Origin of the sequence: Ralstonia sp. OTU4908, from assembly GCF_038440115.1 — a bacterium.
GTDB lineage: Bacteria > Pseudomonadota > Gammaproteobacteria > Burkholderiales > Burkholderiaceae > Ralstonia > Ralstonia pickettii.
On sequence record NZ_JASATD010000001.1, the window covers coordinates 1 to 230,686 of the forward strand.

The 230,686-nt window shown below is 64.6% G+C and carries 198 protein-coding genes, 1 tRNA gene and 4 pseudogenes (1 of these 203 cut by a window edge); 89 read left to right on the forward strand and 114 right to left on the reverse strand.

Annotated elements, in window-relative coordinates; genetic code table 11:
• Positions 1-483: 483 nt before the first annotated feature.
• From AAHM38_RS00005 to AAHM38_RS00015, 3 genes are all read right to left on the reverse strand, one after another.
• Positions 484-1,893 (reverse strand): DUF2130 domain-containing protein, encoded by a 1,410-nt coding sequence (locus AAHM38_RS00005; protein ID WP_116575122.1) that lies wholly within the window; start codon positions 1,891-1,893, stop codon positions 484-486.
• 2 nt (positions 1,894-1,895) lie between these two features.
• On the reverse strand, positions 1,896-3,776 hold the full coding sequence (locus AAHM38_RS00010) for an ATP-dependent nuclease (RefSeq protein ID WP_116574888.1): 1,881 nt from the start codon (positions 3,774-3,776) through the stop codon (positions 1,896-1,898).
• A gap of 479 nt (positions 3,777-4,255) precedes the next feature.
• Positions 4,256-5,224, reverse strand: coding sequence for a restriction endonuclease (locus AAHM38_RS00015; RefSeq protein ID WP_116574889.1), 969 nt, complete (start codon positions 5,222-5,224; stop codon positions 4,256-4,258).
• Positions 5,225-5,547: 323 nt separating this feature from the next.
• Here AAHM38_RS00015 and AAHM38_RS00020 point away from each other — a divergent pair.
• A pseudogene (locus tag AAHM38_RS00020) lies at positions 5,548-5,898 on the forward strand (metallophosphoesterase family protein); the annotation flags it as partial.
• Positions 5,899-6,120: 222 nt separating this feature from the next.
• The gene (locus AAHM38_RS00025; protein WP_116575123.1) at positions 6,121-6,969 is read left to right on the forward strand and encodes a DUF2242 domain-containing protein; all 849 of its coding nucleotides are present in this window, start codon (positions 6,121-6,123) and stop codon (positions 6,967-6,969) included.
• 59 nt (positions 6,970-7,028) lie between these two features.
• On the opposite strand, the gene AAHM38_RS00030 is transcribed toward AAHM38_RS00025, so the two are convergent.
• Positions 7,029-7,187, reverse strand: a complete 159-nt coding sequence (locus AAHM38_RS00030) for a hypothetical protein (protein ID WP_009240290.1) — start codon at positions 7,185-7,187, stop codon at positions 7,029-7,031.
• Positions 7,188-7,426: 239 nt separating this feature from the next.
• Here AAHM38_RS00030 and AAHM38_RS00035 point away from each other — a divergent pair, with 239 nt between their 5' ends.
• Positions 7,427-7,906: a VOC family protein gene (locus AAHM38_RS00035; protein WP_116574890.1), complete on the forward strand. Its 480-nt coding sequence runs from the start codon at positions 7,427-7,429 to the stop codon at positions 7,904-7,906.
• A 63-nt stretch (positions 7,907-7,969) separates the two neighbouring features.
• Here the strand turns inward: AAHM38_RS00035 and AAHM38_RS00040 are convergent, their stop codons facing one another.
• Entirely contained in the window at positions 7,970-9,277 is a 1,308-nt protein-coding gene (locus tag AAHM38_RS00040) for a chloride channel protein (protein WP_116574891.1), read from the reverse strand.
• Positions 9,278-9,485: 208 nt separating this feature from the next.
• Here AAHM38_RS00040 and AAHM38_RS00045 point away from each other — a divergent pair, with 208 nt between their 5' ends.
• A complete protein-coding gene (locus AAHM38_RS00045) occupies positions 9,486-10,055 on the forward strand; it encodes an isochorismatase family cysteine hydrolase (RefSeq protein WP_116574892.1) in 570 nt (189 codons plus the stop codon).
• A 23-nt stretch (positions 10,056-10,078) separates the two neighbouring features.
• On the opposite strand, the gene AAHM38_RS00050 is transcribed toward AAHM38_RS00045, so the two are convergent.
• The 3 genes and pseudogenes from AAHM38_RS00050 to AAHM38_RS25640 form a co-directional block, all read right to left on the reverse strand.
• Positions 10,079-11,425, reverse strand: a complete 1,347-nt coding sequence (locus tag AAHM38_RS00050; RefSeq protein WP_009240286.1) for a GGDEF domain-containing protein — start codon at positions 11,423-11,425, stop codon at positions 10,079-10,081.
• Between the two features lie 240 nt (positions 11,426-11,665).
• Positions 11,666-12,361 (reverse strand): HD-GYP domain-containing protein, encoded by a 696-nt coding sequence (locus AAHM38_RS00055; protein WP_116575124.1) that lies wholly within the window; start codon positions 12,359-12,361, stop codon positions 11,666-11,668.
• Between the two features lie 113 nt (positions 12,362-12,474).
• A pseudogene (locus AAHM38_RS25640) lies at positions 12,475-12,561 on the reverse strand (helix-turn-helix domain-containing protein); the annotation flags it as partial.
• Positions 12,562-12,801: 240 nt separating this feature from the next.
• Between AAHM38_RS25640 and AAHM38_RS00060 the strand changes: the two are divergent.
• The 4 genes from AAHM38_RS00060 (at position 12,802) to AAHM38_RS00075 (ending at position 14,832) form a co-directional block, all read left to right on the forward strand.
• Complete coding sequence (locus AAHM38_RS00060) at positions 12,802-13,236, forward strand: hypothetical protein (RefSeq protein WP_257019805.1); 435 nt, start codon at positions 12,802-12,804, stop codon at positions 13,234-13,236.
• A 21-nt stretch (positions 13,237-13,257) separates the two neighbouring features.
• A complete protein-coding gene (locus AAHM38_RS00065; RefSeq protein ID WP_257019804.1) occupies positions 13,258-13,806 on the forward strand; it encodes a DUF2000 family protein in 549 nt (182 codons plus the stop codon).
• Between the two features lie 64 nt (positions 13,807-13,870).
• A complete protein-coding gene (locus AAHM38_RS00070) occupies positions 13,871-14,503 on the forward strand; it encodes an AzlC family ABC transporter permease (RefSeq protein ID WP_257019803.1) in 633 nt (210 codons plus the stop codon).
• A gap of 14 nt (positions 14,504-14,517) precedes the next feature.
• Positions 14,518-14,832, forward strand: a complete 315-nt coding sequence (locus AAHM38_RS00075) for an AzlD domain-containing protein (RefSeq protein ID WP_103519325.1) — start codon at positions 14,518-14,520, stop codon at positions 14,830-14,832.
• Positions 14,833-14,901: 69 nt separating this feature from the next.
• Here the strand turns inward: AAHM38_RS00075 and prpR are convergent, their stop codons facing one another.
• The gene (gene prpR / locus AAHM38_RS00080) at positions 14,902-16,860 is read right to left on the reverse strand and encodes a propionate catabolism operon regulatory protein PrpR (protein ID WP_116575125.1); all 1,959 of its coding nucleotides are present in this window, start codon (positions 16,858-16,860) and stop codon (positions 14,902-14,904) included.
• Positions 16,861-17,053: 193 nt separating this feature from the next.
• On the opposite strand from prpR, the gene prpB reads away from it, so the two are divergent.
• The 4 genes from prpB (at position 17,054) to prpF (ending at position 23,204) form a co-directional block, all read left to right on the forward strand.
• Positions 17,054-17,950, forward strand: a complete 897-nt coding sequence (gene prpB, locus AAHM38_RS00085; RefSeq protein ID WP_116574895.1) for a methylisocitrate lyase — start codon at positions 17,054-17,056, stop codon at positions 17,948-17,950.
• A 46-nt stretch (positions 17,951-17,996) separates the two neighbouring features.
• Positions 17,997-19,166, forward strand: coding sequence for a bifunctional 2-methylcitrate synthase/citrate synthase (gene prpC / locus AAHM38_RS00090; protein WP_004632271.1), 1,170 nt, complete (start codon positions 17,997-17,999; stop codon positions 19,164-19,166).
• Between the two features lie 259 nt (positions 19,167-19,425).
• Complete coding sequence (gene acnD / locus AAHM38_RS00095; RefSeq protein WP_116574896.1) at positions 19,426-22,023, forward strand: Fe/S-dependent 2-methylisocitrate dehydratase AcnD; 2,598 nt, start codon at positions 19,426-19,428, stop codon at positions 22,021-22,023.
• Positions 22,020-23,204, forward strand: a complete 1,185-nt coding sequence (gene prpF, locus AAHM38_RS00100; protein WP_116574897.1) for a 2-methylaconitate cis-trans isomerase PrpF — start codon at positions 22,020-22,022, stop codon at positions 23,202-23,204. Before acnD ends, prpF begins: the two co-directional genes overlap by 4 nt.
• A gap of 79 nt (positions 23,205-23,283) precedes the next feature.
• On the opposite strand, the gene AAHM38_RS00105 is transcribed toward prpF, so the two are convergent.
• From AAHM38_RS00105 to AAHM38_RS00135, 7 genes are all read right to left on the reverse strand, one after another.
• Positions 23,284-23,592, reverse strand: coding sequence for a putative quinol monooxygenase (locus AAHM38_RS00105; protein ID WP_004632276.1), 309 nt, complete (start codon positions 23,590-23,592; stop codon positions 23,284-23,286).
• A 162-nt stretch (positions 23,593-23,754) separates the two neighbouring features.
• Positions 23,755-24,894 (reverse strand): collagen-like triple helix repeat-containing protein, encoded by a 1,140-nt coding sequence (locus AAHM38_RS00110; protein ID WP_116574898.1) that lies wholly within the window; start codon positions 24,892-24,894, stop codon positions 23,755-23,757.
• A 306-nt stretch (positions 24,895-25,200) separates the two neighbouring features.
• A complete protein-coding gene (locus AAHM38_RS00115) occupies positions 25,201-25,410 on the reverse strand; it encodes a hypothetical protein (RefSeq protein WP_257019802.1) in 210 nt (69 codons plus the stop codon).
• Between the two features lie 96 nt (positions 25,411-25,506).
• Positions 25,507-27,540, reverse strand: a complete 2,034-nt coding sequence (locus tag AAHM38_RS00120; protein ID WP_116574899.1) for a transglutaminase TgpA family protein — start codon at positions 27,538-27,540, stop codon at positions 25,507-25,509.
• Entirely contained in the window at positions 27,537-28,619 is a 1,083-nt protein-coding gene (locus AAHM38_RS00125; RefSeq protein ID WP_116574900.1) for a DUF58 domain-containing protein, read from the reverse strand. The genes AAHM38_RS00120 and AAHM38_RS00125 overlap by 4 nt, the downstream gene beginning before the upstream one ends.
• A 12-nt stretch (positions 28,620-28,631) precedes the next feature.
• Complete coding sequence (locus tag AAHM38_RS00130; protein WP_024542280.1) at positions 28,632-29,594, reverse strand: AAA family ATPase; 963 nt, start codon at positions 29,592-29,594, stop codon at positions 28,632-28,634.
• Between the two features lie 93 nt (positions 29,595-29,687).
• Positions 29,688-30,365 carry a TetR/AcrR family transcriptional regulator gene (locus tag AAHM38_RS00135; protein WP_116574901.1) on the reverse strand — a complete coding sequence of 226 codons (678 nt, stop codon included), beginning with the start codon at positions 30,363-30,365 and terminating at the stop codon, positions 29,688-29,690.
• Positions 30,366-30,533: 168 nt separating this feature from the next.
• On the opposite strand from AAHM38_RS00135, the gene AAHM38_RS00140 reads away from it, so the two are divergent.
• A complete protein-coding gene (locus tag AAHM38_RS00140; RefSeq protein WP_116574902.1) occupies positions 30,534-31,832 on the forward strand; it encodes an MFS transporter in 1,299 nt (432 codons plus the stop codon).
• Here AAHM38_RS00140 and modA read toward each other — a convergent pair whose 3' ends face one another.
• From modA to AAHM38_RS00160, 4 genes are all read right to left on the reverse strand, one after another.
• Complete coding sequence (modA, locus tag AAHM38_RS00145; protein WP_116574903.1) at positions 31,833-32,606, reverse strand: molybdate ABC transporter substrate-binding protein; 774 nt, start codon at positions 32,604-32,606, stop codon at positions 31,833-31,835.
• Positions 32,607-32,711: 105 nt separating this feature from the next.
• Positions 32,712-33,590, reverse strand: coding sequence for a LysR family transcriptional regulator (locus AAHM38_RS00150; protein WP_116574904.1), 879 nt, complete (start codon positions 33,588-33,590; stop codon positions 32,712-32,714).
• 50 nt (positions 33,591-33,640) lie between these two features.
• Positions 33,641-34,075, reverse strand: a complete 435-nt coding sequence (locus tag AAHM38_RS00155; RefSeq protein ID WP_116574905.1) for a VOC family protein — start codon at positions 34,073-34,075, stop codon at positions 33,641-33,643.
• Between the two features lie 242 nt (positions 34,076-34,317).
• Positions 34,318-34,896 carry a GNAT family N-acetyltransferase gene (locus AAHM38_RS00160; protein ID WP_116574906.1) on the reverse strand — a complete coding sequence of 193 codons (579 nt, stop codon included), beginning with the start codon at positions 34,894-34,896 and terminating at the stop codon, positions 34,318-34,320.
• 134 nt (positions 34,897-35,030) lie between these two features.
• On the opposite strand from AAHM38_RS00160, the gene AAHM38_RS00165 reads away from it, so the two are divergent.
• From AAHM38_RS00165 to AAHM38_RS00180, 4 genes are all read left to right on the forward strand, one after another.
• Complete coding sequence (locus AAHM38_RS00165; RefSeq protein ID WP_065859502.1) at positions 35,031-35,573, forward strand: winged helix-turn-helix transcriptional regulator; 543 nt, start codon at positions 35,031-35,033, stop codon at positions 35,571-35,573.
• A 170-nt stretch (positions 35,574-35,743) separates the two neighbouring features.
• Complete coding sequence (locus AAHM38_RS00170; protein WP_009240265.1) at positions 35,744-36,580, forward strand: GntR family transcriptional regulator; 837 nt, start codon at positions 35,744-35,746, stop codon at positions 36,578-36,580.
• Positions 36,581-36,679: 99 nt separating this feature from the next.
• Positions 36,680-37,903 (forward strand): MFS transporter, encoded by a 1,224-nt coding sequence (locus tag AAHM38_RS00175; protein WP_116574907.1) that lies wholly within the window; start codon positions 36,680-36,682, stop codon positions 37,901-37,903.
• A gap of 200 nt (positions 37,904-38,103) precedes the next feature.
• On the forward strand, positions 38,104-39,408 hold the full coding sequence (locus AAHM38_RS00180) for an MFS family transporter (protein WP_116574908.1): 1,305 nt from the start codon (positions 38,104-38,106) through the stop codon (positions 39,406-39,408).
• Positions 39,409-39,502: 94 nt separating this feature from the next.
• Here AAHM38_RS00180 and AAHM38_RS00185 read toward each other — a convergent pair whose 3' ends face one another.
• Positions 39,503-42,073 carry a 2-oxoglutarate dehydrogenase E1 component gene (locus AAHM38_RS00185; protein WP_116574909.1) on the reverse strand — a complete coding sequence of 857 codons (2,571 nt, stop codon included), beginning with the start codon at positions 42,071-42,073 and terminating at the stop codon, positions 39,503-39,505.
• Between the two features lie 280 nt (positions 42,074-42,353).
• A complete protein-coding gene (locus AAHM38_RS00190; protein ID WP_116575126.1) occupies positions 42,354-43,973 on the reverse strand; it encodes a methyl-accepting chemotaxis protein in 1,620 nt (539 codons plus the stop codon).
• Between the two features lie 443 nt (positions 43,974-44,416).
• Here AAHM38_RS00190 and AAHM38_RS00195 point away from each other — a divergent pair, with 443 nt between their 5' ends.
• Positions 44,417-44,662, forward strand: a complete 246-nt coding sequence (locus AAHM38_RS00195; RefSeq protein ID WP_009277035.1) for a hypothetical protein — start codon at positions 44,417-44,419, stop codon at positions 44,660-44,662.
• Positions 44,663-45,131: 469 nt separating this feature from the next.
• Here AAHM38_RS00195 and AAHM38_RS00200 read toward each other — a convergent pair whose 3' ends face one another.
• Both AAHM38_RS00200 and AAHM38_RS00205 read right to left on the reverse strand, forming a co-directional pair.
• Complete coding sequence (locus AAHM38_RS00200; RefSeq protein ID WP_116574910.1) at positions 45,132-45,977, reverse strand: phosphate/phosphite/phosphonate ABC transporter substrate-binding protein; 846 nt, start codon at positions 45,975-45,977, stop codon at positions 45,132-45,134.
• Positions 45,946-46,953 (reverse strand): fatty acid desaturase, encoded by a 1,008-nt coding sequence (locus AAHM38_RS00205; RefSeq protein ID WP_116574911.1) that lies wholly within the window; start codon positions 46,951-46,953, stop codon positions 45,946-45,948. The genes AAHM38_RS00200 and AAHM38_RS00205 overlap by 32 nt, the downstream gene beginning before the upstream one ends.
• A gap of 579 nt (positions 46,954-47,532) precedes the next feature.
• On the opposite strand from AAHM38_RS00205, the gene AAHM38_RS00210 reads away from it, so the two are divergent.
• Both AAHM38_RS00210 and AAHM38_RS00215 read left to right on the forward strand, forming a co-directional pair.
• Positions 47,533-47,946 carry a hypothetical protein gene (locus AAHM38_RS00210; RefSeq protein WP_304540590.1) on the forward strand — a complete coding sequence of 138 codons (414 nt, stop codon included), beginning with the start codon at positions 47,533-47,535 and terminating at the stop codon, positions 47,944-47,946.
• Between the two features lie 203 nt (positions 47,947-48,149).
• Positions 48,150-49,073 carry a cation diffusion facilitator family transporter gene (locus AAHM38_RS00215; RefSeq protein ID WP_116574913.1) on the forward strand — a complete coding sequence of 308 codons (924 nt, stop codon included), beginning with the start codon at positions 48,150-48,152 and terminating at the stop codon, positions 49,071-49,073.
• On the opposite strand, the gene AAHM38_RS00220 is transcribed toward AAHM38_RS00215, so the two are convergent.
• Positions 49,070-50,677 carry a sensor histidine kinase gene (locus tag AAHM38_RS00220; protein WP_116574914.1) on the reverse strand — a complete coding sequence of 536 codons (1,608 nt, stop codon included), beginning with the start codon at positions 50,675-50,677 and terminating at the stop codon, positions 49,070-49,072. The genes AAHM38_RS00215 and AAHM38_RS00220 overlap by 4 nt on opposite strands.
• A gap of 76 nt (positions 50,678-50,753) precedes the next feature.
• On the opposite strand from AAHM38_RS00220, the gene AAHM38_RS00225 reads away from it, so the two are divergent.
• Positions 50,754-51,359 (forward strand): response regulator transcription factor, encoded by a 606-nt coding sequence (locus tag AAHM38_RS00225; RefSeq protein ID WP_004632320.1) that lies wholly within the window; start codon positions 50,754-50,756, stop codon positions 51,357-51,359.
• Positions 51,360-51,388: 29 nt separating this feature from the next.
• Here AAHM38_RS00225 and AAHM38_RS00230 read toward each other — a convergent pair whose 3' ends face one another.
• Together AAHM38_RS00230 and AAHM38_RS00235 are read right to left on the reverse strand one after the other, a co-directional pair.
• Complete coding sequence (locus AAHM38_RS00230) at positions 51,389-54,556, reverse strand: efflux RND transporter permease subunit (RefSeq protein ID WP_116574915.1); 3,168 nt, start codon at positions 54,554-54,556, stop codon at positions 51,389-51,391.
• A 12-nt stretch (positions 54,557-54,568) separates the two neighbouring features.
• Positions 54,569-55,801, reverse strand: a complete 1,233-nt coding sequence (locus AAHM38_RS00235) for an efflux RND transporter periplasmic adaptor subunit (RefSeq protein ID WP_116574916.1) — start codon at positions 55,799-55,801, stop codon at positions 54,569-54,571.
• Between the two features lie 136 nt (positions 55,802-55,937).
• Between AAHM38_RS00235 and AAHM38_RS00240 the strand changes: the two genes are divergently transcribed.
• Complete coding sequence (locus tag AAHM38_RS00240) at positions 55,938-57,464, forward strand: efflux transporter outer membrane subunit (RefSeq protein WP_116574917.1); 1,527 nt, start codon at positions 55,938-55,940, stop codon at positions 57,462-57,464.
• 220 nt (positions 57,465-57,684) lie between these two features.
• Here AAHM38_RS00240 and AAHM38_RS00245 read toward each other — a convergent pair whose 3' ends face one another.
• The 11 genes from AAHM38_RS00245 to AAHM38_RS00295 all read right to left on the reverse strand — a co-directional run bounded on the left by AAHM38_RS00245 (position 57,685) and on the right by AAHM38_RS00295 (position 69,142).
• Positions 57,685-58,818, reverse strand: a complete 1,134-nt coding sequence (locus AAHM38_RS00245; RefSeq protein WP_116574918.1) for a hypothetical protein — start codon at positions 58,816-58,818, stop codon at positions 57,685-57,687.
• A gap of 627 nt (positions 58,819-59,445) precedes the next feature.
• Positions 59,446-59,838 (reverse strand): RidA family protein, encoded by a 393-nt coding sequence (locus AAHM38_RS00250; RefSeq protein ID WP_065859453.1) that lies wholly within the window; start codon positions 59,836-59,838, stop codon positions 59,446-59,448.
• 19 nt (positions 59,839-59,857) lie between these two features.
• Entirely contained in the window at positions 59,858-60,283 is a 426-nt protein-coding gene (locus AAHM38_RS00255) for an acyl-CoA thioesterase (RefSeq protein ID WP_116574919.1), read from the reverse strand.
• Entirely contained in the window at positions 60,280-61,896 is a 1,617-nt protein-coding gene (locus AAHM38_RS00260) for an AMP-binding protein (RefSeq protein ID WP_116574920.1), read from the reverse strand. Before AAHM38_RS00260 ends, AAHM38_RS00255 begins: the two co-directional genes overlap by 4 nt.
• Before the next feature lie 31 nt (positions 61,897-61,927).
• Positions 61,928-63,103, reverse strand: a complete 1,176-nt coding sequence (locus AAHM38_RS00265; RefSeq protein ID WP_116574921.1) for an acyl-CoA dehydrogenase family protein — start codon at positions 63,101-63,103, stop codon at positions 61,928-61,930.
• Position 63,104: 1 nt separating this feature from the next.
• Positions 63,105-63,965 (reverse strand): enoyl-CoA hydratase family protein, encoded by an 861-nt coding sequence (locus AAHM38_RS00270; protein WP_116574922.1) that lies wholly within the window; start codon positions 63,963-63,965, stop codon positions 63,105-63,107.
• A 17-nt stretch (positions 63,966-63,982) separates the two neighbouring features.
• Positions 63,983-64,567: a MarR family winged helix-turn-helix transcriptional regulator gene (locus tag AAHM38_RS00275; RefSeq protein WP_116574923.1), complete on the reverse strand. Its 585-nt coding sequence runs from the start codon at positions 64,565-64,567 to the stop codon at positions 63,983-63,985.
• The gene (locus AAHM38_RS00280; RefSeq protein ID WP_116574924.1) at positions 64,564-65,346 is read right to left on the reverse strand and encodes an SDR family NAD(P)-dependent oxidoreductase; all 783 of its coding nucleotides are present in this window, start codon (positions 65,344-65,346) and stop codon (positions 64,564-64,566) included. The genes AAHM38_RS00275 and AAHM38_RS00280 overlap by 4 nt, the downstream gene beginning before the upstream one ends.
• Position 65,347: 1 nt before the next feature.
• A complete protein-coding gene (locus AAHM38_RS00285; RefSeq protein WP_116574925.1) occupies positions 65,348-67,711 on the reverse strand; it encodes a bifunctional salicylyl-CoA 5-hydroxylase/oxidoreductase in 2,364 nt (787 codons plus the stop codon).
• Positions 67,712-67,847: 136 nt separating this feature from the next.
• Positions 67,848-68,663 (reverse strand): dienelactone hydrolase family protein, encoded by an 816-nt coding sequence (locus AAHM38_RS00290; RefSeq protein WP_116574926.1) that lies wholly within the window; start codon positions 68,661-68,663, stop codon positions 67,848-67,850.
• A gap of 26 nt (positions 68,664-68,689) precedes the next feature.
• Complete coding sequence (locus tag AAHM38_RS00295) at positions 68,690-69,142, reverse strand: tautomerase family protein (protein WP_116574927.1); 453 nt, start codon at positions 69,140-69,142, stop codon at positions 68,690-68,692.
• Positions 69,143-69,239: 97 nt separating this feature from the next.
• Between AAHM38_RS00295 and AAHM38_RS00300 the strand changes: the two genes are divergently transcribed.
• Together AAHM38_RS00300 and AAHM38_RS00305 are read left to right on the forward strand one after the other, a co-directional pair.
• Positions 69,240-70,211, forward strand: a complete 972-nt coding sequence (locus AAHM38_RS00300) for a GlxA family transcriptional regulator (RefSeq protein WP_116574928.1) — start codon at positions 69,240-69,242, stop codon at positions 70,209-70,211.
• A gap of 116 nt (positions 70,212-70,327) precedes the next feature.
• Complete coding sequence (locus tag AAHM38_RS00305) at positions 70,328-71,029, forward strand: DUF2076 domain-containing protein (protein ID WP_116574929.1); 702 nt, start codon at positions 70,328-70,330, stop codon at positions 71,027-71,029.
• A gap of 39 nt (positions 71,030-71,068) precedes the next feature.
• Here AAHM38_RS00305 and AAHM38_RS00310 read toward each other — a convergent pair whose 3' ends face one another.
• Entirely contained in the window at positions 71,069-71,974 is a 906-nt protein-coding gene (locus AAHM38_RS00310; protein WP_039373737.1) for a LysR family transcriptional regulator, read from the reverse strand.
• A 118-nt stretch (positions 71,975-72,092) separates the two neighbouring features.
• Here AAHM38_RS00310 and AAHM38_RS00315 point away from each other — a divergent pair, with 118 nt between their 5' ends.
• Entirely contained in the window at positions 72,093-72,683 is a 591-nt protein-coding gene (locus AAHM38_RS00315; RefSeq protein WP_024974454.1) for a flavodoxin family protein, read from the forward strand.
• 256 nt (positions 72,684-72,939) lie between these two features.
• Here AAHM38_RS00315 and AAHM38_RS00320 read toward each other — a convergent pair.
• Positions 72,940-75,327, reverse strand: a pseudogene (locus tag AAHM38_RS00320) (PAS domain S-box protein).
• Between the two features lie 265 nt (positions 75,328-75,592).
• Between AAHM38_RS00320 and AAHM38_RS00325 the strand changes: the two are divergent.
• The gene (locus tag AAHM38_RS00325; RefSeq protein WP_116574930.1) at positions 75,593-76,714 is read left to right on the forward strand and encodes a sensor histidine kinase; all 1,122 of its coding nucleotides are present in this window, start codon (positions 75,593-75,595) and stop codon (positions 76,712-76,714) included.
• Positions 76,715-76,795: 81 nt separating this feature from the next.
• On the opposite strand, the gene mctP is transcribed toward AAHM38_RS00325, so the two are convergent.
• Both mctP and AAHM38_RS00335 read right to left on the reverse strand, forming a co-directional pair.
• The gene (mctP, locus tag AAHM38_RS00330; RefSeq protein ID WP_116574931.1) at positions 76,796-78,304 is read right to left on the reverse strand and encodes a monocarboxylate uptake permease MctP; all 1,509 of its coding nucleotides are present in this window, start codon (positions 78,302-78,304) and stop codon (positions 76,796-76,798) included.
• A complete protein-coding gene (locus AAHM38_RS00335) occupies positions 78,304-78,483 on the reverse strand; it encodes a DUF3311 domain-containing protein (RefSeq protein WP_009240236.1) in 180 nt (59 codons plus the stop codon). Before AAHM38_RS00335 ends, mctP begins: the two co-directional genes overlap by 1 nt.
• A gap of 288 nt (positions 78,484-78,771) precedes the next feature.
• On the opposite strand from AAHM38_RS00335, the gene AAHM38_RS00340 reads away from it, so the two are divergent.
• Positions 78,772-79,284, forward strand: a complete 513-nt coding sequence (locus AAHM38_RS00340; protein WP_125472809.1) for a hypothetical protein — start codon at positions 78,772-78,774, stop codon at positions 79,282-79,284.
• Between the two features lie 180 nt (positions 79,285-79,464).
• Positions 79,465-79,713 carry an ArsR family transcriptional regulator gene (locus AAHM38_RS00345; protein WP_310735524.1) on the forward strand — a complete coding sequence of 83 codons (249 nt, stop codon included), beginning with the start codon at positions 79,465-79,467 and terminating at the stop codon, positions 79,711-79,713.
• 9 nt (positions 79,714-79,722) lie between these two features.
• Here the strand turns inward: AAHM38_RS00345 and blaOXA are convergent, their stop codons facing one another.
• Positions 79,723-80,550 (reverse strand): OXA-22 family class D beta-lactamase, encoded by an 828-nt coding sequence (blaOXA, locus tag AAHM38_RS00350; protein ID WP_039375498.1) that lies wholly within the window; start codon positions 80,548-80,550, stop codon positions 79,723-79,725.
• Positions 80,551-80,720: 170 nt separating this feature from the next.
• On the opposite strand from blaOXA, the gene AAHM38_RS00355 reads away from it, so the two are divergent.
• Positions 80,721-80,805: transfer RNA gene (locus AAHM38_RS00355), tRNA-Leu, on the forward strand.
• 358 nt (positions 80,806-81,163) lie between these two features.
• Here the strand turns inward: AAHM38_RS00355 and AAHM38_RS00360 are convergent.
• The 4 genes from AAHM38_RS00360 to pip all read right to left on the reverse strand — a co-directional run bounded on the left by AAHM38_RS00360 (position 81,164) and on the right by pip (position 84,957).
• A complete protein-coding gene (locus AAHM38_RS00360) occupies positions 81,164-82,312 on the reverse strand; it encodes a DSD1 family PLP-dependent enzyme (RefSeq protein ID WP_116574933.1) in 1,149 nt (382 codons plus the stop codon).
• A gap of 10 nt (positions 82,313-82,322) precedes the next feature.
• Positions 82,323-82,991 carry an HAD-IA family hydrolase gene (locus AAHM38_RS00365; RefSeq protein ID WP_116575127.1) on the reverse strand — a complete coding sequence of 223 codons (669 nt, stop codon included), beginning with the start codon at positions 82,989-82,991 and terminating at the stop codon, positions 82,323-82,325.
• Between the two features lie 103 nt (positions 82,992-83,094).
• Complete coding sequence (locus AAHM38_RS00370) at positions 83,095-84,000, reverse strand: LysR family transcriptional regulator (protein WP_116574934.1); 906 nt, start codon at positions 83,998-84,000, stop codon at positions 83,095-83,097.
• Positions 84,001-84,003: 3 nt separating this feature from the next.
• Entirely contained in the window at positions 84,004-84,957 is a 954-nt protein-coding gene (gene pip, locus AAHM38_RS00375; protein WP_116574935.1) for a prolyl aminopeptidase, read from the reverse strand.
• A 119-nt stretch (positions 84,958-85,076) separates the two neighbouring features.
• On the opposite strand from pip, the gene AAHM38_RS00380 reads away from it, so the two are divergent.
• The 3 genes from AAHM38_RS00380 to AAHM38_RS00390 all read left to right on the forward strand — a co-directional run bounded on the left by AAHM38_RS00380 (position 85,077) and on the right by AAHM38_RS00390 (position 88,504).
• The gene (locus AAHM38_RS00380) at positions 85,077-85,706 is read left to right on the forward strand and encodes a TetR/AcrR family transcriptional regulator (protein ID WP_009240229.1); all 630 of its coding nucleotides are present in this window, start codon (positions 85,077-85,079) and stop codon (positions 85,704-85,706) included.
• Entirely contained in the window at positions 85,706-88,234 is a 2,529-nt protein-coding gene (locus tag AAHM38_RS00385) for a PEP/pyruvate-binding domain-containing protein (protein WP_116574936.1), read from the forward strand. The genes AAHM38_RS00380 and AAHM38_RS00385 overlap by 1 nt, the downstream gene beginning before the upstream one ends.
• Positions 88,235-88,357: 123 nt before the next feature.
• The gene (locus AAHM38_RS00390) at positions 88,358-88,504 is read left to right on the forward strand and encodes a hypothetical protein (RefSeq protein WP_004632373.1); all 147 of its coding nucleotides are present in this window, start codon (positions 88,358-88,360) and stop codon (positions 88,502-88,504) included.
• A 116-nt stretch (positions 88,505-88,620) separates the two neighbouring features.
• Here AAHM38_RS00390 and AAHM38_RS00395 read toward each other — a convergent pair whose 3' ends face one another.
• From AAHM38_RS00395 to AAHM38_RS00405, 3 genes are all read right to left on the reverse strand, one after another.
• The gene (locus tag AAHM38_RS00395) at positions 88,621-90,024 is read right to left on the reverse strand and encodes a ClcB-like voltage-gated chloride channel protein (protein WP_103518598.1); all 1,404 of its coding nucleotides are present in this window, start codon (positions 90,022-90,024) and stop codon (positions 88,621-88,623) included.
• A gap of 52 nt (positions 90,025-90,076) precedes the next feature.
• Positions 90,077-90,394: a YciI family protein gene (locus tag AAHM38_RS00400; RefSeq protein WP_009240226.1), complete on the reverse strand. Its 318-nt coding sequence runs from the start codon at positions 90,392-90,394 to the stop codon at positions 90,077-90,079.
• Between the two features lie 127 nt (positions 90,395-90,521).
• On the reverse strand, positions 90,522-91,520 hold the full coding sequence (locus AAHM38_RS00405) for a quinone oxidoreductase family protein (protein ID WP_103518599.1): 999 nt from the start codon (positions 91,518-91,520) through the stop codon (positions 90,522-90,524).
• Positions 91,521-91,725: 205 nt separating this feature from the next.
• Between AAHM38_RS00405 and AAHM38_RS00410 the strand changes: the two genes are divergently transcribed.
• On the forward strand, positions 91,726-92,598 hold the full coding sequence (locus tag AAHM38_RS00410) for a LysR family transcriptional regulator (protein WP_179817522.1): 873 nt from the start codon (positions 91,726-91,728) through the stop codon (positions 92,596-92,598).
• A 108-nt stretch (positions 92,599-92,706) separates the two neighbouring features.
• On the opposite strand, the gene AAHM38_RS00415 is transcribed toward AAHM38_RS00410, so the two are convergent.
• The 7 genes from AAHM38_RS00415 to AAHM38_RS00445 form a co-directional block, all read right to left on the reverse strand.
• A complete protein-coding gene (locus AAHM38_RS00415; protein ID WP_103518601.1) occupies positions 92,707-93,441 on the reverse strand; it encodes an ABC transporter ATP-binding protein in 735 nt (244 codons plus the stop codon).
• A complete protein-coding gene (locus tag AAHM38_RS00420; protein ID WP_116574938.1) occupies positions 93,438-94,235 on the reverse strand; it encodes an ABC transporter ATP-binding protein in 798 nt (265 codons plus the stop codon). The genes AAHM38_RS00415 and AAHM38_RS00420 overlap by 4 nt, the downstream gene beginning before the upstream one ends.
• A 7-nt stretch (positions 94,236-94,242) precedes the next feature.
• On the reverse strand, positions 94,243-95,151 hold the full coding sequence (locus tag AAHM38_RS00425; RefSeq protein WP_116574939.1) for a branched-chain amino acid ABC transporter permease: 909 nt from the start codon (positions 95,149-95,151) through the stop codon (positions 94,243-94,245).
• Between the two features lie 10 nt (positions 95,152-95,161).
• The gene (locus AAHM38_RS00430) at positions 95,162-96,043 is read right to left on the reverse strand and encodes a branched-chain amino acid ABC transporter permease (RefSeq protein WP_004632391.1); all 882 of its coding nucleotides are present in this window, start codon (positions 96,041-96,043) and stop codon (positions 95,162-95,164) included.
• A gap of 130 nt (positions 96,044-96,173) precedes the next feature.
• Positions 96,174-97,334, reverse strand: a complete 1,161-nt coding sequence (locus tag AAHM38_RS00435) for an ABC transporter substrate-binding protein (RefSeq protein WP_116574940.1) — start codon at positions 97,332-97,334, stop codon at positions 96,174-96,176.
• Between the two features lie 450 nt (positions 97,335-97,784).
• The gene (locus AAHM38_RS00440) at positions 97,785-100,466 is read right to left on the reverse strand and encodes a diguanylate cyclase domain-containing protein (RefSeq protein WP_116574941.1); all 2,682 of its coding nucleotides are present in this window, start codon (positions 100,464-100,466) and stop codon (positions 97,785-97,787) included.
• A 108-nt stretch (positions 100,467-100,574) separates the two neighbouring features.
• On the reverse strand, positions 100,575-101,015 hold the full coding sequence (locus AAHM38_RS00445) for a surface-adhesin E family protein (RefSeq protein ID WP_004632395.1): 441 nt from the start codon (positions 101,013-101,015) through the stop codon (positions 100,575-100,577).
• Between the two features lie 125 nt (positions 101,016-101,140).
• Between AAHM38_RS00445 and AAHM38_RS00450 the strand changes: the two genes are divergently transcribed.
• Complete coding sequence (locus AAHM38_RS00450) at positions 101,141-101,941, forward strand: YhfC family intramembrane metalloprotease (RefSeq protein WP_103518604.1); 801 nt, start codon at positions 101,141-101,143, stop codon at positions 101,939-101,941.
• Here AAHM38_RS00450 and AAHM38_RS00455 read toward each other — a convergent pair.
• The 7 genes from AAHM38_RS00455 to AAHM38_RS00485 all read right to left on the reverse strand — a co-directional run bounded on the left by AAHM38_RS00455 (position 101,938) and on the right by AAHM38_RS00485 (position 110,874).
• Complete coding sequence (locus AAHM38_RS00455) at positions 101,938-103,296, reverse strand: sigma-54-dependent transcriptional regulator (protein ID WP_103518605.1); 1,359 nt, start codon at positions 103,294-103,296, stop codon at positions 101,938-101,940. The genes AAHM38_RS00450 and AAHM38_RS00455 overlap by 4 nt on opposite strands.
• Positions 103,293-105,209 carry a sensor histidine kinase gene (locus tag AAHM38_RS00460; RefSeq protein WP_103518606.1) on the reverse strand — a complete coding sequence of 639 codons (1,917 nt, stop codon included), beginning with the start codon at positions 105,207-105,209 and terminating at the stop codon, positions 103,293-103,295. The genes AAHM38_RS00455 and AAHM38_RS00460 overlap by 4 nt, the downstream gene beginning before the upstream one ends.
• 3 nt (positions 105,210-105,212) lie before the next feature.
• The gene (locus tag AAHM38_RS00465) at positions 105,213-106,553 is read right to left on the reverse strand and encodes an MFS transporter (protein WP_103518607.1); all 1,341 of its coding nucleotides are present in this window, start codon (positions 106,551-106,553) and stop codon (positions 105,213-105,215) included.
• A gap of 290 nt (positions 106,554-106,843) precedes the next feature.
• Positions 106,844-107,794: a UTP--glucose-1-phosphate uridylyltransferase GalU gene (galU, locus tag AAHM38_RS00470; RefSeq protein ID WP_103518608.1), complete on the reverse strand. Its 951-nt coding sequence runs from the start codon at positions 107,792-107,794 to the stop codon at positions 106,844-106,846.
• A 267-nt stretch (positions 107,795-108,061) separates the two neighbouring features.
• A complete protein-coding gene (locus tag AAHM38_RS00475) occupies positions 108,062-108,880 on the reverse strand; it encodes a DNA-binding protein (protein ID WP_009277044.1) in 819 nt (272 codons plus the stop codon).
• A 318-nt stretch (positions 108,881-109,198) separates the two neighbouring features.
• On the reverse strand, positions 109,199-110,209 hold the full coding sequence (locus AAHM38_RS00480; RefSeq protein ID WP_116574942.1) for a ParB/RepB/Spo0J family partition protein: 1,011 nt from the start codon (positions 110,207-110,209) through the stop codon (positions 109,199-109,201).
• Entirely contained in the window at positions 110,206-110,874 is a 669-nt protein-coding gene (locus AAHM38_RS00485) for an AAA family ATPase (protein ID WP_009240209.1), read from the reverse strand. Before AAHM38_RS00485 ends, AAHM38_RS00480 begins: the two co-directional genes overlap by 4 nt.
• A 413-nt stretch (positions 110,875-111,287) precedes the next feature.
• On the opposite strand from AAHM38_RS00485, the gene AAHM38_RS00490 reads away from it, so the two are divergent.
• Complete coding sequence (locus AAHM38_RS00490) at positions 111,288-111,491, forward strand: cold-shock protein (RefSeq protein WP_004632415.1); 204 nt, start codon at positions 111,288-111,290, stop codon at positions 111,489-111,491.
• Between the two features lie 78 nt (positions 111,492-111,569).
• On the opposite strand, the gene AAHM38_RS00495 is transcribed toward AAHM38_RS00490, so the two are convergent.
• Positions 111,570-112,646, reverse strand: coding sequence for a replication protein RepA (locus AAHM38_RS00495; protein WP_009240208.1), 1,077 nt, complete (start codon positions 112,644-112,646; stop codon positions 111,570-111,572).
• Positions 112,647-114,086: 1,440 nt separating this feature from the next.
• Between AAHM38_RS00495 and AAHM38_RS00500 the strand changes: the two genes are divergently transcribed.
• Complete coding sequence (locus AAHM38_RS00500; RefSeq protein WP_009240207.1) at positions 114,087-115,391, forward strand: NCS2 family permease; 1,305 nt, start codon at positions 114,087-114,089, stop codon at positions 115,389-115,391.
• Positions 115,392-115,678: 287 nt separating this feature from the next.
• Here AAHM38_RS00500 and AAHM38_RS00505 read toward each other — a convergent pair whose 3' ends face one another.
• Complete coding sequence (locus AAHM38_RS00505; RefSeq protein ID WP_116574943.1) at positions 115,679-116,941, reverse strand: integrase; 1,263 nt, start codon at positions 116,939-116,941, stop codon at positions 115,679-115,681.
• A 295-nt stretch (positions 116,942-117,236) separates the two neighbouring features.
• On the opposite strand from AAHM38_RS00505, the gene AAHM38_RS00510 reads away from it, so the two are divergent.
• The 6 genes from AAHM38_RS00510 to AAHM38_RS00535 all read left to right on the forward strand — a co-directional run bounded on the left by AAHM38_RS00510 (position 117,237) and on the right by AAHM38_RS00535 (position 124,197).
• The gene (locus AAHM38_RS00510) at positions 117,237-118,019 is read left to right on the forward strand and encodes a DUF4397 domain-containing protein (RefSeq protein WP_116574944.1); all 783 of its coding nucleotides are present in this window, start codon (positions 117,237-117,239) and stop codon (positions 118,017-118,019) included.
• Positions 118,020-118,106: 87 nt separating this feature from the next.
• Positions 118,107-120,524: a hybrid sensor histidine kinase/response regulator gene (locus AAHM38_RS00515; protein ID WP_009277045.1), complete on the forward strand. Its 2,418-nt coding sequence runs from the start codon at positions 118,107-118,109 to the stop codon at positions 120,522-120,524.
• Positions 120,525-120,575: 51 nt separating this feature from the next.
• The gene (locus tag AAHM38_RS00520; protein WP_116574945.1) at positions 120,576-121,844 is read left to right on the forward strand and encodes an AI-2E family transporter; all 1,269 of its coding nucleotides are present in this window, start codon (positions 120,576-120,578) and stop codon (positions 121,842-121,844) included.
• Positions 121,845-122,071: 227 nt separating this feature from the next.
• Positions 122,072-122,503 carry a hypothetical protein gene (locus tag AAHM38_RS00525; protein ID WP_116574946.1) on the forward strand — a complete coding sequence of 144 codons (432 nt, stop codon included), beginning with the start codon at positions 122,072-122,074 and terminating at the stop codon, positions 122,501-122,503.
• A 7-nt stretch (positions 122,504-122,510) separates the two neighbouring features.
• Positions 122,511-123,683, forward strand: coding sequence for a glycosyltransferase family 4 protein (locus AAHM38_RS00530; RefSeq protein WP_116574947.1), 1,173 nt, complete (start codon positions 122,511-122,513; stop codon positions 123,681-123,683).
• Complete coding sequence (locus tag AAHM38_RS00535) at positions 123,661-124,197, forward strand: phosphatase PAP2 family protein (protein ID WP_004632435.1); 537 nt, start codon at positions 123,661-123,663, stop codon at positions 124,195-124,197. Before AAHM38_RS00530 ends, AAHM38_RS00535 begins: the two co-directional genes overlap by 23 nt.
• A 9-nt stretch (positions 124,198-124,206) precedes the next feature.
• Here the strand turns inward: AAHM38_RS00535 and AAHM38_RS00540 are convergent, their stop codons facing one another.
• Genes AAHM38_RS00540 through AAHM38_RS00550 form a run of 3 tightly spaced genes read right to left on the reverse strand, consistent with a single transcriptional unit; the run spans position 124,207 to position 127,750 of the window.
• Entirely contained in the window at positions 124,207-125,001 is a 795-nt protein-coding gene (locus AAHM38_RS00540) for a DUF2334 domain-containing protein (RefSeq protein ID WP_116575128.1), read from the reverse strand.
• Positions 125,002-125,030: 29 nt separating this feature from the next.
• Entirely contained in the window at positions 125,031-126,242 is a 1,212-nt protein-coding gene (locus AAHM38_RS00545) for a glycosyltransferase family 4 protein (RefSeq protein WP_116574948.1), read from the reverse strand.
• 5 nt (positions 126,243-126,247) lie between these two features.
• A complete protein-coding gene (locus AAHM38_RS00550; RefSeq protein WP_103518620.1) occupies positions 126,248-127,750 on the reverse strand; it encodes an RNA polymerase factor sigma-54 in 1,503 nt (500 codons plus the stop codon).
• A 322-nt stretch (positions 127,751-128,072) separates the two neighbouring features.
• Between AAHM38_RS00550 and AAHM38_RS00555 the strand changes: the two genes are divergently transcribed.
• Positions 128,073-128,471, forward strand: a complete 399-nt coding sequence (locus tag AAHM38_RS00555) for a hypothetical protein (RefSeq protein ID WP_103518621.1) — start codon at positions 128,073-128,075, stop codon at positions 128,469-128,471.
• Between the two features lie 235 nt (positions 128,472-128,706).
• Here the strand turns inward: AAHM38_RS00555 and AAHM38_RS00560 are convergent, their stop codons facing one another.
• Positions 128,707-129,810 carry a sigma-54 interaction domain-containing protein gene (locus AAHM38_RS00560; protein WP_116574949.1) on the reverse strand — a complete coding sequence of 368 codons (1,104 nt, stop codon included), beginning with the start codon at positions 129,808-129,810 and terminating at the stop codon, positions 128,707-128,709.
• A gap of 539 nt (positions 129,811-130,349) precedes the next feature.
• On the opposite strand from AAHM38_RS00560, the gene AAHM38_RS00565 reads away from it, so the two are divergent.
• The 4 genes from AAHM38_RS00565 to AAHM38_RS00580 all read left to right on the forward strand — a co-directional run bounded on the left by AAHM38_RS00565 (position 130,350) and on the right by AAHM38_RS00580 (position 133,534).
• Positions 130,350-131,768 (forward strand): sigma-54-dependent transcriptional regulator, encoded by a 1,419-nt coding sequence (locus AAHM38_RS00565; RefSeq protein WP_116574950.1) that lies wholly within the window; start codon positions 130,350-130,352, stop codon positions 131,766-131,768.
• Positions 131,769-131,858: 90 nt separating this feature from the next.
• Complete coding sequence (locus tag AAHM38_RS00570) at positions 131,859-132,026, forward strand: DUF1328 domain-containing protein (RefSeq protein ID WP_009240192.1); 168 nt, start codon at positions 131,859-131,861, stop codon at positions 132,024-132,026.
• A gap of 69 nt (positions 132,027-132,095) precedes the next feature.
• On the forward strand, positions 132,096-132,401 hold the full coding sequence (locus AAHM38_RS00575; protein WP_116574951.1) for a DUF883 C-terminal domain-containing protein: 306 nt from the start codon (positions 132,096-132,098) through the stop codon (positions 132,399-132,401).
• Between the two features lie 119 nt (positions 132,402-132,520).
• Positions 132,521-133,534 (forward strand): YihY/virulence factor BrkB family protein, encoded by a 1,014-nt coding sequence (locus AAHM38_RS00580; RefSeq protein ID WP_116574952.1) that lies wholly within the window; start codon positions 132,521-132,523, stop codon positions 133,532-133,534.
• 16 nt (positions 133,535-133,550) lie between these two features.
• Here the strand turns inward: AAHM38_RS00580 and AAHM38_RS00585 are convergent, their stop codons facing one another.
• Together AAHM38_RS00585 and AAHM38_RS00590 are read right to left on the reverse strand one after the other, a co-directional pair.
• Positions 133,551-133,874 (reverse strand): hypothetical protein, encoded by a 324-nt coding sequence (locus AAHM38_RS00585; protein ID WP_009240189.1) that lies wholly within the window; start codon positions 133,872-133,874, stop codon positions 133,551-133,553.
• A 123-nt stretch (positions 133,875-133,997) separates the two neighbouring features.
• Positions 133,998-134,225: a hypothetical protein gene (locus AAHM38_RS00590; RefSeq protein WP_004632457.1), complete on the reverse strand. Its 228-nt coding sequence runs from the start codon at positions 134,223-134,225 to the stop codon at positions 133,998-134,000.
• Between the two features lie 372 nt (positions 134,226-134,597).
• On the opposite strand from AAHM38_RS00590, the gene AAHM38_RS00595 reads away from it, so the two are divergent.
• The gene (locus AAHM38_RS00595) at positions 134,598-136,193 is read left to right on the forward strand and encodes a peptide chain release factor 3 (RefSeq protein WP_004632461.1); all 1,596 of its coding nucleotides are present in this window, start codon (positions 134,598-134,600) and stop codon (positions 136,191-136,193) included.
• Positions 136,194-136,248: 55 nt separating this feature from the next.
• Here the strand turns inward: AAHM38_RS00595 and AAHM38_RS00600 are convergent, their stop codons facing one another.
• The 11 genes from AAHM38_RS00600 to mdcA form a co-directional block, all read right to left on the reverse strand.
• A complete protein-coding gene (locus tag AAHM38_RS00600) occupies positions 136,249-136,434 on the reverse strand; it encodes a hypothetical protein (protein WP_116574953.1) in 186 nt (61 codons plus the stop codon).
• A 115-nt stretch (positions 136,435-136,549) separates the two neighbouring features.
• Positions 136,550-137,173 carry a L,D-transpeptidase gene (locus AAHM38_RS00605; protein ID WP_116574954.1) on the reverse strand — a complete coding sequence of 208 codons (624 nt, stop codon included), beginning with the start codon at positions 137,171-137,173 and terminating at the stop codon, positions 136,550-136,552.
• An 85-nt stretch (positions 137,174-137,258) separates the two neighbouring features.
• Entirely contained in the window at positions 137,259-138,191 is a 933-nt protein-coding gene (mdcH, locus tag AAHM38_RS00610) for a malonate decarboxylase subunit epsilon (protein WP_116575129.1), read from the reverse strand.
• Entirely contained in the window at positions 138,188-138,823 is a 636-nt protein-coding gene (locus tag AAHM38_RS00615) for a malonate decarboxylase holo-ACP synthase (RefSeq protein ID WP_116574955.1), read from the reverse strand. The genes mdcH and AAHM38_RS00615 overlap by 4 nt, the downstream gene beginning before the upstream one ends.
• Entirely contained in the window at positions 138,820-139,584 is a 765-nt protein-coding gene (gene madM / locus AAHM38_RS00620) for a malonate transporter subunit MadM (protein ID WP_116574956.1), read from the reverse strand. Before madM ends, AAHM38_RS00615 begins: the two co-directional genes overlap by 4 nt.
• A gap of 11 nt (positions 139,585-139,595) precedes the next feature.
• Positions 139,596-140,003 carry a malonate transporter subunit MadL gene (gene madL, locus AAHM38_RS00625; RefSeq protein ID WP_027679642.1) on the reverse strand — a complete coding sequence of 136 codons (408 nt, stop codon included), beginning with the start codon at positions 140,001-140,003 and terminating at the stop codon, positions 139,596-139,598.
• Positions 140,004-140,373: 370 nt separating this feature from the next.
• The gene (gene mdcE, locus AAHM38_RS00630) at positions 140,374-141,204 is read right to left on the reverse strand and encodes a biotin-independent malonate decarboxylase subunit gamma (RefSeq protein WP_116574957.1); all 831 of its coding nucleotides are present in this window, start codon (positions 141,202-141,204) and stop codon (positions 140,374-140,376) included.
• A complete protein-coding gene (locus AAHM38_RS00635; RefSeq protein WP_027679644.1) occupies positions 141,201-142,046 on the reverse strand; it encodes a biotin-independent malonate decarboxylase subunit beta in 846 nt (281 codons plus the stop codon). The genes mdcE and AAHM38_RS00635 overlap by 4 nt, the downstream gene beginning before the upstream one ends.
• Positions 142,047-142,055: 9 nt before the next feature.
• On the reverse strand, positions 142,056-142,364 hold the full coding sequence (locus tag AAHM38_RS00640) for a malonate decarboxylase subunit delta (RefSeq protein WP_116574958.1): 309 nt from the start codon (positions 142,362-142,364) through the stop codon (positions 142,056-142,058).
• The gene (locus AAHM38_RS00645) at positions 142,351-143,280 is read right to left on the reverse strand and encodes a triphosphoribosyl-dephospho-CoA synthase (RefSeq protein WP_116574959.1); all 930 of its coding nucleotides are present in this window, start codon (positions 143,278-143,280) and stop codon (positions 142,351-142,353) included. The genes AAHM38_RS00640 and AAHM38_RS00645 overlap by 14 nt, the downstream gene beginning before the upstream one ends.
• Positions 143,280-144,968 (reverse strand): malonate decarboxylase subunit alpha, encoded by a 1,689-nt coding sequence (gene mdcA / locus AAHM38_RS00650; RefSeq protein WP_116574960.1) that lies wholly within the window; start codon positions 144,966-144,968, stop codon positions 143,280-143,282. Before mdcA ends, AAHM38_RS00645 begins: the two co-directional genes overlap by 1 nt.
• A 165-nt stretch (positions 144,969-145,133) precedes the next feature.
• Here mdcA and AAHM38_RS00655 point away from each other — a divergent pair, with 165 nt between their 5' ends.
• Positions 145,134-146,039 carry a LysR substrate-binding domain-containing protein gene (locus AAHM38_RS00655; protein ID WP_116574961.1) on the forward strand — a complete coding sequence of 302 codons (906 nt, stop codon included), beginning with the start codon at positions 145,134-145,136 and terminating at the stop codon, positions 146,037-146,039.
• A 95-nt stretch (positions 146,040-146,134) separates the two neighbouring features.
• Here the strand turns inward: AAHM38_RS00655 and AAHM38_RS00660 are convergent, their stop codons facing one another.
• From AAHM38_RS00660 to AAHM38_RS00670, 3 genes are all read right to left on the reverse strand, one after another.
• Positions 146,135-149,077 (reverse strand): bifunctional diguanylate cyclase/phosphodiesterase, encoded by a 2,943-nt coding sequence (locus tag AAHM38_RS00660; protein WP_116574962.1) that lies wholly within the window; start codon positions 149,075-149,077, stop codon positions 146,135-146,137.
• The gene (locus AAHM38_RS00665) at positions 149,074-150,465 is read right to left on the reverse strand and encodes an ABC transporter substrate-binding protein (protein WP_116575130.1); all 1,392 of its coding nucleotides are present in this window, start codon (positions 150,463-150,465) and stop codon (positions 149,074-149,076) included. Before AAHM38_RS00665 ends, AAHM38_RS00660 begins: the two co-directional genes overlap by 4 nt.
• A gap of 367 nt (positions 150,466-150,832) precedes the next feature.
• Complete coding sequence (locus AAHM38_RS00670) at positions 150,833-151,459, reverse strand: J domain-containing protein (protein WP_116574963.1); 627 nt, start codon at positions 151,457-151,459, stop codon at positions 150,833-150,835.
• 103 nt (positions 151,460-151,562) lie between these two features.
• On the opposite strand from AAHM38_RS00670, the gene AAHM38_RS00675 reads away from it, so the two are divergent.
• Together AAHM38_RS00675 and AAHM38_RS00680 are read left to right on the forward strand one after the other, a co-directional pair.
• On the forward strand, positions 151,563-151,907 hold the full coding sequence (locus AAHM38_RS00675; protein ID WP_116574964.1) for an ArsR/SmtB family transcription factor: 345 nt from the start codon (positions 151,563-151,565) through the stop codon (positions 151,905-151,907).
• Positions 151,897-152,415 (forward strand): SRPBCC family protein, encoded by a 519-nt coding sequence (locus tag AAHM38_RS00680; RefSeq protein ID WP_116574965.1) that lies wholly within the window; start codon positions 151,897-151,899, stop codon positions 152,413-152,415. Before AAHM38_RS00675 ends, AAHM38_RS00680 begins: the two co-directional genes overlap by 11 nt.
• 70 nt (positions 152,416-152,485) lie before the next feature.
• Here the strand turns inward: AAHM38_RS00680 and AAHM38_RS00685 are convergent, their stop codons facing one another.
• Together AAHM38_RS00685 and AAHM38_RS00690 are read right to left on the reverse strand one after the other, a co-directional pair.
• Positions 152,486-152,863: a cupredoxin domain-containing protein gene (locus AAHM38_RS00685; RefSeq protein WP_103518639.1), complete on the reverse strand. Its 378-nt coding sequence runs from the start codon at positions 152,861-152,863 to the stop codon at positions 152,486-152,488.
• A 1-nt stretch (position 152,864) separates the two neighbouring features.
• Positions 152,865-153,815 carry a metallophosphoesterase family protein gene (locus AAHM38_RS00690; RefSeq protein WP_116574966.1) on the reverse strand — a complete coding sequence of 317 codons (951 nt, stop codon included), beginning with the start codon at positions 153,813-153,815 and terminating at the stop codon, positions 152,865-152,867.
• Between the two features lie 197 nt (positions 153,816-154,012).
• Between AAHM38_RS00690 and AAHM38_RS00695 the strand changes: the two genes are divergently transcribed.
• The 9 genes from AAHM38_RS00695 (at position 154,013) to AAHM38_RS00735 (ending at position 164,533) form a co-directional block, all read left to right on the forward strand.
• Positions 154,013-154,645, forward strand: coding sequence for an RNA polymerase sigma factor (locus AAHM38_RS00695; protein WP_116574967.1), 633 nt, complete (start codon positions 154,013-154,015; stop codon positions 154,643-154,645).
• Positions 154,635-155,456 carry an anti-sigma factor family protein gene (locus AAHM38_RS00700; protein WP_116574968.1) on the forward strand — a complete coding sequence of 274 codons (822 nt, stop codon included), beginning with the start codon at positions 154,635-154,637 and terminating at the stop codon, positions 155,454-155,456. The genes AAHM38_RS00695 and AAHM38_RS00700 overlap by 11 nt, the downstream gene beginning before the upstream one ends.
• A gap of 228 nt (positions 155,457-155,684) precedes the next feature.
• Positions 155,685-157,361, forward strand: coding sequence for a methyl-accepting chemotaxis protein (locus tag AAHM38_RS00705; RefSeq protein ID WP_009240167.1), 1,677 nt, complete (start codon positions 155,685-155,687; stop codon positions 157,359-157,361).
• A gap of 48 nt (positions 157,362-157,409) precedes the next feature.
• The gene (locus AAHM38_RS00710; protein WP_116574969.1) at positions 157,410-157,874 is read left to right on the forward strand and encodes a chemotaxis protein CheW; all 465 of its coding nucleotides are present in this window, start codon (positions 157,410-157,412) and stop codon (positions 157,872-157,874) included.
• Positions 157,875-157,879: 5 nt separating this feature from the next.
• The gene (locus AAHM38_RS00715; protein WP_116574970.1) at positions 157,880-159,313 is read left to right on the forward strand and encodes a CheR family methyltransferase; all 1,434 of its coding nucleotides are present in this window, start codon (positions 157,880-157,882) and stop codon (positions 159,311-159,313) included.
• Complete coding sequence (locus AAHM38_RS00720) at positions 159,294-159,995, forward strand: chemotaxis protein CheW (RefSeq protein ID WP_009240164.1); 702 nt, start codon at positions 159,294-159,296, stop codon at positions 159,993-159,995. Before AAHM38_RS00715 ends, AAHM38_RS00720 begins: the two co-directional genes overlap by 20 nt.
• Positions 159,992-162,355, forward strand: coding sequence for a hybrid sensor histidine kinase/response regulator (locus AAHM38_RS00725; RefSeq protein WP_116574971.1), 2,364 nt, complete (start codon positions 159,992-159,994; stop codon positions 162,353-162,355). The genes AAHM38_RS00720 and AAHM38_RS00725 overlap by 4 nt, the downstream gene beginning before the upstream one ends.
• Positions 162,352-163,359: a chemotaxis response regulator protein-glutamate methylesterase gene (gene cheB, locus AAHM38_RS00730; RefSeq protein ID WP_116574972.1), complete on the forward strand. Its 1,008-nt coding sequence runs from the start codon at positions 162,352-162,354 to the stop codon at positions 163,357-163,359. Before AAHM38_RS00725 ends, cheB begins: the two co-directional genes overlap by 4 nt.
• 49 nt (positions 163,360-163,408) lie before the next feature.
• Entirely contained in the window at positions 163,409-164,533 is a 1,125-nt protein-coding gene (locus AAHM38_RS00735) for a diguanylate cyclase domain-containing protein (RefSeq protein ID WP_116574973.1), read from the forward strand.
• 63 nt (positions 164,534-164,596) lie between these two features.
• Here the strand turns inward: AAHM38_RS00735 and AAHM38_RS00740 are convergent, their stop codons facing one another.
• From AAHM38_RS00740 to AAHM38_RS00755, 4 genes are all read right to left on the reverse strand, one after another.
• A complete protein-coding gene (locus AAHM38_RS00740; protein WP_116574974.1) occupies positions 164,597-167,266 on the reverse strand; it encodes a bifunctional diguanylate cyclase/phosphodiesterase in 2,670 nt (889 codons plus the stop codon).
• Positions 167,267-167,524: 258 nt separating this feature from the next.
• Entirely contained in the window at positions 167,525-169,651 is a 2,127-nt protein-coding gene (locus AAHM38_RS00745; RefSeq protein ID WP_116574975.1) for a 3-hydroxyacyl-CoA dehydrogenase NAD-binding domain-containing protein, read from the reverse strand.
• A 13-nt stretch (positions 169,652-169,664) separates the two neighbouring features.
• The gene (locus tag AAHM38_RS00750; RefSeq protein ID WP_116574976.1) at positions 169,665-170,870 is read right to left on the reverse strand and encodes an acetyl-CoA C-acetyltransferase; all 1,206 of its coding nucleotides are present in this window, start codon (positions 170,868-170,870) and stop codon (positions 169,665-169,667) included.
• Positions 170,871-170,897: 27 nt separating this feature from the next.
• Complete coding sequence (locus AAHM38_RS00755) at positions 170,898-172,040, reverse strand: acyl-CoA dehydrogenase family protein (RefSeq protein WP_116574977.1); 1,143 nt, start codon at positions 172,038-172,040, stop codon at positions 170,898-170,900.
• A gap of 98 nt (positions 172,041-172,138) precedes the next feature.
• On the opposite strand from AAHM38_RS00755, the gene AAHM38_RS00760 reads away from it, so the two are divergent.
• Entirely contained in the window at positions 172,139-173,158 is a 1,020-nt protein-coding gene (locus AAHM38_RS00760; RefSeq protein WP_116575131.1) for a GlxA family transcriptional regulator, read from the forward strand.
• A gap of 4 nt (positions 173,159-173,162) precedes the next feature.
• Here the strand turns inward: AAHM38_RS00760 and AAHM38_RS00765 are convergent, their stop codons facing one another.
• The 4 genes from AAHM38_RS00765 to AAHM38_RS00780 form a co-directional block, all read right to left on the reverse strand.
• Positions 173,163-173,297, reverse strand: a complete 135-nt coding sequence (locus tag AAHM38_RS00765; RefSeq protein ID WP_004632518.1) for a hypothetical protein — start codon at positions 173,295-173,297, stop codon at positions 173,163-173,165.
• Between the two features lie 46 nt (positions 173,298-173,343).
• Positions 173,344-173,736, reverse strand: a complete 393-nt coding sequence (locus AAHM38_RS00770; protein ID WP_116574978.1) for a tautomerase family protein — start codon at positions 173,734-173,736, stop codon at positions 173,344-173,346.
• A 55-nt stretch (positions 173,737-173,791) separates the two neighbouring features.
• Positions 173,792-174,208 carry a MarR family winged helix-turn-helix transcriptional regulator gene (locus tag AAHM38_RS00775; RefSeq protein WP_116574979.1) on the reverse strand — a complete coding sequence of 139 codons (417 nt, stop codon included), beginning with the start codon at positions 174,206-174,208 and terminating at the stop codon, positions 173,792-173,794.
• Between the two features lie 572 nt (positions 174,209-174,780).
• Complete coding sequence (locus AAHM38_RS00780) at positions 174,781-175,596, reverse strand: AraC family transcriptional regulator (protein ID WP_039375910.1); 816 nt, start codon at positions 175,594-175,596, stop codon at positions 174,781-174,783.
• Positions 175,597-175,694: 98 nt separating this feature from the next.
• On the opposite strand from AAHM38_RS00780, the gene AAHM38_RS00785 reads away from it, so the two are divergent.
• The 3 genes from AAHM38_RS00785 (at position 175,695) to AAHM38_RS00795 (ending at position 179,416) form a co-directional block, all read left to right on the forward strand.
• The gene (locus AAHM38_RS00785; RefSeq protein ID WP_116575132.1) at positions 175,695-176,588 is read left to right on the forward strand and encodes a DMT family transporter; all 894 of its coding nucleotides are present in this window, start codon (positions 175,695-175,697) and stop codon (positions 176,586-176,588) included.
• A gap of 113 nt (positions 176,589-176,701) precedes the next feature.
• Positions 176,702-177,742, forward strand: coding sequence for a LacI family DNA-binding transcriptional regulator (locus AAHM38_RS00790; protein WP_116574980.1), 1,041 nt, complete (start codon positions 176,702-176,704; stop codon positions 177,740-177,742).
• Between the two features lie 432 nt (positions 177,743-178,174).
• Positions 178,175-179,416, forward strand: a complete 1,242-nt coding sequence (locus tag AAHM38_RS00795; RefSeq protein ID WP_116574981.1) for a hypothetical protein — start codon at positions 178,175-178,177, stop codon at positions 179,414-179,416.
• Between the two features lie 59 nt (positions 179,417-179,475).
• Here AAHM38_RS00795 and AAHM38_RS00800 read toward each other — a convergent pair whose 3' ends face one another.
• From AAHM38_RS00800 to AAHM38_RS00820, 5 genes are all read right to left on the reverse strand, one after another.
• Positions 179,476-180,402: an NAD-dependent epimerase/dehydratase family protein gene (locus tag AAHM38_RS00800; RefSeq protein ID WP_116574982.1), complete on the reverse strand. Its 927-nt coding sequence runs from the start codon at positions 180,400-180,402 to the stop codon at positions 179,476-179,478.
• A gap of 138 nt (positions 180,403-180,540) precedes the next feature.
• On the reverse strand, positions 180,541-181,743 hold the full coding sequence (locus AAHM38_RS00805; RefSeq protein WP_027679687.1) for a sugar ABC transporter permease: 1,203 nt from the start codon (positions 181,741-181,743) through the stop codon (positions 180,541-180,543).
• Between the two features lie 6 nt (positions 181,744-181,749).
• A complete protein-coding gene (locus AAHM38_RS00810) occupies positions 181,750-183,297 on the reverse strand; it encodes a xylose ABC transporter ATP-binding protein (RefSeq protein WP_116574983.1) in 1,548 nt (515 codons plus the stop codon).
• A gap of 42 nt (positions 183,298-183,339) precedes the next feature.
• Positions 183,340-184,350 carry a D-xylose ABC transporter substrate-binding protein gene (xylF, locus tag AAHM38_RS00815; protein ID WP_004632537.1) on the reverse strand — a complete coding sequence of 337 codons (1,011 nt, stop codon included), beginning with the start codon at positions 184,348-184,350 and terminating at the stop codon, positions 183,340-183,342.
• Positions 184,351-184,381: 31 nt separating this feature from the next.
• Positions 184,382-185,737 carry a carbohydrate porin gene (locus tag AAHM38_RS00820; RefSeq protein WP_116574984.1) on the reverse strand — a complete coding sequence of 452 codons (1,356 nt, stop codon included), beginning with the start codon at positions 185,735-185,737 and terminating at the stop codon, positions 184,382-184,384.
• A 297-nt stretch (positions 185,738-186,034) separates the two neighbouring features.
• On the opposite strand from AAHM38_RS00820, the gene cynS reads away from it, so the two are divergent.
• Positions 186,035-186,478, forward strand: a complete 444-nt coding sequence (gene cynS, locus AAHM38_RS00825) for a cyanase (RefSeq protein WP_116574985.1) — start codon at positions 186,035-186,037, stop codon at positions 186,476-186,478.
• A gap of 4 nt (positions 186,479-186,482) precedes the next feature.
• On the opposite strand, the gene AAHM38_RS00830 is transcribed toward cynS, so the two are convergent.
• Entirely contained in the window at positions 186,483-187,340 is an 858-nt protein-coding gene (locus tag AAHM38_RS00830) for a FadR/GntR family transcriptional regulator (protein WP_065859249.1), read from the reverse strand.
• Positions 187,341-187,695: 355 nt separating this feature from the next.
• Between AAHM38_RS00830 and AAHM38_RS00835 the strand changes: the two genes are divergently transcribed.
• The 7 genes from AAHM38_RS00835 (at position 187,696) to AAHM38_RS00865 (ending at position 195,048) form a co-directional block, all read left to right on the forward strand.
• Positions 187,696-188,895 (forward strand): ABC transporter substrate-binding protein, encoded by a 1,200-nt coding sequence (locus AAHM38_RS00835; RefSeq protein WP_116574986.1) that lies wholly within the window; start codon positions 187,696-187,698, stop codon positions 188,893-188,895.
• A gap of 84 nt (positions 188,896-188,979) precedes the next feature.
• Positions 188,980-189,837, forward strand: coding sequence for a branched-chain amino acid ABC transporter permease (locus AAHM38_RS00840; RefSeq protein ID WP_116574987.1), 858 nt, complete (start codon positions 188,980-188,982; stop codon positions 189,835-189,837).
• On the forward strand, positions 189,837-190,805 hold the full coding sequence (locus AAHM38_RS00845; protein WP_065859244.1) for a branched-chain amino acid ABC transporter permease: 969 nt from the start codon (positions 189,837-189,839) through the stop codon (positions 190,803-190,805). Before AAHM38_RS00840 ends, AAHM38_RS00845 begins: the two co-directional genes overlap by 1 nt.
• Entirely contained in the window at positions 190,802-191,572 is a 771-nt protein-coding gene (locus tag AAHM38_RS00850; protein WP_116574988.1) for an ABC transporter ATP-binding protein, read from the forward strand. The genes AAHM38_RS00845 and AAHM38_RS00850 overlap by 4 nt, the downstream gene beginning before the upstream one ends.
• Positions 191,569-192,285 (forward strand): ABC transporter ATP-binding protein, encoded by a 717-nt coding sequence (locus AAHM38_RS00855; protein WP_116574989.1) that lies wholly within the window; start codon positions 191,569-191,571, stop codon positions 192,283-192,285. The genes AAHM38_RS00850 and AAHM38_RS00855 overlap by 4 nt, the downstream gene beginning before the upstream one ends.
• An 11-nt stretch (positions 192,286-192,296) precedes the next feature.
• Positions 192,297-193,550, forward strand: coding sequence for a Zn-dependent hydrolase (locus tag AAHM38_RS00860; protein WP_116574990.1), 1,254 nt, complete (start codon positions 192,297-192,299; stop codon positions 193,548-193,550).
• A gap of 19 nt (positions 193,551-193,569) precedes the next feature.
• Positions 193,570-195,048 (forward strand): M81 family metallopeptidase, encoded by a 1,479-nt coding sequence (locus AAHM38_RS00865; RefSeq protein ID WP_116574991.1) that lies wholly within the window; start codon positions 193,570-193,572, stop codon positions 195,046-195,048.
• A gap of 3 nt (positions 195,049-195,051) precedes the next feature.
• Here AAHM38_RS00865 and AAHM38_RS00870 read toward each other — a convergent pair whose 3' ends face one another.
• On the reverse strand, positions 195,052-196,104 hold the full coding sequence (locus AAHM38_RS00870; RefSeq protein WP_116574992.1) for a LacI family DNA-binding transcriptional regulator: 1,053 nt from the start codon (positions 196,102-196,104) through the stop codon (positions 195,052-195,054).
• 161 nt (positions 196,105-196,265) lie between these two features.
• Between AAHM38_RS00870 and AAHM38_RS00875 the strand changes: the two genes are divergently transcribed.
• Genes AAHM38_RS00875 through AAHM38_RS00895 form a run of 5 tightly spaced genes read left to right on the forward strand, consistent with a single transcriptional unit; the run spans position 196,266 to position 202,589 of the window.
• Positions 196,266-197,813 (forward strand): UxaA family hydrolase, encoded by a 1,548-nt coding sequence (locus AAHM38_RS00875; RefSeq protein WP_116574993.1) that lies wholly within the window; start codon positions 196,266-196,268, stop codon positions 197,811-197,813.
• Between the two features lie 50 nt (positions 197,814-197,863).
• Positions 197,864-199,201 carry an MFS transporter gene (locus tag AAHM38_RS00880; RefSeq protein WP_024974380.1) on the forward strand — a complete coding sequence of 446 codons (1,338 nt, stop codon included), beginning with the start codon at positions 197,864-197,866 and terminating at the stop codon, positions 199,199-199,201.
• Positions 199,170-199,973 (forward strand): 4-hydroxy-2-oxoheptanedioate aldolase, encoded by an 804-nt coding sequence (hpaI, locus tag AAHM38_RS00885; RefSeq protein ID WP_116574994.1) that lies wholly within the window; start codon positions 199,170-199,172, stop codon positions 199,971-199,973. Before AAHM38_RS00880 ends, hpaI begins: the two co-directional genes overlap by 32 nt.
• Positions 199,974-200,001: 28 nt before the next feature.
• Positions 200,002-201,087 carry a tartrate dehydrogenase gene (locus AAHM38_RS00890; RefSeq protein WP_116574995.1) on the forward strand — a complete coding sequence of 362 codons (1,086 nt, stop codon included), beginning with the start codon at positions 200,002-200,004 and terminating at the stop codon, positions 201,085-201,087.
• Between the two features lie 20 nt (positions 201,088-201,107).
• Positions 201,108-202,589: an NAD-dependent succinate-semialdehyde dehydrogenase gene (locus AAHM38_RS00895; protein WP_116575133.1), complete on the forward strand. Its 1,482-nt coding sequence runs from the start codon at positions 201,108-201,110 to the stop codon at positions 202,587-202,589.
• On the opposite strand, the gene AAHM38_RS00900 is transcribed toward AAHM38_RS00895, so the two are convergent.
• The 4 genes from AAHM38_RS00900 to AAHM38_RS00915 are packed head-to-tail and all read right to left on the reverse strand — an operon-like array spanning position 202,586 to position 207,058.
• Positions 202,586-203,839: an NAD(P)/FAD-dependent oxidoreductase gene (locus tag AAHM38_RS00900; protein WP_116574996.1), complete on the reverse strand. Its 1,254-nt coding sequence runs from the start codon at positions 203,837-203,839 to the stop codon at positions 202,586-202,588. The genes AAHM38_RS00895 and AAHM38_RS00900 overlap by 4 nt on opposite strands.
• A gap of 13 nt (positions 203,840-203,852) precedes the next feature.
• Positions 203,853-204,209, reverse strand: a complete 357-nt coding sequence (locus tag AAHM38_RS00905) for a RidA family protein (protein WP_116574997.1) — start codon at positions 204,207-204,209, stop codon at positions 203,853-203,855.
• A gap of 21 nt (positions 204,210-204,230) precedes the next feature.
• Positions 204,231-205,754, reverse strand: coding sequence for an amidase (locus AAHM38_RS00910; protein WP_116574998.1), 1,524 nt, complete (start codon positions 205,752-205,754; stop codon positions 204,231-204,233).
• A gap of 11 nt (positions 205,755-205,765) precedes the next feature.
• On the reverse strand, positions 205,766-207,058 hold the full coding sequence (locus AAHM38_RS00915; protein ID WP_116574999.1) for an MFS transporter: 1,293 nt from the start codon (positions 207,056-207,058) through the stop codon (positions 205,766-205,768).
• 94 nt (positions 207,059-207,152) lie between these two features.
• On the opposite strand from AAHM38_RS00915, the gene AAHM38_RS00920 reads away from it, so the two are divergent.
• Complete coding sequence (locus AAHM38_RS00920; RefSeq protein ID WP_179817514.1) at positions 207,153-207,803, forward strand: helix-turn-helix domain-containing protein; 651 nt, start codon at positions 207,153-207,155, stop codon at positions 207,801-207,803.
• Positions 207,804-207,830: 27 nt separating this feature from the next.
• Here AAHM38_RS00920 and AAHM38_RS00925 read toward each other — a convergent pair whose 3' ends face one another.
• Complete coding sequence (locus AAHM38_RS00925) at positions 207,831-209,423, reverse strand: N-acyl-D-amino-acid deacylase family protein (protein WP_116575000.1); 1,593 nt, start codon at positions 209,421-209,423, stop codon at positions 207,831-207,833.
• A 345-nt stretch (positions 209,424-209,768) separates the two neighbouring features.
• On the opposite strand from AAHM38_RS00925, the gene AAHM38_RS00930 reads away from it, so the two are divergent.
• Positions 209,769-210,698 carry a hypothetical protein gene (locus AAHM38_RS00930; protein WP_116575001.1) on the forward strand — a complete coding sequence of 310 codons (930 nt, stop codon included), beginning with the start codon at positions 209,769-209,771 and terminating at the stop codon, positions 210,696-210,698.
• A gap of 3 nt (positions 210,699-210,701) precedes the next feature.
• On the opposite strand, the gene AAHM38_RS00935 is transcribed toward AAHM38_RS00930, so the two are convergent.
• The 4 genes from AAHM38_RS00935 to AAHM38_RS00950 all read right to left on the reverse strand — a co-directional run bounded on the left by AAHM38_RS00935 (position 210,702) and on the right by AAHM38_RS00950 (position 217,305).
• Positions 210,702-212,159 (reverse strand): efflux transporter outer membrane subunit, encoded by a 1,458-nt coding sequence (locus AAHM38_RS00935; RefSeq protein WP_179817519.1) that lies wholly within the window; start codon positions 212,157-212,159, stop codon positions 210,702-210,704.
• On the reverse strand, positions 212,159-213,472 hold the full coding sequence (locus tag AAHM38_RS00940; protein WP_116575003.1) for an efflux RND transporter periplasmic adaptor subunit: 1,314 nt from the start codon (positions 213,470-213,472) through the stop codon (positions 212,159-212,161). Before AAHM38_RS00940 ends, AAHM38_RS00935 begins: the two co-directional genes overlap by 1 nt.
• The gene (locus tag AAHM38_RS00945) at positions 213,465-216,671 is read right to left on the reverse strand and encodes an efflux RND transporter permease subunit (RefSeq protein ID WP_116575004.1); all 3,207 of its coding nucleotides are present in this window, start codon (positions 216,669-216,671) and stop codon (positions 213,465-213,467) included. The genes AAHM38_RS00940 and AAHM38_RS00945 overlap by 8 nt, the downstream gene beginning before the upstream one ends.
• Before the next feature lie 160 nt (positions 216,672-216,831).
• Positions 216,832-217,305, reverse strand: a complete 474-nt coding sequence (locus tag AAHM38_RS00950; protein ID WP_009240125.1) for a MarR family winged helix-turn-helix transcriptional regulator — start codon at positions 217,303-217,305, stop codon at positions 216,832-216,834.
• A 187-nt stretch (positions 217,306-217,492) separates the two neighbouring features.
• Here AAHM38_RS00950 and AAHM38_RS00955 point away from each other — a divergent pair, with 187 nt between their 5' ends.
• From AAHM38_RS00955 to AAHM38_RS00980, 6 genes are all read left to right on the forward strand, one after another.
• Positions 217,493-218,326 carry a p-hydroxycinnamoyl CoA hydratase/lyase gene (locus AAHM38_RS00955; RefSeq protein WP_103518673.1) on the forward strand — a complete coding sequence of 278 codons (834 nt, stop codon included), beginning with the start codon at positions 217,493-217,495 and terminating at the stop codon, positions 218,324-218,326.
• Between the two features lie 39 nt (positions 218,327-218,365).
• Complete coding sequence (locus tag AAHM38_RS00960; RefSeq protein WP_116575005.1) at positions 218,366-219,829, forward strand: aldehyde dehydrogenase; 1,464 nt, start codon at positions 218,366-218,368, stop codon at positions 219,827-219,829.
• 81 nt (positions 219,830-219,910) lie between these two features.
• Positions 219,911-221,815 carry a feruloyl-CoA synthase gene (locus tag AAHM38_RS00965; RefSeq protein ID WP_116575135.1) on the forward strand — a complete coding sequence of 635 codons (1,905 nt, stop codon included), beginning with the start codon at positions 219,911-219,913 and terminating at the stop codon, positions 221,813-221,815.
• A gap of 60 nt (positions 221,816-221,875) precedes the next feature.
• Positions 221,876-223,624, forward strand: coding sequence for a tannase/feruloyl esterase family alpha/beta hydrolase (locus AAHM38_RS00970; protein WP_116575006.1), 1,749 nt, complete (start codon positions 221,876-221,878; stop codon positions 223,622-223,624).
• A gap of 29 nt (positions 223,625-223,653) precedes the next feature.
• Complete coding sequence (mhpT, locus tag AAHM38_RS00975) at positions 223,654-224,886, forward strand: 3-(3-hydroxy-phenyl)propionate transporter MhpT (RefSeq protein ID WP_116575007.1); 1,233 nt, start codon at positions 223,654-223,656, stop codon at positions 224,884-224,886.
• A gap of 115 nt (positions 224,887-225,001) precedes the next feature.
• Positions 225,002-226,141, forward strand: a complete 1,140-nt coding sequence (locus AAHM38_RS00980) for a porin (RefSeq protein WP_116575008.1) — start codon at positions 225,002-225,004, stop codon at positions 226,139-226,141.
• A gap of 23 nt (positions 226,142-226,164) precedes the next feature.
• Here AAHM38_RS00980 and AAHM38_RS00985 read toward each other — a convergent pair.
• Positions 226,165-227,026: pseudogene (locus AAHM38_RS00985) on the reverse strand (SDR family oxidoreductase).
• Between the two features lie 158 nt (positions 227,027-227,184).
• On the opposite strand from AAHM38_RS00985, the gene AAHM38_RS00990 reads away from it, so the two are divergent.
• The 4 genes from AAHM38_RS00990 (at position 227,185) to AAHM38_RS01005 (ending at position 230,576) form a co-directional block, all read left to right on the forward strand.
• Positions 227,185-227,676 (forward strand): DUF421 domain-containing protein, encoded by a 492-nt coding sequence (locus tag AAHM38_RS00990; RefSeq protein ID WP_103518677.1) that lies wholly within the window; start codon positions 227,185-227,187, stop codon positions 227,674-227,676.
• 34 nt (positions 227,677-227,710) lie between these two features.
• On the forward strand, positions 227,711-227,977 hold the full coding sequence (locus AAHM38_RS00995) for a hypothetical protein (RefSeq protein WP_103518678.1): 267 nt from the start codon (positions 227,711-227,713) through the stop codon (positions 227,975-227,977).
• Between the two features lie 7 nt (positions 227,978-227,984).
• Positions 227,985-229,256 carry an Nramp family divalent metal transporter gene (locus AAHM38_RS01000; protein WP_116575009.1) on the forward strand — a complete coding sequence of 424 codons (1,272 nt, stop codon included), beginning with the start codon at positions 227,985-227,987 and terminating at the stop codon, positions 229,254-229,256.
• An 84-nt stretch (positions 229,257-229,340) separates the two neighbouring features.
• Positions 229,341-230,576 (forward strand): cystathionine gamma-synthase family protein, encoded by a 1,236-nt coding sequence (locus tag AAHM38_RS01005; protein ID WP_116575010.1) that lies wholly within the window; start codon positions 229,341-229,343, stop codon positions 230,574-230,576.
• A gap of 74 nt (positions 230,577-230,650) precedes the next feature.
• Here the strand turns inward: AAHM38_RS01005 and AAHM38_RS01010 are convergent, their stop codons facing one another.
• Positions 230,651-230,686: the 3' portion of a porin gene (locus AAHM38_RS01010; RefSeq protein WP_116575011.1), read on the reverse strand. 1,068 nt of this gene lie beyond the right edge of the window; only the last 36 of its 1,104 coding nucleotides appear in the window; its start codon lies beyond the right edge, outside the window — the gene reads right to left on this strand; it ends in the stop codon at positions 230,651-230,653.

The following is a 230,686-nucleotide window of genomic DNA, read 5'->3' on the forward strand; positions in this document are numbered from 1 at the left end:
CCTTGGCGGCCAAGGCGCCCTGTGCGTACAGGAGATTGTTATCGACGTTCATCGGGCACCTCCGGGCGGAGGCCGCCGCGCGATGCTGGTGAACTGACAGTTTGCGGGGCGATGCCCGCGTGGGATGGGGATGGGTACAGCTTGGGTCGGTTGATCCATTGTCTTGCCCTCTGGTTAAGTGAGGAGCCACCCACCTGGGAGGGTGGGCGGGCACACGACAAGGTCTGCAATACCGATCAACTTACCAAAAACCGGCAGGGCCGAAGCCCTCCCTGCCGGGCCCGCCCATGAGGACGAACGACGGCACGCGAGGGCTATAACGGCACTCACGGGTAAAGTTGAATTCGGGATTGCAGTCCCGGCTGCGGTTGTTGCCGCAGCGGAGGGAGTTTAGCGGGTGGGGTAGTCGGAGAGCAAGTCAGGGAATGACCCGCCGTGCCAAGTTACGCGTGTGAAAGCCAGCGCCAACATAGGCTGTCTGAATCATCCCGCGCCGGAAGAATCTTGGTTCTTGAGTTCAGCGAATTTGGCCGCCATCGTGGGATTGCCACGCGTCAGCTTTTTGATCGTTACATCCTGCGCCTTGTCATTCGCAAGCCGAAGGTTCCGATCTGCGCCGAGCAGCGCCTCCTTCGTCTTCTGCAAGTGGTCGATCGACTTGTCGATCTCATCAATTGCCGTTTGGAAGCGCCGGGACGCCAGATCGTAGTTCTTCGCGAATGCGGTCTTGAATCCCTCCAGCTCAGTTTCAAAGTTGGTAATGTCGATGTTCTGCGCTTTAACGAGCGCCAATTCCGATTTGTACTTAAGTGAATTCATGGCGGCATTCCGCAGCAACGTAATAATGGGAATGAAGAACTGCGGCCGCACGACATACATCTTCGGGTACCGATGAAACACGTCTACGATGCCGGTGTTGTATAGCTCGCTCTCGGGCTCCAACAAAGATACGAGGACCGCATACTCACACCCCTTCTCGACGCGATCTTTGTCGAGCTCTTTCAGAAAATCTTCATTCTTGCTTTTAGTTGCAGTGTGATCATTCTCGTTCTTCATTTCGAACATGATCGAGACGATCTCTGTGCCTGCCTCGTCCGAGTCGCGGAAGATGTAGTCCCCCTTACTGCCGGTCCGCGCGTCGTTGTCCTTCTCGAAATACGCACGCGGAAACGCCGTTGCGCGAAGGCGGTTGAACTCAGTCTCGCAGTGTTGCTCGAGCGTTTCACCAACCATCTTCGTCGACAGACGAGCTTTCATATCTCGCAGACGCTCGATCGCTTCATCGCGATCCTTGATTTGCGTCTCGTATTTGTCCTTGAGTGATTTTTCCGCAAGTTGCTTCTCGAGCTCTGCACGCTCAAGACCACTCCTCAGTTCGTCGCGTTCCTTTTCGACCGTACTGATAGCCTCGGTAATCGCAAGCTTCTGCCTAACCTCGATGGCATTGAGTCTGGCTCGCAATTCTTGAATCTCTGAGTCCTTTGAGGCCGCAGTCTTTTGGAGTTCATTCACGAGCTTCGCCTCAGCTAGCTCAGATGCAGCTTGCCTGTCATGCCTCGCCTGCGCCAGTTCGTTCACAAGAGCATCACGCTCTTTTTCCACAATGCTCAGAGCCTCCGCCACAGCAAGCTGTCGCGCTACCTCACCAGCATCGAGCCTAGCCTTCAACTCTTGAATTTCGGCATCCTTCACTGCGGCAGCCTTCTGCAACTCGCTGGCAACCTTAGTTTCAGCGAGTTCGACGGCGTTCCGCTTGTCACGTTCAGCCAGCTCAAGCCGTTCGTGCAGCTGCCTCTCAAAATCGCTGTCACGAACCTGCTTCAGGATTTCCGCGTATCCGGCCTCATCGATCTTGAAGGCTTTGCCGCAATGGGGGCAGATAATTTCTTGCATGCTCATTTGTCCTTCATCTTCGCCAAAATTTGCTTAAGCATCTCAGGCACCGTCCCCTCCGCTCTGTGTGTGGCTGTTCGGTACGCGATTTGATTCTTCCCGAGCGCAATTCCGGCAGCCGCCTCAACGCTAGCCCAGGCCGCGCCCCATTCCGGCCAACTCTGTGACAGAAACGCTTCGAGGTTGTCTTCAAAAATCGCTACATTGTCTGCAACAACGGCGGATGGGAAATCCTCTTCAGGTAGACCGAAGTACCTCAAAGCTGCACGATTCGCTACAACATGAGATTTTCGCTCTTCAGCGATCTTATCTGCTGCCTTCCCGTTGTCCTTTGCCCGTGCTGCAAACCCGCCATCGGCATCGAATAGGGCATAGACCGGGATACCAATCTCCATCAGGATCGCGTGCGCTAGCGGAACGGAGGTCTTGCTTCCTACCGGGACTATCGAGATGCCAGCGGCCTCGAGCGCCCCGGGAGACATTTTGTCGCCAATGCCGTAGAACACTGCACACTCTGTCGTACCTTCGACAACAAGTGCGCGATTCGCAAAAAGAGCTACCGCAAGCTGATTCGTCACAATGCCATCGAGTTGACGATCAACGGTATTCGCTTTCATCACTCCTTGTAACCGCGCTTTAACACCAGCAACGGTGGCTAGGTGAACGGTGACCACAGGAGCGTCATCGGAAGACCTTGTGAGCCGCCTGACTTGATGAAAATTTCGTGCCTCAAGGAAGTACGGGCTGTGAGTAGCGTAGGTTACCTGGATACGCTTCCCTGCGTCCTCAGCAAGCGCCCGAAGTACCTTCGCAAACGTCTGAGCCTGAATCGGGTGCTGAAAGAGCTCCGGCTCCTCGATCGCTAAGCAGATAACCCCCTCCGCTGATGCCGCACCTGACTGAGCCAACAGTTGGAGCGCCGAAATCAGCAGTGTTCGCTGAAAGCCATGCCCCTGTCGTTCCACAGCAGTTTGATTTTCTCCATCCAGTACTGCCACATTGAACGTTGTACGAGGAGCCTTGAGGTCCACCACTGCCGGTGAAACCTTGACCGCGCGTCCCGGCGAATATGACTTAACGACGTCGTTGAGTTGCTTCGTCAAAGCATCAAGCTTCTCCGTGAACTTCTCTTCGTAGACCTTCTGTTGTTTAGCACGCGACTCTGCGACGATCTCCTCGATCGCCTCATCCGCTGCTGTGCGATCAACCGAACGCTCAAGAATTCGCCCAATGATGCTCGACTTGCCGTCGATCGACTCCTCGCTCGCTCGAAGGTCAGCAGTAACGAGGACGAAATTGAAAAGACCACTCATCTTTCCGCCGCTGTTAAAACCGAAGAAGTTGGTCTGCAACTCATCTGGGGCGTCAACGAGCAGGTTCGTGTGCGCTGATTCCCACGCCACCATCGCCTTCTCTACCGCAGTGCCTGTGCCGGCGGCAGGGAGGTCCAGATCTGGACGTCGTTCTCGGAGTGCAGCGTACTCATTCTTTTTCGCCGTCGCCCCGCTTGCTGCCTTGATTGCGTTGAAATCAGGGAAACTCTTTGCATTGGCTGAAAGCACCTCAAGACCATTCGGTGACCGGCGCTTCCATGCAGTGAACGATGAAACATCATTCGGTGCGTACTTGCCGAGCGCTTCACGATCCTTGGGAGTGAGGTCAGTGAACGTCACCCCCACCTCAATGCCCTCATCAGTTGCCCCGAAGGAACAGTCATCCTGCGTGAGCGCAGCAGGCTTGCCATTGAAGTACCAGTCAAGCGCGTGAAGCACAGTGGATTTTCCGGCACCGTTAGGCCCGATAAACGTTGTTACGGAATCAAAAGGTATCGTCACGTCTTTCAACGTGCGGAAGTTTTTTATTTGAACGGACTCGATTTTCATTACAGACCTTAGTCCTTGGCTTTCTCTACCGAACACTCACTCACCGCGCAAAATAACAACCTGGAGTCATTCGCAAACGATAAATGAAGAGTATTGGTATGCCGTAACAGCGCGAGTTCACAACTGAGCGTAGATGGTTGCCATAGCACTATCGCCACGCCTATAACCGTCCCGCGGCGAAGTGAAGTGACGGTTCGGCACCACAGTCAGATTTTGAATCTTTGCGACCGTCATCAACCGCCAATCTGGTATTGGCGAGTGACGACTCTGGCCCTCAACTTGGTAACACCGCAAGAGCAAGTTTCCTTCGGAGGAGTACCCCACCGCATGAGGTTCTACAATTCGTTGACATCCGTCGTAAACAAACTCGAGCACACGTTTATGCTGAATCGCATCGGCTAGCGTCTGAAGCATGATTTCCCCCCTTGATAGTCGTTTCTTACTAACTGGCCAATAGAGCCAGTCCACGGCAGCAGCACCTAAGTCCTCAACCCCATCTGCAACGTATACCGACACCCCGTCCGGTAATTACTGCACCCCCAAAACGCCCCGCTCTTCCCATTCCGCGCCACCAGCTTCACCCCGCAAGCCGGGCACGACGGCGTCCGGTAATCCCCCTCAAACACCTTCGCCAACAGCGCGGCCTGCTTGTCTTCGGCCAGCGCGCGAATGCGCTCAAGCACCGCCGGCCCGTCCAATAGCTGGATACCGGCAAGCTCTGAAAACTCCTGCACCGGGTTGCCGACATAACCCGACAAAGACCAGAACACGCCCCGCTTGACCTTGTGCGCCAGCATGGAGCCGCCCAGCGCCCGCACCTGCTCCACCTTCACGGGCTTGGACCACGCCTTGCACTGGACTACCGCCACGGGCGCGCTCTGGCCGGCCATGTACAGCGTGGCGTCAATACCGCCGTCCGGGCCGTGCGGCACCGTCTTCACAGCAAACCCCATCTGTTCGTAGTACTGCACGCACAGCAGCTCGAACCGTTTCCACTCGAGCGACTGGATGGCCTCCAGCGTCCAGCTTTGGGGCGTGGCGGGTTCTGACGGCGTGGGGGCTTGCGGGGGCGGGGTGGTGTTGCGAGTGGAGTTAGGCGGGTTGGGTGTGTTGCTGCCCGCTGCGTTGCGGGCGGGCTGGGGCGGTGCCTTGGGCGGGCGGGATCGCCCGGAGGGTTCAGTGCGCGGGGGCCCTAGCCGGGCATCGGCCTGCCGGCTGCGCTCCCGTAGGTAAGACAGCACGGCAAAGAAGCCGAGCAGCAGCGCGGGCATCCAGGCCAGCCCGCGCGCCAGCATCCCGACGCCGCTCAACAGCGGATTGGCGCTAAACGCCGCCGGGAGGATGTTGTGAAAAATCAGGTAACTGGCCGCCGCGCCAATGGCCAGCATCCACCACGGCAGCGCCAACAGCACGTCGCTGGTGGATGCTTGTTTTCTCCTCCGCCCCATTTACCGCCCCCGGCCGAATGCTTTTAGATATTTAGGACTAGGCGCTTTCTCTGATAATCCGATTCAAATCAGGGCGCCGTTTTTTAATGGGAAATAGCATAGGCGATGCATCGGGATTGCGCTGCCCCCGTTGGTGGGGTTTTTGGAGGTTTTTTGGGCGGGGGTTGGATAAAGATCGAAGCCTGGCGTCAGATTTATATTTGGTAAAAATCTGAATTAAAAATTACTCATATGCGAGGCACGAGCGGCGCCGGGTTGCCGGTAAGCGCTGTTGTGCGGCGGCCTTTGACTACACGGCGGTTTGCTCGTACTCCCGCAAAAACTGTCGGGCGCGATGCGGCACCTATTGCGCAGAAGATGCCGGCGCGAAGCTCGTGCTGTGCGGCCACACCCATATGCCACGCGCGATAAAGCTGGTGGATGGCCGCTATATCGTCAACACGGGCAGCGTCGGCCTACAGGCTTACAGCGATGCCTATCCGTTGGCCCACACGATTGAAACCGGCAGCCCGCATGCGCGCTATGCCATCGTGACTGAACACGCAGGTGAGTGGACGGCCGAGTTCCGTGCGGTTGAAAACGCGTGAAACGATGCAGCGGCGATTGCGGAGCAGCGGGGCCGGCAGGATTGGGCGGTTGCGCTGCGCACTGGCAAGGTGGAACCCCAGGGCTAGGCATGCTCAAAGACCTAATGAAACCGTTACCCGCGATGCCAAAGATGTCGCGCGAGCAGAATGGGCGCATATCGCGGGGTGACGTGTCACCCGACAAACTTATAATGACGCCCGGCCACCCGCCCACGCCGCCACCGCCTGCCGCGCACAAAACTTGCGCCGCACCTGCAGTGGCACCGCCGGGCCGCACCATCACCCGGCCAAGCCCTTTTGCCCAACGCCATGCCCTACCGCTTCCGTCCGTTGTCTGTTTTGTGCGCTGCTGCCAGCATCGCTGCCGCTTTGGCTGCGTGCAGCTCTGCACCCACGCCGCTCTATCAGCAGGAGCAGTTTGATGCGGCGGCAAGCCCCTATGCGCGCACCTTCCACGCCAAGTCTGACGCCACGTGCGAGGCGGCGCGCCGGGCGCTGCTGAGTCAGGGCTATGTGTCGAGTTCGCCGCGCGCAGACACGATCGATGGCAGCAAGAATTTCCAGCCGAGCAACGATTCGCACGTGGTGATCTCGTTCCACGTGGTGTGCGCGGAGGCCAATGCGGACGGCACCTCCAGCACGGCCTATGTGAACGCGGTGCAAGACCGCTACACGCTCAAGAAGACGAGCACGTCGGCAAGCGTGGGGTTGAGCATCCTCGGCTCGGTGTCGCTGCCCATCGGCTCGGGGGACGATTCGATGGTGAAGGTGGCCAGCGAGACGATTCCCGCCGGGGTGTTTTACGAGCGCTACTTCAACCTGGTCGACCACTTCCTGAAGATCGACCCCGCCCGCAAAGACCACAAGGTGGCCAAGGCGGCGGAGAAGGAACACGTGGCCCCGCTGCCCGAACCCGCGCCTACGCCGCAAGGCGAGCCCATGAAGATGACGACGCCCGTGGTGCCTACGCCGGCCGCGCCGCCTGTGCCGGTGGCGGCTCCGGCTTCGGCTCCGGCTGCTGCACCGGCACCGAAGGCGCCTGCTGAGGCTGCGCCGGCATCGGCGCCTGCGGTGACTACGCCAACGGCACCCGCAGCGGCGCCTAGCCCGGCACCTGCGTCTGAACCCGCCAGTTCGACGACGGGTGGGGCGAGCTGAGAGGCTCTACCAAAAGAACAAAGCCGCCTTTGGGGCGGCTTTTTTGTTGGGGCGTCGCATTAGACGTCGTCTGGCATCTGCAGGGTTTCGGGGCTCGAATTTACCTCCACCGGCTCAGGCTTACCCGCCTTGAGTTTTGGGAGAGTCGCCTTGCCTTCGCGTTCTGCGGCAAGCGCATCCATTCCTTCTTTCAGTTCAGCAAACAGGTCTCGTTTCATGGGCACGCACTATACGTTCATTGCCTAGAGTTCCAAATGCGTAAATTCTGTTTTGGCGGCATCCATTGAACACTCAACGCGGGCGTCAAACCTACGAGAATCAGTACCGTCGCAAGCGTAGGAATGTGAGAGAGTGCAAGCCACGGCAGTGGCAAAGGCATCCACGTCACATCACGGGCGCGCAAGCTGTGGACCGCCTCCACCTCACATGCCGGCGCCCGCCCGGTGAGGAGACACGCATGGTCAGCAAAAACACAATCTGTCTGTGGTACGACCGCGATGCGCTGGACGCGGCCAACTTCTACGCCCAGACTTTCCCAGACAGCAAAGTCACCGCCGTCCACCGCGCGCCGGGCAACTACCCCGCCGGCCAGGAGGGCGACGTGCTGACGGTGGAGTTCACCGTGGCGGGCATTCCGTGCCTGGGGCTGAACGGCGGCCCGCAGTTCAAGCACAGCGAGGCGTTCTCATTCCAGATTGCCACCGACGACCAGGCCGAGACCGATCGGCTGTGGAACGCCATCGTCAGCAACGGCGGGCAGGAAAGCGCCTGCGGCTGGTGCAAGGACAAGTGGGGCCTGTCGTGGCAGATCACGCCGCGCGCGCTCACTGCGGCCTATACCGATCCGGACCGCGCAGCGGCCAAGCGCGCCTTCGACGCGATGATGACGATGCGCAAGATCGACATCGCGGCGATTGAGGCGGCGCGGCGGGGGTGACGTTGCCGGGGGTTGAAACCGGAGCAGCGACGCTGCACGCGGCGCTGTTCCGGCCTGGGTTTTCTACGCCGCCGGGCGCGACACCAACCCACGAAACCGATGCGCAAGCGTGTGATAGAACGACGGCGTCAGCGCCTTCGATACCTGGCTCGACAGCAACGCCACAGCCATGAGCGGCAAGACCATCTCGTGGCCGTCGATCATCTCCATCACGATCACAAACGACGTGATGGGCGACTGCGTGACCGCCGCCAGGTAGCCGACCATGCAGAGCGCGGCAAGACTGGGCAGCGGGATCGCCGATGTCACGAGCGACATGATGTTGCCAAGCCCCGCACCAATGGCCAGCGACGGCGCGAAGATGCCGCCCGGAATGCCGGACAGGTACGACGCGATCAGCGCGCAGAACTTGAGCACCGCGTAGAACGGGGAGAGCGCCTGATGGGTCTCCAGCAGGCCCCGCGCTTCTGCATAACCGCTGCCGAACGTGATGCCGCCTGACACAAGGCCAATCAGAGCAATGGCGACTCCGCACAGAAAGGCGAACCACACCGGTTGCGCTTGCCGGAGGTCAACCAGCCGCGCAGGCATCCAGCGGGGTATGTTGAGCAGCAGCCAGCAGAACACGCCGCCCGCCACACCGCAGATGGCGCTGGCGGCAATCACCACAGGCACCAGCGCCAGATGGAATTGCCCAATGGCCTGGATGCGCCCGAAGTACAGATAGTTGCCCTGCAAGCCCAAAGCGACTACGCCGGAAAAAATGATGGCCGTGATGAGCGTGCCGCTGTTGCGGGCAACAAAGCTGCGCGTCAGTTCTTCAATGGCGAACACGACGCCCGCCAGTGGCGTGTTGAACGCGGCGGCAAGCCCGGCCGCTGCCCCTGCAAGCGTGAGTTGCCGTTCGATGTGCTTGCTGCTTCGACGATAGCCCCGGCGCATGGCGTACATGAGCGATGCGCCGATCTGCACCGTGGGCCCCTCACGGCCAATCGTAAAGCCGCAGAGGATGCCCAGGAACGAGACGACGATCTTGCCGAACATGATGCGCAGGGAGAGCAGCGAACTGGAGAGCCGCCCATCCTCCAGCGTCGCGATCACCTGCGGAATGCCACTGCCCTCGGCACCGCGAAAGAACTGGCGCGTCAGCCAGATGGCCAGTGCCGCCCCCACCGGCGTGATGACGATCGGCAGCCAGAGCGCGTGCGACACCATGTTCCGGAAAAGCTCGAAGCCAACATCGATCAGCTTGGCGTAGGCGACGGACACGAGACCCACGAGAACGGCACCGAGCCAGAAGATGCCGTAGTTCGCCCAGAGTCTCCTGGCCCGACGCGCCGATCGATCTGCGATGTGGAGAGGCGGAAACATGGTGCTAGGGATGTGGGGGTCGGGGAAGCGGAGATTATAGGACCGGGCGCAAGGCGGCTTCGTGGTGCGCCTTGATGGCGCGCAGCGTGATCCGGCGTGGCTAACCTTGCGCTGCCGGCCCGCAACGGAAGGCGTGGTCGACTGTGGCCAATCCACACAGGTGCCCGTGATAGAGTCGACCGCCCCCCATCCGTCATCGCGTAGCCCTATGTCGACATTCGCGCTTGTCCCCAAGCAAACGGCGTTGTTGGTCATGCACTACCAGACCGACATCATGGCGTTGTTTCCATCGGTCGCGCCTGCGCTGCTCTCCAACACCCGCGCGCTGTGCGATGCCGCGCGAGCCAAGGGCGTCAGCGTCTACTTTGCGAAGTTCCACTTCAGCCCCGGCTATCCTGAAGTCAGCCCGTTGAACAAGAACGGGCAAGGCGTGAAGCAACTGGGCCTGTTCGTTGAAGACCGCATCTCGCCGGAACTCGGCCGGCAACCCGATGAGTCGATCATCATCGCCCACCGCGCCAGCGTGTTCTACGGCACGGACCTGCAGGTGCGGTTATCCGCCAAGGGCATCGATACCTTGATCATGGTGGGCGTTGCATCAACCGGCGTGATGCTGTCTTCCATTGCGCATGCAAGCGATGCGGACTACCGCCTGTCCACCGTGAAGGACTGCTGCTACGACCCGGACCCGATCGTGCACGAGCATCTTTTTGCGACGGCATTTGAGTCGCGCACGACGGTGCTGTCGCTGGCAGATGCGTTGTCGCTGCTGGAGTAAACACAGCAGGCCTTCGGCGAGCCTCAGGCGCTGACCACCTTGTTCTTGCCCGCGCGCTTGGCCTGATACATGGCGCGGTCGGCGCGCTGGATGGCTGCCATGGGCGGTTCGTCCTTGCCGACTTCCGCCACGCCGGCAGAGAAGGTGATAAACAGCCGCGTATCGCCCGCCACAAAGAAGCGCTGCGTGAGCGCCCGCTGCAGGCGGACGATGGTCTGCACGCCCTCTTCCAGCGACGTGTCCGGCATCAGGATCACGAATTCTTCGCCGCCAAAGCGGGCGAGCGTGTCTTGCGGGCGCATCGATTCGCGGGCCACCTGGGCCAGGTGCGACAGCGCATCGTCACCAAAGCTGTGGCCGTGCGTATCGTTGATCGACTTGAAGTCGTCGATGTCCAGGAACGCGATGCAGAGTGCCGTGTTCTGGCGGGCCGCGCGGGCAACTTCGCGCTCCAGCGCCTCTTCCAGACCCTTGCGGTTGAGCGCGCCCGTCAGCAGATCGTGACGCGCCGACGCCGATGCCATGTCGAGCGCCTTGCGCAGTTGCGCCACCTCGGCGGCGGCCTCTTCGGCCTTGACCTTCATCGCCGACAGCACGTCGCGGTTGCGGGCCGACTCCAGCGACATCCAGCGGGTGGCCGACAGCGCATCCTGAATGGCCGGTGCAATCTCGGCGATGCTGTTGGCCGATTCAATCTTTTTGGCGCAGGCTTCCATCTGGCGGTGATGCTCGCCCGAGGTTTCTGCGGCAACGGACAGGCGCTCCATGAAGGCGGCCAGCAGCCGCTTCATTTCTTCCTGGGCTTCGATCGACTTCGACTTCAGCGAGCTTTGCTTCTGGATCACCTCCATGAGGCGGCGCCGCAGATCGTCCAGCCGGCGCAGGCTGACGGGGGCCTCGCTGGCCTTCATCAGGGCTTCGATCTGGCCGCGCAGCCAACGGTCGTCCAACGACAGCTCGGCGATGTTCTCGAACACCAGTTGCAGCAGGCTCAGCAACGCCCGGCGGATCTCGCCCTGATCTTCCGCCGCCAGTGACAACCGGTGGTTGAACGTGGAGAGCTTGCTGTTCAAGCTGCCAAGGCCTTCGAATTCGGACCGGCAGGCCCGGATCAGCGCCCAGGCCGCGGGGCCGATGCTGGCATCGTCTTCACCGAGCACTGGCAGACAGCATTCGACCGTGCGCGCAAGCTGCTCGCGCAACTCACGCACGAGCGCCATCCGCTCGGCATCCTGGGGGTCTGCGTCGGGCTTGTTGCCGGCGATTTCGTAAAAGATCGAGGCGAAGTTGTCTGGCGTGGGCGCCAACCTGCGTGAGGCCAGCAGCTTGAGGGCGTGCCGGGCGGTCTCCGAGGGATTGTTTTCTATCATTCCGAACTACAGGGTGGCGAGCAGGGTTGGAACGCGATTTTCCACGGTTCCGGCCCAAGCGAAAAGCCGTCCAAAGAGTTATGTCGCCTTGCGCTGCACGAGTGGATTCCGCCAAATTCGGTGTCGCGGCAAGCATCCGCGCGAAGAGTGCGGCCCCGTCTGGAATGATTGCCACGGACGGCGTTTCGTCGCCCCGAGCATGCGCTGTCAGCAACTATGCGCTGCGCCGCGCGCTGCTTCTCAAAGCGTTTGGATATACCTCAGGAATGCCGGCGATTGGTCTCGAGCTCCATAGAACCGGATGACGCCCGACACGTCGCCGTACTGCTGCACCAGGCTTTCTGCAGCAGCACGAGCGCGCCGAACCCCCAGCACGTTCTTCAGGAAGCATTCCACCAGCGTGGGGTCAAAGTACCGGCCACTCTGGTCTGCCACCGCACCGACCGCGTCATCCTCCGACATCCCCTCGCGGTAAACGCCCGGCTCCAGCATGGCGTCAAACGCATCGGCAACGGCCACGATGCGCGCGGCAAGCGGGACGTCTTCACCGGCAAGGCCAGCCGGGTATCCGCTGCCGTCGAAATGTTCGTGATGATGGCGCGCAACGCTCGCTGCCATTTGCAACAGCGAATCGGCCGTCCCGCCAAGCAGCTCGGCGCCGATGTTCGAGTGCCGCTGCATGATCTCGTGCTCTGCGTCGGTCAGGGCGGCGGGCTTGAGCAGGACGTCATCCGGAATGCCCAGCTTGCCGATGTCGTGCACGGGCGCCACAAGATAGATGTGCCGCTGTTCCGCGTCGTCCAGCTCCAAAAGGTTTGCCAGATACGCCGCAACAGCGGCCGTCCGGACGAGATGGCCCAGGGCAGACGGATAGCGCGACCCGCCGGCAAGCGTGAGGCTGGCGAGAATGATGTGGGGGCGGCTTTGTTGTGCCATGGTGTTGACCTTCTTGGTCGCGCGCCTGTCGGCACGCAATGAGGCTCGATGGAGGATTGCACGATAGTCATCGCGCCGGTCGACCGCAACCACCTACGCTGGTCAATTTTGATCTAGCCCATCTGCAACCGCCGCCACAACGTCGTCTTGCTGATCCCCAACGCGGCACATACGGCATCCCGATCGCCGCCGCGGGCGGCGTGGCTTACGTCACTGTGTCGAGCTTATCGACGGCGTCCGCATCGATCCACTTGCTCGCTTATTGACACTTAGCAGGCTAGCCCTTGCAACGCAATAATCAAAACATGAAGAACCAATAACGCCTCAAATGAGCAACAGAATAATTGAATTTTGCAAACAAAAATCCGCTTTTTCGACAGTGCACTATTATCGCCCCCACGTATTTCCGCTTCAAACCAAACGATTAGTAGGGGGACAAAATGTTCCAAGAAGGTGTTCGCGAATCAATGAATAGGGTTCCGGATTTATTACAACCAATTCTCACGTGGCTCACTGGGAAACCACTCAAGGAATCAGAAAAATCATATTTCTTTCCAAAGACAGCGGATATTGCAATCACGCCGTTGATTGGCATTCTTGCCATTCAAATTCTCGCTTCACTTGCAGAATGGGATACCCCGGCCGCATGGCCTATTATCTTTGCGCTTTGGATCGTTCTAGTTGGAATTCTGCGCAAATTGCAGGTCACTCACTTGCACCACGCCATTCACAATCGTCTTTTTTACAGCACGACACTAAATAATGTCTATGCCACGCTGACTGGCCGCGGAGCCTATACCTGCGTCAAGCCGCAATTGCCTGTGGCGACCGGCCCGGCTTTGCCAAACGGGAATTGTGGGGCATCTCGAACATGATCGAACATCAATTCCGCTGGCTTGAATCCGCACAGCCTGCCCCTTCAAGGTCGGCAGGCAAAACGCCGGCTACACACGCTGATCAACAACTTCTCGTCGCAGCTGAATAAGATGGCATACGCAGACAACACAAGTAAGACCGTGATCGTCGTGAACTCGGAGTTTCCTGGCCCTACGATCATCAATGCCGTCGCGCACGCCGTGCTGGGGCTCATAGGATCGAACAATCGGGACGCATGGAAGCTGTTGGCATATCCGAGCCCGGCCTTTTCGTCGGAAAGCCACATCAGCGAGTTTCCTGCCATCGTACTGCGAGCGAAACGCTCATCGGCCCTGGAGAAGTTGATTTGCGCCCTGCGCGACAGAGGCATCCCGCACAACATCTTCATCGACTCCATGATCGGCGCCAGCGCTGAGAGTCAGCGGGCAGCAACGCTGGCTGCGACTCCTGAGCATAACAAGGTGATCTGCGTTGCGCTGTTTGGCCGTGAAGAAGCGATTCGCCCGCTTATCAAGTCGTTCTCCTTGTACAAGGAATCGGAGACCTCCCATGTCGTACCGGCGGAATGAGGGGCACTCGGCCACAAAGGCATCTGACCGGGGCGTTCTTCTCCGACTGACCACAACAGTAGGAATGGCCTATTTGCCCACAGGATTCGCTTTTGGCGTACTGGCCACGCAAGCGGGATTGTCACCCGCTGTTGTGATTGCAATGAGCATCTTTATCTTTGCCGGCGCACTTCAATTTGCGGCGGTGCCGTTATTGAGTGTCGCCACGGGGCTCGGCGCATTTGCCATGACCACGCTGCTGATCAACCTGCGCCATGTTCTCTACGCCATCCCGCTGATTGAGCACCTGCCTGCGCGGCGCTGGCAACGGGCCTATATCGTTGCAGCGCTAACCGACGAGAACTATTCCGTTCTCACTACCCTTCCCACAGACAAACGGCAGCAGTTCGCGATGGCAGTGACGTTGATCCATCACGTCTATTGGATCGCGGGAACCGTCCTTGGTGTGCTGCTCGGACAAAAGGTTGCGGATTGGATTCCCAACCTGGACTTCGCGCTGCCGTCACTGTTCACCATCCTCGCCATCGAACAGTACCTATCGCAGAGAAGATTGGCTCCGGCGCTGATAGGCGTACTGGCTTACTTTGCAGCGACGCGAATGGCGACGAACTATCTATTGATCACGGCCCTCGGATTCGGACTGGCGACGCTGTTGGCGCGCGCACTTGTCCGCGGTAACGCAGTGGAAGCATCCTGAAGGAGCGCCACGTAATGAGCAGTATTGAACAATGGATCGCAGTCGGCATCATGAGCGCACTGACGATCCTTCTCAGGGCATCGCCGTTGATGATCAACCGCGATGTGCTACGCAGCCGAGCGGTTACGCAACTCAATCGCGAATTACCGCTCTGCGTGATGGTCATCCTTGTTGCGAACGCGCTTGCAGGTAGCATGATGCCCAGCCAGCTTGGCGTGGAAGTGATCGCGCTCTGTGGTGTTGCCTTGACCTATCTGATGTGGCGAAACGCGCTGCTCAGCGTTGTAGCTGGCATCGGCGGGCTGACGTTGCTTCGCTCCCTGCTTTGACACTCTGCATAGCGTCACGTTGACCGACGTGTCGCGGCGGTGCCGGTGGGCAGCGCTGGAGCGAACGAATTACCGTATCGACGCCACCTCTTGCAACCGCCGCCACAACGTCGTCTTGCTGATCCCCAACGCGGCACATACGGCATCCCGATCGCCGCCGTGGGCGGCCAGCGCTGCGCGTATCTCTTCCGCTTCCACGCCCCGGCTGCGCTCGCGCAGCGTCAATACCGCCGGTTTGCCCGGTGTGGCGTGGGCAAACACTTCGGGTGCAATCAGCCGCAGCACGTCTTGCGTGATGGCGCTGGCGTCTTCGGTGTAAGCCAGTTCAACGGCAATCCGCTCGACCACGCTCTGCAGTTCGCGCACATTGCCGGCCCAGGCGTAGCGCCGCAGCGGCTCGGCAACACCGGCCAGCACGCGGGCAGCCTCTTCCGTGTCGGCAATGCGCAGCAGCAGGCGCGGATCGCGGCGCGCGGCCTGCACGAGCAGTTCAACGGCCAGGGGCATCACGTCGTCGGGGCGTTCGCGAAGTGGGGGCAGCGCGATGCTCAGGATATTGAGGCGGTAGTACAGGTCCGCGCGGAAGGTGCCGGCTTGCACGGCGTCCGTCAGCGCGCGATGCGTGGCGGCCACCACGCGAATATCGACGCGGGTGGGCTCGGTGGAACCCAGCCGCACCACCTCGCGCTCCTGCAATACGCGCAGAAGGCGGCTTTGCAGCGGCAGCGGCATCTCGCCGATTTCATCGAGAAACAGTGTGCCGCGGTGCGCGGCTTCAATCAGCCCCGTCTTGCCGCCCTTGCGCGCGCCGGTGAAGGCGCCCTCTTCGTAGCCGAACAGTTCGCTTTCCAGCAGCGCTTCGGGAAACGCGCCGCAGTTGATGGCGACGAATGGAAAATCGCGCCGCGCGCTGAGCTGATGCATCCCCTGCGCGACCATCTCCTTGCCCGTGCCGGATTCGCCCAGCACGAGCACGGTGGCGTCGGATTTGGCGTAGCGGCGTATCAGCGTACGCACGCGTTCCATCGCCAGCGATTCGCCCACCAGGTCTTCGAGCCGATAGCGCGCGCTGAACTGCTGCGGGCGCTGGCGTGAGCGCAGCGTGCGATCCAGCCGCTCCACCGCGCGGGATTCCTGGAAGGTGAACACCGTGCCTTCTGCGGCGCCGGTGCCGGTGCTCGTGAGCGGGCCACGGTGGATGACGTAGTTCACGCCCTGCACGGTGCCCAGCGTGTCGCCGTCGGTATCGGGCAGCAAGCCGAGCAGGTTGGGCGCAATGCTGAGCAGCGGTTGCCCGATGGCCTGCTTGGCCTCGATGCCCAACGCGGTGGCCAGCCGCTGGTTGATGGCCTCCACGCGACCCTGCGCATCCAGCGCGACCACACCGTCACGCAGATGCTGCAGCAGGTTGTCCAACCGCTGGCGGCGCAGGGTTTCGCGGCGCGTGGCCTGTACGACTTCCAGCGCGGTATCGAATGCCGCACGCACAGAGTCCCGCGAATACAGGAACACGGCGTTCATGCCCGCCTGCGTTGCCAGGTCCGTCACCAGACCGGGGCCAACCACCACACCCACGCCGCGGTCGCGCAGGTCCAGCACGCAACTCTCCGCGCCCTGGCGCGAGGTGTACGAGGCAAACACCACGTCCATGCCATAGGCGGCGACAAAGCGGCGCACCTCCTCGGGCGTGTCGCCGTGGGTGACGAGCGCCACCGATTCCGCGTGGCGCCGGGCGCGGGCCAGCGCATGCATCACGTCAAAGCCCGTCGGGTTGATGACGACCACCGGCAGCGACAGACGCGGCTTCAGATAGGCGCCGTTGGAGCCGCCCGCCACCACCACGTCGGGCCGCTCGGCGCCAGCGGCGTCGATCTCGCGCACGATGTCTTCAAAGCCGCGTGTGATGACGCGCAGCTCGGCGCGGTCGTTGTACTCGGCGGCAATATCGAGGAAGAGATCGCTCAGGCGGCTGATGCCGCAAGCCCAGATGCGGGGGCGGTCGGTCAGGTCGGTTGCAGTGGGGCTCATGGTGCGGCGCGGCAAAAAAACGGCAGTCCGAGCATTATGCGCCGTGCATTTCCATATTGAAATCACACATTTCATTTTTGAGATGGTGTGCGCCCGGGCGGTAACGTCACATCCATACAAATCAAGGGGTTACGTCCACTCAACTGGGTGGCCCGCTTCCTGCTCTTTTAGGCCGATCTTTTTGGAGCCACACATGAGCACAACCCATCGACACCCCACCAGCGCCGGCGCCAAGTTCCGTGCTGCCGTGGCTGAATCCCAACCGCTGCAAGTGGTGGGCGCCATTACCGCCTACGCTGCCAAGATGGCCGAGCAGACCGGCTTCAAGGCCGTGTACCTGTCGGGCGGCGGCGTGGCGGCCAACTCGCTGGGCATTCCGGACCTGGGCATCAGCACGATGGAAGACGTGCTGATCGACGCCCGCCGCATCACCGACGCGGTGCAGATCCCGCTGATGGTCGACATCGACACCGGCTGGGGCGGCGCCTTCAACATTGCGCGCACCATTCGCTCGTTCATCAAGGCGGGTGTGGCCGCCGTGCACCTGGAAGACCAGGTTGGCCAGAAACGCTGCGGTCATCGCCCCGGCAAGGAAGTCGTTTCCACCGACGAAATGGTCGACCGCGTGAAGGCCGCCGTGGATGCCCGCACCGATGACGATTTCGTCATCATGGCCCGCACCGATGCCGCCGCCTCCGAAGGCATCGACGCCGCCATCGAGCGCGCCGTCGCCTACGTGGAAGCGGGCGCCGACATGATCTTTCCGGAAGCCATGAAGACGCTGGACGACTACCGCCGCTTCAAGGCCGCTATAAAAGTGCCCATCCTGGCCAACCTGACCGAGTTCGGCAGCACGCCGCTCTTTACCACCGACGAACTGCGCAGCGCCAACGTGGACATTGCGCTGTACTGCTGCGGCGCCTACCGCGCAATGAACGCTGCGGCGCTCAACTTCTATCAGACCGTGATGCGTGACGGCACCCAGAAGGCGGCCGTGGAAACCATGCAGTCGCGCGCCGATCTGTACCAATATCTCGGCTACCACGCGTACGAAGACAAGCTCGACGCGCTGTTTGCCGCACAGAAATAACGCCTCCGCATCCAAACCAATTCAACGCATCCAAGGAGACCACACCATGAGCGAAGCCGATAACAGCACGCCGAACGCCGGCGCTTTCAAGCCGAAGAAGTCCGTGGCCCTGTCGGGCGTGACGGCCGGCAACACCGCGTTGTGTACCGTTGGCCGCACTGGCAATGACCTGCACTATCGCGGCTACGACATCCTCGACCTGGCCGGGGCGTGCGAGTTTGAAGAAGTCGCCCACCTGCTAGTGCACGGCAAGCTGCCCAACAAGGCGGAACTGGCTGCCTACAAGGCCAAGCTGAAGGCATTGCGCGGCCTGCCCGCCAACGTGAAGGCCGCCCTGGAATGGGTGCCAGCCTCCGCCCACCCGATGGACGTGATGCGCACCGGTGTGTCGGTGCTGGGCACCGTGCTGCCGGAAAAGGACGACCACGCCACCCCCGGCGCGCGCGATATCGCCGACCGCTTGATGGCATCGCTCGGCTCGATGCTGCTGTACTGGTACCACTACAGCCACAACGGCAAGCGCATCGAAGTCGAAACCGACGACGACTCCATCGGCGGCCACTTCCTGCACCTGCTGCACGGCGTTGAACCGTCGCAATCGTGGGTCGATGCCATGCACGTCTCGCTCAACCTGTATGCCGAGCACGAGTTCAACGCATCGACGTTTACCGGCCGCGTGATTGCCGGCACGGGCTCGGACATCTACTCGGCCATCACCGGCGCGATCGGCGCGCTGCGCGGCCCGAAGCACGGCGGCGCCAATGAAGTCGCCTTCGAAATCCAGAAGCGCTACGACACCCCGGACGAGGCCGAAGCCGACATCCGCCGCCGCGTGGAAGCCAAGGAAGTCGTGATCGGCTTCGGCCACCCGGTGTACACCGTGTCCGACCCGCGCAACAAGGTCATCAAGGAAGTGGCGCGCAAGCTGTCGAAGGAAGCCAGCAACACCAAGATGTTCGACATTGCCGAGCGCCTGGAAACCGTGATGTGGGACATCAAGAAGATGTTCCCCAACCTGGACTGGTTCAGCGCCGTGTCGTACCACATGATGGGCGTGCCGACCGCGATGTTCACCCCGCTGTTCGTGATCGCACGGACGTCCGGCTGGGCCGCGCACATCATCGAGCAACGCATCGACAACAAGATCATCCGCCCGAGCGCCAACTACACCGGCCCCGACGACCTGAAGTTCGTACCGATCGGCAAGCGCCCGTAAGAGAACGCCACCGCACGCACTCAGACGGTTTGGCCTTTGACGTTCCTGCCCTATGCGGCGCCTTGAATTTTTGTTGCAAGGAGGAAAAAAGAAGGGGAACTGTCTGAGCGCAGCGAGTTTTCCCCTTCTCCTCCTTGCGACATAAATTCAAGGAGGGGGTCGCCGCATCGGGCGCGCCTTTCTTTGCTTACTTTCTTTGGCAAGACAAAGAAAGTGAGTCAGCCCCGGCAGGGGATGAAACAAGGGATGTACCACTACCATGAACACCACCCACCGCAAACCGCTCCCCGGCACAAAGCTCGATTACTTCGACGCACGTGAGGCTGTGGAAGCCATCCAACCGGGCGCCTACGACAAGCTCCCCTATACCTCCCGCGTCCTCGCCGAGAATCTGGTCCGCCGCTGCGACCCAGCCACCCTCACCGACTCGCTCAAGCAACTCATCGAACGCAAGCGCGATCTGGATTTCCCCTGGTTTCCGGCGCGCGTGGTCTGCCATGACATCCTGGGCCAGACCGCGCTGGTCGACCTCGCCGGCCTGCGCGACGCCATTGCCGACCAGGGCGGCGACCCCGCCAAGGTCAACCCGGTCGTGCCGGTGCAGTTGATCGTCGACCACTCGCTGGCGGTGGAATGCGGCGGCTTCGACCCCGACGCCTTCGCCAAGAACCGCGCCATTGAAGACCGCCGCAACGAAGACCGCTTCCACTTCATCGACTGGACCAAGCTCGCGTTCAAGAACGTCGACGTGATCCCGGCGGGCAACGGCATCATGCACCAGATCAACCTGGAGAAGATGTCGCCCGTCATCCAGGCACACGACGGCGTGGCTTACCCCGACACCTGCGTCGGCACCGACAGCCACACGCCCCACGTCGACGCACTCGGCGTGATCGCCATCGGCGTGGGCGGCCTGGAAGCCGAAAACGTGATGCTGGGCCGCGCCTCGTGGATGCGCCTGCCGGACATCGTGGGTGTGGAGTTGACCGGCCAGCGCCAACCCGGCATCACCGCCACCGACATCGTGCTGGCGCTGACCGAATTCCTGCGCAAGCAGAAGGTGGTGGGCGCCTACCTCGAGTTTTACGGCGAAGGCGCATCCAAGCTCACGCTGGGCGACCGCGCCACCATCTCGAACATGGCCCCCGAGTACGGCGCCACCGCGGCAATGTTCTCGATTGACGACAACACGCTCGACTACCTGCGCCTGACCGGCCGCAGCGACGAGCAGGTCAAGCTGGTCGAGACGTATGCCAAGACCGCGGGCCTGTGGTCCGACACGCTCAAGAACGCCGAATACGAACGCGTGCTGCGCTTCGACCTGTCGAGCGTGGTGCGCAACATGGCCGGCCCGTCCAACCCGCACGCACGTGTGGCAACGACCGACCTGGTCGCCAAGGGCATCGCCGCCAAGTGGGAAGAGACACCGGGCCAGATGCCCGATGGCGCTGTCATCATCGCGGCCATCACGAGCTGCACCAACACCAGCAACCCGCGCAACGTGATTGCCGCGGCGCTGCTGGCGCGCAATGCCAATCGCCTGGGCCTGACCCGCAAGCCGTGGGTGAAAAGCTCGCTGGCGCCGGGCTCCAAGGCCGTGGAGCTGTATCTGGAAGAAGCCGGCCTGAAGCACGAACTGGAGAAGCTGGGCTTCGGCATCGTCGCGTTTGCGTGCACGACCTGCAACGGCATGAGCGGTGCGCTGGACCCGAAGATCCAGCAAGAGATCATCGACCGCGACCTGTACGCCACCGCCGTGTTGTCGGGCAACCGCAACTTCGACGGCCGCATCCACCCGTATGCCAAGCAGGCGTTCCTCGCCTCGCCGCCGCTGGTGGTGGCCTACGCGATTGCCGGCACCGTGCGTTTTGACATCGAGCGCGACAGCTTCGGCACCGATGCCAACGGCAAGCCGATCCTGCTGAAGGACCTGTGGCCGACCGACGAAGAGATCGACGCCATCGTGCGTGCATCCGTCAAGCCGGAGCAGTTCCGCAAGGTGTACATCCCGATGTTCGAGCAGCGCAGCGCATCCGTTGCCAACGTGAGCCCGCTGTACGACTGGCGCCCGCAGAGCACCTACATCCGCCGCCCGCCATACTGGGAGGGCGCGCTGGCCGGTGAGCGCACGCTCAAGGGCTTGCGCCCGCTGGCGGTGCTTGGCGACAACATCACGACTGATCACCTCTCGCCGTCCAACGCCATCCTGGCCAGCAGCGCCGCTGGTGAATACCTCGCCAAGATGGGCCTGCCGGAAGAAGACTTCAACTCGTACGCCACGCACCGCGGCGATCACCTGACCGCCCAGCGCGCGACGTTTGCCAACCCGACGCTCATCAACGAGATGGCCGTGGTGGACGGCGCGGTGAAGAAGGGCTCGCTGGCACGCATCGAGCCCGAAGGCAAGGTCACGCGCATGTGGGAAGCGATCGAGACCTACATGGACCGCAAGCAGCCGCTGATCGTGATTGCCGGTGCCGACTACGGCCAGGGCAGCTCGCGCGACTGGGCCGCCAAGGGCGTGCGACTGGCCGGCGTGGAGGCCATCGTGGCCGAAGGCTTCGAGCGCATCCATCGCACGAACCTGATCGGCATGGGCGTGCTGCCGCTGGAGTTCAAGCCCGGCACCACGCGCCTGACGCTCGGCATTGACGGCACCGAAACCTTTGACGTGATCGGCGAGCGCAAACCGCGCACAGACCTCACGCTCGTCATCCACCGCAAGAACGGCGAACGCGTGGAAGTGCCCGTCACGTGCCGCCTGGACAGCGATGAGGAAGTCTCGATCTACGAAGCCGGCGGTGTGCTGCAGCGATTTGCGCAGGACTTCCTGGAATCGAACAAGGAGGCCGCATGAGCCACCCCGCACAGGTGAAGATTCCCGCGACCTACATGCGTGGCGGCACCAGCAAGGGCGTCTTCTTCCGTCTGCAGGACCTGCCGCCGGCAGCGCAGCAGCCCGGCGCTGCTCGTGACGCCTTGCTCATGCGCGTGATCGGCAGCCCCGACCCGTACGGCAAGCAGATCGACGGCATGGGCGGCGCCACGTCGAGCACCAGCAAGACGGTCATCCTCAGCAAGAGCACGCGCCCGGATCATGACGTGGACTACCTGTTCGGTCAGGTCTCCATCGACAAGCCGTTTGTCGACTGGTCGGGCAACTGCGGCAACCTCTCTGCAGCAGTTGGGCCGTTCGCCATCAGCAATGGGCTGGTCGATGCCAGCCGGATACCGCAAAACGGTGTCGCCATCATCCGCATCTGGCAGGCCAACATCGGCAAGACCATCATTGCGCACGTGCCCATCACCAACGGCGCGGTGCAGGAGACGGGCGACTTTGAATTGGATGGCGTGACCTTTCCGGCGGCGGAAGTGCAGCTCGAATTCCTCGACCCGGCTGCCGAGGAAGACGGTGACGGGGGCGGCGCGATGTTCCCCACCGGCAACCTCGTCGACGACCTGGAGGTGCCCGGCGTGGGCACGCTCAAGGCGACGATGATCAACGCGGGCATCCCGACGATCTTCATCAACGCAGAGGCCATCGGCTACACGGGCACCGAGCTGCAGGACGCCATCAACGGCGATGCGAAGGCGCTAGCGATGTTCGAGACCATTCGCGCGCACGGCGCCGTGCGCATGGGGCTGATCAAGAGCATTGAAGAAGCCGCCACGCGCCAGCACACGCCCAAGGTGGCGTTCGTCGCGCCGCCGAAGGACTACGTGGCATCGAGCGGCAAGAAAGTCGGCGCAAGCGATGTGGACTTGCTGGTGCGTGCGTTGTCGATGGGCAAGCTGCACCACGCAATGATGGGCACGGCAGCGGTCGCCATCGGCACGGCGGCGGCCATTCCTGGCACGCTCGTCAACCTGGCGGCAGGCGGCGGAGAACGTGGCGCGGTGCGCTTCGGGCATCCGTCGGGCACGCTGCGTGTGGGCGCGGAGGCCAAGCTCGTTGACGGCGAATGGACCGTCACCAAGGCCATCATGAGCCGCAGCGCGCGCGTGTTGATGGAAGGCTGGGTGCGCGTGCCGGGCTGAAGGCTGACCACGCATGCAAAGCAAAACCGCCGCATCCGGCTGACGGCTGGATGCGGCGGTTTCTTTTTTCTCTCGGAACTCAGGTTGCGCCGGTGTTCTTCAGGCCGAGCACCTCGATCGACGCAATCTCGGGCGGTGAGGCCAGCAGCTCGGCCGCGTTGGCCATGAGCGCCTTGGCGATCGGGCCGTCCAGATGCGCTTGGCGGTCTTCCTCACTGGCAAAGGCATCGAAGATGCCGAATACGTTGGGCGCAAGGCGCAGCGCAAACCAGATCGGGGTGGTGGTTTCCTGGTTGGCCATTTGCAGGCCGGCCGAAAGAAAATCGGCCACTGCCTGTTCCTTGCCCGGTTTGGCAATGAGTCGGGCGAACAATGCGTACTGGATCATTGAAAGTCTCCTGATACGCGCGGAGAGCGCGCGGTCAGACGTACTGTATGCCGAAAGCAGCGGGCCGCGTCATACGAACACGCGTACGAGCCGTTCCGCACGCGGCGGAAACGGCTCGATGACGGGCCAAGCGCACAAGCCAGCCCGTCATGTTGCGCGCACTCAGTGATGCAATGCGCTGCCCACTGTGGTCAATGCGCCGCCCACAGCGCCCGTGACGGGTGCAAGCGGCGTCGCAGCCCCGGTGGACGTCAGCGACGTACCGACGGTGGTGACAAGCGAGCCGACAGGCGCAGTCGCACCCCCAGCCGTCGTGCCGCCCCCGGCGGCGCCGCCCAGTGCGCCCGTCACGCTGCCCAGCGGATTGCTGCCACCGCCCACGCCGCCCAGTGCGCCGGTAATCGGTGCCAGCGGGTTGGCCGACGTTGCGCCGCCCGGCGTGGAGGTCACCCCGCCCAAGGCGGCCACCGTGTTACCCGTGGCCGTGACCACACCGCCCAAACCGGAGACGACCGGGGCGTTGGTCGCCGTCAGCGACGTGCCGACATTCGCTACGCCGCCGCCCACCGTCTGCAGCAGGTTGGTTGCCGGAGCGCCCAGGCCCGTTGCGTTACCCAGTGTCTGCGTAGCCGTGGTCACCTGCGAGGTGAGCGGCACCACGGTCGAGCTGAGCTGCTGCGTGACTTGCTCCACCGGCCCGGTCGACAAGCCCGTGCCGAGCGTGCCGCCCGCACCGGCCACCGCCTGCCCAACCTGCGAGACTGCCCCGCCCACCGGTGATGTCACCGGCGAAAGCGGCTGCAGCGGCCCTGAACCGAGACTGCTGACAAGGGCACCCGTGGCGTCAACGGTGTTACCCGCTTGCGTCACCACGTTGCCGGTGCTCGATGCCGTGGTGCCGATCGGGTTCGGGTTGGTACCGATGCTGCCCAGGCCCGACTGCACGCCGGTGCCCAGCGCCGACACCGTTTTGCCTACGTTGTCGACCACGTTGCCCAACCCCGACGCCCCGGGCAGATTGCTGCCGCCGATGGTCGAACCGAGCCCGCTGACGGCACCGCCCGTGGCCGTCAGCACGCCGCCGCCCTTGTTCGCCACGTCCCCGGTGGGCGTGGTGGACGCGGTGGGCGTCGTGCCGCCAGAGCCGTTGGAACCGGACCCACCGCCACCATTGTTGGCCGAACTGCCGCCGCTGCCAGTGGTGCCGCTCATGTCGCCCGAGCCCGAACTGGCGCAACCGCCCAGTACAAGCAGGCCGGCCAAGGCCGCCGAAACCAGGGTCCCTCGTTGCAATGTCTTCATGTCTGCCTCCCGTTTCAAATATGCGCTTGATAATGCGCGCAGCCCCGCCCTACTCGGTGTTTTATCGGTGCACCTCCAGATTAACTGGATGGCACGATCAAATTAAGTCTATTAACCAATGCGGCGTCAATTGCAAACATTGTCAAACGCCTAAAACCCTCGTCATGACGCCAATCTGCATCAGAAGAAGCCCGCCGGACGCGGTGTCACCATGACGCGAAGGTTCGCGCGCTGACGCGCTCGGACGATTATGTTTGAAGGCTTTGCTCTAAATTAACCAAAATGGGTTAAATCCATGGCCCGGCGTTATCTCGAAGCCATTCGAAAAACCGGCAGGCACGGCATTGAAAGCCCTGGGGCGCGCTGCGGCACGCTCGCATCAAGGTGATGGCGTTCGATGCCGATGCCGCGCATCGGCGCTGCTTCGATGAAGTGATTGAGATGACGCGCCATCACACTCGCACAGCGCAGGTTGGCGCGAATCGCCAGCGCGATGCTTTGCGCAATGCCGATCACGCAGCATCACAAGTGAATGACCGGAGCGCTCGATCAACCGCGTGGGCGCCCGCTTTTTGGGGCGCGATGTTTAAGCCGATCAACCGCTGCGCCGCGTCAGCCGAGCCGGACTTGCGCCACGGCTTCGCGCCATTGCGTGAACCGCTGGGCACGCACCTGCGCATCGCCGTCGTCGCGCCCGTAACGCAAGGCGACGTAGCCGGCGGCGGCATTGCGCAAGGCCTGCGCCGCTTGCGGAAACTGCGCGGCAGCACGCTCGGCGTAGGCCATCGGGCCTTCGGCAGCGCCGCGCGTGCAACCATGTCGCGCCAGCCGGTCACACAACCGCTGCCACTGGGCCTGCACGGGATCAGGCTTGGGCTTGCGCTGCTGCCAGAGGAGCGGCAGCGCAGCGAGCAGGAACAAACCCGACACGCCCCATAGCACCGCGCGCGGGTCCGCCGCATCGAGCCCCAGCCACGCGAACAGGCGCGCCTGGCGGTTGCGGTCATAGCCGAGCACCCAGCTGTTCCAGCCGCTGATCAGGCCATCCAGCCCCCAGCGCACGCTGCGCAACCAGCCGGGTTCTTCTGCGCGGCGCGAGCGGAATTCACTCGCGGGCACGGCGGCGGCCAGGCCACGTTCGACGCGTTGCGGCGCGACGGCGGCGGTGGGGTCCACGCGCACCCAGCCGCGCCCGTCGAGCCACACCTCAGCCCAGGCATGTGCATCGGACTGGCGCACGATGATGTCGCCGCTCACGGCGTTCACCTCACCGCCGAGGTAGCCCACCACCACACGCGCCGGCACGCCCGCCGCACGCATCAGGAAGACGAAGCTGCCCGCGTAGTGCTCGCAGAAGCCGCGGTGCGTGCGGAAGAGGAAATCGTCGATCTGCTGATCCTGCAGCGGTTCCGGCTCAAGCGTGTAGGCAAACGGTGCGCTGCCAAACAGCTTGAGTGCGGCGGATACGCGCTCGGCAGGCGGCAGCGCTGCCCATTGCGCTGCCAGCGCACGCGCTTGGCCGTTGCCCGGCGGCAACGCCAGCGCCATCTGCTGCGTGAGCGGGTCGAGCGGGCGGGCGTCGTCGGCGCGATTGCGCTCCGGCAACCGCGAGCGCGCGTGATACCGCACGCGCTGGTCGACCGGTTGCGTGCTGATGAACTCGCCGTCGATGCTGCGGCCGGTGCCGTCGCGCGCCTCGATCGACTGGCCGCGATCGAGCGCAAACAGCCAGCGCTGGCGCGTCGGTTCCAGCGTAACGTTGTAGTCGAACACGCCGGGCGCACCGCCGGTTGCGTCCGCAGAATTGGGTACGCTTTCAGCTGCGGGACGTTGCCGCATCGATGCGGCCGTCCACGTCTGGCCATCGAAACGCCACAGCACCATGCCGCGCCAGTAGAGCGTATCGAGCGGTGGCGGCGCGCCGACAAAATCGACGCGGAAGGCAAGCTCATCTGAGAGGATCAACTGGCCGACGGAGCCGGGCGCCATGCGGTCCGACAGGCCGCTGACGGCGGTGTCGGCAGTTTGCGGCAGGCGCCACAGGGGATGATCCAGCCGGGGGAACAGCAGGAACAGCACCGCCGCGCACGGCAGACCCATGAGTACCAAACGCGCCAGCACGCGCACTGGCGACACCCGCGCACGCGCCTGCGGGTGCAGCAGCAACAGCCAGTTGCGCAGCAGCAGCGCCACGGTCGCCAGCATGGTGGCGGCCAGCCACGGCGGCTGGTCGAACAGCACCTGCGAGAGCAGCAGGAAACAGCACAACTGCGTCACGAGCACGCCGTTGCGCACCGTGTGCGATTCCATCAGCTTGAGCACGAGAAACGCGCCCAGCAGCGCCACCGACAAGTCCCGCCCGATGTTTCCGCCGGTGCGCATGGCGAGTGCCAGCGTCACGACAAGCGTGGCGACGCCCGTCAGCCCCAACACCCATTTGCCAGGCAACGGCGCGCGCCGTACCCACAACAACGCGCGCCAGAGCAGCAGCACCCCGAACACGGCGCAGGTCACCAGCGGCAGCGCACGCAGCAGCGGCGCGAGCACGACGGCAAGCTGGGCGATCAGCCAGCCGTGCTCGCGATGGGTCAGCGCACGGGCCGAGCCAAAGGCGGCCGCTTCGGTGCCGATGGTGGCAGTGGTCATGTGACTTCGCCTTCGGCTTCCGGCATCGCCGGCTTACCCCACAACGCCAAGGCGCGCAAACACGCATCCCGATGCGCGACACCGCGTGCCGGTCCGATGACAGCGCCAGGCAGGCTCAGCGTGTATTCGGGCTCATCGCCGGCGGGCGCGTGCTCGGCCGCCAGCACCCAGGCGCACAGGCGCGACAGGCGTTGTTCAACGTTCATCGACGGTGGCAGCGCTTCCCACGCGAGCACGCATTGCGCGTGGCGGACTTGCTGGCCGGTGCGGCTCATCCAGGTGTCGAGCCGCGCGCTGTGCTTCCACGCAATGCTGCGCAGCGCGTCACCGGGGCGATAAGTGCGCAACTGGTCCGCGGCTTCTTCGACGTGGGTGCGGGCGGCGCGCGTGTCGTCTTCGTCGCCAGGGTCCGGCGCAAAGCTCGCGGGCAGCGGCGGCGCGGAAGGTTCCGGGGCCGGATAGACGAGCAAGGTCAGCGGTGCATCGGCATAGCTCCACGCGCGAAACAGGCCGAGCGGAAAACGCGTCGATACCGTCAGGCGCGGCAACTTGAACCAACCGCGCGGCTGATCGGCGAAAGACAACGCGGCCACGATGGCGTCCTGCGCGTCGAGCGATGTTTCCACCGCGGCGGCTTGCGCGGCGCTCACATCCACACCCACGCGCGCCCACGGTGTGACGTTGGCCAACGCCACGCTCACATTCAACGCATGGCCTGCAAACACCGCTTCGCCCGCCGCGCCGCGCACTTCCAGATCGACAAGGTTGCGATGCGTCTGCCACATGGCGGACGCCGCCACACCGGCCAGCACGAACGTCAGCAGAAAACCCAGGCTCACGTTGTAGTTGAGCGAGGTGAGCAGCATCACGACCAGCAGCAGCGCAAAGCCGCCGCCGGCCGCAGTGGGCAGGATGTAGACGTGATTGCGGTCCAGGCGGATGCGGCCTTCGCGTGGCGTGCGCGGCCGCTGCAGAAAGCGTTGCACGCGTGCCCGCGCAAAGCGCACGCCGGGCAGCATCGCCACGCCCGCACCGAGCACACGCAACGGCGCGAGCAGCAGAGAACGCAATCGCGCCATGGCGCTGCCTGCTTAGGGGATGGCGACCGTATCGAGCAGCCGCTGCGCCAGCGCGGTCGCCGACAGCGTCCCGCCCGTGGGCAGCAACCGATGCGCCGCCACGGCCTTGAACACGGCTTGCACGTCTTCGGGCAGTACGGCATCGCGGGCATCGATGAGCGCCCAGGCACGCGCGGCCGCCAGCAATGCCAGCCCCGCGCGCGGCGACAGGCCCATCTGCACCTGCGCATCGGTGCGCGTGGCATTCACCAGCGCGAGCACGTAGTCGACCAGTGCCGGCGCCACGTGCACGGCATCGGCGGCGGCCTGCAGCGCAACCACTTGCGCAGCCGTCAGCACGGCTTCGATGTCCTGCGGCGCACCGCCCCCTAGATACAGCGCACGCTCCGAGCTTTGATCGGGATAACCCAGCGAGAGCCGCATCGTGAAGCGGTCCAGCTGCGACTCCGGCAGCGGATGCGTGCCGATCTGGTTGAGCGGGTTCTGCGTGGCGATCACGAAGAACGGCTCGGGCAGCGGATACGTCGCCCCGTCATGCGTGACCTGCCCTTCGGCCATCGCTTCGAGCAGCGCGCTTTGTGCCTTGGGCGTGGCGCGGTTGATTTCATCCGCCAGCACCACCTGCGCGAACAGCGGCCCCGGGTGGAATTCGAACGCGCCCTTTTCTTTTACATAAATCGACACGCCAATCAGGTCGGTGGGCAGCAGATCGCTCGTGAACTGCACGCGCTGATATTGCAGCCCGAGCGTACGGGCCAGCGCATGCGCCAGCGTGGTCTTGCCCACGCCCGGCAGGTCTTCCAGCAACAGATGCCCGCGTGCCAGCAGACACGCCAGCGCCAGGCGGATCTGCAGCGGCTTGCCGAGCACGATGCGATCAAGCGCGCGTTGCGCCTGCGACAACGCCGCCGGCAAGGTCAGCGGCGTGGCGGGCGTCGTACGAACGGGAGAGAGCGGGACTTGGTTGGGCGTCATCAAGGTGCAGCCGAGGCAACAATGCCAGCGAGTGTAGCGGCATCGCACGAGACTCGTGCGCCCATGTTTCGCGTGCGTGAGCGCGCTACAACATCAGTCCGGTTTGTGCGGGGGGATAGCCACATCGAGCAACACGCGTGCCGTGCGCGGCAGGCTCTTGATAAGGCGCGGCGCATCGGTGCCGAAGGTCTGGCTCGCGGTGTAGGCACCTTCGATCAGAAAGGCCAGGTCGTCGGCCAGCGCATCGGGGTCGGTCGCGCCGGCGGCCTGGGCGCGGTCCCGCAGGCGGGCGAGTAGCAGCGCCTTGTTGCGCTGAACAAACTGCCGCGCCGGATGCGTCATGTCCGGAAACTCCGCCGCCACATTCACGAACGGGCAGCCCCGATAGCCGGGGCGCGAAGCGCGTTCGGAGACATCGATGAAGAACTGCAGCAGTTGCGCGCGCGCATCGTCGGGGTGCTTGGCCACGCTGGCGTTGAAGTAACCCCAGAAGCTCTCGTCGCTGCGCTCCAGGTAAGCGATGACGAGATCGTCCTTCGACTTGAACTGCCGGTACAGGCTCATCTTGTTGACGCCGGCTTTCTCGACCACGGCCTCGACACCAACGGCCCGCACGCCTTCGTAGTAAAACAGTTGACGCGCCGCCTCGAGCAGGCTGGCGTGCGCGTCCTCACCGCTGATGCGGCGCGGCGTCGGCTTGGGTTGATCAACGGTGTCAGCGGTGGAACCGGTGGAAAGTGCGCGAGGTCCGCGACGGGCGGCGGTGGCCATGGTGGTGCTCCTGCGGGCGCGACGGGCAACAAACCCCCAGGCGCGCCGGTGTCATTCGAATGTTGCTTGACATGTTACCGAGCGGTACCTACTATCGCAACCACGTTGTTACCGACCGGTAACGAATGCCACATTGTCGCCCCAGCAAGAATTAAAATCGGACACCCCATGCAGCGACTTGCCCGCCTCATCGCCCCACGTTTCCACTACAGCTGGCTCGCGCTGGCCGTGGTGTTCCTGATCCTGCTGTGCGCGGCCGGCACGCGTGCCACGCCCAGCGTGATGATGCTGCCGCTCGAGCACGAATTCGGCTGGAGCCGCAGCACGATCTCGCTGGCCATCTCGATCGGTATTGCGCTGTACGGGCTGACGGGGCCGTTTGCTGCGGCGTCGATGCAGTATTTCGGCATCCGCCCGACGGTGCTCGGTGCGCTGGCGGTGCTGGTGGCGGGCACGGCACTCTCGGCGATGATGCATGCGCCGTGGCAGATGGTGCTGCTGTGGGGGGTGATGGTCGGTGGCGGCACGGGCGTGGCGGCCATCACGCTGGGCGCGACGGTGGTCAACCGCTGGTTCACTTCGCATCGCGGCTTGGCGATGGGCATCCTGACGGCCAGCTCGGCCACGGGACAGCTCGTGTTCCTGCCGATGATGGCCGCAGTCGTCGAGCACTTTGGCTGGCGCCCGGTGGTGCTGATCGTGGCCGGCGCACTGGCGCTGCTGTTGCCGGTCGTGTGGCTGCTGCTGCCGGAATCGCCCAAGAGCGTCGGTCTGCGCACCTATGGTGAACCCGCCGATGCGCCGGAAGCCGCCCAAGGCCCGCGCGCCAACCCGATCACCCTGGCCATGCAGACGCTGGTGCAAGCGGCCCGCAAGCGCGATTTCTGGCTGCTGTTCGCGAGCTTCTTCATCTGCGGCGCAAGCACCAACGGCTACATCGGCACGCACTTCATTGCCATGTGCGCAGACCACGGGTTCTCCGAAGTGAAGGGCGCGAGCCTGCTCGCTGCGATGGGGATCTTCGATCTGGTCGGCACCACGCTGTCGGGCTGGCTGTCCGACCGCTACAACAGCCGCGTGCTGCTGTTCTGGTACTACGGGCTGCGCGGGCTGTCGCTGATCTACCTGCCGTATGCGTTCGGCTTCGAGTTCTTCGGCCTGCCGGTGTTCGCGATCTTCTACGGCCTGGACTGGATTGCCACCGTGCCGCCCACTGTGCGCCTGACCAACGACGTGTTCGGCAAGGCAGCCGCGCCCATCGTGTTCGGATGGATCGTCGCGGGCCACCAATTGGGCGCCGCATTCGCCACGCTGGGTGCAGGCATGATGCGCGCCTCGCTGGGCAACTACACGCTCGCTTCCATGATTTCGGGCGGGCTCTGCGTGGCGGGCGCCTTCCTGGTGCTGCGCATTCACCGCACGCCCAAGAAGGACGCCGAGCGTGCGGGTCAGCCGGCTACCGCGTAATCAAGGTTTCAGGAAACCGTACCTGGCCAGCACCGCCTGGCCCGCGGGCGACAGCACGTAAGCCACAAAGTCGGCCGCCTGCTGCGGCTGCTTCGTGCCCGACGTCACGGCGATCGGGTAGGTGAGCGGCACATTCAGCGGCACGGTGCTCGCCACCTTCACCTTGTCGGCGGCGATGGCGGCATCGGTCGAGAACACCAGGCCGGCCTCGACCTCGCCGCGCGACACATAGTCCAGCGCCTGGCGCACGTTCTGCGCCAGCACCGCCTTGGCCTCCACCGGCTCCCACAGCTTGGCCGCTTCCAGCGCACGCTTGGCATAGCGGCCCACCGGCACCGACGCCGGATTGCCGATCGCCACGCGCTTCACGTCGGGCCTCGTCAGATCGGCCAGCGCATGCACGGGTACCGTGGCCGTTGCGGGCACGATCAGCACCAGCTGGTTGGCGACAAAGTCGCGGCGCGTCTCCGTCTTGATGACCTTTTCCGCGGCGGCCTTGTTCATCGCATCCTGATCGGCGGAGGCAAATACGTCGGCCGGGGCGCCCTTCACGATCTGCTGCATCAGCACGTCGGACGCGCCGAAGTTGAGCACGACCTTGGTGTCCGGATGCAGGGCTTCGTACTGTTGCGCGATCGTCTTGAAGGCATTGGTCAGGCTGGCTGCGGCCGAGACAACGAGGTCCGCCGCCCGGGCTGGCGCTGCAAAACCCAGCGACAGCGCGGCGACCAGGCCAATGGCGCGCACATGCGCGCGAACCGACAAACGTTGCATGAAAGACCCAGAGTTGGATGAATGACCGGTCGTAATATACGAGCCGATATAACGCCTAGTCAACGCTCGACCTGAATGCCGGATATCACGCTTGCACCATAGGCCTCAAGAACGTTCGGCGCGGGCGGCTTCGTCAATGCAATCGGCAAGCCGCCCCGCAATGGGTTGGCGGCTATGGCGCGGGCGCTCGATCAGGCCGATCTCGCGGTAGAACGTGGCGTCGCCCAGGCTGACGGCGCGCGTGCCGGGCGGCCAGGTGCGTTGTGCGGCGGTCTGCGGGGCCAGTGCCACGCCCTGCCCGCGTGCCACGAGTTGCGTCATGCCTTGCAGCTCGTCGAGTTCGATCACGTCGTGCGGGGTGATGCGCTGGTCGCGCAGGAACTGGTCGACGCGGCGGCCGCCGAACGAGCGGCGGTCATAGCGGATGAACGGTTGATGCGCGAGCAGCGTGCGCCAGTCGTCGCCGGGCACGGTGGCCGGCACCAGCAGCACGAAAGGCTCGGCCACCAGCGTGCGCCATTCCAGGTCGGCCGGTACGGCGAAGGGCGGGCGAATCAGCACGGCGAGGTCGATCTCGCCGGCATCCACCAGGCCGAGCAGGTCCAGCGAGACACCGGGCACGATGCGCGCACGGCAATGCGGGAATTCGCTGCGGAACTGCACCAGCGCATCCACCAGAAACGAGGTTTGCACCGAAGCGATCGCGCCGATGCGCACCAGGCCGCGCTGCTCGTTACCGCCGGCCTGGTCGCCCAGACGGTCGTACAGCGTGACGATGTGTTCGGCCAGGGCCAGCGCATCGCGCCCGGCGGCATTGAGCGTGGCCGACCTGCCCGTGCGATCGAAGAGTTGAAAGCCGAGCGATTCTTCCAGCCGCTGGATCTGCGCGCTCACCGCCGACTGCGTGAGGCCGATGCGCTCGCCAGCACCCGCAAACGTGCCGTGCCGGGCGACGGCGATGAAGGTCTTGAGTTCTCGAAGCATGGCGTGCGCGAATCAGGGCGGAAGCGCAAGGATACGCGCGCCGCGCCGCCTTACTTGGCAAACAGCGACGCCATGTTGGCGAACGCCTTGATCTCCATCGCATTGCCCGACGGATCGAGGAAGAACATCGTGGCCTGCTCGCCCACTTCACCCTTGAAGCGGATATGCGGCTCGATGATGAACTCGATGCCGGCGGCACGCAGCTTGTCGGCAGCGGCTTCCCACTCGGCCATGGAGAGCACCACGCCGAAGTGGCGCACGGGCACGTTGTCGCCGTCGACGGCGCTGGTCTTGCGGTGGCCGATTTCATCCGGAGCGAGATGGGCGACGATCTGGTGGCCGTAGAAGTTGAAATCCACCCATTCCGGCGAACTGCGGCCTTCCGGGCAGCCGAGGATACCGCCGTAGAACGCACGCGCCGCGGCAATATCGTGCACAGGAAAAGCAAGGTGAAATGGGGCAACCACAGGCGTGACGTTGCTCATGTGGGGGGCGCAGGCTGGGGAGGGTTGAAATCAGGCAGCACCGGCACGCAGCGGGGGGGCCGCTGACGCACCGGGCCACGCGAATGAGTCTATGCGGATCCACTCATGCGCAAAAGCGATGTTTTTTTGCGCTGAGCCCCAACAAATTCGATGAATGCGGCAAAAAAGACGCCGCCCAACGGCGGCGAAAGAGACACACGGTAAGCACACCTGCAGGGCGAGCAGGCGCGCAAAGACGAATATCAGGCGAAGGCGAAGGGCGTCACGGCCATTTCGGCCTGGGCCAGCGGCAGGCGCACGGTGCAGACGGTGGCGTCGCCAGGCACGTTTGCCACGCGAAAACCCGCATCGCGCGCGAGGCTGACCATGCGGCGGTTGATGGAGAGCACCTCGCCGAAAACTTCCCGCGCGCCGGACACCCGCGCCGCGCGAACCAGCGTGGCAAACAGGCGTCGCCCCACGCCCTTGCCCTGCCACGCGTCGGCCACCAGCATGGCGAACTCGGCCACACCGTCTTCCACGACGAAGCGGCCGTCGGCGATCAGGTCTTCGCCGGTGCCATCAGGGCGCGCAACGCTCACGACCAGCGCCATGTGGTTCACGTAATCGATCTGTGTATAGGCGGCGAGCATCTCGTCGGTCAGGCGGCCGCCGCCCACCAGGAAGCGCGCATAGCGCGACTCGGACGACAGCCCCTCGACCAGGGCGGCCTCAAGCGGGGCGTCTTGCGGCAGAATCGGGCGCACGGTGGCGATGGAGCCGTCGTGCATGGTCCAGCGGTCGATCCATTCGGCGGGGTAACGGTGGATGGTGTAAAGCATGGGGATCTCCTCACGCGATGGATCGTTGTGATTAGCCGTCAGGACGGGATCACCTCCTGACTTTCTAATTTGAAGCTAGATTAGCAGAAACCCTGACTTTTGCAAGTAAAGTCAGAATTGACTATGCTTTTGCCATGAGAATTCCGGAACCCTTCCCCGTCCCAGCGGCGTCCGAAGTCGTGACATCGATGGAGGAGCCGTGCTCGATTGCGGCCGCCGTGTCGATCGTCGGCGAGAAATGGACGCTGCTCGTGCTGCGCGAGGCGTTTTCGGGGGTGACGCGGTTTGATGAGTTTTTGCGCCGCACGGGGTGCTCGTCGGCGATCCTGTCGTCGCGGCTCAAAGCGCTGGTGACATACGGCATCCTGCGCCGTGTGCCGTATCAGGAGCCGGGCGACCGCGTGCGCGACGCCTATCGGCTGACACGGGCGGGCGTCGACCTCCTGCCCGCGATCGTCGCGCTCATGCAATGGGGCGACCGTTACCTCACGCCCGACGGCGAAGGCCCGATGTTGTTGCGTGACCGTGAAAGCGGCACGCCGATCCACGTTGCGCTCGTCAATGCGCTCGGCGAGCCGGTTGCGCCCAAGAACTCGATACGCGAGCGCAATCCGCGTTATGGCCAGGGGCAAAAGCCGGCCGCCGCGGCCGCGGATACCCCGCCGGACAACGGGTAACACACAACTTTACAGGCCCCGCAAAACCCCCTATCGTCGCGGATGAATGGGCAAACGGCCGCGTTCGACCCGGCTTTCCGACGCATCCGCGCCTGTGCGCCATCACCTGATGGCCGCCCCTCCTGACTTCGTCTTCGACCTCGCTGCTCACGCCCGGAACCACGACCGCCATGCCTGATGCCGTGGTACCGCTCTACCACCAGATCTACGTCGTTCTGCGCCAACAGATTCTCGAGGGCCGGTTCAGTGACGGCCCGATGCCGGGCGAGATCGAGCTGGCCCGCCAGTTCGGGGCATCGCGCGTCACGATGCGGCGCGTCTTCGACTACCTCGTCAAGGAAGGTCTGGTGCGCCGCCATCGCGGCATGGGCACGTTTGTCGTCAAGCCCGATGATCCGGTGACGATGGGCGGCGGCGCCCAGACGCTGCTGCAGAACATCATCGACGTGGGCGAGCGCACCTCCGCCGTCGTCGTCGAATTTGAAGACGTGCTGGCCCCGCCCGACGAGGCCAAATGCCTGGAAATTGCGCCCGGCACGCCGATCAAGAAACTCGTGCGCGTGCGCCACCTGGAAGACACGCCCATGGCGCTCATCACGACGTGGCTGCCGCTGGACGTGACGAGCAAGCTCACGCTCGAACGCCTGGCCGGCCAGTCGCTGCTGCGGCTGATCGAAGGATCGGGTGTGCGGATTGATCGTGCGTCGCAGGTGGTGTCGGCACGTTTGGCCGATGTGGCGACGGCGCAGTATCTGGATGTGTCGGTGGGCGCGCCGCTGCTCTCCGTCCAGCGCATCGTGCGCGAGATGAGCGGGCGCCCCGTGCAATTGCTGCAAGGCCTCTACCGGCCCGACCGCTACGAATACCGCATGGAGCTGTCGCGCGTGGGCGAAGACCGCGCCCGCCTGTGGATCGACAACGCCGGTCATGACGTACAAGGCGGTCACAGCGAAGACGTGGAAGAGGCGCCCACCTCGGCCGCATCCCCGGCCAGCCAGCGCGCCTGACACCACCCCGAGCAAGGTTATTGGCCGTCAGCAGGCCCCCAGGAAAGTTGTTAGCATCGCCGCTTCGCTGCGATGCAGCAATCTCCTCATGAGGTTCCCATGTCGACCTCGCCAGCGTCCCCAACGCCTGCCAATACCACCATGGCACCTGCCGCACCTGACACCCGAGGGCTGATCCGCCTGCTCACGGCCGGCGCGGGCATCAGCGTGGCGTGCATTTACCTGAACCACCCGCTACTGGGCCTCATCGGCCGCGACCTCGCCATCGCGCCGCACGCGTTGGGCGTGTTGCCGACGCTCACGGCGGCGGGATACGCCAGCGGCATCTTTTTCTTCGGCCCGCTGGGCGACCGCTACGATCGTCGCATCGTCATCCTCTGGAAGGCGGTGCTGCTCACATTGGCGCTCATCGCCAGCTGCCTCGCGCCCAACCTCCCACTGCTTGCGGCAGCGGGCTTTGCGGTGGGGCTCTCGGCCACCATCGCGCAGGACTTCGTGCCCAGCGCCGCGGCCATCAGCACCGACCACAACCGCAATCGCAACATCGGCACGGTGATGACGGGGCTGTTGATCGGCATCGTCAGCTCGCGCGTGTTCAGCGGCATCGTGGCGGACCATTTCGGCTGGCGCGCGGCATTTGGCGTATCGGCGGTAGCGATTGTCGGGCTGGCGATTGCCGTGCGCGCCGCCCACTTTGGTGTGGCACCGCCCGCAACCATGAGGCAGCCGTACCTCACGCTGCTGCGTTCGTTGGGCACGCTGTTCGCACAGCACCCGCGGCTGCGCGCGGCGGCCATCACGCAGGCGTTCATCGGCATTGCGTTCTCGGGCTTCTGGTCGACCGTGGCATTGCACCTGACGAGTTCGCTCGGCCTGTCGACGGGTCAAGCGGGCCTGCTTGGCCTGGCCGGTGCAGCGGGCGCACTGGGCGCGAGCATTGCCGGGCGATTGTCGGGCCGCGTTGCGCCCGGCCACATCGCTGCGGGTGGTGCGTTGCTCATGGCGGTGACGTTTGCCGCGATGGCACTGTTCCCGCAATCGCTCATCGCCATCGTGATCGGCACGCTCGTCTTTGACGTGGGCGTGCAGGCTGCGCTGGTATCGCACCAGACCATCATTTATGCATTGGCACCCGAAGCGCGCAGCCGTATCAACGCGGTGTTCATGACGGCGCTGTTCATCGGCATGTCGGTGGGCGCGTATGGCGCGAGCCTGGCGTGGACGAGCGCGCGCTGGACTGGATTGATGGCGTTCTGCGCGGCGGCGGCGCTGGTGGCGCTCGGGTTGCGCGTGGTGTTCAACGCGCGGCAGGGCGCACGATGAGCGAAATCGACCGGGTACGCGTGTTGGGCGTACCCGTTTCTGCGTGACCTAAGCACGCCTGCTGCACACCTGCCGCAACACGCCATCTCACCCATCGGGGCAAGTCCGGGGCGCGACAACCTGCGACATGTCGCTACAATTCTGAGGGTCAGCTTAGGCTGCCCACAGAACAACCACACCGACCACACCGAGACGCCCTCATGGATAGCACTGCCACCCCGCACGCGGTTGACCCGCACGACACACGTCGCCGCATCTTTGCCATCGTCGGCGCGTCGTCGGGCAACCTCGTCGAATGGTTCGACTTTTACGTCTACGCGTTCAGCGCGCTGTACTTTGCGCCGGCGTTCTTCCCCAGCGGCGACCGCACGACGCAACTGCTGAACACGGCGGGCGTGTTTGCGGCGGGCTTCCTGATGCGGCCGATCGGCGGCTGGCTGTTCGGCCGCATTGCCGACAAGCACGGCCGGCGCAGGGCGATGATGATCTCGGTGCTGATGATGTGCGGCGGCTCGCTGCTGATCGCGGTGCTGCCAACCTACGCGCAGATCGGTGCGCTGGCGCCGTTCCTGCTGCTGGTGGCGCGGCTGTTCCAGGGGCTGTCGGTTGGCGGCGAATACGGCACCAGCGCGACCTACATGAGCGAAGTGGCGCTGCAGGGCCGACGCGGCTTCTTTGCCTCGTTCCAGTATGTGACGCTGATTGGCGGCCAGCTGTGCGCGGTGCTCGTGCTGGTGATCCTGCAGCAACTGCTGACGACCGCGGAGCTGAAAGCCTGGGGCTGGCGCATTCCATTTGTGGTGGGCGCACTCACCGCGCTGATCGCCCTGTACCTGCGTAAGTCACTGCACGAAACGCAGACCGCCTCGGCGCGCAAGGCGGAGCACGCTGGCACGATCCGCGGCGCGTGGCAGCACAAGGGTGCGTTCCTGCGCGTGATCGGCTTTACCGCCGGCGGCTCGCTGATCTTCTACACGTTCACGACGTACATGCAGAAGTACCTCGTCAACACGGCCCACATGGAGACCAAGACCGCCTCCAACGTGATGACGGGCGCACTGTTCGTCTACATGGTGCTGCAGCCCGTGTTTGGCGCGCTGTCCGACCGCATCGGCCGCCGCAATTCGATGCTGCTGTTCGGGGCACTCTCGGTGCTGGGCACAGTGCCGCTCATGAAGGCGCTGGCCACGGTGACGACCCCGCTCGCAGCCTTTGGCCTCATCACGGTGGCGCTGGCCATCGTCAGCTTCTATACGTCGATCAGCGGGCTGATCAAGGCCGAGATGTTCCCGCCAGAGGTGCGCGCCATGGGCGTGGGCCTCTCGTATGCGATTGCCAACGCGGTGTTCGGCGGCTCGGCGGAATACGTGGCGCTGTGGTTCAAGCAGGCCGGTAGTGAATCGACGTTCTATTGGTACGTGACAGCGCTGTGCGCGGTGTCTTTCGTCGTGACGTACTTCATGCCCGATCCGAGCAAGGAAGGGTATCTGCGCCACACGCCGTAATCGCGGCCCGGCGTTTCAACAACAAGGCCATACCGCGACCACCGATGTCTCAAACGGCGGTCGCGGTCGAGCTTCCTGCATCAGCTTCCGGCTATCACAACGCGCCCAACGCAGCAGCCACCAGGCGACGCTGCTCCGCCTGATGCGCGCGCACCGACGCGTGCGCGCCCGACGGCGTCGCGCTGCGGCACACACTGGCCAGTCGGCTCCCCTCCGGCAGACACGTCTGCAGCGCGTCGCGCACGAAGCGCCATGCGCCTTGGTTGGCGTCCTCCTCCTGCGCCCAGACGATCTCCTTCAGGTTAGGGAATGCCGCCAGCGCGGCCACAAGTGCCTCCTGCGGAAACGGATAGAGCTGCTCCACACGGACGAGCGCCACATCCGCGCGGGCCTCGCGCTCGCGCTGCGCGTGCAGTTCGTAGAAGAACTTACCGCTGCACAAGACCACACGCGCGACGGTTTGCGGATCGACCGCCGAGGCGTCGGCCAGCACCGGCATGAAACGCCCGTCGATCAGGTCCTGCAGGGGCGAATGCGAACGCCCGTTGCCATGGAGTTCCGTCTTCGGAGACATGACGATCAGCGGCTTGGGCGTTGCCAACGTGGCGTGCTCGCGCAACAGGTGGAACCATTGGCCCGACGTCGACGGCATGACCACGCGCATGTTGTCATCCGCGCAAAGCTGCAGAAAACGCCCCAGGAATCCGTTGGAATGCTCTGGCCCGACACCTTCGTGGCCGTGCGGCAGCAGCATCGCCAGTGCAGACTGGCAACCCCACTTGTATTCCCCCGAAGCGATGTACTGGTCGATGAAGACCTGTGCACCGTTGACGAAGTCGCCGAACTGCGCCTCCCACAATGTCAACCGCGTGCGGGTCTGTACGCTGTAGCCGTATTCGAAGCCCAGCGCGGCTTCTTCCGACAACGGCGAGTTGATGACGTCGAAGGTGCCTTGGCACGGCGCCACGTGCTGCAGCGGAACGTACCGGTCGCCGTCGTCGGACAGTGACGCCTGCGACTGCCACACCGCGTGCCGATGCATGAACGTGCCGCGCCCGACGTCCATGCCGGACAACCGGATGCTGTGCCCGTCTTCCAGCAGCGTGGCATGGGCAAGGTTTTCAGCCAGGCACCAGTCGACCGTATGCGCGTCGCTCGAGACCGTAGCGCGCCAACGCTCGCACAGTCCGCGCACAACGTCGTGCAGGAGCACGTCGTCGGGCGGTGTGGTCAGCGTCTGCGTCAATGCCTGCACGCGCTGCGATGACAACGGCTGAAGCTGGCGGCGCGCGGCGCTGTGCAGCGTCGAAACGTCGGCTGCACGCGGCGCTTTGCCCGGGGCAGCCCGCAAGTCACGCACGGCAGCTTCGCGCAGATCCGCCAAGCGCGTCGATTCCGCACTGGCAACGTGATATTGCTCCGTGACGGTCGGGTGCGCCGCAATGGCGGCGTGCAGCGCGGGCTGCGTCACTGCGGGCGTGTCGTGCTCCGAATGCCCAAGGCGGCGATAACCGATCAGATCGATGACGATATCGGCGCCATGCTCCATCCGGTACGCAATGGCAATCCGTGCGGCACGCACGACGGCTTCGGGGTCGTCGGCGTTGACGTGCAGCACCGGCGCATCAACCATGCGCGTCACGTCGGTGCAGTAGTCGTGGGCACGCACGTCCATCACGTTGGGTGTTGTAAAGCCGATCTGGTTATTGACGATCACGTGCACGACACCGCCTGCCGTGTAGCCGCTGCGGCGGGTCAGGTTCAGGGTCTCCATGACTACGCCTTGCCCCGCGAAAGCAGCATCGCCATGCACCATCACCGGCAGGCACGGTGTGCCGGGGTGCTCATCCACATGCGCGCGCGCCATACCGCAGACGACCGGGTACACGCTCTGCAGATGCGATGGATTGGGCGCCAGCACCAGCGCCACCTCATCGTCGCCCACCAACCGATGCGCACGGCCACCGAGGTGATACGGCAGGTCTCGCTGGGTGAACGCAATGTCCGAATCAGGATCGAGCCGATCGAGCATGCCTCGCGCGTCAAACCCCATCACGTTGACGAGCGCGTTCAAGCGCCCGCGATGCGGCATGCCGAGAAACACCTGACGCACGCCGTGGCCGGCACCTTCCTCCACCAGCGTATCGAGCAGCGGCACCAGGCTCTCGCAGCCCTCCAGGGAGAACCGCTTGGCATGCGCGAATGTGCCGCCAACAAGACGCTCCCACATCTCCGCCGCCACCAGCCGGCGCAGCAACGTGCGCTTCTGGTCAGGTGCGAGCGGCGGTGCCAACAGTTCTGCCTCCATGCGCGCGTAGAGCCATGCGCGGCGTTGGCGCTTGCGCACGCTGCTGCAATCGAGGCCGATGGCGCCGCAGTACACGCGCTTGAGCTGCCATTCGAGTTCCTGCATCGTCGTCGCGGTGGGCAGGACCGCGCTGGCGGGATCGCGCTTCTGCGCTGGGTCGAGGCCGTGAAACCGCAGGCGAAGCTCAGGCACGTCAGGCAGGGGCACGCGTGCAAGCGGGTCCAGCCGCGCGCGCCGATGCCCGTGCTCGCGATAGGCGTCGATCAACTGGGTGACCGGGGTGAGTGGAAGCGCCGTGGCAGTGCCGGCCGGCGCGTTGGACAGGTCAAACCCTGCGACCGAACCCGGGTCGGCCATTTGAGGAGCGTGGGAGGACATGGTTGTTCAGGAGATAAGAGACACCGTGGGTGGGTCCCGCCATCGGCACGCCGGCGCACCCGCGCGCGCAATCCTCCAACCAGCACAGCGGTTGCGCAGCAGACACCTGTTCGGCAAATGGCGGGACCGTTCGAAACGCCAAAGCAAAGCGCTACGTCGATTCCTTCTGTAACGAGCCGCTTGGCGGCGACCCGTGCCTCCTCCGTTGGACTGCTGACTGCAACATCACTGCGACAACAACTGCGAATGACAAACGTGTTTAAGCGCGCGCCCAGCCAGCTTGCGCCAGCGTGGCCGTCCCGCTCTGTGTGCCATGCGCATGACCCGACATGTCGCCATGCAGCTTGAACGCGCTGACCATGTCGGCCAGCTGATCGGCCTGGTCCTGCAGCGCCTGTGCCGAGGTCGCGCCTTCCTCGACCAGCGAGGCGTTTTCCTGCGTGACTTTGTCCATCTGCGTGATGGCCTCGTTGATCTGCTCGATGCCTTCGCTCTGCTCGCGGCTTGAAGCGCTGATTTCGGCAACGATGTTGGTCACGTTCTGGATACCTGCCACCACGTCGCGGATGATCTGGCCCGCCTCTTCCACCTTGGCGGTGCCGGTGCCGACGTGGTTGACCGAATCTTCGATCAGCGCCTTGATCTCCTTGGCCGCTGCGGCACTGCGCTGCGCAAGGTTGCGCACCTCGCCCGCCACCACGGCAAAGCCACGGCCCTGCTCACCGGCGCGCGCAGCTTCCACTGCGGCGTTCAGTGCCAGGATGTTGGTCTGGAACGCGATGCTGTCGATCACGCCGATGATGTCGACGATCTTGCGTGACGACGCATTGATGGTGCTCATGGTCTCGATCGCCTCGCCAACGGCGTCGCCGCCCTTGGTCGCCACCAGCGAGGCATTGGATGCCAGGCGGCTCGCTTCCTGCGCGTTGTCGGCGTTCTGCTTGACGGTGGAGGTGAGCTGCTCCATGGCCGCCGCCGTTTCTTCCAGCGAGCTGGCTTGCTGCTCGGTCCGGCTGGACAGATCGATGTTGCCGCTCGCCACCTCGCGCGATGCACGCGCGATGGTGTCCGTCCCGCCACGTACACGGCCGACGATGCCATGCAGGTTGTCGGTCATGCGCTTGAGCGCGGTCAGCAGGCGGCCGATCTCGTCTTGCGCGCCAACCTGAAGACGGTGCGTCAGATCGCCCTGCGCCACGGCTTCGGCCAGGTGCAGCGCACGGTTGATCGGGCCGGTGATCGTGCGGGTGATGAACGCGCCCGTGGCAATGGCAAGCAAGGTCGCCAGCACGGCAAGCACGATCATCTGAATCTTCGCGTTGGCACCTTGCTCGGCGGCTTCGCCGACGTCGTGCTCCATCTCGCTGGCCTGGCGGTCCACCATCTTGTCGACCAGCACGTAGTACTGGTCTTGCAGGCGGCTCATGTCACCCTGGTACAGCACGCGAGCGTCTTCCGGCTTGTTGGCATCGATCAGCTCAAAGAACTTGCGCACGCTCGCACCGTAAGCGGAACGCGCGTCGAACTGTTCCTTGAAGAGCGCCTTGCCCGCATCGGTCGTCAGCATCTTCTCCAGCCGCCCATACGCCTGCCCGTTGGCCTGCCGGATGGCTGCGTAGTCGTTCATGTACTTCGCTTTCTGGTCGGCCGACGTGGCCAGCAGCAGATTGCTGAGAATGCCGTTGGCCTTGTAGCCGTTGTTCTTGATCTGGTTGCTCAGTGCGATCAGCGAATAGCGCTCGCTGACGATCCGGCTCATCTTCGTGTTGTTGTCGTCCAGCCGTTGGATGCCGACAGCGGCGGTCCCGATCAGCAGCGCCACCACAAGCGCGAACGCTGCACCAAGGCGCACCCCGATCTTCATATCCGAGATTCTCATTTGCTTCATTCCTGTTTCAGCGGCGTCAGAGAGAGACGTCATGCCCTGGGCAACGCCATCGCCGTGGCCATCTGGCGATGCAATCAGGTGCATGCGTTGAAGCAGGAGCATCTTGAAGACATGTGCGGCTGTCGTTGGCCGATCTTCAAAGCCGTCGCGCCGCAAGATTGCCCAGGCTGCTTTGATGGGAAATGACGGCACGACAGGAGGAATCTTGAATGCGATGCCAGGGCAGCGGGGCGCTTCAAACCTGTGCTCTCGGCGGAAGGGGTCCGAGCTGATCGTGAGCTGCGTGACGCCAGTATTGGCTTGGCGGCACATCCGAGCAAAACCAAGAGAATGAACCTGCACCAAATCTGCGCTTTTGTGAATCGTGGCGGCGCAAAAACTTTCGATATGAAATTATTTTAATTCTCGTATGCGGATGGAAATCGAGTTACCCGGTGTGTGGTCACGCGCGCCGCCCGGCTGACGATGCACCACGCTGGCAGCGCGCCGACATCATCGGACCGGCCTCAGGTGTCCTGCTGGCTGTGATGTCGGCTGCGTTGATGTTCTACCGGATCCGCATGCGCAAGGTTCAACCTGCCCTGGCCGCGATCTATTCCCAGGTCAACGAACACGGAAATCCGCTGACCGAGCGCGGCCCTCGCGCCAAGCGCGCCGGCAATGCTGGGGCGCGCGGGTAAATCCGTGCGATGTCGTTCTTGAACAGTTAAGGAGATTGGAACGCCGATAGAGCGGCTGTGACGGCGGCTAACACGTCCCGCGTCTGCGGATCGACATCGCGGCCCCGAGCGATATCGAAACGTGGGCATCAATCGCATCACCAATCGATCTCAAACATTCGATCTCGACAGTCTGAGAGCGACACGCCACCGTCAGACATTGGCGCATGGCCCTCAAACACTCGACGTTGGCCCGTTGAGGCTGACGTTCCACCGCCCGAGGCTTGAAGCCGGCAGTCAGAGGTCGAAATTTTCGAGCGTGGACTGCGGGAGGGCGAGTGTTCGAGGCTCGCACTCCGGCCACAAAGGTTCGAGCATGACTGTTGGAGGCCCACGTTCGGACCAGAAAGGCCCGTCATCGACTCCTCGATGCCGGTGCGCAATGCGCGACCGCTTTCCACCGGCTCGGCCTGGACACGTTCGGGAAATCTCAGCCCAGTTCCCCGTACCCGCGCATGCGCGCCTCGCGTGCCATCACGGCGATGGGCCGGTAGTGCGCCATCGTGGTCGGCACGATGTCTTCCAGGCGGAGCCTGGAGCGCAGGCCGCCGTCATCGTGCAAGGCTTCGCACATCGCCTTCCTCACTCGCTTTACCAGCGCGTCGTCTGCCCGGCGCGAGGCGATGAAGGGCAGGCCGGCCACATGCCGTGTCGAGCCGATCTGCCGTAGCCCCGCAACCAGGTCTGGCCTGTGCTCTGCGGCAAACGCCAGCGTCACGCAGTCGATGGCGGCAACGTCGGCCTCGTCGTCGGCAACCGCCGCCAGCGACCTGAGGTGCGACCCCGTATGCACGACCGCCCCAAAGAACCGCGCGCCGCGTACCAGTGGCGCGACGGCGTGCCGCAGTGCGTTCATGCCGCTGTGCGAGTCGGGGCTGTTGCAGGCCACCCGCGCGCCCCGGCATGCGGCCAGGGTGGTGGGGCCATCTTTCGCGCGGACCACGATCGCACTGCTATAGGCTTCCTGGTGGCAGCCGGGCGCAACAAAGCGTGGGGTGCCGATCAGCTGTACCCGCGATGCCAACCCGCGAATCAACGGGTAGCCGCAGGTTTGCGACAACAACACGTCGTCGCGCCGCCAGAAGGCGTGCAGCGCGTCGGGGCTCTCGCCCGGGTCCACGGGGTCCAGCATCACGGGCGACGTGCCACGGCCCAGCGCCTGGGCTGTCCGCTCGATCAGCGTGGCCCAGTCGTACCGCAACGATGCAGAGACGTTGTACATCGGTAGAGCTGCCACCCAGCGCTCACGCTTCGCCATATTCGCGATATTCCCCATAGGAATGCGGCGCATACACGTGCCGATCGGAAGAACCATGGAACAGCGGATGCGCTACCGGCGCCGCCACACGCAGCGCGTAGCGGATCAGCCATTCCCGATAACCTCGCACATGGAAGCCGCCGTTGCGCACGAGGTAGTCCTCGGCGCGGCGACGGTAGACCCATGCCAATGCAAACCACGGTACGGAAGGCAGGTCGTGGTGCACCAGATGGTAGTTGTTGTTGAGAAACAGCAACCGCCACATCAAGCCGGCGTCGTTGATGACGCTGCGGGTGGCGTGGGAATCCGCCGGGCGATGCTCCTGGAAAGAGCGGATCGCCGCCAGTGACAACGCCGGATACGCCACGCCCAGCAGCATGAGCCACGCGGGCAGGCCACAGGCCGTCTGCAGCCACACGAGCAGCACCACGACCGCAAGCAGGTGGGCCGCCCACATGGGCGCGTCGCGCCAGTCGCCCGAACGCAGCTTTGCGCAAGCATCCGCTGCAATGGTGAGAATCGAGAACGCCGGTTGCAGCAACATACGCCCGGCCAGCGTATTGCGCGCGGCATACAGCTTGCGCATTGCCGGACCGGCCGCATGCCAATCGACGGCGTAGAGGAAGTAGCTCTCCGGATCGGTGTCCGGGTGCGTCAGTTCAGCCTCGTGGTGCCGCAGATGCAGGCGCCGGTACAGGCCATATGGCAGCCAGATTCCCAGCGGCGCGGCGCCGAGCAAGGCATTGAGCCACGGCAAGCGTGTCGGGTGACCATGCAGCAGCTCGTGCTGCAACGACAGGTACCACGTGGTGCATAACGTCAGCAGCACACACGCCAGCAGCAAACCGAGTTGCCGCACATGCGTGGCAACGCCAAACCAGGTTGCATAGACCGTGGCGATCAGCAGCCACGTCGGCAGCTCCGTGCGCCACAGCCAGTGACGGGCGGCCCGCGCCAGTTCCGTGCGCTGTCGGTCGTCAAGATAGATGGCCATGCGTGCATGCTTGCGTGGTGGGACGAAAGCACAGCATACGGGCCGGCCCCGCGCGACCGGAACGAAGGATTGCCGATAACGATATGTGGCAGCAATCGCCAGCGCACATGACGTTTTAACGGCAGACAAAAAAGGCTGTACCAAAATCGTCGATAAAGCGTTGATTTGATTGAGCCGCTCCCACCTTGGCGGAAAGGAAAGTCTGTACCAAGGAGACTCGTCGACGGACAAACAAGAGACACAAATTCCGGCCAACCGCATGGCGCCTCGTTGGCCGGACTATTCAACGCAAATGCCACTATGGAATGGAAACCCCCATGCGCTGGAAGTTGCGCGCAGACCCATTGACTTGTCACGTGTGACAAGGTGAAGCCTTTCTCAGTGATGCATGCGCACTATCGCTCACTCGCGGAAGCGGCTGGACTTACGCGGCCCAGTCGCTTCATACCGGGGCTAAACGGCTCGGCGCCAACATTTCAGCGACCATCGCCCCGAGCCTCTATATAGGCCCAGGGGTTCGGCGCCTTGCCTGACGCAGGGTCTTGGTTGCGGCCGGCGGGCATTACGGCGGGTGTCAGCGTGGCCGTGCCGACAGGTAAGACGTCGAACAACTTGAGCTATGACCCGACGACGCGGCAGTTCAACACTGTAAGGACGGCCAATGTCACCACGGTGCACTGGAGATTCGCGCTGGAGTACAGCACGCTGTATTTGACGGATCGATTTGCGTCAGGCGTGCTCCCCAAGGAGGATCCCCTCCGCCAATGGATTCCCTTGATTGAGTTCGCGTTCGACTCACCACGGGGGCAACGCACGCGCGGCACCGTCAACCCAGGGATCCCCTATGTCAGCGATACGTGGCAGGTCGCCGCGGAACCGGGCCTTCCTACAACCCACGGTTCGACGCGAGGTGTCGGCGCAAATATTCAGGTGTTGTTCTTCCTGGATGATTTCCTGCCGTCACTATTCGGCAAGCCGATCCTGGCGCATTAGCGAATTGTCTTGATGCACATGCGAGCCCTGGCATTGCAGTTGTGCCAACCAATGCAACAGCGAATGCGAACGCCTCTCATGCGGATTCTTTTCTGCGGCTCCCGGTTATTTCCCACACGGCCCGCTCTCCCCCTATGATCGCGGACAAATTCAGGCGCTCGCCCTCAAGGTGATCTGTCCTCGTCCATCAGACAAACAAGACCATGCAACAGCCAACCGAGATTGATCTCGACAGCGAAACGCCCGCCATGAAGCGCGCGGCGAAACGCAGCACGCTCGTCAGCGTGGGTGTCAATTTGGCCCTAACGGCTGCGCAGCTGGTTGCCGGCGTTCTTGCCCATTCACAAGCGTTGATCGCCGACGCGATCCACTCGCTTTCCGACCTGGTTTCGGATTTCGTCGTTCTCTTTGCTGGACACCATAGCCAGAAGGAACCGGATGCGGAACATCACTATGGTCACCTTCGATTCGAGACAGCAGCATCCCTGGTATTGGGCTTGCTGCTACTCACCGTAGGCGTCGGAATGCTCTGGGGTGCGGTGACCAAGCTGGAGCATCCGGAGTCGATCTCACATGTGAAATTGGTCGGCTTGTGGGTCGCACTGGGCGCACTGGTGAGCAAAGAACTGTTGTTCCGGTACATGCTGGCCGTTGCGGAGCGCGTACGCTCCAGCATGCTGATAGCGAACGCATGGCACGCCCGCTCCGACGCAGCCTCCTCATTGGTGGTTGCACTCGGCATCGTCGGCAATTTGCTTGGATTCCACCTGCTCGATCCAGTGGCCGCATTCGTTGTCGGGTTAATGGTGGCGAGAATGGGCTGGCAGTTTGGCTCGAATGCCCTGTACGACCTCATGGACAGAGCCGTCGATCAAGAGACAGCCAGCGAAATTCGGGAAGTGATACTCGGCACGCCAGGCGTGCTTGGCGTTCATGACGTGCGGACACGCAAAATGGGCGACATGATCCTGGTTGACGCGCACTTGGAGATCGAAAGCACCGCAACCGTGAAGGTCGGTCACGACATCGCGCTCGAAGCGAGGCGACGCGTTATGCAAAGACGTGATGTTCTCAATGTCATGACCCACGTCGATCCCGTAAACGGGCTCCCAGCCGGTACAAGCTAGCCTTTGAGTCGCGGTAAGAACACGTTGAATGTTGAGCCTTTGCCTTCTTCGCTGGTCACGGTGATCGTCCCTCGGTGCAATTCCACGACCAGCTTCACCAAATAAAGCCCGACACCTGCCCCGACCGTCCCCGCAACGTTGCCCCCACGCACGTAGCGCTCGAACAAGCACTCGATATCGCGCTCTGGTATGCCCAGGCCCCGGTCTTCCACTGTCACTGATACACCGTCGCCGTCGCTGCGCATACGCACGCTGACCGGTGCGCCTGGCGGCGAGTATTTAACGGCGTTGCCGACAAGATTGCTGAAGGCCTGGAACAGAAGCCGGGCATCGCCGAAGAATGTGTTCGGCTCATCAGTCTCTACGCACAACTCGATCCGTGCGCTCGGCGTGCCTTCCAAGTGCATTTCGCAAACCTCGGTCAGAAGCGCTGCAAGCGGGAAATCGGTGCGCCGCATCGCTGCGGGCGTCGTGGAATCCAGCCAGTGCGAAGAGTCGAGCAGGTGATCCATCAGGTGCGTCATGCGCTGCACGGCAGCCCGGATTTTCTCGCAGCGCTCTTCCAGCACCTCAGGCGGCAACGCGTCACGCATGCGGATCAAGCGCTGAGCCTGGCCGTCAATCACGCCCAGCGGCGTGCGGAATTCATGCGATGCCATTGAGACGAAATTGCGTTGCAACTCGGCCATGCGGCGCTCTTTGTCGAGCGTCTCCTGCAATACGGCGGCTTGGGCGATCAATGCATCCTTGCTGCGACCCAATTCGATTGTGTTTTCGCGAAAACGCGCCACGGCTTGCGCGATGTCACCAATCTCGTCGTGGCGGTCCACGCCTGGGATGTCGATCTGGGTATCGTTGTTGGCAACGCGGTGCATGCGATCCACCAGCGCGGCAATCGGGCGCGACACGGCGTAGACAAGATAAATCACGGCCAACACGACCAGGCACGCCGCCACCACGATCGCCCCAACTATGAGTTGCCGCGCATTGTGATAGGCCTGCGCCTCTCGCTCGGTTTCTGCCGTGGCGCCAGCGACACTGCGTTCGGTCATCACACCCAACGTGTCATTCGCCAAATCGAATGCGTGTTTGGAATCCGTGTGATAGAGCCGCGTAGCACCCGCTACGTCGCCTGCCTTGGCAGAAATCATCAGCCGTCGCGCTAGCTCGCGATACGTGTTCCATTGGGTGACAAACTGGCTGTAAAGCTCGCGCTCGGGGCTGTCGTGCTCGATCTTGTCGTAGCGGGCCTGGGACGTGGCAATCGCTTTGTCGAGCATGGCGACCTGTTCGTCTGCGGCTCGCAGATCGGCACGTGATGAGGCGATCAGAAAATCGCCTTCGGCCGCGCGATAATCCGAGATGTAGTTATTGAGGTCGCCCAGAATCCGGCTGTTTTGAAGCCAGCGCCCGCTGATCTGCGCAGATACGCTGTGGAAACTGGCCAATTGGTCGATACTGAAAGCGCCGACGCCGACCACCAGCAGCAAAAAGATCACGAACACCAGCGTCAACCGGACGCGGATGGGACGCAGGATCGAAGGAGATTCGATTCCAAAGCGCCGCCCGTCTGGCGCGGCTGGGGCCCTGTTTGGCGATTGCATAGGTAATGTCCTGCGCAGTTTCCCTGACAACGTCGTGAGCGAAGCGTCAGTCACCATACCACCAGGCGGAATCTCCATGATGCCAGCCAGCCCGAAGATCCTCTGCATTGAAGACGACGTTGAAACCGCCGAGTTGATCACCGAAGAACTGGCCGAACACGGCTATACCGTCATCACCGCGCACGACGGCGAATCCGGGCTGGCGATGCTCCTGCGCGAAGCCCCTGATCTGGTGCTGTGCGACGTGGGCATGCCGGGCATGACCGGCTTCGAACTGCTGGAGCAGTTGCGCACGCTTGCGCCACGTTATGCCGAAATTCCGTTCGTCTTTCTGACGGCGATGGCGCAACGCGAGTCCGAACTGCGTGGGCGTCGCCTGGGTGCTGATGACTATGTGACCAAACCGGTCGACTTCGAAATCCTGATTAGCATTGTGCAAACACGGCTCGCCAGACGGCCGCGCACGCACACCGCGCATCCGCCCGTACAACTGAGCGAGCGCGAGGCCGAGGTGCTGGCATGGTCTGCGCGCGGCAAGACATCGGGTGAGATTGCCACGATTCTTGGGCTCTCCAAGCGCACGGTCGATTTCCATATGGACAATGCGCGCGAAAAGCTGGGCGTCGCCACGCGCATCGAAGCCGTGGTCAGGGCTTCCAGCTCGGGCATCATCAAACCGTAGGGGCCGCCGCACGAAGCGGCGGCCATCACTCAGACCGGCGCTTCCTCAAGGGTCGGCTCTTCAGGCGGCGGCTCCTTGCCGAGGAATACCATCCGCAGGGCCGGCACGATCACCAGCAGCATCAACGGGCCCACCAGCATGCCGCCCACAACCACGGTGGCCAGTGGCCGCTGCACCTGGCTGCCGATGCCCGTGGAAATAGCCGCCGGGAACAGGCCGATACACGCTGACAGCGCGGTCATCAGCATGGGCCGCATCCGCTGTTGCGCCGCATGGAACATCGCTTCAGTTGGCTGGAGGCCGCGCTCCCGGCGCAAGTCGTTGTAGTAGGTGATCATCAGAATGCCGTCCATCACGGACACCCCAAACAACGAGACAAAGCCGATGGCCGCTGAGACGCTGAAGTCCAACCCCGTCAGGAACAGGGCCGCCACTCCGCCGGTAATCGCAAATGGAATCCCAGCCAGCGCCATCAAGCTATCGCGCAGCGAATTGAACAACCCATAGAGCAGCACCAGAATCAACAGAATGCTGATCGGCACCATGACCGCGAGCCGCTGCTTGGCCTGTTCGAGTTCTTCAAACTCACCTGCCCACTCGATGCGGTAGCCCTGCGGCAACTTGACGTGCTGGGCGATGCGCTGCTGCGCTTCTTCGACCGTGCCGCCCAGGTCGCGCCCGCGCACGCTGAACTTGACCGGAATATAGCGGGCGTTCTTCTCGTGATAGATGTACGACGCCCCCGTATCCAGCGTGATGTCAGCCAGCGCCGAGAGTGGAATGTAGGCGTTGCCGCCGTTCGCGTTCGAGTAGGCGACGCGGATGTTGCGCACCGCATCGATCGTGGCGCGGTACTCCGGGGCCAGCCGCACCGTCAGTGCGAACTGCCGATCGCCTTCCAGGATGGTGGTGGCCTGGGAACCCGACAGCGCCGCTTGGACCACGGTATTCACATCCCCCGTGTTCAGTCCATAGCGCGCGGCCGCCTCACGGTTGATGCGCACGTTCAGGTTCGGTTGACCCAGCACACGGAAGATGCCCAGGTCGGTGATGCCTTTGACGCGGCTCATCTCGCTTTGCACCTGATCGGCCAGCCGCTCCAGCACCTGCAGGTCCGGGCCGATGATCTTGACCGAATTCGCCCCCTTCACGCCAGACAATCCCTCTTCCACGTTGTCCTGGATGTACTGCGAGAAATTCAGGCCGACCCCGGTGAACTCACTGGTGAACTCTTTCTGGATCTGCGCGATCAGCTTCTCCTTGGTCATCCCCGCCGACCATTGGTCGAAAGGTTTAAGCGGCACGAAGAACTCGGCGTTGTAGAAGCCCGCGGCATCACTACCGTCGTCGGGGCGACCATGGGCCGACACCACCGTGCGCACCTCGGGGTGCTTAAGGAGGATTTGACGCATGCGCGAGACCGGTACCACGCCCGATTCCAGCGACGCCGTTTGCGGCATGGTGAGCCGAATCCACAGGTTGCCTTCTTCAAGCGCGGGCAGGAACTCCGTGCCCAGCAGCGGCATGAGCGCCGCGGTTGCCGCCAACACGACCGCGCCGATCGTCACGGCAATGCGCCGGTTGGATAGGGACCACTTCAGCGCAGGCTGGTAGAGCCTGTGCAGTGCGCGCACGAGCCAGGTTTCCTTCTCTTCAATCTTCTTGGGCAGCAGGTACGAGCACAGCGCCGGCGTGACCGTGAAGGTGGCGATGAGCGCGCCTGCCAACGCGTAGCCATAGGTACGCGCCATCGGACCGAAGATCTGGCCCTCCACCCCCTGCATGGTGAACAGCGGAACGAACGCCGCGACGGTGATCAAGGCGGAGAAGAACACGGCGCGATCCACCTGCAGCGCACTGACGAAAATCATGCGCAAGCGCTCCGGCACACGTAAGCCGAGCACCTTCGCGTCACGACTCATCAGCAGGCGCGTCTGCTCCGCCGCCGGCATCTGGAAGTTGCGGAAGATGTTTTCGACCAGGATGACCGATGAGTCCACGATGATCCCAAAGTCCACCGCCCCCACTGAGAGCAGGTTCGCGGATTCGCCGGTCAACAAGAGGATCAGGATGCTGAAGAACAGCGCAAACGGAATGTTGGCGCTGACAATGATGGCGCTGCGCAAATCACCCAGGAAGATCCACTGGATGAAGAACACCAGCAGGCAGCCAAACAGCAGCGCATGCATGACCGTGTGCGTGGTGACGGAGACGAGCTCCGAGCGGTCGTAGTAACGCTCGACCTTCACGCCTGCCGGCAGCGTGCCATCGGTGTTGATCTTGTCCAGCTCTGCCTTGACGCGCGCCACCACGTCGTTGGTCTGCATGGTGCGGTTCATCACCACGATGGCGGTGACGACGTCGCTTTCATTGTCACGGCCGGCAATGCCTAGACGGGGCGCGAAACCGATCTTCGTCTTCGCCACATCCTTGACCTGTACGGGCACTCCATTGGTCTGCGTAAGAACGATCTTGTCGATGTCCTTCACGTCTTGGATCAGACCCACGCCGCGGATGTTGACCGACTGCTGCCCAAAGTTGATCGTGCGCCCGCCGACGTTGATGTTGGCATTGCCGAGCGCTGTCATCATCTGTGGCAGGGTGACGCCATAGGCTTCCAGCTTCTTAGGGTCGACTTCGACGTCGTACTCCTTGGTCGTGCCTCCCCAGCTGACGACCTGGGCCACGCCCGGTACCGTCTTCAGGCGGCGCTGCAACACCCAATCCTGCAAGGTGCGCAGGTTGGTCAGCCCAAAGTGGGGCGGCCCCTTCAACTGATAGCGCACCACTTCCCCGACCAGACTCGACGCCTGAATCTGCGCCTGCACGTTGTTGGGCAGGCTGACGTTCTGCTGGAGGGCAAGTGCCGCCTGCGTGTAAGCAAAGTAGTAGTCGATCCCGTATTTGAAGGTCACGCGCACGAACGACAGACCGTAGAACGACGTGGAGCGGATGTTCTCTACGCCGGGCGTTGCCGCCAGGCCGATCTCCATCGGCACGGTGTAGTACCGCTCCATTTCTTCGGCCGACAGGCCGGGCGTCTGTGCCGTGATCTCAAGGATGACGGGTGCGGGGTTGGGGTACGCCTCGATGTTGAGCTTGGAATACGCAAACAGCCCTGCCGCCACGAATGCCAGCAGAAACAACAGGATCAGCGGCCGTCGCAGCAGCGATAGCTTGAGAATTGATTTGAGCACGGTGAACTCCCCTCAGTCGGCGCCGTTGAAATTGCCGGCAGCCGCCGTGCTCAGGTACAGCGCGCCTTCGTTGGCGACCAGTTCGCCCGCGCTCAGGCCTTCGAGCACCTGCACAAAGCCATCCTGTTCCAGGCCAAGCTTGATCACGCGCCGCGCAAAGCGCTTGCGGTCCGTCGTGACCCATGCGGTCATGGTGCCGTCGCCTTCACGCACCACGCCGTCCATCGCCAACGCTGGTGATTGGATGGGCGCGCCGGTGGTGATGTCGAATGACGTGAACATGCCGGGGCGCAGTTCGTGCTTCGGATCGTCGATTTCCGAACGCACCAGGATGCGGTGCGTGTTGGCGTCGACCGATGCGCCCACAGTGCTGATCTTGCCGTTGAAGACCCGGCCCGGAAATGCCATGACGTGAATCTTGACCGGCTGGCCAACGTGCAGCAGCGGCGCGTCGGCTTCCGGCACGAATGCCTGCATCCAAATGGTGGACACGTCAGCCACCGTGAATGGCGCCGTGCCGTTGCCCGGCTGCAAGAGCAAGCCCGGCTGTGCGCTGCGCGCAGTCACCTGGCCCGAGATCGGGCTCACCACCGTCAGCAGCGAATCGGTCTTGCGCGTCTGCACGATCTGGTCCATCTGTGCGGGCGTCTTGCCGAACACGGTCAGGGCTTCACGCGCAGCTTTGTAGGCGGCCTCCGCAGCCTGTTGGTCGGAGATAGCCTGGTCCAGGTCCTTCTGCGCCAGGCCCTGGATCTCATACAACTGGCGCGCACGGGCGAGTGCATCGGTCGTCAGCTTGCGCGTACCGGCAGTGGAAATCAGAGTGGATTCCGCTTGCACCAGGTCGGGGCTGTCGATATCGAACAGCGGCTTGCCCTTGGCCACCGTATCGCCCACCTTGGCGTAGGTATTACGAATTTTGCCCTGGTACGACGTGAACACCTGTACGGCACGGTCCTGGTTGAAATCGATGTTGCCGACGGCTTCACGGCGGTTGGCGAAGTCGTGCAGTTCAACCGGCGCGACCTTGATGTACTGGAGCTGACTCTGGCTCAACGTGACGGCTTGGCCATCGCGCGACGGGGTGGCCGGCAGAGCCAGGGGCGCCACCCCATATGACGATGGTGACGACGGAGCGGGCGAGGCTTCGGACCGTTTCTGGCCTCCCAAGCCCCACATCAGGCAGCCAACGACCAGCGCGGCAACAGCGCCACCGATGGCGGCAGATTTGTAATCGACCAGCACGGCAATACCCCAGACGATAGAAATTGGCCCGCATGATGCGGGCCACCTGCAGATCGGTCTACTGTGATGAATCACAGTTCGCAACAAATCGCCGCTCCCCTAGAATCGCCGCCATTCGTCCAGACTGGGTGCCTGCATGCCCTCCAAAACTGCCTTTGGCGCGTCACCTTCTACCTCTGCCTCGCTGCGCCTGACCGCCCTGGCGGTTGCCTGCCTGCTGGTCACCGCCTGCGCGGTCGGGCCCGATTTCAAGGTGCCGGACGCGCCCAAGGTGTCCGGCTATACGCCGCAGCCGTTGCCGGAGCAGACGTCTTCTGCCGCCACGCAGGGGGGTGAAGCCCAGCGCTTTGTCTCGGGCATGAAAGTGTCCGACCAGTGGTGGAAGACGTTTCAGTCGGACAAGCTGAACAAGACCATTGAAAATGCCTTCGCCGCCAGCCCAACGTTGAGTGCAGCGCAAGCGGCGCTGCGCATAGCGCAACAGCAGACGAGTGCGCAGCAGGGCGCGTTCTTCCCGTTGGTGCAGGGCGCGTACCAGGGTGCCCGCAAGCGCGATGCGGTCGGCACGATCGCCCCCTCGCTCACCTCGAATGCTGAGATCTATAGCCTGCACACGGCGCAGGTCACGGTCAGCTACGCACCTGACGTGTTCGGCTTGAACCGGCGTCAGGTTGAGTCGCTCAAGGCCGCAGAGGATGCGCAGTACTTCCAGTTGGAGGCCGCCTATCTAACGCTGGCCACCAACATCGTGGCGGCAGCGGTACAAGAGGCATCGCTGCGGGCGCAGATCGATGCGCAAAAGCGCATCGTGGCCATCAACACACAATTGGTCGGCAACCTGCGCAAGCAGTTCACGCTGGGTGCCGTCACCGGTCTCGACGTGGCCGCCGCACAATCAGCGCTGGCGCAGGCCGAGCAGGCGCTGCCGAACTTGCAAAAGCAACTGGCCGTGCAGCGCGACTTGCTGGCCGCGCTGGCCGGCAAGCTGCCGGGCGACGGCATCGCGGACACTTTCACATTTGCAGATTTCACGCTGCCGCAAGAGTTGCCCTTGTCGCTACCGTCTGATCTGGTGCGGCAGCGCCCCGATGTTCGCGCTGCGGAAGAACAACTGCACGCCGCCACTGCGCAGGTAGGCGTGGCCATTGCGAACATGCTGCCCCAGCTCACTCTGTCTGCAACCCGGGGCGGAACAGCCTCTCAATTCAGCCAAATGTTCCAGCAGGGCAATGTGTTCTGGAGCCTGGTTGGCGGCGTGGCGCAGACCTTCTTCGACGGTGGCACGCTGCTGGCCAAGAAACGCGCCGCCGATGCGGGCGTCGACCAGGCCGAGGCCCAGTATCGTGGCACGGTCATCTCCGCCTTCCAGAACGTCGCCGATACCCTCCATGCGCTGGATGCTGATGCCGACGTGCTCAAGGCCGCGCTAAAGGCCGAGCAGGCCGCCCGCACCACGCTGGACATCACTGACAAGCAGCGCGCCATCGGTCAGGTCAACATCCTCGCCGTGCTAAGCGCCGAACAGGCCTACCAGACGGCCCTGCAAGCCACGATAGCGGCACGCGCCAACCGATTTTCCGATACGGCCGCGCTATTTCAGGCGCTCGGGGGCGGGTGGTGGAACCGGCCCCACGCTGATATCGCACAGGGCGGAAGTCAATGAGGCGCGAGGCTTCGCGCGAAGGGTCAGTGCCCCGACCTGACGGTCAACTCCGCGGGATTTCACAATTGTGCGCCTTCAACGGGTCAATGCAACTTATTGATGCCAACGTTCCGATGGCGTATCGACGTTTAGAGTTTTGCGCGGACGCTAATTGAGCCGTCTGGCGGCAGCATTGAGCTTAGCCTGCGCGTCAGGCCCTTCTTGAAAATGTGAGCAGTCCCTAGCGGGTGTGCGCAGCGGTAGTTGTCTTGCAACTGGCCTGCCTTGCAGCCAGGTCCGCTTCGGTGAATAGCCCTTGCGAGACCAGCGTCGCGTGTTCGCTGGCCGAGAACATCGCGCACGTGGCCACCGTTGCCAGCAGCATCTGGGTTTTGGGCTGCGCCGGCGTTTTCATCAGTCCGAAGTTGGACTCGGCAGCGTTTTTGCCGGATTCGTCATACAACTCGTAGAACTCGGCGCCCTCGATATTGGCGTCGTTCTGGTTCAGCAAGTAGCCGATGTGCGTTTTCAGGCTGACCAGGGCCTTCGCGTCGTCATACGGTTGGCCTCGCAGCGGGGCGTAGATTTCAGCCGCGTTCAACTCGTTGACGATAACGGGCTTACCGATCTTCTTCATCTCGGCAAAGACATCGATCGTTCCCCTTGCGACACTGACCCGGTAGGGGTTGGTGCCGGCACCGTAGTAATAGTGGTACGCCAGTTTGTCGACCCGCGCGCCCTGCGCTTCCAGGAACGGAATCAGGCCGAAGTCTGCGTAGACCGTGTCGACCACCGTGCGTAGCGGCCGGCCAGTACGGGTGCCGACATCATGCACGGCGCGCGACATGCCGCGCAGCACGGTTGCCCATTGATGCGCCAGCGGCGTCGCGTAGTCGCTGGCGGTGGTGCCCGTCCCGCTCTTGAAGCCCTGGCGCAGGCTCAGCTCGTTCTGCAGCTCCCAGTCGCGAATGTCAGCAGCGAACCGCAGGACGATCGGCGCCACGCGATCGTAGCCCTGCGCTTCGAGCCCGGCGTCTGAGTCGGGATACCGGCCGTTGTCGGTCGCATCGCCCCAAGTGAAGGGCACGTACAGGATCGGGTGCAGCGTGATGTGGTGCGCATGGGACAGCGGCACCAGCGCCTGCAGCAATTGCGTGGCGGCCGAGCCATCCCTCGTGAGCGGCACGTCGAAGCGATAGCTCTTCAAGCCGCGCTGCTCCAGCGTAGCGAACTGTGTGGCGTAGTCGCTCCAGAGTGCCTGGCTCGGGCTTGGATGCCCACAGACGCCCCAGGTGAAGGTCTGGGCGGCCGCAGCGCTCGTCAGCCACGTTGCGGCCAGGACAAGAAGGACAGTACGGATGCACCGAGTTTTCATGGTGGGGGCGGACAAGTGAACGATGGTTGTTCTTGGGCCTCGGTGTTGCCACCGCAATGGTATCCGTATGGCGGAGGGGCATGCCTGTCAGGATACGACTCATGCCGTTCCTCGAACCTTTTTCAGAGATTCGTTTTCGTGCGGGCAACTCGTCGATCTGACTGAGCCCGAAGCGGTAGCCTGCACAGTGACGTCATGGGTTGGCTCGCGGCCAAGATCGACCTCTTCGATGCTGTTCGGATACCCTCGGTGCCGGTGACGCGGTGCCCCTGCCACGAGCAGCCTCATTGAACGCATAGGGCGACGCAAATTGAAGAGATGTAAATCCGCGGCCAGGGAACGTGTATGCGGAGCGGATACAGTGGGCGTTGCGGAGCTCCTTACGCCATTTTTTCTTGTGGCGCGTAGATGCCAACTCTAGACTCCGGCTAACTCGCCCGGCCAAGTGGCCATTGATTCGCCTGAACTGCAGAGGCCGGATTCGGTCACCGTCCTCTGCCTGGTGAAACAGGGGTGTCGGGGTTGGTTGAGCGGACTGGCGTCAACAGTCTCCAAACCCCCGCGGTTGCTACAGACATTTTTGTACAGGTACGGACGCTTTTGTGTCCCGTCAGTTCGCGGATCGCCCTAATCCGGCACCACCGCCGTCACCTCAATTTCCACCTTGGCTCGGTCCTCCACGAGCGCTGCCACCTCCACTGCCGTCATGGCAATGCTGAAGCTGCCGATCAGCTCGCGGAACGCCTTGCCGATCTCGGGGTAGGCCGCCACGTAAGCCTTCTTGTCCGTCACGTACCACGTCATGCGCACGATGTGCTCGGGCTTGGCGTCGCCGGCGGCTAACACGTCGACGATGTTCTGCAGCGCCTGCCGGACCTGACCGGCCAGGTCATCCGTATGGAACACGCCCTGCGCATCCCAGCCGATCATGCCGGCCACGAACACCATGCGCCCACGCGCGGATACACCGTTGGCATAGCCCTTGGGGCGCGGCCAGTTAGGCGGGAGGAGTACTTCCATGATGCGATTCCTTCTACTTTTATCGGGACTGTTGAACGCTCGCCTCGATCGCCTGCCGCACATCGGGCGGCATCGGCATCGCGCGATGCGTATTGAGATCGGTAAATACCAGCACCTGCTGGGAGCGCACGCGCTGTTGGTCGCCGGCCCAGCAATCCAGGTCCAAGGTGAGCGACGCATTGCCGAGCCGCTCCAGCTTCAGCTTGAACTGCACGTCGTCGCCCATGCGGCTGATGGCGCTGAACTCGCAATGCAGCTTGACGATGGGCAGGCCGATGCGGCGCGGGCCCAGCATCTGCGCATACGAAACACCCAGGCCGTCGGTAAACCAGTCTTCGACCAGGCCATTGAACAGCACGAGGTACTGCGGAAAATAGACGATGCCGGCCGGGTCGCAGTGTGCAAAGCGGATGCGCGCGGCGCGCTCGAAGTGGTAGTCACTCATGATTTCTCGTGTTCGCGCAGGCGGTAGCGCAGCAGCTTGCCGACTTCACTGCGCGGCAGGCTCGCGCGAAACTCGATGGCGCGCGGATACTTGTACGGGGCCACGGTCTGCTTCACGAAGTCCTGCAGCGTCTTGATCATCTCCGGGCCGGCGGTGTGGCCTGGATGCAATACAACGAACGCCTTGACGATCTGCCCGCGCTCTTCATCGGGCTCGCCAATCACGCCACACTCGGCCACGGCCGGATGCTGCATCAACGCGTCTTCCACCTCGGGCGCGGCGATGTTGTAGCCGGACGAGATGATCATGTCATCGGTGCGCGAGTGGTAGTGGAAGTAGCCTTCTTCATCCATCACGTAGGCGTCGCCCGTGAGGTTCCAGCCGTTGCGCACATACGCGCGCTGGCGGTCGTCGGCCAGGTATCGGCAGCCGGTCGGACCTTGCACAGCCAGGCGGCCCACCGTGCCCGGCGGCACGGGGTTGCCGGCGTCGTCCACGACCTGTGCGACATATCCGGGGACGGCCTTGCCGGTGGCGCCAGGGCGCACGTCGGCATCGGCGGCCGAGATGAAGATATGCAGCATCTCGGTCGCGCCAATGCCGTCGATCAACTCGATGCCGGTAGCGTTCTTCCACAGCGTGCGGGTGGCCACCGGCAGCGCTTCCCCCGCCGAGACGCAACGGCGTAGCGGGGTGGCACGCAACTCGTCTCCGCGCCCTGCGATGTTGCGGTACGTGGTGGGCGCGGTGAACAGCACCGTCGCGCCAAACGTGCGGATGCCATCGACCAGATCGTTGGGCGATGCCTTCTCCAGCAGCACCGTCGATGCACCCACGCTCATCGGAAACAGCAGCAGGCCGCCAAGCCCGAACGTAAATGCCATTGGCGGGCTGCCGATGAAGATGTCGTCCGCGCGCGGCTTGAGCACATGCGGCGGCCAACACGTGCAAATGGCGAGGATGTCGCGATGAAAATGCATCGTCGCTTTCGGCACGCCTGTCGTGCCCGACGTGAAGGCAAGCAGGCACGTGTCATCCGCCGCCGTATCGACGTTGGCGAAGGCGGCCGGCTGGCGTGCCATGGCGGCCTCCAGCCCTTCCGGCGTGGCATCGTGAAAGCACAGCAGCTGCACGGGCTTGGCGGCTTGCGAGACCGCATCGCGCAACTCGTCGACGAGCCGCGCATCGCACAGCGCGAAGCCGATCTCGCCCTTGCCCACAATCTGCCCCAACTCTTTGGCGCGCAGCAGCGGCATGGTCGTCACCGCAATGGCGCCCACTTTCATCACGGCAAACCAGCACGCGGCGAGCATCGGGCTGTTGGGCGAGCGCAGCAGCACGCGGTTGCCCGGCACAACGCCCATCTCATTGACCAGCACGTTGGCGATGCGGTTGGCGTGCGCCTGCAGATCGGCGTACGTCCAGCGGATGCCGGGCGCCTGGATGCAGAGGCGGCCGCCCTCGCCTGCGGCAACGCGGCGGTCGAGCAGTTCAGTGGCGCAGTTGAGCTGCGGCGGAAACTGCAGCGCCGGCAGGTCGAAGCGATACACCGGTTGCAGCTCTGCCGGCGGCAGCCGGTCGCGGGCGAAGGTGTCGATATGGGCGCTGGGCATGGAGGACTCTCCGTCTCTGGCGTGGGCGTGTTCAGGACTTGGCGGGCGCCGCCGCACGCAGCAGTTCGCGCGCGATGATGAGTTGCTGCACTTCCGTCGCGCCTTCGTAGATCCGCAGCGAGCGGATCTCGCGGTACAGGCGCTCGACCGGCTGCTCGCTCACCACGCCCAAGCCGCCCCACATCTGCACGGCGGCGTCGATCACCTGCTGCGCATTCTCGGTAGCGGTCAGCTTGGCCATGGCAGCCTCGCGTGTCACGTTGCGGCCCTGGTCGCGCTGCCACGCGGCGCGGTACGTCAGCAGCGCGGCGCTGTCGATGGCGGTGGCCATTTGTGCGAGCTTGGCCTGCGTGAGCTGGAAATCCGCCAGCACGCCGCTGAACATCTTGCGGGTGGTGGCGCGCGCTAGCGCTTCGTCCAACGCGCGGCGCGCAAAACCCAGCGCGGCTGCCGCCACTGACGTGCGGAACACATCGAGCGTGCGCATCGCCACCTTGAAGCCCTCGCCCGCCGCGCCCACGCGCTGGCTGGCCGGGATGCGGCAGTTGGTAAAGCGCAGGCGCGCGAGCGGGTGCGGTGCAATCACGTTGATGCGCTCTGCAATCTCAAAGCCTGGCGTACCGGCCTCGACGATGAACGCACTGATGCCGCGGGAGCCCGGCGCCTCGCCGGTGCGGGCAAACACGACGTAGAAGTCTGCGATGCCGCCGTTGGAAATCCATGTCTTCTCGCCGTCGAGCACATAGTCGGTGCCGTCTTCACGCGCGGTGCAAGCCATGGCGGCCACATCGGAGCCGGCCTCCGGTTCGGACAGTGCAAACGCAGCGATGGCCTCGCCGCGCGCGACCTTCGTCAGATAGCGCTCGCGCTGCTCAGGCGTGCCGTGCAACGAAATGGCACCCGACCCCAGCCCCTGCATCGCAAAAGCAAAGTCGGCCAAACCGGAATGGCGCGCCAGCGTCTCGCGGATCAGGCAGATGGCGCGCGTGTCGATGGTCTCGGCCGCGCCGCCTTGCGACGTGCCGCCCACGGCATGGCGCAGCCAGCCGGCTTGCCCGAGCGATTTGACCAGCGCGCGGCATTCGGCATCCACATCGGGGCCGTGGTCGTGCGGAATGTGCTTCGTGGCCCAGGCGTCGAGTTCAGCTTCGAGCTGGCGGTGCTTGTCGTCAAAGAAGGGCCATTGCAGGTAATCCTTGTCGCTCATCTCAGTTCCCCTCGAACACCGGTTTCTGCTTGGCGACAAACGCGTGATACGCGCGCGAGAAGTCTTCGGTCAGCATGCAGATGGCCTGCGCCTGCGCTTCGGCCTCGATGGCCTGGTCGATCGTCATCGTCCATTCCTGATGCAGCATCGTCTTGGTGATGCCGTTGGCAAAGGTCGGGCCGGCGGCCAGGTCGGCGGCCAAGGCTTGCGCCTGCGCGAGCACCTCGTCCGGTTCGCACAGGCGGTTGAAGAAGCCCCAGCGCTCGCCCTCTTCACCGCTCATCGAGCGGCCGGTGTAGAGCAGTTCGCTTGCGCGGCCCTGACCGATGATGCGCGGCAGGATCGCGCAGGCGCCCATGTCGCAGCCGGCCAGGCCGACGCGGTTGAAAAGGAACGCTGTCTTGCTGCGCGCGGTCCCCAGGCGCAGGTCGGAAGCCATTGCCAGGATGGCGCCTGCGCCGGCGCATACGCCGTCAATTGCGGCAACGATCGGCTGTGGGCATGCGCGCATCGTCTTCACCAGCTCGCCCGTCATGCGCGTGAACATCAGTAGTTCGGGCGCCTTCAGTTGCACCAGCGGGCCGATGATCTCGTGCACATCACCGCCGGAGCAGAAGTTGTCGCCCGCACCGGCCAGCACGATGGCCTTGACGTCATCCGCCCACTTGAGCTGATGGAACAGGTCGCGCAACTCGGCGTACGAATCGAACGTGAGCGGGTTCTTGCGCTCCGGCCGGTTGAGCGTGATGGTGGCAACGCCGCCTTCCACGCTCCACAGGAAATGCTTGGCTTGATAAGCCGCCAGCGGGCGGCGGTTGCCGGCCAGCAGGGCCGGGTCCACAGGGTGATTCGGGTCGGTCATGATTGGGGCGGGTTCGTTCAGGGTTGATCTTCGCGGGCGTCCAGCTCTTGCTCGCGCTGCGCGAGGTGGACGCGCAGGTGGCCGAGCTGCGCATACAGCGCGTCTTTGTTAGCGACGCCAAGGCCGTCGAACATCTCGATCAGCCAACGTTCGTGTTCGGCGGCCATCTCGGCAAAGTGGCGGCGGCCGGTGTCCGTCAGCAGCACGCGAAAGGACCGGCGATCATCCGGATCCGCCTCGCGTTTGACAAGCCCTTCCTTCTCCAGCTGGTCGGTCAGGCCGGTGACGTTGCCGCCGGTCACCATCAGGTAGCGCGACAGCACGTTCATGCGCAGCCCGTCCGGATGGCGATCGAGTTGCGCCAGATAGTCGAAGCGCGGCAGCGTCGTGTTGAAGCGCGTGCGCAGGCGCTGGCGGATCTGCTGTTCGATCTGCGTGCTGCAGGCCAGCAGGCGCAGCCATATCTTGACGTCCATGTGGTCGTCCACATGTGCGCGCGCTTCCAGCCCGATACGTTCATCGCCCAGCGCATGCACAACGGCCTGGTGGCCGGAGGCGCGCGTGGCGAGTGCGGTTTTGCGCCGGGTGCGTTCGGTGCTCACATCACCTCCCCGCCGGATACCGAGATGGCCTGCCCCGTGATTGACGACGCGCCATCGGAGCACAGCCACATCACGGCGTTCGCCACTTCATCGGGCGTGATGAGCCGGCCTTGCGGGTTGCCCTTCACCAACTCGGCCCGCGCTTCTTCTGCGCTGCGCCCGGTGCGGGCAACGATGCGGTCGATGCTCTCGCGCACGATGTCGGTTTCCGTGTAGCCCGGGCACACCGCGTTGACGGTGACGCCGCGCGCGGCCAGTTCAAGCGCCAGCGAGCGCGTGAGCCCGATCACCCCATGCTTGGCCGCCACGTACCCCGACACATACGCATAGCCGCGCTGCCCCGCCGTGCTGGCAATGTTGACGATGCGACCGCGGCCCGACGCCTGCACATCGGCCAACGCCGCCTGCGTGCACAGGAACGTGCCCGTCAGGTTGACGGCCAGCATGCGCTGCCATTGATCGAGCGTGGTCTTGGCAAACGGTGCGCTCTCCGCCTGGCCCGCGTTGTTGACCAGGATGGAGATAGGGCCGAGCCCCGCACGTGCTGATTCGAATGCCGCTGCCACACTCGCCTCGTCGGTCACGTCGCACGTCACGACCTGTGCGCGTGCGCTGTCGGGTAATGTCTTGGCAGTGGCTTGCAAGACGTTGGCGTTGCGGCCCATCAGCGTGAGCGTGGCGCCATGCGCCGCGAGTTGCGCGGCAATCGCGGCACCAATCCCGCGCCCCGCGCCGGTAACAACGGCGTGGTGCCCGGTGAGCATTGCAGGTGTCGCCATCTCAAACCCCCTGCATGCGGTTGGCCTGCTCCAGCGGAGACAAACCCGCCGCCTGCGCCGCCATCGCGCGCTCGCGCTCCAGGTTGCGCTCCAGTTGCAGCTTGCCCGCGCGGTATTGCTTGGGCCACGGCATGTCGAGATAACCGATGCGGGCGGCTTCGTTCAGCGTCCAGGCCGGGTTGGCCAGGTGGGGGCGGGCCACGGCACACAGGTCGGCACGGCCGGCCGCAATGATGCTGTTGACGTGGTCGGCCTCGGAGATGGCGCCCACGGCGATGGTGGCGATGCCGGCCTCGTTGCGAACGCGGTCGGCAAACGGCGTCTGGAACATGCGGCCGTACACGGGCTGCTCTTTCTTGCTGACCTGGCCCGACGAGCAATCGATCATGTCCGCGCCTGCGGCCTTGAAGACGCGCGCAATTTCCACCGCATCGTCCGGCGTGATGCCACCCTCCACCCAGTCGTGCGCGGAAATGCGCACCGACATCGGCTTGTTGCTCGGCCACACCTCACGCACCGCGTGGAAGACTTCCAGCGGAAAACGCAGCCGGTTCTCCAGCGATCCGCCATATTCGTCGTTGCGCTGGTTCGTCAGCGGCGAGATGAACGACGACAGCAGATAGCCGTGCGCGCAGTGCAGCTCCAGCCAGTCAAACCCGGCTTCTGCTGCCAGGCGTGTTGAGTGGACAAAATCGTCACGCACGCGATCCATGTCGTCGCGCGTCATGGCCCGCGACCATTGGCTGACGCCATCCAGATACTGCTGCGGCGATGCGGAGATCAGCGGCCAGTTCTGCCCGTCTTCCAGCGGCAGATCGATGCCCTCCCACGCCACGCGCGTCGAGCCCTTGGCGCCGGCATGGCCGAGCTGGATCCCGAGCTTTGCATCGCTGTTGGCATGCACGAATTGCACGATGCGCGCCCAGCCGTCACGGTGTTCGGTGTTCCACAAACCCGGGCAGCCGGGGGTGATGCGCGCATCGGGCGATACGCACGTCATCTCGGCCATCACGAGGCCGGCACCGCCCATGGCGCGGGCGCCGAGGTGCACGAGGTGGTAGTCCGCCGGTTGGCCGTCTTCGCACGAGTACTGCGCCATGGGCGACACCACCACGCGGTTCTTGAGCGTGACGCCACGCACCGTGAACGGCGTGAACATCGGCGGCACCGGACCGTGCTGCGGCCCGCGCTGGGCGCCGGCCTGCTCGGCAATCCAGTCTTCAAACTGTTCGAGATAGCGCTTGTCGCGCTGGCGCAGGTTTTCGTGGCTGATGCGCTGGCTGCGCGTGAGCAGCGAATACGCAAACTGCTCGGTCGGCAGGTTGGCGTAACGAGCGACGTTTTCAAACCACTCCGTCGAATTGCGCGCCGCGTTCTGGATGCGCAGCACTTCCACGCTGCGCACCGCCTCGTAGTGTTCAAGCGCGGCACGCAAATCGCCCGGGTGCTGGCCGATGCTGCGTGCCAGTTCAATCGAATCTTCCAGCGCCAGCTTGGTGCCCGAGCCGATCGAGAAGTGCGCCGTGTGCGCGGCGTCGCCCATGAGCACCACTGGCGTGCCGTGCGCGTTGGTATGCACCCAATGTCGGCAAACCACGCGCGGAAAGCGAATCCACTGCGCAGAGCCCCGCAGGTGCGTGGCATTGGAAATCAGCTTGTTGCCGTCGAGGTACTTGGCGAAGAGCCGCTCGCAGTACGCGATGGCGTCTTCCTTCTCCATGGTCTCCAGCCCGGCGGCGCGCCACACCTCTTCGGGCGCTTCGACGATGAAGGTGGAAGTTTCGTCATCAAAGCGGTACGCATGGGCCTGGAACCAGCCGTGCTCGGTTTCTTCAAACGCAAACGTGAACGCCTCGAACAGCTTGTGCGTGCCCAGCCAGACAAAGCGGCAGCGGCGCGTGTCGATATCGGGTTGATACGTGGCGGCGTACTTGGTGCGGATGCGGCTGTTCAGGCCGTCGCTGGCGATGATGAGGTCGGCATCGGCGTAAGCGGTGTCATCCTGCACGTCGGTTTCAAAGACGAGCTTGACGCCTTCTTCCTCACAGCGCGCCTGCAGGATGTTCAGCAGGCGCTTGCGCCCGATGCCGCAGAAGCCGTGGCCGCCCGAGCGCACGACCTGCCCTCGGATGTGGACTTCAATGTCGTCCCAGTGGTTGAAGGCGTCGAGGATCTGCGCGGCGCTCTTGGCGTCGGCGCGCTGCAGGTTGCCCAGCGTCTGGTCAGAGAACACCACGCCCCAGCCGAACGTGTCATACGGGCGGTTGCGCTCCACCACGGTGATGTCGTGCGACGGGTCCTGCAGCTTCATCAGCAGGGCAAAGTACAGGCCGGCCGGCCCACCACCAATACAGACAATCTTCATGACAACGGCTCCGCGTTCGATGCGGTATTACCTTAGTCATGAATAGTTTAGTTGTAAAGTAATTTGCTCAGCCGGCACCTCGGGGTTTACACCGAACCGGGCGGCGCCAGGCTCACACCCGCATGTGAGTCCCCACTCAGCACAGGCGCTGCCGGAAGAACGCCAGGATCTCGTCGCGGGCCGCCAACGTTGGCTCGCCAGTCGCGTCGATCAGGTGGGCGGTCACCACGCTGTGCGGACAAGGCACGTGCTCGGCAAAGAACGATGGCGGGTTCGGGTGCGCGGCGCTGTCGGGCAGCACGCGCGGCACAAAGCGCGGGCCCAAAGCGTCCGCATACGCGGCAAAGCGCTCGGCACGGCAAAAGCGGTCGCCCGCAAACCGGTAGGCCAGCACGGTCAGGTCTTCCTGCTCCAGCCGCTGGCGCACGGCGGCCGCTTCGTCCGGCGCAATCTCGATCCCGCCGGGCGCGTTCAGCGGTAAAGACGGCTGGCACAGCACCGGCGCCAGCATGGCCGGCTCCAGCATCATCGTCAGCGCGAAATTGCCGGTGAAACACATGCCGATGGCACCCACCCCGGGGCCACCGCACTCCGCATGGGCCAGCCGCGCCAAGCTGCGCAGCCACTGCGTGACCGGGCTCGACTGGTTGGCCGCAAAGGCACGGAACTCCGCACTCACGCACGCATGGCGGAACACCTCCGCGCCGGCATCCGCCTTGGGCACCGCGCCATCGCGCCCGAACAGCGACGGCATGTAGACCGTCAGCCCCGCATCGCGCACCCAGCGTGCGAAGCGCGCCACGTGCGGGCTGATGCCCGGCATCTCGGCCATGACGATCACGCCCGGCCCCGTGCCGGCCACGTACACGGTTTTGGTGATGCCGTCCAAGGTGATCTGGCGGCGCGTGAAATCTTCCAGGCTGTCATCCTGCTGCGTGTGCTGGCTTGTCATGCGTGGGCTCCGTTGGAATGGCCGGCTCAGGCGACTAGATGCTGAAGATGCGCATAACCAGCCGCCCTGGCGAAATCGGGCAGCGTCCACAGCGCGCCGTTCACACCCCAGGTGCCGTCGGCCACGTCATGCAGCATCACGGAGGTCACCACGCGCCGCGCATCGGCCGCTGGAAGCGCCTGCGCAAACGCTTCGTGCACCTGCTGAACGAAGCGTGCACGCGCATCGGCATCCAGCACACCCGCCGGCACGTGGGCGATGGCCATGCACGGCACCACCTGCGTTGTCACGTCCGCCCCGCCGCACCACCAGGAAGCGGCCGGCACGTCTTCCACCGTCACCCAGGTGGTCGCGCGCCGGCGCGGATCATCGGGAATCTGCTCGGCCTGCGCGGCCGCCTCGGTGATGCGGCGTGCAAGCGTCGCGCGCGCGTCGCCGCCCAAGGTGTTGGCAGGAATCTTGACGAGGATGTTCGGCATGTGGGCACTCGGGAGGGTGGTTGACATGCCTGCATTGAACCCGCGCAGCCGCTAGACTGGCAGTGTCGATTTCGACATCTTTCGGGCAACTTTGGTCATGGCGGATTTCACCATCCTCGTACTTTCAGGCGCCTATGCCACCAGCGTGGCGGCCACCCTCGACATCCTGCAAGCCGCGTCGACACTCGCACCGCGTGCCAAAGCTCCCCGCCCGACGTGGCGCGTACTGTCCGCCAACGCGCCCAGCGTGCAGTTGAGCAACGGCATGCAGGTGGAGGCTGCCCCCCTGCCAAAACGCCCGCGCCCGGATGCCAGCACCTGGATCGTGCCGGGCCTGGGCCTGGACCATGCGGGCGTAATCGCCACGCGCCTGGCGCAGGACGATGCGCAGCGAGCAACGCGCGCCCTGGCCGCGCAGGCCGCAGCGGGCGGGCAGGTGGCCGCATCGTGCTCGGCGGTGTTTCTGTTGCAGGCGGGCGGCTTGCTGCACGGGCGCTGCGTCACCACGTCATGGTGGCTGGCCCCGACGCTGCAGCAATGGGAACCCGCGTGCACGGTCGATGCAGACCGCATGGTGTGCACCGACGGCCCGATCGCCACCGCCGGCGCCGCCTTCGCGCAGACCGACCTGATGCTGCATCTGCTGCGCACGCGCTTTGGCGTGGCGCTGGCCGATGCCGTGGGGCGTGTGCTGCTGATCGATGGCCGTCACGCGCAAGCGCCGTTTGTGCTGCCCGCCATGCTGGCCAACGGCAACGCGCTGATTGCCCGGCTGGTGGCACGCATCGAGGCCGCCCTGCCCAACCCGCCCAGCGTTCAGGCGCTGGCCGACGAGCTGGCCATGTCGCAACGCACGCTGTCGCGGCACGTGCGGGAAGCGACCGGCAGAAGCACGCTCGCCCTGGTGCAGAGCGTGCGCCTGAACCGCGCCCGCATGCTGATCGAATCGAGCCGCATGACCATCGACAGCGTGGCCGAAGCCGTAGGCTACGAAGACGCCACCGCGCTGCGGCGCCTGATGCGCAAGGTGTCGGGCACCAACCCGAGCCAATACCGGCCGGCCGCCTAGGGACCGGGGTCCAGGGTTACAGGCCGTTACACAAGAAGCCGCAGCACTTTAATTTTCGTTTAAGACTTGACGCCTAACTTGGTCACGTCGGACCCACCCAGACAGGAACCCAAACCATGTCACCGCAAGAACAGCAAGCGCTAGAGAACTTCCTGGCCCAACTGACGCAAGCCCGCGTCGGGGCCAAGGACCCGCAGGCCGAAGCCCGCATCCTCGACGCCGTGGCGCGCCAGCCGGACGCTGCCTATCTGCTCGTGCAGCGCGCCATGCTGCTCGACCAGGCGCTGGCATCGGCGCAGGCCCAGATCGCCACGCTGCAGAACCAGTTGCAGGCGGCGCAGGCCGGCCGCAGTACGTCGTTCATGGATTCGGCCAACAACTGGGGCAGCCACGCCAGCAGCCCTGCGCCCGCACCCGCATACGCCCCGCAGCAGGCCGCCCCCGCGCAGATGCCGCAGATGCCGCCGCAGGCCCAACCGGCCCCGGCGCAACCGGCGCGCTCGGGTTTCTTCAGCGGCGGCCTGGGCAGCACGCTCGGCAGCGTCGCGACCACGGCAGCCGGCGTGGCCGGTGGCGCGCTGCTGTTCCAGGGCATCGAGAACATGTTCCACCACAACAGCGGCGGTGGCGGCTTCTTCGGCCAGCAGCCGGTGATGGGCGGCACCACGGAAACGGTCATCAACAACTACTACGACAGCGACAGCAACGGCAACAGCGGCACGACCAACACGGCGTCGCGCGACGACAGCCTTGGGCTGATCGACGACAGCGACCTGGGCGGTAGTGACTATTCGGATGACGATTCGATGTTGAGCTAGTCGTGCAAGGGAAGGATGATGGCGCCGCCCCAGCGGCGCTCAATCAAGATAGGGCTTCAACAGCCCTTCGATCCAGGCCATGAAGACCCGGACGCGCGGCGACAGGTTGCGCCGATGGGCCACCACGAACGACGCAGGCAGCGGCTCAGGGCGCAGGTGGGGCAGCACCTCCACCAGCGCGCCGCTCTGGATGTGTGGCGCGAGCGCGGTGTATCCCGCCTGGATCAACCCAATGCCCGCGAGCCCGGCGGCGTGGTACGTCTGCACGCTGTTGACCTGCATGGCGCTGGGCAGCGGAAGCCACGCATAGCCGTCGCCGTCGGGGTATTGCCACCCGGCGTGCCTGGCGCCGAGCGTGAGCGTGTAATGCACCATCTGATGCCCCTGGCTGAGCAGGTCTTCCAGCGTATGCGGGACGCCATACCTTTCCAGATACGCGGGGCTTGCCGCATTCGTCATGCGCAGCTTGCCGAGCGGCCGCGCAATCATCGTTTCATCGGTGATCGGCCCGAACCGGATCACGCAGTCGAAGCCTTCCTGGACGAGATCGACGCGCCGGTCCGTGCTGGAAAGCTCCAGTTGCAGCTCCGGGTGCGCCGCCATCAGCTGCGGCAACGCTGGAACCACGACACTGCGCGCCAACTCGGTCGGCAGATCGACGCGCAGCCGGCCGCGTAACGGCCCGCCGTTCGCCAGGAACATCGATTGCAATTCCTGCGCTTCGGCCAGCAGGTCGCGGGCGCGCGCATAGAATTCGCGGCCGTCTTCAGTCAGCTGCACACTGCGCGTGGTCCGATGCAGAAGCGCGACACCCACATCCCGTTCGAGCGTGCGGATCACCGTTGAGACGCGTCCCTTCTGGATGCCGAGGCTTTCCGCCGCGCGCGTAAAGCTCGTCATTTCGGCCACACGGGCAAAGATCAACAGCGCGTCGAGGTTTTGCATTGTTCACCCGGGGAAGAACAGAACGTTCAAATTGGCGTCATTTATCACGCCGTCGCTGCTCGCTAAAGTGGCCTCCCATGTCGTCCACAGCGGACCACGTTCACGACAGGAAGCCACCATGACTGAAATCACCACCCAAGCAAAAACGGCCGTCGTCTATCACTCCGGCTACGGGCACACCGCCCGCATGGCAAGCGCTGTTGCCGAAGGCGCCGGCGCGGACCTCGTCGCCATCGACGCCGAGGGCAATATCGCCGAAGACGCCTGGGCTACGCTTGCCCGAGCCGACGCCATCCTGTTCGGCTCGCCCACCTACATGGGCGGACCCAGCTGGCAATTCAAGAAGTTTGCAGACGCATCGTCAAAGCCCTGGTTTGAAGGCGCGTGGCAGAACAAGGTCTTCGGCGGCTTTACCAACAGCGCCAGCATCAATGGCGACAAGCTCAACACGCTCGAATACTTCGTTCTGCTCACGGGGCAGCACGGCGGCATCTGGGTCAGCATGGATATCAAGCCTGCGAACGTAAAGGCCTCCAAGCGCGACGACCTGAACCGCATGGGATCGTACATCGCGCCGATGGCGCAAACGCCCGCCGATGCGTCGCCGGAAGAAATGTCGCCAGGAGACTTGGAAACCGCACGCTGCTATGGCGCTCGTGTGGCGAAGGTTGCAGCGCAGCTTCGCGCGGGGCGGGCTCAGGCACGTTGAAATGATCGAAGCGGACCTGCCGCCACTTCGAGCTTCAAATTTTCGACCTCGGAGAGCCTCACTCCAGCCTCAGTCAGTCGATCGCCACGGTTGGAGGCTCGCGCTCGGCAGTCTGACCCTGGCGCACGACTCTCGGAGGTCGAGATTTTCGAGCGAGGACAGCGGCATTGCACAGTTTGGGTGCCGTGCGTGAGCCTCCCACGGCGGAACACGGGCCCTTGAGGCCCGAATGCCGCCTTCAAACCTCCACGCCCGGTTAGGTGTCGGTGGCCGCCCGCTGTCGCGCCATCATCGATTGCAGGGCGTGCTGCAACTGATCGAGCGTGTAAGGCTTGCGAAGCGCCGTCCACCTGAACGCAAAGCGATCGTGGTTGGGAATGGGGTTGCCGGAGGCAAAGACGACCCGCAGTTCCGGATGCAGCGCAAACGCGTGCTGCGCGAGTTCAATCCCCGACATGTCCGGCATGATCAGGTCCGTAAACAGAACGTCGAACGCCTCCGCCTGCAGGGCTTCGAGCGCCTGCGCGCCGCTGGCCGCCTGCTGGGGCGTGATCCCGATCAGCATCAACAGCTCGCACGCCGCGCCACGCAATGAAGCGTCGTCCTCCACCACGAGGATGCGCAAGCGCGCCGGCTCCCACACCGCGCCCGTGTCGAGATCGGGCGGCGTGTCGCCTTCCTCGGGTCCGCTCGCTTGCACCGCGTCGCTTCCGAGCACCTGGCGAATCTTGAAGGCGAGCTGCTGGCGGCTGTACGGCTTGCTCAGCAGCTCGACGCCCGGATCGAGCCGCCCACCGTGCACGATGGCGTTCTGCGTGTAGCCGGAGGTGTAAAGCACCTTCAGCGCGGGCAGTGTCTGAACTGCTCTCTGCACCATCTCCGTACTGCGCAGGGCACCCGGCATGACCACGTCGGTGAAGAGCAGGTCGATATGCACACCGCTCTCGACCACGGCCAGCGCCTGCTCCGCATTGTTGGCCTTGAGCACGGCATAGCCCAGGCCGCTCAGCAGATCGACCACGGTCTCGCGAACCTTTGCGTCGTCTTCCACGACGAGGATCGTCTCGTTGCCGTGCTTGAGCGCTCCAGCCTTGACGCGTGCGGGCTCGACCGCCGTGCCGGTGGAGCGGGGCAGATAGACGCGCACCGTCGTGCCCTCTCCGACCTCGCTGTAGAGGCGGATATGGCCGCCGCTTTGTTTGACGAAACCGTAGGCCATGCTGAGCCCCAAGCCCGTGCCCTCGCCTTCGCGCTTGGTGCTGAAGAACGGATCGAAGGCGCGCTCCATGACTTCCGGGCTCATGCCCGTGCCCGTGTCCGTCACGGCCAGCATGACGTACTGCCCGGCCGGCACATCGGGCAGCGCCATCACGTAGTCGTCGTCGAGCGTGGCGTTGGAGAGTTCCAGCGTGAGCTTGCCGCCGTCCGGCATCGCATCCCGCGCGTTGATCGCCAGATTCAGGATGACGTTTTCGAACTGATGCGGATCGACCGCGGTATTCCACAGTCCGCCCGCGACCACCGATTCGATCTCGATCGCCTCGCCCAGCGCGCGCCGCAGCAGATCGTCCATGGCGCGCAGTTGACGTGCAGGGTTGATCACGACGGGTGCAAGCGGCTGCTGGCGACCGAAGGCCAGCAACTGGGCGGCAAGCTTTGCACCCCGGTCGACGGCATCGATGGCGTTATTCAGCCGCTCGGCGCTCCAGGCATCGCGCCCATGCCGGCTTTCGAGCAGTTCGAGGTTGCCCCGCAGCACCTGCAACACGTTGTTGAAATCATGCGCAACGCCGCCCGTGAGCTTGCCCAGTGCTTCCATCTTCTGAGCCTGGAACAGCGCTCTTTGCGTCTGCTCAAGCTGCTCGCCTGCGCGTCGTCGTTCCGTGATGTCGCGCGTGACCTTTGCAAAGCCGACCAGTTCGCCGTCTTCTTAGATGGCATCGATGATGACGTGCGCGAAGAAGCGGCTTCCGTCGCACCGAACGCGCCAGCCTTCGGCTTCGAATCGCCCGTCGCGCCGGGCCGTCTCCAGGCCCCGGAACGGCACGCCGGCCGCAACATCCTCGGGCGTATAGAAACGCGAAAAATGCGAACCGATGATCTCGGCCTCGGTATAGCCCTTGATGCGCCGTGCCCCGGCATTCCAGCTCGTGATGTGCCCGTCGGTCGACAGCATGAAGATGGCGTAGTCCGTCACGCCCTGAACCAGCAGCCGAAAATTCCGCTCGCTTTTGAGCACAGCGTCGTGAGCGGCCTTCTTGTCGCTCATGTCGCTGATCACGGTACCAAACCCGATCAACGCATTGTTGCCGTCGCGCAGCGCCGTCATGGCGACGTTCGCCCAGAAGGGCGTGCCGTCCTTGCGGATGCGCCATCCCTCCTCGACGTGCCGCCCTGTCTGGGCGGCAGCATGCAGCGCGGCTTCGGGCGCACCCAAGGCCCGGCTCTCCGGCGGATACAAAAGGGCGAGTGGCTGACCAATAATCTCGTCCGGCCGATAGCCCTGCATCCGTTCGCCGCCAGGGTTCCACGTGGCGACAACGCCGGGGCGCGATAGCGCGAAGATGGAGAAATCCGAGGTGGATTCGGCCCACAACCGCAGCCACGCAAAACCGGACTCAGAAGACAAGAGATCGTGATTCATTGAATTGGCAGATCAGCGCGCAACCGCAGGCGTGTCGGGAGCGCATAGCAATGAGTGGACCGCGCCCGCATCTTTACCGAAACCGGCGCGATGGGCGACTGAAACGCCACTCCATCGAACCGGTCTGTCTGGCCAGAGGAACGCAGTTTGCATACCTTGTAGCCACAAGCGCAGCATTGGCCGTTCCCGCAACAATCGGGATGACAGCGGCGCGGCGCACGAGACGGCTCCCCGACCATGGCTTTCGCCACCACCAAGGAAACCCATGAACCTATCCGACTTCATCGAGGCAAACCTCCCGGGCCTCATCGACGACTGGACGGAATACGCGCGCAAGCTCGATGGCGGCCGCACCCGTCTCTCCGATCAACAGCTGCGCAACTCGGCGCGCGACCTTCTCCGGCGGATTGCTGCCGATATGCGCGAGGGGCAGACGTCTGCACAACAGCACGCCAAATCGTGGGGCAACCGTGCGCCCTCGGAATCGGGCTTCAATGAAGCCGCCCACGAGCATGCCGACGACCGCCTCTCGCACGGGTTCGACATCAATGATCTGGTGGCGGAATACCGCGCGTTGCGCGCCAGCGTACTGCGCCGGTGGCAGCAGGATCCACAGGCCCACGCGCTGGCGCTGCAAGAGATGATCCGGTTCAACGAGGCCATCGACCAGATGCTTGCAGAATCGGTGCGCCAGCATGCCAAGCAAACCGAACGCATGCGCGACCTGTTTGCCGGCGTGCTTGCCCATGACTTGCGTTCGCCCCTCGGCGCGATCCTGGCGTCTACAGAAACGCTGCTGCACGACGATGGCCTGTCTTCGCGCAGCGTTCGGGCGGTCGCATTCATCCAGCGCGGTGCGATGCGCGTGCAGCAGATGATCGACGACCTGCTTGTCTTCACACGCACGCGCCTGGGCGATTTCCTGCCCACGAGTTTCAGCACGCAGGATATGGGGCGACTGTGCACCGATGCCATCGACGAAGTGTGCGCGTCGTACCCGGACGCGACGATCGACCTGCGCCTGGCGGGCGAACTGCGTGGCAAGTGGGACGGCAGCCAGATCGGCCAGTTGCTGGTCAATCTATTGGCCAACGCGGTGCGCTACGGGTCGGGGCGGGTCGCCATCGAAGCCGCCGGGCGCGACGGGCAGATGACGATTGCCGTTTCGAACGAGGGCAACCCCATACCGCCCTCCGCTTTCCCCACCCTGTTCGATCCGCTCACCCGCGCGACACGGCCCGACCAGAGCGGGAGCGCCGCCGGCATCGGGCTTGGCCTGTATATCTGCCGCTGCATTGTGGAGGCGCATCGCGGGACGATCGATGTGCAATCGTCGGAACACGGCACGACCTTCACTGTGCGGATTCCCTTTTCGGTGGCTGCTTGACCTTGTCGGTCGCCGTGCAAAAAAAAGCCGGCACCCTGAGGTACCGGCCGTTTCTCTTCCTTGGGCGAATCGCAGCGTCGATCAGCCCGCCTGGCGCAGCGCAGCGGCTTCCTCCCCACGCTTGCCCATCAGCAATTGCACCACCACCGCCACGATGATGTTGAAGGCCAGTGCTGCCAGGCCCGTGTAGATGGTGTACTTGTCGCCGCCAATCACAAAGGTGTGCACGGGCTTGATGCCGTCGGAGAAGGCCAGCCAGCTGCCGGCAATCATGCCTGCCGCCCAGCCGGCCAGCAGCGCCGGTGCACGGAAGCGGTTCGAGATGTTGAACAGCCCGAACACCACCGACGGGAAGGTCTGCACGATCCACACGCCGCCCAGCAGCTGCAGGTCCAGCGCGAACTTGGTCGGCAGGAACAGGATGAACACCAGCGCGCCGGCCTTGACGATCAGCGAGATCACCTTGGCAACCTTTTCCTCGCCGGCGTGCGAGAGGTCCGGCGCCACGTAGGGCTTCCAGAAGTTGCGGGTGAACAGGTTCGCTGCACCAATCGACATGACGGCCGCCGGCACCAGCGCACCAATGGCGATGGCCGAGAACGCAAAGCCCGTGAACCAGCTCGGGAACAGCGCGTTGAACAGCGCGGGCACGACGTCGTTGTTATTGGTGACCTTGATGCCTGCCGCATAAGCCATGAAGCCCAGCAGCGCAATCAGGCCCAGCAGCACCGTGTAGGCCGGCAGGAAGACGGCGTTCTTGCGGATCGTGTCTGCACTGCGCGCGGCAAAGATGCCCGTGAGCGTATGCGGATACATGAACGCCGCCAGCGCCGAGCCAATCGCCAGCGTGGCGAACGGTAGGAACTGCGCAGGCTTGAGCGTCAGGCCCGTGGCGCCGCCCTTGATGGCAAACGCGTCATGTGCATTGGCGAACACCGCACCGTAGCCGCCCAGCTTGGCTGGCACCAGCACCACCGCCACCAGCACCACGATGTAGATCATGATGTCTTTGACGAAGGCGATGAGCGCAGGCGCCCGCAGGCCAGCCGAGTACGTGTACAACGCCAGGATGATGAAGGCGGCCGCCAGCGGCAGCTCGCCCGTCAAGCCCAGCGCCTTGATCACGACTTCCATGCCGATGAGCTGCAGGGCGATGTAGGGCATCGTCGCCACCACGCCCGTGAGCGCCACCGCAAACTCAAGCGAGCGCGAGCCGTAACGGCCGTACACGGCATCGGCCGCCGTGACGTGGCCGTTGGCATGTGCCACCTTCCACAACTTCGGCATGATCAGGAAGACGATCGGGTACACCAGGATCGTGTACGGCAGCGCGAAGAAGCCATACGCGCCCACGGCATACACGAGTGCCGGCACGGCGATGACGGTGTAGGCAGTATAGAAATCGCCGCCCACCAGGAACCACGTGATCCAGGTGCCGAAGTTGCGGCCGCCCAGGCCCCACTCTTCAATGTGGGCGCCCTTGTCGGAGTTGCCGCGCTGCCAGCGCGAGGCGATGAAACCCAGCACCGTGACCAGCGCGAAGAAAAATATGAAGACCGCCAGCGCAGTCCAGTTGATATGTCCGTCCATCATTCTTCTCCTTTGCTCTGGCCGTTCTTGAAGACGATCCAGATCAGCAGCGAGGTGATCGGAACCCACAGGAACTGGTACCAGTAGAAGAACGGAAAGCCGAAGAGCGTGGGCGTTTCCTGGTTGTAGAACGGCACCCACAGCAGGCCGATGAAAGGCAGTGCGAGCAAGAACTTCATGGGTTGTCTCCTGGTTCGGGGACTTCGGATGTTGTTTTGAACAGGTGCGGTGCCACGCCCGATGCGTGACCAGACGGATGTCTGACGGATTGCTTTCCGCCTATGTTGTTATCCGGCGCACTGTGATCGCGCGCCTTCTGGAAGACCATCCGCACCTGTACGCAGCAGCCACACGTAGTACTACGTAGTAAGCGTAGACTTTTCGCGTGAAATAACCAATCGCTAAGGTGGGCGCGGGTTTCCTAGGGTTTTCACGAATTCCTGTCATGACAGACAGCCGCCGAATGCGTGAGCAAGACTCGCAGCCCACTACGGTTCCGCATGGCACCAAGCACAACGGGGAGCCGCAGTGGCTCGCCGTTGATTGTTGTGACGCAGCATAGGCCCTGGTGTGCACAGGGTTTTTGCACGGTGCAGCGCTGCCGTGGGCTCACCGCTTGCGGCGCATGCCGGCGTGCCGTCGCCGCGCAGGCCGCCATCCCCGCGCATCCAATTGCCTGCTCGTGCAGGGATATGCGTGCTGGCGGACGCTTGGCAACCCACCTATCCGCCGGATCGGCAATTAAAAAAGAATTGATTGTCGCAATCCTCCCAATTCATTTAAAAGAACATTCCCCTTTCTTTTTGGTTTTCAACTCATTTTTTAGCCGCTACGCCATCGACATTGAAATTATTTTTTCAAGGGGAAATCGTTTGCCACCCAGCCGCAAATGGCGCAGCCATGAGGAAAAACCCGCACAAGACTCAGATTCAAGCACCCGTTTCTTTAGAGCAAACATTCAAAATCGCGTGTTGTTTTGAGTTTGTTTTCAATCTGACAAAAGAAATACTTGTAAGGTAGCCCTGTCGTACGAATTCCCATCCCACTTAGCCCGGCAATCCCCTCGCCGGGCATTTTTTTGGCTGTGCATCGCCGATGCAGACAAGCAGTACGAAATCACGCCCGCCGGCATCCTCCGGTTTGACAACGTGGGGCTCGATGTGCTCGCCATTCGCCCGACGCGTCGGGGGCTGGCGCGGCAACGCCTGGACTGGACCGAGCGCACGCATCACCTGGCGGGGCCGCTCGGGGTGCAGTTCCTGCGTCGGCTGTGCGATGTGGGATGGAAGCTGCGCGCACGCGATTCACGCGCGGTGCTGGTCACGCCCAGGGGTTGGCAGGAATTGCATCAGCGCCTGGGCGTGGATGAGGCGACGGTGCGCAGCGAGGCCGAACACCGTCACACATGACGCCGTCGATCAGTGCCCAGCAAAGGCCAGCACTTCCGACAGGCGAGCAAACAGCGCATCGCGCGAGCGGATACCGCCAGACGTCGGCTCAACCTTGTCGTCCTGGATCAGGTTGGCGAATACGTAGGTCTTGTCACCCTTCCTGGCCCAGCCGACAAACCAGCCGTAAGCGTGTGCCTGATCCCACGTGCCATCGGGCGACGTGTTGCCCGGCGCCGGACCGGCAGTGCCCGTCTTGCCCTGCACCGCCCAGCCGCCGGGCACCTGCCAGGTCTGCACGGTACGGTCGAGCATCTCGTAGGTGTGCGCAGACACCGGCAACTGCCGGTTGACGATCCGGCGCATCAAGCCGACTTGCTCTTCCGGCGAGATCTTCAGCGACGAGGTGATCCACGAGCGGTCCATGCCGTTGTTCTTGCCCGGATCGCCGCTCACATCCATGTTGCCGTAGCCAAGCTTGCGCACGTAGGCCTGGAAGGTCTGCGCGCCCATCGCATGCGTAATGCGCTGCGAATACCAGACCACCGAATACTTGAGCCACAGCGCCGGGTCGATCGGCTGGTGCCAGGCTTCGCCGCCCCAGTCGGGGTCACCGTGCCTGAAGTGCTCAACCGGGGTGTGCTCATCTTTGAGGAAGCCGTGGTCGAAGCCCATGACGGCCAGCGCCAGCTTGAAGGTGGAAGCGGGCGTCACGCGCTCGTCGCACTTGCCTTCGTGCAAGACGGCCTTGCCCGTGGCGGCATCGGCCACGATCGTGCAGATCGGGTGCTCGGCGTGGGCAAAGGTGGCAAGCGCGGCAAGCAGGGCGCCGATGGCGGCGTGGCGGCGTTTCATCATCGATCAACCTCATGTTGGGGGAATGCAGAGAACTGCGCGGCAGCGTAGCAGCGAGGTCGCCGTCCTGCAGACCGCCACACGCGTAACGGCTGTAACGCGGGCGCAACTGCCAACCAGAAAAGAGGGGCTTGCAAATTTTTCGGCGGTCGGTAAAATGCGCCGCTCACCTAGCCCAGGTGGCGGAATTGGTAGACGCACTAGTTTCAGGTACTAGCGGGTAACTCCGTGGAGGTTCGAGTCCTCTCCTGGGCACCAGACACAGTCCCAAGCAGTTCAGGGGCGACAAAAAACCCGCGTGGCGATGAGCCTCGCGGGTTTTTTGTTGTGCGGACGGATTCAGCGGGACGAAGCGGTTGCGCGCCGCATCAGCGAATCGCCAGCAAAGCCATGGCACCGCTCCCGCCAATGTATCGACAGGTTTGCGCGATCAGGCCCCGCTCCGATTCAGCAGCGCCGCTCAGAACGCCGCCACCGACAGCGAGACAACGACCCCCGCGTCCACGATTGCGTGGGGTGTCGTCACCAAACGCCGAATACATCAAGCCTTCCTGGCCGTGCCAACCTGACGCCGTAATGGGCGCTGCTTGCGTTATTGACACACCGTGCGGACCACTCACCAGCCGTGGAACCGCGCCCACGTCTGCACCACACCCCGCGACGACACCGCCTGGTACTCCGGGAACTGCGCCCCCGTGGCGCACGCATGGTTCGGCAGCACACGCAACTTCGCGCCGACAGGAAAGCGTGCCAAGAGGTCTTCACGCGCCGAGCCGTCGCTGGCCGCCAGAATGCCGTGCTCCTGGTTCGCGCCGATCAGCGTGAGCCCTTCGAGCGGCGTACCGTCGAGCGTGCACGGCTGCCCATAGCCAAAGTCATGCGACTGCTTGGCGGTACCGCGGTCTCGGCTCATCGCCATCCATCCCGCATCGACAATCACCCAGCCTTTGTCGGGCTGATGGCCGATCACGGTGGTCAGCACGCTCAGTGCGATCTCGTCCATCGCGCACACGCCCACGTTGTGCATGACGAGATCGAAGAATACGTAGACGCCGGCACGCACCTCCGTCACACCTGCGAGGTGTTCGGTGGCCAACGCGGTGGGCGTCGAGCCCACGCTCACCGCCGCACACGGCACGCCAACATCCCGCAAGCGCTGCGCCGCGCGCACGCAACCGGCGCGCTCCTGCTCGGCCAGTGCGGCCAGCGCGGCGCGGTCGTTCAGATCGTAGCTGGAGCCGGCGTGCGTCATCACGCCGCCCACGTCGATGCCCCCGTTTTTCAGGATGCGGCCGACTTCCAGGAGCGCGTCCTGCTCGGGCGTGATGCCGGAGCGGTGCCCATCGGTGTCGACTTCGATCCACACTTCGCAGCGCTCGCCGTGTGCACGGGCGTAGTCGACGACCGCATGCGCGGCCTCGGCGTTGTCGACCACGAGCTTGAGATCGCAGCCACGCTTGCGCAGCGCCATCGCACGCGGCAGCTTGGTGGCGACAATGCCCACGGCGTACAGGATGTCCTTGATACCGGCGGCAAAGAAGGCCTCGGCCTCCTTCAACGTCGATACGGTGATGCCCTGCGCGCCCGCCGCCACCTGCGCGCGCACGACGTCGAGGCACTTGGTGGTCTTCACATGCGGGCGGAATTTCACGCCCAGCGCGTTCATGCGGTGCTGCATGCGGGCGATGTTGTGCTGCATGCGCGGCAGGTCAATCAACGCTGCGGGCGTGTCGATGGTGTCAATCACGTGGGTGTCGGTGGTCATGGTTGCATCCTCATGCTGCAAAACGGCGGGCCCAAGGCAGCAGGTCGTCCAGTGTGGGCGAGGTGATCTCCGGCAACTGGGCGCCCTCCACGGGCGTCAGGCCGACGCGGTTGTGCCAGTACGTGCGCAGGCCGACCACCGCCGTGCCGAACATGTCGTAGCTGGAACCCGCAACAAATGCCGCGTCGGCCGCCTCCACGCCAAGCTGTTCGAGCGCCATGCGATACGGCTTCGGGTCAGGCTTGTACACACCGGCCTGCTCGGCCGTGATGACGACATCCCACGTGATCGGCAACAGCGCGGCGGCTTGCCGGCCCAGCCGTTCCGAGCAGTTGGTGACCACGGCCAGCTTGCAGTGCGGCTGGAGCTGGGCCAGCGCTTGCGCAGCGCCACTCCACGGTGCGAGCTGCAACCAGTTCGCTTCCAGCGCTGCGGGCGCGGAAGCCGGCAAGCCGACGTTCTGCGCGGCCTGCCGCACCATCGCTTCATAAGGAACGTACGTGCCGCAGCCGTACGTGAGCCGCAGATACTCGGCGCGCCACGTGCGGCCTGCCTGTTCGGAGCCGGCAGCGCGGTTCCAGAGCGACCACGAATCGAGCAACGCGGTCAGCAGATCGAACAGGATGGCCTTGGGATAGCCGTTGTCGGGAGAAACGGTGGAGGCGGTGGAAACGTTCACGCTGGTCACCTGCAAATCGGTAGGGATCGATGCAGCCGATTGTAGGTACCCCGCACCGGCTTTCGGTGAAGCTGGCTTGAATCTAAGATTCAGTATCGCTACATCAGGCGCGCCAGGGCGGCTGCGGCTTGAAACGGCTTTGCAGCGCCTGCATGAAGTGACGCGTGCGTTGCGGCAACCCCGCGCGGTTGTGCGTGAGCGCGATCACGTTGGCGTCCGGCGCCTTCCAGCCGGGCAGCAATCGCACGAGTCGGCCTGCGCGCAGGTCGTCGGCGACATCCCATTCCGAGCGCAGGATCACGCCGCGCCCTTCGCATGCCCAGTGGCGAATGACATCGCCGTCATTGCAGATGAGTTGGCTCGGCACGCGCACGCTGCGGCTTGTGCGGCCCTTGCTGAAGTGCCAGAGCGACACATCTTCCTTGTTCTCGCGCAGAACGATGCAAGGCAGCTCGGCAAGGTCATCGGGCGTTTCCGGCAATCCGAAGCGCTTCACGAACGCAGGCGACGCGCAGACAAAGCGCGCATTCGGCGCAATCGCATGGCCGACCAGGTTCGATACCTGCAATGCGCCGATATGCACCACCACATCAAAGCGGTCCGCCGCTTCGACAAGCGGCGCATCGGACAGCGCCAGTTCGATGTCGACATCGGGATGCTTCTGCTGGAAATCCGCAATGACGGGCGCCACGTAGCGCCGCCCAAACCCCAGCGGGGCATTCACCTTGAGCGTGCCCACCAGGCCGCCCCGGCGCGTGTGCAAATCCTCCGACAGTGCATCGAGCTGACGGATCAGCTCTGCTCCGCGCTCGCACAGCAGCGCGCCCTCTTGCGTAAAGCGCAGGCTGCGCGCGGTGCGGTCGACCAGCCGTGTGCCAAGCTTCTTCTCCAGTTGCTGCAGGCGCTGCGACACCGCCGACGGCGTCAGGTCCAACGCGCGCGCCGTCGCCACCAGGCTGCCGTTGTCCTGGATGGCGAGCAGGAAGCGCAGGTCGGCGGAATCCGTCATGGGTTACTTGCCGGCAAAGCGGTCCGTTGCGGCCAGCAGCTGATCGAGGATGCCCGGCTCGGACCACGCATGGCCGGCACCTTCGATCAGGTGGAAGTCCGAATCCGGCCACGCCTGATGCAGCGCATACGCATAGCGCGCGGGGCACGGCATGTCGTAGCGCCCATGCACGATCACGCCGGGAATGCCCGCCAGCCTGTGCGCCTCGCGCAGCAGCTGGCCCTCTTCCAGCCAGCACTGATGCGTGAAGTAGTGGTTTTCCAGCCGCGCGAAGGCCAGGGCGAAATGGTCGTCGGCGTGCTTCGCGCTGTTGGCGGGGTCGGGCAGCAGCGTGATGGTCTCGCCTTCCCACACGCTCCACGCGCGGGCGGCCTCGATCTGCCTGGCGGTGTCGTTGCCGGTCAGCACTTTGCGATAGGCCGCAATCATGTCGCCGCGCTCGGCCTCCGGAATCGGTGCCTGAAAGCGTGCCCATTTCTCGGGGAACATCTCGGACACGCCGTACTGGTAATACCAGCGCAGCTCGGCCTGCGTGACGGTGTAGATACCCCGCAGCACCAGTTCGCTCACATGCTGCGGATACTTCTGCGCGTAAGCGAGCGCCAACGTCGAGCCCCACGAGCCGCCAAAGACGAGCCAACGTTCCGAACCGGCGATGGCGCGCAGTCGTTCGATATCGGCCACAAGGTGCCAAGTGGTGTTCGCCTCCAGGCCCGCGTGCGGCGTTGACCGCCCGCAGCCGCGCTGGTCGAACAGCATCACGTCGTAGCGTGCCGGATCGAACACGCGGCGGTGGTCTGCCGAAACCCCGCCGCCCGGCCCGCCGTGCAGGAACACCGCCGGCTTGGCGCCGGGCGTGCCGACGCGCTCGTAGTAGATCGTGTGGCCATCGCCCACGTCGAGCATGCCGGTTTCATACGGTTCGATGGGCGGATACAGCGTGCGCAGTGCAGACATGGTCGGTCCTGTCGAGAGGTTGCCGTGGGAATGGGCTGATTCTACAGACGGGTTCCCGCTTGCACATATTTTTGAACGACGTATAAAATTGCACCTCGTCTAATAATAGCGAGCCCACCATGTCGTCCAGTCCGTCCCCCATCGAAGCCGGCCGCCGCGAACGCAAGCGCATCCAGACGCTGGACCACCTGGCGGCCACGGCCTTTTCCCTGTTCGAGCAGCACGGTTACGACGCCGTGACGATGGAGCAGATTGCCGCGCAGGCCGATGTGTCCAAGGGCACGCTGTACAACCACTTTCCAGTCAAGGAAGCCCTGCTGGCGCACCAGTTCCACGCCGAGCTGGCGGCAGGCGGCGCGCAATTGCGTGCGCAGATCGAGGCGCAGCCGGATTTCGCCTCGCGCTTGGCGGTGCTGCTGTCCGCCTCGGCCGACTGGTGCAACGTGCGCCGGCCCTATCTGGCCGCGTATTTCCGCTACCGCTTTGCCAGCGCCGACCTGGCCGCCCGCAACCGTGACGCAGACAAGCGCAGCGGGCTTGAATCGGTGTTCATGATGCTCATCGACACCGCGCAGCGCTCGGGCGAACTCGACACGCGGCTCGATGCGGAGCACCTCGCTGGGCTCTTCGAGTATTTGTACCTCGGCGCGCTGATGCGCTGGCTTGCGCGTCCGGACACCGACCTGCACGCGGGCTTCTCCGCGGTCATCGACCTGTTCCTGCACGGCATGGCCCGCAAGGAGGCGTGATGAACACGCTCGTGCTCGATTGGCCGGCTGCCGCGGCGGCCGGCGCCGCAGTGGCGGGCGGCAAGGGCTGGCAGCTTGGACGCATGGCGATGCTCGGCGTGCCGGTGCCCGATGGTTTCGTGCTGGCCGCAGATGCCAGCCGCGAGCGCAGTCGCGGAGATGGCGTGCCCGACGCCGTGCTGGCTGCCATCACCGAAGCGCTGACGGCGCGCGGCTGGCAGAACACGCCGCTGGCAGTGCGTTCGTCCGCGCCGCAGGAGGATTCCGCGCAACGCTCGTTCGCGGGCATTCATGAGACACGCCTGAACGTCGTCGGTGCGCAGGCGCTGGGGGACGCGGTGCGCGCCGTGTGGGACTCCGCGCACGCACCGCAAGCGCTGGCATATCGCGAGCGCTTTGGCATCGACACCACCGACCTGGCGATGGCCGTGGTCATCATGCCGATGCTGCCGGCGGTGGCCGCAGGCATCGCGTTCACGGGCGACCCGCTGACCGGCCGCGATGACCACATCGTCATCAACGCGCACTGGGGCCTGGGCGAAGCGCTGGTGGGCGGCCACGCCGACGGCGACGTCGACCGGCTGGAAATCGCGCCGCAGGACGACACGCTACGCGTGGTCGAACGCCAGATCGGCACCAAGCGCCGCGTGACGCGCGCGCTGGCCGAAGGCGGCACGGCACTCGCCGACACCGCGACAAAAGACGCCCGCCGTGCCGTCCTGGACGACGCGCAGCTCATCGCCTTGGCCACGGTTGCACGCGACACGGCCCGTGCGCTCGACTTTGCCCAGCCCCGCTACGACATCGAATGGGTCTGGGACGGACAGCGCTTCCGGATCGTGCAGGCGCGCCCGATCACCACGGCCGCCCGCTCCACCTACCCCGCCCTGCAAACCCAACCGACGTTCTGGACGCGCGGCAACACGCGCGAGGTGTTCCCTTCGCCGCTGTCGTCCATCGACTGGGCGCTCTATGGCCACGCGGCCAACCGGATGCTGACGCTGGCGTACTCGCTTGCGGGCTACTCGCTACTGCCGGGCCTGGAGCGCGCCAGGCTCTTCGGCGGCCACGTGTACCTGGATGTTTCGTTGATGCAGTGGGAGGCGTTTGACGCATTCGGCATTGCGCCCGATGCCATCAACCGCATGCTGGGCGGCACGCAGCCCGAGATTGCGCTGCCCCGCACCACGTGGGCGCAGCGGCTGGCGCGAGGCGCACGGCTCGTGCGATATCTATTGAGAGCAGGCGCTGCGCGCCGCCATGCGCAGAGCGATCTGAACCGGGCCCGCAAGCAAGCCGCGCAATGGCGTGAAGACGCGTGGCCGGAAGCGACCGCCGAGCTGGCCACCTGCCTGCGCGAGCGCTTCAACATTGTGCGCCGCGCAGACAGCCTGTTCTTCCTGCAGGGCTCGGCGGGCGGCGCCGTTTCGGGGCTGGTCGACGTGATCGAAAAACAGTGCCCCGGCGAGGGCCACGCGCTGGCCGCCGCGCTCATGGCCGGCACAGAACCCAGCGTCACCGCACAGCAGAGCCATGACCTCATGGCGCTGGCACAAACGGCCGCCACCGATACCGAAGCGCTCGCCTGGCTTCGCGGCGACAGACGCATCGGCACGCAGTGGACGCAGCAACTGCCGGCGCACAGCCCGTTCCGCCTGCACTTCAGTACGTTCGTGGAGCGCTATGGCCACCGCGCCATTGAAGAGAGCTACTTCCGCCACCCGCGCTGGCGCGAGCAACCGGACTACTTGCTAGACCTCGTGGTCGGACTGATCGGCACCGATGCCGGGGCGGGGCGGCAAAGGCAGCAGACGGCGTCTGAGCGAGCGTGGGAACGTCTGCCGTGCTGGGTGCGGCCGATCGTGCGGGGCATGCTCAAGGGTGCCGTGCGTGACAGCAATCAGCGGGAGGCCGCGCGCAGCGCGCTCGTGGCATATCTGGAAGCGCTGCGCATCGGCCTGCTGAAGCTGGCGGACAGGTTGGTCGGCAAGGATGGACTCGATGCGCAGGAAGACATCTTCAACCTGACACTGGACGAATGCGTGGCCGCAGGCACCGGCGCACTGCCGCGGCGCTTTGCGGCCCAGCGTGCGCGTGAACGCCGCCGGCAATTGAACGATTGGGCTGCTGCGCAGGAGCCGGACATCATCACCGAACATGGGGAGGTGCCGGTCGCGGCCACTGTGCCGATCGCCCTGGCCGCAGACGCCTGGAGCGGCACAGCCGTCGGCGCAGGCTCGGCACAGGGGCTGGCACGGCTGGTCGACCACGCTGCCGCCGGTACAGCGCTGCAAGCCGGCGACATCCTGGTCGCGCCCAGTACCGACCCCGCGTGGACGCCGCTCTTCTTGAAGGCCGGCGCCGTGGTCATGGAGACCGGCGGCTACCTGTCGCATGGTGCCATCGTGGCGCGCGAGTTCGGGATTCCGGCGGTGGTGAACGTGCCCGGCATCCGGGCCCAGTTGAAAGACGGCGAGACGATCCGCGTGGATGGCAACACCGGCACGGTCAGCAGAGTGGCGGGTTAGCCACCCCGATGTGGTGATGAGGCGACACTGGCGAATGCGAATTGCTGCGGCGCAATATTCGGACTAACATTCGGGTATTCCCTAGTAGGGTTATCCCTAAATCAGTCTTCAGAAGGAATCGCCATGAACACCGTCGCTCTCAAAGCCGCCCCCGCCTCGCGTTTCGCCCGTTTCTGGCAGATCGTGCGCCGTGAAGCCAGCCGCGCCGTCGCGCTGCACGTGGAAAGCTGCGGCATGATGGCCGAGTTGTATCGCCGTTCGGGCCGCTAAGCCGAACCGACGGTTCCGGCATTTGTTGCGTCGCACCGTCTCCGGTGTGGCGCTGACACGGCAAGCTTGCCATCCCGAAGGATTTCGAGCGCGCAGCCCCAACCGGCAAAGCGTACCTATTTCTGCGTGCCGTCTGATGGCACTCGAAGGTGCTGGGCGTCGTCGCCTGCGTCCTGACGATTGCGCGCCAGAGCACGCGCATACACGGACGGCGCGCCTGCCGCATGCGCCGTCACATAGCCGGTGATGCACGCCAACATGAGCGGCAGCACCACCTGATACGACAGCGTCATCTCGAAGATCATGAGGATCGACATGAGGGGCGCATGCGTGGTGGCGGCCAGCAGCGCGCCCATGCCGACCACGGCGTAGCTGACCGGCACGGGCGCCGCATCCGGCAGCAGCGCGTGCATGCCTGTTCCATACAGCAAACCCAACGCGGCGCCGCAGAACAGCGTGGGCGTAAAGACACCGCCCACTGCGCCCGACCCTGCGCTTGACGCCGTCGCCACCACCTTGCAGATCAGCACCAGCGCCACCGTCTGCCAGAGCCAGGGCTGGTGCAGGAACGCATTGACCACGCTGTAGCCGTTACCCCAGACCTCGGGCACGCCCGTGGACAGCGCGCCGACGATCAGCCCGCCGGCAGCCAAGCGCAACGTGAGCGGCAGCTTGGTGCGTGCAAACGCATCGCGCGCGCGGTCGATCAAACCGAGCAGCAGCGGCCCCGCCATCCCCGCGGCCAGACCCAGGCCCAGATACGTCAGCACTTCCCAGCCGGAAACGAAATCGAAGTGCGGCATCTCGTAGACGGCCCCGTAGCCGAAGAATTGGCGCACCACAATGTCAGCCGTGACCGCCGCCACCAGCAGCGGCCCGAGCGTCGCCGTGGTGATGACGCCAAACACGATTTCGCAGACGAACACGGCACCCGAGATGGGCGCGTTGTAGGCAGAGGTGATGCCGGCAGCGGCACCGCAGGCGACCAGCAGACGCAATTGCTCCACTGGCACGGCGGTCCAGTGCCGCAAGACACGACCGACCAACGAGCCGCACATTGCCGCCAGCTGCACCATCGGCCCTTCGCGCCCGATCGACGCGCCGCTGGCCACCGAGCACAACGACGACGCACTGCGTACCAGGCTCTGCCGTGCGCTCAGCACGCCATCGCCCACCGCAATGGCTTCCATATAGTCTTCAGCGCCTTTTCGGGGGATCCACTTCAGGCCCACCTGCAAGGTGATGCCTGCCAGCAGTCCACCCACCGTCGGCACCAGCAGGCGCGCCCACCATGGCAGCGCCCGCGCCGTGGCCACCAATCCTTGGTCCGTACCCGAGAGCCACCATTGCAGATGACGCAAGCACTCGCGAAACAGGATCGTCGACAAAGCGCCCGCGCAGCCGATCACGCCGGCAATCACGAACACCAGATGCTCGCGACCGAAGGGCAGTCGGGCAATCGCGCGCCGCCACCATGGCTGGCGCGGCATATCCGGTTGAGGCGGCGGCGTGTCGGTCATGTCGATTCACATCAGGACAGGTCGACATGATAGCGACGACGCCGCACCGGTTTTAAGTCGATGTCGCGACCACGGCGTCTGGCAACCACGCCTGCGGTACGTCTGCGCTGCGACGATTCGGGCCCCAGGCAATGACGCGCGCCTGCGCGAGGTTTTCGATCACAAAAGGATCGCGCGCGACGATGGCGTCGATCTCTTCGCGGGATTCGGCACGCGCCAGGATCCCGCCGCCTTCACGCGGCAAAAACGGCCCCGACATCAGGAAGTGGCCGCTCGCATAGTGGGCATCGAGATGCGCGCGGTGCGCAGGCAGCACACGATCGAGTGCTTCGAGCGGTGCGGTGTAGTTGAAAAGAATCAGGTACAGCATGCGATGGCTCCTTATCGGATGAGGTGACACCTTCGAAACACGAGACCCGGCAACGTGAAACAACAACGCCGAGCGTCCCGCAGAAATGGGTACGCTTTGCATGGAAACCCTGCGCCGCGCAGGGATCTCAAGGGCGTAGGAGCAACGCACCCGAGGTCTGCCCGGCCTCCAGCGCGGTGTGCGCGGCGGCCGCATCTTCGAGTGCATAGGTACCGCCCACCGGCACGCGCACGCCATCGAGCATGCGCTGCAATGCTGCCTGTGCCCCCGTCCGGTAGTTCGACAGATCGGCCATGTAACGGAACACGCCTGGCCGCGCCAGCGCAATGGAGCGCGCGGGCCCAAGCGCCGCGAGATCGACGACGTTCGTTTGCGCGTTGCCGACATCGCCCGCCTGACCGATGCTAGCCACCATCCCGAACGGCCGCGTCACCGCCAACGAGGCCGGCAGCATCGCGCCGCCAACGCCGTCGATCACGTAGTCGACGCCTTCTCCACCAGTGAGTTGCAGCACGGCGTCGCGCACGTCTTGCTGGCGATACAGCACGACGTGGTCCGCACCGTGCCCAATGGCGACGGCGGCTTTGGCTTCGCTGCCAACCGTGCCGATCACGTGCGCACCCTGGCGCTTGGCCCATTGCACCAGCAATACGCCCAGACCGCCGGCTGCCGCGTGCACAAGCACCGTATCGCCGGCGCTCACCTGCCGTACCCGCGTCAGCAGCATGTGTGCGGTGATGCCGCGCACCAACGTGGCGGCCACGGTTTCGTCATCCAGCGCATCGGGTAAGGCAATCGCGCGTTCGGCCGGGATGTTGCGGTGGCTGGTGTAGCCGCCGGGCGCGCCATCCATCAGGCCGGCCCAGGCCACGCGCTGGCCAACCACAAAGCCGCGTACATCCGTACCCACGGCTTCCACCACGCCAACGCCCTCAACACCGAGCACCGCCGGAAATGCCGGCACCGGATACAACCCGGCACGGTGATACACATCGACAAAGTTCACGCCGATGGCAGTGTGCCGCACCGTCAACGCGTTTGGTGCGGGCGGCGGCAACATCAGGCTGGCGGGCCGCAAACCCAATGCCGGTCCAGGTTCACGGAGTTGAATCACTTTGGCTTGCATGGCAAAAGTCCTCGCAGAAATGGGTACGCTTTTCGGTTTTGGTGATGACGGATACTGCGGTCGTCACGTTGTGAAACAAGCGTAATCCGTTCAGAATCACCCGGGAATTCATAAAAACTGACCACCTTCTGTGCAAAAAAGCTCAGATTGGCCAAAAAACGTGCGTGCCCTGGCGCGTGCGGCGGCGGTCGAACCTTCTTCTTCCTTGCAGTGGGATGACGTGCGCTACTTTCTCGTGCTGGCGCGCGAGGGCAGCTTGTCGGCCGCTGCCCGACGTCTGGCGGTGGAACACACCACGGTCGCGCGGCGTGCAGATGCGTTGGAGCAATCGTTGGGCGTGCGCTTGTTCGACCGCCTGCCGCGCGGCTGGCGCCTGACTGCGGAGGGCAACGCGCTGGCTGAACGCGCTGAACGCATGGAGCAGGAAGCCGCTGGCTTTGCACGTGCGGCAGCAGGCGCGGGCAGCTTGCGTGGGACGGTGCGTATCTCTGCGCCACCCACGGTGGCCAGCCACATCATCGCGCCCAACCTGGCGACGCTGCGCCGGCAATGGCCGGGCATCGACCTCGTGCTGCTCGGTGAAAAACGCAACGCCAACCTGATGGCGCACGAGGCCGACCTGGCGGTGCGCCTGTCGCGTCCAACGTCGTCTGCCTTGGCGACACGGCGGCTGGGCGACCTCGGCTACGGTCTGTACGCCATCGAAGAGGTGCTCGCACGCCCCGAGTCCGAATGGGAATTCATCGGCTACGACGACAACCTGCGCCACGTGCCGCAACAGCGCTGGCTGGACAACTACGCAGGCGACCGTCGCGTGGTCTTACGTTGCAGCGATCTGGCAGCAATGCATCAGGCAGCGTTGGCCGGACTGGGTGTCGCCGCGCTGCCGCACCTGCTTGGCGCGCCCGCAGAAACGGGTACGCTTTTGCGTCGATTGCCCGTCGACGACCCTGCGTTGCATCGAGAAATCTGGTTGGTGATCCACCCCGACGTTCGACGATCACCGCGCGTGCGGGCTGTGGCCGACGCGTTGATCGCCTTGTTCGAGGCACAGCGACACGTCTTGGCGGGGTTTTGAGCGTACGCAGAAACGGGTACGCTTTTGGGTGAAAAAGAACCGCAAACCCAATGGATATGCGGTTCTTACGCCTCGGCAATATTGCATGCCGAGGCGCGTTCGGAACAATCAGCCGCCCAGGTAGGCTTCGAGCACGCGCGGATTGCCCAGCAGGTTTTTGCCGCTGTCGGCCAACACGATCTCGCCGGTTTCCAATACGTAGCCGTGTTGCGCGATCTTCAGCGCCTGGCGCACGTTCTGCTCGACCAGGAAAATCGTCAGGCCCTCGGCATTGATGGTGCGCAGGATGCGGAAGATCTCCTGCACGATGATCGGCGCGAGGCCCATCGACGGTTCATCCAGCAGCAGCACGCGCGGGCGCGCCATCAGCGCGCGGCCGATGGCCAACATCTGCTGCTCGCCGCCCGACAGGTTGCCGGCCAGACCGTCGATGCGCTCCTTCAGGCGCGGGAACAGGTGGAATACGCGCTCCAGGTCGGAGGCGATCTGGCCGCGGTCCTTGCGCGCGTTTCTTGTATAGGCGCCCAGCTCCAGGTTTTCGCGCACGGTCATGGTGGTGAGCGTGGCGCGCCCTTCGGCCACCTGCACGATGCCGCGCTCCACACGCTTGTGGGCAGACCACTGCGTGACGTCTTCGCCTTCGAACAGGATCTGGCCGCGCACATCACCCTGCGACTTCGGAATCAGGCCCGAGAGCGCCAGCAGCGTGGTCGATTTGCCCGCACCGTTTGCGCCGACCAGTGAGGTGATCTCGCCCGCCTTGAGCGCAAAGTCGATGCCCTTGACGGCTGCGATGTGCCCGTACGACACATCGAGCCCTTTCACTTCCAGCAACGTGGTCATGCCGTCTCCTTCTGCGCGGCATCGCCGTTCGCGTCATCGTCGTCATCGCGGCCCAGGTACGCCTCGATGACTTGCGGGTCGTTGCGGATCGCCTCTGGCGGCCCCTCTGCGATGATGCGGCCGAAGTTCAGCACCGCAATGCGCTCGCACAGGCCCATCACGAAACGCATGTCGTGCTCGATCATGAAGATCGTGTAGCCGCGCGCCTTGATGTTTTCGATCTCGGCCATCAGGTCGACCTTCTCGCCGGTGTTCATGCCGGCGACGGGCTCGTCGAGCAGCAGCAGCTTGGGCTCGGTGGCCAGCGCCCGCGCGAGTTCGAGCTTGCGCTGGTCGCCATAGGAGAGGTTGTCGGCAATGTCATGCGCCTTGTGGTCGAGCTTGACCCACGAGAGCAGCTCGAGTGCGCGATCGCGCGCGCGCCGCTCGGCGGCCCGGTACTTTGGCAGCGAGAGCAGCAGGCCCGGCGCGCCGTAGTCCAGATGCCGGTGCATGCCGACCACCACGTTTTCCAGCAACGTCATCTCCTTGAAGATGCGGATGTTCTGGAACGTGCGTGCGATGCCCATCTGCGTGATCTGGTGCGGCTTCTTGCCGACGAGATCTTCGCCGTTGAATGTGAGCGAGCCGCCCGTCGGTGCCAGCAGGCCTGTGATGAGGTTGAAGACGGTCGTCTTGCCGGCGCCGTTCGGGCCGATCAAGCCGAAGATGCTGCCTTGCGGCACGTCAATGTTGACGTCCTGCAAGACCGACAGGCCGCCAAAGCGCTTGGAAATGGAAGTGAGTTTCAGCATGGCGGCCTCAGTGTGATTCATTGGAAGCAGCCGGGGTGGCGCCCGTGCCGGGCATGGTGCCGCCGCGCTTGATGCCGAACCAGCGCGCGAAACGCGCCGGATCCCAGATGCCCTTGGGCAGGAACAGCACAATCACCATCAGGATCACGCCGTTGACGACCAGGCGGAAATCCTTGAACGCACGCAACAACTCCGGCAGCAATGACAGGATCAGGCTGCCGAGCACCGGGCCCGTCAGGCCGTTGGTGCCGCCCAGAATCGTCATCGTGAGAATTTCCACGCCGCGGTCGAAGCCGAATTCGTTCGGGCCGATGAAGAAGGTCAGGTGCGCGTTGAGTGCGCCCGCCAGCCCGGCGATGGCCGCACCCAGCGTGAACGCCAGCAGCTTGGCACCGGCCACGTTGATGCCCATCAGGCCCGCAGCGGTTTCGTCTTCCTTGATGGCCTCGAATGCGCGGCCGACCTTCGAGCGGCGCATGCGCGCCAGCACGAACAGCGTGGCCAATACGGCCACCGCCACATGCCACCACTCGGTCAATTGGGGAATGCCGTTCAGGCCCAGCGCGCCGCCGGTCCAGTTCTCGGTGTTCAGGATCAGCACGCGCACGACTTCGCCGAAACCAAGCGTGGCCATGGCCAGATACACGCCCGAAAGACGCAGCGTCGGCCGGCCGATGACGACGGCCACCACGGCCGGTGCCGCCATGCCGCCCAGCAGCGCGACGGAAAAAGGCATCTCGGCATTCATCGTCAGCAGTGCGGAGGTGTACGCGCCGATGCCCATGAAGGCCGCGTTCGCCATCGCCAGCAGGCCGCACGACAGCGTGAGGTAAATGGACAGGGCGAGCAAGGCATTGATTCCCAGCGTGAGCACCAGGTTGCTGTAGACCGACCAGAAGTTGTCGAACCATTCCATGTCGGTCTCCTTATGCCTTGCGTTCCAGCACCTTGCCGAACAGCCCTTGCGGCCGCACCAGCAGGATCAGGAACAGCAGACCGAACGCCACGGCGTCGCGCATGGTCGAGCCGATGTAGGCCACCGACAGCACCTCGGCAAACCCGAGGAACAGCCCGCCCAGCATCGCCCCGCGAATGTCGCCCAGGCCGCCCAGGATGATCACCGCGATGCCCTTGTGCAGCATCGGCTGGCCCATCAGCGGGAACACGGCGTTGGAGTACAGGCCGATCAGCACGCCCGACAACCCGCCCAGCGCGGCGGCCGCAAACGAGGTCAGCAGGAACAGCCCTTCGACATTGATGCCGAGCAGCGCCGCTGCCTTGGGCGACTCCGCAATCGCCCGCAGCGCGCGGCCGAGTTGCGTGCGCTTGAGCAGCAGCATGAGCGCCGCCATCAGCGCGAACGACAGCACGATGATGCCCAGCTCCAGCGGCGTGAGGTGGATGCCGCCCAGGTCCAGCGAGGCATCCGACACGAGCCCGGCCGGGAAGCGCAGGTTCTCCGCCCCGAACACACCTTGCATGGCGTTGTTGATGGCGATGCCCGCGCCAATGGTGGCGATCATCGGAATCAGGTGCGGCGCGTTGCGGCGGCGCAGCGGGCGCAGCAGCAGGACGTCGATGATGAGACCGGCCACACCGCTCACGACAAAGCCGACGGCCAGCGCCGCCCACAGCGGCAGTTCGAAGTGGAGAACGACCTGCAGCGCCGCATAGGCACCGAGCATGAAGACCGCTCCGTGCGACAGGTTGATCACGCCCAGGATGCCGAAAACCAGCGTGAATCCCAGGGCGAACAACGCATACACGCAACCGAGCGACAGCGCATTGACGAGTTGCTGTTCCAGCATGATGAATCAGAGTGAGGTGCGGCCGGACGAGACCAAAGCAGTCACCAGGCAGCCACAAAAAAAACGATGGGGCGTAGGTTTAGCTACGCCCCGCCTGTCTCGTTCAAAGGGTTTCAACGAGAACCGAAGATTACTTCTCGATCGTGTACTTGCCGTTCTTGGTCACGCTCACGATCGGCGTCTGCACGGCGTCGTAGCCGGCCGGCTTGCCGCGTGCGGTGACTTGGCGGAACGCAAACGCGCCGGTCGCGCCAGTGTGCTTGACTGCCGGCAGTGCATCGCGGATCGCCTTGCGGTCGGCTTCGAGGTTGCCGCTGAACTTGACCGTCTTCAGCGCCTTGCTCGCGATGTACATGGCGTCATACGCCTGCGCCGCAAACTGATCCGGCGCTGCCTTGTACTTGGTGGTGTAGGCGGTGACGAACTTGCTGTTCTCTGGCGTGTGGTTCTCGATCGACCACGGGCTGCCCACCCACAGGTTGTCGGATTTGTCCTTGGCCAGGTCGAACACCTTGACCGAGTTCATGCCATTGCCGCCGATGACGGGCACGTTCAGGCCAAGCTGGCGCGCCTGCACCATGATCGGACCGCCCTCCGCAATCAGCGCGGACAGTACGATCGCGTCCGGGTTCGTCGCCTTGATCTTGGTGAGCTGGGCCTTGAAATCGACATCGCCCTTGGCGAATGTTTCGGTGGTCGTCACCGGGATCTTCAGGTCTTCAAGCGCCTTCTTGAAGTTGTCGTAGCCGCTCTTGGTGAAGACGTCGTCGTTGCCGTACAGCACGGCCACCTTCTTCACGCCGGCCTTCTTCACAACGGTCTGGATCGTGGCCGGCAGCACATCGGCTTCGGTCACGGAATTGCGGAAGACGTAGTCGCCGATGCTGGTGATGCCGTCTGCGGTGTTGGAGGTGCCAAAGGCCACCGTCTTGGACGCCTGCGCGATCGGGTCCGCCGCCTGGGCCGAGTTGGACAGCGTGGGGCCGAACACCATCGCCACCTTGTCCTGGAAGATCAGCTTCTTGAAGACGTTGATGGCCTCTTCCTTCTTGCCCTGCTCGTCTTCGATCACCAGCGCGATCTTGCTGCCGTTGATGCCGCCTGCCGCGTTGATCTCATCGGCCGCCAGCTGGAAGCCGTTGCGGATGGCCAAGCCGTACTGGGCCGCGCCGCCCGACAGCGCTTCAGCCACGCCGATCTTGATGTCCTGGGCCGCCGTTGCCGCGCCCGTTGCGATTGCCGCCCCCGCAGCCACTGCCGTCAACAGCAGCCGTTTGATCATTTTTTGCATGCGAACCTGCTCCTTGTTTGTCCGTCGCGATTGCTTGAATGCGATGCGTCTCGAAGATGCGCTGGCCCAACACCGTCGCTCCCCCGCATGCGCCCTGCATCGCGTCCGGACGCTCGCCTGCCGGTGTTCGCGCCACGCAGACAAACAACGTTGGCGAAACAGCGGAAGACCTGCCGGGCGAGCGATGCCGGATCGGGCATGCGTGCACCGGGAGTGCGTCGGAGTGTGAAGCGAAGGCGCCATGGGTACAGCGCTCTCGTGCGACGCGCCGGGGTGGCCGGCGCGTGCAGTCAGTCGCGGGACTTTACCGGAAAGCGCACGACCGTGCGATAGGGGATTGTCCGCCGCCCGGCCTGGAGGGCCGATGTTGCGCCGCAATATTGCCTGCGCAATACCGTCAAAACGACGTGGAGCGTACCCGTTTCTGCGTGCCTTGCGGCACTGCGAAAATCAGCCCGCCGATAGCTCGTCGGCGCTGACAAACAGGCCCTTGCCGCGCGATTTGGCTTCGTACAACGCTTCGTCGGCAGCTTCGAAGACGACGCTCTGCGCCAATGTGCGCGCGTCAAAGGTCGCGATACCGATGCTCGCGCCCACCTGCACCATCGCTTCGCGCAGGCGAAACGGCTTGTTGCATGCGGCCAGGATATTGGCGGCAACCGTCTTCGCGTCGTCCGGGTGCGACAGGTGCTCCAGGATGACGGCAAACTCGTCACCGCCAAACCGCGCCACGCCGTCGTACGGGCGCACGGCCCGCGCCAGACGCTGCGCGAAGGTACGCAGCAGGGCATCGCCCAGAGCGTGCCCGTACGTGTCGTTGACGACCTTGAAGCCGTCAAGGTCAACCAGCAGCAGCGCGCCGGTGGAACCATTCACACGCGCCTGGTCGAGCGCCGCCAGCAAGCGCTCTTCAAAGCCGGCGCGGTTGGCCAGGCCCGTGAGGTGGTCGGTGGTGGTGAGCGCGCGCAGGCGCAGCTCCTGTTTCTTGCGCTCCGTGATATCAAGGGTGACAGAATGCACACCCGCCACGCGGCCTTGCGCGTCGAACTGCGGAAGGTAGCTGACCTCTTCGCAGCGGTACGGATCGCGGCCGCGGAGTTCGCGCTCGAAGACCATTGTCTCGCCGCCCAGCGCGCGCCGCAGCGCATCGCGAAGGATACTGTAAGCATCGTCACCCACGACTTCACGCACCGTCTGTCCGAGCATGCTCGCGGCCGCTCGTCCAAACGCCTTCTCGTAGGCGGCATTCAGGAAGCGGAAGCGCTCGTCGGTGTCGATGAAGGCCACCAGCGCGGGCAGTGCGTCGGTCACGGTTTGGAGCGTTTCGCGGCTGCGCTGCAGCGCCTCCTTGGCAGCCCTGTCCAGCGTGACGTCGCGCATGACCGATGAGAAGTACTCCATACGCCCAGCGGGATCGCGGTGCGCAATGATCATGTGGTTGATCGGTACGACCTGGCCCTCGGCACCTCGCGCGGTCGTTTCGCCAATCCAGACGCCATCGCGCGCCGCCGCAGGCACGGCCACCTCGCGCAGCCAGCCCATCGTCTCGGGTGGGTAGAAATCCGCAACGGTCAGGCCTTGGAGATTGGCATCCAGCGCAATGCCGGCAAAGCGGCGGCCGGCCGGATTCATGTAGGTGACGTTGCCCTGTATGTCGCTCTGCGCAACAAAGTCGGTGGTGGAGTCGAGGATCTTGGTCAACACGCGCGACGCCTGTTGCGCCCGTGCCCGGACGGTGATGTCTTCCATGGCCCCAACGTGGCCCACGACCTCGCCGTCCACCCGCACCGGTGCGGTCGTAACGACGAGCAACCGCTCGCCAAGGCCCGGCACGATCACGCGCTGCTCGGCGTGGTAGCCGGCCCCCCGCGCGAGCGCATCGCGCCAGCCGGCCATGATGGCATCGCGGTCGTCCGGATGCAGGCGCGCAAGCCACACGTCGGCCAGTGCCTCTTCGTGCGTGGCACCGAGCAGGCGACGATACGCCTCGTTGGTATAAACAGTCCGGCCGTCCACATCCGAGCGAAACAACCCGAGTGGCGAGGCATCGTTCACGGCTTCCAGTTCGGCGCGCTGGCGAACGACCTCGCCCATCAGCTTGTGAAACGCCGTCGACACCGCGTCGATTTCCGCTGAAGCACCGAGCCGCTCAAGCGGCGGCGCATTGCGCAAGTCCGTGGCAGAGAGCTGCGTCATGGCGGCATGCAGCCGGCCAAGCGGGCGCAGCAGCCACAGCATCGCCGCCCAGACTGACACGCCGATCAGCGCCGCCAGCACCAGCAGCGACCAGCGAAAACGCTGCCGCATGAGGAAGAGCTGCCGGTTGGCTTCGGCGCCGGGCAACACGGCAGCGAGGGTCCAGCCTGCCGCGATGATGTCTTGCCTGGTGGCCACGTCGCCGCCACGCTCAGGCAGCGCATCCGGGTCCGCGCGGAAGGCCGCGGCTGCCGTCGGATCGGCATCGAGCGGCGCGAGCGTCTTGTCGGCCTCGGGGTGCACGATATAGACGGGGTTGTCACCTTGCGTCGCCAGGTAGACATGGCCGGTCTGCCCCACGCGCATGTCGCGCAGGTCGCCCAGAAAGTTCGGCTTGAGCAGGTACAGCGACGCGCCGATCAGCCCGACGAGATTGCCGTCCTGATCATGCACGGGCGCGGCCAGGATGACGATGGGCTCGCTGCCCACGCGGTTGCGCAGCGGCGCGGAGATTGTCGGCTGGTCAACCACCATGACCTGCCTGAAATAATCCCGATCGGAAATGTCGATGCCGACCACGCTCGCGCGGCGCACCGTCGCGGCTGTCACCTTGCCCTCAGCCGAGGCCAGGAACACGCCGTCGAACAGGCCGCTGGCCGGCTGGATGGATTGGTAGAACGCCGCTTCCTGCGCGGGCGTGTCGAACCGCACGGAGCGCATCTGCTGCGCGGTGCGTTCGAGCACGCCCAGGTACGTGTCCAGGCGCTTCTGGAGGTCTTCCGCCGACTCCTTGACCAAGGCCGTCTGCTGCACCTTGATCTGCGCCATCACCTCGCGGCGGATCGGCTCGCGTTGCGACCAGCCGAACAGGCTCACCACCGTCACGCTGATGACGGTCGCCATGATGGCCGCCTGCGACTTCAGGGTCAGTTTCATCGGACGGTCGGCTGGCACCGGCGCCCCTCGCGGCCGGCGTCTTGTTGTAGTGGGAGGGCAGACACCATAGTGCTCTGCCCGCCGCGCGTTGTCGAGCCGCAGCGGTGTCTAGCGACGGCCGCAGACGTAGGCGGCGGAGCGTGCAGCGAGCGTACCGGGGCGGATGCGCATCCAATGCGCGCCGGCTGCGGTATCGGTATCGAGCGTGGCGCCGTCGGGACCGCGCACCACGTAGTCGACCAGGCGAATGCGCTGGCGGTGGCAGTCGATCTCCTGGCGCGAGAGGATCACCGTGCCGGGCCGGTAGTGCGCCCCATGGGCGCGGCGTTCGCTGCGCCTGAGCACGGTGCGGGCCAGAAAGGTCTTGTGACCGGTACGGTTCGAGCGCAGCGACGTGCGATCGATGGAAGCCACGACGGACGTCGTCGTCAGATATTGGTGCCAGCGCGCAGCCTGGGCAGGCACTGCCAGGCCGAGGGCGCCCACGCCGACACTGCATATCCAGATCCACCGCCACATCATGCGTTTCACGACCGTCTGTCCTGCCATATCAAGAAACCAAGAAGCGGCACTGCTGCCGCAGGCACCTATTGTAACAATTGGCCCGCAAGACTCGCGCCTGCGCCCTCAGGTAGCATGCCGCCAACCCGATCGCCCCGACTACCCCATCCGCCATGCCCACCGTTGCCCTGCCTGCCCTCGTTGCCCACGCCGCCGCGGCCTTGCTCATCGCAAGCGTGCCCGTCGCGGCGTGGTTCTGGCTACGGCGGCGCTTTGGCCTGGCGTGGCGCGACATCGGCGTGGGCGCGGCGGTGTTTGTCGTGTTTGCGCTGGTGCTGGAGCGCACGCTGCACCTGTATCTGCTGCAACTCAATCCAACGACGGCGCATTGGCTGCGCATGCCTGCGCTGTTCGTCATCTACGGCGCGCTGATGGCCGGTGTGTTCGAGGAAAGCGGCCGCTGGCTCGGCCTGCGCTTTCTCGTGCGCAAGCCCGGGGATGCCGCCACACCGGTGGCGTATGCGCTCGGGCACGCCGGCATCGAGGCTTGGCTGGTCGGTGCGGCATCGCAGGCGCAGATGGTGATGTTCGGCCTTGCCGCCAACCGCGGTGAGCTCGAATCGCGTCTGGCGGCCAGCGGCGCCGCGGCCATGGTGGGGACGATTCACGCCATGCTCGCGCAGCTCTCGCCGTGGCTGGCCCTCGGTGCGGTGAGCGAGCGTGTTGCGGCGATGTTGATCCAGTTCACGCTCACGCTGGTGGTGTGGCACGCGGTGCGGCAGCGGCGTTTTGTGATTGTCGTGCTGGCGGTGTTGCTGCATGCGCTGGCAGACTTGCCGGCTGCGCTGTACCAGGTGCATGTGCTGCCGCTGGCGGTAACTGAAGCGATCTACGCCGTGGCGGCCGTGCTGCTGGCAGCAACGTGCTGGCCGCCGCAGGGTGGTCGCAAGATCGGCGAATCCTCGCTGCGCTAACTGCTGCGGAAGCGCTCCGGCTCGATCCCGTGCCGGTTGAGCTTGTCGTAGAGCGTCTTGCGCGGCACGGCGAGCAGGTCCGCCGCGCGCGCGACGTTGCCCTCCGTGGCGCGCAGTGCTTCCTCGATGGTGGCGCGTTCGACTGCCATCATCCGCCCGGCCAGGGAATGCTGGCTCGCTTCGGACGCCACCAGGCCATCGTCCAATCCGAGGCAGAAGCGCTCAGCCACGTTCTTCAGTTCGCGCACGTTGCCGGGCCAGTCGTGGTGCTGCCAGCGCATCATGTCCTGCGCCGACCAGTCGGGCGCGGGGCGCTCGTAACGCACTGCGGCCTGTTGCAGAAAGTGCGCCATCAGCAGCGGAATGTCTTCGGCACGCTGACGTAGCGCAGGCAGCGCAATCGATACGACATTCAAGCGGTAATACAGGTCCGCACGGAACTGGCCCCGATCGGATGCGTCTTTCAAGTCGACCTTGGCGGCGGCCACCACGCGGCAATTGACGGGCACGCTCGCGTTGCTGCCCAGCCGTTCGATGCTGCGTTCCTGCAGCGCGCGCAGCAGCTTGGCCTGCAGCGACAGCGGCATCGATTCGATTTCATCGAGGAACAGCGTGCCGCCATCTGCGTATTCCATCTTGCCGATGCGGCGGCGATTGGCGCCCGTGAAGGCGCCGGCTTCGTGGCCGAACATCTCGCTCTCGAACACGGATTCGGGCAACGCCGCGCAATTGAGCGCAACGAACGGGCCGCGACGTCGGCTGCCTTCGTGAATGGCACGCGCGAGCACTTCCTTGCCCGAGCCGGTCTCGCCCGTGACGAGGATGTCGGCATCGGTCGGCGCCAGCGCGGTGACGAGCCGGCGCACGTTCTGCATGACGGCGCTCTGGCCGATCAACGGGTACGCCTGCCGGCCCTGCAGCGCTTCACGCAACCGCAGGTTTTCGGAAGTGAGCCTGCGCTTTTCCAACGCGCGCCGCACCACGTCTACCAGGCGTTCGGAGTGGAACGGCTTCTCCATGAAATCGTAGGCGCCGGCGCGCATGGCAGCCACGGCCATCGTCACATCGCCATGACCGGTGATGAGGATGACGGGCAACTGCCGGTCGTGCTGCAGCATCTCGCGCAGTACGGCCAGGCCGTCGCGGCCGGGCAGGCGCACGTCGGTGACAACCACGGCCGGTGGTTGCGTGGCGAGTGCGGTCAGCGCGCTTTCCGCATCGGCAAAGGACTGCACCGGCACATCGGCCAGCGAGAGTGCCTGCTCGCAGCCCAGGCGCACGACGTCATCGTCTTCGATCAGGAAGACGGGTGCATGGTCGATGGGGGAAAGGTCCGGCGTACCGTGTTCAGTCATGTGGGTTTCACAACGCGTTCAAGCTCGATGATGAATTCTGCGCCACCTGCATCGTCACCCGCATTGCGACCTTCGAGCCGGCCGCCAAAATCTTCGATGATCGCCAGCGAAATCGCGAGGCCCAGCCCCAGGCCTTGACCATCGTCCTTGGTGGTGAAGAACGGCTCAAACAGGCGCGGCAGCACATCGGCCGGAATGCCCGGGCCGAAGTCGCGCACGGTGATGCGTACCCATTTCTCGATGGGTTCGACGCTCACGCGCACGGTCGACGATTCGGCTGCGGGGGCTTCGGCGGTGGCGTCGATGGCGTTGCGGATGAGGTTGACGAGCACCTGCTCGAGCCGCACGGCATTGGCCCACACCGCCAAATCTGCCGGCACCGGGTCGGCGATCACTGTCACGCCGGCCTGGCGTCGACGCGTCTCAACCAGCATCAGCGCCTGGCGGATGGCTTCGTCCACCGACACGGCTGCACGTGCCGCATCGCCCTTGCGCGAGAACGCCTTGATGTGCGAAACGATGCGCCCCATGCGCTCGGCAAGCTGGCTGATGTGCGTGAGATTGCCGCGCACTTCGTCGATGCGTCCGCGCTCGGCAAGCTGGTTCGCGTTGTCGGACAACGTGGTGAGCGCGGTGAGCGGCTGGTTGAGTTCGTGCGTGATGCCGGCGGCCATCTGGCCGAGTACGGCGAGCTTGCCGGCCTGCACGGCGGCATCGCGCGTTTCGCGCAGGATGCGTTGCGCGGCGTCAAGCGCCTCGACCTTGCCGGCGAGTGCGGTGTTGGCGGACGTCAACTCGGCAGTGCGCTGGGCGATGCGCGCTTCCAGATCGCGCTGGACTTCGCGCAGCGCGGCGCGCGCGCGGTGCTGCTCTTCGCGCCGGCGCTGACGCAAACGCAAAGCGACGAGCACGGCAAAGATGAGCGCCATCGCAAACGCGGCGCTCGCCCCGGCTACGAGCGCAGTGCGCTGCTCGTCGCGCGGGTCGATCAACACGGCGACCTGCCAGCCGAGCAGGCCCACCGGGCGGTACTGCACACGCAGTGTCGATACCGATTTTCCGGGCAATGCCACGCGCACGGTCTGCGGGGGATGGTCCGCAGAAAAGGGTACGCTCGCGGCTCGCCCATCGTTCATGCCGAGCGGGGTGAGGATGTGCGGTGCGTACTGGCGCGTCGCGTCAAGTGCGGCGCGCTGATCCGCGTTCAAGGTGCCGAGCGTGCGGTATTTCCACTCGGGTACCGACGACAGGAAGATCACGCCGTGCCGATCCACGAGCAGCACCGTATCGCCGCTGCGCGACAAGGTGGCCTCGAACGCATCGAGGTTGACCTTCACGACCACCACGCCGATCGGCTTGTTGTCTTCGCGCACGGGCGCGGCGACGAAATAGCCCGTCTCGCCCGTGGTGTTGCCGACGCCGTAGAAGCGACCGAGCCCTTCGCGCATGGCCTCGACAAAGTACGGGCGGAATGCGTAGTTCTGGCCGACGAACGAGGTCGGCAGATCCCAGTTGCTGGCCGCGATTGTGAGGCCGGTCGTATTGATCAGATGGGCCGCAGCCAGATCGGTGGCGGCCTGTACTTCTTTCAGATACGCGTTGGCCGCGCGACGCGTGACAGCATCGCCAGCGTGGGGATTCTCCTGCAGGGCAACGTGCAGGACGTGCTCCAACGCCGCCAGCCTCGGCAAGGATTCATAGCGGGCCAGCGTGCTGCGCAGGTTCTGCGCGTAGAAGGTGGTGCGCTGGCCGGCCTCTTCGGCCCGCGTGGCAACGTAGCGCTGCAGGGCGACGGCGTAAGCGCCCCATCCCGCTGCTGCGCAGCATGCCGCCATGGCCAGCGCGACAGCCACGCGCCAGCCGCGCCCGCGTGCGGGTGGGGCAAGGTCGGGGTGGCCGTCGGTTGGCGACATAGGTCAATGTTCGATGCGGGAATGCTCGCGAGTATCGCGCATGAACACGTACACCAACAGCGACAGGAAGATGGTGCCCGTCACGTACCAATAGAACAGCGACTCGTGACCTGCCTGCTTAAGCCACAGCGCGATGTACTCCGCCGTGCCGCCAAAGATGGACACCGTCAATGCATACGGCAGGCCCACGCCCAGCGCCCGCACTTCCGCAGGGAACAGCTCGGCCTTCACCACCGCGTTGATCGACGTGTAGCCCGAGACGATCACCAGCGCGGCCATGATCAGGAAGAAGGCCGCCCACACATTGGTGGTCTGGCTGATGCTGGTCATGATCGGCACGGTAAACAGCGTACCGAGCACGCCGAACGCGATCAGGATCGGGCGGCGGCCAATGCGGTCGGACAACCCGCCCACCATCGGCTGCAGCATCGCAAACAGCAGCAGCGTGGCGCCCGACACCAGCGTCGCCGTGTCCTTCGACAGCCCGACCGTGTTGGCCAGGAACTTCTGCATGTAGATCGAGTACGTGTAGAACGCCACCGTACCGCCCATCGTCAACCCCACGACTGTTGCAACGGCGCGCGGATGCTTGGCCAGTTCCGACATCGTGCCGCGCTTCTTGTTTGCCTTCGCGGCGGTAAAGGACTGCGTTTCCTCCATGTGCGAGCGCATGGCCATTGCCACCAGCGCACACAGCGCGCCGACAAAGAATGGAATGCGCCAGCCCCACGCCTCAAGCTGCGCCGGCGACAGCACGAACTGCTGCAGCACGATCAGCAGGGCCAGCGCCGTCAGTTGGCCGGCGATGAGCGTGACGTACTGGAAGCTCGAGTAGAAGCCACGGTTTTCCTTGTTGGCGACTTCGCTCAGGTACGTGGCCGACGTGCCGTATTCCCCGCCAACCGACAGCCCCTGCAGGAGCCGCGCCAGCACGAGCAGTACCGGCGCCGCAACGCCGATCGTCGCGTAGCTCGGCGTGAGCGCGATGATGAGCGAGCCCGCGCACATGAGCACCACCGAGAAGAACAGCGCGCGCTTGCGGCCGTAGCGATCGGCGTAGATGCCCATCAGCCAGCCGCCCACTGGACGCGCCAGGAAGCCCACTGCAAAGACCGCTGCCGTATTGAGCAACTGGGCAGTCTGGTCACCCTTGGGGAAGAACGACTTGGCAAAGTACAGCGCAAACGCCGAGTAGACATACCAGTCGTACCACTCGACCAGATTGCCAATTGAACCGGAGAAGATGGAACGCAGACGACGGCGAACATCTGCGGGGGTGTCTTTGATGGGGGCGTACGTGGGCGACAACTCGCCCGTGACCGCGCCAGCCTGGGGCTGCGTCATGGTGTCTCCTTGGAGCGTTGGCGGCGGCCTTTGCTGGTGACACGTCGGCACACCCAGCTGCGTGTGCGACGTCCGAGCGGTCCGCCGGTTTATGGGTGGTCGCTCTTACTCAAGAAGCATTCCATGCGAAAAGCAGACGCGCCGATCCGTCGCAAACGCCCATGGCACGAGGCTTTGCGGGAAATCGGCGGAACGGTGGACGACAGGAGAAGTGTGCGGTTTCTCAGAATCGGCCGGGCGGCCTGTGCGGGATTCCGCACGACCGGCTCTGAGAAAGAGAGAGGCGAGGCTCAGGCGGCCACGCTCAGCGGAATGGCGCCGCGGACCAACGATTCCACTTCGGCAGACAAATCTTCACGCGTGTGCGACAGGCCAAGGCGGTCATGCAGATACGCTTCGAAGTCTGCACGCACTTCCGGATGGCGCAGCGCAAACTCGACCGTCGCCTGCAGGTAACCGAACTTGCTGCCGCAATCGAAGCGCTGACCACGGTAGCGATAGGCCAGGATCTGCTCTTCGGCCAGCAGGCTCTGGATGGCGTCCGTCAATTGCAGCTCGCCGCCGGCGCCCGGCTTCAGATTGCGCAGATGATCGAAGATGCGCGGCGTCAGGATGTAGCGGCCGACCACGCCCAGGTTGGACGGTGCGTCCTTCGGCGCCGGTTTCTCGACGATGCCGTCGAGCTTGACGAGGCGGTCGTCCCATTCACGGCCCGCCACCACGCCATACGAACGCGAGGCTTCCGGCGCAATCGTTTCGACACCCACGATGGAGCAACGGTAGTGATCGTAAAGCTCCGTCATCTGCTGCATGACAGGCGGCTGGTTGTCGAGCAAGTCGTCCGCCAGGATCACGGCGAACGGTTCGTCGCGTACCAGTTTCTGCGCGCACAGCACCGCATGGCCCAGACCGAGCGTCTCGGGCTGGCGCACATAGAAGCACTCGACGCCGGCCGGCTTGATGGACTGCACCATCTCGAGCAGCGCCTGCTTGTTCTTGGCGGCCAGTTCAGTTTCGAGTTCGTACGCCTTGTCGAAATGATCCTCGATCGCCCGCTTGGCGCGGCCCGTGATGAAGATCATTTCCGTGATACCCGCAGCAGCAGCCTCTTCCACCGCATATTGGATCAGCGGCTTATCGACAATCGGCAGCATCTCTTTCGGGCTGGCCTTGGTGGCGGGGAGAAAGCGCGTACCGAGCCCCGCCACGGGGAACACGGCCTTGGTGATCTTCTCGTTCATGACAACTCCATTGGTGAGACGTAGTGTCATGAGCAAGTCATATGCCAGCGGAAGCTCCCGGGTCCATCTTTTGGTGGAGCACGATCTGACGTGCCCCGCGCAACGTGGCGGGCACTGCGGTGCCGCCTTTCCTACAACAGGTTGCAACGCCGTCGCACCAACTTTCAGCGCCGAAAGTTGAAAAAGCGTACCCAATTCTGCGTACCGGTTTATGCCAACTTGCGACCGGACAGACCAGTAAGCGCCCGCTAACAGTGCGTCAAGAAATCAGGAAGATGGCTTGACCCAGCCGCGCGAGACCGGCGCGGTGCGCTCGGGCGTGCGCCGGTAGGCGTCGATCTGGGCGTTCAAATGCGCGACTTCGGCTTCGAGGGTGCGGATACGCTGGCGCAGTTGATCGGCTTCGTTTTGCGTTTGCTGGCGTACCGCGTCGTTCTGCAAGCGCAGAAAGCGCTCCGTCCCCGCCAGCGCGCTGGCCGCCCCCTCCAAGCGGGTCACGGTTTCAATGGTCTGCTCTAGGCGCTCTAGCGTTGCGTCGGTCAACTTGGGGGGCACGGCGGGCGCCGTGGCAAGCGCCTCGCCGAGACGACGCTCCAAGTCGGCCATGGCGGCCTGCAATTGCCGATTGCGGGCGGCTTCGTGTTCCAGCGCGCGCTCCGCCACCTCTGCACGAATGCGCGCTTCCATCCATTCGGCACCTGCACCTGGCGCGCCAATAGCGCGTGAGGCGATACGGTTTTGCTCCTCCCGCGCTGAAAGCGTACCCGTTTCTGCGTGCGCCAATGGGAGCGGCCACGGCTCTACCGCGTCCGCTGCGGCACCGGCTGCAGCCGGCCCGCGCCCCTGCGCTCGATCGACCGCTTTCTGCAGCGTCGTATTGCTCGGACGTCGGCGTACTCCAGCCTCCCCCAACCACTGCACGTAGCGTCGAACGCCATAAACACGACGCGTCACAGCCTGGACGGCTTCGATGACTTCATCCAAGAACACTGCGTTGTCGTGCGGGAAGGCGATATCCAGCCTCCGGATCGCTTCAACAATCCGCTGCTGCTGCTCTGCCGAGAAATGGAGTCCGGGTCGGGCCATAAGGTCTATCGAGTGCTTTTTAAGTGTACATGAAAGGTTAAAAACCTCAAGAATTCCAGTGTGATGGACATTATTTTTATATCGCCGCTTTTTCCTTGCAGCTAGATTCTGCAGCGCTAAAACGCCTGTGACTTGCCGGATCGGCCCTTCCAGCACCGGCTATAGGCCAAGTCGGGCCTTCCTGGAGAGGTGGGGATTGCACGCTTGAGGTGACGCAGAAACGGGTACGCTCACGCCAAGTGTCGACGTCCAACACACAGAAATCGGACGAAAAAAAAAAACGCCCTCGCGGGCGCTTATATCGAATGTGCGGCAGCACTACAGCAGCGCGACGTCCAAGCCAAACCGGCTTTTAAGCGCCTCGACCAGCGATTCCCGCGCGCCACGATCGACGAGCTTGACATCCAGCATGACGCGGCCGGAGTCCCATTCCTTGATTGTGCCGAGAAGATCACCTTCTGCACTTCTGATCTTGTATTGGCGGCTCACTTCTTTAACCTTCCGGGTGCGTCCTTCCTGAGCCACCTTACGGATCTGCTCCACATCACGGCTCGAGAGCCCTTCTTCCAACACACGGTGTACCAGCTCACGCGTGCGATCTTCGCCCGCGGTCTTGAAGTACAGGGTCAACTCGTAACCGGTTGCGATACCAATTCCGGCCGGCCGCTCCTTCATCACTTCGAGAACGGACTCCGGCAGCTTCAACAAGGCCAGCGTCTTGTTGACCGTTCCCGCCGATACTCCGGTAATTTCACAAATATCTTCTTCTTTCTTAACTTTTCCTTCGTCCAATAGCTGACGCCAGGCGATCGCGTTGTCCAGTACGGACTGGCCGGAACGCTGCTCGTTCAGAACGAAGGACAGGCGGTAGAAATCGATGTCCGACAGGCCGTCTTCAATGAAGCAGTCCATCTCCGGCTTGCCGGCAGCAGCCAACGCCCGCTTACGATAGTGGCCATCAATTAAGACATACCAGCCGGGTCGTGCTGGATCTGGAGCTGCTAAACCGGGAGTCTGCTGACCATGCGTAGCGATCGATGCAGCCCGTTCCTGGACGATCTGCGGATCGTATATTCGGCGAGCGTTGAGCGGATTTTCCTGCAGCCGTTCAAGCGGAACCTTGATGACCCGGCGTTCGGAAGTATTGGAAAGCGAGGGACTTTCAGCGCTGAAAGCGGAAGCGGGAGCCGCTTGACCAAGCAGGCCGCGGGGGTGCGACGTAATCGCTTTTTCTGCCAAAGCAAAGCGATCAACCGGTGTCGCCTTGGTTTTCTCCGCGGCAATGCCGGCCAGCATGCCATCTTTGAGCGATTTCAACTTCGCGCTCATACACGTTCCTCCTGCAACAACTGCAATACCTCGTCGATCAAGAGGTCGACTTCACTCATCGCTTCCCGGGCGCCTGGCACACCGTGCACCGTTGCGCCGATCGCCTGGCACTCACGAAATGCTGAGCGCGAACCGATCATGGAATCCATCAAAGGAATATCACCATCATCACCGAGGATTTCAATTGCTTGTTTTGCAAGCGACACCCGCCGCTGGACCATGTTCGCCAGCACGCGAATACGGAGCGTCTCATTGGTGACTTGAGCCTGCTGCGCAAGCGCTTTGGCCGCCACCGCAGCCCACAGGTCCGGAGGCGAAGGCACAACAGGGATGAGTGCGACGTCCGAAATCAGCAGCGCGCTTGACGACGACGGTGAGTGGACCGCCGGAGGGCAATCGACCACGATGTAGTCGTAGTCCGCGACAAACTTGCGGACCTCCCGGTGCATGGCGCCACCGGAGGGCGCCAAACCAATCACCGAAGCCGGGAAGGGCTTGTCTTCGGGCGCTTGAGCGGCCCACCGCGTGGCCGTTCCTTGCTCGTCCATATCGACCAGCAGCGTCTTACTCCCCCGCAAACCAAGGGTTCCGGCGATGTGCATGCTGACCGTGGTCTTGCCACAGCCACCTTTCTGATTGAATACCGTTACGATCTTGGCGCTCACTGGCCCTCCACTTTCAGCGCTGAAAGTCAGCAGCGCTCATCTTAGGGAAGGCAGCACGAAAACACAAGTTCGATAAAATTCAATTCATACAAATTTCACTGGCATGGCGAGACTGCTGACGACGGAAAGGCGGTTTTCAACTCACCTAAATTGAGATGTAAATGCGGCCTTTAGCGCATAACTTTACGTGTTCAACCCCGCATTTACGGGCTTCCTAGGTGTTTACCAGTGAGATGCATAAAAGCGACATTTCGGAAAAATGCCGCCCATCGACACTCTGCTCCAAACTGGTTATGATGCTTAGACAGTCGTCTTAAGACTTTGTCTACGCAAGATTCGGAATCAGCCGGTTCTTCGTGCGATGTCCGGATCGGCTGGACGACGTGTTTTTTGTTATTTAAAGGAATTTTTGCATGGCCACGGGTACTGTCAAATGGTTTAACGAAACCAAAGGCTTCGGCTTCATCACTCCGGACGGCGGCGGCGCAGATCTGTTCGCGCACTTCTCCGAAATTCAGGGTTCGGGCTTCAAGACCCTGAAGGACGGCCAGAAGGTCACCTTCGAGGTGAAGCAAGGCCCGAAGGGTCTGCAAGCCTCGGCGATCAAGCCGGAATAAGTTTCAGGCTGATCGCCTGAGATGAAAGAAAGGGGAGCTTCTGCTCCCCTTTCTTTTTGCCCGACGCCCTGTTCAGCTTCAGGCCAATTTGCGCACACTGGTTCGCGAAGGCTGCAGAATCAGCGCCTTGGAAGAGTCTGCATCCACCTTGGCGTCAGGATAGACAACCAGCACGTCCTTCAGCGCCTTTCGGAACAGCGCACGGAATTTCCGCTCGCTTTCGGTCTCGGTACCGAATTGCATCTGCAGTGCTTCCCAAGGAATCTCCGTACGCTTCTGGATCGTAAAGAAGCGGTACGTGAGCCACGAATACACGTCCAGCGCAAATGGCGATTGCTTGAGCGCCTTCAATGCACGCATATCGACTGGCACAGGCCGATTCACAAGCTCATTGAAGAACGGTTCGGACAGCACCACGAAGCTCTCGAACATCGAGCCTTGCCCTGGCTGCATGGGATCCCACCAGGTCGACAATTGGTCGGCCAGCAGGTAGCCGATACGATCGATCGATAGCGGCTCCTGGTTCTGGTTCTGGCTGCTGGGTGCCGACTTGTTCTGCACGATGGCAATTGTCGCCGAGAACAGGCGAATCATCTGCTGGCGCACCAACGTCATCGTGCCCCGCTTGCCGCCGGTCGCCATCGGAATGCCCAAGTTGTACATGAACTCGGACAGCGAGTTGCCAAGCGAGATACGCCGGTCTTCCACCGTACCCTGGAACTCGCCCCGTTTCTTCTTGGCCATGATCTCCTTGCCGATCCAGGCGAGCATCAGACGCGGATACGAGCCATAGGGATAGCCGAAGGAGACCGTCTCGGAGACGATGCGCTGCCGCCCATTGCTTGCCCGCTCGGAACGCTGCTGCGTGAAGTAGCCCGGCTGAATCATCAACGAGATATTGCCGCTGGAACGCGTCCAGACCGGCGGCGCACCTTTGGGCGCGCGATAGGGGAGGGTGACCTGCACGCTGGCACGGCTGAGAAAGCCGACCTCGCCGCTTTGCCAGGCGTCTTCGCGCTCCATCGCCTGCGCTTCGTCGAACAGGCGCTGAAACTTCTCCGGCGCGGCAATGACTTGCCCTCCCGAAGGGACGATGATGCGGCCGGGCGAATCGTCGTCCGGTTTCCCATTGGGTGTGAGGCGTTTGGTGACCATGGTGGGCAAGAATTGTTCAGAGCCTTTGTACTAAAACGCCTTCGCCTTGTCACGCAGATTTGGGTACGTTTTCTGAATTTTGCTCGTTGTCGCGGGAAGGGCATCGGTGGGCAACCGTCAAGGTTGTCCACGGAAGACCTTTCCCTACTACCAGCCATATATACCTTCTACGTTTACTACAGGTAAACCGTATACGCGTCCCGCAAAGCCATGCCAGCACTAGGTTTAGTGGCGTAAACCGAACCAGATTCTGCGTACCTGCGAACCAGATTCTGCGCGACGGCGTACCCGCTTCTGCGCGAAACCGTACCCGCTTCTGCGCATTGGGCGTACCGGAATCTGCGGGGACAACATCATGTTGTCCACAGTGTTATCCACAGAAAACGGAGGGAGGGCGGGGTGATTCAGTGTGTTTCCGCAGGCGCGTACCCGTTTCTGCGGCGGATTTGGCGATTTCTGGGGTGGGCGCAGCCTGACCATCTCCGAAACGTACCTGTTTCTGCGTGAGTAAGGTCGATTTCGGCGCGTCGTTGCGTACCCAAATCTGCGGGGTGAGCCCATCTCCGTGATTTTCGCGTCGGCGCAATTACGAAGTTGCTGCAAAAGCGAGTGCACGCTTACGGATTGTAAGCCTCCAGGCCGTGCGTACCCGTTTCTGCGTGGCGATTCGCAAGCCGCGGGCTGCTGCACAGCGACAGGCCTTCCCCCTCGACGGCGGAATTGCGAACTTTCATCGCTGAAAGCCGCACCGGAGGATGCGGCTTGCCAATGTCTTGGTGCCCCGCGATCGGATCACCGTACCTGTTTCTGCGGGTAAAAAGCCTTATTAGCCAAAGGCTTGGCGGCGAGGCTTGCAGATTAGCCGTACCCGTTTCTGCGAAAGGCCACGCAGAAACAGGTACGGCCAATCCCGGCTTGCTCTCGCAGAAACGGGTTCGCATTGATTCAGGCCCTGTGGAGTGAGCACCCGCAGAAACGGGTACGGCACGCTATTCAGCGGCTCGCAGAAACGGGTACGTCTTTGCTCGTTCTCACGCGCTTCTATTTCTGCAAGGGGACGTACCTGTTTCTGCGGAAACAAGCGCAGAAACAGGTACGGTGATCGCCCAAGATGCCCCGTCGCTTCTGGATTTCGCAGAAACGGGTACGTTTTTTCCATGAAGTCCGCCCTTGCGCTGCCAAAGCGATGGATCTCGCCGGCTGGATGCACAGGCACCGCGTTTCGGGCATCATGCGCATCCCGCGCGCCGGCCCGGCTCTTGGTTGGCCGTCGCGTTTTCATCATTCGATACGCATGAACAGTATTTCGACCGCGCCGCCGTGGGGTGCCGGAATCTTGCTAAGAGTAGCCTCGCCCCATGGTGGGCGTGCATCGGGGGAGCCAAGCGCAGGACGGCGTCGGCCGGCGATGACACTTCACAACAAGAGGAGACAACCTGAATGACCTGGATTGCGCGCACCTTCAAGCTCGAGGAACACCAGACCAACGTCCGCACGGAAGTGCTTGCGGGGCTGACAACGTTCCTCACGATGGCGTACATCATCTTCGTCAACCCGAACATCCTGGCCGACGCGGGCATGCCGCACGACGCGGTGTTTGTCGCCACCTGCATTGCCGCGGCGATCGGCACCATCATCATGGGGATATACGCGAACTACCCCATCGCAATGGCGCCGGGCATGGGCTTGAACGCCTACTTTGCGTACGCGGTGGTCAAGGGCATGGGCTTTACGTGGCAGGCGGCGCTGGGCGCGGTGTTCATTTCCGGCTGCCTGTTCCTGCTGGTGAGCGTGTTCCGCATTCGCGAGATGATCGTCAACGGCATTCCGCATTCGATTCGCGTGGCCATCACCGCGGGTATCGGATTGTTCCTGGGCATCGTGTCGCTGCGAGGAGCCGGGCTGATCGTCGGGAATCCGGCGACGCTCGTGACGCTGGGCGATGTGCACCAGCCTTCGGTCATCCTGGCGGTGGTCGGCTTCTTCGTGATCGTCGCCCTGGACCACCTGCGCGTGAAGGGCGCCATCCTGATTGGCATTCTGGCCGTGACGGCAGCGAGCTTCTTCTTTGCGGGCAACACCTTCCACGGCGTGGTGTCGATGCCGCCGTCGCTGGCGCCCACGCTGCTGCAGCTCGACATCATGGGTGCCCTGTCGGTGGGCATCCTGAACGTGGTGCTGGTGTTCTTCCTGGTCGAACTGTTTGACGCGACCGGCACGCTGATGGGCGTGGCCAACCGTGCGGGCCTGCTCAAGCAGGGCAAGATGGACCGCCTGAACAAGGCGCTGCTGGCGGACAGCACGGCCATCATGGCGGGCTCGCTGCTGGGCACCTCGTCGACCACTGCCTATATCGAAAGCGCTTCGGGTGTGCAGGCCGGCGGCCGGACGGGGCTGACTGCGCTGACGGTGGCCGCGCTGTTTCTGCTGTGCCTGTTCTTTTCGCCGCTGGCCGGTGTGGTGCCGGCGTACGCGACGGCGCCCGCGCTGCTGTATGTGTCGTGCCTGATGTTGCGCGAACTGGTCGACCTGAACTGGGAAGACACCACCGAGGCCGTGCCGGCCGTGCTGACGGCACTGATGATGCCGTTCACCTACTCGATCGCCAACGGAGTCGCGTTCGGCTTCATCACGTACTCCGGCCTGAAGCTGTTCACGGGCCGCATGCGAGAGGTACCGGTCATCGTGTGGATCATCTCTGCGGTGTTTCTGTTCCGCTTCTTCTATCTGTCCGGCGGCCACTGAGCACCGGGCCTTCAAGCGATCCAAAACAAACGCGGACTTTCACGTCCGCGTTTTTCTTTCGGGATTTGAACCAGAGCGTACCCGTTTCTGCGTGCGATGTTGCAGGCTCGCGTACCCGTTTCTGCGTGCCGCCGTCGACGATTGAACGCCAAAGCGTACCCGTTTCTGCGGACGACGTAAGCGACAACTGTCGCGCAAATCGCGCCGACAATGGATTTCGACAATGCACGAATACCGCATCTTCGCAGGCGGGGCGTACCCGTTTCTGCGCGATGTGTGGAGCAAGGTCAGGCGGACGGGAGGGCGAGCTTGCGGGCTGCGTCAACGATGCTGGCGGCGAGGTCGGCGTCGCGTGCGCGCACGGACGCGCTCGGCAGGGCCGCAAGCCCAAGCGCATGGGCAACGTCGGCAGCGGCTTCGCCGGTGGCAAGCCGCTCGCGCAAATGCGCACCGCGTACGCTGCGTAGCGAGGCATTCGCAAGGCGCACGGCTGCGTCGGCGTGGCCGATGGCGCGGGCGTATTCAGCGGCTTCGCCCAGCATGGCCTTGACGATGAGCAGCAGCTGCGAACGCGAGGCGATGCCCTTGCGCTCGCCGAAGTCGCGGCGCAGGGCAGGTGAGTCGATGATGGTGCCGTCCGCGCGTCGCGGCGAGCGCTTGCGCACCGACAGCAGCAGCGGTGTGGCTTCGTTCGGCAGCGGCAGTGGCGACAGGCCGAAGGCCGTGCGGTACTCACGCAGGGCAGACATCAACGCATCGCATGGCAGCCAGCGCTGCGCGCGGCCCGTGCCGACCGCCAGCAGCCAGACCGATGACGGGAGCTGTGCGCCGCTTGTTGGGTGCGCGGCCGGTACCGCATGCAGCGCGACATCGCCCATGCGGGCAAACATCAACTCAGACACGCGCATGCCCGCCTGCGCAAGAAGCACGGCGAGGAAGTGGTCGCGCGCTTGGCGCAAGCGCGCTTCACGGCCCAACGCGACACGCGCACGTACCGCATCGATCATCAATGCCATGTCGGATGCGCACAGTGCGGTGTCTGGTTCCGATGCTGTGACGGGCTTGCCCGCGGGCGCGCTGGGCGCCGGCACGGTAAGGACGAGCGCGTCGTCATCGAGAAACGGGTTCGCGCGCAGATAGCCCGTGCGCTGCAACCAACCGCAGAGGTTGGCGGCGATGATGCTGCTTTGCCGCGCGGAACGTGCAGAGAGCGGACCGCGCAGCGGCGTCCAGTTAGCATCGTCACGTTCGGTGCCGCGCGCGCTGACCGCCCATGCAGGCGGTTCTTGCAAAAAGCGCAGGTAGGCCGATGCGTCGTCACGCTGCCAGCTTGCGATCGGCTTACCGAATGCACGCGCATACCAGCACACGCGCTCGGCTTCCACACGGTACTGCGACAGCGTGGAGGCACCCACCGCGCGTGCGCCCGAAGCCCGCGCCGCAAGCCACGCCTGCACGCGTTCGCGCTCTTGCGCGAATGCCTGCAGAGCGGCCTGGGAAGCGGCGTTGTCGGGACGAGGCGCAGCGTCGGCGGGGCGCGGTTCGGGCATGCGGAGCGGGTGTGGCGCACACAGAAAACACAGATCGCACAAGTATAGCGATCCGTACTCGCGGACGGCCCCACGGGCCGATTGGAGGAACACTTCAAGCCCAACGGGCACGCGCCATGCTCAATGCGGGAACGTCGCTTCGTATGTCGGACGCATCCGACAGAACGATCGGAACCGGTTCGATAGGCGCGCCGAATGTGCGCGCTTATCTTCGGCTTCACGTCGACAACAACGTACATGGGCGCGCGATGCATGCGGGCCGATTCATGAAAAGACTCTCCTTCCGAGGTGCAAGATGAGGATACAGATCAGAAAGATCGCCGCCGTGTTGGCGCTGGGTTCGTTAGGTGTATTGGCGGGATGCGGTGGCGGTGACAATGACATCGGGCAGATCATCGGCACCAGCGCGCCGCAGTACCGCACGGTGCACGCCAACCCGTTCATCGGCAACGTCGATTTCGGGGTGAACGGCACCACGAAAACCTCCAATGTCGCGTTCAAGAGCGTCAGCAACTACTTTGGCATCGACGCGACGGCCAGCACCGCCACGGTGTCGAACACGGGCAGCAGTACCCCGTTGGCCTCGACCGGATTCACTCCGGCCAACGGCCACCGCTATACGGCGCTGGCCATCGTAGGCGCCAACGGTTCGGCCACGAGCCTGGCCCTCATCGACGACCCGTACAACAAGTCGATCCTGTCGGACAAGGCGCGCGTGCGTGCCTTCAACGCTTCGTACAACGCCCCCAACGTCGACGTCTACGTGACCGCGCCGAACGTGGATCTTTCAGCCATTGCGCCGACCATGAGCGGTGCCGGTTACGGCGGCGCGTCGCCGGCCAGCACGCAGGATTCGATCTACGTCGATGGCGGCACGTACCAGGTGCGGGTGGCGACGGCCGGGACGAAGAACATCATCTTCACCTCGCAACCGTTCAGCCTGGCCAACAACGCCGACTGGCTGATCACCACGCTGCCGGCCGGGGGCGTCGGTGCGGTGACGCCGAATGCGATTCGCGTGTTGGTGGCCCAGGCCAACGGTGCCTCGCAGACGGCGTCTGAATTGCCCTCGCAGTAACTTCGCTCCACGCCCTATGATGCGGTGCTGCGGCACCGTTTTTTTTGGGCGGCGAGGGCGGGAATGAAAACTGCTAAGAAGGGCGTAATGAGTGAATCCGTAACGGGCTGGTCGGCACCCGTGCGCGCAGCGCGCGAGACGTGTGCTGCACCGGCCGCCAGGAAGCAGGTGGATGTGTTCTGGGTAGACGATCCGTTGACGGGAACGCGTCTGCACGTGAGCGCCGGGGCGCAAACGTGGGGCGTGCAGCCCGATTCTTTGTGCGGTATCCGGGACCGCTGGCTCGTCCATGTGCATCCGGATGACCATGTCGCGCTGCGTGCTGCTTGGGAGGGTTTAGCACGGGGGCGGGAGTTTGCCCTCGAATACCGCTGGCTCGGCACCGACGACGGCCAAACGCGCGAATACCGCGTTCGCGAACGCGGCTACCTCCTGCCACGCCTAGACGGTGCGTCCGCCCATGCCGTGGGCGTGGTCGAAGACGTGACGCAGGGCCAGCAGACCCTGGCTGCACTCACCGAGTCGGAATTCCAGTTGCAATGGCTCACTGAAAGCGTGCCGTTTCCGCTCGTGCAGATCGACCCCGAGCACCGCGTGCGCTTTGCCAACCGCGCCTACGCGCAGCGCTTGGGCTTTCGGCACGAAGACGTGCTGGGCCGACATTTGCGCGATCTGATGGGCGAAGCAGCGTATGCGCGTGTCCTGTCGCACCTGAACGACGCATTCGCGGGGCAGCGCGTCGAGTTTGAAATGGAGTTGCAGTATCGGGCCGATGTTGGCCGTCGCTTCGTGCACGCCGCGTACTCGCCGCAGCATGGGCCGGACGGCAAGGTACAGGCGCTCGTTTGCGTGGTGGAGGACATCACCGAGCGCAAGGAGGCCGAGCACGAGCGCTTTCGCCATCAGCGCGAATTCGTCACGCTGGTCGAGAACGCGCCCGACGTGATCGCGCGGCTCGATCGCGAATTGCGCTGCATGTATGTCAACCGCGCGGTCACCGAAGCCTTTGGCGTGACGCCTGCCGTGATGATTGGCAAGACGCTGGCGGCATCGCCGCTCGCCACCGAGGTCACGCGCCCGCTGGAGGACGCCGCCCGCCACGCGTTCGCCGTGGGCGCAGAACAGACGCTTGCCTTGCATCTGGACGTGCTCGACGGACGTCCGCGCATTGCGCACTACAACGCGCGCGTGATTCCGGAAGCCGATCGGAATGGCGCGATGGAATCGGCGCTGCTCATCATTTACGACGTGACCGAACGCACCGAGGCCGAGCGCGAGCGCGATGCGCTGCTGCTGCGCGAACAAGCCGCGCGTGCGCAGGCAGAAGCCGCGGCGCGGGCGCGCGATCAGTTCCTGGCGGTGGTGTCGCACGAGCTGCGTTCGCCGCTCAATGGCATCCAGAACTGGGCGTATGTATTGGAGAGCCAGATCGCCGGCGGTGCGCCGCTCATGCAGCGTGCGCTCGCGGGCATCAAGACGGGCGTCGAGCAGCAGGTACGCCTGATCGAAGACCTGCTGGACGCAACACGCGTGATGAGCGGGAAGCTGCGGTTGACGCGTGAACCGTTCGTGCTGCGCACGGCGCTGGAACGCGCGCTCAACAGCGTGCACGCGCTGGCCGCCGAACGCCATATCGCCCTGCACACCACCATCGACCTGGACGATCACGAAATTGACGGCGATGCCGATCGTGTCGAGCAGATCGTGTGGAACCTGCTGACCAACGCCATCAAGTTCACGCAGGAAGGCGGTGATGTCTGGCTGTCTGCCGATCTGTTGGGCGAGGTGGCGCGCATTGTCGTACGCGATAACGGCCGCGGGATTGCGCCGGCGTTCTTGCCGTATCTGTTCGATCCATTCCGCCAGGCCGACGGCGCGCACACGCGGCGCACGGGTGGACTGGGGCTTGGGCTCGCGTTGGTCAAGCGCCTGACCGAGTTGCACGGCGGGCGCGTGTATGCGCGCAGTGAGGGCGACCAGCATGGCGCTGCCTTTACCGTGTACCTGCCGCTGCATGCCGGCGCCGATCTGATCACGCCGCTGGCTGAAGACCCCGAACGCAGCGGGCCACTGCCTTCACTGGCGGGCCTGCGCGTGCTGCTGGTTGACGACCAGCAGGATGCGCGCGACGCGCTGGCGACATTGCTCACGCAGGTCGGTGCGGAGGTCGGCAGCGTGGGCTCCGGGCACGAGACGATGGCGCTGCTCGACCTCTGGGGCGCACGGGGTGAAGCAGGCCTCCCGCAGGCGGTGGTGTGCGACATCGCGCTGCCCGATGAAGACGGCTACGCGATCCTGCAGAGAATTCGTGCTTGGGAACACGAACACCTGCCCACCGGCGCGACACCGATGGTGGCCATCGCGCTGACCGCCTTTGCGCAGCCGCACGATCGCGCTCAGGCGCTGGCCACCGGTTTTCAGGAACACCTGATCAAGCCTGTGTCGCCGTACGATCTGGTGCGTACGTTGCGGATGCTGGCGATGCCTGCTGCTTCCGTGTCATAGCCCGCCAGGGCACGACTTTTGCGCAGGGGACGGAGAACCGCATTCTCTGCCATGCCAGCCGAACCGACCCCACCCACCACGCCGCTGGAACCCTTGCACGGTAGCCTGCTCGACGGGCTGCGGCAGCCGGCTTGGCGCGTGGCGATGGTGCTGGTGGCCATTGGCGGCACCTTGGTGTTTCTGCAGTGGGCGCGAGCGTTCCTGGTGCCGGTTACGCTGGGGGTGGTGCTCGCGTTTGCGTTGAATCCGGTGGTGGTGTGGCTGCGGCGGTGCTATGTCCCGCGCCCCCTAGCCGCGGGCATCGTGGTGTTGGGCTTGTGGATTGCCGGTGCGATGCTGGTCTTCGGAATGCAAGACGGCGTGTCGGCCATGGCGGACCGGTTGCCCGTTGCGGCGGAGCGCATGGCGCAAGCCGTCGACGGTATGCGCGGGCACATGGGCGGCGCGTTCGACAAGATGCGCGATGTGACCGTCGCGCTCGAGCATGCCGCCGAAGGCGTGCAGGGCAAGCCGGCACCAGCACCTGCCAAGCGTTCGCCCGCGACCCCGGCTTCCGCCGAGCCAGCTGCCGCGCAGCCGGTGCTGCCGCTGCGCGAGTTTCTATGGACAGGCTCCGCCAGCCTCTTCGCGCTGGCGGGGCAACTCGTCGTGGTCTCGTTTCTCGTCTACTTCCTGCTCGCTTCGGGCCAGGCACTCAAGCGCAAATGGGTGCGTGCAGTGGGCAACACATTGAGCGAGAAGAAGCGCGCGGTGCGCATGATGGCGGTGATCGGCACGCAGATTCAGTATTCGCTGCTGGTGCTGTTTGCCACCAACATCATGCTGGGTGTACTGACCACGGTGGCCTTTGTGCTGCTCGGCATGGAAGACGCGGCGGTCTGGGGTCTGGCGACCGCTGTGCTGCATTTCGTGCCGTATCTCGGTTCGGTGGTGATTGCCGTGGCCAGCGGCATCGGCGCATACCTGCAGATGGGCGCGTGGTCGGATGCGCTTGTCGTGGCAGGCGTTACGCTGCTGCTGGCCACGCTGGTCGGCACGCTGCTCGTGACGTGGCTGCAGAGCCGGGCGTCCAAGCTCGACCCGTGTGTGGTCTACATCGGCCTGCTGCTGTGGGGCTGGCTGTGGGGCCTGTGGGGCTTGCTGCTTGGGACGTCGATCACGGCGATGATCAAGGTGGTGTGTGATCACGTCGACCGACTGCGCCCGCTTGGTACGCTGCTCGGCACCACCGATGCGCCGGCCGGCGTGTCGCAGCGGCTGCTGGACCGACTGCGCGGCCGTTCCACACGGCGCCTGGAACGCGCGCACCGCCCCCACTGATTGCCTCTCAATCACTTGGCGCAGCAAGCGTTACAAGCGCGCATGTAACCCTTACGCAATGATCACGCCGCGACGCCGGCACATGCATGGTTAATCCGCACCGTCTGCACCGCGTGGTTGTGCAGCAGCGGTGCAGGTCTTGTCCCTTGCATGATGTGGGCGTGCGCTGTGGGCACGTCGGTTGCGGTGCGCAAGGCACAACCAGATCACGTCCGCAGGAGGGCGCCATGAACCGACTACGCCCCACCTTACGTAGCCCGCATCAGCGCGGCGAACGGCCGGCAGGCATGACACCGCCGCGTGCGCCAGGCGCAGGCCGAAATGCTGAAAACATCGAAAAGATGCTCGGCAAGCCGGAGCAAGGCAAGCCGGAGTCGGGCTCGGCAGATCGGCTGCCGCACGAGCGCGACCAGCACCTTGAAGAGCAACGTTCCGCACCGCGCAGCGATGTGGAGCAGGCCGCGCGCGACATCGAAAGCGGCCAGCTCGACACCGATCTGCACAACACCCCGGGCGTGGAGCGCGTCGTGCGCGAACGCCAGGCGGCCAATCGCGACGACAGCGATCGCCAAGTCGCCAATCGCAGCGCAGATGACCTTGCCCACAAGCGAGGCCAGACGGGCGGCCCTTCGCACAGCCGCGACGAGCACAAGGGTTGACCGGCGCATGCGCATCGCTTATGTGACCGAAACCTGGCCGCCGGAACTCAATGGCGTGTCGCTCACTGCCGCGCGCACCGTGGCGTTTCTGCAGGCGCGCGGGCATGACGTGATGGTGGTGCGCCCGCGCCAACGTGCCATCGACGCCGGCAAGGCCGCGTTGGCGGACGACACGCTGCGCGTTCCTGGCGTGCCGATTCCGCTGTATCCGGATTTGCGCATGGGGCTGCCCGCGCGCCGGCGCCTGCTTCGCGCGTGGGCCGCCTATCGGCCCGACCTTGTGCATGTCGCCACGGAAGGGCCGCTCGGCTGGTCAGCCATTCGCGCCGCGCGGCAACTCGGTTTGCCGGTGACGTCGGATTTCAGAACGCGCTTTGACGAATACGGCCGCCACTATGCGTGGGAGGGCGCCGTGACGCTGGTGCGCGCGTATCTCCGTGCCTTTCACAACCGCACCGACCGCACGTTCGTTCCTACACGCGAATTGCAGCGGCAGTTGAGCGAACTCGATTTTGCGCGCCTGACCGTCAGCACACGCGGCGTCGATGCACACCAATTCACACCCCAGGCCCGCAGCGACGCATTGCGCGCGCAGTGGGGCGCCAATGCCGATACGCCGGTCGTGCTCACGGTTGGCCGTCTGGCGTTGGAAAAGAACCTCGGTGTCGCGCTCGATGCGTTTCATGCGGTGCGCAAGCCCGTGCCCCGCGCACGCCTCGTCATGGTGGGCGATGGCCCGCAGCGCAACGCACTGCGCAGGCACTGTCCCGATGCCATCTTTGGCGGAACGCAGCATGGCGAGGCACTGGCCGCGCACTATGCATCGGCTGACGTGTTTCTCTTTCCGAGTTTGACCGAGACCTTCGGCAACGTGGTGGTCGAGGCGATGGCCAGCGGTTTGCCCGTGGTCGCGTTCGATACCGCAGCGGCCGGCATGCTCGTGCGCAGCCAGGAGAACGGCTGGCTCGCGCCCGTCGGTGATACCGCGTCCTTCACGCAGGCGGCCGTCGCGCTCGCCACCGATGCCGGCTTGCGGCAACGCCTCGGGCAGGCAGCGCGGCTGACGGCGCAGGGCCTGGATTGGCCGCGCGTGCTCGAACGCTTTGAAGCCGCGCTCATTGCCGTGCGCGACGCTGCCACCAACGGGGAGGCCTACCATGGCGACCCACGCCTGGCCTGACTGGAAGCGCTGGCGCGAGCGCGATCGGCAGCTCGCCGTGGCGCTCAACCACGTGGCGGGCAATGCCTCGGCCATGCGCTTCTATCGTGGTGTCAGCCGCCTTGGTGACGGCATGCTCTGGTATGCATTGATGGCCGCGCTGCCGGTCGTGGGCGGTGAGGCCGGCTGGGAATGCGCCAAGCAGATGGGGCTCACGGGGCTGCTCTCGCTCGTCATCTACATTGTGCTCAAGCGCGGCGTGTGCCGTCCGCGACCCTATCTTTCCTGCAAAGAGATCCACCTGTGCGGGCGCGTGCTCGATCAGTTCAGTTTTCCATCGGGTCACACGCTGCATGCGGTGTCGTTCAGCATCGTGATGGCAGCGTACTACCCGCGCATGGCGCTGGCGCTGGTGCCGTTCACGCTGATGGTCGCCATCTCCCGCATCGTGCTCGGCCTGCACTATCCGAGCGACGTGCTGGCGGGAGCCGGGCTTGGGATGCTGATCGGCGGGTTGTCGGTGTGGCTGTTCTAAGGCCCGCGCTCAGTACGACGTTTGCGCGTGCCCGGTGACGGTGGTTTCCGGGCCGCCCATCCAGGCTTGCGCCAGGGCCTGCGCAAAGCCGTTCTTGGTGACGGGGGTGCGCGTCTCCAGGCATGTGGCAAGCAGTTCCTGCCAATGGCGAATGACGTCGGGATGCGCTGCGTCGGCCGGATGCAGGCCCAGGCGCAGCAGCGGCGCGTCGGCGTGCCGCTGCGCGAGCCAACGCAGGTAGTATCGGGACATCAGTCGGCGCGCCGGCGAGCGAACGCTATACGTCAGACACGGTGCCTTGAGCGGGCGGCGCGGGTGCAGCAGGTAAAACCGCCGCAGCGTGGTTGTGTAGCGCAGTGGCAGCCCGTCGAGTGCCTCCCAGGTGGCCGGGTTCATCAGCCACGCCGGTGCGACAAAGCCATGCAGCGGCCAGCCGTTGGCGGCAAACCACGCGGCGCCGGCTTCGATGCGCGCACGCGCTGCTGCCAGCGGAATCGCCGAGAACTCGCCTTCACCGGCGGTATAGCGCGTGCGGATCAGTTGATTGATCAAGCCGCCCGGAGGCTGGTCATCGAGGTGCGCATAGCCATGCAGCACAAGTTCATCGCCCTCCGCCAGGCATTCGCTCATCACGCGGCAGAAGCGCTCGCTGTTGCGGGCGGTCGGGCCGCGATAGAAGTTTGGAATGACCAGCAGCGATTTGGGTACGCGCGCCACCTCGTCCAACGCAGAGAGCAAGACCTTGCACGCAGGCCAGTTGGCGGGCGTGACATCGTGCATGGCGAGAATGAGATAGCGCGACATGATGATCAACTAAGCGACTGTGGTCTGGGCTAACAGCTGCGCAATGCGCGCACGCGCTCGTGAGCCGGTTCGAACGTTGCTGCGGCGGTGCCGGCTTGCCGGCCGAGCAGCGCCAGATAGCGGTGCAGCAGCTGCGGCAGCACGGCCCGCCAGTCGTACTGCATCGCATGGCGGCGCGCGGCGTGCGCGAGCGTCACCGGATCCCGTTGGCGCAGCGCCTGGAGCGCCTGGGCAAAATCGTCCGCGGTGCAACGTGGCACGGCATAGCCGACGCGCTCGTCCACCAGCTCGCTCAAGCCGCCCGCTGCGCACGTGACGACCGGCACGCCGCTGGCCATCGCTTCCAACGCGACGAGGCCGAATGTTTCCTGATCGCCTGCATGCACGAAAACATCGACACTGGCCATGGCGGCGGCCAGGTGCTGCGCATCGCCTTCATAAGCGAGCGCGCGAACATGTTTGCCGCGCGGAGGTGTCGGGCCCGAGCCGATGGTGACTAGCACGCTCCCGTCGTCGAGCTTGTCTACCGCGTCGCAGAGCACGTGCAGGTTTTTCTCCGGCGCATAGCGGCCGACGTACAGGAGCACGCGGGCATCGCGCGGCAGGTCCAGCTGTTCGCGCCAGCGCAGCGAGCGCCGTGCGGGGTGGAAAAGGCGCGTGTCCACGCCCAGCGGTTGCAGCTCAATGCGCTGCACGCCCAGGTCGGCCACCTTCTGCGCGATGTAGCGGCTGGGCACGAACACCGTGTCGAAGTGCGGATACAGCTTGCGGGCGTACGCCGCTGCGGCCAGTTCCGCGGGTGGGCCGCCCAGCCGGCGGAAGAACGCAGGCAGATCGGAGTGATAGAACGCCGCCACCGGCACCTGCAGCCGCGCGCCGGCATGTACCGCCGCCCACGACAGCCGATAGGGGTCCCCGGCTTCAATCAGGTCCGGCGACAACGCACAGAGAGCACGCACCGCTGGTCCGGTGCGCAGCGGAATGCGATAGCCGTGCGAAAGCGGCAGCGGCACGCCGGGCACCACGGCGATCTCGTTGCTGGCGTCGTCCGCCGTGCCGGGTACAACCAACGTGTGCCGCCAGTGCGTGGAGCGCAGGAAGTCGTGCTTGGCCCGCAGGTAGCGTTTGACGCCACCGCTTTCCGCCGCCCAGAACATCGTGACGTCCGCCAGATGCAACCCGGCGGCTGTGGCATCGCCGTCGTGGCGATGCGGGTAGTGATCGGTGGGCAGCTTGCGCACGGTGGTCAGACCTGGCGCCGCATTTCGGCGGGTGCAATGCGCATGAGGCCGCGGTATTTGGCGACCGTGCGGCGCGCAACGATCACGCCCTGCTCGGCCAGCATTTTCGCGAGCGACACATCGGAGAGCGGCGCGTCCGCGTCTTCGGCTTCGATCATCTCCTTGAGCAGCGCCCGCACCGAGGCGGCCGAGCATGCACCGCCAGTGTCCGTCGCCAGTTGGCGCGAGAAGAAGTACTTGAACTCGAAGATGCCGCGCGGCGTCGCCATGTACTTGTTGCCCGTGGCGCGAGAGATGGTCGATTCATGCAGCCCGAGTTCTTCGGCCACATCGCGCAGCACCAGCGGCTTCATGGCCACCTCGCCGTATTCCAGAAAATGCTTCTGGTGCGCAACGATCGCCTCTGCCACGCGCTGGATGGTGGCAAAGCGCTGCTGCGCGTTGCGGATCAGCCAGCGCGCTTCCTGAAGCTGATGTGCCAGCGGGGTGCGATGGTGGCCGCGGGTCTGCGCAAAAAGCTCTGCATAGACCTTGTTGATGCGCGCGCATGGCGCAACCGACGGGTTTGTCAGCGCAATCCACTTGCCTTTGATCTTCGTGACGATCACGTCCGGCACGATGTAGCCGGCATGCGCCTGGGAGAAGCGCAGCCCCGGGCGCGGGTCGAGCATGCGGATCAGCGCGCAGGCATCGCGCAACTCTTCTTCCGTACACCCCAGCGCACGACGCATTTGCGTGAATTCGCGCTTGGCCAGACGCGGCAGGTGGCTGCGCACGATGTCTTGTGCGATCTCCTGGATCCGCTCTTCGGCTTCGGTGTCCGCGGGGCGCGCTTCGATCTGCAGGCGCAGGCACTCCGCCAGATCGCGTGCGGCCACGCCCGGCGGGTCCAGGCTCTGCACGAGCGCCAGGGCAATCTGCATTTCCTTCTCGGTTGGGGGCGGCTCCACCGGTGCCAGCGGGATCAACTCGGAGAGCAGTTGGCGCAGGTAACCGTCGTCGTCCAGCGCTTCGATCAGCGTCTGCGCGAGGAGGCAGTCGCGCTCAGACAGGCGATAGCTGCGCAGCTCCTGGTGCAGATGCTCGCGCAGGCTCGGCGTGGAATGTACCCATTCGCCGATGTCGCTGTCTTCACCGTCGCCGTGGTGGGCGCCGCCGTGGCTGTAATAGGTGCTGAAGTCGGTGGGAAAGTCTTCCGATGCGGCCAGCGTCGCGTCGGTTTCGATGGCGCTGGTGGTGGTTTCCAGCGGGGCGTCGTCTACAGGCGCGTGGTCGGCCGCGACGCCGTCCAGATCGGTAGAAATGGCAATGTCGCTGGTGCGCGCGACATCGGGGTGCGCACCTGCTTCTTGCTCGACTTCTTCCAGGAACGGATTGCTTGCGAGCGCTTCTTGCATTTCCTGCGCAAATTCGGTTGCAGACAACTGCAGCAGCTTGACGGACTGCTGCAGTCGCGGGGTTAGCGCGAGATGCTGCTTCGCACGCATTTCCAGAGCGGCCTTAACCATTCGCCTTGCCTCCTTTGGTGAGTGGACGTCGACATTTCCGCCGACACTTCACCGCTTCGATGCAAAGGGTATGCCATGTCAACAAACCCAGTCACCACAAGGCTTTGTGGGTGGCTGGCACGCCGTTTCTACATGGTCATGTCGTTTTTATATGCACAGTGTTGCCGGCACATGACAGCGCCGGCGTGGGGCACGCGCTGCGTCGGCCTAGGCAGACGGGTGGCACCGCAGGTACATGCGTTGCTGCGGTAGGAAGCGGGAGACGCGCCGCAGTGCGCTTCCATTGCCTTCTTATCAAGCACCACTTCCCTGGAGAAACCACATGCGAACACGTTTCCTGACCGCTGCGCTTGCCAGCGTCATCTTGAGCCTTGGTATGGGTACCGCCATAGCCCAGACGACCAACGCGCCGGTCGACAACCAGGAATCCAGCAACCCGACCAAGGCGCCGGGCAAGCGTACCGACCCGCCGTCGACGACGGCAGACCGCACGGCCAATACACCGATGGCCGGCAGCGAGGCGACACCTGCTGCGGGCGGCAGCGACACCAGCAAGCCGATGCACAAGAAGCATCGCAGCCACAAGAAGTCCGGGTCTACCGTGCCGGGCGGTACGAACAGCGCGGGCGACATGTCGCACTCCGGCGTGCAGGCTGGCGGCAATGACGCCGCCACGACGACCGGTAATTCCTACCCCGGCAGTTCCAAGCAAGGTCAGTAACGTTGAAAGGAAAGGGCTTGCCATGCCGATGACACTCACCACCGCCGTCCGCACGGGCCCGCGCGCCCGCGCGGAAACCGAACCCGCACCACGCCGCCGGACGCCGGAACCGCAGGAACGCCGCCGCCACGAGCATCCCGGCGAGCGCGCGCACGCGCATCCGCGCTAGCACGTCAGCGCGGATGCAGCGGGTACAACAGGGGCGAAGGCGGTGCAGCGCTGAGAAGCGCCGCCGTCAGGCCGCCATGGCGGCGGCCGCGGTGCTTTGGTAGAGGTCGAGGCGGTTGTACAGCGTCTTCAGGCTGACGCCGAGCGTCTTGGCAGCCTGGCGCTTATCACCGTGAAAATGCTCCAGCGTGGCCATGATCATCGCCCGTTGCGCATCTGCCAGTGTCACCCCCACCGACAGGCTCAGCACACCTTCCTTCACCGTCGGACGCGCCGGGCCGCGCGTCTGTGCGAGCGGCGTGGCCAGCTCGACGGTTTTCTCGCCGAGGATATAGCCGCGGTGCACAGCATTGCGCAACTCCCGCACATTGCCCGGCCAGGTTTGGGTGCGCAGCGTCGCCAGGGCCTGACGGGAGAACATCTTGTCGGTCTGGTGTGCGGCATTGAACTGGGCGAGAAAATGCAGGGCCAACTCTTCGATGTCGTCGCCGCGGTCGCGCAGCGGCGGCACATGCAGCGGCACCACCGCCAGGCGGTACATCAGATCTTCACGGAAGGCCCCATCGCTGACCGCTTCAAGCAGGTTGCGGTTGGTGGCAGCGATGATGCGTGCGCGTGTCTGGATCGGCTCGGTGCCGCCCACCCGCATGAATACGCCGGTTTCCAGCACGCGCAGCAGCTTGACCTGCATCTCGACCGGCATCTCGGTGATTTCATCGAGGAAGATCGTGCCGCCGCAGGCATGTTCGAAATACCCGATATGACGCTGGGAAGCGCCCGTAAAACTGCCCTTCTCGTGGCCGAACAATTCCGACTCGATCAGGTTGGGCGAGATGGCGCCGCAGTTCACGGCGATGAAGGCCTGGTCTGCGCGCGGGCTCATGTCATGCACCGTGCGCGCGATCAACTCCTTGCCGGTACCCGATTCGCCCATGATGAGCACGGTGGCAAGCGTGCCGGACACCTTGCCGATCTGATCGTACAGCGCGCGCATCACCGGCGAGCGGCCGTAGAGGTGGCCGAAATCCGGCTCGGCAACAGGTTGGGCAGAAGGCGTTTCAACGTCGGGCGCTACACGCTCGGCGTCGTCAAAGTCGGCCAGGGCGGGGGGATAGCTCAGGCGCCCGGCGGTCACTGCACGTTCGTCGGCGAAGGCTTCGCTCAAGGACATGGCTCCCTCGTGGTTGATCGCGACGGGGACGTCCTGGCGAGCGGCTGCATCTTCAGCGATGCAGTCTCCGGAAGGCTGGGTACGTCGTCATCCCGTCACATTGTGTTGAAAAGTTGAGCCATTATCAGGGCCGCACAAGCGCGTTGTATGTCGGGCATGCGCTGACGTTTCTTCCATCCTGTCGGTCAAACGCTGACAAGAAACGGGCCCGAGACGCAGATGCCGCGCGGGTTTCACATGGCCATGCGACGTACGGTGACCATTTCCGCCCGCAGGTGGCGAAGCGCTGGCCTTCTCAACTATGCTGACTTCTGCGTAGTTCCAGCGGTCCGCCCTGGAGTGATGTATTCGATCCATTTCTTGCACGCGTGCGTGTAAAAATTACCAGCGTCCATATCGTCGACGTGGGTGTGCCCGTGCGATGTCCGGGGGTGTATTAGATGGAATACTTTTTGCACCTGCCGCCGGTTCTGCTGCCAAGCGTACCGTTGCGCCATGCATGACCGCCGGCACCTGCCGGCTCATCCAACCACATTGAGATGCCACATATCCTGATTGTCGAAGACGATGCCAACGCACGCGCTGCTCTGGGCGAGCTGGTGGGTGCCGAGGGCTTCACCACCGCGCTGGCCGGGTCGCTGCGCGATGCGCGCATTCAGATGTCGCGTCACAGCCCCGATGCCGTGTTGATCGATCTTGTCCTGCCTGACGGCAACGGCATGGACCTGATGGAAGACATCCCGTCGCACTCGGGTACCGAGATCATCGTCATGACGGGGCATGCCAGCGTGGAAACCGCCGTCGAGGCGTTGCGCATGGGTGCGGCCGACTACCTCGTCAAGCCGGTCAACTTCCAACGGTTGAAATCCGTACTGGCGCGCATTCCGCGCCCCGGCGATCTCAAAGCGGAAATCGGCAACCTGCGCGGCGAACTGCGGCGCCTGGGCCTGTTCGGCCAGATGCTCGGCAACTCGACGGCGATGCAGACGCTGTATGACCAGGTCAGCCGCGTCGCGCCCACCGAGGCGACTGTGCTGCTGATCGGCGAGTCGGGTACCGGGAAGGAGTTGGCCGCCCAGACCATTCACGACCTCAGCCTGCGCCGCAAGCAACCGTTCCTGCCGGTCAACTGCGGCGCCATCTCGCCCAACCTGATCGAGTCGGAAATGTTTGGCCACGAGCGTGGCAGCTTCACCGGCGCGGACCGCCAGCACAAGGGCTACTTCGAACGCGCCAACGGCGGCACGCTGTTCCTCGATGAAATTACCGAGATGCCGATCGAACTGCAGGTCAAACTGCTGCGCGTGCTGGAAACCGGCGTGTTCATGCGCGTGGGCACCAACCGCGAGATCGATTCCGATGTGCGCGTGATTGCCGCCACCAACCGCGACCCCGAAGAAGCCGTGGCAGACGGCAAGCTGCGCGCCGACCTGTATCACCGCCTGAACGTGTTTCCGCTGCAACTGCCGCCGCTGCGCGAGCGCGGCAAGGATGTCGAACTGCTGGCCCAGCATTTCCTCGACCAGCTCAACGCGCAGAGCAATACCAAAAAGGCATTCCTGCCGCCGGCCATGGAGACGCTGCGCGGCTATCACTGGCCGGGCAATGTGCGCGAGCTGCGCAATTACGTGCAGCGCGCCTACATCCTGTCGGACGACGCCGGCATCGATACCGCGAACGTGCCGCTGCAGGTGTCGAGCACGCAGACCTCGTCCGGTTCCACGCTGACGATTTCGGTTGGCACATCGCTGGCAAGCGCCGACAAGAAGATCATTCTTGCCACGCTTGAGCAGTGCGGGGGTGTGAAAAAGCGGGCGGCTGAGCTGCTTGGTATCAGCCTGAAGACGCTTTACAACCGGCTGGAGGAATACGGCAGCAGCTCTGCCGAGGACGTTGGCGAGGGCAACAACACCAGCAACAGTGCGGGCTCCGGCCGCGCGCATGCCACCGAGGCATAACCGGAGTTCCTGGCGCGGTACGCGGCTTGCTGATCCCGTGGGGTATCCGCCCCATGGCGGCAAGCTCACTCAACTGCACAGGAGGTCACCATGCTGCGTTATGCAGTCATCTTTTTCATCATCGCCCTGATTGCGGCCGTGCTCGGGTTTGGCGGCATCGCTGCCGGCGCAGCGAGCATCGCCAAGATTCTGTTCATGATTTTCGTGGTGCTGTTTGTGGTCAGCCTCATCTGGGGCCTGGTCGCGGGCAGAGGATGACGCCGGGATGATGCGTACAGCTTTCAACCCGGCTCTCACGACGCCATGCAACTCCAGGAGCGCTGACTGATGGAACCGTCTCAAACCAACCCTTTCCCCAAATCCGATGCCAACGGCAACCTCATCCGCAGCGACGTGGAGCAGGCCGCCGAGCGTGTGAAGGCGACCACGGCGCAGGCCATCGATCGCACCGCGGACGCTGCGGCTACCGCGCTCGACGAAGCGGCTGCCAAGCGCGAGCAGTTGCGCGCTTCCCAGCAGCGGCTGATGAGCAACGCGGCCGAATGCATGCATTCGCATCCGCTCGCGACGATCGGCCTGGCGTTCGGTGCCGGCTTTCTGATCAGCCGGTTGCTGGGGCGCAGCAACGATTGAGGGCGAAAGCCTTCCTTCATGGCGGCCACGGTGGCGTGCTTGCGCGCGCGCCGTGCGCTGACTAGGCTCGAGGTCCAGGCCGGCACTGCGCCGGCCGCGTCGCTTTGCAAGGAACATCCATGCGCCTGGCTGCCTGCTTCGACCGCGCTCTGCTCAAGCGATCTGCCCAGGTGCTGATCGGGGCAGTGCAACAGTGGTCTGCCCATCGTGCCGCGAGCAAAGGCGCGGCGCTGTCGTTCTACACGTTGTTCTCGATGGCACCGGTGCTGGTGCTTGTCATCTCGATCGCGGGGTTGTTCTTCGGTGAGCAGGCCGCCCGCGGTGAAATCTTCGGACAGATCGAAGGATTGGTAGGCGCGCAGGGCGCGTCCGCAGTGGAAGCCGTGCTTGCCGCGACCCGGCGCTCCGGCAATGGCCTATTCGCGGCAGTCACAGCCGTCGTGCTGTTGCTGGCGGGCGCCACCACTGCGTTCTCCGAACTCAAAGACAGCCTCGACGAGCTTTGGGAAGTGCCCTCCCGCCAGCAGCCCGGCATGTGGGGCTTGCTGCGTTCACGCCTTCTGTCATTCAGCTTGATCCTAGTGTTGGCGTTTCTGCTGCTGGTGTCGCTCACCGTCAACGCGGCGTTGGCGGTGGTGGAGCGTTTCTGGGGCGCGCTGTGGTCCGGCTCGACGTCAAGCATTGCGCTGGCTGCGGCCCAGGTGCTGTCGTCGGCGTTTTCATTTGCGGTCGTGGCACTGTTGTTCGGCACCATCTTCAAAATGCTGCCGGAAACGCGCGTGGCGTGGCGCGACGTCGCCCTGGGCGCGGTGGTGACGGCGCTGCTCTTCACACTTGGCAAGCACCTCATCGGCCTGTATCTCGGCAACAGCGCCGTCGCATCGTCGTACGGAGCGGCGGGCTCGGTGGTGGCGCTGATGCTGTGGATTTACTACTCGGCGCAGATCTTCTTCTTTGGCGCGCTCGTCACGCGGCAATATGCGCTGCAGTTCGGCAGCCGGCAGTACGAAGCCGCTGGCCGGGCCCGCGCCGCCGCGCAGGCGGCGTTGCTCAACCCGACGCTGGCGGCCAACCTGTCTAATGGAACAACAACCACAGGCGGCAGCGCCAGCGCCCCACGCGACGGGCGCTGACACGCCCGCTCAGCGCTCAATCCCGCGTCAACTGCTCCAGCAGCATCCCCGCCACAAAAGCGAGGCCGATCGTAATGACCGGATGCTGACGCACGGAGCCGCTCGCCTGCTCCGAGACATTCGCATGCAGGTTCTTCAACTGTTCAGTGCGTCTGTCGAATTGCGTAAGCGCGGTGGAAAGGACGCTCGCGAGCCGGTCGATCCCCTCCGCCGTCGCATCTTTCACGCGCTGCGCGGTGTGGTCGATCTGCGGATGCAGCGTGGTGACGGTCGCACCGTGGGCGCCGTTCGTGCCGTTTGTGCCATTGCTACCGGGCGACTTCGGGTTCAGTTCGGTCATCTGGGCCTCCTGAGCTGGGTAACGTCACTCTCGTAGCAAGCAACCGTCATGCCCCAGACGTTGCGCGATGCCAAAAGAAAAGGGCCACGACTGTGGCCCTCGACACGGTGAGGAACTGCGCGGCTAGCCGACCGTCACCACGGTCTTGCGCACGGCCCAGATTTCAGCTTGCAGGGCGAGTGCGGCGAGTGCCTGCAGGCTGTCCTGCGGCAGGGCCTTGATCCGTTTGCGGCGATTGGCGGCACGCTGCTGACGCGCCGCGCGCACGCTTTGCTCGTCGAGTTGCCACGCCTTGCGGGTGGTCTCGATGATGCGTTGCACTGCCGGATCGACAGGGATTCGACTACGCACGATGTTGGACTCCTTGCTTCTTTGCTTCTTCAAATATCGCGGCGTACCCAAAGGCGGGTTTCGCGACGGACTCCACAATACGGGAGCTTCATGACAACTTCGATAACACCGGCTCCGAAAGGGTTGTCAGTGCATTCCCACAACGGGTTGGTCTCGTCCGTCCGGGGGACGGTTCCTAGGGAGTTTCCCGCGCTTGCGGCCCGGATCAGTTGATCCTAAGCAGGGGCGCCGATCGCGTACAATCTCGGCTGCCCCGGATTGACAACGCCGTTCGGGCAGTCCATCGGCCGCCGGGATGACCCGCCAGCCAGCGCACTTGCCACGTGCGCAACCATCCGCATTTTTCACTCCTTCCCTTTCGGTTTTTTGCCCGTGAGTACGCTGCAGCAGGAGATCCGGCGCCGCCGGACGTTCGCCATCATTGCCCACCCGGATGCGGGTAAAACCACCCTGACCGAGAAGCTGCTGTGGTTCGGCGGCGCCATCCAGATGGCTGGCGCCGTGCGCGCACGTAAAGCCAACCGCCACGCCACCTCCGACTGGATGGAGATGGAAAAGCAGCGCGGCATCTCCGTTACGTCGTCGGTGATGCAGTTTCCGTACCGGAACGAGGGCGGCGATTACATCGTCAATCTGCTCGACACCCCGGGCCACGAAGACTTCTCGGAAGACACGTACCGCACGCTCACGGCCGTCGACTCCGCGGTGATGGTGATCGACTCCGTCAACGGCGTGGAAGCGCAGACCATCAAGCTGCTCAACGTCTGCCGGCTGCGCAGCACGCCCATCCTCACGTTCATCAACAAGCTCGACCGCGAAGGCCGTGCGCCCATCGAGCTGCTCGATGAAATCGAAAGCGTGCTGCAGATCCAGTGCGCGCCGATGACGTGGCCCATCGGCATGGGCAAGTCGTTCAAGGGCGTATATCACCTGGTGAACGACACGGTGCAGCTGTTCGACCCGAACGCCGACAGCGAGAAGGGCGCCACTGCCGGGTTGATCCAGGGTCTGGATAACCCGGAGCTGGATCGCGTGCTGGGCTCGCAAGCGGAAGAACTGCGCATCGACATCGAACTCGTGCGCGGCGCATCGCACACGTTCGACAAAGAGGCGTTCCTGGCCGGCAAGCAATGCCCGGTGTATTTCGGTTCGGCAGTGAACAACTTCGGCGTGCAGTCGCTGCTCGATGCACTGGTCGACCAGTCGCCCGAGCCGCTGGCGCGACCCACCGAAACCCGCGAAGTCAAGCCGATGGAAGAGAAGTTCACCGGCTTCGTCTTCAAGATCCAGGCCAACATGGACCCGAAGCACCGTGACCGCATCGCGTTTGTGCGCGTGTGCTCGGGCCGCTTCGAGCGCGGCATGAAGCTGCTGCAGGTGTCGACCGGCAAGACGGTCGCCATCAACAACGCCATCACGTTCATGGCGCAGGACCGCAACACCACGGAAGAGGCCTTCGCCGGCGACATCATCGGCGTGCCCAACCACGGCACGATCCGGCTGGGAGATGCCTTCACGGAAGGCGAGGCGCTCAAGTTCACGGGTATCCCGTCTTTTGCGCCGGAGTTCTTCCGTCGCGCGCGCCTGAACAATCCGCTTCGCCTGAAGCAGTTGCAGAAGGGTTTGCAACAACTGGCCGAAGAAGGCGCTACGCAGATGTTCCGTCCGCTGGCGTCGAACGACCTGGTACTGGGCGCCGTCGGTATCCTGCAGTTCGACGTGGTGGCGCACCGCCTGGAGCACGAGTACGGCGTCGATGCGATCTTTGAACCGCACGAGTGCTCCACCGCCCGCTGGCTGCGCGGCAAGCAGGAAGATATCGACAAGCTGATCGACAAGGCCGGCCACAACGTGGCGCTGGATGGTGCCGGCGACTACGTGTACCTGGCGCCGAGCCAGGTGAACCTGCGCCTGACGCAGGAGCGCTTTCCGGACATCCAGTTCATGGAAACGCGGGAAATCGTCTAACGGGCGATAGGCGAAGAGAAACGGGGCCATGTGCCCCGTTTATTTTTATGCAGCCTTAGCTCACCAGCCGTGTCCCATCGAGCGCCGTGAGCAACCAGACAATCAGAAATGGCGCCGAGCACAGGCCTCTGGAGAGAAGGCGCGCGCGCTTGACGAGCAGCGCCCGGATCGCGATGCCGCTTGCCAGCCAAGACACGGCACACCACACCAGGTAGTTGCGCTGCGACTTGTATGCCCACATGGCCGCAGCAGGACTTTCAGCGCCGAAAGGGTAATCCTCTGGGGCAGTTAAGCTGCCCCAAAGTTCGAGTGGGGTGATGCAGAACACGAGCGCAGGAATCAGGGCTAACGCTAGCCTAATAGCGAACGGCCAGCTCCATGTCTTTGGCATAGAGAAGAAACTCCTTTGCGAACGACTCCATTGAATTGGTCAGGTCGATGCACCCAATGGAGCCGGGAAACGAGCCGCCGTGAATAGTGAAGTTGTTACGACCGTACACGTTGGTTCCGGGGTCCGGGACCAATCCGACGCGACGTGTCCCCCACGCGATGGTGCATCCCGGCCAGCGTCCCGCTTTGATCCTGATGAAGTTGAGTATGCAGGCAGCGCGGTTGATGGCAGGCGCTTCTTCCCATTTCTGGAAGTCTGACTGCAATGCGACATAGCTCCCTTCGGGAATGGGACCTCTATCCTTGAGCGATTGATGCTCCTTTCCGTTGAAACCGGGCTTTCCAGAGACGGCAGGCCAACGTCTCTCAACTTGCCCGCCTTCGATCCATTGCAAGGATTGGCCATCAAAGAGAAGCCGAGCGTGTCGACGCGAGATGCGCCACTCCACCTCGTCCAAATTGAGCAGCTTGACGATATCGCGCGGTGTGGGGGTCTTCGGAAGCTCGTCGCCAAATCGGTCTTCAAGGAATGCCAGATACTGGCGGCGTAAGGCGTAATTCTCTGCGATGGCGTGCTCAAGCGGGCTCATAGACCGATGCGACCTTTTTGCGAAGAGCGCATCTTGCTATCAAGACCGCGAGAACGGATATCGGCCGACTCTGAGTTCGATACGGTCAGTTGTCGATGCGGCGCTGGCGCTGTATCCGCACCCGCACCGCATCCAGTCCGCTGCCAGCATCCAGCACCGCATCGTCCGCAAACACGCCTTGCGCCAGACGCGCCAGCGTGCCGCCGCCCGGCACCTCCACCGCCATGCGTGCGCCGCGTTCCAGCGCATGCCGCAGCGTGTCATGCCACAGCACAGGTCGCGCCATGTTCCACGCCAGGTCTTCAACGATGTGGTTCGCGCGGAATAGCGCCCGCGCTCGACTGCTGCTGACGTAGGTGATCTGTGGCGCGTGGGCGGTGGCCTCTGCCGCGGCGGCCGCAAGCTCGTCGGCTTGCGCGTCAAGCAACGGGCAGTGCGACGGCACCGCCATGCACAAGCGCGTTGCCTTCGATGCGCCGTGGGCCAGCGCTCGTTCGGCGACCTGCGCGAGCGCTGCGTCGTTGCCGGCCACGACGATCTGCCGTTCCGCATTCACGTTGGCGACATAGGCCGGCGTGGCCGCCGAGTTGACTTGCGCAACGATGGCAGCGACCTCGGGTTCGGTCAGCCCGGCGGTGACGACCATGCCGTAACCGCTCGGGTACGCGTCTTCCATGAGCTGACCACGCAGACGGACGAGGCGCAGCGCATCGCTGAACTCCAGCACACCGGCGACAACGGCGGCAGGCCACGCCCCGATGGACAGGCCCGCCGCCATGTCCGGCCCTGCGTCCTGCCGAACCAGCGTGCGAGCCACCGCGACGCCGGCAATCAAGAGACAAAGTTGTACGGCCACCGTCGACCGCAACGCCTCTGTGGTGTCGAGCGTGAGCGTATCGACGCCCAGCACGTCACCGGCTTCGGTCAACGTCTGCGCAACCGCCGGGTCATCAGGCAGCGCATGCAGCATGCCCGCGCGCTGGCTGCCCTGGCCGGGAAACATGAACAGGATGCTCACGCCGCGTCGCTCCATGGGTCTGCGACGAGCCGGGGGCCGTGGTCGGTCTTGAGCAACGTTTGATGCGGCGACGCCAGCCAGTCGCGTAACGCGAAGCCGCCGTGGCCGGTGTCGATCTGCAAATCGACGCGGCACTCGGTATCGCCCAACAGGCGGACGAGCTGATCGCGTTGCGCAGTCGACGGGGCACGCGGCATGCGCACGACGAGATCGAGATCGCTGTCCGCATGCAGCACCGGCAAGCCGCTGGCGAGCGCAAAGCCGGAGCCGCCCGTCGGTCCCCACGCCCAGCCGAGTGCGTTGAGGCCGGGCGTCAGAGCGCGCAAAGTGCGCAGCGCAGCGAACGGTGCGTTGTGACCGATGGAGGTGGCTTGGGCTGCCAGCGCCTCGGGCGAGACCACACGCGTGATGCTGTTGGCGGCTACCGTTGCTGCGCAGCGTTCATGCCGCGCGCCGCCGCGCAGGCCGACCGGTATGGAACCATCGGTGCCGCGCGGTGCGCGTCGCACCACGACAGGCGCCCCTTGCCGGCACGCCGTGATGGCCCAGTCCGGCAAGGGCGCGCCATCCGTCGCCACGGGTGTCTCAGATACCCACAGCAGATCGTGCGCACGCAGCAGCGTGGTTGTCATCGCAGCAGCGCTTGTGTGGCCAGGAACAGGATCGATGGCCCGAGCAGGCAACCGAGGCCCGTATGGAACGTCGCCACGAGCGAGCCGTACGGCACCAGGCGTCGGTCGGTAGCCGCCAGACCTGCCGACACCCCGCTGACCGTACCCGCCAATCCGCCGAACACCATGGCCGCGCGCGGGTTGTTCAAGCCCAGTGCCTTGGCCGCGAACGGCGTGCCGACCATCACCAGGATCGCCTTGACGAGGCCCGTCGCAATCGACAGCGCCATCACATCGGAGGTGGCGCCGAGCGCCGCTCCGGTGACCGGCCCGACGATGTACGTGACGGCACCCGCGCCGATGGTGGTGACGCTCACCGGATCGGTGTAACCGAAGGCATAGGCAACGCAGGCGCCGACGATGAACGGCAGCACCGTCCCGAGCAGCAGCGAGATGGCGCCGATCATGCCGGCCTTGCGCGCCTCGGTTACCTGCACTTCAAAGGCTGTGGCCACGATGGCGAAGTCGCGCAGCATGGCTCCGCCCATCAGGCCGATCCCGTCGAACAGTTTCAGGTCGGCCAGGCCACGCTCGCCGCCGGTCTGCATGCCGCCCCAATAGGCGAGCACCAGCCCGATCATGATGGCGATGGCCGAGCCGTGCACGCGCCCAAACGTCAGCTTCTTGGACACCCACATCGACAGGCCCATGACGATGCCGACCAGCGCGAACGCCGCGACCAGCCCGTTGTGCTGCAGGACTTTCTCTAGCATTGACAGCATGGTGCGGCTCCTTAGGCGCGGGCTTGTTCGGATTCAGGCAGTGGCGGAAGCGGTTGTCGGTTTTCTGCTTTGCCTGTGCGGTTGATGACCGCGATGCAGGCACCGCACACGATCACCGCGCCGATGGCACCGAGCAACGCAACGGGGCCGCCGCGCAGTGCCGTGACGACGTTCTGCGTGGCTGCCATGGCCACCACCACGGGGATGTACATGGCGCCCCAGAACGAGACGCCTGCCTCGGTGGCGGCAGGCATCAAGCCGCGCTTGTGCAGGTAGAGCCGCGCGAAGATGAGCAGCAGCATGGCGATGCCCACGCCGCCCACGTTCGCCTTCACGCCGATGGCCTGGCCGAGTAGATCGCCCAGGAAGAGGCCGGCTATGTGGCATAGCGCTAGCAGGGTTGTACCGTAGATGATCACGTCTTTGTCTCCTGAAGGAACGGCGATGGGTCGCCTGTTGTGGTGTTTGGGTGATCGAGGGTTGAAGAATGGTTGTTTTTGCGTTGATTGCGTTGATTGCGTTGGTGGTGCATCCCTTGTTTCATCCCCTGCCGGGGCTGACTTACTTTCTTTGTCTTGCCAAAGAAAGTAAGCAAAGAAAGGCGCGCCCGATGCGGCGAACCCCTCCTTGAATTTCCATAACCGGGCGGAGAAGGGGAAAACTCGCTTCGCTCAAACAGTTCCCCTTCTTTTTTCCGCCCGCTTACAGAAATTCAAGGCGCCGCATAGGGCAGGGTACGGCCACTCCATCTGGTGCTTTAGGTTCGCGCCGTGATGTGTCTCCTATTCGCTATGCGCTTTCTGGCTGGGCGTTCCATTGCTCGCGCAGGCGTTTGCGGACTTCCGACGATGCTTCGCGCAGTGGTGCGCCCAGGCGGCTTTCCAGGCCGCGCGATGGGTCGGCTGTGATGTCGGCCAGTGCTGCGGCGAGTGCGGTCTGCACGGTGTCGACGTCGCCTGCATCTGGCGCGTCGGCAGACTTCACCTTCAGCAGTTTCCACAGCAAACCGAGCGACGCGAAGCTGGCGATGTCGTATGCCATGGGCGGAATCTCTTGCGCGAGGCGTTCCAGGTCGGCGACGGAGCGCAGGGTTACGCGCGCGGCTGCGGCCTTGCCCATCGCGTGCACCATCACGTCGGCGTCGTCCAGTGCGAGCAGGCGATTGGCCTGGTAGCCGTGCGCGAGCAATGCGCCCGACATGGCGCGACCGACGATGAGGCCGATGACGGGGTGGCCGGCCAAGCGTGCGGCAGCGTAGGCGTCCGCCGCTGCAGCCAGCGCGAGGTGGATGCCGTAGGCCTCCTCGCGGCGGCCGTAGGCTTGGCTTGCCACATCGATGACGGCGACGATGGCGCGCTTCTTTTCCTGCCCTGCATCGGCACGCATGGCATCGCGCACGGCACGCGCAAGCTGCCAGCCTTCGACGAGGCCGACTTCACCGTTGCGTGCGCGGGGGAAGCGGTTCTCGGCATCGGGCACGACGGCGATGTAGCGAGCCGGCTGACCCGCGAGCGCGGCATCGACGACTTGCAGCGTGCTGCCGTAACCCGGCACCGGTGTGCCGACGGCGAGCGCGCGCATCCAGGTCGCGCCGCGCGTGGAAAGTTCGTTCTGGCTCATGCGACGTCCTTTGCGTAGTGCGCGCGCACATCTTCTGCGGTGGCTTGGCGCGACGTGTCGACAGCGGCAAGTTGGGCGAGGTAGTGGTCGATCTGCTCGCTGCGCTGGCGCGCGGGTGCGCCGGCACGCAGCCACTCGATCACCTGCGCGCGGATCGTGACGGAATCGTCTTCGATGCAGACATCGGCCAAGCCGGTGGCGGCGCGTTGTTCGCCTCCGGTGAGGCTCCAGATGAAGGGGCGATCGCGCGAGTCGTATTCTTCAATGCCGGCTTCCTGCTCGATCACCTGCGGGCCGTTCAGGCCGAGGCGCGCTTCGCGCGTCATCAGCAGGTAGCTGCACAGGCCCGCTGCGATGCTCATGCCGCCAAAGCAGCCGACCACGCCTGCGGTGATGCCGATCACCGGCCCATACTCGCGCAGCGCACGGATGCCTGCGTGGATTTCAGCAATGGCGGCAAGACCCAGGTTGGCTTCCTGCAGCCGCACGCCGCCGGTTTCGAAGACGATCACGGCGCGTGTGGGAATGCCGTTGCGGTTGTCTTCCACGGCCAGCTCCAGCGCGCCGGCAATCTTGGCGCCGGACACTTCGCCCATGCTGCCGCCCTGGAAGGCGCCCTCAATGGCGAGCACCACCGCGGGCTGTCCGCCCAGCGTGCCGCGCGCCACGACGACGCCATCATCGGCCTGCGTGACGATGCCCTGACGCGGCAGCCACGGCGAGGTCAATTGTTCGAACGGGTCCAGCAGCTCACGGAACGTGCCGGGGTCGAGCAGGGCAATGGCGCGTCGGCGCGCGTCGCGTTCGATAAAGCTGTCGCGTTCAATCGGGTTGCGTGACATGGCTTCTCCTCAAGATTGCGCCAGCGCGTCAAGCGCTTCAAGCGCCTGCTCGAGCCGCAACCGCACCACGGCCGGGGTCGCGCCGAAGTCGTTGATGGTGATCTTGGCAGCCGGCCACGCGTGCGAGCCGAACACACGCGCAAGCTGCGCCTGCCACGTCGCGCTCATGCCATTGACGGACGTGGTGATGGCCACGTCGATCTGGCCGGCGTGGCCCGGCGTCAACAGCACTTCAAGGTCGCCCGAGCCGACCACGCCGGCGTATGCACGGCGCCCGGCGGGTGCACCGCCGGTGAACTGAAAATCAAGATGCTCCATGTTCGGTTTCCTGATGAGCGGATTCGATGTCGGACGCTGCGTGCGCGCTTGCGGGCAGGCGGTCGAGGAACAGCGCGGCAGCCAGCAGGTCGGCCGCGCCGCCGGGTGACACGTGCAGCGCCAGCATGTCTTGTTCAAGCGTGCGGAAAGCGCGGCGGCCCTGCGGTGTTGCCAAGCCGCCTTCTGCACGCACAGTTGCCGCGCCCGTTTGCACAACGCGCAGTGCTTGGGCACCGCCGCGTGCGAGCACGCAGGTGTCGTCCAGCGCGGCCATGACGGCGAGCAATGCATCCACGCGGGCGTGGTCTTCGCGGATGCCGGCCGCACGCGCTTCGCGCAGCGCAGGCAGCGCCACCTTGATCACGTGCGGGAAGCCGGCGCAGGCCTGGCCCTTGGCCCCGCCGACGCCGTAGTCGTTGCAGGCGCGCTCGCCTTTGTGGCCAGTCGAGACGGGGGCAAAGCGGTCGGGAATGTTTGCCAGGCGCGCGGCGCGGCGCGCAACAGCGGCTGCGTCCACTGCAGGCGGTGTTTGAGCTGCAGCCGTCACCAGCAAGCCCAGCGCCCAGATGGCACCGCGGTGCGTGTTGACGCCGCCGGTGGCCTCGAGCATGGCCGCTTCGCCTTCGCGCCCCAGGCGGCCGATGCGCTCGCGCAGGGCAAGTTGCGCACCGGCCTGCATTTCGGTTTGCGCGCCGGCCAACGCCATGGCTTCAAACGCGGGGCGCAGCGTCTGCGCGGAATGCACCATCAGCGTCCAGTCCAGATCGTCATGCGCGCCGTTGCCGCGCACATCCACCAGGCCGGGCTTGGGCGACAGCGTCACTTCGTCAATAAGGGCAGACTCCACCAGCGCGGCCAATCGCTTCGCGCGTGCTTTCGGGCTGGCCGGCAGGGGCCGTTGCAATGTCTTTTCCATTACCAGCTCCGGAAGCGCGCAGGCGGGTCGTACAGGCCGCCGGACCATTCGACGAGGTCGGCGATGCTCTTGGCGGCGAGCAGCTCGCGGCTCGCGTCGCTGCGGCGCACGTCGAGGTCTTCGGGCAGCGCAATCAGGCCGTCGCGGCGCATCTGTTCGGTCTTGGACGGATCATGCCGCAGGCCGATCGACGTGACGCCCGCCACCGCCGCAATCATGGCGCGCCGCTCTTCCAGCGAACGTGCCTTGTAGAGATACGCAATGCCGTCTTCGGTTAGCAGGTGCGTGACGTCGTCGCCGTAGATCATGATGGGCGCGAGCGGCATGCCGCTTTGCTTGGCCACGGCCACCGCATCCAGCGTGTCGACAAAGGTCGGCTTGCCCCCCTCCTGGAACGTTTCGACCATCTGCACGACGAGCTTCTTGCCGCGCTCGAGCATCGTCACGGGTTCCGTCATGTCCAACCATGCAGGCGTGGCGTGACGGCGGCCGCGCGGGTCGTGGCCCATGTTGGGCGCGCCGCCAAAGCCGGCCAGGCGCCCGCGCGTGACGGTGGACGAGTGCCCGTCGCCATCCACCTGCAGCGTCGCACCGATAAAGAGATCCACCGCATATTGGCCCGCCAGTTGGCACAGCATGCGGTTCGAGCGCAACGAGCCATCGCGGCCGGTGAAGAACACATCGGGGCGCGCGGCCACGTAGCGCTCCATGCCGAGTTCCGTGCCGAAGCAGTGCACGCTTTCCACCCAGCCGGATTCGATGGCGGGAATCAGCGTCGGATGCGGGTTCAGCGTCCAGTTGCGGCAGATCTTGCCCTTGAGGCCCAGGCGCTCGCCGTACGTCGGCAGGATCAACTCGATGGCGGCGGTGTTGAAGCCGATGCCGTGGTTGAGCGACTGCACGTTGTGCCGCTGGTAGATGCCGCGAATGGCCATCATCGCCATCAGCACGTGCACGGGCTTGATGAGGCGCGGGTCGCGCGTGAAGAGCGGCTCGATGTAGAACGGCTTGTCGGCCTGCACGATGAAGTCGACCCACGAGCCGGGAATGTCGACGCGCGGCAGGTCGGCCGCGTCATCGACGATCTCGTTGACCTGCACGATGACGATGCCGTCGGAAAACGCCGTGGGTTCGACCAGCGCGGGCGTGTCTTCGGTGCTCGGCCCGGTATAGATGTTGCCGTCGCGGTCGGCCTTGAAACCGGCTACCAGCGACACGTTCGGAATCAGGTCCACCACCAGCCGGGCATACAGCTCGATGTAGGTGTGAATGGCGCCCACTTCCAGCAGCCCGTCGGCCAGCAACTGGCTGATGCGCAGGCTCTGCGGCCCCGCAAACGAGAAGTCGAGTTTGTGCGCGATGCCAGCTTCGAAAATATCGAGGTGTTCGGCGCGGCTCACGCTCGGCATGATCATGTGCAGATCGTGCAGGCGCTCCGGGTTCACCTTGGCGAGTGAGCGCGAGAGGAAATCCGCTTGTTTCTGGTTGTTGCCTTCCAGCACGACGCGGTCGCCCGGGGCGAGCAGCGCTTCGAGTGCGGCGACGATGTCGCCGGTGGGAATGACCTTGCCGTTGGCAATGCGGCGCGCTGCAGTCAGGCGGCGTTCTTTTTCGTCGCGCCGGCGGCGCCATTGCGGCGGGATGGGTGCGTTGGCCCCGTTTGCCGATTGGGTGGGCATCGGTTGCATTGGGTGGCGTCTCCAGCCTTGATTGATTTGATGCCCTGTACCGTAGGCTGTAAAAAGGTGCACTTCAATCAACCTAGGCGCGGTTTCATTAACTTGAAGTTAATGAAACAATGGCCAATTCTGATAGCAGCGCGCCCGTAGAACGCGCCCGGAGGAGCCCCTGCCATGGCAATCGATGAAGACATCACCCTAAAGAAGCTCGAGGTCTTCCAGTCGTTCATGACGCTGGGCAACATGGCCCGCGTGTCGGAGGCGTTGGGGCAAAGCACGGTGAGCGTGCACCGCGCGCTGCATTCGCTGGAAGAGGGTTTGCGCTGTCCGCTGTTCAAACGCGATGGGCGCAAGCTGATTCCGCTGTCGACCGCCTACGTGTTTGCCGAGCACGTGGAGCGCATCCTGGCCGAGTGCGAAGCCGGTGTGCGCCGCACGCGCGAAGCTGCAGGCTTTTCGTCAACGACGCTGAAGATCGGCGGGCTCTATTCGATGACGGTCGGCACGTTGCCGCGCATCTTTGCAGGCCTGAAAACACGCCGCTCCGCACTCGACATCGAACTCACGCTCGGTTCGAACCGCAGCCTGCTCGCCAAGCTGGAAGACGGGCAACTCGACGCCATCGTCATCGCGCTGGGCGAGCCGCTGCGCAATCCCGATCTGCTGACCCTGCCGATGTTTGACGACGAGATCCTCTTTGCCGCGCCACTGGGCTCGCCGTATGCGTCGTCAAAGGAGATCGATTTGCAAACCGTGCGCAGCGAAAAGTTCGTAGCGCTCGGCGATGACTTTGCGACGTATCACGACTTCATGGCCGCCTTCGACAAGGCAGGCTTTGCGCCACAGATTGCGCTGCGCGTGGGCGACATCTTCTCGCTCATGAACCTCGTGAGCGGCGGCATTGGCTATGCGCTGCTGCCGCGTCGTGTGGCCGATTTCAGCCCCAAGGTGCAGCTGATTCCGCTGGCCGCGCGCTATGCCATCAGCCAGCACATCGTGCTCGTGATGCAGCGCAATCGGGAGCGCGATCCGAACCTGCTCGCGTTGTCGGCGGAGTGCCGGTTATTGGGCGCGCGATAACGATGTTCATGTGTGCCGTACCACATGAAAGGCTTCTCCCGCTGCGGACGCGACGACGCGGCGCCTGATCTCTTCAAACTCCGTGTCCCGGTCCTTCATGCGGAAGCATCAGCGGCGCGCTTTTCGCTCATGGGCCAGACGCGACGTTCGAATTCATGCGGCGGAACCGGGGTCGAATAAAGAAAGCCCTGCGCAAAATCGCAATCGACTGCCTTGAGAAAATCCCGCTGCTCGGCGGTCTCCACGCCTTCGGCAATGACTTTGAGCCCCAATTTGTGCGCAAGCACGACCATCGCCTCGCACAGCGCCTGGTTGTCTTCGTCAAAGCTCAGGTTGTAGACGAATGAACGATCGATCTTCAGGTAGTCAATATCGAAGCGCTTGAGATACGCAAGCGACGAGTAACCGGTTCCGAAGTCGTCAATCGAGATTCCGATGCCTGCGCTGCGCAGCGTCAGCAGCGTCTCGTCCGTCCGCGATTCGGCCTGCAGTAGCAGCCCTTCCGTGATTTCCACCATCACGCTCTGAGCGGGCAGCCCTTCCCGAGCAAGGAAGTCTGGCCATCGCGCGCACAGTTGGCCATCCTGCCGCATCTGCACCGGAGACATGTTGACGCTGATCTGGAAAGACGGATGGAACCGGTCGCGCCATTGACGCGCCTGTCGCACCGCCTGCTTGAATACCCAATCGCCGATGGGGACGATGAGGCCCGTGTCTTCCGCCACGGAAATGAAATCATGCGGGCTGATGGTGCCGCGCTCCGGGTGCAGCCAGCGGATCAGCGCCTCGGCTTTGCAAACCTCGCCCGTGGCCAGCTCGACGATGGGCTGGTAGTAGACCTGAAACTGGCCGCTGGGCAGCGCGGTGCGCAGATCGCTGGTGAGCCGCAGGCGCTGTTCGGCCTCCACCTGCATATCGGGCTTGAAGTAACTGAAGCGATTGCGCCCGGCGTTCTTGGCCGCATACATGGCTTGATCTGCATTCTTGAACAGCACGTCAAGATCGTGGGCGTCGTCGGGGTAGAACGTGACGCCAACGCTGGCAGAGATGAAAGCTTCGTCTGCGCCCAGTTTGAATGGCTCGGCCAACTTGCCGATGATGGTCCTGGCGATCCGCTCAACGCTCTCTGCGTCATCCACATTGGGCAGGATGACGGTGAACTCATCGCCGCCAAGGCGGGCGACCGTATCCGTTTGGCGTACGCACGAGCTGATGCGCTTGCCGGCCTCGATCAGCAACGTATCTCCCCTGTCGTGCCCGAGCGAGTCGTTGACCTCCTTGAAGCGGTCGAGATCGATCAGCATCAACGCCATGCGCCGCCCGATACGGCCCGGCTGACTGGCTTCCTGCGCGAGTCGCTCGTGGAACATCTGCCGATTTGGCAGGCCCGTCAGTGCATCGAAATTGGCCTGTTTCCAGATGGTTGCCTCAAACGCCATCCGGTCGGAGAGATCACGACCGACCGCCAACACGGAATGCACATTGCCGGCTTGGTCGGTCTCCGGCGTGAGGCGGACGTGCGAGCATTGTTCCTGACCATCCTTGCCGGCCCATCTCAGTTCGAATTGCGCGCTTGTGCCGCTTGAAATGACGTCGCTAATGATCTTTTCGTAGACGCGCGCGTTGTCGCCGCCGGGGAGTTCCGAGGGCCGCTTGCCCAGCGCTTCCATAAGGCTGCAACCAGCCAGGGCACAGAACGCAGGGTTGGCGTAGATGCGGCGGGACTCGCGGTCATAGCGGGCAATCGTATCGGGCGAGTTTTCGATCAGTGTGCGAGACTCCCGCTCCCGCGTGACGAGCTCTGCCGTCCGCTCGACGACGGTCTGCTCGAGCGAGGCATTGATCTCGTTGATCTTCTGGATCTTCTGTTTGATCGCTTCGCGCATTCTCTCGAAGCGCTGCGCGAGCCTGCTCAACTCGTCCTGGGCGCGGGCCCCGGCCTCCACGCGCTTTCCTTCGTCCACCTGGGCGCCGGCATCGTCGCTGGTATCGTGCACCTTGCGCACCAGCTCCCTGAGCGGCGCAGAAATGCTGTGCGAGATGAAGTAGGCGAGGAAGATCGACAGCAGAACCCCCGAGATGCCGACCAGCGCAATCTGGTTGCGCACCGCCTGCGCCTCGGCCGTCAGCTTTTTCTCCGCGATGGTGCTCACCACGAACCAGGTCGTGCCGGGAATTTTTGCGTACGCAGTCAAATAGCGTCCTCCGCGCTTTCCCTCGACCGCAACAAAGCTTCGCGCCTCGCCCGATGTCGCGTTGCGCGCGAGGTTTTCGAGCAGGCCGGGTTCGGGGAGTGCGCCGATATCATTCGAGGCGTCGGCGGCCCGGATGATGACCTCGTTACTCGCATCGAGAATGTAGATTTGCGTACCGCTGCCCGTGGCGACGTCGTTGAAGATGGTCGAGAAGTATGCCGGGCGGACGATCAGCACCAGATTGCCGAGCTGGCGGTTGCTGTTCTTGTCGATGATGGCGCGCACCACCCCGACGTTTTGCTGTCCAACACCGTTGTCGTAGCTGCCCCAGTACGTGTGCGCATGCTCGTCCTGAGCGCGTGAGACGAGGCGTGTCACACCCTCGGTCAATTGCGTGGCGGCCTGGGTGTCGAGAATCCGGTTGTTCTTGTCGAGCAGATACTTCTGGTTGATGAAATCAACCGATCCGTAATGCTCGAGGAGCAGCCGCGCCATGTCCTGGCGTGCCTCGCTTTGCTCCTTGCTGTTGCCGCTCGCAGCCCTGGCAAGCGCACCTTGAACCCGATTGGAGAGCACCAGCAAGTTGCTTTCCGTCTCGATCTGCCGCATGCGCAATTCGATGTTCCTCGAGACTTGCTTGACCACCTCCTTCGAGAAGATCTCTGCGTTGTCCTTGATTGCCGCGATCGAGTTCACGTATGAAATGCTGGCCGAAATGCAGATCGGCAGCAGAGACAGCAGGATGAACGCGGCAACCAGCCGGTGGCGAATCTCAACGCGGCGAAGCAGGTCCTGTGAGAGATAGTCGAAAGCGCGCTGCAGCAACCGTGGGATCGAGTTCATTTGTAGTGCATCTTCGCTTCATTCTTGACCGACTCGTCGAGTCGCTTGGCCGCTTGGCGGGGCGACATCTTCTTGAGCAGCACGTCCTGCATCAACCCATGCAGTGACTCGAGCGTGTTTGAAGGCAGCGTCGAGTAGTACGGGCTGGCAGTCACCAGATAGCGGCTGACGGTATTCGTGTAGTCGACGATTTCCGGGTCAGTGACGGCCGTTTCCGCGTCTTGCTGGAACGGGGAGATGTTGTGGCGCTTTCTCTGCAGGATCGGGAAGCCTTTGCCGGCGATGAATTCCAGAAAGCGCCTTGCAGCCGCCTTGTTGGGGGTCTCGCATACGGCAAAGCCTGTCTCGCTGCCGAGCACGGGCACCACCTGCTCGCCGCGCTTATTCCATGGCGGAATGAACGCGCCGACCGCAAAGCGATTGCCGTGCAGCAACTGGCCCGCCGCCCAACTGCCCTGGAAGGCCATCGCCACCTTGCCTTCCTTAAAAAGACGCATGCCGTCGTCGTAGCCGGTTGCCATGAACGACGCCTGGACGTAGCCACGTTCCGGCAGCAGAGCCATTTTGGCGAAGATATCGGCAACCTCGGGGGTGTCGAGATCCAGCGTGCCCTCGGCCATCTTGCTTTTCCAGTTCGGCTCGTGCGCGATCACGTTGTTAGCGAAGCCCGAGGCAAACGGCCCGTTTCCGAGCATGTTCGGGAATGCGCCGTTCAACATCATGGGCGTGAATCCTGCGCGTTTGAGTTGCGCGCAAACGCGCAGGAACTCGTCGAAATTTGCTGGCAGCTTGTCGATGCCCGCTTTTTCGAACATCTCGCGGTTGTAGTAGATCATCGTCGTTGCGACACCGCCCGAGATGCCGAATCCTGTGCCGCGGCGGCTGGTCCAGTCCCGCTTGAGCGGGGCGAGCATGTTGGTCCACGCCGATGTCTGGCTGACATTGGCCAGGATGCCCTGATCTGCCAGTTCGGCCGAATAGGCATTTGGGTTGACGCTCAAAAGATCGGGCATCGTGCCCGCAGCGACGCGGGGTTTGATGTTCTCTTCGACCGAATTGCCGATCATGAACTGAACGTCCACCTGCACATCGGGATTGAGCTTGCTGAACTCGGCAGCAATCTGAAGCATCTGCTCGGGCCAGTCCGGTGCCCAGATCAATGCCGTAATGCTGGTCCGGTGCGGCGGGGGCGCACTGGTGATGGGGGCGTCTTGCTGGTGGCAACCGGACAGAACCAGCAAACCGATCAGACCGGATAGCAGCCGGGCAAAGTGGCTTCGTCGCACATCACGCTCGCGTTGGGTTCGGTATGAGCCGGTTGTGCTCGCGGAGCAGGAGAGACCTCTCGCGGCCGTCCGTCGTTTGGGGCCCTCGATATTGCTGAGCATGGATTGCCTGTAGATGACGGCATGCGCCAGCAGCACCCGCCACGCCCGGCAGATCGGGGCGCCCATGCGACAGACAGAATGCGGATAGTTGGGCATGACGACGAATAAGCTGATTAACCGCAACAGACGCAATCTGCTCATCGGCAGTCCACATGAATCCTTTAATGCTCACAAGGCGTGCGCGTTTGTTTCACACCTGGTTCACGCCTCAATGAACTCGGCACGACGACACACGGCAGTTTGCAAACGTTTGGCTTATGACGAAGGTGTTGGCAGGCTCATGCTGCACGACGTTGGTGCTCCTGCCCGCAGCGCGAGTCGGACTTGTATCCGATGATCCGCAGTCAGAGGGCCGGCTAGCCGGTTCCTAGGGGCGCAAACCAAACAACCCCTGCCAGAACGACTCGAACGCACGCCGCGGCACTGCAGATTCGTCGATGTGGGAGGCCGCGTCTTCGGGTGCGGGCCCTGGCTGCGCGTCGGTCATCTCCGTTGCAGGCTTGGGGGAGCGTCGTGCTTCCTGAAAAGCCCACACGCTGTCAGCGATGCGCGCGGCGAGTTCGGCATCGCAATCCCTGCCGAGCAGCACGCCGAACAGGACGTCGCGATTGTGGCCGGCGTCGGCAAAGCGCATCGCGATCGCCACCATCTTTTCGTAATGCTCCTGCGCGAGGCGTTCGCGCTCGCGTTGCGCTGCGCGCTCCTCTGCTTCCTGTGCATCGCGCTCCGCTTGCCAGCGCTGCATTTCCTGTGCGAATACCTCGTCGTAGACACGGCGCTGTTCAGCGTCGGAGAGGATCGCGTAGGCTTCGCGAATTTCCTGGAACGCCGCATAGGCCTCGGCTTCCCGGCCGGGGTTGCGATCGGGGTGCCACTTCATTGCGGCGCGGCGGTAAGCGCGCTTGATTTCGTCCAGGGTGGCGTCCGGCTGCACGCCGAGGGTCGCGTAGATGGTCGTCATGTGCGGTGTGGCGGCTGCCGGGGGAAAGGTCATCCTAGCATGGGTACGTGTGCATGCTGACCGGCCGCCCACCTGTGTCACCACACGCTGTCGAACCTTGTTGCATCAACGCATTCTCGCGTATATAGTTAGCCAAATGGATAACAATGGAATTGCGCTAGACGCGGTATTTCACGCGCTTTCGGACCCAACGCGCAGGGCGGTCATTCAACGGCTCGGTGAAGGGCCCGCGTCGGTAAGTGAACTGGCGGAACCATTCGACATGGCGCTGCCGTCCTTCATGAAGCACATGCGGGTGCTGGAAGACGTCGGGCTGGTCCGCTCGGAGAAGAGCGGACGAATCCGGACGTGCACGCTCGAGCGCAAGAAGCTGGCCGCAGCCGAGCGCTGGTTTGAGAAGCAGCACGCGATCTGGGCGAGCAGGTACCGCAATCTGGACAAGCTCTTAGAGAAACTCCAAGGAGAAGGCAATGAAGGCTGATCTTCGGTTTGATTTCCTCGTCGACATGCAAAAGAGCAGCCTCACCGTGAGGCGAGAGTTCGCGGCAAAGCGCCAGCTGGTGTGGGATTGCCATACGAAGCGCGAACTGCTCGATCAGTGGTTTGCGCCCAAGCCGCTCACCACCAAGACCAAGCATATGGAATTCAAGGAAGGCGGCTACTGGCTCTACGCCATGGTCACCCCCGATGGAGAGTCTTTCTGGAGCCGCCTGGACTATCAGAAGATCAACCCGATCGACGGCTATGCGGCGCTCGATGCTTTTTCTGATGAAGCCGGCGCCGTGAATCCGGATATGCCCCGCGCCCGCTGGGATGTCACTTTTACCGATGCGAAGGAACGCACTCTCGTCACGACTGTGGTGTTGTACAACTCGCCGGAAGACGTGCAGAAGGTCATCGACATGGGGATGAAAGACGGCATGACCTCCACCATGGAGCGGCTCGACGAATTGCTGCTGGCCCTGGCCGAGCGGGACGCGCTGGCTTAAGACCGCGTTTGCAGACGAGAGCGCCCCGGACAGGTCGGGGCGTTTTGCGTTGGGTGTGCAACGGTGTGCTTCAGGTGACGGTCAACGTTCCATTCATCGTCTCGTGGCCGGAGCCGCAGAAGATGTCGCACAGGAAATCAAACGTGCCGGTCTTGTCGGGCGTGAGCGCCAGCCGTACGGTCTGCCCCGGCACCACGTCGGCGCGCACGTTGAAATCCGGAATCGAAAAGCCCATCAGGATGTCCTGTCCGGTCAGCTCGAGCACCACGGGCACGCCGCGTTTGAGCGTGATCTTGTCGGGCGTGAACGTGAACTTGCGCGCATGCACGCGGATGACCGTCGGGCCCTCGCCGTGAGCGACGCAGGCGAGGGCCGCGCCTGCCGCAAGCACGGTCATCTGACGCAGCGCCAGCCGGCGCTTGGGGTTGTGTGCGATCAAGGCGCGCATGTCAGGTCGTCTCCGGGGTCTTGGGGGCAGTGGCTTCGCTGTTTGGTTGGATCGGCTGCTCGGCCAGCGCCCAGGTGGCGGCGTCCTGCTTGCCGTGCTCGGTGATGCTGCGCCAGCCCAGGCCGCGATACGGCGCGGCAGCATCCCACGGGATCGGGTTGCGTTTGGCCTGCGAGCCCGGCGCTGGCAGCGGGAACATCAGCGAGCGCGCCGAGTGGTGCGCGATATGCCCGGTCATGTGGTGATGTTCCTGATGGATGTGGCCATAGAACACCGTCACGTTAGGATGCGGCATCAGCAAGTCGATGACCTGCTGGCCATCGCGCGTGGCCCAGTCCCATTGCGGGTACAGATCGAACAGCGGTCGATGCGTGAACACGACGATGGGCGTGTGCTTCGGCACGGAGCGCACATCTGCCGCCAGCCACGCGAGTTGCGCATCGCCCACGCGCGCGGACGGGTCCGACACGTTGTCGATGGCGATGAAGTGCACGCCCTTGTGATCGAACGCGTAGTGCGTGCGGCCGAAGAGTTCGATATACGCCTCGCCGTTGTCGAGCGAGGCATCGTGTTCGCCGGGCATGTAGTGCACTACCGGCACCTCGATCTTGGCGGCAATGTCGCGAAACTCGGCCAGGCGCCTGCGGCGCTCGGCAGGGTCGTCGCTGATGTGGCTCAGGTCGCCGGTAAAGATGACAAAGTCCGGCGCGGGCGATAGCGCATTCACCGCCGCAATCGCCTTGGGCAGCGTTCCCTGCGAATCCGGATTGGGCGCGCCCTTGAAGCCCCAGTGGGTGTCGGATAACTGCACGAAGTAGAAATCGTCTGGCTTGGCGCCGACGGCGCGCGTGGTGGCCGCCATTGCCTGCCAGCCGGGCAGGCCGGATGCGTACACCAGACCGCCGACCGCGGCCAGTTGCAGGAACTGGCGTCGTCCGGGTTGCTTGCTCATGAGGGTCCCCTGCAATCGATGACTGAGTTGAGTGGCCGTCCAGCGCGAGGGCAAAGAAGGACGCGCCGGTCCTGCCTGTCATACCGGCCGGGGCGCTCGCGTATTCCACGAGATTCGCGTTTTCACAAAATTATTTTGGCGCGGGAATAAACTGGATTGCACACAGGTATACGGAGGTCCACCGCCTCCAGGCCGCCATGCACGACCTGCCAGACCCCGCGTTCGATCTGCCCACCGACGCGCAGCGCTTTGCGCAGGCGGTGTTGCCGCATGTCGACGCCGCCTACAACCTGGCACGCTGGCTCTCGGGCGACGCGCAAGACGCCGACGACATCGTTCAGGAAGCCTGCCTGCGCGCGTTCCGGCTGTTCGGCGGGTTTCGCGGCGGCGATGGCCGTCCGTGGCTGCTCGCCATCGTGCGCAACACGTGGTTCTCGGAATGCGCGCGCCGCAAGCAGGCCCCGGCCCAGCCATGGGATGACGATGCGGCAGGCCAGGCGAATGACGACAGCGCCAGCTACGGTGTCGACCCCGCCGCGCTGCTCGCCCGCATCGACGATGTGCGCCGCGTGCATGCCGCGCTGGCGCAGTTACCCGTGCCGTATCGCGAGGTGCTCGTGCTGCGCGAGCTGGAAGACCTGCCGTACCGCGACATTGCCGCCGTGGTCGACGTGCCCATCGGCACGGTCATGTCGCGCCTGGCACGTGCGCGGCAGCAGCTTGCACGTTTATTGACGGAAGACAACGCGCCACCGCGCACCAATGTGACACCCATCCGGGCATCGGGTGGTATGGGAAACAGCACCAAGGAGGCCCGCCATGAACTGTGACGACATCCGCGCGCTGCTGGCTGCCCGCGCCGATGGCGAACTCGGTGCGGCCGACAGCCTGCGCATGGAAACGCATCTGGGCACGTGTGCCGTCTGCGCCGACATCGCAGTGCGCCACGATGGCGTGGTGCGCGCGCTGCGCCAGGGGCTGCGTGCGCCGGGGCTGTACATGAAGGCGCCGGCGGGTTTGAGCGAGCGGGTGTTGGGTGCCGTGCAGACGGAGGCCGGCGTGCTGCCGGATTCGATTTCGGCTGCCACGCACGCGCTGCGCCAGGCGCAATCGCCATGGCAGCGGCTTATGAATTGGCTGATCACGCCATCGCGTGGCCTCGGTCTGGCAGCGGGCGCGCTGGCGGCGGTGGCGCTTGGGGTGGGCGCGTTCGTGGGGCGGCCCGATACGGCGGCGCTCACCGCGCACGACATCACGGCCAGCCATGTGCGCGCGCTGCTGGGGGCGCGGGAGACTGACGTCCTGTCATCGGATCGTCATACGGTCAAGCCGTGGTTCAACGGCCGTATCGACTACGCGCCGCCCGTTGCCGACCTTGCCGCGCGCGGTTTCCCGCTGGTCGGCGGTCGGTTGGATTACATCGACGGGCGTCCGGTTGCGGTGCTGGTCTACCGCTCGTCGCAGCATCCTGTCGATTTGTACGTACGCCCCGAGGCAGGCAGCGACACCGAGCCGGCGGTGCGTACCGAACGCGGCTACCAGCTTGTCGTCTGGCGCAACGCCGGCATGGGCTACTGGGCCATCACCGATGCGTCTGCGGACGTGGCGCAAGCGTTTGCGCGGGCCCTGCGCGGCGGTTGAGGCTGGGCACCGGGCGGCTTTTGTGTGCGTGCGGGTGCTCCACGGGCCACGCTTTGATGTTGACCAGGCACGGGCTTACCCTCGTACTGGCGCCAAATCACGAAGGTTTCGGTTCCGGTGACCGATACGTTCCTTTACCATTCCAAACAGTGCTGTGTGGCGGCTGTGCGCCGCTCGCACGGCCTCTTCGCCGCTGTCTTCTTTTTTGGCTTCTTGTAGGTTTCAAACATGGTCTCTGCGACGCCCCGCATCAGCAACGCAACCCTGTCAGGCATGCTTCGCGGCGGCCGCTTCTCCCTTGGCAACCGGATCGTCCTCAGCTTCGGCGTGCTGTTCGTGCTGATGGTGATCATGGCGGTCGTTTCCTACAACCGCCTGCGCGCCATCGACCAGGAAGCCCTGAGCCTCGAGCGCGATTCCGTGCCAGGGCTGTATCTGTCGACCTCGCTGCGGGCGACCACGCGCAACAGCCACGCGACCCTTGAGCGCGCGCTGTTTGTGGATGTCGACCCCGAGCTTGCCAATCGGGATTTGGAGCGCGCCGCACAGCTCGTGCGTGATCTCGACAAGCATTCGGCCGACTACGAAAGCACCATCTACCGCGACGACGACCGCCAGCGCTTCCGCGCCTATCGCGCAGTCGTCGACAAGTACCTGCCCATGTTCAACGAGGCCATGCAGCTCGCCCGTACGTCCAAGCCGGCAGCACAGGCCATCGCCCGGCGCGCCGTGCCGGTCTGGGAAGAGGCCACGGCGCTGGCCGACAAGCTGGTCGCCGACAACCGGGCGGTAGCCGACGAGTCGGCCCGCCAGATTCGTGCGTCTGTTCAAAGCACCGAGATCACGCTGGCCGTGGCGCTGGGCGTGGTGCTGCTGGCCGCACTGGTGTTGGGCTATGCGTTGTTCAAGGCGATCACGGTGCCGATGGCGCGGGTGGTGGATGCGCACGACGACATGCGCACCGGTAACCTGGCGGGCCGGCTGGACCTGCGCCGCAACGATGAATTCGGCACGCTGGAAGAAGGGTTCAACCGCATGGCCGAAGAGCTGGCGAGCCTGGTCTCGCAGGCGCAGAAGTCGTCCCTTCAGGTGACGACGTCCGTGGCCGAGATTGCCGCCACCTCCAAGGAGCAGCAGGCCACCGCTGCCGAGACGGCCGCCACCACCACCGAGATTGGCGCAACGTCGCGCGAGATCTTTGCCACCTCCCGCGACCTGCTGCGCACGATGAACGAAGTGTCGAGCGTGGCGGAGCAATCTGCCACCCTGGCCGGCGCCAGCCAAAGCGGCCTGAACCGGATGGAAGACACCATGCGCGGCGTGATGGAAGCCGCAGGTTCGGTCAACGCCAAGCTGGCGATCCTCAACGAGAAGGCGACCAACATCAACCAGGTGGTCTCCACCATCACCAAGGTGGCTGACCAGACCAACCTGCTGTCGCTCAACGCAGCCATCGAGGCGGAGAAAGCCGGCGAGTACGGCCGCGGCTTTGCGGTGGTCGCCACGGAAATCCGCCGGCTGGCCGATCAGACGGCGGTGGCCACCTACGACATCGAGCAGACGGTCAAGGAAATCCAATCAGCCGTGTCGGCCGGCGTGATGGGCATGGACAAGTTCTCGGAAGAGGTGCGACGCGGCATGCGCGATGTGCAGCAGGTCGGCACGCAGCTCTCGCAGATCATTACAGAAGTGCAAACGCTGGCGCCGCGCTTCCAGATGGTGAACGAGGGCATGCAGACGCAGGCCACCGGCGCCGAGCAGATCACGCAGGCGCTGTCGCAGTTGTCGGAAGCCGCACAGCAGACGGCGGAATCGCTGCGCCAGTCGTCGCAGGCGATTGATGACCTGACGCTGGTGGCCAACCAGCTTCGTACCGGCGTGTCGCGCTTCAAGATCGAAGCCTGATCTGCAGCGCATCCGCATTGAGGTGTTTTTGCCGTAGCGAGAATCGCCATGCTTTACCTCCTGTTCCAACTCGATGGCGACCGCTATGCGCTGAACGTGGCGCAGATTGCTGAAGTGCTGCCGCTGGCTGCCACCAAGTCGATTCCGGGTACGCCAGCGTGGGTGGCCGGCGTGATCGAACGGCATGGCGCTCCGGTGCCGGTGATCGACGTGCCCCAGCTTGCCCTGGGCCGTCCGGCGCGGCCGCTGCGCTCCACGCGTCTGGTGCTGGTGCGCTATGAAGCCGGCATCCGCGGTGACGACGCGCCACTGCTGGGCCTGTTGCTGGAGCACGCCACGCACACCCGACGTATCGACGATGCCAGCTTTGCCGGCAGCGGTGTCGCCACGCCCGATGCCCGCTGGCTGGGCCCCGTGGCCAGCCTGGACGACGGTCTCGTTCAGCGCGTGGATACCGAGGCGATGCTGGACGCGCACGTGCGTGCGCTGCTGTTTCCGGCAGCCGTTCGCTGAGCATCATGGTGGCCGTCGACCCCCGCTTTGAAGCCTGGCTCTCGCATGAGACCGGCATTGACGCGCCGTCGCTCGGCACGAACACCCTGGAGCGCGCTGTGCTGGACCGCACGCGTGCAATGCTCGCCGCGCGCGGCATGCGCGACACGGTGGACGCGGCGGCGCTCGACGCGTACTGGCTGCGCCTGAACACCGCGCCCGACGAACGGCAGGCCCTGATCGAGGCGTTGGTGGTGCCCGAAACGTGGTTCTTCCGAGACCGGGAGGCTTTCGTCACGCTTGCCCGTGTGGTGGGCGAAAAACTCGCGCGCGAGCCGATGCGCGTACTGCGCATCCTGAGTGCGCCGTGCTCGACCGGCGAAGAGCCGTATTCCGCGGCAATGGCCTTGCTCGATGCCGGCATCGACCCCGCACGCTTCACCATCGACGCCATCGACATCAGCGCACGCGCCATTGAACAGGCACGGCGTGCGATTTACGGGCGCAATGCGTTCCGAGGCCATCCGCTCACCTTCCGCGACCGGCATTTCACCGGCGCCGACGGCAGCTGGCAGTTGAGTGACACCGTGCGCGGGCTGGTGCGCTTCGCGCAAGGCAACCTATCGGACGCGCCGGCCGATGACACGCGCTACGACTTCATCTTCTGCCGCAACGTGCTGATCTACTTCCACCGCGATGCACAGGACCAGGCGATCCGCCGGCTCGATTCGCAACTGGCGGAAGACGGCATGATCTTCGTCGGCCCCGCTGAAACCGGCCTGATGATGCGTCACGCCATGACGTCAGCGCGGATTCCGTTGGCGTTTGCGTTTCAACGCACGGCCGCCAGTGAAACAGGTGTTCGGGCGCCGTTGCCGTTTCGATTGCCACTGCCGCCCGAGCATCCGGCTTCGGTGGTGGGATTGCCCGGCGTGGCGTTGCCGTCGGTGCCGGTGCGTGCCGTGGCGGCGCGCGTGCCTGCCGCATCCCGACCCAGCCCGACGTCTAGCTTCGCGGCAGGCCCGGTGGCACGCCCGTTGCTGCCTACCATTCCCGAGATTGAGGCCGTGCTCGGTGAGCCGCCCACGGTGGCACAAGCGCGGCGGTTGGCCGACGCCGGCAATCTTGACGAAGCCGAGCGCGTGGCGCTGGAGATCGCCAACCTGCGCGCGCCCGAAGCCGATACGTTTTACCTGCTCGGCCTGATTGCCGATGCGCGCGGTCGCCATGCCGATGCTGGCGATTTCTACCGCAAGGCGCTGTACCTGGAACCTGCCCACTACGAAGCGCTGACCCACCTTGCCGCGCTGCTCGACGTGGCGGGCGATACCGTCGCTGCACGCCAGCTGATGCTGCGTGCGGAGCGCGCGCTGGCGCGTCAGGCCAAGACACCTTCCGCATCATCCGAATCCGAAACACCGGAGCACACACGAGGAACGCATGGCGCACGCCGTCCATGACCACGCGGGCGTCACCACGCTCGTTGATGACTGCTGGAACCGCATCGGCACGCGCGGCGATCAATCCTGCCCGCGCCTGGCCACGTATTCGCGCTGCCTGAATTGCCCCGTCTTCGAAGAGGGGGCGGCTGCGCTGCTCGATCGCGCGCTGAGCGATGCCGATCTGGAAGCCGCCGCGCAGGCGCATCGCACGGCCGTGCCGCTGCGGGCGCTGGAGCACGCCAGTGCGGAGCTGGCCGTGCTCGTTTTCCGCATCGCCGACGAATGGCTCGCGCTGCCGGCCGCCGCGCTTCGGCAGATCGATACGCCGCGCGCCATCCACACCTTGCCGCATCGGCGTAACCGGGTGGTGCTGGGGCTGGTCAACATTCGCGGGGCGCTGACGGTGGCGGTGTCGCTGGGCGAGCTGCTCGGCCTGGACCGCACGGGCAGCAAGTACGCGGGGCGCAATGGCTATGCGCGGCTGCTCGTGGCAGCGCACCACGATGAACCTGCCGTTTTTCCCGTGGACGAGGTGGAGGGCGTGCTGCGCTTTCCGGCCACTGCGCTGCTGCCGGTGCCGTCCACGCTCACGCACGCCACCACGGCACACGCGCGCGGCGTGCTGGCGTGGCGCGATGTCACCATTGGTCTGCTCGACACCGATCGCGTGTTCGACTCGATTGCCCGGAGCCTGCGATGAGCATGGATGACGATCTGGGCCGCCAATCGCTGCTGGCGCTGTTTCATGAAGAGGCGCAGACGCAGGCGCGCGTGCTCTCCACCGGCCTGCTGACGCTGGAGCGTGCCCCTGCCGATGCCGCGGCGTTGGAAGCCTGCATGCGTGCCGCGCATTCACTCAAGGGTGCCGCGCGCATCGTTGGCCTGCAGGACGGTGTGGACGTTGCGCACCGCATGGAGGAGTGGTTCGTGGCAGCACAGCGCGCCACGCTCGTGCTGACCGCCGCGCATGTCGATGTGTTGTTGCGCGGCACGGATCTGTTGCTGCGCGTCGGTCAACCCGGCACCGCCGGGCAGGTTCCGCGCGCCGAAGTGGATGCCGTGCTAGCCGCATTCTCCGCGCCCGAGGGCGCTGCGGCTGCGCTTGCGCCTGCGGCTACAACGTTTGCCGACGCTGAACCGGCCGCCGAGGACGCCAAGATGAAAGCCGCGATGGCGCTGCTGAACGCCGAAGTGGCGGCCTTGTCAGCTCCCCCGGCACCACCGGCGTCACCGGCGTCACCGGCACGAGCGCCCGAGCCGTCGGCACCCGCACCGAACCGTGCGCCCATCGGCACCATGCGCGACCCGCACCGCATGCTGCGTGTGCGTGCCGACAACCTCGACCGCCTGCTCAGCCTGTCGGGCGAATCGCTGGTGGAATCCCGCTGGCTCAAGCCGTTCGGTGAATCCATGCTGCGCGTCAAACGCAGCCACCGTGCCGCCGCGCTGGCGCTGGACGCGCTCTACGAGACGCTGGTCGAACGGCTCGACCGCCATGCGGACGCCGACATGCATGCCGCACTTAACGACGTGCGTCAGATGTTCGGCAACATGCAGCAGACGTTGGGTGAGCACATCGACGATCTTGATCGCTTCGACCGGCGCAGCACGCACCTTGCGCAGCAGTTGTACGACGAGGCGCTGCAATGCCGCATGCGTCCCTTCGGGGATGCCACGCACGCCTATCCGCGCGTGGTGCGCGACCTGGCCCGCTCGTTGGGCAAGCGGGTGCGCTTCAACGTCGTCGGCGAGGCCACGCAGGTTGACCGCGACATTCTCGACATGCTCGATGCCCCGCTGGGCCACCTGCTGCGCAACGCCGTTGACCACGGCGTGGAAACGCCGCAAGCCCGTGAAGCCCAGGGCAAGCCGGCAGAGGCCTCCATTACGCTGGAGGCGCGCCACAGCGCCGGCAAGCTGCTGATTACCGTGGCGGACGATGGCGCCGGCATCGACCTGGAAGCGGTGCGCGCGGCCGTGGTGCGGCGGGGGTTGTCCGACGCGGACACCGCCAGCCGCCTGTCGGACCACGAGTTGCTCGACTTCCTGCTGTTGCCGGGCTTCTCGATGCGTGAGCAGGTGACGGATGTGTCCGGCCGCGGCGTCGGGCTCGATGCCGTGCACGAGATGGTCAAGGCAGTGCGCGGCACGGTTCGCATCCACAACGAGCCGGGGCGCGGTACGCGCTTCATGCTGCAGTTGCCGCTCACGCTGTCCGTCATCCGCAGCCTGCTGGTGGACGTGGGCGGCGAGGCCTACGCGTTTCCGCTGGCCTATGTGCGGCGCACGCTGGAGCAGGCCCGCGCCGAGATCGACATGCTGGAAGGGCAGCAGCATTTCAGTTTCGAAGGCCGTCCCGTGGGTTTGGTGACGGCGCATCAGTTGCTCGGCACGCAGCCGCCCGGCGAAGCGCGTGACAGCGTGCCGGTGGTGGTCATTGGCGAAGGCGCCGAAACCTACGGCATCGCCGTCGATCGCTTTCTGGGTGAACGCATGCTGGTGGTGCAGCCGCTCGACGCGCGGCTTGGCAAGGTGCGCGACATCGCCGCCGGTGCATTGATGGAGAACGGCGACGCGGTGCTGATCGTCGATGTGGACGACCTGCTGCGTTCGGTCGACAAGCTCGTGCGCGGCGGCCAGCTCGACAAGGTCCAGCGCGCGCAGGGCGTGGCCGTGCAGCAGCGCAAGCACGTGCTGGTGGTGGACGATTCGCTGACGGTGCGCGAGCTGGAGCGCAAGCTGCTGGAAAAGCGTGGCTATGCCGTCACCGTGGCGGTGGACGGCATGGACGGCTGGAACGCCTTGCGCGGCGCCGACTTCGACCTCGTCGTCACCGACATCGACATGCCGCGCATGGACGGCATCGAGCTGGTCACGCTCATCAAGCGCGACGCTGCGCTCAAGGCGCTGCCGGTGATGGTGGTGTCGTACAAGGACCGCGAGGAAGATCGCCGCCGCGGCCTGGATGCCGGCGCGGACTACTACCTTGCAAAGGGCAGTTTCCACGATGAAGCACTGCTCGACGCAGTGCGCGACCTGATTGGAGAAGCGCGGACATGAATATCGGCATCGTCAACGATATGCCGCTGGCGGTGGAAGCCATGCGCCGCACCATCGCGCGCAGGCCGGAGCACCGCGTGCTGTGGGTGGCGACCGACGGGGCGCAGGCGGTGGAATTCTGCGCCGCGCAACCGCCTGACGTGGTGCTGATGGATCTGATCATGCCGCGCTTTGACGGTGTTGAAGCCACCCGCCGCATCATGGCGTCGCGCAACCCGTGCGCGATCCTGGTGGTGACCAGCAGCGTGGGGGCCAACGCGTGGCGCGTGTACGAGGCAATGGGCGCCGGCGCGCTGGACGCGGTGGATACGCCCACGCTGGGCGGCGGCCCGGATGCCGATGCCAACCACCCGTTGCTTACCAAGATCGACCAGATCGGCCGCTTGCTGGAAAAGCCTGTTGCGCCAAGGCCGCGTGTCGGCACGCCAGGGCGTGACTGCGTGGTGCCGCTGGTGGCGATCGGCGCCTCTGCGGGCGGCCCCACCGCGCTCGCGACCGTGCTGGGCAAACTGCCGGCCGAGTTTGCGGCGGGCATTGCCGTGATCCAGCACGTTGACCAGGCCTTCGCAGCGGGGATGGCCGAATGGCTGAACGGCCAGACCGCGCTCACGGTGCGCGTGGCCGCGGAAGGTGACCGGCCGCGCGCAGGCGAGGTGCTGCTCGCCGCCACCAACGACCACATGCATGTGCTGCCCGGCGGCACCTTCGGCTACACGCCGGAGCCGGCCGGCACGCCTTATCGGCCGTCGGTGGACGTGTTCTTCCACAGCGTGGTCGAGCACTGGCGGGGCAGCGCCATCGGCGTGCTGCTCACGGGCATGGGCCGCGACGGCGCCATCGGCCTCAAGGCCATGCGCGCCAAGGGTTATCACACCATCGCGCAGGACGCGGCGACCAGCGCGGTGTACGGCATGCCCAAGGCGGCGGCCGCGCTGGATGCGGCGCGCGTCATCCTGCCGCTTGGCCGCATCGCCGACGAACTCATCACGCTCGTGCGCGCATGAAGCACGCACGGGCCATCACACACACATAACCAGAAACGGGGAGCATCACATGACCAACCACCCAACCGAGATGCCGGATGATCCGGACGGTCCGGACGGCCCGGACGAAACCAAGCCCATCCCTGCAGCGGACGCCGCGCTGGAAGCCGCACGCGCGCTGCTGCGTACGCCGGCCGCCGCCGATGTTCCGGTGATGGTGCTGCTGGTGGACGATCAGGCCATCGTGGCCGAGGCGATTCGTCAGGCCCTGGCCGGTGAAGACCGCATCGATTTCCACTACTGTGCGCGCTCGGACGAGGCGATGATCGCCGCCATCCAGACCCGCCCCACCGTCATCCTGCAAGACTTGGTGATGCCGGGCACCGACGGCCTGACGCTGGTGCGCGACTACCGTGCCAATCCGGTGCTGCGCGATGTGCCCATCATCGTGCTGTCCACCAAGGAAGAGCCGGTCATCAAGAGCGCGGCGTTTGCCGCCGGTGCCAACGACTACCTCGTCAAGCTGCCCGACCGCATCGAACTGCTGGCACGTATCCGCTATCACTCGCGCTCGTTCGTCAACCTGCTGCAGCGCGACGAGGCCTACCGCGCGTTGCGCCAGTCGCAGCAGCAGTTGCTCGAAGCCAATCTCGAGCTGCGCCGCCTGACGAATTCCGATGGCCTGACGGGGCTGGCCAACCGCCGCTACCTCGACGAATACCTGAGCGCGGAATGGCGGCGCGGCGCACGCGAAGGCACGACGCTCTCGTTTCTGATGATCGATGTCGACAACTTCAAGCTCTATAACGACACGTATGGCCACGTGGCGGGAGACGAGGCGCTCAAACGCATCGGCAGCACGGTGGAAGCATGCCTGGGCCGACCCGGAGATCTGGCGGCGCGTTTCGGCGGCGAGGAATTTGCCGTTGTGCTGCCCGGCAACAGCGCCGAGGGCTTGAAGCAACTGGCCGAAAAAATCCGCAGCGCGATCGAGGCCTTGCAGGTGCCGCACATGCATTCGTCCACGGGCGGGTACGTGACGGTCAGTATCGGCGGCGCGGTGGTGACGCCGATGCACGACGTTCCGACCACCACGCTGATCGAAGCCGCAGACCTGGCGCTGTATCAGGCCAAGCACGAAGGCAAGAACCGCGCGGTGATTGGCGAAGGCGCAGGTGCGGCGCGCGGTCTCTAGGGGTGGTGGATGACCGCCAAGGTGACGGCCGACGATTGACCGACGCAGCACCCCTGGGGCCGCCTAGGTTTCTGCAAGCTGCCCGTTGAGCACAAACGCTTCAAACGCAGCAGGCGGCACCGGCGGGCAGAAGAGGTGGCCCTGGCCGTAATCACAGCCTGCGGCCACCAGGATCGCTTTCTGCTCCTCGGTTTCAATGCCTTCCGCGATGACCTTGATGCGCAACGCGTGCGCCATGCTGACGATGGCGCTGCACAGCGCGATGTCCTTCGGATCATGCGCCAGGCTGCGCACGAACGACTGGTCGATCTTGATGAAGTCGATGTCGAAGCGCTTGAGGTACGACAGCGACGAATACCCCGTGCCGAAATCGTCGAGTGCGATGTCGACACCCGCGCGCCTGAACTCGTGCAAGTGCTCGACCACCTCGGCGCTGTCGGCCATCAACGAGCCTTCGGTAATTTCGACGACCAGGCTGTGCGGCGCAAGCCCCCGGCGCTCCACCACCTTGGGCCAGGACTCGTTGCTCGACTGGTGCGCGCGGAACTCCAGCGGCGATTTGTTGACCGACACCTGCAGCGTGTTGTCGAGCGTGGCGTGCCATTGCGTGAGCTGATCCAGCGCCTGGTTCAGCACCCACTTGCCGATGTCGACGATGAGCCCGCTGTCTTCGGCCACCGGTATGAAATCCGCCGGATCGATCTCGCCCCGCACGGGGTGCGTCCAGCGGATCAGCGCCTCTGCCTTGCGCACCTTGCCCGTCAGCAGATCGACGATCGGCTGATAGTGCACCGCAAGCTGGCCCTGCGTGAGTGCCACGCGCAAGTCGCTGGTCACGCGCAGGCGTTCCTGCTCGGCGCGCTGCAATGCCGGGGTAAAGACGGCCCATTGATTGCGCCCCGCGCTCTTCGCCGCAAACATGGCCTGGTCTGCGCGCACGAGCAACGATTCCGCGCTGTCGGCATCGCGCGGGTACATCGCCACGCCGATGCTGGCCGATACTTCCACGCTTTCCTCACCAAGCTGCAGCGGCGCCGCAATGCGTGCGAGCAGGGCGCGGATGATGGGCGTGGCCGCGCCGGCATCGGGCAGGTCCGGCAGGATGATGGTGAACTCGTCGCCCGCCAGCCGCGCGACCGTATCGGTGCCGCGCACGATGGCCGAGATGCGCCGGGCGATCTCCTTGAGCAGGACGTCGCCCTGGTCATGACCGAGCGTGTCGTTCACTTCCTTGAAGCGGTCCAGATCGATGAACAGCAGCGCGAGCTGTGTAGATGCCTGACGCGCTCGCGCGATCTCGTGGCGCAGGCGGTTGTAGAACATGTGCCGGTTAGGCAGCTCGGTGAGCGGGTCGAAGTTGGCCTGCCGCCAGATGACCTCTTCGGCACGCTTCTTCTCCGTCATGTCGTGGATGAGCGCAACCCGGCGCGGCTCGCCCAGCGTGCTGTCGGCAAACGTGTCGATGGTGAGCAGCGCGGGGAATTCGCTGCCGTCCTTGCGGCGGATCAGGTACTCGCCGCTCCACGTGCCCTTGGTTGAGACACCCTCGCGCATGGCGTCGATCACGGCGCGCTCGTTGCATTCGGAGCGGATGGCGTCGCTGGACTGGCCCTTGAACTCCTGCGCTGAATAGCCGGTGGTGACGGTAAAGGCGGGGTTCACGTCGATCACGTGCCCGTCGAGGGACGTCACCATCATCGCCTCGCTGCTCGACGCATAGACCATGGAGGCCAGGCGCAGATCTTCGATATGCCGCTTGCGCTCTGCACCCCGGCGACGCAGCGTGAAATACAGCAGCGCGAGGAGCAAGGTGGAGGCGGCCGCCTCCACCAGCGCGGTGCGCCGATAGCTTTCGTAAGGCGCCAGCACCGAGGCCACCGACTCGCCCACCAGAAAGTAGAGCCCGATCTCCGGCACATGGTGATAGCCGATGATGCGCTCCACGCCGTCGGTGCCCGACACCACGCGGTAGCTGCCCGTTTCCAGCGCGCCCGGCTGGTTGAACTGGCGGCGGCGCGGCGGCTTTTCGATACCCGCGGTCGGGTTGGGCACGCGGGCCAGGACCTGCCCGGACTCGCGGATGATCGTGGCCGCCCCGTCCTTGCCCACGGCCAGCGTATTGGCAAAGCTGGCGAACTGTTCCGGGCTGACCGATACCACCACGACACCGGCAAACTGGCCAGCCCTGAGGATGGGCCGTGTGAACTGGATCGACCACTTTTTCGAGACCTTGCCTTGCACCGGGTCGCTGATGAAGAGCGCATCGCGGCCGCCCGAATCCTTGTGGACGCGAAAGTGCTCGCGCTGGCTCAGGTCGACGCGTTCTGTTGTGGGGCCGATGCTGGAGTAGAGCAGCATTCCGTTCTCGTCGATCACGGAAACCTGGAAGGTCAGGTCGCGCACGGTCTCCTGCCGCTCGCGGATGACATGCTCGAACACTTCGCGGCCGGCCAGCCAACTCGCGCGCAGATCGAGCAAGAACTCCGACACGCGCCGCACGCTGCCAAGCGAGTATTCACCAAACGCCCGTGCCTCAACCCGCGTGCGGGCCTGCGCATCGCGTATCAGCCTGTCGTGCTCTTGGGTGAGTTGATGGAACGTGAACGACCAGATGAACAGCAGGCCCACGACTGCACCGATGTTGAGCGGCGACAACAGTTTGCTCCGCCATCGTTGCCGTGGCGGGGTATCTGTCGTGCCACCAGAAGCGGCCTTCGATTGCTCTGCGGGCATCCCCACTCCAGCGTTTGCGTGTCCGGTTGCCTAGAGCACGCGTGCCGCGTGCCTGGGTGTCGGCAATTCACGTGCCTCTCACTGTATATCGGAGCGGGCCGCATGTGTCTTAACCCGACCGACGACGCAGGCCAACTGGAGCGCAATCGTTTGCTGGGAGTGGGCGGTGCCCGGAGTTACCTTTGCTTGGTGTTTGGGCGGCGCAACGCGTGCCCGGCGCGTGCGCCGCGCGCGCGGTAGTTGCGCCGCGGCGGAGGGCTAGCGTTCGTAAAACGCGGCGTCCTGGTCTGCCATGTCGCGCAGCAGGGCGGGCGGCGCAAAGCGGCGGCCGTGCTGCGCAGCGAGGCGGTCGCACAGTTCGACAAATGCGCCGACCCCCACCCGATGGATGTGCGAAACGGGCCCGCCCCGGAAGGCCGGGAACCCCCAGCCCAGCAGCGCGCCAACATCGGCATCGCGTGGATCGGTCACCACGCGTTCATCCAGGCAGCGTGCGGTTTCCACGGCCTGCACGGTGATGAGCCGATCGATGAGCGTCTGCACGTCGGGTTGCGCGGCCGCACCGGGGTACTCGTTCGCCAGACCCGACCATAGCGCCTTCCTGCCGCCTTCCGGATAGTCGTAGAAGCCCCGGCCCGCCTTGCGGCCGATGCGACCCAGCGCCACCATGCGCTCGGCCACGGCTTCGCCCGGGCGCTCGATGTAGGCGGCGCCCAGGTCCGCGCGGGTCTGCTGGTTGACCTTGTGGATCAGTTCACTGGAAACCTCGTCGATCAACGCAAGCGGCCCCACCGGCATGCCGGCCAGCAGCCCGGCGTTTTCGATCAGCGCAGGCGCCACGCCTTCGGCAAGCATCGCCAGGCCTTCCAGCACGTAGGTTGAAAACACGCGGCTCGTATAGAAGCCGCGGCTGTCATTGACGACGATGGGCGTCATGCCGATCGCCTTGACGTAATCGAGCGCTTGCGCCAGCGTGGCGCGCGTGGTCTGCCGGGCGACGATCACCTCCACCAGCGGCATCTTGTCGACCGGCGAGAAGAAATGCAGCCCGATGAAGTTGCCCGGACGCTGGCTGGCTTCGGCCAGACCCGTAATCGGCAGCGTAGACGTGTTGGACGCGAAGATGGCATCCGGCGACAGCACGGCTTCTGCCTGGCGCGTCACGTCGGCCTTGATCTCGCGCTGCTCGAACACGGCTTCAACGACGAGCCCCGCGCCATCCAGGTCGGCGTAGGACGTGGTGGGATGGATGCGCGCGAGCAGCGCTTCGGCCTGTTCGGCATGCAGGCGGCCACGCTGTACCTGTTTCTCGACGAGCTTGCGGGAATAGTCCTTGCCGCGTTCGGCGGCTTCCTGCGTGGTGTCGAGCAGCACGACAGGCAGCCCCGCCTTGGCGGTGACGTAAGCGATGCCGGCGCCCATCATGCCCGCACCCAGCACGCCCACCTTGGCGTAGCGGCGCACCGGCACATCGGCGGGGCGCGCGGCCAGCTTGTTGGCCGCGTTCAGGCTGAAGAAGAGGGTACGGATCATCGCGCGTGCCTCCGGCGACAGCACCGCCTGCACGAAGTAGCGTGCCTCGGTTTTGAGGCCCGTATCGAGATCGGTGATGAGCCCCTCGTACACGCACGACAGGATACTGGCCGCTGCCGGATAGTTGCCGTAGGTCTTCTGCCGCAGCATGGCGTTGGCCGCCGTGAATAGCTGCTGCACGGCGGGGCTGGAGATGGCGCCCCCGGGCACCTTGTAGCCCTTGATGTCCCACGGTTGTTGCGTGCGGGTCTGGCCTTCGCCCAGCAGCCACGTGCGCGCAGCATCGGCTTCTTCCCCCGCGTTGACGACCGCATCGACAATGCCGAGCTTGAGCGCCTCGGCCGCCTTGATGCGCTTGCCTTCCAGCAGCATCGGCAGCGCCTTCTGCACACCAATTAGGCGCGGCAGACGCTGCGTGCCGCCGCCGCCCGGCAACAGGCCCAGCGTGACTTCCGGCAGGCCGAAGCGCGCGCGGGCGTTGTCGGCCGCCACGCGGTAGTGGCAGGCAAGCGCAATCTCCAGCCCGCCGCCCAGCGTGGAGCCCGGCAGCGCGGCGGCCACGGGTTTGCCGCACGTTTCCAGCTTGCGCAGCATGCGGTGCAGCTCGCACGTACGTTCATACAACGTGGCTGCGTCGTCGCTGGCCTGCAGCCATTCGAGGTCGCCGCCGGCAATGAAATCCGCCTTGGCGGAGGTGACGAGGATGCCCTTGACGCTTGCATCCGCGCATACGCGGTCGATGGCGGCAAAGAAGGCGGCGCAGGTTTCGCCGTTGAGCACGTTCTGTGCACGGCCCGGCTGGTTCCACGCGAGCGTGGCGATGCCGTCGGTATCGATGGTGATGTCGATCATGTCAGCACGCTCCTCAAAGGCGTTCGATGATGGTGGCGGTGCCCATGCCGGCACCGACGCACAGCGTGGCCAGGCCGGTGCTCGCCCCACGGCGTTCCAACTCGTCGAGCAGCGTGCCGAGAATCATGGCACCCGTCGCACCGAGCGGATGGCCCATCGCAATGGCCCCGCCGTTGACGTTGATGCGGTCATGCGGCACGGCCAGCACCTCCATGAAGCGCAGCACGACCGAGGCGAAGGCTTCGTTCAGTTCGTACAGGTCGATGTCGGCCGCCGACATGCCCGCGCGCTTGAGTGCTTTCTCGGCCGCGTACGAAGGGCCGGTCAACATGATCGACGGCTCCGAGCCGATGCTGGCAAAGCTGCGGATGCGCGCACGTGGCTTCAGGCCCGCGCGCTTGCCGGCCTCGCGGCTGCCGATCAGCACGGCCGCGGCGCCATCGACGATGCCGGAGCTGTTGCCCGCGTGGTGCACGTGTTCGATGCGCTCAAGCTCCGGATAGCGCTGGCGGATCACCGCGTCGAAGCCATATTGCTCGCCCAGTTCCGCAAACGACGGTTTGAGCTGCGCGAGCGTGTCCACGGTGGTCTGCGGGCGGATCATCTCGTCGCGGTCGAGGATGGTCAGGCCGTTCTGGTCGCGCACCGGCACGATGGAGCCTTTGAACCAGCCGGCCGTGCTGGCCGCATGCGCGCGGCGGTGGCTCTCTGCGGCGTAGGCGTCGACATCGTGGCGGCTGTAGCCCCACTTGGTGGCGATGGTGTCGGCCGACACGCCTTGCGGCACGAAGTACAGCGGGATGGCGGCCGCCGGGTCGACCGGCCACGCGCCGCCGCTGGCGCCCATCGGCACGCGCGACATGCTTTCCACGCCGCCGCCGATGGCGAAATCGCTCTGCCCAGCCATCACCTGCGCAGCGGCCATGTTGCAGGCCTCCAGGCCCGACGCGCAGAAGCGGTTGATCTGCACGCCGGCCGTGGTCTCGGCATAGCCGGCGGACAGCACTGCCACGCGGCCGATGCACGCGCCTTGTTCGCCCACCGGTTCCACGCAGCCGAGCACGACGTCGTCCACCAATGCCGTGTCGAGCTGGTTGCGATCGCGGATGGCGCGCAGCGCGGTGGCGGCCAGCCGCAGCGGCGTCACGCCATGCAGGCTGCCGTCCTTTTTGCCTTTGCCGCGCGGCGTGCGCACGGCGTCGTAGATATAGGCTTCCATAACGTTGAGTCCTGAAGGTCGTGCTCGTTAAAGGGTGCGGGCGATCAGCTCTTTCATGATCTCGTTGGTGCCGCCGTAGATCTGCTGCACGCGCGAATCGGCCCACGCGCGGGCGATGGGGTATTCCCACATGTAGCCGTAGCCGCCGTGCAATTGCACGCAGCGGTCCATCACCTTGAATTGCAGGTCGGTGGTCCAGTACTTGGCCATCGATGCGGTGGCGGCATCGAGCTTGCCGGCCAGCTTGAGCGCGATGCACTGGTCGACGAACACGCGGCCAATCTGCACTTCGGTTTTCAGTTCCGCCAGCGCGTGCCGCGCGGTCTGGAGGTCGAGGATGGATTTGCCGAAGGCCTGGCGCTCGCGCACGTAGCGCAGCGTCCATTCAAGCGCGCCTTCGGCCGAAGCGATGGCCGTGATGGCAATTTGCAGGCGCTCCCACGGCAACTCCTGCATCAGGTAGGCAAAACCGCGATGTTCCTCGCCGAGCAGGTTGCCGGCGGGCACGCGCACGTTGTCGAAAAACAGCTCTGCGGTGTCCTGCGCCTTCATGCCGACCTTCTTCAGGCGCTTGCCCTTGCTGAAGCCCTCCATGCTGGTGTCGACGACAAAAAGACTGGTGCCCTTGGCGCCGCCTTCGGGCGTGGTGCGCGCCACCACGATCACCACATCCGCGTGCCAGCCGTTGGTGATGAAGATCTTCGAGCCGTTGAGGACGTAGTGACTGCCGTCGCTGCTGCGCGTGGCGGTGGTGCGCACGCCTTGCAGGTCGGAGCCGGCACCAGGCTCCGTCATCGCAATTGCGCCGATCATCTCGGCGCTCGCCAGCTTAGGCAGGTAATGCCGCTTCAACGCCTCGCTGCCGTAGTGCAGCAGATATGGCGCGACGATTTCCGAGTGCAGGCCAAAGCCCAGGCCCGTAGCGCCCGCGCGGGCGATCTCTTCGATCAGCACGGTGCTGTAGCGGATGTCGGCACCCGCACCGCCGTAGGCTTCCGGCATGCTGGCGCAGTGGTAGCCGGCGGCGGCCGCCTTCTCCCAGATGACGCGGTCGACGTAGCCCTGGTCTTCCCAGCGCTCGTGGTGGGGCAGGACTTCGGCGTCGATGAAGCGGCGGACGGATTCACGGAAGGTGTCGTGTTCAGCATCGAACAGCGTGCGGGCGATCATGGCGGCTCCGGACGGGTGGCGGATTGGCAGCGAATGGGTTGCCGTATTTCAACAAGGCCGCGACAATTCCGGTTGATCCGGATCGCCACTTTATTGATATGAAGCGCCAGCCGAAAGCTGCTTCCAAACGCGCCGGTCTGCGTGCGCGGGCGCGTATCGCCATCCTGCTGCCGCCGCGCCTGTTTGCCGGTTACGTGTTTCTCACGCAGGAGATGCTGCTGGTGGCCGGCACCATGCAGGCGCGCAGCGTCGATGTGATGGGCAGCCGGCTCTTCGACATCGATGTGCTGTCAGCCGACGGGGCGGCCGTCCGAAGCTTTGGCGATATGCCTGTGCCCGCCACCGCCGCGCTGACCGATGCGGCCTACGACGTCGTGATCGTGCCCGCACAGTTCGCCCCGGAGGCGACATTGGATGCGGAAGAGGCGCACATCGCCGATTGGCTGCGCACGCGCTATGAGGCCGGCGCCTTGGTGGTCGGCATGAACGCGGCGCCGCTGTTTGCAAAGGCGGGGCTGCTCGATGGTTGTCGAGCGACCGGGCTGGCGAGCGAGCGTGCCTGGTTTGCCCGGCATTTTCCCAACGTGCACTACACCCCCGATCGGCCATTGGCCGTGGATGGCCGCATCATCACCGTCAGCGGGATCAACCCCGCCGTGGACGCCTGCGCGTACGTCATCGATCACTGCCGAGGGGCGGGCGCATCGCAGCGGATGCTTCGCACGGCGCTCACACAGTCCCTGCCGTCATACGAGCACATGGCCGTGTGGACGGCGCAGTTCAAGCGCCACGGCGATGTGGCCATCCTGGCCATCCAGGAGATCGTGGAGCGGGAACTGGCGGCGCCACCAGCATTGGCGGAACTGGCCGCCCAGGCAGCGATGAGCGAGCGAAGCTTGACGCGCCGCTTTGCCGCCGCCACCGGCAGCAATCTGCGGCGTTACGTGGCGATGCTGCGGCTGGAACTGGCGGCGTTTCTGCTGCGAACGGGCCGCCAGCCGCTCGATCACATTGCCGATGAATGCGGCTATGGCAGCGTCAGCGCACTGAGTCGCGCGTTCTCTGCCGGCCACGGTTGCAGCCCCTTGCAATACCGTGCGCAGCACCGCACCCGCTGAAGCGTCACGGACGCAGCAGATCGAACCCCGCCAGCAACACCACCCCCGAGAGCGCGGTCAGCGGCAACGAATGTTGGCCAAAGTACAGCAACGCGGCGGCCAGCCAACTGGCCGCGAAGAAAGCGCTCATGCGGTTCATGATTTCACCTGTTCCTTAGTTGGTGGGAGAGACGCGATCGGCACATTTATGCGTGCTGGTAGCGGTACTCCTGCGTCTTGCCGCCGTAGCCGTAAGCTGTGGCGCGAACGTCCTGCACATAGATATAGCTCTCTTCGTGCAGATTGCCGAGCTGCTCAGCAAAAGCCTTGAACGCCTCGGCGATGTACTGCGCCTTTTCCGCCTTGGTATTCGTTTCGTCCGTCACCTTGATGTCGAAATAGACGCTGTTCTTGCCTTGCGCGGCCAGCGTCTGCCCGCCGACGATCCAGTCTTCCGGGTCGACATAGTCGATGGCAATGGCCGTGACCTTCGGATCTTTGCCCAGGATGCGGGAGGTGAGTTCCAGCAGCGTGCTGGAGATCTTCTGCGTCATTTCTGCAGAACGTTGGGCACTGACTTTGACGTTGAGGATGGGCATGGCGGTTTCTCCCATTAGTTGGCAATGCAACTACATGGTCAAAAAAAATGCACGCTCATGTCAGGGTGGAGCGCACACCTCGGATCTTCGTCACCGTATCGGTGAATTCGGTACTGCCCAGCACGCGCTTCAACCTCGCGGTGACGGCGCCGCTCGCCTCGTTCAACGCCGCACCGATCTTGAGGGCTTCCCGCGTCGGAAAGATGGCGGTCTCGCGGCCATCGGCTTCCGTCTTGCGGCGTTCGATCAGGCCCTTGCTTTCCAGGCCATCCAGCGCGCGCGTTGCCGTGGGGCGCGTGACGGACATCGCTTCCGACAACTCGCTTTGCAGCATGCCCGGACGGTCGACGATCGCACGGAGCATGAAGCCTTGCGGCGGCGTGAGATCAAACGGCGCGAAGGCGTCTGCCCAGACCCGGTCGAGCTTGCGGGCCAGGGCGGTGGTGTTGAAGTAGAGGCAGTGGTCGAACATGGTGAGTCGATGGTAGGTGAGGATGGTTAGATATGCAACTTGTTTTTTGTGTTGGTGGCCCATCCCTCTTTCGTTCGTGCTCAATGTAACAAGCAAGACACGAGGGCGCGTTGCGATTGGGGGAATTGACGTGCCGCCGTGAGTGCAGGCGTTGGCCATGCCGTGCCCGCGCCATGGGTGGCGCGCGGCTGGTGTGATGGGGTTATTGCTGCAGGACCTTGTATTCGATCTTCTTGAGCACGCCGTCCGCATCGTCGAAGTAGAACGAGGCGATCTTCTTCGAACCGATCGGAATCCCGACAAACACAACGCCGATCGCCGCGTTTCGCGCGTAACGATCGTTCCAGATGTCGAGGCCGCCGGGCCTGGTCGAGACGCCGTTTCACCATCGCGGCATCTGGCCGTCAGCCCAAGCGATGTATGACTTTGCGGCGGGCACACCGGCGGGCCGTGTCGGCAGCGCAGAGGAATGGCAACCATCGTGGCCTCCCTCGCTTCGGATGATGCGAGCGTTGTGTCGGGCTACGCCTTGGTGGCTGATGGCGGTTAATCGGTCGCTTGATGACGACGGTCTATGCGGCGGGGCGCTCCGCCTCGCCACACATCTGCCGTCGATAGCGCTCGGGCGAAAACCCGACCTGCTTGCGGAACATCGCAATGAACGCCGAAGCCGTTCCATAACCCAGCGCGAGCGCAATCTCTTGCACCGGGCGGTCTTCCTTGAGCCACACCAGCGCGCGAAGCAGGCGCACGCGATTGCGCCATTGCACGAAGCTCATGCCGAGGTCGGTCTGGAAGCGGCGTGCAAGGGTGCGTTCGGTGCCGTGCACGCGCTCGGCCCATTGCTGCAGCGTGGTCGTGTCTGCGGGGTCCAGGCGGATGGCTTGCAGGATGGGCTCCAACTGCCGGTCGGTGCTGTCGGGCAGGTAGCTATCGGCGTGGCCGGCACGCACCAACGTTTCGACCAGCAATTCGAACTGGCGCAAGTCCCACTCGTCAGCCATGGCGGTGACGCGGCGCGTGGCGAAGTCTTCGAACAGCGCACGCACCAGCGGCGTTTGCGGAATCAGGCAAGCCATGGGTGGCAGCCGCTGCGCAAGCGGCTCCGCCATGTACAGCGAGAGGAAATCCGTCGCTTGCCGGATCGATGCCGAATGCGGCTGGTTGGCCGGCACCCAGATCACGTATTCGGCAGGCGCCGTCAGCCGGCGGCCATCGACCACCACCTCCATCAACCCGAGGCTGATCCGGCTGATCTGGCCCCACGGGTGCGTGTGCGGCTCGATATCGGTTTCAGGCTCGAAATGGTCGTAGCGAAAGTAGAACGGAGCGCCCTTGGGCACACGCAGATCGGCTTCGCGGAAGGCGGTGTACACGGTGTCAGCCACGGTTGTCGCGTTCGAGGGGTGAGGTTGTCTGGTTTGAAGTATATGTTTTGAACCGGACATTACTACACTGCCGTCTTCGGGTGTTCGAGGAGGCCGTCGTGCCTGTGCTGTATCCCTTGCTGGCGGTGCTGATCTGGGCTGCCAATACGATCGTTTCGAAAGCCGCGGCCGGCGTGGTGGACCCGGCGGCCATTTCGTTCTACCGGTGGGTGCTGGCGGCCGTCGTGCTCACGCCGTTCTGTGCGCGGCCGCTATGGCGCCAGCGTCATGCCGTGGTGGCGCAGTGGCGCCGCTTTGCGGTGCTCGCGCTGCTGGGCATGGTGATGTACCAATGCCTCGCGTACTACGCCGCGCACAGCACGAGCGCGACCAACATGGGCGTGATCGGTGCGCTGATCCCGATGCTGGGGCTGACCTTGAACGTGGTGGTATTTCGTCAGCCGGTCGGGGCGCAGGCCGTGACCGGTGTGGTGGTGTCGCTCCTGGGCGTGCTGTATCTGCTCGGCCGTGGGGAACCGGCCAACCTGTTCGACGGCGGCATCAACCATGGCGACGTGCTCGTGCTTGCCGGCGCCACGGCGTACGCGCTCTACAACATCCTCTATCGCCGGTGGGCGCTGCCGTTCGGGCAGTGGCTCAACCTGTACGTGCAGGTGCTGGTGGCCGTCGTCATGCTCGTGCCGGTGGCCATGACGGCGCACAGCCTGGCCGTGCCGGCCAAGGGCATTGGGCTGGTGGTGTTTGCGGGTATTGCCTCGTCGATCGTCGCGTCGTATCTGTGGATGCAGGGGCTCAAGCGCATCGGCAGCGAGCGTACGGCCGTGTTGATGAACCTGATGCCGGTCTTCACGGCCGGCATGGCCGCGGTGATGCTGGGCGAAACGGTGCACGGCTATCACTGGATCGGCGGCGGCCTCGTCCTGCTGGGCGTGAGTCTGGCGCAAGGCATCGTTCGGCTGCCGATCGGCCAGTCGGGATTGAGCGCCCGTTAGTTTTTTTCGGCCGCGCGGCTCAGGGGTTGGCGCTAAAATCGAACACATTGGCGGGCGCATGATGGCGCCCGTTCCGTGTTTCAGAACCACACTCGCCAGACCATCGCCAGACCATGAAGCGCAACGCCGGAGCCGTCACTGTCGATGATGTTGCCGCGCATGCGGGCGTGTCCATCAAGACCGTCTCGCGCGTGCTGAACCACGAGCCGAACATCAGCGAGAAGACGCGTGCGAAGGTGGTCGAGGCGATGCAGACGCTCGACTACCGGCCCAACCCGGCGGCCCGGCGACTGGCCAGCAAGCGCGCCGACATCATCGCGCTGGTCTACGACAACCCCTCCGACAACTACATCGTCAACATCCAGCATGGCGCGCTCGAAGCCTGCCAGGCGCTCGACTACAGCCTGCTGCTGACCCCCTGCAACTACCGCGACCCGAACCTCGCCGAGCAGATCATCCAGAGTGCGCGCCAGCGTGCGCTGGCCGGCATCATCCTGACGCCGCCGGTGTCGGACGTGCCGTCGCTGATCACGGCGCTGGATGAAGCCGGCATCGATTACGTGCGGCTGGCACCTGCCGATCGCGAGCACAAGGGGTTGTCCGTCAACACCGAAGACCGCGCCGCCGCACGCGACATGACGCTGCACCTGATCGGCCTCGGCCACCGCCGCATCGGCTTCGTGGTGTGCGATCCCGCCCACGGCGCGGCGTATCAGCGGGTATTCGGTTATCGCGACGCGATGGCGCAGGCCGGCATCGAAGTCGACGAACGACTGGTCGAGCAGGGCGAGCACTCGTTCGAGTCGGGCGTAGCCTGCGCTGAGCGATTGCTGTCTTGCGAGCCGCGCCCCACCGCCATCTTTGCCGGCAACGACGACATGGCCGCCGGCGTGCTGCGCGTGGCGCAGGCGCGCGGCATCAAGGTGCCGGAAGAACTCTCCATCTGCGGCTACGACGACACGCCGCTTTCACGCCAGCTCTGGCCAGCGCTCACCACCGTGCGCCAGCCGATCCAGGCGATGGCGCATGCGGCTGTGGAACAGCTCATTGCAATTCATCGCCCGCACCTGCCGGGGCTGAAGCCGCATTCGGTGCACGAGAATTTGCAGTATGAGCTGGTGATTCGGGAATCGACCTGCGCGCCGGTTCGTTGAGGTATTGCGCTACTCCGTTGAGGAAGGCACGGAGTCTTCTGCGTGGGTATACGTATCCTTTGTTTCTCCACATTACCCACTTGTCAACCCACACGCTGAAGGGTGGTGGCCGAAGGCCTGAGCCATTATCGTTAGGCGCCCGGATTTCGCCCGTCGGGAGTATCGCGGCCCTTGAAGTTCGACGCGGAACTGTCGAGAATCGCTCTGTTGACTGGGCAATCATATGGCGTTGGGTGAGAAATGGTGTCTGGTTTCGTCCATTTCACATTTCAGGTGCCCGGTTCATTGAGCTGTAATGATTTTTGCAGATTCATAGTGAGTAGTAGCAGGCATCCGACCCCTAGCGCTCAGAGAATTAACCGGAGGCGCATCAGATGATCTCAGACACACTTGTCTGCAAGTGATGGGCATTTTTTTAGGACGGAAGAGGTGATGAAGAAGATTAATCCGGCGGCGTACGATGGCGCCGAGCTATTTGATTTTGATTCGCAAGTCTTCGTTGTGCGCTGCTGGAAGCTGCGGCGACAGATCATTTTGCTTGCGGCCATATTTTCCGCATTGATTTTGGCGCTCTCATTTTGGATGGGCTGTGAGTACGTCAGTCAAGGGTTCATGCGCGCGCCGCGTAAATTTGCGGAATACAACGTTCAAAAGGCTGCGTTCTGGGATCGGGACACGCTTCGCCGCTATCTCGAAGAAAACAAGAAACTCGACGATGCAAACGGTCAGTATTTGCTGGGCAATCTAAGCGAGCGCTTTGTCCAGGCGCATCTGCAAGCGGTCCTTCCGTTGTCGAAAGACGATCTGCGTTACGTGACCGACGCGAAAGGGGTGCTCGACGCCATCGGCATTCTAGGGTTCTCGATTACGTTCAAGGACCGGTCGGCGGAGAATGCGCAAGCGCGTGTTCAACTGATGGGCGACTACATCAAGGACACCATGCTGAGTGAAGATCTGATGGATACGATCTACACCAAAGCGGGTGAAGCCAAGGCGAAGAAACAACAGATCGATAACCAGATCATTCAGAAGAGGCTGGCCTTGGCCCAGGCTTCCAGCCGGCTCGAAGCGGCCCGCCTCATCGCAGGCAAGTACCCCGAAGCATCGAAGATGGAAGCGCGCCAACTGCTGTCGACCAGCAGCGACAACACTGCGTCGCGTTATCTGTCTCCGATAGCACAGCTGGTTGGTATTGAAACCGAAATCGCCGACTTGAAATCGCAACTCACGTTGCTTGAACGCGACGCAGAGCAGAATGCGCTGCGCAGCGAATTCTACGAACGCATTGACCAAGGCACCCGCCAGGCTAAGACCGGGAGCGCGTTGCTGGCCGAGTTCGTGAAGACGGCCCAGGCTGTGTTTGCTGGCAAAGACCTCAAAGACGACAAGACGCGCGAGATCTATAACCAGTTTATGGTGATTGCCGAGCAGATGCGCAACAAGCACATTTCAGAGGCGCGCTTTGTTTCGGGTCCCACGTTGCCCGAATACCGTTCCGGGCCGAGTTCGCTTGCGCTGGCGATGCTTTCGCTGATCGGCGGTGTCCTGTTCGCGAGCCTGATTGTGCTGCTGGCTGACAAGGTTCGGACATCCCGCGGTGTTCATGGCAACGCTGCCCTGGATGAAGGTGTTGGATCAGAAGAAGACAGTTTGCGGCCGGTCCGCGTCGCTTGATTTTCCTGCGTCCAACGCAAAGGCCCGGCTGATTGCCGGGCCTTTTTTTTCATGGAGCGCTACTGCGTTACGCTGATCAACGCATACAAATCATCCTGCGGCTCATACCCCAGCAACTCGCGCCCGGTCTCCAGCCCCCAATCCATTCCACGGTTGTTCGACACGCCGTTTACGATGATGGCCGGTGCTGGCCAGCGCGCGGGGTCGGCCGTGATGGAGCAGAGGAACAACTGGCGCAGATCCCCGTTCGATAGCCACATGTTGCGGAACCAGCGCAGTGCGACGCGGCTGGCTTCATCTGGCAGCTCGGTCGGCACGGGCGTATCGGCTGTGCCGGAATAGTTGATGTCGTTCGGGTCGTTGTCGTCGGGCAGTGCCCAGCCGATCCGCAGCGACACGATCGACAGCTTGCCGCCGTTGGCCGCGGACACGGCGCCCACTGCCTTGCAGAGCCGTTCGCCCATGGCCTTGGACGTTCCGTAGGCGAGCGAGTAGACGTCTTCCGTGCCGTTGTTCCAGCGCGTGCCCGGGGCGGGCGGCAGTTCGGCGGTGAGTTTGCCGGGGCCGATGGTGCCGGCCAGGGGTTGGTCCTTGTATGCGCCCATCGCGTGGTTGGACGAGGCAAACACGAAGCGGCGCACGCCGTGCGTGGCCGCAGCCTGCAGCACATTGAGTGTCATGCCGTAGGAGGCCAGCGCCTGCTCCCACGTTGCGTCCGGCGTGGAGTGGATTGCGGCCAGGTGGATGACGGCATCGACGTTGCTCAGCAGATCCGTCCATGCGCCGTCGGCTTGCGTGAGATCGGCCTTGACCCATTGAAAACGTTCGGCCGCTTGCGGCGAAAACTCGACGTTCTGGGCAACCCAGTCAACGCCGATGATGGACGTGCACCACGGGGCGGAGGCCAGTGCCTCGACGACCTTGCGGCCCAGGTTGCCGGCCACGCCGGTCACAAGAACGCGAGCAGGGGTTTGGTAGTCAGCCACGATGTCGAATTCCGTTCGGGATGAGGAGAAAAAAGGACGATCGGCGGCCGGCGCTGCAACGTCGCGCGCCGCCGTATCGTTCCGGGATCAGGGAAGGGGGCCGGATGGGCCCCTGGAGTGATGTGAACCGAGCCGCCGTCAGCCCCGATTGGAGCCGGAAAGCACGTCGATCAGCACCGCGACGACCAGCACCACGCCCTTGACGATCATCTGCCACGAGGCGTCGACGTTCATCTGCTGCATGCCATTGTCGAGGCTTGCCATGACGAGTGCGCCGATCAGTGCGCCGTACACGGTGCCCGAACCGCCTCGCATCGACGTGCCGCCGATGAAGCAGGCAGAGATGGCATCCAGTTCGCCGCCCACACCGGCGGAGGGCGACCCCGCGGCCGAACGCGCGGTGGTGATGATGCCCGCGAAGGCGCACATCAGGCCCATCAGCACGAACACCAGCAGCTTGACGCGGCCGACGTTCACGCCGGACAGGCGCGTGGCTTCCATGTTGCCGCCCACCGCATAGACGTGACGGCCAAAGACGGTTTGAGTCGCGACGTACGAGAAGATGGCCAGCAGCACGAGCAGGATCAGCACCGGCAGCGGCACGCCGCTGGCCTGGTTGAGTACTGCGACAAAGCCGAACGAGGCCGCAGCGATGGCCAGCAGCTTCAGCCCGTCGGCCCACATCGGCGTGAGCGAGAGCGACAGGCGCGCACGCTCGCGACGGCGGCGCACGGTCAGCACAACCGAACCCGCGACGATCACAGCCGCCAGCGACCACGCCAGCCATGCCGGCACGAAGCTCTGCGCCAAGTTGCCGAGGTCATCGGGCACCGGGGCGATGGTCACGCTGTCGGTGCTCCATTGCAGCAAGCCGCGGAAGGCCAGCATGCCGCCCAGGCCAACGATGAACGAGGGCACACGCAGCTTGGTCGTGATGAAGCCGTTGACCACGCCGATGGCCGCGCCCGCCACGAGCACCGTCCCCACGGCCAGCCACGTGTTCCAGCCCAGGTTGACGGTGAGGATGGCGACCAGCCCGCCCAGCAAGCCAAGCAGCGAGCCAACGGAAAGATCGATTTCCCCCGCGATGATGACGAACACCATGCCGCAGGCCAGCATGCCCGTCACCGACATTTGCAGAAACAGGTTGGAAATGCTGTTCGGCTTGAGGAACGTGCCGTTGGTCTGGAAGTAGAAGAAGACCCAGATGAGCGCCACGGCCAGCAGGAGCGCAAGCACCTTGTAGCGCACGAACAATTGCTGGATGGCGCGGCCGTCTAGGCGCGGGCCGCCACTGCCACCGTTCTGACGGGCGAGTTGGGATTGCAGGATATTGGACATGGCGATTCAAGCCGCTTGGCGGCCGGGTTCAGCGTTGATTGCAGCAGCCAGGATGCGCTCCTGGGTGAGGCCTTGATTGACGAAGTCGCCGCGCAGCTGGCCTTCGCCCATGACCAGGACACGATCGCTCATGCCCAGGATTTCCGGCATCTCGGACGAGACCATGATGATGGCGACGCCGCTGGCGGCCAGGTCGGCAATCATCTTGTAGATGTCGTACTTGGAGCCGACGTCGACACCGCGCGTGGGTTCGTCGAGGATCAGCACCTTCGGCATTGCCAGCACCATCTTCGTGACCACGGCTTTCTGCTGGTTGCCGCCGGACAGGCTCGCAATCGCGAGCGCCGGGCTGGCGGTCTTGATGCGCAGGCGCTTGATTTCGCGGTCGACGGTGGTGAGTTCGGCGCCCTTGTCGACACGCAAGCCGCGCGCGTATTGCGCCAGCGTGGCGAGCGTGATGTTCTCGCCCACGGCCATCAGCGGGACAATGCCGTGGCGCTTGCGATCTTCTGGCACGAGGCAGATGCCGGCAGCGATTGCATCCGCCGGAGAGCCCACCTTGACGGGCTTGCCGTCCATGATGATCTCGGCGCTGGAGCGGCCGGGGTAGGCGCCGAACAGCGCGGAGACCATTTCCGTACGCCCCGCGCCTACGAGCCCGGCCACGCCGAGGATTTCCCCGCGGCGTACGGCAAAGCTCACGTTGTCTGTGCGCTTGCGGTTGGGGTTGGTGACATCCCAGCAGGTGACGTTGCGCGCTTCCATCACCACGTCGCCCACCGTGTGTTCCACCTTCGGGAACAGCGACGTCATTTCGCGTCCAACCATCATCGTGATGATGTTGTCGATGGTCATGTCGGCGGCGGGGCGTGTGCCGATGTGCTTGCCGTCGCGGATGACGGTGACGGTATCGCACACGCGCTTGACCTCATCGAGCTTGTGCGAGATGTAGACGCATGCCACGCCGCTGCGCTTGAGGTCGTCGATGATGGACAGCAGCACCTCGATTTCCTTGGCGGACAGCGACGAGGTCGGCTCGTCCAGGATCAGCAGGCGCGCATTCTTGGCGAGCGCCTTCGCAATCTCGAAAAGCTGCTGGTGGCCGCTGCCGTAGTTCATCACGGGCGCGGCCACGTTCACGTCGGTCAGGCGCAAGCGGGCGAGGAGTTCTTCTGCCCTGGCGTGCATGGCGTCGTAGTCCATGCGGCCCCCCGGCTTGGTGATTTCGTTGCCGAGGAAGATGTTCTCCGTGACGGAGAGCTGCTGCACCATCATCAGTTCCTGGTGGATGATGACGATGCCGGCGCGCTCGCTGTCGCGCACGGAATGCGCGCGCAGCGGCTCACCTTCCCACAGGATCTCGCCTTCGAAGGTGCCGTAGGGATAGACCCCCGACAGCACCTTCATGAGGGTCGATTTCCCGGCGCCGTTCTCCCCGCACAAACCGACGCACTCGCCCGGCCTCACTGCCAGGCTGACGCCGTCGAGCGCGCGCACACCGGAGAACGACTTCACGATGTTGCGCATCTCGAACAGGGTGCCGTTACTGCTCATGGCGTTCTCCTACTCACTACGACTGACCACTGCATCGGCGGCTTACTTGCCGAAGATCTGCTGATGCGTATAGAAGCCATCCTTGACAACGGTGCTGTCCAGGTTGTCCTTGGTCAGCAGCGTCGGGGTCAGCAGCACGGTGTCGACATCCTTCTTGCCGTTGTTCAGCTTGGTGTTGAACTTCGGCGCCGTGCCCTTCACGAGGTCGACGGCCATCTCGGCGGCGGTGGCGGCGATCTGCTTGATCGGCTTGTACACCGTCATGGCCTGCGTGCCTTCGGCCACGCGCTTCACGGCGGCCAAGTCAGCGTCCTGGCCCGACACCGGCACCTTGCCCGCCAGCTTCTGGCGTGCCAGCGCCTGGATCGCGCCGCCGGCCGTGCCGTCGTTGGAGGCAACGATGCCCTGGATGTTGTTGTTGTTCGCGGTCAGCGCGTTCTCAACAATGTTCTGCGCCTTGGAGGGGTCCCACTCCGGCGTCCACTGCTCGCCGACGATCTTGATGTCACCCTTGTCGACGTACGGCTTGAGCACCTTCATCTGGCCTTCGCGCAGCAGGCGTGCGTTGTTGTCGGTGGCGGCGCCGCCCAGCAGGAAGTAATTGCCCTTGGGTGCGAGCTTGACCACGCCTTGTGCCTGCAGCTCGCCCACCTTCACGTTGTCAAAGGTCACGTAGCCGTCGATGTCGGCGTTCAGGATCAGGCGGTCATACGACACCACCTTGATGCCCTTCTTCTTGGCGCTGGCGATGGCGTTGCCCAGCACCTTGGAGTTGAACGGCACGATCACGAGCACGTCAACGTTCTGGGCGATCAGGTTTTCGATCTGGGCGATCTGCTTGGCTTCGTTGGCGTTGGCCGACTGCACGTTGACGGTCGCGCCCAGCTTCTTGGCCGATTCGACGAAGTAATCGCGGTCGTGCGTCCAGCGCTCCACGCGCAGGTCGTCGATCGAGAAGCCGATCACCGGCGCTTCCTTGCTGGCGTGGGCCGAGGTGGCGGCGAAAGTCAGGACCGCCGCAGCGGCGAGGGTGTTCAGTACGCGGGAAATCATGAAAGGTCTCCTATTGTGCGCAAGTGCATTCTTAGAACGTGACGCCGGTCTTCAGGCCGACGACGAAGGCATTCTTGTTTTGCGAAGTGCCGCCCGGATGAAGGATGTACTGCAGATTAGGACGGAAGTACACAGACTTCACCGGTGACCAGCTGTAATACAGCTCGCTCACGTATTCGTAGCCGTCACCCACCACGGTATTGGCGCCGGTGCGGGCATTCGTCTGACGGACAAAGTCGGCATAGCGGCCATTATTGTGCGTGGCACCCACGGCAAAGCCGACGGTGTCGGACAGGCGATCGAACGGTCCCTTGTACTGCACGCCCACCGAGATCTGGTGATCGGTCTGCGCGGTGTTGCGATCGGCCTGCGAGAAGTTCAGGAACACCGTGGCGCCGCGTCCGTCCGGCGCACCCGTGATCTGCTGCTGCAGGTTCAGGTAGACGCCGTACTGGCCGTTGCGCTGCTTGGCGTCCAGGCCGGTGATGCCGCGCGCGTTGCCGTTCACGTCTTCGTACAGATCTTTGCCGTTCGAGGTGTTGTACCAGACGCCTGCGCGGTACGTGCCAGGGCGGCCCTCGATGGTGGGCATCCAGCCGAATTCCAGCGGAATCAGCGCGCCGGTGGTGCCGCCGGGGTTGTTCAGCTTCCAGCCGTTGCGGCGGGCCCAGCCGTCATCCACGTAGTTCGGGTTGACCTGGTACACGCCGATCTGCGCATAGGTTTCGGCCGAGGTGTGCACCTTGGCGCGTGCGCCCCACTGGCTGGTCGGCCAGTTCACCCAGTAGCCGCCCACCAGGTTGCCCGGTTGCGAGCCGCAGAACGTCAGGTTCTGGAAATCGCACGAGAACGAGAAGAAGTCTTCACCCACCGTCACGCGGCCTGCCTTGATTTCCAGCCGGTCGTTGAGCAGCTTCTGGTTCAGCCAGAACTGCGTCAGGTGCCAGGTCTGGCCGCGGCCATAGACTTCCTGGATCAGCATGTTGTTGCCGATGTTCGCGTCGCTGCCGAGGTTGCGGCCGTTGCGGTCAGTGACGGTTGCCTGGAACGTGGCGCCCTGCCAGCCGACAAGTTTCTGCAGGTCCAGCGCCGTACCGATGACCCATTGATCGGTGTAGCGCGTGAGATGTTCGGTACCGCCGCTGAAGTTGTGCGCAACTTCGCTGCCGTAACCGAGGTTGAAGTTCACGCCCTGCTCTGCCAGACGGGTGCGCAGGCCACCCCAGTCGCCGGTCAGATACGGGCTGGTCGTGATGTCATACGCGTGGGCACTGGCTGCGCCCAGCGCGAGTACGGCGGCTGCAATGGCCGACGCGCCGACGCGTTGACCAAAGCGCTTGTTGCGGGAATGACGACGTGCGGCCGGACGTGCGGCTTCAAGCTCCATGGACTGTCTCCTGATATTGGACCGTCTGCCATGCATGACAGCGGTGTCAGCGTTCTCTTCTGAATCGTGTGGCGAGCCGACGGACGCAAGAATGGCCACAATTGACAGCGCTGTCAATCTCGGGGTTTGCCCTAGTTCGCGGGTTCTTACAACGCTTTGAAACCGTTGCGGGGCGGATATTGCGGTGCGGAAAGTTTTACACCGGGCCCAAGTGTCGCCATAGGCGCGGCGCTGCGTGCATGGCATCGACCTTGCTCATGCTGCGCGCCGTTCTCTCAAACCTTTGGAGGTGCCGATATGCAACGCGAAGACGTGACCGATCTGATCGTCCTGCAGAAGATCAAGAAGCAGTTGAGCTGGGCCCAGTTGGCCGAGGTGATCGGCCACAGCAAGGAGTGGAGCACCGCAGCGTTGCTCGGTCAGATGACGCTGACCGAAGCGCAGGCCAAGGCGGTTGGCGCGGCGCTGGATCTGCCCGAAGAGGCCGTCATGCTGCTGCAGGTGACGCCGTACAAGGGGTCGCTGCCCACGTCGGTGCCGACGGATCCGTTGATCTACCGCTTCTACGAACTCATCAGCGTGTACGGCACGACGTTCAAGGCGCTGATCCACGAAGAGTTTGGCGACGGCATCATGAGCGCGATCGACTTCAACATGGACCTCACCCGCGAGCCCGACCCCAAGGGCGATCGCGTGCGCATCGTCATGAGCGGCAAGTTCCTGCCCTACAAGACTTACTGAACCGTCACGCGCGGTCTTCGCTGTGGTCGCTGTGGCCGCTGTCGTCGTGATCGTCGATCAGTGGCCGATGGCGGCGCGGCATCTCTGAGTCGAGCACGAGGCGGCCGTGCACGCGGCCCTTCATGCGCGTGACGTGATGCGTGCAGTCGTCCATGTGCGTACTCATGAGCGCGCGCACGGTGTCGGCGTCGCGCGCGCGGGCAGCATCCAGAATCTGCCGGTGGAACTTCACGTTGGAGGCGCCGAACTTCGCGTGGTCCTTCGGCGAGGTTTCGTTGCCGAACACCACGAGCTGCCGAATCATCTCGTTGATCAACTCGCAGCAGAACCGCAGCATCGGGTTGGGATTGGCCGCGGCCAGGATGTCGTGAAAGCTCAGGTCTTCCTGACGCTGGTCGAGTGGCGCAGCGGCTTTGGTCGACGCTGGGTCGCAGAGGTCGATGGTGTGCTCGAGCGCGCGGAAATCGTCTTCGGTCAGATGCGGCACCGCGCCCGCGGCCAGTTCAGGCTCAAGCAGGCAGCGCACGGTGTAGACGTCTGCAATGCCGATGTCCTTGAAGAACAGATAGTTCTGCATGAGCTGGAACGTGCGGTCCAACGGCACCTCGACGATGGTGCCGCCGCCGGCGGGCCCCGTGCTCACACTCACCAGCCCCTGCACCTCCAATGACTTGAGCGCTTCGCGGATGGTGCCCTTGCTGACTCCGAAGGTCTCCTGCAGCTTGATCTCCTGCGGGAGCTTGTCGCCGGGCTTGAGGTTGCGCTGCGTGATCAGCCGCTTGAGTTCTTCGGCAACGAGGTCGGCGCGCTTTTGCTTGCGGATGCCGATCGACGCCGTCTTGCCTGATCCGAGTGTGGCCATGGATGTCCGTTCCTTGTTGCGCGCATTCTAACTGCGGGGCCGCGTCGTGCCGACTGGCAAGCGTGGTGCATGTGTGCCCCGCAATCGTGCGTGCGCACCGGTTTTCCACATCGTCGTGCGCGGCGGCCGTGTCGCACACCTTGGAGTAAACACCGACGCCTTTGCCGTTGACGCATCGCCGATGCGGCTTCTATGATGATTTCGCCTATTTATCATAACAAATATAAAAAACTGGTCTGGTTCTTGCTCGGCGTGATGGTCGGCGAAAACCTCGCCGGTCAAGGCTAGGAGGAAGCTGCCGCCGGTGGTGGCTCCGAGCGCTGTTCTGTATTCACACGAACTTGAGGAGTGCGCTTTGAATCGTCGAGATTTGCTCAAACTGGCGGCGCTGTCCGCCGTGCCCGCGTCGCTGCTGCAGGCCCGTTCTGCGTGGGCTGCCGACGCCATCGAACTCGGCTGTCCGGTGCCGATGTCCGGCCCGTTTGCCGCCAACGGCAAATTCGCCGACCTGGGCATGAAGCTGGCCGTCGAGCAATACGGCAAGGTGCTGGGCCGCCCGCTGGCGTATAGCGTGCTCGACACCGAAGGCAAGCCGGCCACGGCCGTGCGCAAGGTCCAGGAGCTCGCGCAGCAGAAGAACGCGCGCTACTTCGCGGGCGGCATCCTGTCGTCCGAGTCGCTCGCGATGGGCAAGGAGGCAGAGAAGTTCGGCGGCGTGTTCATCACGACCGCGGGCGCCGATGAAATTACCGGCAAGGACTGCAACCGCGCGACCTTCCGCTGGTCGGTGCCCACATACGGCGCCATCGAGCGCACCGTGCGCCCGCTCATCGAGTCGATGCCCAAGGCCAAGCGCTGGTACACCATCACGCCGCAATACGTGTTTGGCGACGGGTTGCTCTCGGCGGCCAAGAACATCTTCAAGGAAAAGGGCATCGAGCATGTGGGCAACAGCTATCACGCGCTCACCGAGAAGGAATTCAGCGGCTACCTGACCAACGCGATGGCCGCCAAACCCGACGTGCTGCTGATCCTGAACTTCGGTTCGCAATCGTCCGACACGCTGCGCCAGGCGGTGAGCTTCGGCATGAAGAAGAACACGACGATCCTGGTGGCGTGGGCGTCTGGCCTGGAGCAGTTCGAATCGCTCGGCGCCGACCTGTGCGATGGCGTGTACTTCGGCGCGCAGTACTGGCACGACGTGGATACGCCCGCCAACCGCGATCTGGTCAAGCGCACGCAGGCGGCGTTCAAGACCAACCCGAACTACAGCCTGGCAGGCTCGTACACCTGCACCAAGATCCTGCTCGACGCGATGGCCAAGGCCGGCAGCGCCGATCCAAAGGCCGTGATTGCCGCGCTGCAGGGCATGAAGTACGAAGGCCTGACCGGCCCCGAAGAAATTCGCGCGGCCGACCACCAGGTGCTCAAGAACTACTACCTGCTCAAGGGCAAGCCCAAGAGCCGCATGAAGGACAAGGACGACTTTGCCGAAGTGGTCGCCGTCGGCAAGGCCTTCCTGCCGGTCGAACAGACGCAGTGCAAGCTGGCCTGAGGGTCTGATTTGCGGCACGCCCGGCTGGCTTCAGCTGTTGAAGCACGGGCGCTTGTCTTCCTGAGTGCCATTTCGGTCAACGCAATGAACGTCTACCTGCTCCAGGTCGTCAACGGCGTGGGGATCGGCATGCTCTACTTCCTGCTGGCGGTGGGGCTGTCGATCATCTTCGGGCTGTTGCGCTTCGTCAATTTCGCTCACGGCGCGTTTTATGCGCTGGGCGCGTATCTCTGCTTCCAGGCCCTGCAGATGGGCATGGATTTCTGGCTGGCGCTCGTGCTTGCGCCCATCGTCATCGGCGCGCTCGCCTGGGTGACGGAGAAAGTGCTGCTGCGCCACGTCTACGCGCAGGCGCACGAATTCCACATCCTCGTCACGGTGGGTCTGGCCTTGGTCGTGCAGGAACTCATCATCGTGGCGTGGGCGCCGCTGGGCGTGGACGTACCGGCGCCCGATGCCTTGCAGGGCGTGGTGATGTGGGGCGATTTCGTCTACCCGAAATACCGCCTCTTCGTCATCGGTTTTTCCGCCGTGCTGGCGCTCGCGCTGTGGTGGCTGCTCGAGGGCACGCGCCTGGGCAGCGCGGTGCGCGCGGGCAGTGAATCGACCGAGATGGTCTCGCTGCTCGGCATCAACGTGTTTCGCCTGTTCAGCTTGATGTTTGCACTGGGCGCGGCGACGGCGGCGGTGGCCGGTGTGCTGGCTGCACCCATTCGCGGCGCGGAACCCTTCATGGGCGTGGAGGCCCTCGGCGTCGCCTTCGTGGTTGTGGTGGTGGGCGGCATGGGCAGTTTTGCGGGGGCGCTGGTCGGCGGCCTGCTGGTCGGCATCGTGCAGAGCCTGATGAGCACGCTGTGGCCCGAGGGCGCACGGCTGATGATCTACGTGGCGATGGCGGCCGTACTGCTGCTGCGCCCGCACGGCCTGCTGGGGAGGGGATGATGCAAGCCGCATTCCATGGAATTTCGCGTCATCGCTTCTGGTGGCTGGCGCTGGGCGTGACGTTGCTGCTGCCGCTGGTGCTCAGGTCCGGCACATTGGCCACCGAAGTGCTCGTCTACGCGATGGCCGTGATGGCCTGCAACGTGCTGCTCGGCTACACGGGGCTGCTGTCGTTCGGGCAAGGGATCTTCTTCGGGCTGGGCAGCTATGCCGCGGGCATCGGCCTCACGCAACTGGCGCTGCCGATGCCGGTGGCGCTTGTCCTGGCCGTGGTGGTGGGCGCGGTCGTGGCGGCGGTGGTCGGCTGGTTTGCCATCCGCCAGCGCGGCACGTACTTCGTCATGCTGACGCTGGCCTTCTCGCAGATGTTCTATTTCCTGGCCTACACCACGCCGTCGCTCACAGGCGGAGACAACGGCCTGCTGGATATTCCGCGTCCGGCGTTTGCGGCGTCGCCGTGGGCGTTCTACGCGTTTGTCGCGGCGCTGTTCCTTGTCGTGTTCTTCCTCGTGCAGCGTGTGACGGAATCGGTGTTTGGCCGCACGCTGCTGGCGATTCGCGACAACGAAGAGCGCGCGCTCGCCGTCGGCTACAACGTGCGCGCCTTCAAGCTGCTCGCGTTCGTCATCTCCGGTGCGGTCACGGGACTGGCGGGCGCCTTGCACGCCATGCTCACGGGCATCGCGCCGCTGGCCAATATCGACTACCACGTCAGCGAGATGATTCTGGTGATGACCGTTATCGGCGGCACGGGCAACGTGTTTGCCTCGGTGTTGGGCGCAGCGTTCTATGTGTTGCTGTCGGACTGGCTCTCCAGCCTGTGGCCGCGCTGGCTGATGCTGCTGGGCTTCCTCTTGATTGCGGTGAGCCTGTTCATGCAGCGCGGGCTGTTTGGGCTCGGGCAGAAGCTGTGGCAGCGCGTGCGCGCACCGCGTCAGGCACCCGCGGTGCAGGAGGAGCGCGCATGACCATCACGCCCATCCTCCAGGCCGCCGGCATCGTCAAGCAGTACGGCAAGTTCACCGCACTGGGCGGCGTTGACTTGCGTGTGATGCCCGGCACGGTCCATTCCGTCATCGGGCCCAACGGCGCGGGCAAGACCACGCTGTTCCACATGCTCACGGGCACACGCATGATCACCAGCGGCACCATCGTTTTCGATGGCCACGACGTGACGCGTGAAGCCGACTACCAGCGTGTGCAGCGTGGCATTGCGCGTTCGTTCCAGGTGACGAGCCTGTTCCCGAGCCTTTCCGTGCGTGAGAACCTGCGCCTCGCCGCACTCGGCACCACGCCGCGTCGTGCCCTGCACGGCTGGCGCCTGCCGCAGGGCGAGCTGGCCTGCGCCGACACGGTCGACCGCGTGCTCGATCGGCTTGAATTGCCGCGCCTGGCCGACACGCCGGCCGCCGCCCTTTCGCATGGCCAGCAGCGGCGGCTGGAAGTCGGCATGGCACTGGCGGCCAACCCGCGCGCGATCTTTCTCGACGAGCCGACCTCCGGTATGGGCGTGGACGACCTGCCCGCCATGAAGGCGCTCATTCGCGGCCTGGCGCAGGACCACACCGTCGTGCTCATCGAGCACAACATGGACATCGTGATGGACATCTCCGACACGATCACCGTCATGCAGCAGGGCAAGGTGCTCATGGAGGGCACGCCCGACGCCGTGCGATCGGACCCGCGCGTGCGTGCCGCGTATCTCGGCAACATGATCACGGGAGGCAGGAAATGACCACAACGGCGATTCTCGACGTTGCAGACCTCCACGGCTATTACGGCAAGAGCCACGTGCTGCAGGGCGTGGCGCTATCGGTGGGCGAGGGCGAACTCGTGACGCTGCTCGGCCGCAATGGCGCCGGAAAATCGACCACCCTGAAGACGATTGCCGGCGTCGTCACGCCGCGCGGCGGGCAGGTGCGTTTTCGCGGCCGCGACATTGCCGGGCAGCCGCCGCACCGCATTGCCGCGCAGGGCCTGTGCCTGGTGCCGGAGCATCGCGGCATCTTCAAGCTGCTGACGGTGGAGGAAAACCTGAAGCTCGGCGCGCGGCGGGATTCTCCGTGGCAGCTGGCCGACATCTATCGCATCTTTCCGCGCCTGCATGAGCGGCGGCGCAACGGTGGCGCCAATCTCTCCGGCGGCGAGCAGCAGATGCTCGCCATCGGCCGCGCGCTCATGAACCACCCGCGCCTGCTGATGCTCGACGAGCCGGTCGAAGGTCTGGCCCCCGTCATCGTGGAAGAGATCGTCGCGCAGCTGAAGGTCATCAAGCAGGCGGGCGTATCCATCCTGCTGGTCGAACAGAACCTCGAAGTCTGCGCGCAGCTCGCCGATCGCCACGTGATCATCGAACAGGGCCGCGTGGTCTACACCGGCACCAACGAAGCCTTCCGCGCCGACGACGCCATCAAGGACCGCTACCTCGGCGTCGGCCTGGCCGCCTAAACGTACACATCATGACGACCACCCAACTCGACACCACCCTGCGCATCAACGGCGCACGCCTGTGGGACACGCTCATGCAGCAGGCGCGCATCGGCGCCACGCCCAAGGGCGGCGTGCGCCGCCTCGCGTTGACCGATCTCGACCGGCAAGGCCGCGATTTCTTCGTTGCCCAGGCCGAAGCCGCAGGCTGCGCCGTGCGTGTGGACGCCATCGGCAACCTGTTCGCGCGCCGGCCTGGACAGAACAACGCGCTGCCGCCCGTCATGACCGGCAGCCACATCGACACGCAGCCGACCGGCGGCAAGTTCGACGGCAACTACGGCGTGTTCGCCGGCATCGAGGTGGTGCGCGCGCTCAACGATGCGGGCATCGAAACGAAAGCGCCTATCGAAGTGGCCGTGTGGACCAACGAAGAAGGTTCGCGCTTCGTGCCGGTGATGATGGGCTCCGGCGCGTTCATCGGCGAGTTTGCGCTGGACGCCGTGCTGGCCGCGCAGGACCGCGACGGCGTGGCCGTGGGCGAGGCGCTGCGCAGTATCGGCTACGCGGGGAGTGAGCCTGTTGGCGGCCGAGCCGTCGGTGCCTACTTCGAAGCGCATATCGAACAAGGGCCGGTGCTGGAGGCGCACGGCACGACCATCGGCGTGGTGACGGGCGCGCTCGGCCAGCGCTGGTACGACGTGGTCTTGACCGGCATGGAAGCGCACGCCGGCCCCACGCCGATGGAACTGCGCCGCGATGCGTTGTTGCCCGCCGCAGAACTCGTCGGCATTGCCAACCGCATCGCGCTCGAGCGCCCGCCGCATGCGCGCGCCACGGTGGGCTGCCTGAGCGTTCATCCGGATTCGCGCAACGTGATTCCGGGGCAGGTATCGATGACGATCGACTTCCGCGCGGCCGACGACGCGGTGTTGTCTGACATGGATGCGGCACTGCATGAGGCGGTGGCGGAGTTGCGCACACGCAGCGGCATCGACATCGCATTGCGCCAGGTCGTGTACTTCCCGCCGCAGCCGTTTGACGCCACGCTGGTGAACGCGGTGCGCAGCGGCGCGCGGCAGCTCGGGTTATCCGAAATGGACGTGATCAGCGGCGCAGGCCATGACGCGGTCTATCTGGCGCGTGTGGCCCCCACCGCGATGATCTTCGTGCCGTGCAAGGACGGCATCAGCCACAACGAGATCGAAGACGCCCGCCCCGAACATCTTGAAGCCGGGGCCAACGTGCTGCTGCACGCGATGCTGCAGGCCGCTGGCCGCGTTTGACACCATCACCCGACCGCTCATGCGCATCCTGATCGCCCGCTTCAATCACGAGACGAATACGTTCTCGCCGGTACCGACACCGCTGGCATCGTTCCATCCGCACTACGGCGCCGACGCGTACCGCGCCGCCAAGGGCACGCGCACGGCGGCCGGCGCGTTCATTGATCTGGCGGAGGCGGCGGGCGCCGAAATCGTCGTGCCCGTCGTGGCCGGAGCGAACCCCAGCGGACGCGTCGCTGCCGAGGCGTACACAACGTTGTGCGACGCCATCGTCGCGGCGGCGCCTGGGTGCGATGCGCTGTTGCTCGACCTGCACGGCGCGATGGTCGCGGAGAACAGCGACGACGGCGAGGGCGATCTGCTCGAACGTCTGCGCGCGGTGGTGCCCGACGTCCCAATTGCCGTCGCGCTGGATCTGCACGGCAATCTCACGCAGAAGTTCATCGACTTGGCCGACATCGCCGTCAGTTTCAAGACGTATCCGCACGTTGACATGTACGAAACCGGCGAGCACGCCGGCCGCTTGCTGTTCGACAAGCTGGCCGGCCGCGCGAATCCCGTGCTCGCATGGCGGCGCCTGCCCATGGTTACACACACGCTGCGCAGCCGCACCGACGAAGGGGCGATGCACCGCGCCGTGGGGCTCGCCAATCAGGCCGAGACTGACGGCATGCTGGCCGTGTCGATCCTGGCCGGATTCGGGCTGGCGGACATTGCCGCGCCGTGCCTTTCTATCGTGGTGGTCGGCAACGGCGACAAACATGCCGCCGACGCTGCGGCGAAACGCATTGCCGATGCCATCTGGGCTGATCGCGAAGGGTTCGTCTACCGCTCTGAACCGCTGACCGAATCGATCGCGCGCGCGGCCGAGTTGGCACACGCCCCCGGCAGCGGCCCTGTGCTGCTGCTCGACCACGGCGACAACTGCATGTCCGGCGGCACGTGCGACGACATGCACGTCCTGCACGAAGCGTTGCGGCAAGGGTTGAGCGGCATCGCTGTCGGGCCGGTGTGCGACCCGGAAGCCGTCGCGGCGATGATCGAGGCAGGCCAGGGTGCCACGGTCACGCTCCCGGTCGGCGACAAGGTGCCGCTTGTGCAGCTCGGCATCTACCCCGTGCCGCGCGCGCTGACGGGCAAGGTTGTCGCCATCAGCGACGGCGAATACACCATCACGGGGCCGACCTATACGGGCCAGCGCATCCGCATGGGCCGCACGGCGCTGCTCGACATCGGCGCGGCGCAGATCGTCGTCACGGAGACGCCGCAGGAGCATTGGGACCTCGGCATCTTCACGAACATCGGCGTGGACCCGCATGCCGCGCGCTTCGTGCTGTTGAAGTCGCGCATGTATTGCCGGCCCGTGTTCGTGCCGATTGCCAAGGCCGTGGTGGAGTGCGATGGCGGCGGCGTGACCAGTTCGGATTACGCGCGCTTTCCGTTTGTGAAGGTGCAGCGGCCCGTGTTTCCGCTCGATGCGGACGCGGTGCCTGCCTAAGCGCTACGCGCTGTCGCGCTCAACGAGGGTGAAACCCACATCGACCGTGCGCCGTTCTTCGTCGCCGTGTTCGATGCGGTTGATCAGCAACGTCGCTGCCAGCTTGCCGATGCCTGTGCCGTCGATGCGGATGGTGGTGAGCGCGGGCGTGGTGTCTTTGGCGAACACCTGGTCGCCGTAGCCGACCACGCGGAGTTGCGCCGGCACGGCAATGCCGCGATGTTCCGCCTCCATCAGCACGCCGAGCGCAAGGATGTCTGCGCCGCAGAAGATGGCGTCGGTGTCCGGATGCTGCTCTAGCAATGTGCCCAGTGCACGCCGGCCGTCGCCCAGGCTGGCGGGGGATTCGGCGGCCATCACGGGAATGTAGGCCTCTGAGCCAAACGCCTTCACGAAGGCCTGCGCGCGGGCCTGTGCACGGCGGTCGCTCGGCGTGATGACGGCGGGGCGCTTTGCGCCGCGTTGCTTCAGATAGCGCGCCGCCGCCTGGCCGACCTTCTGGTGCGAGAAGCCCACCAGCATGTCCAGCGGGTTGCGCGTGATGTCCCAGGTTTCCACTACCGGTACGCCGGCCGCCTGCAGCTTCTGTCGCACGCTGGCGGAGTGCACCACACCGGTCAGCACGATGCCCGCAGGGCGCCGTCCGACGATCGCATCGAGCAGTGCATCTTCGCGTGATTCGTCATAGCCGCTCTGGCCGATCAGCAATTGATAGCCCGCAGCAGCCAGCTCGGTGGTCAGCGCCGCGACCGTTTCCTGAAACACGCTGCCCGCAATCGTCGGGATGAGCGCGACGATCAACCGGCTGCGGTTGGATGCCAGTGAGCCGGCCACGAGGTCCGGCGTATAGCCGGTCTGCCGCACCGCTTCGCGCACGCGCTCGAGCGTGTCGCCCGACACCAGCTCCGGCGTGTTCAGCGCACGGGACACCGTCACCTTGGTCACACCCACCAGCTTGGCAAGGTCGCTCAGAGTGACGCGCCCGGTGTTCTTGCGCGCACGGCGTGGGGCCGCCGGCGCGGTTTCTACGAGGGACACGGTGGTGGACTTGGTCACGTGATCGATGGGCCGATTGGGGAAACACAGGGAAAAAGGGGCTAGCAATTATCGCAAAACCAGACTACGATTGCGCCAATGTTACCGGTTACATAAACCGGTAACATCAAAACTCACGATCGACGGCGGCTGCACGAGAAGACAGCCCGGAGGAGCAAAGGATGTTGCAGGCAACCCCAGCGTACGCTGGGCCGCTGATTCAGCTGAACGCGGCAGACAACGTGCTGATTGCGCGCGAAGGGCTGTCGCTCGGCGCAAACCTGTCGATCAACGGCACGACGGTGCGCCTGCGCGCGCAGGTGCCGGCCGGCCACAAGATCGCCGCGCGGCGAATCGCCCAGGGCGAAGCCGTCCGCAAGTACGACACGATCATCGGGCGCGCCGCACGCGACATCGCGGCGGGCGAACACGTCCACACGCACAACGTCGAGCTGATCGACTACGCACGCGACCCGGGCTTCGGTCTGGATGTGCGCCCGGTCGATTACATCCCAGAGGCGCAGCGCGCTACGTTCAATGGCATCGTCCGCCCCGATGGCCGCGTGGCTACGCGCAACTTCATCGGCATCCTGGCGTCGGTCAACTGCTCGTCGACCGTCATCAAGAACATTGCGGCATGGTTCACGCCGGAGCGCCTCGCGCTGTTTCCCAATGTGGATGGCGTGGTGGCATTTGCGCAGACGAGCGGCTGCGGGATGTCGTCGCCATCCGAGCATTTCGATGTGCTGCGCCGCACGTTGGCAGGCTACGCGCGGCATCCGAACCTGGCGGGTGTGCTGATCGTCGGACTGGGCTGCGAGCGCAACCAGGTGGCAGATCTGATGACCAGTCAGGGCCTGAAAACCGGCAACCTGATGCACACGTTGGTGATGCAGGACACCGGCGGCACGCGCGCCACCATCGAGGCGGGCATCGCCGCCATCGAAAAGATGCTGCCGGCGGCCAACGACATCGTTCGCCGCCCGGTATCGGCCAGTCATATCAAGATCGGCCTGGAGTGCGGTGGCTCCGATGGCTTCTCGGGCATCACCGCCAACCCCGCGCTCGGTGCGGCGATGGATTTGCTGGTGCGCCATGGCGGCACGGCCATCCTGTCGGAAACGCCCGAGATCCACGGCGTGGAAACCATGCTCACGCGCCGCGCGGTGTCGCCCGAAGTCGGCCAGAAGCTGCTCGATCGGCTGGCCTGGTGGGAGAACTACACGCGCGGCCACAACGGCCAGTTCAACGGCGTGGTTGGGCCCGGCAACCAGCAGGGCGGTCTGGCCAACATCTTCGAAAAATCACTCGGCTCGGCCATGAAGGGCGGCACCACGCCGCTGCAAGCCGTGTACGAATACGCCGAGCCCATCGACCGCGCGGGCTTTGTCTTCATGGATTCCCCCGGCTACGACCCCGTTGCCGTGACGGGCCAGATTGCCAGCGGCGCCAACCTGATCTGCTTCACCACGGGACGCGGCTCGATGTTCGGCTCGAAACCCGCTCCGACGATCAAGCTCGCCAGCAACACGCCCATGTTCCGCCGGTTTGAAGAAGACATGGACATCAATTGCGGCCGCATTCTCGACGGCGAACGTTCGGTGGAAGAGATGGGACAGGACATCTTCGAACACATCCTGCGTACCGCCTCGGGCGAGCGCACCAAGAGCGAACTGCTCGGCCTTGGAGACCATGAATTCGTGCCGTGGCACATGGGCATCGTGAGTTAGCGCCTCGACTCGAAGGCACGCATCACCTACTACAAAACAGGAGACAAACCATGCAGGACACGTCACAAGGCGGCCCGCGCTCGAAAGTGCGCTGGGTTGTCGCCGGCCTCATGTGGGCGGCGATTGCCATCAACTACATCGACCGCACCGTGCTGTCGGCCGCCGCGCCGCACATCCAGAAGGAATTCCACCTGAGCGCGGTGGAAATGGGCGTCGTCATGTCGGCGTTCTTCTGGTCGTATGCGCTGCTGCAGTTGCCGGCCGGCATTCTGGCCGACCGCTTCGGGCAAAAGAAGGTGCTCGGGTTTGCGGTGCTGTGGTGGTCTGTTGCGACGGCGTTGACGGGCCTGGCAAACGGTTTCAAGTCGCTGGTGGGCCTGCGTGTGGCGTTGGGCATCGGCGAGGCAGGTGCGTATCCGAGCAGCGCGGGCATCACGGGGCGCTGGTTCCCCAAACAGGAACGCGCCACGGTGGCGGCCATTTTCGATAGCGGCTCAAAGTTGGGTAGCGCCGTCGCCTTGCCGCTTATCGCGTGGCTGTTGGTGATGTTCGATTGGAAGATCACCTTTGCCGTGACAGGCGGGCTGGGCATCGTGTGGGCAGTGGTGTGGTGGGCGGTGTTCAAGGAAACGCCCGAAGCGCACAAAGGCGTGAACGCCGCTGAGTTGGCCCACATCCAACGCGGCCTGCCGCCAGCCCGCAAGGATGAACCCAAGGTGCCCTGGACGAAGCTGCTCACGCACCGGAACATCTGGGCGATGTGCATCGGCTTCTTCATGATCAACTACAACTCGTACTTCTTCATCACGTGGCTGCCGACGTACCTCGTCAAGGAACGCGGCATGGGCCTGATGCAGATGGGCCTCATGGCGTCGCTGCCGCTGTTCGTCTCGATGTTCGTGGAGGTGTTCGCGGGCTGGGCGTCGGACCGCGTGTATGCGTCGGGCAAGCTTTCGCTCACGGCCACGCGCAAGCTGTTCCTTATCATCGGTCTCGTGATGGCGTCGAGCATCGGGCTGGCGGCGTTCGCACAGTCGGCCGTTGTGGCAGTCATCCTGCTGTGCGTCGCGAAGTCTGGCACGACCGTGGCGGCGTCGCAGGTGTGGGCGCTTCCGGCCGATGTGGCACCGGGCAACAACGTGTCGATGGTGGCGGGCCTGCAGAACAGCGTGTCGAATATGGGAGGCGTGGTCGGCCCGATCGTCACCGGCGCCATCGTGGGTGCCACGGGCTCGTTCATTCCGGCGCTGGTGTTCTCCGCCGCACTGATCGGCCTCGCGATCCTGAATTACCTCTTCCTGCTCGGCAAGGTGGAACCCATCAGCTTCGAGCCCACTCCTGAAACACATCATTCGCATGACCAACGCAATGCAGACGCCCGCGCTTAACCGACCGAACAGTTTCAAGGCCGCGCTGGCCGCCAAGCAACGCCAGATCGGTTTCTGGCTGGCGATGAGCGATCCGTACCTGGCCGAAGTGAGTGCCACGGCCGGCTTCGATTGGCTGCTGATCGACAGCGAGCACGCTCCGAACGACGTGCGCACGATCCTCGCGCAACTGCAGGCCGTGGCGCCGTACCGTGCCGAGCCCATCGTGCGGCCGTACAGCGGCGATCCCGCCCTCATCAAGCGCCTGCTCGACATTGGCGCACGCACGCTGCTGGTGCCGATGGTGGAGACGGCGGAACAGGCGCGCGATCTCGTGCGTGCGGTGCGCTACCCGCCGTTCGGCATTCGTGGCGTGGGCAGCGCGGTAGGCCGTGCATCGCGTTGGAGCGCCCGCACCGACTACCTGCAAGTGGCTGATGATGAAGCCTGCTTGCTCGTGCAAGCCGAAACCGTGATCGCCCTGCAGAACCTCGAAGCCATTTGCGCCGTGGATGGCGTGGACGGCGTCTTCATCGGCCCGGCTGATCTGGCCGCGTCGATGGGCCATCGCGGCAATGCCGGCCATCCGGAGGTGCAGGTCGCCATCGACAACGCCATGCGCACGATCATCGCGTCGGGCAAGACAGCCGGCACGCTCACATCCGACCCCGTGCTCGCACGCCACTACCTCGAACTCGGCTGCACCTTTGTCGCCACCGGCATCGACATCCTCCTGTTCGCCAACGGCGCCCGCAATCTCGCGCGAAACTTCATCGCGCCGCAAACCGCCTGATCGTTCTTCTCTTTCCAACGGATCTGACATGACCCGCAAGACTCACCGGATCGCCGTGATCCCCGGCGACGGCATTGGCCGCGAAGTGATGCCCGAAGGCCTGCGCGTGCTCGAAGCGGCCGCACGCCGCTTCGGCATCAGCCTCGAGACCCAGCACATCGACTGGGCCAGTTGTGATTACTACCAGCAGCACGGCGCGATGATGCCGGATGACTGGAAGCAGCAATTGCAGGGCATGGACGCCATCCTGTTCGGCGCGGTCGGCTGGCCAGCCACGGTGCCCGATCACGTCTCACTGTGGGGCTCGCTGCTCAAGTTCCGCCGCGAATTCGACCAGTACATCAACCTGCGCCCCGTGCGATTGTTTGAAGGCGTGCCGTGCCCGCTCGCCAACCGCAAGCCCGGCGACATCGACTACTACGTCGTGCGCGAGAACACCGAAGGCGAATACACATCGCTCGGCGGCATCATGTACGAAGGCACCGACCGCGAGATCGTGATCCAGGAATCGGTCTACTCGCGCAAGGGTGCAGAGCGGCTGCTCAAGTTCGCGTTCGACCTTGCACAGAGCCGCCCGCGCAAGCACGTGACGCTCGCCACCAAGAGCAACGGCATCGCCATCAGCATGCCGTGGTGGGACAAGCGCGCGGATGAAGTCGCGCAAAGCTACCCCGATGTCACGCTCGACAAGCAGCACATCGACATCCTGACCGCACGCTTCGTGCTGCAGCCGGGCCGCTTCGACGTGGTGGCCGCCACCAACCTGTTCGGCGACATCCTGTCCGATCTTGGCCCGGCCACCACCGGCACGATCGGCCTGGCGCCTTCGGCCAACCTGAATCCCGATCGCACGTTCCCGTCGCTGTTCGAGCCGGTGCACGGCTCGGCGCCGGACATCTACGGCAAGAACATCGCCAACCCGATTGCGATGATCTGGTCGGGCGCGTTGATGCTGGATTTCCTGACGCAAGGGCAGGGGGCAGGCCGCGCTGCCCACGACGCCATCGTCGCGGCCATCGAAGCCGTATTGAAGGAAGGCCCCCGCACTCCAGACCTGGGCGGCAACGCCAACACCACTCAGGTGGGCGAGGCGATTGCCGCGCACCTCGGTTGAGCGACGAGAAGGAATCGATGATGGCTTTCAGCTTCGACCAACTTCGGCAGACGGGGCTCGTGCGCACCGACAACCTGATCGAGGGCCAGTGGGTTGCCGGCACCGACGGCGCACGTTTTGCCGTGACGGACCCGGCCACCGGTAGCCTCATCGCCAACGTGCCCGACAGCGGCGTTGCCGACGCGCGTGCCGCCACCGACGCGGCAGCCCGCTCCTTTCCCGCGTGGCGCGACACGCTGCCTGCCGAACGCGCTGCCATCTTGCGCCGCTGGCACGCGGCCATCGTTGCCAATGCCGACGCGCTGGGGCGGCTGATTTCTCTGGAGCAGGGCAAGCCGTTTGCCGAAGGGCGCGGCGAGGTCATGTACGGCGCCTCGTACGTCGCCTGGTTTGCCGACGAGGCCACGCGCATCTACGGCGACCTGATCCCGCAGCAGCAGCGCGGCAAGCGCATGAGCGCCGTCAAGGAGCCCGTCGGCATCGTGGCGGCCATCACGCCGTGGAATTTCCCGCTGGCGATGATTGCGCGCAAGATCGCGCCGGCGCTGGCGGCGGGCTGCACCGTGGTCGCCAAGCCGGCGGAAGACACGCCGCTCACGGCGCTCGCGCTGGCGCAGCTTGCGCAGGAGGCCGGGCTGCCGCCGGGCGTGCTGAACATGATCTCGGCCTCGCGTGAGCGCGGCATCGAGGCCGTGGCCGATTGGCTGCACGACAGCCGCGTGCGCAAGATCACCTTCACTGGCTCGACGCCGGTGGGCAAGTATCTGGCGCACGAATCGGCGGGCACGCTAAAGAAGCTGTCGCTGGAGTTGGGCGGCAACGCGCCGTTCATCGTGTTTGACGACGCGGACCTTGATGCGGCCATCACGGGTTTGCTGGCGGCCAAGTTTCGCAACGGCGGCCAGACGTGCGTGTGCCCCAACCGCGTCTACGTGCAGGCCGGCGTGTATGAGCGCTTTGGCGCCATGCTGGCCGAGCGGGTTTCCGCGCTGAAAGTCGCGCCCGCCACCGATCCGGATGCGCAGATCGGCCCGATGATCAATGCCCGCGCCGTCGACAAGATCGAACGCCACGTGCAGGACGCCGTTGCCAACGGTGCGCGCGTGCTGGCCGGTGGCAAGCGCCTGCCGGAAGTTGGCGAACACTTCTATGCGCCCACCGTGCTGGCCGACGCCCACAGCAGCATGGCCCTGTGCGGCGAAGAAACGTTCGGCCCCGTTGCGCCGCTGTTCCGCTTCGTCGATGAAGCCGAAGCCGTGCAGGCCGCCAACGACACGCCGTTTGGGCTCGCCTCGTATTTCTACACGCAGGACATCCGCCGCATCGAGCGTGTATCACGCGCGCTGGAAGCGGGCATCGTCGGTATCAATGAAGGCGCGCTCGCCAGCGAGGCGGCGCCTTTTGGCGGCGTGAAGGAATCGGGCTACGGCCGCGAGGGCTCCAAGTACGGGCTCGACGATTACCTGTCGATCAAGTACCTGTGCCAGGGCGGGTTGAACTAGCGAGCTGAATCCCAGAACCGCTGTGCACGGAACGGGCGAACATCTACGGTCGGTGTCTCGCCCAGCATTATTTCCGCAATTAATCGCCCGGTAATCGGCCCCAGCGTCAGGCCGTGGTGCGCATGGCCGAACGCGAACCACATGTTTGCGTGGTGCGGCGCTGGTCCGATGATCGGCAGCATGTCGGGCGTGCAGGGGCGGGCGCCAAGCCAGGGTTCCGCATCCACACGTTCGGCCAGCGGAAAAAGCGTACGCGCGACGGGCTCGACGGCGTTGAGCTGCACGGGCGTCTTCGGTGCATCGCGGTGTGCGAGTTCCGCGCCGGTCGTCAGCCGGATGCCGCGCGCCATCGGTGCCAGCACATAACCGCCGTCGGCATCGAGCACGGGATGGTTCAACTGCGCACCGTGCGCGGGCGCGTAGTGCATGTGATACCCGCGCTTGACGGCCAGCGGCAGGCTGTAGCCCAGGCGCGATGTCAGTACATCCGCCCAGGGGCCCATCGCCACGACGACGTTGTCGGCGCGCAGCTCGCCTTCCTTCGTTTGCAGCAGCCACGGCGCGTTGGGCGTCAGCGTGTTGGCGTCGGCTTCAAACAGGCGGCCGCCGAGTTGCTCGAAATGCTTTGCGTAGGCCGTGACCAGCGCGTTCGGGTCGCTCACGGAATCCGCTTCTGTATAGCGCAGGCCACCGAGCAGCGATGTGTCCAGATGCGGTTCAACGCTGCGCAGGCGCGCGGGGTCGAGCGCTTCGAACGCGACGCCGTATTCGCGTTGCCAGCGCTCGACGTTGCGCGTTTCCTTGTCTTGCGTGGCGGCATTGCGGAAGACCTTGATCCAACCGCTGGGCCGGATCAGATGCGTGGCACCGGCGGCTTCGGCCAGCGCGCGGTGCTCGCTCACGCTGTGCGCGATCAGCGGCGCATACGCACGTGCAATCGCCGCGTGCCGCGTCGGGTGCGAGTTGCGCCAGTACTGCCACAAGAACGGCAGCAACCGGGGTAGATCGCCCGGGTGGTAATGCACATCCGCCGACGTGTTGCCCGCATAACGCAACAACGTCGACAGGTCGCGCGGAAACGCATACGGATACACACCCTCGCGCTGGATCAGCCCGGCATTGCCGAACGACGTCTCAAAGCCCGGCGCACGGCGGTCCACCAGCGCGACGGCGCGCCCGCGTTTCTGCAGATGCACCGCCACCGACACGCCGACAATGCCGGCACCCAGCACAAGGGTGTCAAAGCGCATGGCGGCCGGCTCCTTAACCCTTGGCCAGCGCCGTGACGGCGATTTCCACATCGATGCCCGGGCGCATCAGGCCCGACTGCACGCAGGCGCGCGTGGGCGCGTGGCCGGCCGGCACCCAGGCTTCCCACGCGGCGTTCAGCTCGGCGAAGTGCTTGGCGTCGGTCAGCCAGATGTTGGCGGAGATCAATCTCGTCTTGTCGACACCCGCTTCAGCCAGCAGGGCGTCGATGCGCTCGAGAATGTTGTTGGTCTGCTCGGTGATCGGCTTGAAGTCGCTGTCAGGCACTTGGCCGGCCAGATGCACGATGCCATTGGCGATCACGATCTGGCTCATGCGGGCGTTGGTGTGGAAGCGTTGGATGTCGGTCATGTCGAGGAGGTCGTTATAGGTTCAGACGGCCGAGGTGCCCATGCCGCTCGTGGCGGCATCGAACACCGGCGGCGCGGTGACGATGGATTGGAGTGCCGGCGTCGGCTGCGTGAGCTTGGCGAGGTCCGGACGCGGCCGCCGCAGCGTAGCAGACGCGTCGAAAGCCTGCTCGAGCGCATGCGCCACGGCCAGCGCTTTGCGGTCTCCGTGGAAGGGCCCGACGATCTGCAGGCCGAACGGCATGCCGGCGTGGTCAACGCCGCACGGCAATGAGATCGCCGGGTGCGTGGTCAGCGTGACGACGTACGTCAGCGCCAGCCAGCGGTAATAGTTCTCCTGCGCGCGGCCGTCGATGTGCGTGGCATACAGCTCGCTCCACGGAAACGGCGACACCGGCGTCGTCGGCGACAGGATCACGTCGTACTGGCCGAACGTCGCCTGGAAGCGTTTGAGGATGCGCGTTTGCTCCGCCTGCGCCCACGCACAATCGGCGAGCGTCATCGCGGCGCCCAGCTCGTAGTTGGCGCGCGAGTTGGGGCCGATCGACGCCGGGTCGCGCGTGTAGGCGTCATGCAGGCCGGCGACGAAGCTTTCTGCGCGGATGACATCGAAGCACCGGTGCACCTCGCCGAGGTCGAACTGCACGGGCTCGCACGACCGGAACATCGGCGCGATGGCGGCAATGCGTTCGCGAAAGACCGCGCGGATGCTGGCATCGACATCGCAGCAGCCGAAATCTTCCGTCCAGCCGACGCGCAGTGTGGAGAGATCGAGCGGCGCGGGCGCGAGAAAGCTGAGCGGATCCACGTGGAAGCTGAGTGGATCGCTTGCCGACAATCCAGCCGTGGCGGCCACTTGCAGGCACGCTTCGGCTACCGTGCGCCCCATCGGGCCGACCACTGAAATGGGCGTCCAGCCGAGCTTCTTGCGCGAGTTCGGGACCAACCCCGGCGATGGCCGAAAGCCGACCACGCCGCATTTTGAGGCCGGAATGCGCAGCGAGCCGCCGGTGTCGGACCCCGTGCAGACGGGCAGCATGTCGCACGCGAGCGCGGCTGCCGCACCGCCCGACGAGCCGCCCGCATTCAGCCTCGGGTTGAACGGGTTGCCTGTGGCGCCCCACACGGGGTTGCGCGTGTTGGCGCCGGCACCGAACTCCGGCACGTTGGTCTTCGCCACCAGCACGGCGCCCGCGGCGCGCAGACGCTCGACCAGCAAGACGTCTTGCGTCGGCACGTTGCTGCGCGCAGTGGGCGAGCCGTACGTCGTCAACAACCCCGCTGTGTCTTCCAGATCCTTCACGCCGAGCGGCAGGCCGTGCAGCAGCCCGAGCGGTTCACCATTCAGCACGGCACGCTCTGCGGCTTTTGCGGCTTCGCGCGCCTGCGGAAAACACGTCGCCGTGACGGCGTTCACGGCAGGATTGATGGCTTCGATACGGTCGATGCAGGCGTCGAGCAACTCGACTGGCGAGATTTCCTTGGCGCCGATCAGCCGGCGCAGTTCCACCGCAGACCGGCTGACAAGTTCGTCGTTGTGCGACATGAGTATTCCCTTTAAAGCGCTTCGCCCGTGCGGTCCCGCAGCCAGATTACCGGCACCAACGACACGAGGCATGCGGCCGCTACATACCACGCTGGCGCCAGCGGGTTGCCGGTGCGCTCCACCAGCCAGCTCGCGATGAACGGCGAGAACCCGCCGAAAAACGATGCGCTCACCACATACGTGAGTGCAATCCCCGTCGCGCGTACGTGCTTGGGAAACAGTTCCGGGATCATCACCAGCACGGGCACGATCTGGGCGGCCACGAATATCGCCAGCAATGCGGATACCGCATACAGCGCCAGCGGCGTCGGATGCGCGCCCAGAAAGGCAAACGCGGGGTACACCGCCAGCAGCATGATGATGCGCGACGTGACCAGCAGGCGTTTGCGGGTGTAGCGATCGGCCAGGCGTCCGGCAATGGGTGCCGCCACAAACAGCACGAGCGAGCTGACCACGCCCGAGGCCACTGCCGCCGTGGGCGACATATGCAGCGTGCGCACCGCGTGGCTCGGCAGGACGAACGCGGTGATATATACCGACACCGAGCCGCCCAGCTCCGCAAACGTGCCGAGAATGGTCAGCTTCAAATGCGTGGTCAGTGCCGCTTTGAGCGCGCCTTGTGGCTTGGCGTGGCCGGGCGCCGTGTCACGGCGGTCGAGCGTTTCTTCCAGCCGGCGGCGGATCAGCATGCCGGCCGGGGCCGCAAAAATGCCCAGCAGGAACGGCAGCCGCCAACCCCAGGCGAGCACCGCCTCCTTGGAGAGCGTCACGTTGATGAGCGTGGCAACCGCGGCGCCCAGCGCGAGCCCCAGCGCGGTCGCCGCAAAGTTCCAGCTCGCAAAGAATGCCCGCGTGCGATCGCTTGCGTACTCGACCAGCAACGTGGTGCCCGGTCCGAATTCGCCGCCGGCTGCAAAGCCCTGCATCAGGCGCGCGGCCAGCACGATCATCGGCGCGAAGATGCCCGCCGTGGCGTACGTGGGCGCCGTGGCAATGAGCGCGCACGACAGCGCCATCATCATGATGGTCAGCACCATCGCCTTCTTGCGCCCGGCGCGATCGGCATACGCGCCGATGATCACGCCGCCGAGTGGCCGCACCACAAAGCCCACGCCAAACACGCCGATCGACAACAGGAACTGGTTCACCGGCGATGCCGATGGAAAGAACAGTTGGCCGATCTGGATGGCGAAGTAGCTGTAGATGGTGAAGTCGTAAAACTCCAGCGCTGTGCCGATGGTGGTAGCGGCAATGACTTGCGTGCGTGACAGCGCGGGGCGGCTGTCGAGGGCGAGTGTCGACACGGGCGGCTCTCCTGTGTTGGAGGCTGGGGAGGGTTTGAGTTATCGTATACGAGAAAAATTAAATTCTCGTATACGAGAAAACCCGGAGACGTGCGTGGCATCGAGCGCAAAAGCGGCTACCCAGCCCCATTCAATCGACGAGGCACCGGCGCAGCTCAATCACCAGGAGGTGGGGGCGCGCATCCGCGAGGCGCGCAAGGCGCGCGGGCTGACGCTGCAAGAGCTGTCGGAGCGCTCTGGCGTGGCGCTGTCGACCATTTCCAAGGCCGAGCGCGGCGATATTGCCCTCACCTATGAGAAGTTTGCCGGCCTGGCGCAGGCATTGGGGCTCGAGTTCGAGCAACTGCTCGGGCGGCGCCGCACGCCCGATGCCGGCCCGCTGCGGCCCACCTTCACCCCATCGGGCGGCCAGGTCATTTACGACACGCCGAATTACGAATATGGGATGCTGGCCGACGCGCTGACCGGCAAACGCATGCTGCCGATGCGCGCACACATCCGCGCGCGCTCGGTCGAGGACTTTCCAGACTACATCCGCCACCCCGGCGAGGAATTCGTCTTCGTGCTGGGCGGCGAGATCGAACTGCGCTTCGAGAACGGCGACGCCTTTCGCCTGACGCCCGGCGACAGCCTGTACTTCGACAGCGCAGTCGGGCACGTCTATCTGTCCGTCAGCGAAGAGCCTGCCGAGATACTGGCGTGCTGCACGGGCACCGATGTGCGCGAACTTGGCGACGTGATCTGAGCTTCGTCGCCGCGTGGCGTGACTTGTTCATTTGCGTAAGGCCCGTCCCGCCAGCACATCCGGCACCGCCTTGCCATCGGCCACAGCCACCGCGCCGTTGACGAGCACCCAGCGCACGCCCACGGGCGGCAGCCCAGGCTGTTCATAGCTGGCGCGGTCGGCGTAGGTGGCGGGGTCGAAGACGACCAGATCGGCAAACTTGCCGGGCTGCACGGTGCCGCGGTCTTTGATGCCGAAAATCTCAGCGGTGCGCGCGCTGGCCTGGCGGACGGCAAACGGCAGCGTCATCACGTGTTTGCGCCTGACGTATTCACCGATGCGGCGTGCGAAGGTGCCGGCTTCGCGCGGGTGTCCGGCAATGCCGTCGGAGCCGCCCACGACGAAGTCCTGCTTCATGAACGCTTCCAGGTCGGCATCGCTCATGTTGAACGACACGATGTTCGTGCCGCCGTGCTGGATCACGCTGATGGCCGCATCGACGGGGCTCACGCCGAGCTTCTTGCCCAGCGCCTCGAGCGACTGCCCGTTGTATTCGGGGTTGGCGGAGATCAGCACCTGCGCCGCCGGCCCGTTGCGCTGTTGCATGGCCTTTTCCATGTCGGCGGCAATGCGCGCGCGCGTGGCGGGGTCTTGCAGTCGCTCGAGCAGCGCGTCGTTGCCGCCGTCGCGCGCCCACCCCGGCACCAGCGCCGGAATGATGTGCGTGCTCGACGCCGTGTACGGATACTGGCTTGCCGATACGTTCATGCCGTTGGCCTGCGCCTGCCGAATCAGGCTGATGACTTCCGCGCTCTTGCCCCACGAATCCACACCCAGCGCCTTGATGTGCGAGATGTGGATCGGGATGCCCGACTGCTGGCCGATGTCCAGCGCCTCTTTCACCGCGTTGACGAGGCCGGTGCGGAAGTTGCCTTCGTCGCGCAGGTGCGTGTCGTAGATGCCGCCATGCGCGGCCACGGTCTTGGCCAACGCCGCCACCTCGTCGGTCTTGGCGAACACACCGGGTGTGTACACGAGGCCCGTCGACATGCCGAAGGCGCCGTCGCGCATGCCGTCTTCCATCACGCCCTGCATGGCTTTGAGTTCTTCAGCGGTGGGTACACGGGCCACGTCGCCCATCACGCTGTGGCGCACGGCGTTGTGGCCCACCAGCATGGCCACGTTGGTGCCGATGCGGTTGGCTTCCAGCGCCTTGAGCGTCGGCCCGATGCGATCGAGATCCGGCCCGTCGCCTTCGAGCACGATGCCGTCGTTGCCGATCACCACCGTCGTCACCCCCTGCAGCAGGTAGGGCAGGTTCTGATGCCGGTCTTTGGCGATGAGGTTGTGATAGGCGTGCGTATGCGGATCGATAAAGCCCGGCGCCACCACCAGCCCGTGCGCGTCGAGCACCGTTTTCGCCTGCACGCCCCCGGCGGAGGGCTGCACCAGCACGATGCGGTCATGGCGGATACCCACGTCGGCCACGAATGGCGCGCCGCCGCGGCCGTCGACCACGGTGCCGTTGCGGATCAGGATGTCGACCGGTTCAGGCGTCGGCGCGGCTCGGGCTGGACCCACAAGCACCAGGCTCAGGGTGAGGGCGGACAGCAGGCACTGCGGCAGACGGTGTGGGCGCATATCGGCTTTCTGTGAGTTTGCAGCGAGTGTAAGGAGCCTTGTGGCACGCATCACATGCAAATGGTTCGGGCTCGTATGCGCAGCGGACATGCTGACCCTTGCCAGCGGACGCGCCCACATTAAGGCGCCGATACAACACTCAGAGATTTCAACATCTGAATTAAGAACAACTAATTGCTCGCAAACCCTTGTCGGCATTGGGTCTGCCCAGACATTAGCAACAATGTGCGGCGGTCCCCACTCCAGAGGGGGCCACCTGCGTTGCCCCGATGACACAATCGCCGAAATTCAGTAATCCATGCCGCGCTACAGCGCGCCGCATGGCGGACCCGGACAAGGAGTTTCATGCAAGGAAGGTGGATTGCGATATCGGCGGCGCGTGCGCGGGCGCACCGGCTTTATGGCGTTCGCGGCTGGCTGGTGACACTGCTATGGCTGAACACGCTGCCGGTGCTCGTGGTGGTGCTGGCGATGGCCATGGTGCTGATGTCGGGCGAGACGGGCGGCGGCGCGGCACGATCGCTGCCGCCGCTTGCAGGTCTGGTGTTTCCGTTGGGGCTGGTTGTTGTGGCGTTTTTGCGCGTACGTTGGTTTCCGTGGGTCTGGCTGGGATATTGCCTGCTGCAACTTTTCGCCACGCTGGGCATGAGCGGCGGGATCAGGGCGTGGGCCGTGCAGGCGTCGGGTGCGGCGTCGGCGGGATTGCCGCTCGCGCTGTTGCTGGCAGCGGAGGTGCTGGTGCCGATCGGGACGCTCGCGTATCTCGCCCGCTCGCGCCGCGTGCGGGTGACATATCGGCACGAGGTGCGGGCGAGCGATCCGGCCGCTGCACCGGCCGTGTTCGACCGGCTGAACGCGAACGAAACGCCGTCCGACGCCACTGACCACGCGCGCGAACGCGCCGCGCTGCGCCGCGTGACGCAGGAGCTGAGTTCCGGCGTGCTCGACACGCAAACCTGGATGCACGTGATGCGTCATCACGCCGACGCCACCGACGGCACACGCACCACCGCCTATGTGCGGGCGCGCATGGCGGTGCTGTGTCCGCCGGCGCATGTGCATCCGCCGCTCGTGCGCACACTCGCATCGGGTGTGGGTGCGCTGGTGGTCAGTCTGGTTGCAGCGGGCGCGCTGATGGCCGCGGTGATTGCGCTTGCGCTGAGCCTGCCCGGCGATGCGACCGCGCTGCTTGAAGCGTGCGTTGCTGTGGCGCTCACCTTGAGCTGGCTGGCGGGGCTGTTTGTGGGCGCGCGGTTCCTGCGCGCCATTGCCTGAGGCTTACCGCTGGGCTGTCGGTATTGGCGCGGCGATAGCGTGGTTCCAGTCGCCGCCCACCGCCTTGACGAGGAACACGCTCGTCGTCATCTGCTGGCCAAGAATCTGCACCGCCGCGCGCTGGCTGTTCAACAGCGACTGCTGCGCGGTGATCACGTCCAAGGACGTTGCCAAGCCGCCCTCATAGCGCGCGCCGGCAATGTCATAGACTTTGCGGGCGCTTTCCACGGCATGGCGCGCCTGGCTTGCGGCACGCTCGAGCGATTGCAGCCCCGCAAGACCGTCCTCCACTTCCTGCAGCGCGCCCAGCACCGTCTGGCGGTAGTTCGCGATCGCGCCCTGGTAAGCCGCGTTGGCAAAGTCCACGCGCGCCCGTGTGCGGCCGGCGTCAAACACCGTCTGAGCGATCTGCGTGCCGAACGACCACAGCAGCGTCGGCGCAGAAAACAGCAGCGCCAGATCGCGGCTTTCCCAACCGGCGCCGCCGTTGAGCATCACGCTCGGGAAGAACGCGGCGCGCGCCACACCCACTTGCGCGTTGGCGGCAGCAGCGCCGCGTTCAGCGGCCGCTACATCGGGCCGGCGCTCGATCACGTCGGAAGGCAGCGCCACCGGAATCTGCGGGGCGGTGCCCTGAAGCGGAATCGGGTCGATATGGAACGCAGGCGCCGGTGTGCCGACCAGCGTGGCGAGCGCGTGTTCGTACTGCGCGCGTTGCTTGGTCAGCAGTTCGGCCTGCGTGGCGGTGCTGTCCACCAGCGCCTGTTGCTGCGCCAGATCGAGCCCCGATGCCACGCCGTCCTGATGCCGCGAGGTGACGAAATCCAGCGCCTTGCGCTGTAGCGCCAGACCTTCCTGCACCACGGCGATTTCCGCGTCGGTCTCGCGCAGGTTGTACCAGGTGGTGGCCACCTGCGCGGCGAGCAGCAGGCGGAAATTCTCGACATTGGCGCCGGCCTGCGCTTCGCTCGCTGCGGCGTTGGCGACGGTGTTGCGCACGCGGCCGAACAGGTCGGCTTCGTAACTGACGTCGGCGCGCAGAACGAAATCGCTCTGCACGGTGGACATGGTCGGGCTGGTGTACGACGAGAGCGGCCGTTCCGAAGAGGTGCGCGTCCGCGTGTCGTTGTTGGTGGCGGTGATGGTCGGCAGCAGGCTGGCACGCGCCACGCGCGTCTGTGCCTGTGCCTGTTCCAGGTTCGACAGCGCGACCTTGAGCGATTGGTTTTCCTGAAGCGCCTGCGTGATCAGCCTGTCGAGCTGCGGATCGTTGAAGCGCTGCCACCACAAGCCCTTGGGTGCGGCGTCGGCCGGTTGCGCAGCGCGCCACGGAGCCTCGGTCTGCCACTGCGCGGGCACGTCCATGGCGGGGCGCTCGTAGGTCGGCGCGAGCGAGCAGGCGGCCAGCGAGACGATCAGCGAGGCCGCCAGCGCGGTGATACGCAGTCGCGGTCGGTCCATCATGATGCGCGCGGTGCCGATGCCGCCGGTGCCGAAGCCGGCGCGGGCGCGACGATGGTCACCGCTTCGCCTTGCTCGATGGAATCGGCCGGGTTGAGGATCAGCGCGTCTGTCGCCTTCAGACCGGAGACGACTTCCACCGTGCGCCCGTAGTCGCGTCCGATGGTGACGGGGCGCAGGTCCACGCGGCCGTTTTCTGCGATGGCGATGCGCGGGCCTTCCTTGCGGAAGAGCAGCGTGTTCGTCGGCACGAGGAAAGTGCCGCGCGCGTTGGCGCCGGCATCGTCGCCGGACGATTTGCCCTTGATGGCGACTTGCACGTACGCCCCGGGCAGCAGGCGCCCGTCCTTGTTGGGCAACTGCACCTCCACCTGCATGGTGCGCGTGGTGGCGTCGATCGCGCCCGAGGCGCGCGCGATGGTGCCGTGGAAGGTCTGGCCGGGCAGCTCGGACAGCGTGACAGCCACGTCCTGCCCGACCTTCACCTGCTGCGAATACGCCTGTGGCACATACAGATAGATGCGCAGCGGATCGGTCTGCGCCAGCGTGAACAGCTCGCGGTTGGCGCCCGCGTTGCCGGCATTGACCAGCGTGCCCACATCGACATTGCGCTTGGTCACCACACCGGCAAACGGGGCCACCACGCGGCGGAAGCCTTGCAGCTCCTGCAGGCGGCGTACGTTGGCTTCGGCGGCGGCCAGATCGGCCTGAGCCTGGTTGGCGGCGCTGGTGCGCTCGTCCAGTTCCTGCTGCGAGACGGCGTCTTTCTGGCGCAGGTTCTGCCAGCGTGCGAGCGACGTTTGTGCCAGCGCCTTGCGCGCGGCGGCCTGGTTGCGTGTGGCTTGCGCCTGGTTCAGTTCCTGGTCGACTTCGGGCGTGTCGAGCAGCGCCAGCACTTCGCCCTTGTCCACGTGGGCACCGATGTCCTTGAACCAGCGCAGCACGTACCCACTGGTGCGGGCATAGATGGGCGATTCAACGTAGCCCTGCAGCGTGCCCGGCAGCGTCAGCTCGCGGTTGGCGTTGGCCGGTTTGGGCGCCGTGGTGTTGACGTAGCGGCTGGTCTGCGCGCTCACCTGACGCTCCAGCGCATGCGCGTTGTAGTAGCGGCTGACCAGCGTGCGGGCAGCGCCCAGCGCCAGCAGAACCACCACGACGATCACGACCCAGCGTGCGCGACGCATGGCCGGGGCGCGGTCCACGTGTTCGATCGGATCGACGGTGACGACGTGGTGCGGCGGTCCCCCCGCGGGGTGCCCCGAATGCAGGCCAGGATGCGCCCCAGAATGGGCTCCGGATGTTTGCTCAGACATGTCCTTCGCTTCCCCGCAAATCTTGACTACGCCGGGCGGCGCGCCGCTGCAATCTGTTGTGCACGCTGGCAAACACCACCGGAACAAAGAAAAGGGTCGAGACGGTCGCGAACAGCAGACCGCCGATCACCGCGCGCCCAAGCGGCGCGTTCTGTTCTGCACCCTCGCCGAGGCCCAGCGCCATCGGCACCATGCCGATGATCATCGCCAGCGCCGTCATCAACACCGGGCGCAGGCGCGTAGCGCCGGCTTCCAGCGCGGCCTGCACCGGCGCAATGCCCTCGGCGAGGCGCTCCCGCGCGAACGAGATCAACAGAATCGAGTTGGCCGTCGCCACGCCCATCGTCATGATCGCCCCCGTGAGCGACGGCACCGACAGCGTCGTTCCCGTCAGGAACAGCATCCACGCAATGCCGGCCAGAGCGGCGGGCAGGGCGGTCACGATGATGAGCGGGTCGATCCACGACTGGAAGTTCACCACGATCAGCAGGTACACCAGCACGATCGCCATGACCAGCCCGACGCCCAGGCCGAGGAACGACGATTCCATCGTGTTGACCTGACCGCGCACCGTGACCTGCGCGCCGCGTGGCAGCTTCGGGCGGATGTCGTCGACGGCCTTCTGCACTTCCTTGGCGACGGCGCCCAGGTCGCGGCCCTGCACGGCGGCATACACGTCCACCACCGGCGTGATGTCGTAGTGGGACACCACTTGCGGCTGCACCGCGGGGCTCACCTGCACGAGGTTGCCCAGCAACTGCGGCCCGCCTGCCTGTGCGGCGCCACCGCGCGAGCTTGCCACCGGCGTGCGCAGCAGTGCGTCGAGCGAATCGACGCGGTACTGCGGGCTGGTGACGGCCACCTGGTACACCACACCGTTGATCGGGTTGAGCCAGAACGTGGGCGATGTCTGGAAGCTGGAGCTGAGCGACACGAGCAGGTTCTGCGCCACGTCGCGGCCTTCCAGGCCGACCTGCTGGATGCGCGTGCGGTCCATGTTCAGCGCCAGCGTGGGCTGATCGAAACGCTGGTGCACGTGCGTATCGACCGCGCCTGGAATTTGCCGGATGCGGTTGGCGAGAATGCCTGCAAGCTGCTGGTTGGTGGCTACATCTGCGCCGGAGAACTGCACGTCGATGGCCGACGGCAGGCCGAAGTTCAGGATCTGGCTGACGATGTCAGCAGGCTGGAAGGCGAATTCCACACCCGGAAAGCGTTTGGGCAATGCTTCGCGCAGGCGGCGGATGTATTCCGCGCTCGGTTTGCGCTCGCCCTCGTGCAGGGCAATCAGGATTTCACCGTCGAGCGTGCCGATCGTGCCCGCGTTGCTGTACGACAGGTTGATCCCCGAGTTCGGCACGCCCAGGTTGTCGAGGATGGTCGACAGCTCCTGCTTGGGAATGATCTCGCGGATGGCCGTTTCCACTTCGTCGGCCAGCCGTGCGGTTTCTTCAATGCGCAGGCCCGACGGGGCGCGCATGTGCAGTCGGATCTGGCCGGCATCGACATCGGGAAAGAAGTCGCGCCCAAGCACGAGGTACAGGGCGCACGACGCCACGCAGAAGCCCAGGAACGACAGCGCAAACACGCGACGGTATTCCAGAAGCCCGCCGAGGATGGCGGCGTAGTTGCCGCGCATGTGTTCGAACTGCGTGTTGAACGCCCGGTAGATGCGGCCGAACGTGCTCGGTTTTGCGTCGGCCTTCCGCGCGTCTTGCGTGTGCCCGGTCATGAGCATCATCACCAGCGTCGGCACCAGCGTGCGCGACAGCACGTACGACGCCAGCATGGCGAAGATCACCGCTTCGGCCATCGGCACGAACAGGTAGCGCGCCACGCCCGTGAGGAAGAACATCGGCACGAAGACGATGCAGATGCAGAGGGTCGACACGAAGGCCGGCACGGCGATCTCCGCTGCGCCATCCAGGATCGCGGTGATCGGTTCCTTGCCCTCGTGCAGGTGGCGCTCGATGTTTTCGATGGTGACGGTGGCGTCGTCCACGAGAATCCCGACCGCCAGCGCCAGGCCGCCCAGTGTCATCAGGTTGATGGTCTCGCCAATCAGGTGCAGCACGATGATCGACGACAGGATCGACAGCGGAATCGACACCGCAATGATGGCCGTGCTGCGCCAGTTGCCCAGGAACAGCAGGATCATCGCGGCCGTCAGGCATGCGGCGATCAGCGCCTCGCGGATCACGCCCTCAATGGCCGCCTTCACGAACAGCGACTGGTCGAACAGCGGCGTGATCTTGAGGTCTTGCGGCAACGCGGCAGCGGCGGTCGGCAGGAGCTTGTAGATGTTGCTGACGATATCGAGCGTCGACGCGCCGCCGTTCTTCAGGATGGAGAGCAGCACGCCGCGCTGCCCGTCCTGGCGCACCACGTTCGTCTGCGGCGAGAAGCCGTCGCGCACATTGGCCACGTCGCCCAGATAGAGCGTGGCGCCGTTGCTGGTCTTGACCGGAATCGCGTTGAGCGCGGCAATGCTGCCCGGCGTGCCGTTGAGCGTGACGCCGTATTCGGTGGCGTCGATCTTTTGCGTGCCGGCCGGCAGGATCAGGTTCTGCGCGCCCACCGCGTTGACGATATCCACCGGCGTCAGGCCCTGGGCCAGCAGCTTCTGCGTGTCGAGATCGACCGTGATCTGCCGGCTCTTGCCGCCATACGGGAACGGCACCGCGATGCCGGGCACCGTGATCAGGCGCGGGCGCAGGAAGTTCAGTGCCGCGTCATTGAGTTCCTGCTCCGACAGCGTGTTGCTCGACAGGCCCAGTTGCAGGATCGGAATGCTCGACGCCGAATACTTGATCACCAGCGGCGGCGTGGTGCCCGGCGGCAACTGCCGCACCTGCGCCTGCGTGCTCGCCACGATCTGCGCGAGGGCGGTCTGGATGTTGGCGTTGGGCTGGAAGAAGACCTTGATGATCGACACGCCGCCCAACGATTGCGACTCGATGTGCTCAATGTCGTTGACGGTGGTCGTCAGGCTGCGCTCCGTGACCGACACGATGCGGTCGGCCATCTCTTTGGCGGGCAGGCCGTTGTAGTTCCAGATGATGCTGGCGACCGGAATGTCGATTTCCGGAAAGATGTCCGTCGGCGTACGCATGAGCGTAAACGGCGTCGCCAGCAGGATCAGCAAGGCGAGGACGATGAACGTCAGTGGCCTTCGCAGCGCAAGTTGGACAATCCACATGGAGGCGTTTTAGAACCGCGAGGCGTTGACGGGGGCGAAGACCGCTCGAACGGCGGCGACCAGCCATTCTATCGCCGAGGGGTGTCGATCAGAATGTTTCTATGATCAGACTTTATTACATTGCATAACGGCGGCAGCCGTGGCAACTGAAGGGCCCCGCTCAGCGCAGATTGCGCCCACATTGCAGCAGCAGATCGTGCAGCAATGCGGCGTGCGCGACGTCGATTCCCTGCAACATTTCCTGCTCCAGACGGCTGACAGCCTCGTCGCACAGCGCCAACAGTGCGAGCGCTTCGTCGGTCAGGCCCAGCATGACGATGCGGCCGTGCGTTGGATCGGGCGTGCGGGTCACCCAGCCGCGCGCTTCCATCGCCTTTACCACTTCATTGGCCGATTGCGGCGACATGAACGAGCGCTCCGCCAGTTGTGCGTTCGACAGGCTGCCGCGCGCGTGCAGCACCGACAGCGCGGTGAATTGCGGCACCGTCAGCCCATGCGGCGCCAGCGCTTCGCCCAAGCGGCGCTTGACGATGCGATCGGTGCGGCCGATCAGGTAGGGCAGTCGTGCAGACGTTGCCGGGGCACCGTCTTGCGCGGGCTGAGGTGTGTTGCGTTTGGTTCGTGTGGCCGCCATGGATGTGAGTGGGTGTGCACCTATGCGATGCGCACATTCTGCTACGTGTCGTTCGGATCAGGGTTTACGGCAATGATAATCTCCTTGTAATATCAGGCTACCTGATATTAAATGGGTCTCAAGCTGAGACACGCCACACACGAGATGGCGGACGTTTCAAGCAAGCCGACAGATCAAGGAGATGGAAATGGCTGATTACCAAGGGCGCTGGCAAACCGTGGATGTAAATGTGGACCAGGGCATTGCATGGGTGACGTTCAACCGCCCGGAGAAGCGCAACGCCATGAGCCCGACGCTCAACTCGGAAATGATCCAGGTGCTCGAAGCGTTGGAGCTGGATGCCGATGCCAAGGTGCTGGTGCTGACCGGCGCGGGTGATGCGTGGACGGCCGGCATGGATTTGAAGGAGTACTTCCGCGAAGTCGACGCCGGCCCGGAAATCCTGCAAGAGAAGATCCGCCGTGACGCCTGCCAGTGGCAATGGAAGCTCTTGCGCATGTATGCCAAGCCAACCATCGCGATGGTCAACGGCTGGTGCTTCGGCGGTGGTTTCTCGCCGCTGGTGGCGTGCGATCTGGCGATTGCCGCAGACGAGGCCACTTTCGGCCTGTCGGAAATCAACTGGGGCATTCCGCCGGGCAACCTCGTCAGCAAGGCGATGGCCGATACCGTGGGCCACCGCCAGGCCCTCTACTACATCATGACCGGCGAGACCTTCACCGGTCAGCAGGCTGCCGCCATGGGCCTCGTCAACGAGAGCGTGCCGCATGCCCACCTGCGTGCGCGCACCGTGGCACTGGCCGAGAAGCTGCTCGAGAAGAACCCCGTGGTGCTGCGCGCCGCCAAGCATGGCTTCAAGCGCAGCCGCGAGCTGACGTGGGAGCAGAACGAGGACTACCTGTACGCCAAGCTCGACCAGGCCACGCTGCGTGATCCGGAGGGCGGCCGTGAGCAGGGCCTCAAACAGTTCCTGGACGACAAGTCGATCAAGCCGGGCCTGCAAGCCTACAAGCGCGCCTGATCTGGCCCGCTCACGCCCACGCCCCCCGGAGACGAACCCATGCCTGAGGTGACCCAGCTTGTGACCCTGCTGATCGGTGGTCAAAGCCGGCCGGCTGCCAACGGTGCCACCTTCGAGCGCCGCAACCCGGTGAACGACGCGGTTGCCTCGCGCGCGGCGGCTGCCACGCTGGAGGACGCCGACGTCGCCGTGCAGGCTGCCGCCGATGCCTTCCCTGCGTGGGCGGCGCTGCCGCCGGGCGAGCGCCGCAAGCGCCTGCTCAAGGCAGCCGACCTGATGGACCAGCACACCGACGCCTTCATCCGCGCCGGCGCGGCCGAAACCGGCGCCAGTCCCAACTGGATCGGCTTCAACGTCATGCTGGCGGCCAACATGTTGCGCGAAGCCGCCTCCATGACCACGCAGATCGACGGCAGCGTCATTCCCTCCGACGTGCCGGGCAACTTTGCGATGGCCGTGCGCCAGCCCTGCGGTGTGGTGCTCGGCATTGCACCGTGGAATGCGCCGGTGATCCTGGGCACGCGCGCGCTGGCAATGCCGCTGGCATGCGGCAACACGGTCGTGCTCAAGGCGTCGGAACTGTGTCCGGGCGTGCATCGGCTGATCGGCACCGTGCTGCAGGAGGCTGGCCTGGGCGATGGCGTGGTCAACGTGGTGACCAATGCGCCGGCCGACGCCGCCCAGGTGGTGGAGCGCCTGATCGCGCATCCGGCCGTGCGCCGCGTGAACTTCACGGGCTCCACGCACGTGGGGCGCATCATTGCGCAGCACGCGGCGCGGCACCTGAAGCCTGCGCTGCTGGAGCTGGGCGGCAAGGCGCCGGTGCTCGTGCTGGACGATGCGGATCTGGATGCCGCGGTCGATGCGATTGCGTTTGGCGCGTTCTTCAACCAGGGGCAGATCTGCATGTCGACCGAACGCGTCATCGTCGATCGCAAGATTGCCGATGCCCTCGTCGACAAGCTGGCCGCCAAGGCACGCACGCTTCGCGCAGGTGACCCGACTGACGCTACAGCGCAGTTGGGCGCGATGGTCAGCGTAGATGCGGCCCGGCGCGTGCAGGCGCTGGTGGAAGACGCCCGTGCGCACGGCGCCGCGCTGCCCGTCGGCTTGCACATGGATGGCGCCATCGTGCAGCCCGCCATCGTGGACGGCGTAACGCCCGCCATGCGGTTGTACAACGAGGAATCGTTCGGCCCCGTGGTGACGGTGGCGCGTGTGGATGGCGATGAAGAGGCGATCCGCCTGGCCAACGACAGCGAATACGGCTTGTCGGCCGCCGTGTTCAGCCGCGATGTGTCGCGCGCCATGCGGGTTGCGCAGCGTATCGAATCGGGCATCTGCCACATCAACGGCCCCACCGTGCACGACGAGGGGCAGATGCCGTTTGGCGGCGTGAAGAGCAGCGGCTACGGCCGGTTTGGCGGCAAGGCGTCGATTGCGGAATTTACCGAGCTGCGCTGGATCACCTTGCAGAATACGCCGCGCCACTATCCGATTTAACCGATCTGAAGTTCGGCAGCCGCCCACCACAACCATAAAACGGGCGGCGCATTCAGGAGACAAGACGTGAATCACGTCGAAATGCAGGCTCAGGGCCCGCAGGTTCAAACCCGGCATCACACGCCGCCCCCGGCAGGTGTGCCCGATCAACCCTACAGGCAGGTCGCCGTGAGCGATGCGCCTGCGCGTTGCGAGATGGACGCGCGCGACGGCACTGTCTGGCACGTGCGCAATACCGAGGCGTTGGCCGAGCATCCGCCGCGCATGACCGACTGCCTCGTGGCGGGCGCGCAGCGCCACCCCGATCGCGTGCTGGCCGCTCGCCGTGGCCCGGACGGCGCGTGGATCAAGCTGACGTACCGCGAGATGCTGGAGCGCGCACGCGCCATCGGTCAGGCGCTGCTGGATCGCGGTGTCTCCACCGAGCGCCCGCTGGCGATCCTGTCCGGCAACGATCTTGAACACTTGCAGCTGGCACTCGGCGCCATGTGGGCGGGTGTGCCATACGCGCCTGTGTCGCCGCCGTATGCGTTGGTGTCGACCGATTTCGGCAAGCTGCGCCACGTGTTTGACGTGCTGACGCCCGGGCTTGTCTATGCCGCAGATGGCGCGGCCTTCGCCAACGCCATCGACGCGGTGGTGCCCGACGGCGTGGAGGTCATCACGCGCGACGGCGTATTGCCGGGGCGCAGCGCTACAGCCTTCGACACGTTGCTGCAGACGCCCGTGGCGACGGCAGACGCCGCACAGGCCGCCACCGGCCCCGATACGTTGGTCAAGGTGCTGTTCACCTCCGGCTCGACACGCGCTCCCAAGGCCGTGCCGACCACGCACCGCATGCTGTGCAGCAACCAGCAGATGCTGCGCCAGACCATTCCCGAATTCGCCAAGGAGCCGCCGGTGCTGGTGGACTGGCTGCCCTGGAACCACACCTTCGGCGGCAGCCACAACGTGGGCATCGTGCTCTACAACGGCGGCACGCTTTACATCGATGACGGCCGGCCCGTGCCGGGCAAATTCGACGAGACCCTGCGCAACCTGCACGAGATCGCGCCCACCGCGTATTTCAACGTGCCCAAGGGGTGGGAAGAACTCGCGCTGGCGCTGGAACGGGACCCGGCCCTGCGGGAGATCTTCTTCTCGCGCGTGAAGCTGTACTTCTTTGGTGGTGCCGGGCTGTCGCAAGAGGCCTGGGACCGGCTGGAGCGCGTCACCGGCCAGCACTGCGGCGAGCGCATCCGCATTATGGCCGGCCTGGGCATGACGGAGACGTCGCCGTGCTGCCTGTTCACCACTGCGCCGATCATGCGCTCCGGCTATGTCGGCACGCCGGCGCCGGGCTGCGAACTCAAGCTCGTGCCCGTGGGCGACAAGCTGGAGGCGCGCTTTCGCGGGCCGCACGTCATGCGTGGCTACTGGCGCCTGGGCGAAGAGCCTGCCGCGCCGGTCTTCGACGAAGACGGCTATTACTGCAGCGGTGACGCGCTGCGTTTCTACGATCCGGAGCACCCGGAAAAAGGCCTCGTCTTCGATGGCCGCATTGCAGAGGACTTCAAGCTCAGCTCCGGCACGTTCGTCAGCGTGGGCCCGTTGCGCGCACGTGTGATTGCCGCGGGCGCGCCGTATGTGCAGGACGTGGTGATTGCCGGCATGAACCGTGACGACATCGGCTTGCTGGTGTTCCCGCAGATGGAGCGATGCCGGCGGCTGTCGGGCCTGCCGCCAAGCGCCAGCGCAGCCGACGTGTTGGCTGCCCCCGCCGTGCGCGCCGCGTTTGCCGCGCTGCTGCACGAACTGAACGCCACGGCCACCGGCAGCGCCACGCGCGTGGCGCGGCTGCTGTTGCTGGACGTGCCGCCGTCGCTGGATCGTGGTGAGGTGACCGACAAGGGCACGCTCAACCAGCGCGCCGTGCTGGCCCACCGTGCCGAGCAGGTCGACACGCTGTATCGCGATGGCGATCCTGCGGTGATTCGCGCGGGTTGATTCCAACGCAGCAATCCGACCAACCGGCAAAGACCGGTTCATCCACCCAGGAGGAGACTCATGAAGACCGTCATGTCACGGGGCATGGCGCTGGCCGCGCTCGCCCTCGCGCTGAGCTGCGCCGGCTGCAACGACGACAGCACAGGCGACGCATCAACGTCGCAAGCATCGCAGCTGCCACAGCTTTCGCCCGCCACCGGTTTGAACCTTGCCGCTGCGTGCGAGAGCTTTGCCGGCAAACTGAGTTTTGCCAACACCAGCATTACCGCCATCTCGACCGTGGCGGCAGGCACGTTGAGCGTGGGCGGCAACGCCGTGCCCGAGCACTGCCTGGTCACCGGCACCATGAACACGCGCGTGAGCCCCGTGGATGGCAAGACCTACGCCATCGGTTTTGAGATGCGCCTGCCCAAGGCCTGGAATGGGCGCTTCTATTACCAGGCCAACGGCGGGCTGGATGGCTCCGTGGCCACCGCGTTGGGCGCATTGGGCGGTGGTCCCATCAGCAGCGCGCTGGGCTCGGGGTTTGCCGTCATCAGTTCGGATGCGGGGCATAACGGCAGCCAGGTGCCGCTGTTCGGGCGCGACCCGCAGGCCCGCCTCGACTACGGCTACAACGCCGTTGCCACGCTCACGCCGATGGCCAAGTCGATGATCGCGCAGGTGTACGGCAAGGCGCCGGACCGCAGCTACTTTGGCGGGTGCTCCAACGGCGGGCGCCATGCGATGGTGGCCGCCGCGCGTTCGGCCAATGCGTATGACGGCATCGTGGCCGGCGACCCGGGCTTCCACCTGCCCAAGGCGGCCATCAACGAGGTGTACAGCGCGCAGCAACTGGCGACGGTGGCCACGGCCAACACCAGCGCCGGCTTTCCGGACATCACCACGTCTCTGAGCGCCACGGAGCGCTCCATGGTCGCCAGCCACGTGCTCGCCAAGTGCGATGCGCTGGACGGCACCACCGACGGCATGATCAACAACCTCAAGGCGTGCCAGACCGCCTTCAGCCTCGCCAACGATGTGCCGACTTGCACCGGCGCCCGAGACGGCACCTGCCTGACCGCCGCGCAGAAAACCGTGATGGCCAACCTGTTTGCCGGCGCGCGCAACAGTGCGGGGCAGGCGCTGTACTCGGGCTTTTCGTTTGACGCCGGCATCAGCGGCAGCAACTGGGCGGCGTGGAAGCAAGGCAACTCGATCCAGCTGGATCCTGCAGCGCTGGCGTTCGTGTTCACGACCACGCCGCAGCCGGCGTCGGCCATCACGTCACTCACCGCGTATGGCCTGGCGTTCAACATGGACACCGACGCCCCGAAAATCTTCGCCACCGACGCCACGTACACCGAATCCGCCTGGTCATTCATGACGCCGCCGGATGAGACCAACCTCGGCACGCTCAAGGGGCGCGGCGCCAAGCTGATGGTCTACCACGGCACGAGCGACCCGGTGTTCTCGTCCGACGACACGACCGATTGGTACCAGCGCCTGGCTGCAGCCAACGGCGGCGATGCCAGCAACTTCGCGCGCTTCTATCCAGTGCCCGGCATGAACCATTGCTCGGGCGGCCCGACCGCCGATCAGTTCGACATGCTCACGCCACTGGTGGCATGGGTAGAACACGGCGTGGCGCCCGACAGTGTGGTCGCCACCGCACGCGGCCCCGCCAACGCCGTGCCGAATGCCGAAGTGCCCAGCGACTGGAATGCCGCCGGCCACGACCGCACGCGCCCGCTGTGCGCCTACCCGAAGAACGCGCGCTACACGGGCACCGGCAGCGTCAACGACGCGTCGAGCTTCACTTGCCAATGACGGCCGCCCACCATCCGGAAGGAGACGACATGCAAACCACCACCACGACATTGGCGCGGGAGCGCGTCGGCCCCGGCGTCGCCATGACGCTCGGGCTGTGCTTCATCGTTGCGCTGCTTGAAGGGCTCGACCTGCAATCCATCGGCGTGGCTGCGCCGCGCATGGCGCGCGAGTTCGGCCTGTCGGTCGGGCAGATGGGCCTGGCCTTCAGCGCCGGCACGTTCGGCCTGTTGCCGGGCGCCATGCTGGGCGGCCGCCTGGCCGATCGCATCGGCCGCAAGCGCGTGCTGATCCTGGCGACGGCGCTGTTCGGCATCTTTTCGATCGCCACCGCGCACGTGTGGGATTTCAACAGCCTGTTGGCGATCCGCGTGGCCACCGGCATCGGCCTGGGGGCCGCCATGCCCAACCTGATCGCGCTGTGTGCCGAAGCGGTACCCGCACGCCTGCGCAACACCGCCGTGAGCGTCATGTATTGCGGCATCCCGTTTGGAGGTGCCATCGCCGCGGTGGTCGGCATGTTGAGCGCGGGCGATTCCGGCTGGCGCCATATCTTCTACGTGGGCGGCTTCGGCCCGCTGGTGGTGGTGCCGCTGCTGCTGACGCTGCAGGAGTCGCGCCGGTTTGACCGCAGTTTCGACGGTCAGCAACGCGGCGCCATCCAGCCGCCGCCGGTGTCATGGGCACTGTTTGGCGAGCGCCGGACGGCCGCCACGCTGTTCCTGTGGGTGAGCTACTTCTTCACGCTGATCGTGCTGTATTTCCTGCTCAACTGGCTGCCCTCCCTGATGGCCGCGCAGGGGCTGAGCCGGCCGCAGGTGGGCATGGTGCAGATCCTGTTCAACATCGGCGGCGGTGCAGGCGCGCTGGGCATTGGCATGCTGATGGACGCGGCGCGCCCGCGCTGGGTGGTGTCGGGCATGTATGTCGGCATCATCGCGGCGCTGTCGTTGCTGGCTGCGGCGGGCGGCATGGCATCGATGTCGGCCGGCGCCTTCATGGCTGGGCTGTTCGTGATCGGCGCGCAGTCGGTGCTGTATGCGCTGGCGGCGGCGTACTACCCGACCGTCGTGCGAGGCACCGGCGTTGGCGCTGCGGTGGCGGTGGGCCGGTTGGGCTCGATCGCCGGGCCGCTGCTGGCCGGTCAACTGCTGGCGATGGGGCAGCACGCCACCACCATCATCGGCGCCAGCATCCCGGTCACCATCATCGCGGCGCTGGCTGCGCTGCTGCTGCTCAAGCGGCCGCGCGTGCAGGACTGACATAGCGGTTGTTCTTTCTCGCGCCGTCGCCCCGATGGCGCCTCCCACGCATACCAAACTGCCGGCCCGCCAGACATGGGGCGCGGGACCGGCTCGACCCTAGGAGGGGCCCCACATGCAAAACACCACCTTGCGCACGCGCTGTCTCATGCTGGTGGCAGCCGCCACGTGCGCACTCGCCGGCGGAGCTGCCCGCGCACAGAGCGTCACGCTCTACGGCCTGATCGACACTGGCATCGAATACGTGAGCCACGCCAATACCAACGGCAACGGCCTCACGCGCATTCCGTCGGTCACGGGCACGCTGCCCTCGCGCTGGGGCCTGCGCGGCGCTGAAGACCTGGGCAACGGCATGAAGGCCGTGTTCACGCTGGAAAGCGGCTTCAACACCGACACCGGCACTTCCGGCCAGGGCGGCCGCCTGTTCGGCCGGCAGGCGTGGGTCGGGCTGGCGAGCGATTACGGCACCGTCACGCTGGGGCGGCAGTACAGCATGGTGTTTCTGTCGCTGGCCGATGCAGACATCCTCGGCCCCAGCCAGTACGCCATCGGTTCACTGGATGCGTACGTTCCCAATGCACGCACGGACAACACCATCGCCTACAAGGGCACCTTCAGCGGCCTGACGGTGGGTGCTACGTATTCGTTTGGGCGTGACGCGGCGGGCGGTGTGCCGGCCTCCGGAACCTGCGCGGGCGAGGTGGCGGGCAACGCGTCGGCATGTCGCGCCATGTCGGCCATGGTGAAGTACGACGCGGCCACCTTCGGCGTGGCCGGCGCTTACGAGGAACAACGCGGCGGCACTGGCGCCACCGCATCCTTCTTCAACGGCAGCGCGCCCATCGCGCTCACCGATGCGGGCGACAAGGACCGCCGCATCGTCGCCAACGGCTATGTAAAGCTCGGCAACGCCAAGCTGGGCGTCGGCTGGATCGGTCGCCGCGTGCAAGCCGTCGCGGGCGACGTCCGTTCCAACCTGTACTTCGTCAACGGCAGCTATCCGCTCACGGGCGCACTCACGCTTGATGCGGGCCTGATCCGCCTGGTCAATGCCGACCAGAGCCGCAGCGCGACGATGGCCGTCCTGCGCGGCGTCTATGCGCTCTCGAAGCGCACGGCGCTGTATGCGCAGACCGGCTATCTGTGGAACAGCGCCAACGCGCAGTATTCCGTCAGCGGTGGCGGCGGTGGGACCACGCCGGCCAGGGGCGTGAGCCAGCTCGGCGCGATGGTGGGGATGCGGACGGCGTTTTGATGATGCGGAGGGCAAGCGCACTGTCACCCGTTGACGATCTCCCCCCCCATTCGGATGCAGCGTCTGGCCCGTCATGTAACTTGCATCGGCAGATGCAAGAAAGATGTAGCAAGGCGCCACTTCATCGGGCTGGCCCGCGCGGCCCAGTGGCTCCTTGCTGCCGAATTTTGCGACGTGCTCCGCATCGAACGTGGACGGGATCAACGGTGTCCAGATCGGCCCCGGTGCCACCGCGTTCACCAGGATGCTCTTGTCCGCGAGCTGCTGCGCCAGCGAGCGCGTGAACGCCACGATCGCCCCCTTGGTGGCGGCGTAGTCCACCAGGTGGCCGCTGCCGCGAAACGCGGTGACCGACGTGGTCGTGATGATGCGGGCGCCTTCATGCAGGTGCGGCAGCGCGGCACGGATCAAATAGAACATCGCAAAGACGTTCGTGCGGAACGTCCGTTCGAGCTGCGCCGCATCGATGTCGGCCAGGCTTTGCTGCGGGTGCTGTTCCGCCGCGTTGCTCACCACGATGTCGATCTTGCCGAACGTGGCGACCGCCTGCGTGATGACCGCGCGGGCGTGTGCCTCGTCGCCCAGGTCGCCGGCAATGGCTTCGCAGCGGCGGCCCGTTGCGCGGACGAGGCGGCAGGTCTGGTTGGCGTCGTCGTGTTCGTCCAGGTACGCGATCAGCACATCGGCGCCTTCCTTGGCAAAGCCGATGGCGACCGCGCGGCCGATGCCGCTGTCGCCGCCGGTGACGATGGCCACCTTGTTTGTGAGCTTGCCGCTGCCGACGTAATTTTCCATTTCGGATTGCGGGCGGGGGGTCATGTTGGCTTCAGTGCCCGGCTGACGGTCCTGATGCTGTGGCGGTTGCTGTTGGGGCTGGTCGGGCATGGTGGGCTCGCTATGAAAGGGTGGAGGTACCGGCTTTCAGCACGCGCCATGCCATTGGGCGCGCGTGTGACTTGAGTGGCGACTCTCGAGCGCATACCGGGCGGCACGCGGCTTGCTCTGGTGGTCGAAAAGACTTCATATCCACCACGGGAGGCGCAATGGATACGCTGCTGTTCCTCTTTGGCGAAGGCAAGGATCTCAACCCCCTGCAAACCGCGATGCGTGCGGTGGTGGTGTTCGCCATCGGGCTGGCGCTGGTACGCCTGTCGGGCCGACGCTCGTTCGGGCAGCGTGCACCGTTCGACTTTGTCGTCGCCGTGTTGCTCGGGGCGACGCTGAGCCGCGCGATTGTCGGCGCGTCGCCGTTTGTAGCAACGATATCGGCGTCGCTCGCGCTGGTGGCCGTGCACCGTCTGCTGGGGTGGGCGTGCGTGCGGCTGCCCCAGCTCGAGTGGTTCATCGCGGGCCGCCAACGCGAGGTCTATCGCGAAGGCCGGTTCAACCAGGGCGAGATGGATGCGGCACTCATCACCGTGGGCGATGTGCAGGAGAGCGTGCGCCAGACCTTGGGTGCGCGCACGCTGGACGATGTAGAGGCCGCCATTCTGGAGCGCAACGGACAGGTCAGCTTGATCCGCAAGCGCCGCTGAGTTCTCAAACCTGCACACCACACCGGAGCGAACCATGCGAGACAAGCAACAGAAGGAAAACCGGGACGCCGAACAGCGTCAGGCCGATTGGGAACAGGCCGAGTCGCACCGCAAACCGGGCGACCGGCCCGCCAATGCGGAAGCGGGCCGCACCGGCAGCACGGCACCCAAGCCGCAAAGCCGGCACGACACGCTGCGCCGCATGCGCCAGGGCGAGGTGCCGCCAGGCATCACACGCGACAAGCTGCACGACCCCGGCGAGCAGACGCCCGAGGCGCCGCCCACCGAAAACCGCAGCTAAGCCCAGCGTGCCCGCGGCAAACGACACCCCGTGGTACCGCCGGCTGGGGCCCGGCTTCATCACCGGTGCGGCGGATGACGACCCGAGCGGCATCGCCACGTATGCACAGGCTGGCGCGCAGGTGGGCACTAGCATGCTGTGGACACTGCTGCTCACGCTGCCCCTGATGATTTCGATCCAGCTCGTCAGCGCGCGTCTGGGACGGGTGTCCGGCCAGGGCGTGGTGGCCAACATCCGGCGGCACCACTCGCCGTGGCTGGCGTATGCGTTCGTGGCGCTGGTGACGGTGGCCAACGTCATCAACGTCGGAGCGGACATTGCGGCCATGGGCAACAGCGTGCGGCTGCTCGTGGGCGGAGCCACGGCGTGGTATGCATGCTTCTTGGCGGTGCTGACGCTCGTGCTGCAAATCTGGATGCCATATCGGCGGTATGCGCGCTATCTGCAATGGATTGCGTTGTCGCTGCTCGCGTACGTTGCCACGGCGTTTGTCGTGCAGGTCGACTGGGCGCGTGCACTGCACGACACCGTGGTGCCGCGGATGCGGTGGTCCAAGGACTACGCAATGACGCTTATCGCGGTGTTCGGCACCACCATCAGCCCGTATCTGTTTGTCTGGCAAGCCGCGGGCGAGGTCGAAGAAACACGGCTGGCCGAAGACGAAGCGCCCCTCAAGAAAGCGCCGTGGCAGGCGAAGGACCAGCTCGCACGCATTCGCATCGACACCACGGTCGGGATGGCGGTGTCGGCGCTCATCGCCTTCTGCATCATGCTGACAGCCGCCTATGCGCTGCACACACACGGCGTCACCCAAATCGAAACCTGTGCGCAGGCCGCCGAAGCGCTCAAGCCGGTGGCCGGCCGCTTTGCGCAGATGTTGTTTGCGGTGGGGGTGATCGGCACGGGGCTGCTGGCGGTGCCGGTGCTCGCAGGCTCCGCCGCCTATGCCGCAGCGGAGGCCTTCAAGTGGCATAGCAGCCTGGAAGCCAAGGTGCATCACGCGCCCAAGTTCTACCTCTTCCTGGCGCTCGTGATGGTGGCGGCCATGGTGATGGTGTTCCTGCCCATCGAGCCCTTCAAGTTGCTGTATTGGGCCGCCGTGCTCAATGGTGTGGCGGCCACACCCGTCATGGTGATGCTGCAGTTGATGTCGCGCCGCAAGGTGGTGATGGGGCCGTTTTGCAGTTCGCGGCTGCTGCATGGCACGGCCTGGGTGGCGACGCTGTGCATGTGCGCCAGCACGCTGCTGTTCTTCGTGCTGGCGGTGCGGGGGGCGTAACGCGCTGGCAGGCCGGAAATCGCGCGATAATGCGAGACTTTCCTGCTGTTTCCCGCGCTTTCCCGCCTTTCTGTTGCCCCTGCCATGACCGGACTGACCACCGCCCTCCTGCACGCCGACCGCGAAGCCGGCGTCGAGCACTACGCCATCCACAAGCCGCTGCACACGTCCACCACGTACGGCTATACCGATACGCGCGAGCTGATCGACGTGTTCCAGGGTAAGCCCGGCTACACCTACGCGCGCCAGGGCAACCCCACCACGGCCGCTCTGGAAGCCAAGATCACGATGATGGAAGCCGGTGTGGCCACCGCGTGCTTCGCCACCGGCATGGCAGCCATCATGGCGGTGTTCTCGACCATGCTGCGCGCGGGGGACCACGTGGTCTCCAGCGCCTTCCTGTTCGGCAATACCAACAGCGTGTTCGAAACGCTGCGCAACCTGGGGGTGGAAGTGACGTTTGTCGATGCCACGTCGGCCCAGGCGGTGGCCGACGCGGTGCAGCCGAATACGCGCCTCGTCTTTGTGGAAACCATTGCCAACCCCCGCACGCAAGTGGCGGATCTGAAGGGCATTGGCGACGTATGCAAGGCACGCGGCCTGATCTACGTGGTCGACAGCACGATGACCTCGCCGTGGCTGTTCCGCGCGCGCGATGCGCAGGCCAGCCTGGTTGTGCATTCGCTGTCCAAGTACATCGGCGGGCACGGTAACGCGCTGGGCGGCGCGGTGGTGGATACGGGCCTGTTCGACTGGGCGGCCTACCCGAACATCTATCCGGCCTACCGCAAGGCCAAGCCGGAAATGCAGGGCATCCAGCAGATCCGCAAGAAGGGCCTGCGCGACCAGGGTGCGACGTTGATTGCCGATGCCGCGCATCGCATTGCCGTGGGTGCTGAGACGATGGCCTTGCGCGTTGACCGCACCTGCAGCAATGCGCTGGCGCTGGCCCGCACGCTGGCCGCGCACCCGAAGGTGGCACGTGTTTACTACCCCGGCCTGCCGCAGCACCCCCAGCACGCCCGCGCCACGGAGCTGTTCCGCCACTACGGCGGCCTGCTGAGCTTCGAACTGGTTGACGGCGCCGACTACGTCGACATGCTCGACCACCTGCGCTACGCCGTGCGCGCCACGCACCTGGGCGACACGCGCACGCTGGTGATTCCGGTCGCCCCCACCATCTACTGGGAAATGGGTGCCGAGCGCCGCGCGTCGATGGGCATTGCCGATTCGCTTGTGCGCGTGTCGGTCGGCATTGAGGATGAGGCCGATCTGGTGGCCGATTTCACGCAGGCGCTGGATGCGACGGCTATCGGCTGAGCTGGCATCGTTCTGGCTTTGAAGTTTGAAGGCCCGCCCACTCGCGCAGAGTGGCGGGCTTTTTTCATGGCAGGTCAGAACACGTGCCGGATGCCGACCATCGTGCCGAG

Coding starts and splice junctions, on each gene's coding strand:
- AAHM38_RS00680 (WP_116574965.1), top strand. CDS start 151,897: ATGAAGGCTGATCTTCGGTTTGATTTCCTCGTCGACATGCAAAAGAGC.
- AAHM38_RS00280 (WP_116574924.1), bottom strand. CDS start 65,346: ATGGCGACACCTGCAATGCTCACCGGGCACCACGCCGTTGTTACCGGC.
- AAHM38_RS00455 (WP_103518605.1), bottom strand. CDS start 103,296: ATGACTGAACACGGTACGCCGGACCTTTCCCCCATCGACCATGCACCC.
- AAHM38_RS00760 (WP_116575131.1), top strand. CDS start 172,139: ATGAAGCGCCAGCCGAAAGCTGCTTCCAAACGCGCCGGTCTGCGTGCG.
- AAHM38_RS00480 (WP_116574942.1), bottom strand. CDS start 110,209: ATGAGCGCGAAGTTGAAATCGCTCAAAGATGGCATGCTGGCCGGCATT.
- AAHM38_RS00415 (WP_103518601.1), bottom strand. CDS start 93,441: ATGACCACGTTGCTGGAAGTGAAAGGGCTCGATGTGTCGTACGGGCAC.
- AAHM38_RS00040 (WP_116574891.1), bottom strand. CDS start 9,277: ATGTTTCCGCCTCTCCACATCGCAGATCGATCGGCGCGTCGGGCCAGG.
- AAHM38_RS00005 (WP_116575122.1), bottom strand. CDS start 1,893: ATGCAAGAAATTATCTGCCCCCATTGCGGCAAAGCCTTCAAGATCGAT.
- AAHM38_RS00015 (WP_116574889.1), bottom strand. CDS start 5,224: ATGGGGCGGAGGAGAAAACAAGCATCCACCAGCGACGTGCTGTTGGCG.
- prpC (WP_004632271.1), top strand. CDS start 17,997: ATGAGCGAAGCCGATAACAGCACGCCGAACGCCGGCGCTTTCAAGCCG.
- AAHM38_RS00420 (WP_116574938.1), bottom strand. CDS start 94,235: ATGCTGAAACTCACTTCCATTTCCAAGCGCTTTGGCGGCCTGTCGGTC.
- galU (WP_103518608.1), bottom strand. CDS start 107,794: ATGAACGAGAAGATCACCAAGGCCGTGTTCCCCGTGGCGGGGCTCGGT.
- AAHM38_RS00325 (WP_116574930.1), top strand. CDS start 75,593: ATGAACCTATCCGACTTCATCGAGGCAAACCTCCCGGGCCTCATCGAC.
- AAHM38_RS00180 (WP_116574908.1), top strand. CDS start 38,104: ATGGATAGCACTGCCACCCCGCACGCGGTTGACCCGCACGACACACGT.
- AAHM38_RS00875 (WP_116574993.1), top strand. CDS start 196,266: ATGTTGCAGGCAACCCCAGCGTACGCTGGGCCGCTGATTCAGCTGAAC.
- AAHM38_RS00360 (WP_116574933.1), bottom strand. CDS start 82,312: ATGACCACCGACACCCACGTGATTGACACCATCGACACGCCCGCAGCG.
- AAHM38_RS00185 (WP_116574909.1), bottom strand. CDS start 42,073: ATGGCCGACCCGGGTTCGGTCGCAGGGTTTGACCTGTCCAACGCGCCG.
- AAHM38_RS00925 (WP_116575000.1), bottom strand. CDS start 209,423: ATGCGCCCACACCGTCTGCCGCAGTGCCTGCTGTCCGCCCTCACCCTG.
- AAHM38_RS00445 (WP_004632395.1), bottom strand. CDS start 101,015: ATGGCAGGACAGACGGTCGTGAAACGCATGATGTGGCGGTGGATCTGG.
- AAHM38_RS00700 (WP_116574968.1), top strand. CDS start 154,635: ATGAACTGTGACGACATCCGCGCGCTGCTGGCTGCCCGCGCCGATGGC.
- AAHM38_RS00720 (WP_009240164.1), top strand. CDS start 159,294: ATGGCGCACGCCGTCCATGACCACGCGGGCGTCACCACGCTCGTTGAT.
- mdcE (WP_116574957.1), bottom strand. CDS start 141,204: ATGAGCCAGAACGAACTTTCCACGCGCGGCGCGACCTGGATGCGCGCG.
- AAHM38_RS00560 (WP_116574949.1), bottom strand. CDS start 129,810: ATGTCCTTGAGCGAAGCCTTCGCCGACGAACGTGCAGTGACCGCCGGG.
- AAHM38_RS00315 (WP_024974454.1), top strand. CDS start 72,093: ATGACTGAAATCACCACCCAAGCAAAAACGGCCGTCGTCTATCACTCC.
- AAHM38_RS00505 (WP_116574943.1), bottom strand. CDS start 116,941: ATGCCCGAACCGCGCCCCGCCGACGCTGCGCCTCGTCCCGACAACGCC.
- AAHM38_RS00805 (WP_027679687.1), bottom strand. CDS start 181,743: ATGTCCAATATCCTGCAATCCCAACTCGCCCGTCAGAACGGTGGCAGT.
- AAHM38_RS00990 (WP_103518677.1), top strand. CDS start 227,185: ATGGATACGCTGCTGTTCCTCTTTGGCGAAGGCAAGGATCTCAACCCC.
- AAHM38_RS01005 (WP_116575010.1), top strand. CDS start 229,341: ATGACCGGACTGACCACCGCCCTCCTGCACGCCGACCGCGAAGCCGGC.
- mctP (WP_116574931.1), bottom strand. CDS start 78,304: ATGGACGGACATATCAACTGGACTGCGCTGGCGGTCTTCATATTTTTC.
- AAHM38_RS00535 (WP_004632435.1), top strand. CDS start 123,661: ATGGCGACCCACGCCTGGCCTGACTGGAAGCGCTGGCGCGAGCGCGAT.
- AAHM38_RS00615 (WP_116574955.1), bottom strand. CDS start 138,823: ATGACAACCACGCTGCTGCGTGCGCACGATCTGCTGTGGGTATCTGAG.
- AAHM38_RS00405 (WP_103518599.1), bottom strand. CDS start 91,520: ATGCAAGCCAAAGTGATTCAACTCCGTGAACCTGGACCGGCATTGGGT.
- AAHM38_RS00775 (WP_116574979.1), bottom strand. CDS start 174,208: ATGTTCGACCACTGCCTCTACTTCAACACCACCGCCCTGGCCCGCAAG.
- AAHM38_RS00175 (WP_116574907.1), top strand. CDS start 36,680: ATGTCGACCTCGCCAGCGTCCCCAACGCCTGCCAATACCACCATGGCA.
- AAHM38_RS00705 (WP_009240167.1), top strand. CDS start 155,685: ATGGTCTCTGCGACGCCCCGCATCAGCAACGCAACCCTGTCAGGCATG.
- AAHM38_RS00695 (WP_116574967.1), top strand. CDS start 154,013: ATGCACGACCTGCCAGACCCCGCGTTCGATCTGCCCACCGACGCGCAG.
- AAHM38_RS00690 (WP_116574966.1), bottom strand. CDS start 153,815: ATGAGCAAGCAACCCGGACGACGCCAGTTCCTGCAACTGGCCGCGGTC.
- AAHM38_RS00840 (WP_116574987.1), top strand. CDS start 188,980: ATGAACGTCTACCTGCTCCAGGTCGTCAACGGCGTGGGGATCGGCATG.
- AAHM38_RS00880 (WP_024974380.1), top strand. CDS start 197,864: ATGCAGGACACGTCACAAGGCGGCCCGCGCTCGAAAGTGCGCTGGGTT.
- AAHM38_RS00955 (WP_103518673.1), top strand. CDS start 217,493: ATGGCTGATTACCAAGGGCGCTGGCAAACCGTGGATGTAAATGTGGAC.
- AAHM38_RS00640 (WP_116574958.1), bottom strand. CDS start 142,364: ATGGAGCATCTTGATTTTCAGTTCACCGGCGGTGCACCCGCCGGGCGC.
- AAHM38_RS00265 (WP_116574921.1), bottom strand. CDS start 63,103: ATGAGCGACAAGGATTACCTGCAATGGCCCTTCTTTGACGACAAGCAC.
- AAHM38_RS00550 (WP_103518620.1), bottom strand. CDS start 127,750: ATGGTTAAGGCCGCTCTGGAAATGCGTGCGAAGCAGCATCTCGCGCTA.
- AAHM38_RS00245 (WP_116574918.1), bottom strand. CDS start 58,818: ATGAAAACTCGGTGCATCCGTACTGTCCTTCTTGTCCTGGCCGCAACG.
- AAHM38_RS00475 (WP_009277044.1), bottom strand. CDS start 108,880: ATGGCCCGACCCGGACTCCATTTCTCGGCAGAGCAGCAGCAGCGGATT.
- AAHM38_RS00495 (WP_009240208.1), bottom strand. CDS start 112,646: ATGGTCACCAAACGCCTCACACCCAATGGGAAACCGGACGACGATTCG.
- AAHM38_RS00830 (WP_065859249.1), bottom strand. CDS start 187,340: ATGGCCACACTCGGATCAGGCAAGACGGCGTCGATCGGCATCCGCAAG.
- AAHM38_RS00125 (WP_116574900.1), bottom strand. CDS start 28,619: ATGGCGCGATTGCGTTCTCTGCTGCTCGCGCCGTTGCGTGTGCTCGGT.
- AAHM38_RS00255 (WP_116574919.1), bottom strand. CDS start 60,283: ATGAGTGACTACCACTTCGAGCGCGCCGCGCGCATCCGCTTTGCACAC.
- prpF (WP_116574897.1), top strand. CDS start 22,020: ATGAGCCACCCCGCACAGGTGAAGATTCCCGCGACCTACATGCGTGGC.
- prpR (WP_116575125.1), bottom strand. CDS start 16,860: ATGAGCCCCACTGCAACCGACCTGACCGACCGCCCCCGCATCTGGGCT.
- pip (WP_116574935.1), bottom strand. CDS start 84,957: ATGTCTGCACTGCGCACGCTGTATCCGCCCATCGAACCGTATGAAACC.
- AAHM38_RS00225 (WP_004632320.1), top strand. CDS start 50,754: ATGATGCCAGCCAGCCCGAAGATCCTCTGCATTGAAGACGACGTTGAA.
- prpB (WP_116574895.1), top strand. CDS start 17,054: ATGAGCACAACCCATCGACACCCCACCAGCGCCGGCGCCAAGTTCCGT.
- AAHM38_RS00895 (WP_116575133.1), top strand. CDS start 201,108: ATGGCTTTCAGCTTCGACCAACTTCGGCAGACGGGGCTCGTGCGCACC.
- AAHM38_RS00850 (WP_116574988.1), top strand. CDS start 190,802: ATGACCATCACGCCCATCCTCCAGGCCGCCGGCATCGTCAAGCAGTAC.
- AAHM38_RS00120 (WP_116574899.1), bottom strand. CDS start 27,540: ATGACCACTGCCACCATCGGCACCGAAGCGGCCGCCTTTGGCTCGGCC.
- AAHM38_RS00520 (WP_116574945.1), top strand. CDS start 120,576: ATGCCAGCCGAACCGACCCCACCCACCACGCCGCTGGAACCCTTGCAC.
- acnD (WP_116574896.1), top strand. CDS start 19,426: ATGAACACCACCCACCGCAAACCGCTCCCCGGCACAAAGCTCGATTAC.
- AAHM38_RS00250 (WP_065859453.1), bottom strand. CDS start 59,838: ATGGAAGTACTCCTCCCGCCTAACTGGCCGCGCCCCAAGGGCTATGCC.
- AAHM38_RS00530 (WP_116574947.1), top strand. CDS start 122,511: ATGCGCATCGCTTATGTGACCGAAACCTGGCCGCCGGAACTCAATGGC.
- AAHM38_RS00395 (WP_103518598.1), bottom strand. CDS start 90,024: ATGACCGACACGCCGCCGCCTCAACCGGATATGCCGCGCCAGCCATGG.
- blaOXA (WP_039375498.1), bottom strand. CDS start 80,550: ATGATGAAACGCCGCCACGCCGCCATCGGCGCCCTGCTTGCCGCGCTT.
- AAHM38_RS00160 (WP_116574906.1), bottom strand. CDS start 34,896: ATGCTTTACACCATCCACCGTTACCCCGCCGAATGGATCGACCGCTGG.
- AAHM38_RS00190 (WP_116575126.1), bottom strand. CDS start 43,973: ATGAGAATCTCGGATATGAAGATCGGGGTGCGCCTTGGTGCAGCGTTC.
- AAHM38_RS00605 (WP_116574954.1), bottom strand. CDS start 137,173: ATGAGCCCGCTTGAGCACGCCATCGCAGAGAATTACGCCTTACGCCGC.
- AAHM38_RS00580 (WP_116574952.1), top strand. CDS start 132,521: ATGCGCCTGGCTGCCTGCTTCGACCGCGCTCTGCTCAAGCGATCTGCC.
- AAHM38_RS00155 (WP_116574905.1), bottom strand. CDS start 34,075: ATGAGCAACGTCACGCCTGTGGTTGCCCCATTTCACCTTGCTTTTCCT.
- AAHM38_RS00865 (WP_116574991.1), top strand. CDS start 193,570: ATGCGCATCCTGATCGCCCGCTTCAATCACGAGACGAATACGTTCTCG.
- AAHM38_RS00300 (WP_116574928.1), top strand. CDS start 69,240: ATGGCGGATTTCACCATCCTCGTACTTTCAGGCGCCTATGCCACCAGC.
- AAHM38_RS00750 (WP_116574976.1), bottom strand. CDS start 170,870: ATGGAAGCCTATATCTACGACGCCGTGCGCACGCCGCGCGGCAAAGGC.
- AAHM38_RS00460 (WP_103518606.1), bottom strand. CDS start 105,209: ATGTCGCCAACCGACGGCCACCCCGACCTTGCCCCACCCGCACGCGGG.
- AAHM38_RS00950 (WP_009240125.1), bottom strand. CDS start 217,305: ATGGCGGCCACACGAACCAAACGCAACACACCTCAGCCCGCGCAAGAC.
- AAHM38_RS00820 (WP_116574984.1), bottom strand. CDS start 185,737: ATGGAGCTTGAAGCCGCACGTCCGGCCGCACGTCGTCATTCCCGCAAC.
- AAHM38_RS00465 (WP_103518607.1), bottom strand. CDS start 106,553: ATGACGCAGCCCCAGGCTGGCGCGGTCACGGGCGAGTTGTCGCCCACG.
- AAHM38_RS00770 (WP_116574978.1), bottom strand. CDS start 173,736: ATGCCCATCCTCAACGTCAAAGTCAGTGCCCAACGTTCTGCAGAAATG.
- AAHM38_RS00400 (WP_009240226.1), bottom strand. CDS start 90,394: ATGCTGTACCTGATTCTTTTCAACTACACCGCACCGCTCGAAGCACTC.
- AAHM38_RS00295 (WP_116574927.1), bottom strand. CDS start 69,142: ATGCCGAACATCCTCGTCAAGATTCCTGCCAACACCTTGGGCGGCGAC.
- AAHM38_RS00555 (WP_103518621.1), top strand. CDS start 128,073: ATGCGAACACGTTTCCTGACCGCTGCGCTTGCCAGCGTCATCTTGAGC.
- AAHM38_RS00670 (WP_116574963.1), bottom strand. CDS start 151,459: ATGACCTTTCCCCCGGCAGCCGCCACACCGCACATGACGACCATCTAC.
- AAHM38_RS00335 (WP_009240236.1), bottom strand. CDS start 78,483: ATGAAGTTCTTGCTCGCACTGCCTTTCATCGGCCTGCTGTGGGTGCCG.
- mdcA (WP_116574960.1), bottom strand. CDS start 144,968: ATGCAACCGATGCCCACCCAATCGGCAAACGGGGCCAACGCACCCATC.
- AAHM38_RS00890 (WP_116574995.1), top strand. CDS start 200,002: ATGACCCGCAAGACTCACCGGATCGCCGTGATCCCCGGCGACGGCATT.
- AAHM38_RS00855 (WP_116574989.1), top strand. CDS start 191,569: ATGACCACAACGGCGATTCTCGACGTTGCAGACCTCCACGGCTATTAC.
- AAHM38_RS00795 (WP_116574981.1), top strand. CDS start 178,175: ATGAAGAAGATTAATCCGGCGGCGTACGATGGCGCCGAGCTATTTGAT.
- AAHM38_RS00715 (WP_116574970.1), top strand. CDS start 157,880: ATGGTGGCCGTCGACCCCCGCTTTGAAGCCTGGCTCTCGCATGAGACC.
- AAHM38_RS00150 (WP_116574904.1), bottom strand. CDS start 33,590: ATGCTTCGAGAACTCAAGACCTTCATCGCCGTCGCCCGGCACGGCACG.
- AAHM38_RS00490 (WP_004632415.1), top strand. CDS start 111,288: ATGGCCACGGGTACTGTCAAATGGTTTAACGAAACCAAAGGCTTCGGC.
- madM (WP_116574956.1), bottom strand. CDS start 139,584: ATGCTGTCAATGCTAGAGAAAGTCCTGCAGCACAACGGGCTGGTCGCG.
- AAHM38_RS00965 (WP_116575135.1), top strand. CDS start 219,911: ATGCAGGCTCAGGGCCCGCAGGTTCAAACCCGGCATCACACGCCGCCC.
- AAHM38_RS00285 (WP_116574925.1), bottom strand. CDS start 67,711: ATGAAGATTGTCTGTATTGGTGGTGGGCCGGCCGGCCTGTACTTTGCC.
- AAHM38_RS00970 (WP_116575006.1), top strand. CDS start 221,876: ATGAAGACCGTCATGTCACGGGGCATGGCGCTGGCCGCGCTCGCCCTC.
- AAHM38_RS00500 (WP_009240207.1), top strand. CDS start 114,087: ATGACCTGGATTGCGCGCACCTTCAAGCTCGAGGAACACCAGACCAAC.
- AAHM38_RS00665 (WP_116575130.1), bottom strand. CDS start 150,465: ATGCTCAGCAATATCGAGGGCCCCAAACGACGGACGGCCGCGAGAGGT.
- AAHM38_RS00025 (WP_116575123.1), top strand. CDS start 6,121: ATGCCCTACCGCTTCCGTCCGTTGTCTGTTTTGTGCGCTGCTGCCAGC.
- AAHM38_RS00260 (WP_116574920.1), bottom strand. CDS start 61,896: ATGCCCAGCGCCCATATCGACACCTTCGCCCGCGACCGGCTGCCGCCG.
- mhpT (WP_116575007.1), top strand. CDS start 223,654: ATGCAAACCACCACCACGACATTGGCGCGGGAGCGCGTCGGCCCCGGC.
- AAHM38_RS00055 (WP_116575124.1), bottom strand. CDS start 12,361: ATGGCACAACAAAGCCGCCCCCACATCATTCTCGCCAGCCTCACGCTT.
- AAHM38_RS00710 (WP_116574969.1), top strand. CDS start 157,410: ATGCTTTACCTCCTGTTCCAACTCGATGGCGACCGCTATGCGCTGAAC.
- AAHM38_RS00565 (WP_116574950.1), top strand. CDS start 130,350: ATGCCACATATCCTGATTGTCGAAGACGATGCCAACGCACGCGCTGCT.
- AAHM38_RS00270 (WP_116574922.1), bottom strand. CDS start 63,965: ATGACCGACCCGAATCACCCTGTGGACCCGGCCCTGCTGGCCGGCAAC.
- AAHM38_RS00290 (WP_116574926.1), bottom strand. CDS start 68,663: ATGACAAGCCAGCACACGCAGCAGGATGACAGCCTGGAAGATTTCACG.
- AAHM38_RS00450 (WP_103518604.1), top strand. CDS start 101,141: ATGCCCACCGTTGCCCTGCCTGCCCTCGTTGCCCACGCCGCCGCGGCC.
- AAHM38_RS00585 (WP_009240189.1), bottom strand. CDS start 133,874: ATGACCGAACTGAACCCGAAGTCGCCCGGTAGCAATGGCACAAACGGC.
- AAHM38_RS00050 (WP_009240286.1), bottom strand. CDS start 11,425: ATGATAGAAAACAATCCCTCGGAGACCGCCCGGCACGCCCTCAAGCTG.
- AAHM38_RS00390 (WP_004632373.1), top strand. CDS start 88,358: ATGAACACCGTCGCTCTCAAAGCCGCCCCCGCCTCGCGTTTCGCCCGT.
- AAHM38_RS00995 (WP_103518678.1), top strand. CDS start 227,711: ATGCGAGACAAGCAACAGAAGGAAAACCGGGACGCCGAACAGCGTCAG.
- xylF (WP_004632537.1), bottom strand. CDS start 184,350: ATGATTTCCCGCGTACTGAACACCCTCGCCGCTGCGGCGGTCCTGACT.
- AAHM38_RS00380 (WP_009240229.1), top strand. CDS start 85,077: ATGTCGTCCAGTCCGTCCCCCATCGAAGCCGGCCGCCGCGAACGCAAG.
- AAHM38_RS00930 (WP_116575001.1), top strand. CDS start 209,769: ATGCAAGGAAGGTGGATTGCGATATCGGCGGCGCGTGCGCGGGCGCAC.
- AAHM38_RS00075 (WP_103519325.1), top strand. CDS start 14,518: ATGAGCAGTATTGAACAATGGATCGCAGTCGGCATCATGAGCGCACTG.
- AAHM38_RS00945 (WP_116575004.1), bottom strand. CDS start 216,671: ATGTGGATTGTCCAACTTGCGCTGCGAAGGCCACTGACGTTCATCGTC.
- AAHM38_RS00045 (WP_116574892.1), top strand. CDS start 9,486: ATGTCGACATTCGCGCTTGTCCCCAAGCAAACGGCGTTGTTGGTCATG.
- AAHM38_RS00910 (WP_116574998.1), bottom strand. CDS start 205,754: ATGTCGCACAACGACGAACTTGTCAGCCGGTCTGCGGTGGAACTGCGC.
- AAHM38_RS00205 (WP_116574911.1), bottom strand. CDS start 46,953: ATGGCCATCTATCTTGACGACCGACAGCGCACGGAACTGGCGCGGGCC.
- AAHM38_RS00435 (WP_116574940.1), bottom strand. CDS start 97,334: ATGCAAAAAATGATCAAACGGCTGCTGTTGACGGCAGTGGCTGCGGGG.
- AAHM38_RS00170 (WP_009240265.1), top strand. CDS start 35,744: ATGCCTGATGCCGTGGTACCGCTCTACCACCAGATCTACGTCGTTCTG.
- AAHM38_RS00540 (WP_116575128.1), bottom strand. CDS start 125,001: ATGTCGCGCTATCTCATTCTCGCCATGCACGATGTCACGCCCGCCAAC.
- AAHM38_RS00370 (WP_116574934.1), bottom strand. CDS start 84,000: ATGACGGATTCCGCCGACCTGCGCTTCCTGCTCGCCATCCAGGACAAC.
- AAHM38_RS00575 (WP_116574951.1), top strand. CDS start 132,096: ATGGAACCGTCTCAAACCAACCCTTTCCCCAAATCCGATGCCAACGGC.
- AAHM38_RS00525 (WP_116574946.1), top strand. CDS start 122,072: ATGAACCGACTACGCCCCACCTTACGTAGCCCGCATCAGCGCGGCGAA.
- AAHM38_RS00655 (WP_116574961.1), top strand. CDS start 145,134: ATGGCAATCGATGAAGACATCACCCTAAAGAAGCTCGAGGTCTTCCAG.
- AAHM38_RS00845 (WP_065859244.1), top strand. CDS start 189,837: ATGCAAGCCGCATTCCATGGAATTTCGCGTCATCGCTTCTGGTGGCTG.
- AAHM38_RS00660 (WP_116574962.1), bottom strand. CDS start 149,077: ATGAACTCGATCCCACGGTTGCTGCAGCGCGCTTTCGACTATCTCTCA.
- AAHM38_RS00735 (WP_116574973.1), top strand. CDS start 163,409: ATGACCAACCACCCAACCGAGATGCCGGATGATCCGGACGGTCCGGAC.
- AAHM38_RS00570 (WP_009240192.1), top strand. CDS start 131,859: ATGCTGCGTTATGCAGTCATCTTTTTCATCATCGCCCTGATTGCGGCC.
- AAHM38_RS00510 (WP_116574944.1), top strand. CDS start 117,237: ATGAGGATACAGATCAGAAAGATCGCCGCCGTGTTGGCGCTGGGTTCG.
- AAHM38_RS00935 (WP_179817519.1), bottom strand. CDS start 212,159: ATGGACCGACCGCGACTGCGTATCACCGCGCTGGCGGCCTCGCTGATC.
- AAHM38_RS00725 (WP_116574971.1), top strand. CDS start 159,992: ATGAGCATGGATGACGATCTGGGCCGCCAATCGCTGCTGGCGCTGTTT.
- AAHM38_RS00635 (WP_027679644.1), bottom strand. CDS start 142,046: ATGTCACGCAACCCGATTGAACGCGACAGCTTTATCGAACGCGACGCG.
- AAHM38_RS00425 (WP_116574939.1), bottom strand. CDS start 95,151: ATGGAATGGTTCGACAACTTCTGGTCGGTCTACAGCAACCTGGTGCTC.
- AAHM38_RS00675 (WP_116574964.1), top strand. CDS start 151,563: ATGGATAACAATGGAATTGCGCTAGACGCGGTATTTCACGCGCTTTCG.
- AAHM38_RS00105 (WP_004632276.1), bottom strand. CDS start 23,592: ATGATCCAGTACGCATTGTTCGCCCGACTCATTGCCAAACCGGGCAAG.
- AAHM38_RS00385 (WP_116574936.1), top strand. CDS start 85,706: ATGAACACGCTCGTGCTCGATTGGCCGGCTGCCGCGGCGGCCGGCGCC.
- AAHM38_RS00745 (WP_116574975.1), bottom strand. CDS start 169,651: ATGATCGACATCACCATCGATACCGACGGCATCGCCACGCTCGCGTGG.
- AAHM38_RS00810 (WP_116574983.1), bottom strand. CDS start 183,297: ATGAGCAGTAACGGCACCCTGTTCGAGATGCGCAACATCGTGAAGTCG.
- AAHM38_RS00600 (WP_116574953.1), bottom strand. CDS start 136,434: ATGTGGGCATACAAGTCGCAGCGCAACTACCTGGTGTGGTGTGCCGTG.
- AAHM38_RS00755 (WP_116574977.1), bottom strand. CDS start 172,040: ATGATCGCCCGCACGCTGTTCGATGCTGAACACGACACCTTCCGTGAA.
- AAHM38_RS00905 (WP_116574997.1), bottom strand. CDS start 204,209: ATGACCGACATCCAACGCTTCCACACCAACGCCCGCATGAGCCAGATC.
- AAHM38_RS00980 (WP_116575008.1), top strand. CDS start 225,002: ATGCAAAACACCACCTTGCGCACGCGCTGTCTCATGCTGGTGGCAGCC.
- AAHM38_RS00765 (WP_004632518.1), bottom strand. CDS start 173,297: ATGAACCGCATGAGCGCTTTCTTCGCGGCCAGTTGGCTGGCCGCCGCG.
- AAHM38_RS00135 (WP_116574901.1), bottom strand. CDS start 30,365: ATGGCCACCGCCGCCCGTCGCGGACCTCGCGCACTTTCCACCGGTTCC.
- AAHM38_RS00215 (WP_116574913.1), top strand. CDS start 48,150: ATGCAACAGCCAACCGAGATTGATCTCGACAGCGAAACGCCCGCCATG.
- AAHM38_RS00515 (WP_009277045.1), top strand. CDS start 118,107: ATGAGTGAATCCGTAACGGGCTGGTCGGCACCCGTGCGCGCAGCGCGC.
- AAHM38_RS00685 (WP_103518639.1), bottom strand. CDS start 152,863: ATGCGCGCCTTGATCGCACACAACCCCAAGCGCCGGCTGGCGCTGCGT.
- AAHM38_RS00110 (WP_116574898.1), bottom strand. CDS start 24,894: ATGAAGACATTGCAACGAGGGACCCTGGTTTCGGCGGCCTTGGCCGGC.
- AAHM38_RS00900 (WP_116574996.1), bottom strand. CDS start 203,839: ATGCGCTTTGACACCCTTGTGCTGGGTGCCGGCATTGTCGGCGTGTCG.
- AAHM38_RS00860 (WP_116574990.1), top strand. CDS start 192,297: ATGACGACCACCCAACTCGACACCACCCTGCGCATCAACGGCGCACGC.
- AAHM38_RS00130 (WP_024542280.1), bottom strand. CDS start 29,594: ATGACGCCCAACCAAGTCCCGCTCTCTCCCGTTCGTACGACGCCCGCC.
- AAHM38_RS00305 (WP_116574929.1), top strand. CDS start 70,328: ATGTCACCGCAAGAACAGCAAGCGCTAGAGAACTTCCTGGCCCAACTG.
- AAHM38_RS00010 (WP_116574888.1), bottom strand. CDS start 3,776: ATGAAAATCGAGTCCGTTCAAATAAAAAACTTCCGCACGTTGAAAGAC.
- AAHM38_RS00790 (WP_116574980.1), top strand. CDS start 176,702: ATGAAGCGCAACGCCGGAGCCGTCACTGTCGATGATGTTGCCGCGCAT.
- AAHM38_RS00030 (WP_009240290.1), bottom strand. CDS start 7,187: ATGAAACGAGACCTGTTTGCTGAACTGAAAGAAGGAATGGATGCGCTT.
- AAHM38_RS00440 (WP_116574941.1), bottom strand. CDS start 100,466: ATGAAACTGACCCTGAAGTCGCAGGCGGCCATCATGGCGACCGTCATC.
- AAHM38_RS00310 (WP_039373737.1), bottom strand. CDS start 71,974: ATGCAAAACCTCGACGCGCTGTTGATCTTTGCCCGTGTGGCCGAAATG.
- AAHM38_RS00200 (WP_116574910.1), bottom strand. CDS start 45,977: ATGGGGAATATCGCGAATATGGCGAAGCGTGAGCGCTGGGTGGCAGCT.
- AAHM38_RS00740 (WP_116574974.1), bottom strand. CDS start 167,266: ATGCCCGCAGAGCAATCGAAGGCCGCTTCTGGTGGCACGACAGATACC.
- AAHM38_RS00060 (WP_257019805.1), top strand. CDS start 12,802: ATGTTCCAAGAAGGTGTTCGCGAATCAATGAATAGGGTTCCGGATTTA.
- AAHM38_RS00430 (WP_004632391.1), bottom strand. CDS start 96,043: ATGCTGGAACAGCAACTCGTCAATGCGCTGTCGCTCGGTTGCGTGTAT.
- AAHM38_RS00035 (WP_116574890.1), top strand. CDS start 7,427: ATGGTCAGCAAAAACACAATCTGTCTGTGGTACGACCGCGATGCGCTG.
- modA (WP_116574903.1), bottom strand. CDS start 32,606: ATGCAACGTTTGTCGGTTCGCGCGCATGTGCGCGCCATTGGCCTGGTC.
- AAHM38_RS00140 (WP_116574902.1), top strand. CDS start 30,534: ATGCAGCGACTTGCCCGCCTCATCGCCCCACGTTTCCACTACAGCTGG.
- hpaI (WP_116574994.1), top strand. CDS start 199,170: ATGACCAACGCAATGCAGACGCCCGCGCTTAACCGACCGAACAGTTTC.
- AAHM38_RS00960 (WP_116575005.1), top strand. CDS start 218,366: ATGCCTGAGGTGACCCAGCTTGTGACCCTGCTGATCGGTGGTCAAAGC.
- AAHM38_RS00165 (WP_065859502.1), top strand. CDS start 35,031: ATGAGAATTCCGGAACCCTTCCCCGTCCCAGCGGCGTCCGAAGTCGTG.
- AAHM38_RS00220 (WP_116574914.1), bottom strand. CDS start 50,677: ATGCAATCGCCAAACAGGGCCCCAGCCGCGCCAGACGGGCGGCGCTTT.
- AAHM38_RS00240 (WP_116574917.1), top strand. CDS start 55,938: ATGCCCTCCAAAACTGCCTTTGGCGCGTCACCTTCTACCTCTGCCTCG.
- cheB (WP_116574972.1), top strand. CDS start 162,352: ATGAATATCGGCATCGTCAACGATATGCCGCTGGCGGTGGAAGCCATG.
- cynS (WP_116574985.1), top strand. CDS start 186,035: ATGCAACGCGAAGACGTGACCGATCTGATCGTCCTGCAGAAGATCAAG.
- AAHM38_RS00645 (WP_116574959.1), bottom strand. CDS start 143,280: ATGGAAAAGACATTGCAACGGCCCCTGCCGGCCAGCCCGAAAGCACGC.
- AAHM38_RS00940 (WP_116575003.1), bottom strand. CDS start 213,472: ATGTCTGAGCAAACATCCGGAGCCCATTCTGGGGCGCATCCTGGCCTG.
- AAHM38_RS00070 (WP_257019803.1), top strand. CDS start 13,871: ATGGCCTATTTGCCCACAGGATTCGCTTTTGGCGTACTGGCCACGCAA.